212 protein-coding genes, 1 tRNA gene and 8 pseudogenes (2 of these 221 running past the window's edge) are annotated in these 221671 nt (G+C 71.6%); 99 read left to right on the top strand and 122 right to left on the bottom strand.

Annotated features, from left to right (window positions below):
• The 9 genes in view from ACQPZZ_RS31710 to ACQPZZ_RS31670 are tightly spaced (at most 44 nt apart) and all read left to right on the top strand, a layout consistent with a single transcriptional unit that may run on beyond the window.
• Positions 1–305, top strand: the 3' portion of a protein-coding gene (locus ACQPZZ_RS31710) for a carbamoyltransferase family protein (RefSeq protein ID WP_432925136.1). Its footprint begins 1336 nt before the window's first position; the window shows 305 of its 1641 coding nt (coding positions 1337–1641); its start codon lies off the left edge, out of view; its stop codon occupies positions 303–305.
• Positions 302–1429 (top strand): glycosyltransferase family 2 protein, encoded by a 1128-nt coding sequence (locus tag ACQPZZ_RS31705; RefSeq protein WP_432925134.1) that lies wholly within the window; start codon positions 302–304, stop codon positions 1427–1429. Before ACQPZZ_RS31710 ends, ACQPZZ_RS31705 begins: the two co-directional genes overlap by 4 nt.
• The gene (locus tag ACQPZZ_RS31700; RefSeq protein WP_432925132.1) at positions 1426–2508 is read left to right on the top strand and encodes a glycosyltransferase family 9 protein; all 1083 of its coding nucleotides are present in this window, start codon (positions 1426–1428) and stop codon (positions 2506–2508) included. The genes ACQPZZ_RS31705 and ACQPZZ_RS31700 overlap by 4 nt, the downstream gene beginning before the upstream one ends.
• On the top strand, positions 2505–3698 hold the full coding sequence (locus tag ACQPZZ_RS31695; RefSeq protein ID WP_432925130.1) for a glycosyltransferase: 1194 nt from the start codon (positions 2505–2507) through the stop codon (positions 3696–3698). Before ACQPZZ_RS31700 ends, ACQPZZ_RS31695 begins: the two co-directional genes overlap by 4 nt.
• A gap of 3 nt (positions 3699–3701) precedes the next feature.
• Entirely contained in the window at positions 3702–4253 is a 552-nt protein-coding gene (locus ACQPZZ_RS31690; protein WP_363647345.1) for a D-sedoheptulose-7-phosphate isomerase, read from the top strand.
• Positions 4250–5647 carry a PfkB family carbohydrate kinase gene (locus ACQPZZ_RS31685; RefSeq protein WP_432925127.1) on the top strand — a complete coding sequence of 466 codons (1398 nt, stop codon included), beginning with the start codon at positions 4250–4252 and terminating at the stop codon, positions 5645–5647. Before ACQPZZ_RS31690 ends, ACQPZZ_RS31685 begins: the two co-directional genes overlap by 4 nt.
• 44 nt (positions 5648–5691) lie before the next feature.
• The gene (locus tag ACQPZZ_RS31680; protein WP_363647347.1) at positions 5692–6372 is read left to right on the top strand and encodes an SDR family oxidoreductase; all 681 of its coding nucleotides are present in this window, start codon (positions 5692–5694) and stop codon (positions 6370–6372) included.
• Positions 6363–7310, top strand: a complete 948-nt coding sequence (locus ACQPZZ_RS31675) for a glycosyltransferase family 9 protein (protein ID WP_432925125.1) — start codon at positions 6363–6365, stop codon at positions 7308–7310. The genes ACQPZZ_RS31680 and ACQPZZ_RS31675 overlap by 10 nt, the downstream gene beginning before the upstream one ends.
• Positions 7307–8269 carry a UDP-glucuronic acid decarboxylase family protein gene (locus tag ACQPZZ_RS31670; protein ID WP_432925123.1) on the top strand — a complete coding sequence of 321 codons (963 nt, stop codon included), beginning with the start codon at positions 7307–7309 and terminating at the stop codon, positions 8267–8269. Before ACQPZZ_RS31675 ends, ACQPZZ_RS31670 begins: the two co-directional genes overlap by 4 nt.
• 237 nt (positions 8270–8506) lie before the next feature.
• On the opposite strand, the gene ACQPZZ_RS31665 is transcribed toward ACQPZZ_RS31670, so the two are convergent.
• On the bottom strand, positions 8507–8956 hold the full coding sequence (locus tag ACQPZZ_RS31665) for a transposase (RefSeq protein WP_432925121.1): 450 nt from the start codon (positions 8954–8956) through the stop codon (positions 8507–8509).
• 317 nt (positions 8957–9273) lie between these two features.
• Between ACQPZZ_RS31665 and ACQPZZ_RS31660 the strand changes: the two genes are divergently transcribed.
• The 3 genes and pseudogenes from ACQPZZ_RS31660 to ACQPZZ_RS31650 all read left to right on the top strand — a co-directional run.
• A complete protein-coding gene (locus tag ACQPZZ_RS31660; RefSeq protein WP_432925119.1) occupies positions 9274–9747 on the top strand; it encodes a NucA/NucB deoxyribonuclease domain-containing protein in 474 nt (157 codons plus the stop codon).
• A 17-nt stretch (positions 9748–9764) separates the two neighbouring features.
• The gene (locus ACQPZZ_RS31655; protein ID WP_432925117.1) at positions 9765–10451 is read left to right on the top strand and encodes a hypothetical protein; all 687 of its coding nucleotides are present in this window, start codon (positions 9765–9767) and stop codon (positions 10449–10451) included.
• A 139-nt stretch (positions 10452–10590) separates the two neighbouring features.
• Positions 10591–11058 (top strand): annotated as a pseudogene (locus tag ACQPZZ_RS31650) (NAD-dependent epimerase/dehydratase family protein); the annotation flags it as partial.
• Here ACQPZZ_RS31650 and ACQPZZ_RS31645 read toward each other — a convergent pair.
• Positions 11040–11504 (bottom strand): hypothetical protein, encoded by a 465-nt coding sequence (locus ACQPZZ_RS31645; RefSeq protein ID WP_432925115.1) that lies wholly within the window; start codon positions 11502–11504, stop codon positions 11040–11042. The pseudogene ACQPZZ_RS31650 and the gene ACQPZZ_RS31645 overlap by 19 nt on opposite strands.
• Positions 11428–13590 (bottom strand): ATP-binding protein, encoded by a 2163-nt coding sequence (locus tag ACQPZZ_RS31640; protein WP_432925113.1) that lies wholly within the window; start codon positions 13588–13590, stop codon positions 11428–11430. The genes ACQPZZ_RS31645 and ACQPZZ_RS31640 overlap by 77 nt, the downstream gene beginning before the upstream one ends.
• A 120-nt stretch (positions 13591–13710) precedes the next feature.
• On the opposite strand from ACQPZZ_RS31640, the gene ACQPZZ_RS31635 reads away from it, so the two are divergent.
• The gene (locus ACQPZZ_RS31635) at positions 13711–14349 is read left to right on the top strand and encodes a carboxymuconolactone decarboxylase family protein (RefSeq protein WP_432925110.1); all 639 of its coding nucleotides are present in this window, start codon (positions 13711–13713) and stop codon (positions 14347–14349) included.
• Between the two features lie 15 nt (positions 14350–14364).
• On the opposite strand, the gene ACQPZZ_RS31630 is transcribed toward ACQPZZ_RS31635, so the two are convergent.
• From ACQPZZ_RS31630 to ACQPZZ_RS31615, 4 genes are all read right to left on the bottom strand, one after another.
• Positions 14365–15486 (bottom strand): DUF6461 domain-containing protein, encoded by a 1122-nt coding sequence (locus ACQPZZ_RS31630; RefSeq protein ID WP_432925108.1) that lies wholly within the window; start codon positions 15484–15486, stop codon positions 14365–14367.
• A gap of 66 nt (positions 15487–15552) precedes the next feature.
• Positions 15553–16473, bottom strand: a complete 921-nt coding sequence (locus ACQPZZ_RS31625; RefSeq protein WP_432925106.1) for a MerR family transcriptional regulator — start codon at positions 16471–16473, stop codon at positions 15553–15555.
• 33 nt (positions 16474–16506) lie between these two features.
• Positions 16507–17220 (bottom strand): Mut7-C RNAse domain-containing protein, encoded by a 714-nt coding sequence (locus ACQPZZ_RS31620; protein WP_432925104.1) that lies wholly within the window; start codon positions 17218–17220, stop codon positions 16507–16509.
• Positions 17221–17246: 26 nt separating this feature from the next.
• Positions 17247–17708, bottom strand: coding sequence for a MarR family winged helix-turn-helix transcriptional regulator (locus ACQPZZ_RS31615; protein WP_432925102.1), 462 nt, complete (start codon positions 17706–17708; stop codon positions 17247–17249).
• A gap of 62 nt (positions 17709–17770) precedes the next feature.
• Here ACQPZZ_RS31615 and ACQPZZ_RS31610 point away from each other — a divergent pair, with 62 nt between their 5' ends.
• Positions 17771–18634: an alpha/beta fold hydrolase gene (locus ACQPZZ_RS31610; RefSeq protein ID WP_432925100.1), complete on the top strand. Its 864-nt coding sequence runs from the start codon at positions 17771–17773 to the stop codon at positions 18632–18634.
• A 1-nt stretch (position 18635) separates the two neighbouring features.
• Here the strand turns inward: ACQPZZ_RS31610 and ACQPZZ_RS31605 are convergent, their stop codons facing one another.
• Together ACQPZZ_RS31605 and betA are read right to left on the bottom strand one after the other, a co-directional pair.
• A complete protein-coding gene (locus ACQPZZ_RS31605) occupies positions 18636–20093 on the bottom strand; it encodes an aldehyde dehydrogenase family protein (RefSeq protein ID WP_432925098.1) in 1458 nt (485 codons plus the stop codon).
• Positions 20094–20100: 7 nt separating this feature from the next.
• Positions 20101–21735: a choline dehydrogenase gene (gene betA, locus ACQPZZ_RS31600; protein ID WP_432925096.1), complete on the bottom strand. Its 1635-nt coding sequence runs from the start codon at positions 21733–21735 to the stop codon at positions 20101–20103.
• 29 nt (positions 21736–21764) lie between these two features.
• Between betA and ACQPZZ_RS31595 the strand changes: the two are divergent.
• Positions 21765–22606, top strand: a pseudogene (locus ACQPZZ_RS31595) (IclR family transcriptional regulator).
• Between the two features lie 25 nt (positions 22607–22631).
• On the opposite strand, the gene ACQPZZ_RS31590 reads toward ACQPZZ_RS31595, so the two are convergent.
• The 6 genes from ACQPZZ_RS31590 to ACQPZZ_RS31565 all read right to left on the bottom strand — a co-directional run bounded on the left by ACQPZZ_RS31590 (position 22632) and on the right by ACQPZZ_RS31565 (position 29437).
• Positions 22632–23810, bottom strand: a complete 1179-nt coding sequence (locus ACQPZZ_RS31590; RefSeq protein ID WP_432925094.1) for an NAD(P)/FAD-dependent oxidoreductase — start codon at positions 23808–23810, stop codon at positions 22632–22634.
• A gap of 16 nt (positions 23811–23826) precedes the next feature.
• Positions 23827–24174, bottom strand: a complete 348-nt coding sequence (locus ACQPZZ_RS31585) for a bifunctional 3-phenylpropionate/cinnamic acid dioxygenase ferredoxin subunit (RefSeq protein ID WP_432925092.1) — start codon at positions 24172–24174, stop codon at positions 23827–23829.
• A 277-nt stretch (positions 24175–24451) separates the two neighbouring features.
• Positions 24452–24796: an SPW repeat domain-containing protein gene (locus ACQPZZ_RS31580; protein ID WP_363647376.1), complete on the bottom strand. Its 345-nt coding sequence runs from the start codon at positions 24794–24796 to the stop codon at positions 24452–24454.
• Between the two features lie 291 nt (positions 24797–25087).
• Positions 25088–25723, bottom strand: a complete 636-nt coding sequence (locus tag ACQPZZ_RS31575) for a hypothetical protein (protein WP_432925090.1) — start codon at positions 25721–25723, stop codon at positions 25088–25090.
• A gap of 92 nt (positions 25724–25815) precedes the next feature.
• On the bottom strand, positions 25816–28551 hold the full coding sequence (locus ACQPZZ_RS31570) for a M14 family metallopeptidase (protein WP_432925088.1): 2736 nt from the start codon (positions 28549–28551) through the stop codon (positions 25816–25818).
• A 223-nt stretch (positions 28552–28774) separates the two neighbouring features.
• Entirely contained in the window at positions 28775–29437 is a 663-nt protein-coding gene (locus ACQPZZ_RS31565; protein ID WP_432925086.1) for an SDR family oxidoreductase, read from the bottom strand.
• A 148-nt stretch (positions 29438–29585) separates the two neighbouring features.
• Here ACQPZZ_RS31565 and ACQPZZ_RS31560 point away from each other — a divergent pair, with 148 nt between their 5' ends.
• Together ACQPZZ_RS31560 and ACQPZZ_RS31555 are read left to right on the top strand one after the other, a co-directional pair.
• Positions 29586–30353: a hypothetical protein gene (locus tag ACQPZZ_RS31560; RefSeq protein WP_432925084.1), complete on the top strand. Its 768-nt coding sequence runs from the start codon at positions 29586–29588 to the stop codon at positions 30351–30353.
• A gap of 1 nt (position 30354) precedes the next feature.
• Positions 30355–31056 (top strand): hypothetical protein, encoded by a 702-nt coding sequence (locus tag ACQPZZ_RS31555; RefSeq protein WP_432925082.1) that lies wholly within the window; start codon positions 30355–30357, stop codon positions 31054–31056.
• Between the two features lie 154 nt (positions 31057–31210).
• Here the strand turns inward: ACQPZZ_RS31555 and ACQPZZ_RS31550 are convergent, their stop codons facing one another.
• From ACQPZZ_RS31550 to ACQPZZ_RS31535, 4 genes are all read right to left on the bottom strand, one after another.
• Positions 31211–35212, bottom strand: a complete 4002-nt coding sequence (locus ACQPZZ_RS31550; protein ID WP_432925079.1) for a helicase HerA domain-containing protein — start codon at positions 35210–35212, stop codon at positions 31211–31213.
• Positions 35209–36054 carry a hypothetical protein gene (locus ACQPZZ_RS31545; RefSeq protein ID WP_432925077.1) on the bottom strand — a complete coding sequence of 282 codons (846 nt, stop codon included), beginning with the start codon at positions 36052–36054 and terminating at the stop codon, positions 35209–35211. Before ACQPZZ_RS31545 ends, ACQPZZ_RS31550 begins: the two co-directional genes overlap by 4 nt.
• Positions 36047–37189: an endonuclease domain-containing protein gene (locus ACQPZZ_RS31540; protein WP_432925075.1), complete on the bottom strand. Its 1143-nt coding sequence runs from the start codon at positions 37187–37189 to the stop codon at positions 36047–36049. Before ACQPZZ_RS31540 ends, ACQPZZ_RS31545 begins: the two co-directional genes overlap by 8 nt.
• A 174-nt stretch (positions 37190–37363) precedes the next feature.
• Positions 37364–39130, bottom strand: coding sequence for a bifunctional metallophosphatase/5'-nucleotidase (locus tag ACQPZZ_RS31535; RefSeq protein ID WP_432925073.1), 1767 nt, complete (start codon positions 39128–39130; stop codon positions 37364–37366).
• A gap of 121 nt (positions 39131–39251) precedes the next feature.
• Here ACQPZZ_RS31535 and ACQPZZ_RS31530 point away from each other — a divergent pair, with 121 nt between their 5' ends.
• The gene (locus ACQPZZ_RS31530; RefSeq protein WP_432925071.1) at positions 39252–40247 is read left to right on the top strand and encodes a DNA polymerase ligase N-terminal domain-containing protein; all 996 of its coding nucleotides are present in this window, start codon (positions 39252–39254) and stop codon (positions 40245–40247) included.
• Positions 40248–40303: 56 nt separating this feature from the next.
• Positions 40304–40672 (top strand): hypothetical protein, encoded by a 369-nt coding sequence (locus ACQPZZ_RS31525; RefSeq protein ID WP_363640538.1) that lies wholly within the window; start codon positions 40304–40306, stop codon positions 40670–40672.
• 131 nt (positions 40673–40803) lie between these two features.
• Here the strand turns inward: ACQPZZ_RS31525 and ACQPZZ_RS31520 are convergent, their stop codons facing one another.
• Complete coding sequence (locus ACQPZZ_RS31520) at positions 40804–41415, bottom strand: sigma-70 family RNA polymerase sigma factor (protein WP_363640540.1); 612 nt, start codon at positions 41413–41415, stop codon at positions 40804–40806.
• 203 nt (positions 41416–41618) lie between these two features.
• Here ACQPZZ_RS31520 and ACQPZZ_RS31515 point away from each other — a divergent pair, with 203 nt between their 5' ends.
• Positions 41619–41786 carry a hypothetical protein gene (locus ACQPZZ_RS31515; RefSeq protein ID WP_432925069.1) on the top strand — a complete coding sequence of 56 codons (168 nt, stop codon included), beginning with the start codon at positions 41619–41621 and terminating at the stop codon, positions 41784–41786.
• A gap of 69 nt (positions 41787–41855) precedes the next feature.
• Here ACQPZZ_RS31515 and ACQPZZ_RS31510 read toward each other — a convergent pair whose 3' ends face one another.
• The 4 genes from ACQPZZ_RS31510 to ACQPZZ_RS31495 all read right to left on the bottom strand — a co-directional run bounded on the left by ACQPZZ_RS31510 (position 41856) and on the right by ACQPZZ_RS31495 (position 49205).
• Positions 41856–43106: a site-2 protease family protein gene (locus tag ACQPZZ_RS31510; RefSeq protein WP_432925067.1), complete on the bottom strand. Its 1251-nt coding sequence runs from the start codon at positions 43104–43106 to the stop codon at positions 41856–41858.
• A gap of 187 nt (positions 43107–43293) precedes the next feature.
• Positions 43294–45534, bottom strand: a complete 2241-nt coding sequence (locus ACQPZZ_RS31505; protein ID WP_432925065.1) for a cellulose binding domain-containing protein — start codon at positions 45532–45534, stop codon at positions 43294–43296.
• A 233-nt stretch (positions 45535–45767) separates the two neighbouring features.
• Positions 45768–46766 (bottom strand): LacI family DNA-binding transcriptional regulator, encoded by a 999-nt coding sequence (locus ACQPZZ_RS31500; protein ID WP_432925063.1) that lies wholly within the window; start codon positions 46764–46766, stop codon positions 45768–45770.
• 168 nt (positions 46767–46934) lie between these two features.
• Positions 46935–49205, bottom strand: a complete 2271-nt coding sequence (locus tag ACQPZZ_RS31495) for a cellulose binding domain-containing protein (protein WP_432925061.1) — start codon at positions 49203–49205, stop codon at positions 46935–46937.
• A gap of 558 nt (positions 49206–49763) precedes the next feature.
• Here ACQPZZ_RS31495 and ACQPZZ_RS31490 point away from each other — a divergent pair.
• Complete coding sequence (locus ACQPZZ_RS31490) at positions 49764–51089, top strand: NAD(P)/FAD-dependent oxidoreductase (protein WP_432925059.1); 1326 nt, start codon at positions 49764–49766, stop codon at positions 51087–51089.
• A gap of 9 nt (positions 51090–51098) precedes the next feature.
• On the opposite strand, the gene ACQPZZ_RS31485 is transcribed toward ACQPZZ_RS31490, so the two are convergent.
• From ACQPZZ_RS31485 to ACQPZZ_RS31470, 4 genes are all read right to left on the bottom strand, one after another.
• Entirely contained in the window at positions 51099–55622 is a 4524-nt protein-coding gene (locus ACQPZZ_RS31485) for a HAMP domain-containing protein (RefSeq protein ID WP_432925057.1), read from the bottom strand.
• A 171-nt stretch (positions 55623–55793) separates the two neighbouring features.
• Complete coding sequence (locus ACQPZZ_RS31480) at positions 55794–56216, bottom strand: DUF6098 family protein (RefSeq protein ID WP_363640551.1); 423 nt, start codon at positions 56214–56216, stop codon at positions 55794–55796.
• Between the two features lie 105 nt (positions 56217–56321).
• Entirely contained in the window at positions 56322–56516 is a 195-nt protein-coding gene (locus tag ACQPZZ_RS31475) for a hypothetical protein (RefSeq protein WP_432925055.1), read from the bottom strand.
• 176 nt (positions 56517–56692) lie between these two features.
• Positions 56693–57334, bottom strand: a complete 642-nt coding sequence (locus ACQPZZ_RS31470; protein ID WP_432925053.1) for a helix-turn-helix domain-containing protein — start codon at positions 57332–57334, stop codon at positions 56693–56695.
• Positions 57335–57432: 98 nt separating this feature from the next.
• Between ACQPZZ_RS31470 and ACQPZZ_RS31465 the strand changes: the two genes are divergently transcribed.
• The 3 genes from ACQPZZ_RS31465 (at position 57433) to ACQPZZ_RS31455 (ending at position 60693) form a co-directional block, all read left to right on the top strand.
• Positions 57433–58671: an acyl-CoA dehydrogenase family protein gene (locus ACQPZZ_RS31465; RefSeq protein ID WP_432925051.1), complete on the top strand. Its 1239-nt coding sequence runs from the start codon at positions 57433–57435 to the stop codon at positions 58669–58671.
• Positions 58668–59411 carry an SDR family NAD(P)-dependent oxidoreductase gene (locus ACQPZZ_RS31460; RefSeq protein ID WP_432925049.1) on the top strand — a complete coding sequence of 248 codons (744 nt, stop codon included), beginning with the start codon at positions 58668–58670 and terminating at the stop codon, positions 59409–59411. Before ACQPZZ_RS31465 ends, ACQPZZ_RS31460 begins: the two co-directional genes overlap by 4 nt.
• A gap of 124 nt (positions 59412–59535) precedes the next feature.
• Positions 59536–60693: a lactate 2-monooxygenase gene (locus ACQPZZ_RS31455; RefSeq protein WP_432925047.1), complete on the top strand. Its 1158-nt coding sequence runs from the start codon at positions 59536–59538 to the stop codon at positions 60691–60693.
• Positions 60694–60764: 71 nt separating this feature from the next.
• On the opposite strand, the pseudogene ACQPZZ_RS31450 reads toward ACQPZZ_RS31455, so the two are convergent.
• The 4 genes and pseudogenes from ACQPZZ_RS31450 to ACQPZZ_RS31435 all read right to left on the bottom strand — a co-directional run.
• Positions 60765–61106 (bottom strand): annotated as a pseudogene (locus tag ACQPZZ_RS31450) (STAS domain-containing protein); the annotation flags it as partial.
• A 197-nt stretch (positions 61107–61303) separates the two neighbouring features.
• A complete protein-coding gene (locus tag ACQPZZ_RS31445; protein ID WP_432925045.1) occupies positions 61304–62581 on the bottom strand; it encodes an MFS transporter in 1278 nt (425 codons plus the stop codon).
• Positions 62582–62620: 39 nt separating this feature from the next.
• Complete coding sequence (locus ACQPZZ_RS31440) at positions 62621–63082, bottom strand: MarR family winged helix-turn-helix transcriptional regulator (RefSeq protein ID WP_363640565.1); 462 nt, start codon at positions 63080–63082, stop codon at positions 62621–62623.
• Positions 63083–63247: 165 nt separating this feature from the next.
• Positions 63248–63673 carry a nuclear transport factor 2 family protein gene (locus ACQPZZ_RS31435; protein WP_432925043.1) on the bottom strand — a complete coding sequence of 142 codons (426 nt, stop codon included), beginning with the start codon at positions 63671–63673 and terminating at the stop codon, positions 63248–63250.
• A gap of 145 nt (positions 63674–63818) precedes the next feature.
• Here ACQPZZ_RS31435 and ACQPZZ_RS31430 point away from each other — a divergent pair, with 145 nt between their 5' ends.
• Positions 63819–64907, top strand: coding sequence for a mechanosensitive ion channel family protein (locus tag ACQPZZ_RS31430; protein ID WP_432925041.1), 1089 nt, complete (start codon positions 63819–63821; stop codon positions 64905–64907).
• 91 nt (positions 64908–64998) lie between these two features.
• On the opposite strand, the gene ACQPZZ_RS31425 is transcribed toward ACQPZZ_RS31430, so the two are convergent.
• Positions 64999–65301, bottom strand: coding sequence for a DUF6401 family natural product biosynthesis protein (locus ACQPZZ_RS31425; RefSeq protein WP_432925039.1), 303 nt, complete (start codon positions 65299–65301; stop codon positions 64999–65001).
• A 291-nt stretch (positions 65302–65592) separates the two neighbouring features.
• Positions 65593–66612: a LacI family DNA-binding transcriptional regulator gene (locus ACQPZZ_RS31420; protein ID WP_363640573.1), complete on the bottom strand. Its 1020-nt coding sequence runs from the start codon at positions 66610–66612 to the stop codon at positions 65593–65595.
• Between the two features lie 398 nt (positions 66613–67010).
• On the opposite strand from ACQPZZ_RS31420, the gene ACQPZZ_RS31415 reads away from it, so the two are divergent.
• Positions 67011–68483: a GH1 family beta-glucosidase gene (locus ACQPZZ_RS31415; RefSeq protein ID WP_432925036.1), complete on the top strand. Its 1473-nt coding sequence runs from the start codon at positions 67011–67013 to the stop codon at positions 68481–68483.
• 133 nt (positions 68484–68616) lie between these two features.
• Positions 68617–69426 carry an SAM-dependent methyltransferase gene (locus ACQPZZ_RS31410; protein ID WP_432925034.1) on the top strand — a complete coding sequence of 270 codons (810 nt, stop codon included), beginning with the start codon at positions 68617–68619 and terminating at the stop codon, positions 69424–69426.
• 61 nt (positions 69427–69487) lie between these two features.
• Here ACQPZZ_RS31410 and ACQPZZ_RS31405 read toward each other — a convergent pair whose 3' ends face one another.
• On the bottom strand, positions 69488–70684 hold the full coding sequence (locus ACQPZZ_RS31405) for a globin domain-containing protein (RefSeq protein WP_432925032.1): 1197 nt from the start codon (positions 70682–70684) through the stop codon (positions 69488–69490).
• Between the two features lie 73 nt (positions 70685–70757).
• Entirely contained in the window at positions 70758–71186 is a 429-nt protein-coding gene (locus tag ACQPZZ_RS31400) for an RrF2 family transcriptional regulator (RefSeq protein ID WP_432925030.1), read from the bottom strand.
• Between the two features lie 124 nt (positions 71187–71310).
• On the opposite strand from ACQPZZ_RS31400, the gene ACQPZZ_RS31395 reads away from it, so the two are divergent.
• Positions 71311–71877, top strand: coding sequence for an isochorismatase family protein (locus tag ACQPZZ_RS31395; RefSeq protein ID WP_432925028.1), 567 nt, complete (start codon positions 71311–71313; stop codon positions 71875–71877).
• A 93-nt stretch (positions 71878–71970) separates the two neighbouring features.
• Entirely contained in the window at positions 71971–72618 is a 648-nt protein-coding gene (locus ACQPZZ_RS31390) for a protein-L-isoaspartate O-methyltransferase family protein (RefSeq protein ID WP_432925026.1), read from the top strand.
• An 83-nt stretch (positions 72619–72701) separates the two neighbouring features.
• Here ACQPZZ_RS31390 and ACQPZZ_RS31385 read toward each other — a convergent pair whose 3' ends face one another.
• Complete coding sequence (locus ACQPZZ_RS31385) at positions 72702–74330, bottom strand: fatty acyl-CoA synthetase (protein ID WP_432934613.1); 1629 nt, start codon at positions 74328–74330, stop codon at positions 72702–72704.
• A 71-nt stretch (positions 74331–74401) separates the two neighbouring features.
• Between ACQPZZ_RS31385 and ACQPZZ_RS31380 the strand changes: the two genes are divergently transcribed.
• Positions 74402–75196: an inositol monophosphatase family protein gene (locus tag ACQPZZ_RS31380; protein WP_432925024.1), complete on the top strand. Its 795-nt coding sequence runs from the start codon at positions 74402–74404 to the stop codon at positions 75194–75196.
• A gap of 220 nt (positions 75197–75416) precedes the next feature.
• On the opposite strand, the gene ACQPZZ_RS31375 is transcribed toward ACQPZZ_RS31380, so the two are convergent.
• Positions 75417–75560 carry a hypothetical protein gene (locus ACQPZZ_RS31375; RefSeq protein ID WP_363640588.1) on the bottom strand — a complete coding sequence of 48 codons (144 nt, stop codon included), beginning with the start codon at positions 75558–75560 and terminating at the stop codon, positions 75417–75419.
• Positions 75561–75802: 242 nt separating this feature from the next.
• On the opposite strand from ACQPZZ_RS31375, the gene ACQPZZ_RS31370 reads away from it, so the two are divergent.
• Complete coding sequence (locus tag ACQPZZ_RS31370; RefSeq protein ID WP_432925022.1) at positions 75803–76666, top strand: aldo/keto reductase; 864 nt, start codon at positions 75803–75805, stop codon at positions 76664–76666.
• A 7-nt stretch (positions 76667–76673) separates the two neighbouring features.
• Here ACQPZZ_RS31370 and ACQPZZ_RS31365 read toward each other — a convergent pair whose 3' ends face one another.
• From ACQPZZ_RS31365 to ACQPZZ_RS31355, 3 genes are all read right to left on the bottom strand, one after another.
• Entirely contained in the window at positions 76674–77573 is a 900-nt protein-coding gene (locus ACQPZZ_RS31365) for a hypothetical protein (RefSeq protein WP_432925020.1), read from the bottom strand.
• Positions 77574–77685: 112 nt separating this feature from the next.
• Positions 77686–77847, bottom strand: coding sequence for a VOC family protein (locus ACQPZZ_RS31360; protein WP_432925018.1), 162 nt, complete (start codon positions 77845–77847; stop codon positions 77686–77688).
• Positions 77844–78050, bottom strand: a complete 207-nt coding sequence (locus ACQPZZ_RS31355; RefSeq protein WP_432925016.1) for a VOC family protein — start codon at positions 78048–78050, stop codon at positions 77844–77846. The genes ACQPZZ_RS31360 and ACQPZZ_RS31355 overlap by 4 nt, the downstream gene beginning before the upstream one ends.
• A gap of 7 nt (positions 78051–78057) precedes the next feature.
• Between ACQPZZ_RS31355 and ACQPZZ_RS31350 the strand changes: the two are divergent.
• A pseudogene (locus tag ACQPZZ_RS31350) lies at positions 78058–78243 on the top strand (SAM-dependent methyltransferase); the annotation flags it as partial.
• Positions 78244–78351: 108 nt separating this feature from the next.
• Here ACQPZZ_RS31350 and ACQPZZ_RS31345 read toward each other — a convergent pair.
• From ACQPZZ_RS31345 to ACQPZZ_RS31315, 7 genes are all read right to left on the bottom strand, one after another.
• Positions 78352–79155, bottom strand: a complete 804-nt coding sequence (locus tag ACQPZZ_RS31345; RefSeq protein WP_432925014.1) for an ABC transporter permease — start codon at positions 79153–79155, stop codon at positions 78352–78354.
• Positions 79152–80126 (bottom strand): ATP-binding cassette domain-containing protein, encoded by a 975-nt coding sequence (locus ACQPZZ_RS31340; RefSeq protein ID WP_432925012.1) that lies wholly within the window; start codon positions 80124–80126, stop codon positions 79152–79154. Before ACQPZZ_RS31340 ends, ACQPZZ_RS31345 begins: the two co-directional genes overlap by 4 nt.
• Before the next feature lie 28 nt (positions 80127–80154).
• Positions 80155–81000: a DUF4097 family beta strand repeat-containing protein gene (locus ACQPZZ_RS31335; protein ID WP_432925010.1), complete on the bottom strand. Its 846-nt coding sequence runs from the start codon at positions 80998–81000 to the stop codon at positions 80155–80157.
• Between the two features lie 92 nt (positions 81001–81092).
• Positions 81093–81650, bottom strand: coding sequence for a toxin-antitoxin system HicB family antitoxin (locus ACQPZZ_RS31330; protein WP_432925008.1), 558 nt, complete (start codon positions 81648–81650; stop codon positions 81093–81095).
• A gap of 198 nt (positions 81651–81848) precedes the next feature.
• Entirely contained in the window at positions 81849–82472 is a 624-nt protein-coding gene (locus ACQPZZ_RS31325; protein ID WP_432925006.1) for a TetR/AcrR family transcriptional regulator, read from the bottom strand.
• A 17-nt stretch (positions 82473–82489) separates the two neighbouring features.
• Positions 82490–84106 (bottom strand): MFS transporter, encoded by a 1617-nt coding sequence (locus ACQPZZ_RS31320; protein WP_432925004.1) that lies wholly within the window; start codon positions 84104–84106, stop codon positions 82490–82492.
• Between the two features lie 72 nt (positions 84107–84178).
• Positions 84179–85132 (bottom strand): DNA polymerase domain-containing protein, encoded by a 954-nt coding sequence (locus ACQPZZ_RS31315; protein WP_432925002.1) that lies wholly within the window; start codon positions 85130–85132, stop codon positions 84179–84181.
• 120 nt (positions 85133–85252) lie between these two features.
• Between ACQPZZ_RS31315 and ACQPZZ_RS31310 the strand changes: the two genes are divergently transcribed.
• Positions 85253–86065, top strand: coding sequence for a methyltransferase domain-containing protein (locus ACQPZZ_RS31310; RefSeq protein WP_432925000.1), 813 nt, complete (start codon positions 85253–85255; stop codon positions 86063–86065).
• A 166-nt stretch (positions 86066–86231) separates the two neighbouring features.
• Here ACQPZZ_RS31310 and ACQPZZ_RS31305 read toward each other — a convergent pair whose 3' ends face one another.
• Both ACQPZZ_RS31305 and ACQPZZ_RS31300 read right to left on the bottom strand, forming a co-directional pair.
• Positions 86232–89231 (bottom strand): M48 family metalloprotease, encoded by a 3000-nt coding sequence (locus tag ACQPZZ_RS31305; protein ID WP_432924998.1) that lies wholly within the window; start codon positions 89229–89231, stop codon positions 86232–86234.
• Positions 89228–89746: a hypothetical protein gene (locus ACQPZZ_RS31300; protein ID WP_432924996.1), complete on the bottom strand. Its 519-nt coding sequence runs from the start codon at positions 89744–89746 to the stop codon at positions 89228–89230. Before ACQPZZ_RS31300 ends, ACQPZZ_RS31305 begins: the two co-directional genes overlap by 4 nt.
• Positions 89747–89949: 203 nt before the next feature.
• Between ACQPZZ_RS31300 and ACQPZZ_RS31295 the strand changes: the two genes are divergently transcribed.
• The 4 genes and pseudogenes from ACQPZZ_RS31295 to ACQPZZ_RS31280 all read left to right on the top strand — a co-directional run bounded on the left by ACQPZZ_RS31295 (position 89950) and on the right by ACQPZZ_RS31280 (position 92949).
• Complete coding sequence (locus tag ACQPZZ_RS31295) at positions 89950–90132, top strand: hypothetical protein (protein WP_432924994.1); 183 nt, start codon at positions 89950–89952, stop codon at positions 90130–90132.
• A gap of 1 nt (position 90133) precedes the next feature.
• Complete coding sequence (locus ACQPZZ_RS31290) at positions 90134–91270, top strand: CapA family protein (RefSeq protein WP_432924992.1); 1137 nt, start codon at positions 90134–90136, stop codon at positions 91268–91270.
• An 11-nt stretch (positions 91271–91281) separates the two neighbouring features.
• Entirely contained in the window at positions 91282–91887 is a 606-nt protein-coding gene (locus ACQPZZ_RS31285) for a CBS domain-containing protein (RefSeq protein ID WP_432924990.1), read from the top strand.
• Between the two features lie 73 nt (positions 91888–91960).
• Positions 91961–92949 (top strand): annotated as a pseudogene (locus tag ACQPZZ_RS31280) (IS5 family transposase).
• A gap of 152 nt (positions 92950–93101) precedes the next feature.
• Here ACQPZZ_RS31280 and ACQPZZ_RS31275 read toward each other — a convergent pair.
• Positions 93102–93593: a cupin domain-containing protein gene (locus ACQPZZ_RS31275; RefSeq protein WP_432924988.1), complete on the bottom strand. Its 492-nt coding sequence runs from the start codon at positions 93591–93593 to the stop codon at positions 93102–93104.
• Positions 93594–93727: 134 nt separating this feature from the next.
• Positions 93728–94180, bottom strand: coding sequence for a MarR family winged helix-turn-helix transcriptional regulator (locus tag ACQPZZ_RS31270; protein ID WP_363640621.1), 453 nt, complete (start codon positions 94178–94180; stop codon positions 93728–93730).
• A 95-nt stretch (positions 94181–94275) separates the two neighbouring features.
• On the opposite strand from ACQPZZ_RS31270, the gene ACQPZZ_RS31265 reads away from it, so the two are divergent.
• From ACQPZZ_RS31265 to ACQPZZ_RS31255, 3 genes are read left to right on the top strand one after another with little or no spacing between them, the layout of a single operon-like run.
• A complete protein-coding gene (locus ACQPZZ_RS31265; RefSeq protein ID WP_363640623.1) occupies positions 94276–95046 on the top strand; it encodes a pirin family protein in 771 nt (256 codons plus the stop codon).
• A gap of 20 nt (positions 95047–95066) precedes the next feature.
• A complete protein-coding gene (locus ACQPZZ_RS31260; protein WP_432924986.1) occupies positions 95067–95402 on the top strand; it encodes a GNAT family N-acetyltransferase in 336 nt (111 codons plus the stop codon).
• Entirely contained in the window at positions 95399–96394 is a 996-nt protein-coding gene (locus tag ACQPZZ_RS31255; RefSeq protein ID WP_432924984.1) for a pirin family protein, read from the top strand. Before ACQPZZ_RS31260 ends, ACQPZZ_RS31255 begins: the two co-directional genes overlap by 4 nt.
• A gap of 90 nt (positions 96395–96484) precedes the next feature.
• Here ACQPZZ_RS31255 and ACQPZZ_RS31250 read toward each other — a convergent pair whose 3' ends face one another.
• The 3 genes from ACQPZZ_RS31250 to ACQPZZ_RS31240 form a co-directional block, all read right to left on the bottom strand.
• Entirely contained in the window at positions 96485–96676 is a 192-nt protein-coding gene (locus ACQPZZ_RS31250; RefSeq protein WP_432924982.1) for a hypothetical protein, read from the bottom strand.
• A 50-nt stretch (positions 96677–96726) separates the two neighbouring features.
• Complete coding sequence (locus tag ACQPZZ_RS31245; protein ID WP_432924980.1) at positions 96727–96888, bottom strand: hypothetical protein; 162 nt, start codon at positions 96886–96888, stop codon at positions 96727–96729.
• Positions 96889–96998: 110 nt separating this feature from the next.
• On the bottom strand, positions 96999–97634 hold the full coding sequence (locus tag ACQPZZ_RS31240; protein ID WP_432924978.1) for a TetR/AcrR family transcriptional regulator: 636 nt from the start codon (positions 97632–97634) through the stop codon (positions 96999–97001).
• A 74-nt stretch (positions 97635–97708) separates the two neighbouring features.
• Here ACQPZZ_RS31240 and ACQPZZ_RS31235 point away from each other — a divergent pair, with 74 nt between their 5' ends.
• The 9 genes from ACQPZZ_RS31235 (at position 97709) to ACQPZZ_RS31195 (ending at position 109207) form a co-directional block, all read left to right on the top strand.
• The gene (locus tag ACQPZZ_RS31235; RefSeq protein WP_432924976.1) at positions 97709–98692 is read left to right on the top strand and encodes an ATP-binding cassette domain-containing protein; all 984 of its coding nucleotides are present in this window, start codon (positions 97709–97711) and stop codon (positions 98690–98692) included.
• On the top strand, positions 98689–99552 hold the full coding sequence (locus tag ACQPZZ_RS31230) for an ABC transporter permease (protein ID WP_432924974.1): 864 nt from the start codon (positions 98689–98691) through the stop codon (positions 99550–99552). The genes ACQPZZ_RS31235 and ACQPZZ_RS31230 overlap by 4 nt, the downstream gene beginning before the upstream one ends.
• A 277-nt stretch (positions 99553–99829) precedes the next feature.
• Complete coding sequence (locus ACQPZZ_RS31225; protein WP_432924972.1) at positions 99830–101035, top strand: Cmx/CmrA family chloramphenicol efflux MFS transporter; 1206 nt, start codon at positions 99830–99832, stop codon at positions 101033–101035.
• 112 nt (positions 101036–101147) lie between these two features.
• Positions 101148–102224, top strand: a complete 1077-nt coding sequence (locus ACQPZZ_RS31220) for a polyprenyl synthetase family protein (protein ID WP_432924970.1) — start codon at positions 101148–101150, stop codon at positions 102222–102224.
• Between the two features lie 257 nt (positions 102225–102481).
• Positions 102482–103858, top strand: a complete 1377-nt coding sequence (locus ACQPZZ_RS31215) for a family 2B encapsulin nanocompartment shell protein (RefSeq protein ID WP_432934611.1) — start codon at positions 102482–102484, stop codon at positions 103856–103858.
• Complete coding sequence (locus ACQPZZ_RS31210; protein ID WP_432924968.1) at positions 103858–106149, top strand: terpene synthase family protein; 2292 nt, start codon at positions 103858–103860, stop codon at positions 106147–106149. The genes ACQPZZ_RS31215 and ACQPZZ_RS31210 overlap by 1 nt, the downstream gene beginning before the upstream one ends.
• Positions 106146–107498: a family 2B encapsulin nanocompartment shell protein gene (locus ACQPZZ_RS31205; RefSeq protein ID WP_432924966.1), complete on the top strand. Its 1353-nt coding sequence runs from the start codon at positions 106146–106148 to the stop codon at positions 107496–107498. Before ACQPZZ_RS31210 ends, ACQPZZ_RS31205 begins: the two co-directional genes overlap by 4 nt.
• A 253-nt stretch (positions 107499–107751) precedes the next feature.
• A complete protein-coding gene (locus tag ACQPZZ_RS31200) occupies positions 107752–108543 on the top strand; it encodes an IclR family transcriptional regulator (protein WP_432924964.1) in 792 nt (263 codons plus the stop codon).
• Positions 108544–108670: 127 nt separating this feature from the next.
• A complete protein-coding gene (locus ACQPZZ_RS31195; RefSeq protein WP_432924962.1) occupies positions 108671–109207 on the top strand; it encodes a hypothetical protein in 537 nt (178 codons plus the stop codon).
• 102 nt (positions 109208–109309) lie between these two features.
• Here ACQPZZ_RS31195 and ACQPZZ_RS31190 read toward each other — a convergent pair whose 3' ends face one another.
• Complete coding sequence (locus ACQPZZ_RS31190; RefSeq protein WP_432924960.1) at positions 109310–109507, bottom strand: hypothetical protein; 198 nt, start codon at positions 109505–109507, stop codon at positions 109310–109312.
• An 82-nt stretch (positions 109508–109589) separates the two neighbouring features.
• On the opposite strand from ACQPZZ_RS31190, the gene ACQPZZ_RS31185 reads away from it, so the two are divergent.
• Positions 109590–110234: a LysE family translocator gene (locus ACQPZZ_RS31185; RefSeq protein ID WP_432924958.1), complete on the top strand. Its 645-nt coding sequence runs from the start codon at positions 109590–109592 to the stop codon at positions 110232–110234.
• On the opposite strand, the gene ACQPZZ_RS31180 is transcribed toward ACQPZZ_RS31185, so the two are convergent.
• The 4 genes from ACQPZZ_RS31180 to ACQPZZ_RS31165 all read right to left on the bottom strand — a co-directional run bounded on the left by ACQPZZ_RS31180 (position 110229) and on the right by ACQPZZ_RS31165 (position 115339).
• The gene (locus ACQPZZ_RS31180) at positions 110229–111602 is read right to left on the bottom strand and encodes a condensation domain-containing protein (protein ID WP_432924956.1); all 1374 of its coding nucleotides are present in this window, start codon (positions 111600–111602) and stop codon (positions 110229–110231) included. The genes ACQPZZ_RS31185 and ACQPZZ_RS31180 overlap by 6 nt on opposite strands.
• Positions 111596–111931 carry an acyl carrier protein gene (locus tag ACQPZZ_RS31175; RefSeq protein WP_432924954.1) on the bottom strand — a complete coding sequence of 112 codons (336 nt, stop codon included), beginning with the start codon at positions 111929–111931 and terminating at the stop codon, positions 111596–111598. The genes ACQPZZ_RS31180 and ACQPZZ_RS31175 overlap by 7 nt, the downstream gene beginning before the upstream one ends.
• Positions 111928–114747: an amino acid adenylation domain-containing protein gene (locus ACQPZZ_RS31170; protein ID WP_432924951.1), complete on the bottom strand. Its 2820-nt coding sequence runs from the start codon at positions 114745–114747 to the stop codon at positions 111928–111930. The genes ACQPZZ_RS31175 and ACQPZZ_RS31170 overlap by 4 nt, the downstream gene beginning before the upstream one ends.
• 322 nt (positions 114748–115069) lie before the next feature.
• The gene (locus tag ACQPZZ_RS31165; RefSeq protein WP_363640667.1) at positions 115070–115339 is read right to left on the bottom strand and encodes a DUF6191 domain-containing protein; all 270 of its coding nucleotides are present in this window, start codon (positions 115337–115339) and stop codon (positions 115070–115072) included.
• A gap of 124 nt (positions 115340–115463) precedes the next feature.
• Here ACQPZZ_RS31165 and ACQPZZ_RS31160 point away from each other — a divergent pair, with 124 nt between their 5' ends.
• Complete coding sequence (locus tag ACQPZZ_RS31160) at positions 115464–116378, top strand: DNA-3-methyladenine glycosylase family protein (RefSeq protein WP_432924949.1); 915 nt, start codon at positions 115464–115466, stop codon at positions 116376–116378.
• A 286-nt stretch (positions 116379–116664) separates the two neighbouring features.
• Here ACQPZZ_RS31160 and ACQPZZ_RS31155 read toward each other — a convergent pair.
• Positions 116665–116814, bottom strand: a pseudogene (locus ACQPZZ_RS31155) (transposase); the annotation flags it as partial.
• A 56-nt stretch (positions 116815–116870) separates the two neighbouring features.
• On the opposite strand from ACQPZZ_RS31155, the pseudogene ACQPZZ_RS31150 reads away from it, so the two are divergent.
• A pseudogene (locus tag ACQPZZ_RS31150) lies at positions 116871–118069 on the top strand (RNA-guided endonuclease InsQ/TnpB family protein).
• A gap of 43 nt (positions 118070–118112) precedes the next feature.
• Here ACQPZZ_RS31150 and ACQPZZ_RS31145 read toward each other — a convergent pair.
• Positions 118113–118241, bottom strand: coding sequence for a hypothetical protein (locus ACQPZZ_RS31145; protein WP_432924947.1), 129 nt, complete (start codon positions 118239–118241; stop codon positions 118113–118115).
• Between the two features lie 191 nt (positions 118242–118432).
• Here ACQPZZ_RS31145 and ACQPZZ_RS31140 point away from each other — a divergent pair, with 191 nt between their 5' ends.
• Together ACQPZZ_RS31140 and ACQPZZ_RS31135 are read left to right on the top strand one after the other, a co-directional pair.
• The gene (locus ACQPZZ_RS31140; protein ID WP_432924945.1) at positions 118433–118924 is read left to right on the top strand and encodes a VOC family protein; all 492 of its coding nucleotides are present in this window, start codon (positions 118433–118435) and stop codon (positions 118922–118924) included.
• A gap of 50 nt (positions 118925–118974) precedes the next feature.
• Positions 118975–119811, top strand: coding sequence for a MerR family transcriptional regulator (locus ACQPZZ_RS31135; protein ID WP_432924943.1), 837 nt, complete (start codon positions 118975–118977; stop codon positions 119809–119811).
• A gap of 286 nt (positions 119812–120097) precedes the next feature.
• Here the strand turns inward: ACQPZZ_RS31135 and ACQPZZ_RS31130 are convergent, their stop codons facing one another.
• Positions 120098–120379 carry an NAD(P)-binding protein gene (locus ACQPZZ_RS31130; RefSeq protein WP_432924941.1) on the bottom strand — a complete coding sequence of 94 codons (282 nt, stop codon included), beginning with the start codon at positions 120377–120379 and terminating at the stop codon, positions 120098–120100.
• 469 nt (positions 120380–120848) lie between these two features.
• On the opposite strand from ACQPZZ_RS31130, the gene ACQPZZ_RS31125 reads away from it, so the two are divergent.
• Entirely contained in the window at positions 120849–121865 is a 1017-nt protein-coding gene (locus ACQPZZ_RS31125; protein ID WP_432924939.1) for a hypothetical protein, read from the top strand.
• A gap of 67 nt (positions 121866–121932) precedes the next feature.
• Here the strand turns inward: ACQPZZ_RS31125 and ACQPZZ_RS31120 are convergent, their stop codons facing one another.
• The 16 genes from ACQPZZ_RS31120 to ACQPZZ_RS31045 all read right to left on the bottom strand — a co-directional run bounded on the left by ACQPZZ_RS31120 (position 121933) and on the right by ACQPZZ_RS31045 (position 134744).
• Positions 121933–123687: an ABC transporter ATP-binding protein gene (locus ACQPZZ_RS31120; RefSeq protein ID WP_432924937.1), complete on the bottom strand. Its 1755-nt coding sequence runs from the start codon at positions 123685–123687 to the stop codon at positions 121933–121935.
• 2 nt (positions 123688–123689) lie between these two features.
• Positions 123690–124949, bottom strand: coding sequence for a M16 family metallopeptidase (locus ACQPZZ_RS31115; protein ID WP_432924935.1), 1260 nt, complete (start codon positions 124947–124949; stop codon positions 123690–123692).
• On the bottom strand, positions 124946–126247 hold the full coding sequence (locus ACQPZZ_RS31110; protein ID WP_432924933.1) for a M16 family metallopeptidase: 1302 nt from the start codon (positions 126245–126247) through the stop codon (positions 124946–124948). The genes ACQPZZ_RS31115 and ACQPZZ_RS31110 overlap by 4 nt, the downstream gene beginning before the upstream one ends.
• On the bottom strand, positions 126244–127230 hold the full coding sequence (locus tag ACQPZZ_RS31105; RefSeq protein WP_432924931.1) for a hypothetical protein: 987 nt from the start codon (positions 127228–127230) through the stop codon (positions 126244–126246). The genes ACQPZZ_RS31110 and ACQPZZ_RS31105 overlap by 4 nt, the downstream gene beginning before the upstream one ends.
• Entirely contained in the window at positions 127227–127853 is a 627-nt protein-coding gene (locus ACQPZZ_RS31100; protein WP_432924929.1) for a flavoprotein, read from the bottom strand. The genes ACQPZZ_RS31105 and ACQPZZ_RS31100 overlap by 4 nt, the downstream gene beginning before the upstream one ends.
• Entirely contained in the window at positions 127846–128865 is a 1020-nt protein-coding gene (locus tag ACQPZZ_RS31095; RefSeq protein ID WP_432924927.1) for an LLM class flavin-dependent oxidoreductase, read from the bottom strand. The genes ACQPZZ_RS31100 and ACQPZZ_RS31095 overlap by 8 nt, the downstream gene beginning before the upstream one ends.
• A 141-nt stretch (positions 128866–129006) precedes the next feature.
• Positions 129007–129873: an ABC transporter permease gene (locus tag ACQPZZ_RS31090; protein WP_432924925.1), complete on the bottom strand. Its 867-nt coding sequence runs from the start codon at positions 129871–129873 to the stop codon at positions 129007–129009.
• Complete coding sequence (locus ACQPZZ_RS31085) at positions 129870–130814, bottom strand: ABC transporter ATP-binding protein (RefSeq protein WP_432924923.1); 945 nt, start codon at positions 130812–130814, stop codon at positions 129870–129872. Before ACQPZZ_RS31085 ends, ACQPZZ_RS31090 begins: the two co-directional genes overlap by 4 nt.
• Positions 130815–130826: 12 nt before the next feature.
• On the bottom strand, positions 130827–130988 hold the full coding sequence (locus tag ACQPZZ_RS31080; protein WP_432924921.1) for a hypothetical protein: 162 nt from the start codon (positions 130986–130988) through the stop codon (positions 130827–130829).
• A 33-nt stretch (positions 130989–131021) separates the two neighbouring features.
• Positions 131022–131186, bottom strand: coding sequence for an LxmA leader domain family RiPP (locus ACQPZZ_RS31075; RefSeq protein ID WP_432924919.1), 165 nt, complete (start codon positions 131184–131186; stop codon positions 131022–131024).
• A gap of 2 nt (positions 131187–131188) precedes the next feature.
• A complete protein-coding gene (locus ACQPZZ_RS31070; protein WP_432924917.1) occupies positions 131189–131350 on the bottom strand; it encodes an LxmA leader domain family RiPP in 162 nt (53 codons plus the stop codon).
• A 41-nt stretch (positions 131351–131391) separates the two neighbouring features.
• Positions 131392–131550 (bottom strand): LxmA leader domain family RiPP, encoded by a 159-nt coding sequence (locus ACQPZZ_RS31065; RefSeq protein WP_432924915.1) that lies wholly within the window; start codon positions 131548–131550, stop codon positions 131392–131394.
• A gap of 42 nt (positions 131551–131592) precedes the next feature.
• Complete coding sequence (locus ACQPZZ_RS31060) at positions 131593–131751, bottom strand: LxmA leader domain family RiPP (protein ID WP_432924915.1); 159 nt, start codon at positions 131749–131751, stop codon at positions 131593–131595.
• A 194-nt stretch (positions 131752–131945) separates the two neighbouring features.
• Positions 131946–132923, bottom strand: a complete 978-nt coding sequence (locus ACQPZZ_RS31055; RefSeq protein ID WP_432924913.1) for a T3SS effector HopA1 family protein — start codon at positions 132921–132923, stop codon at positions 131946–131948.
• Positions 132920–134017, bottom strand: a complete 1098-nt coding sequence (gene lxmK / locus ACQPZZ_RS31050) for a class V lanthionine synthetase subunit LxmK (protein WP_432924910.1) — start codon at positions 134015–134017, stop codon at positions 132920–132922. The genes ACQPZZ_RS31055 and lxmK overlap by 4 nt, the downstream gene beginning before the upstream one ends.
• A complete protein-coding gene (locus ACQPZZ_RS31045; RefSeq protein WP_432924908.1) occupies positions 134004–134744 on the bottom strand; it encodes a class I SAM-dependent methyltransferase in 741 nt (246 codons plus the stop codon). The genes lxmK and ACQPZZ_RS31045 overlap by 14 nt, the downstream gene beginning before the upstream one ends.
• A 205-nt stretch (positions 134745–134949) precedes the next feature.
• On the opposite strand from ACQPZZ_RS31045, the gene ACQPZZ_RS31040 reads away from it, so the two are divergent.
• Positions 134950–135300: a hypothetical protein gene (locus tag ACQPZZ_RS31040; protein WP_432924906.1), complete on the top strand. Its 351-nt coding sequence runs from the start codon at positions 134950–134952 to the stop codon at positions 135298–135300.
• Positions 135301–135367: 67 nt separating this feature from the next.
• Here ACQPZZ_RS31040 and ACQPZZ_RS31035 read toward each other — a convergent pair whose 3' ends face one another.
• The 5 genes from ACQPZZ_RS31035 to ACQPZZ_RS31015 form a co-directional block, all read right to left on the bottom strand.
• Positions 135368–135961, bottom strand: coding sequence for a response regulator transcription factor (locus ACQPZZ_RS31035; protein ID WP_432924904.1), 594 nt, complete (start codon positions 135959–135961; stop codon positions 135368–135370).
• A complete protein-coding gene (locus ACQPZZ_RS31030; protein ID WP_432924902.1) occupies positions 135961–137160 on the bottom strand; it encodes a sensor histidine kinase in 1200 nt (399 codons plus the stop codon). The genes ACQPZZ_RS31035 and ACQPZZ_RS31030 overlap by 1 nt, the downstream gene beginning before the upstream one ends.
• Before the next feature lie 16 nt (positions 137161–137176).
• Positions 137177–137974 carry an ABC transporter permease gene (locus tag ACQPZZ_RS31025; RefSeq protein ID WP_432924900.1) on the bottom strand — a complete coding sequence of 266 codons (798 nt, stop codon included), beginning with the start codon at positions 137972–137974 and terminating at the stop codon, positions 137177–137179.
• The gene (locus ACQPZZ_RS31020; RefSeq protein WP_432924898.1) at positions 137971–138936 is read right to left on the bottom strand and encodes an ABC transporter ATP-binding protein; all 966 of its coding nucleotides are present in this window, start codon (positions 138934–138936) and stop codon (positions 137971–137973) included. The genes ACQPZZ_RS31025 and ACQPZZ_RS31020 overlap by 4 nt, the downstream gene beginning before the upstream one ends.
• Before the next feature lie 134 nt (positions 138937–139070).
• A complete protein-coding gene (locus tag ACQPZZ_RS31015) occupies positions 139071–139421 on the bottom strand; it encodes a GntR family transcriptional regulator (RefSeq protein ID WP_432924896.1) in 351 nt (116 codons plus the stop codon).
• A 185-nt stretch (positions 139422–139606) separates the two neighbouring features.
• Here ACQPZZ_RS31015 and ACQPZZ_RS31010 point away from each other — a divergent pair, with 185 nt between their 5' ends.
• The 4 genes from ACQPZZ_RS31010 to ACQPZZ_RS30995 are packed head-to-tail and all read left to right on the top strand — an operon-like array spanning position 139607 to position 142283.
• A complete protein-coding gene (locus ACQPZZ_RS31010; protein ID WP_432924894.1) occupies positions 139607–140068 on the top strand; it encodes a hypothetical protein in 462 nt (153 codons plus the stop codon).
• The gene (locus ACQPZZ_RS31005; RefSeq protein ID WP_432924893.1) at positions 140065–140616 is read left to right on the top strand and encodes an SdpA family antimicrobial peptide system protein; all 552 of its coding nucleotides are present in this window, start codon (positions 140065–140067) and stop codon (positions 140614–140616) included. Before ACQPZZ_RS31010 ends, ACQPZZ_RS31005 begins: the two co-directional genes overlap by 4 nt.
• Positions 140610–141578, top strand: a complete 969-nt coding sequence (locus ACQPZZ_RS31000) for a sporulation-delaying protein SdpB family protein (RefSeq protein ID WP_432924891.1) — start codon at positions 140610–140612, stop codon at positions 141576–141578. The genes ACQPZZ_RS31005 and ACQPZZ_RS31000 overlap by 7 nt, the downstream gene beginning before the upstream one ends.
• Before the next feature lie 12 nt (positions 141579–141590).
• Positions 141591–142283, top strand: coding sequence for a LuxR C-terminal-related transcriptional regulator (locus ACQPZZ_RS30995; protein ID WP_432924889.1), 693 nt, complete (start codon positions 141591–141593; stop codon positions 142281–142283).
• 94 nt (positions 142284–142377) lie between these two features.
• Here the strand turns inward: ACQPZZ_RS30995 and ACQPZZ_RS30990 are convergent, their stop codons facing one another.
• A complete protein-coding gene (locus ACQPZZ_RS30990) occupies positions 142378–143370 on the bottom strand; it encodes a ferritin-like domain-containing protein (protein WP_432924887.1) in 993 nt (330 codons plus the stop codon).
• Between the two features lie 403 nt (positions 143371–143773).
• Here ACQPZZ_RS30990 and ACQPZZ_RS30985 point away from each other — a divergent pair, with 403 nt between their 5' ends.
• The gene (locus ACQPZZ_RS30985) at positions 143774–144955 is read left to right on the top strand and encodes a cytochrome P450 (RefSeq protein ID WP_432924885.1); all 1182 of its coding nucleotides are present in this window, start codon (positions 143774–143776) and stop codon (positions 144953–144955) included.
• 15 nt (positions 144956–144970) lie between these two features.
• On the opposite strand, the gene ACQPZZ_RS30980 is transcribed toward ACQPZZ_RS30985, so the two are convergent.
• The 3 genes from ACQPZZ_RS30980 to ACQPZZ_RS30970 form a co-directional block, all read right to left on the bottom strand.
• Positions 144971–146116 carry an RNA polymerase sigma factor gene (locus ACQPZZ_RS30980; RefSeq protein ID WP_432924884.1) on the bottom strand — a complete coding sequence of 382 codons (1146 nt, stop codon included), beginning with the start codon at positions 146114–146116 and terminating at the stop codon, positions 144971–144973.
• Positions 146113–146520: a YciI family protein gene (locus ACQPZZ_RS30975; RefSeq protein ID WP_363640687.1), complete on the bottom strand. Its 408-nt coding sequence runs from the start codon at positions 146518–146520 to the stop codon at positions 146113–146115. Before ACQPZZ_RS30975 ends, ACQPZZ_RS30980 begins: the two co-directional genes overlap by 4 nt.
• 139 nt (positions 146521–146659) lie before the next feature.
• Positions 146660–149425, bottom strand: a complete 2766-nt coding sequence (locus ACQPZZ_RS30970) for an AAA family ATPase (RefSeq protein ID WP_432924881.1) — start codon at positions 149423–149425, stop codon at positions 146660–146662.
• 343 nt (positions 149426–149768) lie between these two features.
• On the opposite strand from ACQPZZ_RS30970, the gene ACQPZZ_RS30965 reads away from it, so the two are divergent.
• Positions 149769–150455 (top strand): sigma-70 family RNA polymerase sigma factor, encoded by a 687-nt coding sequence (locus ACQPZZ_RS30965; protein WP_432934609.1) that lies wholly within the window; start codon positions 149769–149771, stop codon positions 150453–150455.
• Positions 150456–150498: 43 nt separating this feature from the next.
• Here the strand turns inward: ACQPZZ_RS30965 and ACQPZZ_RS30960 are convergent, their stop codons facing one another.
• The gene (locus tag ACQPZZ_RS30960; RefSeq protein WP_363640691.1) at positions 150499–150729 is read right to left on the bottom strand and encodes a hypothetical protein; all 231 of its coding nucleotides are present in this window, start codon (positions 150727–150729) and stop codon (positions 150499–150501) included.
• An 86-nt stretch (positions 150730–150815) separates the two neighbouring features.
• Here ACQPZZ_RS30960 and ACQPZZ_RS30955 point away from each other — a divergent pair, with 86 nt between their 5' ends.
• Positions 150816–150953 carry a hypothetical protein gene (locus ACQPZZ_RS30955; protein ID WP_432924879.1) on the top strand — a complete coding sequence of 46 codons (138 nt, stop codon included), beginning with the start codon at positions 150816–150818 and terminating at the stop codon, positions 150951–150953.
• Positions 150954–150964: 11 nt separating this feature from the next.
• Here the strand turns inward: ACQPZZ_RS30955 and ACQPZZ_RS30950 are convergent, their stop codons facing one another.
• From ACQPZZ_RS30950 to ACQPZZ_RS30940, 3 genes are all read right to left on the bottom strand, one after another.
• Positions 150965–151723 carry an SDR family oxidoreductase gene (locus ACQPZZ_RS30950; RefSeq protein WP_432924877.1) on the bottom strand — a complete coding sequence of 253 codons (759 nt, stop codon included), beginning with the start codon at positions 151721–151723 and terminating at the stop codon, positions 150965–150967.
• Positions 151724–151822: 99 nt separating this feature from the next.
• Positions 151823–153016, bottom strand: coding sequence for a low temperature requirement protein A (locus ACQPZZ_RS30945; protein WP_432924875.1), 1194 nt, complete (start codon positions 153014–153016; stop codon positions 151823–151825).
• Between the two features lie 181 nt (positions 153017–153197).
• A complete protein-coding gene (locus tag ACQPZZ_RS30940; RefSeq protein WP_432924873.1) occupies positions 153198–153800 on the bottom strand; it encodes an SDR family oxidoreductase in 603 nt (200 codons plus the stop codon).
• A 712-nt stretch (positions 153801–154512) separates the two neighbouring features.
• Between ACQPZZ_RS30940 and ACQPZZ_RS30935 the strand changes: the two genes are divergently transcribed.
• Entirely contained in the window at positions 154513–155043 is a 531-nt protein-coding gene (locus tag ACQPZZ_RS30935; protein WP_432924871.1) for an RICIN domain-containing protein, read from the top strand.
• A 112-nt stretch (positions 155044–155155) separates the two neighbouring features.
• Here ACQPZZ_RS30935 and ACQPZZ_RS30930 read toward each other — a convergent pair whose 3' ends face one another.
• A complete protein-coding gene (locus ACQPZZ_RS30930; protein ID WP_432924869.1) occupies positions 155156–156886 on the bottom strand; it encodes an RICIN domain-containing protein in 1731 nt (576 codons plus the stop codon).
• Positions 156887–157300: 414 nt separating this feature from the next.
• Between ACQPZZ_RS30930 and ACQPZZ_RS30925 the strand changes: the two genes are divergently transcribed.
• Positions 157301–158323 carry a LacI family DNA-binding transcriptional regulator gene (locus tag ACQPZZ_RS30925; protein ID WP_432924867.1) on the top strand — a complete coding sequence of 341 codons (1023 nt, stop codon included), beginning with the start codon at positions 157301–157303 and terminating at the stop codon, positions 158321–158323.
• A 378-nt stretch (positions 158324–158701) separates the two neighbouring features.
• Here the strand turns inward: ACQPZZ_RS30925 and ACQPZZ_RS30920 are convergent, their stop codons facing one another.
• Positions 158702–159649, bottom strand: a complete 948-nt coding sequence (locus ACQPZZ_RS30920; protein WP_432924865.1) for an Lrp/AsnC family transcriptional regulator — start codon at positions 159647–159649, stop codon at positions 158702–158704.
• A gap of 84 nt (positions 159650–159733) precedes the next feature.
• Between ACQPZZ_RS30920 and ACQPZZ_RS30915 the strand changes: the two genes are divergently transcribed.
• The 5 genes from ACQPZZ_RS30915 (at position 159734) to ACQPZZ_RS30895 (ending at position 165315) form a co-directional block, all read left to right on the top strand.
• Entirely contained in the window at positions 159734–160606 is an 873-nt protein-coding gene (locus ACQPZZ_RS30915) for a VOC family protein (protein WP_432924864.1), read from the top strand.
• 143 nt (positions 160607–160749) lie between these two features.
• Positions 160750–161265 (top strand): DoxX family protein, encoded by a 516-nt coding sequence (locus ACQPZZ_RS30910; RefSeq protein ID WP_432924862.1) that lies wholly within the window; start codon positions 160750–160752, stop codon positions 161263–161265.
• 36 nt (positions 161266–161301) lie between these two features.
• Positions 161302–162279, top strand: coding sequence for a PaaX family transcriptional regulator (locus tag ACQPZZ_RS30905; RefSeq protein ID WP_432924860.1), 978 nt, complete (start codon positions 161302–161304; stop codon positions 162277–162279).
• A gap of 525 nt (positions 162280–162804) precedes the next feature.
• A complete protein-coding gene (locus ACQPZZ_RS30900; protein ID WP_432924858.1) occupies positions 162805–164112 on the top strand; it encodes a ricin-type beta-trefoil lectin domain protein in 1308 nt (435 codons plus the stop codon).
• Between the two features lie 474 nt (positions 164113–164586).
• Complete coding sequence (locus tag ACQPZZ_RS30895) at positions 164587–165315, top strand: Type 1 glutamine amidotransferase-like domain-containing protein (RefSeq protein ID WP_432924856.1); 729 nt, start codon at positions 164587–164589, stop codon at positions 165313–165315.
• Positions 165316–165681: 366 nt separating this feature from the next.
• Here ACQPZZ_RS30895 and ACQPZZ_RS30890 read toward each other — a convergent pair whose 3' ends face one another.
• Positions 165682–165918: a hypothetical protein gene (locus ACQPZZ_RS30890; RefSeq protein WP_432934701.1), complete on the bottom strand. Its 237-nt coding sequence runs from the start codon at positions 165916–165918 to the stop codon at positions 165682–165684.
• Positions 165919–166117: 199 nt separating this feature from the next.
• Here ACQPZZ_RS30890 and ACQPZZ_RS30885 point away from each other — a divergent pair, with 199 nt between their 5' ends.
• A complete protein-coding gene (locus tag ACQPZZ_RS30885; RefSeq protein WP_432924854.1) occupies positions 166118–166630 on the top strand; it encodes a DUF6461 domain-containing protein in 513 nt (170 codons plus the stop codon).
• A 439-nt stretch (positions 166631–167069) separates the two neighbouring features.
• Complete coding sequence (locus ACQPZZ_RS30880) at positions 167070–167384, top strand: immunity 53 family protein (RefSeq protein ID WP_432924852.1); 315 nt, start codon at positions 167070–167072, stop codon at positions 167382–167384.
• A 403-nt stretch (positions 167385–167787) separates the two neighbouring features.
• Here the strand turns inward: ACQPZZ_RS30880 and ACQPZZ_RS30875 are convergent, their stop codons facing one another.
• Entirely contained in the window at positions 167788–168384 is a 597-nt protein-coding gene (locus tag ACQPZZ_RS30875) for a hypothetical protein (RefSeq protein WP_432924850.1), read from the bottom strand.
• 52 nt (positions 168385–168436) lie between these two features.
• Between ACQPZZ_RS30875 and ACQPZZ_RS30870 the strand changes: the two are divergent.
• Positions 168437–169141, top strand: a pseudogene (locus ACQPZZ_RS30870) (replication initiator); the annotation flags it as partial.
• A gap of 226 nt (positions 169142–169367) precedes the next feature.
• On the opposite strand, the gene ACQPZZ_RS30865 reads toward ACQPZZ_RS30870, so the two are convergent.
• Together ACQPZZ_RS30865 and ACQPZZ_RS30860 are read right to left on the bottom strand one after the other, a co-directional pair.
• A tRNA-Arg gene (locus ACQPZZ_RS30865) sits at positions 169368–169441 on the bottom strand.
• Entirely contained in the window at positions 169432–169866 is a 435-nt protein-coding gene (locus ACQPZZ_RS30860) for a hypothetical protein (RefSeq protein WP_432924848.1), read from the bottom strand. Before ACQPZZ_RS30860 ends, ACQPZZ_RS30865 begins: the two co-directional genes overlap by 10 nt.
• Positions 169867–170016: 150 nt before the next feature.
• On the opposite strand from ACQPZZ_RS30860, the gene ACQPZZ_RS30855 reads away from it, so the two are divergent.
• The 8 genes from ACQPZZ_RS30855 (at position 170017) to ACQPZZ_RS30820 (ending at position 176755) form a co-directional block, all read left to right on the top strand.
• The gene (locus tag ACQPZZ_RS30855) at positions 170017–170832 is read left to right on the top strand and encodes a phosphotransferase (protein ID WP_432924846.1); all 816 of its coding nucleotides are present in this window, start codon (positions 170017–170019) and stop codon (positions 170830–170832) included.
• 192 nt (positions 170833–171024) lie between these two features.
• Positions 171025–171978, top strand: coding sequence for a cobalamin biosynthesis protein (locus ACQPZZ_RS30850; protein ID WP_432934607.1), 954 nt, complete (start codon positions 171025–171027; stop codon positions 171976–171978).
• Positions 171978–172124 (top strand): hypothetical protein, encoded by a 147-nt coding sequence (locus tag ACQPZZ_RS30845; protein WP_432924844.1) that lies wholly within the window; start codon positions 171978–171980, stop codon positions 172122–172124. The genes ACQPZZ_RS30850 and ACQPZZ_RS30845 overlap by 1 nt, the downstream gene beginning before the upstream one ends.
• Positions 172125–172134: 10 nt before the next feature.
• Complete coding sequence (locus ACQPZZ_RS30840; RefSeq protein ID WP_432924842.1) at positions 172135–172518, top strand: thiol-disulfide oxidoreductase DCC family protein; 384 nt, start codon at positions 172135–172137, stop codon at positions 172516–172518.
• Between the two features lie 92 nt (positions 172519–172610).
• Positions 172611–173519, top strand: a complete 909-nt coding sequence (locus tag ACQPZZ_RS30835; protein WP_432924840.1) for an ABC transporter ATP-binding protein — start codon at positions 172611–172613, stop codon at positions 173517–173519.
• Positions 173500–174300 (top strand): ABC transporter permease subunit, encoded by an 801-nt coding sequence (locus ACQPZZ_RS30830; protein ID WP_432924838.1) that lies wholly within the window; start codon positions 173500–173502, stop codon positions 174298–174300. Before ACQPZZ_RS30835 ends, ACQPZZ_RS30830 begins: the two co-directional genes overlap by 20 nt.
• On the top strand, positions 174300–175352 hold the full coding sequence (locus ACQPZZ_RS30825) for a PucR family transcriptional regulator (protein WP_432924836.1): 1053 nt from the start codon (positions 174300–174302) through the stop codon (positions 175350–175352). Before ACQPZZ_RS30830 ends, ACQPZZ_RS30825 begins: the two co-directional genes overlap by 1 nt.
• A 179-nt stretch (positions 175353–175531) precedes the next feature.
• The gene (locus tag ACQPZZ_RS30820; RefSeq protein WP_432924834.1) at positions 175532–176755 is read left to right on the top strand and encodes a glycosyltransferase; all 1224 of its coding nucleotides are present in this window, start codon (positions 175532–175534) and stop codon (positions 176753–176755) included.
• Positions 176756–176809: 54 nt separating this feature from the next.
• Here ACQPZZ_RS30820 and ACQPZZ_RS30815 read toward each other — a convergent pair whose 3' ends face one another.
• The 8 genes from ACQPZZ_RS30815 to ACQPZZ_RS30780 all read right to left on the bottom strand — a co-directional run bounded on the left by ACQPZZ_RS30815 (position 176810) and on the right by ACQPZZ_RS30780 (position 184043).
• Positions 176810–177772, bottom strand: a complete 963-nt coding sequence (locus ACQPZZ_RS30815; RefSeq protein WP_432924832.1) for a quinone oxidoreductase family protein — start codon at positions 177770–177772, stop codon at positions 176810–176812.
• An 88-nt stretch (positions 177773–177860) separates the two neighbouring features.
• Positions 177861–178907 carry a zinc-binding alcohol dehydrogenase family protein gene (locus tag ACQPZZ_RS30810; protein WP_432924830.1) on the bottom strand — a complete coding sequence of 349 codons (1047 nt, stop codon included), beginning with the start codon at positions 178905–178907 and terminating at the stop codon, positions 177861–177863.
• 132 nt (positions 178908–179039) lie between these two features.
• Entirely contained in the window at positions 179040–179402 is a 363-nt protein-coding gene (locus ACQPZZ_RS30805; RefSeq protein WP_432924828.1) for a winged helix-turn-helix transcriptional regulator, read from the bottom strand.
• A 24-nt stretch (positions 179403–179426) separates the two neighbouring features.
• Positions 179427–180110 (bottom strand): HAD family hydrolase, encoded by a 684-nt coding sequence (locus tag ACQPZZ_RS30800; protein WP_432924826.1) that lies wholly within the window; start codon positions 180108–180110, stop codon positions 179427–179429.
• Between the two features lie 4 nt (positions 180111–180114).
• The gene (locus ACQPZZ_RS30795; RefSeq protein WP_432924824.1) at positions 180115–181191 is read right to left on the bottom strand and encodes an ABC transporter ATP-binding protein; all 1077 of its coding nucleotides are present in this window, start codon (positions 181189–181191) and stop codon (positions 180115–180117) included.
• Entirely contained in the window at positions 181188–182063 is an 876-nt protein-coding gene (locus ACQPZZ_RS30790; protein WP_432924822.1) for an ABC transporter permease, read from the bottom strand. Before ACQPZZ_RS30790 ends, ACQPZZ_RS30795 begins: the two co-directional genes overlap by 4 nt.
• Positions 182051–182887, bottom strand: a complete 837-nt coding sequence (locus ACQPZZ_RS30785) for an ABC transporter permease (RefSeq protein ID WP_432924820.1) — start codon at positions 182885–182887, stop codon at positions 182051–182053. Before ACQPZZ_RS30785 ends, ACQPZZ_RS30790 begins: the two co-directional genes overlap by 13 nt.
• Before the next feature lie 4 nt (positions 182888–182891).
• Positions 182892–184043: an ABC transporter substrate-binding protein gene (locus ACQPZZ_RS30780; protein ID WP_432924818.1), complete on the bottom strand. Its 1152-nt coding sequence runs from the start codon at positions 184041–184043 to the stop codon at positions 182892–182894.
• Between the two features lie 112 nt (positions 184044–184155).
• Here ACQPZZ_RS30780 and ACQPZZ_RS30775 point away from each other — a divergent pair, with 112 nt between their 5' ends.
• A complete protein-coding gene (locus tag ACQPZZ_RS30775) occupies positions 184156–184893 on the top strand; it encodes a GntR family transcriptional regulator (protein WP_363640796.1) in 738 nt (245 codons plus the stop codon).
• A gap of 75 nt (positions 184894–184968) precedes the next feature.
• Here the strand turns inward: ACQPZZ_RS30775 and ACQPZZ_RS30770 are convergent, their stop codons facing one another.
• The 5 genes from ACQPZZ_RS30770 to ACQPZZ_RS30750 all read right to left on the bottom strand — a co-directional run bounded on the left by ACQPZZ_RS30770 (position 184969) and on the right by ACQPZZ_RS30750 (position 188591).
• Positions 184969–185901: a biotin-dependent carboxyltransferase family protein gene (locus tag ACQPZZ_RS30770; protein WP_432924816.1), complete on the bottom strand. Its 933-nt coding sequence runs from the start codon at positions 185899–185901 to the stop codon at positions 184969–184971.
• The gene (locus ACQPZZ_RS30765; protein WP_432924814.1) at positions 185898–186512 is read right to left on the bottom strand and encodes a 5-oxoprolinase subunit B family protein; all 615 of its coding nucleotides are present in this window, start codon (positions 186510–186512) and stop codon (positions 185898–185900) included. Before ACQPZZ_RS30765 ends, ACQPZZ_RS30770 begins: the two co-directional genes overlap by 4 nt.
• Positions 186509–187276 (bottom strand): LamB/YcsF family protein, encoded by a 768-nt coding sequence (locus ACQPZZ_RS30760; protein ID WP_432924812.1) that lies wholly within the window; start codon positions 187274–187276, stop codon positions 186509–186511. The genes ACQPZZ_RS30765 and ACQPZZ_RS30760 overlap by 4 nt, the downstream gene beginning before the upstream one ends.
• A gap of 441 nt (positions 187277–187717) precedes the next feature.
• Positions 187718–188185 (bottom strand): hypothetical protein, encoded by a 468-nt coding sequence (locus ACQPZZ_RS30755; protein ID WP_432934605.1) that lies wholly within the window; start codon positions 188183–188185, stop codon positions 187718–187720.
• A gap of 259 nt (positions 188186–188444) precedes the next feature.
• Positions 188445–188591 carry a DUF397 domain-containing protein gene (locus ACQPZZ_RS30750; RefSeq protein WP_432924810.1) on the bottom strand — a complete coding sequence of 49 codons (147 nt, stop codon included), beginning with the start codon at positions 188589–188591 and terminating at the stop codon, positions 188445–188447.
• 326 nt (positions 188592–188917) lie between these two features.
• On the opposite strand from ACQPZZ_RS30750, the gene ACQPZZ_RS30745 reads away from it, so the two are divergent.
• Together ACQPZZ_RS30745 and ACQPZZ_RS30740 are read left to right on the top strand one after the other, a co-directional pair.
• The gene (locus ACQPZZ_RS30745; protein ID WP_432924808.1) at positions 188918–189184 is read left to right on the top strand and encodes a DUF6504 family protein; all 267 of its coding nucleotides are present in this window, start codon (positions 188918–188920) and stop codon (positions 189182–189184) included.
• Positions 189185–189275: 91 nt separating this feature from the next.
• Positions 189276–192839, top strand: coding sequence for a DNA polymerase III subunit alpha (locus ACQPZZ_RS30740; RefSeq protein WP_432924806.1), 3564 nt, complete (start codon positions 189276–189278; stop codon positions 192837–192839).
• 80 nt (positions 192840–192919) lie between these two features.
• On the opposite strand, the gene ACQPZZ_RS30735 is transcribed toward ACQPZZ_RS30740, so the two are convergent.
• Entirely contained in the window at positions 192920–195226 is a 2307-nt protein-coding gene (locus ACQPZZ_RS30735) for a GDSL-type esterase/lipase family protein (protein WP_432924804.1), read from the bottom strand.
• A 592-nt stretch (positions 195227–195818) separates the two neighbouring features.
• Positions 195819–196796: a hypothetical protein gene (locus tag ACQPZZ_RS30730; RefSeq protein WP_432924802.1), complete on the bottom strand. Its 978-nt coding sequence runs from the start codon at positions 196794–196796 to the stop codon at positions 195819–195821.
• Positions 196797–196994: 198 nt separating this feature from the next.
• Here ACQPZZ_RS30730 and ACQPZZ_RS30725 point away from each other — a divergent pair, with 198 nt between their 5' ends.
• The gene (locus ACQPZZ_RS30725; RefSeq protein WP_432924800.1) at positions 196995–197471 is read left to right on the top strand and encodes a hypothetical protein; all 477 of its coding nucleotides are present in this window, start codon (positions 196995–196997) and stop codon (positions 197469–197471) included.
• On the opposite strand, the gene ACQPZZ_RS30720 is transcribed toward ACQPZZ_RS30725, so the two are convergent.
• Positions 197461–197694 (bottom strand): hypothetical protein, encoded by a 234-nt coding sequence (locus ACQPZZ_RS30720; protein ID WP_432924798.1) that lies wholly within the window; start codon positions 197692–197694, stop codon positions 197461–197463. The genes ACQPZZ_RS30725 and ACQPZZ_RS30720 overlap by 11 nt on opposite strands.
• Between ACQPZZ_RS30720 and ACQPZZ_RS30715 the strand changes: the two genes are divergently transcribed.
• Positions 197688–197915, top strand: a complete 228-nt coding sequence (locus tag ACQPZZ_RS30715) for a hypothetical protein (RefSeq protein WP_432924796.1) — start codon at positions 197688–197690, stop codon at positions 197913–197915. The two genes, ACQPZZ_RS30720 and ACQPZZ_RS30715, sit on opposite strands and share 7 nt — an antisense overlap.
• On the opposite strand, the gene ACQPZZ_RS30710 is transcribed toward ACQPZZ_RS30715, so the two are convergent.
• The 4 genes from ACQPZZ_RS30710 to ACQPZZ_RS30695 all read right to left on the bottom strand — a co-directional run bounded on the left by ACQPZZ_RS30710 (position 197884) and on the right by ACQPZZ_RS30695 (position 201599).
• Positions 197884–198897: an LLM class F420-dependent oxidoreductase gene (locus ACQPZZ_RS30710; protein WP_432924793.1), complete on the bottom strand. Its 1014-nt coding sequence runs from the start codon at positions 198895–198897 to the stop codon at positions 197884–197886. The two genes, ACQPZZ_RS30715 and ACQPZZ_RS30710, sit on opposite strands and share 32 nt — an antisense overlap.
• A 118-nt stretch (positions 198898–199015) precedes the next feature.
• Positions 199016–199357, bottom strand: a complete 342-nt coding sequence (locus ACQPZZ_RS30705) for a DUF1648 domain-containing protein (protein ID WP_432924791.1) — start codon at positions 199355–199357, stop codon at positions 199016–199018.
• Positions 199358–199448: 91 nt separating this feature from the next.
• Positions 199449–200204 (bottom strand): AfsR/SARP family transcriptional regulator, encoded by a 756-nt coding sequence (locus ACQPZZ_RS30700; protein ID WP_432924790.1) that lies wholly within the window; start codon positions 200202–200204, stop codon positions 199449–199451.
• 612 nt (positions 200205–200816) lie between these two features.
• Positions 200817–201599 carry a FadR/GntR family transcriptional regulator gene (locus ACQPZZ_RS30695; RefSeq protein ID WP_432924788.1) on the bottom strand — a complete coding sequence of 261 codons (783 nt, stop codon included), beginning with the start codon at positions 201597–201599 and terminating at the stop codon, positions 200817–200819.
• A 91-nt stretch (positions 201600–201690) separates the two neighbouring features.
• On the opposite strand from ACQPZZ_RS30695, the gene ACQPZZ_RS30690 reads away from it, so the two are divergent.
• Genes ACQPZZ_RS30690 through ACQPZZ_RS30680 form a run of 3 tightly spaced genes read left to right on the top strand, consistent with a single transcriptional unit; the run spans position 201691 to position 204448 of the window.
• Positions 201691–202428 carry a (Fe-S)-binding protein gene (locus tag ACQPZZ_RS30690; RefSeq protein WP_432924786.1) on the top strand — a complete coding sequence of 246 codons (738 nt, stop codon included), beginning with the start codon at positions 201691–201693 and terminating at the stop codon, positions 202426–202428.
• Positions 202425–203840, top strand: a complete 1416-nt coding sequence (locus tag ACQPZZ_RS30685) for a lactate utilization protein B (RefSeq protein WP_432924784.1) — start codon at positions 202425–202427, stop codon at positions 203838–203840. The genes ACQPZZ_RS30690 and ACQPZZ_RS30685 overlap by 4 nt, the downstream gene beginning before the upstream one ends.
• Positions 203837–204448, top strand: coding sequence for a LutC/YkgG family protein (locus ACQPZZ_RS30680; protein ID WP_432924782.1), 612 nt, complete (start codon positions 203837–203839; stop codon positions 204446–204448). Before ACQPZZ_RS30685 ends, ACQPZZ_RS30680 begins: the two co-directional genes overlap by 4 nt.
• Positions 204449–204546: 98 nt before the next feature.
• Here the strand turns inward: ACQPZZ_RS30680 and ACQPZZ_RS30675 are convergent, their stop codons facing one another.
• Together ACQPZZ_RS30675 and ACQPZZ_RS30670 are read right to left on the bottom strand one after the other, a co-directional pair.
• Positions 204547–205614 carry a Vms1/Ankzf1 family peptidyl-tRNA hydrolase gene (locus ACQPZZ_RS30675; protein ID WP_432924780.1) on the bottom strand — a complete coding sequence of 356 codons (1068 nt, stop codon included), beginning with the start codon at positions 205612–205614 and terminating at the stop codon, positions 204547–204549.
• Between the two features lie 9 nt (positions 205615–205623).
• On the bottom strand, positions 205624–206043 hold the full coding sequence (locus tag ACQPZZ_RS30670) for a DUF2795 domain-containing protein (protein WP_363640833.1): 420 nt from the start codon (positions 206041–206043) through the stop codon (positions 205624–205626).
• 135 nt (positions 206044–206178) lie between these two features.
• On the opposite strand from ACQPZZ_RS30670, the gene ACQPZZ_RS30665 reads away from it, so the two are divergent.
• The 10 genes from ACQPZZ_RS30665 (at position 206179) to ACQPZZ_RS30620 (ending at position 220015) form a co-directional block, all read left to right on the top strand.
• Positions 206179–207267 (top strand): GNAT family N-acetyltransferase, encoded by a 1089-nt coding sequence (locus tag ACQPZZ_RS30665; protein ID WP_432924778.1) that lies wholly within the window; start codon positions 206179–206181, stop codon positions 207265–207267.
• 217 nt (positions 207268–207484) lie between these two features.
• A complete protein-coding gene (locus tag ACQPZZ_RS30660) occupies positions 207485–208678 on the top strand; it encodes a sirohydrochlorin chelatase (protein WP_432924776.1) in 1194 nt (397 codons plus the stop codon).
• A 23-nt stretch (positions 208679–208701) separates the two neighbouring features.
• Positions 208702–209787, top strand: a complete 1086-nt coding sequence (gene cobT, locus ACQPZZ_RS30655) for a nicotinate-nucleotide--dimethylbenzimidazole phosphoribosyltransferase (protein WP_432924774.1) — start codon at positions 208702–208704, stop codon at positions 209785–209787.
• A 115-nt stretch (positions 209788–209902) separates the two neighbouring features.
• A complete protein-coding gene (gene cobA / locus ACQPZZ_RS30650) occupies positions 209903–211135 on the top strand; it encodes a uroporphyrinogen-III C-methyltransferase (RefSeq protein WP_432924772.1) in 1233 nt (410 codons plus the stop codon).
• The gene (locus tag ACQPZZ_RS30645; RefSeq protein ID WP_432924770.1) at positions 211132–213498 is read left to right on the top strand and encodes a dynamin family protein; all 2367 of its coding nucleotides are present in this window, start codon (positions 211132–211134) and stop codon (positions 213496–213498) included. Before cobA ends, ACQPZZ_RS30645 begins: the two co-directional genes overlap by 4 nt.
• 57 nt (positions 213499–213555) lie before the next feature.
• Entirely contained in the window at positions 213556–215187 is a 1632-nt protein-coding gene (locus tag ACQPZZ_RS30640; RefSeq protein ID WP_432924768.1) for a GTPase, read from the top strand.
• A gap of 189 nt (positions 215188–215376) precedes the next feature.
• On the top strand, positions 215377–216192 hold the full coding sequence (locus ACQPZZ_RS30635) for a single-stranded DNA-binding protein (RefSeq protein ID WP_432924766.1): 816 nt from the start codon (positions 215377–215379) through the stop codon (positions 216190–216192).
• A 322-nt stretch (positions 216193–216514) separates the two neighbouring features.
• Positions 216515–217816 carry a GGDEF domain-containing protein gene (locus tag ACQPZZ_RS30630; RefSeq protein ID WP_432924764.1) on the top strand — a complete coding sequence of 434 codons (1302 nt, stop codon included), beginning with the start codon at positions 216515–216517 and terminating at the stop codon, positions 217814–217816.
• A gap of 10 nt (positions 217817–217826) precedes the next feature.
• The gene (gene ettA / locus ACQPZZ_RS30625) at positions 217827–219491 is read left to right on the top strand and encodes an energy-dependent translational throttle protein EttA (RefSeq protein WP_363640851.1); all 1665 of its coding nucleotides are present in this window, start codon (positions 217827–217829) and stop codon (positions 219489–219491) included.
• 86 nt (positions 219492–219577) lie between these two features.
• A complete protein-coding gene (locus ACQPZZ_RS30620) occupies positions 219578–220015 on the top strand; it encodes an acyl-CoA thioesterase (protein ID WP_432924761.1) in 438 nt (145 codons plus the stop codon).
• A gap of 45 nt (positions 220016–220060) precedes the next feature.
• Here ACQPZZ_RS30620 and ACQPZZ_RS30615 read toward each other — a convergent pair whose 3' ends face one another.
• Together ACQPZZ_RS30615 and ACQPZZ_RS30610 are read right to left on the bottom strand one after the other, a co-directional pair.
• Complete coding sequence (locus tag ACQPZZ_RS30615) at positions 220061–221611, bottom strand: glycoside hydrolase family 13 protein (protein WP_432924759.1); 1551 nt, start codon at positions 221609–221611, stop codon at positions 220061–220063.
• Positions 221612–221641: 30 nt separating this feature from the next.
• Positions 221642–221671, bottom strand: partial view of a globin gene (locus tag ACQPZZ_RS30610; protein WP_432924757.1) — the 3' portion only. It continues 354 nt past the right edge of the window; 30 of the gene's 384 nt are visible here — the last part of the coding sequence; its start codon lies beyond the right edge, outside the window; it ends in the stop codon at positions 221642–221644.

Below are 221671 nucleotides of genomic sequence, written 5' to 3'. Positions count from 1 at the left end.
ACATGCTGTTCGTCCACGACGTGCGGCCGGAGTGGCGCGACCGGATCCCCGCGGTCGTGCACGTCGACGGCACGGCCAGGATCCAGACCGTCGAGCGCGGCCGAGATCCGCTGCTGGCCCGGCTGCTGGAGGAGTTCGAGGCGCGCACCGGGCTGCCCGTGGTGGTCAACACGAGCCTCAACACGGCCGGCCGCCCGATGGTGGACGATCCCCGCGACGCCCTGGAGTGCTTCGGCTCCGCCCCGGTGGACGTGCTCGTCCTCGGTCCGTACGTCGTGCGCAGGGGGGCGGTGTTCGCCGGATGACGACTGAGATGACCCGGGAGACGAACACGGCGTCCACGGGCGAGCCGTACAGACAGACGGGGCCGGCCGTCACGGTCGTCGTCCCGACGATCGGGCGGCCGAGCCTCGCCGCCACGCTCGCCGCCGTCGGGGCCGGTCATGGTCACGGTCCCGAGGTGATCGTGGTGGACGACCGGCCGGGGGAGGACCGGGAAGCGCTCACAGTGCCGCCGCGCGTACGCGTGCTCAGGTCGGGCGGGCGCGGCCCGGCCGCCGCCCGCAACGCCGGATGGCGGGCCGCGACGACGCCGTGGGTGGTGTTCCTCGACGACGACGTGGTGCCGGGCCCGGGCTGGGTCCGCGCGCTGACGGAGGACCTCGCCCGCCTGCCCGAGAACGTCGGCGGAAGCCAGGGACGCCTGGAGGTGCCGCTGCCCGGTTCCGCCGAGGGCCGCCGCCCGACCGACGCCGAGCGCAACACCGCCGGGCTGGCCGGCGCCGACTGGATCACCGCCGACATGGCCTACCGCAGGACGGCCCTGGAGGCGACCGGCGGGTTCGACGAGCGATTCCCCGGGGCGTACCGGGAGGACGCCGACCTCGCGCTGCGGGTCGAGCAGGCCGGGTTCTCGCTCGTGAAGGGGGAGCGCCTGACCCGCCATCCGGTGCGCGACGACGGCTTCTGGTCCAGCGTGCGCTTCCAGCGCGGCAACGCGTCCGACGCGCTCATGCGCCACGTGCACGGCCGCGACTGGCGGGCGGCCATCGGCGGTCACCCGGGCAGGCTCAAGCGGCACGCCGTCACCACCGGCGCGGGCCTGCTCGCGCTCGCACTGGCCGGGGCCGCCGCCTTCCGGCGCGGAAACGCCCGCGGCGGGACCGGGTGGGCCACGGCGGCCCGGATCCTGCGCGGATCGCGGCTGCCGGCGAAGCGGCGCGACGCGCGCCTGGCCGCCGCCGCGGGCGTCGCCGGGCTCGCCTGGCTCGGGCTCACCGCCGAGTTCGCCTGGGCGCGCGTCGCCCCCGGGCCGCGCACGCCGGAGGAGATCGCCCGCATGGCCGTGACCAGCGTGGTCATCCCTCCGGCCGCCTGCGCGCATCGGCTGAGGGGTGAGGTGCGGGTGCGGACGGGGAGGCGCTCGTGATCGGGACCGCTCTGGTGGTGCGGCCCGACAACGCGGGCGACGTGCTGCTCGCGGGGCCGGCCGTGCGCGCCGTCGCCGCCGGGGCGCGGGAGGTCGTCATGCTCGCCGGCCCGTACGGCAGGGCGGCGGCCGAACTGCTGCCCGGCGTCGACCGCGTCCTGGAGTGGCGCGCGCCGTGGATCGACCCCGACCCGGTGCCGATGACCTCCGAGCACGCGGCCCGCCTGGTGGAGCGGGTCCGCGCCATCGGACCCGACGTGGCTGTGATCTTCACGTCCTTCCACCAGTCGGCGTTGCCGACGGCCTTGCTGCTGCGTCTGGCCGGAGTGCCGCGGATCGCCGCGATCAGCGAGGACTTCCCCGGCTCCCTGCTCGACGTGCGTCACGTCGTGGACGAGAGCGTGGACGTCCCCGAGCCGGAGCGGATGCTCGGCCTGGCCCGCGCGGCCGGCTTCGACCTGCCGCCGGGCGACGACGGGCGGCTCGCCGTACGCGGGCCGCTGCCGGACGTGGAGCACCTCACCGGCCCGCCCGGTTATTTGGTGGTGCATCCCGGCACGACCGCGCCGGCCAGGGCCTGGCCCGCCGAGCGCTGGGCGGAGGCGGTCGAGGCGCTGCTGGCCGCCGGTGAGCGGGTCGTCGTCACCGGCAGCCCGGGGGAGCGGGCGCTGACCGCGATCGTCTCCGGCCCCGCCCTCGGCTCCGGTTTCGGGCTCGATCTGGGCGGGGCGACCACGTTCGCCGAGCTCGCCGCGGTGCTGGCCGGGGCGTCGGCCGTGGTCGCCGCCAACACCGGCCCCGCCCACCTCGCGGCGGCCGTCGGCACGCCCGTGGTCAGCCTGTTCGCACCGGTCGTGCCCGCCGCCCGCTGGGCCCCGTACGGCGTGCCGGCGGTGGTCCTCGGCGACCAGGGCTCCCCCTGCCGGGGAAGCAGGGCGCGGATCTGCCCGATACCCGGTCATCCGTGCCTGTCCTCGATCAGCGGCGAGCAGGTCGTGGACGCCGTACGGCGCCTGGCCGCGCTGACACGGACGGCGGAGGCGACGTGGGGCGATGCGGTGAAGGAGGGGGTGTCATGAGGATCGCCCTGGTGTCGGAGCACGCGAGCCCGCTGGCGACCCTCGGCGGCGTGGACGCCGGCGGGCAGAACGTGCACGTCGCGGCGCTGGCACTGGCCCTGGCCGAGCGGGGCAACGAGGTCGTCGTACACACGCGCCGCACCTCCCCGGGCCAGCCGGACGCCGTGCCCATGGCGCCCGGCGTCACCGTCGAGCACGTGCCCGCGGGGCCGCCGGAGCCGCTGCCCAAGGACGAGCTGCTGCCGTACATGCCGGAGTTCGGGGCGCACCTGGCCCGCCGGTGGAAGGCCGAGCCGCCGGACGTGGCGCACGCGCACTTCTGGATGAGCGGGCTGGCCACGCTGACGGCGGCCGAGGACCTGGACGTGCCGGTCGTGCAGACCTACCACGCGCTCGGGACGGTGAAGCGGCGCTGGCAGGGCGAGGCCGACACCAGCCCGCCGAACCGGATCGCGATCGAGCGCGACATCGGCAGCCGGGCGGTCGCGGTCATCGCCACCTGCTCGGACGAGGTCCGGGAGCTCGTCGCGATGGGCGTGCCGCGCGACCGGATCACGGTCGTGCCGTGCGGCGTCGACCTGGACCTGTTCCGCCCCGCGGGCCCGGCCGCCCCGCGCGGCGACGGGCCCCGCGTGCTGAGCATCGGCCGCATGGTGCCGCGCAAGGGAGTGGACACCGTCGTCCGCGCCATGCGTCAGGTGCCCGGCGCCGAACTGGTCATCGCGGGCGGCGAACCGGGCGACGAGGAGAGCACACGGCTGCGCGCGCTGGCCGACGGCCTCGGTCTCGGCGACCGGGTCCGGCTGATCGGCAGCGTGAGCCGGGCCGAGGTGCCCGCCCTCATGCGCTCCGCCGACGTCCTGGTGACCGTCCCGTGGTACGAGCCGTTCGGCATGGTGCCCCTGGAGGCCCTGGCCTGCGGGGTGCCGGTGATCGCCTCGGCGGTCGGCGGTCACCTCGACACCGTCGCGGGATGCGGCGTGCTCGTGCCGCCCCGGCGGCCGCGTGCGCTGTCCCGCGCGCTCGGCGACCTGCTGGCCCGGCCCGGCCTGCGGGCGGCGCTGTCGGCCGCCGGAGGCCGGCGGGCCCGTGCCCGCTACGGCTGGCCCAGGATCGCCGAGCAGACCGAGTCCGTCTACCGAAACCTGGCCGGCGGGTGCCTTCGCACCCTCGCCGCCGCGGGAGGCTGAGCGATGCATCCTCATCTGGCCCGGCTGAGCACCGCGCTGACGGCGGTGGACCCGGAAACACCCAAGATCTACGCCTGGGGTTACAAGCTCGCGGCCGTGCTACACGGCGGCGGGCGGCTGCTCGCGTGCGGCAACGGCGGCTCCGCCGCCGAGGCGCAGCATCTGACCGCCGAACTGGTCGGCCGCTACCGCGCCGACCGGCGGCCGTACGCCGCGATCCCGCTGCACGGCGACACCTCGTCCCTGACCGCGATCTGCAACGACTTCGGCCTGACCGAGCTGTACGCGCGGCAGGTGCGGGCGCACGGCCGCCCCGGCGACGTGCTGATCTGCCTGTCCACCAGCGGGAAGAGCCGCAACGTGACCGAGGCGGCCGAGGCGGGGCGCGAGTGCGGCCTGACGACCTGGGCGCTGACCGGCCCCGGGCCGAACCCGCTCGCCGAGCTGTGCGACGAGGCCCTGACCGTGCCCGCGGACGACACCGCGACCATCCAGGAGGTGCACCTCACGGTGATCCACATGCTCTGTGACGTGATCGAGAAGGCTGTCGCGTGAGCGGACCACTCGTCATCGTCGGAGACTCCCTGCTCGACGCCGACGTCGAGGGCACGGCCGACCGGCTCGCCCCCGACGCGCCCGTCCCGGTCGTGGACGGGCAGGCGGAGCACCACCGGCCGGGCGGCGCGGGCCTCGCGGCGCTGCTGGCCGCCCGCGACGGCACGCGGGTGGTGCTGATCACCGCCATGGGGGACGACCCCTCCGGCCGCTGCCTGGAGGGTCTGCTGTCGCCCACGGTGGAGATCGTGCGGCTGCCGCTACGCGGCACGACCGTGCGCAAGACGCGGGTGCGCGCCCGCGGGCAGACGCTGGTCAGGATCGACACCGGCGACGGCCGGGCGATGGGACGGCCAGGCCAGGTGGCCTCCGCCTCGGCCTTCGCCCGCGCGGCCGACGCCCTCGCCTCGGCGAGCGCGGTCCTGGTCGCCGACTACGGCCGGGGCGTGAGCGATCTGCTGCGCGAATCGCTGCGCGGCCTCGACGTGCCGCTGGTCTGGGACCCCCATCCCCGCGGTTCGCTGCCCGTGCCGGGATGCGCGCTGGTCACGCCGAGCGAGGCGGAGGCCCGAAGCATGTGCGAGGAGCCGTACGTCTCGCCCGAGCGCACCGCCCGCAGGCTGGTGCGCGACCTCGACGCCGAGGCCGTCGCGATCACGCTGGGCGAGCGCGGGGCGGTGCTGGCCCGCCGCGGCGGCAGGTTCGGGCCGGTCCCCGTCCCGCACGTCGCGGCCGGTACGGACGCGTGCGGCGCGGGCGACCGCTTCGCCGCGGCGGCGGCGCTCGCCCTGGCGGACGGCGCGTCCACCGAGGACGCCGTCGCCCGCGCGGTCGGCGAGGCCACCCGGTTCGTTGAGGAGGGCGGGGCCGCCGCGCTGCGCCTGCATCATTCCGGCCGGCACTGTCCCGCCGCCGAGTCGCCGGTGCCGTTCGCGCCCGGCGCCTCCGCCTTCGAGGTGGCCGCCGCCGTACGGGCCGCAGGGGGCCGCCTGATCGCGACCGGCGGGTGCTTCGACCTGCTGCACGCCGGGCACGTGAGTTTGCTGCGGCGGGCCCGGGCCTTAGGCGACGCTCTGGTGGTCTGCGTGAACTCCGACGACTCGATCCGGCGGCTCAAGGGACCGAGCAGGCCGCTGGTGAGCGAGCGCGACCGGGTCGAGGTGCTGCGCGCGCTCGGCTGCGTGGACGCCGTGACGGTCTTCGACGAGCACACGCCGTCGCAGGTCATCGAACGGCTGTGCCCGGACGTGTGGGTGAAGGGCGGCGACTACGACGCGCGGTCGATGCCCGAGGCCGAGGCCGTGCGCCGGGCCGGCGGGGAGGTCGTCATCCTGCCGACCGTGCCCGGTTACTCCACCACCGGCCTGATCGCCGCCGCGCAGGCCGCTTCGTGACGTCCGCCGCGGGTAGCGGTCCCGCTGTCGAAAGGGAAACCACAATGGTGGGAAACGTACTGATCACCGGCGGCGCGTCCGGCCTCGGCCGGGCCACGGCCATGGCGGTCGCCAAGGCCGGCGGACGGCCGCTGGTCGTCGACGTCGACGAGCCGGACGGCGGGTTCGACTGGGTACGGGCCGACCTGGCCGATCGTGAGCAGGCCGAGCGGGCCGTGCGCGAGCTGGCCGAGCGCGCGGGCGGGCTCGACGGCGTCGTGACGGCGGCGGGCATCGACGCCTGCGGACGGCTGGAGGACGTGGCCGCCGAGCAGTGGGAACGGGTGATCGCGGTCAACCTGCTCGGGACCGCCGCGGTGGTCCGGGCGGCTCTGCCGCACCTGCGTTCGTCCGGCGGCAAGGTCGTCACCGTCGCCTCCACGCTCGGGGTGCGGGCGCTCAGCGACGCGACGGCGTACTGCGCCTCGAAGTTCGGCGTCGTGGGCTTCACCCGGGCGCTGGCGGCCGAGCTGGCCGGGCAGGTGGGGGTGACGCTGCTGATTCCCGGCGGCATGCGGACGAACTTCTTCAACGACCGTCCCGACCAGTACAAGCCCGGTCCCGACGCCCGGCTGAACCAGCCGGAGGACGTCGCCTCGGCGATCCTGTTCGCGCTCGGCCAGCCGCAGGGCTGCGAGGTCAGGGAGCTGGTCGTCGCCGCCTCCACGGAGACGTCATGGCCGTAGAAGATTCGCAAAGACCGGTCCTGCTCGCCCTGCGCGGGCTCGGGCTCGGCGACCTGCTCGCCTCGGTGCCCGCGCTGCGGGCGCTGCGGCGGGCGTATCCCGGGCACCGTTTCGTGCTGGCCACTCCGGCCTATCTCGGCGGGCTGCTGCCGTTGATCGGCGGCGTCGACGAGGTGCTCGACGTGTCCGGCCCCGGGCCGGTGCCGTACGAGTCGCCGGACGTCGCGGTCAACCTGCACGGCAGCGGCCCGGAGAGCATCCAGGCGCTGCGCCGCACCCGGCCGGGCCGCCTGCTCACCCACGCGCACCCCAACGTGCCGGGCTCCGACGGCCCGGCCTGGGAGCCGGAGACGCACGAGCGGCGGCGGTGGTGCTCACTGCTGGAGTGGTACGGCATCCCGGCCGACCCCGACGATCTCGCGCTGGGCGACCCGGGGCCGAGCCCGCTGTCCGGCGGAGAGGTGATCATCCATCCGGGGGCGGCCTTCCAGGCGCGGCAGTGGCCGCCGGACCGCTTCGCCCAGGTGGCGGCCGAACTGGCCCGCCAGGGCCGCCGGGTCGTCGTCACCGGCGGCGTGACCGAGATCGCGCTCGCCCGGCACGTCGCCGCGCTCGCCGGCCTGCCGGAGGAGTCGGTTCTGGCCGGCCGTACGAACCTGCCCGAGCTGGCCGCGCTGACCGCGCACGCGGCGCTGGTCGTCTGCGGAGACACGGGCATGTCGCACCTGGCCGTCGCCGTCGGCGCGCCCTCGGTCATCTTGTACGGCCCGGTGCCGCCCGCGCTGTGGGGGCCGCCGCCGGGCCGCCCGCACATCGCGTTGTGGGCGGGGCGCAGGGGCGATCCGCACGGCGACCGGCCCTCGGAGGGCCTGCTCGAAATCGGCGTGCCGGAGGTTCTCGACGCGGTCAGAAGGTTGCGAGGAGTGGGAGTGCGGTGAAGGGATCCCGTGTCGTGGTCACCGGAGGAGCCGGGTTCCTCGGCTCCTACCTGTGCGAGCGGTTGGTGGAGCGCGGTGCGGCGGTCGTCTGCCTGGACAACTTCCTCACCGGGTCGCCGCGCAACGTGGAGCACCTGATCGGGAGGCCGGCGTTCCGGCTCGTGGACTGCGACCTCACCGGGTTCGTCCACGTGCCGGGCCAGGTCGACCTGGTGCTGCACTTCGCCTCGGCCGCGTCTCCCGCCGACTATCTGCGCCATCCGATCGAGACGCTGAAGGTCGGCAGCATGGGCACGCTGCACGCGCTCGGGCTCGCCGCGGAGAAGGGTGCGCGGCTCGTCCTCGCCTCCACCAGTGAGGTGTACGGCGACCCGCTGGAGCACCCGCAGAAGGAGACGTACTGGGGCAACGTCAACCCGGTCGGCCCGCGCAGCGTGTACGACGAGGCCAAGCGCTTCGCCGAGTCACTGACCACGGCCTACCGCAACTCGCGCGGGACCGACACCGCGATCGTGCGGATCTTCAACACGTACGGCCCGCGGATGCGGCCCCACGACGGCCGGGCGATCCCCACCTTCATCCGTCAGGCGCTGCTCGGCGAGCCGATCACCGTGACCGGCGACGGCAGCCAGACGCGGTCGATCTGCTACGTGGACGACACGATCGACGGCGTGCTCGCGCTCGCCGAGAGCGACTTCGCCGGGCCGGTGAACATCGGCAATCCCGCCGAGATGTCGATGGCCGAGCTGGCGGAGACGATCCGCGACCTGGCGGGCTCGTCCTCCCCGATCCGGTTCGTCGAGCGGCCGGTCGACGACCCCGCCGTCCGCCGTCCCGACACCTCGCTCGCCGGGGAGCGGCTCGGCTGGCGTCCCCGCGTCGACCCGGTCACCGGCCTGCGCCGCACGATCGACTGGTTCGACAAGGAGCTGAACAGCTCTTATTCGGCCGCCTCCTGACCCCGCCGCCCCGGACTCCCGGGGCGGCGATGGGCGCCGTGGGTGCGCAGTTCATCCCCGTCTCCCTCGGGACGTCGCCACCGGCGTGCCGAGACGGAATGTGGTGCGAATCACTTCTGATTACGCTCCCACGGATAGGGGACAGTGTTTGAGATCGGCGATGCGTGTTCTGGCGGCTTCACTGCGTGGCCGTAAATCCGCGGACGGGACCGGATAGAATACGCCAGACCGGCTCTGTCAGAACACCGAAAGCATGACCTGCTCGACGCAGTCGCGCTCCCGGAAACCCGCGGCCATCATTGAGAGGGCAACCAGTGACCGGGTTAAGTCGGGGATGAGACGCTTCCGCCCGTTTTTCTTGGCGACGTCATCGCGTGCGGTGCTTGCATCGTCGGCACCGAGGAAGGTCTGCGGGCGGGCCCTGATGCCCAGTTCGGACAGCAGTGTGGCGAGGACTCCTGCCTGCTCCCACCGCTGGAAGTGCCAATAAACCGTCTGCCAGGGCGGCAGGTCCGTGGGCAGGTATCGCCAGGGGCAGCCGGATCGCACCAGGTAGAGGATCGCGTTCACGATCTCACGGCGGGGATGCTTCTCTGGGCGCCCGTCCGTGCTGGGTGCCGGCAGCAAGGGCTGGATCTGTTCCCACTGCGCATCTGTGAGGTCGGAGGGGTAACGACGAGGGGACACACGCGCATTATGACGACAAATCGGACCAGTGAGAAGATTGCGTCGCTGCACTCAGGTAGTTGACGACCTTCTCAAACATGTCCCGTGAGAGTGACGCGCCGTAGTGACTGCCCGTGTTGTGCAGATGATCACAGGGCGATGGGTCACCCACTTTCAACGGGCCTTTTCCTTATTCTTGTCGTCCTGTCGCCCCGGCTGTTGATCACGCTCCGTCGATCTTGACGTGCGTTTCTGACGTCTGGCTAAATCCACCTAATCCGGCGACGAACGCCGGCACCTACCCACCGTATCGTCCAGGAGATACAACCGATGGGCGGGTGAAGAGCCGTCCGCCCGTCAAGGGACCGCTGGGCAACGAACTGTCGAAAGTCATCCCAGGCAACTATGCCGCCTCCCCGAACACCCCGGAGGGGGCGCCTCTCTGGAGAGCGGCCAAGGGCGTCTACAAAAAGAATCGGGCGGTATTCTCTGGAACTCCGTTCTCGGTCCCGGAGGACAACTACGAGTTGCCTTACGGGGGAACCTATTGTAGGTACTACAGCAGAGAGGTGTACCAGCAATACGGTTACAGAAACGTGCAGTGCGACGAGTATCCCTTCGCGTCCACGGAACAGGGAGCCCTGAAGGATAAAATCAACTACTCGATTCTTGGGGTTCGGGAGGCTCATAATCAGGCACACGGAGATGCGCTCAAAGCCTTCTACGGTCACTATCGCCTCCTTGACTACGACCCCGTCAACACCATCACAAAGGTTAGCGACAGCCCATTCTGGGTGAAAATCGAGAACTAAGAGTTCGTAGAAAGATCATGGGGTTGCCGAAGATGCCGATTCTCGGCAACCCCATGATCCAACAAGTGCAACTCGGCACCGCGAGGACGCGTAGCATGATGAACCATGAACAGGCACTCCCGGCGGAGAATCAATGGGACTTGCTGGTCGAGTACGGGCACGGGCTCCAGCTCGGCTTCCATGCCCTGTGGGTGGAGAGCGACGATCCCGACGAACTGTCCCGACGATTCCGGGTAGACTCGGACTCGCGTCTGGAGTGCGATCTGCAGACGCTAGCGGGAACATATAAAGGCCCACCGGAGAAGGCTATTTGGATTGGGCCGCACGCGCCCGGCTGGACACACGTCTTCATCTTCGGCATGCGTTCGAGCCACCCTGCGATTCCCAATCTGGGAAAGCGGCGCGTCTTCCAAATCAAGTTCGTAGGTGAAGTGGGCGAGGGAATTTCTCCGCTGTACATGTACTACGACGGGGAGCCAGCCGGTGATGTCACACCACCGCATGAGCAAGGCGGATACATGAGCCTCCCCGATTACCGGCCTTACACGCAGGGGCTGGAGCTCGGTTACGACAGTGACCTTGAGTGGGAGGTGCACCTCATGCTCTGCATGATGGGTCGCATCACGGGGCGCTTCGCCGACCGGGATTGGTGGATGGCGACTCGCACCTTCTACCGCGTACCCGACAGGTCATGGGAGACATGATGTCGGTCCCGAGTGTCACGAGGGCAGGTGACCTTCCTGACATGCCGTCATCGCGAGACAGGGTCAGCAGCACCGTGTACCAGGCAATGGTCAGCCCGTAGCAGCGCAGTACTCCCTCGTGGTGGCGGTCTACGGCGACTCGCGGGGGACCGACACGGCGATCGTGCGGATCTTCAACACGTACGGCCCGCGGATGCGGCCCCACGACGGCCGGGCGATCCCCACGTTCATCCGTCAGGCGCTGCTCGGTGAGCCGATCACCGTGACCGGCGACGGCAGCCAGACGCGGTCGATCTGCTACGTGGACGACACGATCGACGGCGTGCTCGCGCTCGCCGAGAGCGACTTCGCCGGGCCGGTGAACATCGGCAACCCGGCCGAGATGTCGATGGCCGAGCTGGCGGAGACGATCCGCGACCTGGCGGGCTCGTCCTCCCAGATCCGGTTCGTCGAACGGCCCGTCGACGACCCCGCCGTCCGCCGTCCCGACACCTCGCTCGCCGAGGAGCGGCTCGGCTGGCGTCCCCGCGTTGATCCCGTCACCGGCCTGCGCCGCACCATCGACTGGTTCGAAAAGGAGCTGACCTCCTACTCCGTCGCCTCCTGACGTCCGCCGTCCATCGGGCCGGGTTCGCCGGGCGGGAGGAGCCGCAGCGCCTCGGCGGGCGTCAGGCGCCGGCCCTGGTCGTGAGCGCGGGCGAAGGACTCGGCGCCCAGGGCCCGTACGAGGGCGTCGCGCAGCTCCCGGCGGGGCGGCCGGACGGGCCGCATGTGCGCTCCGGCCGCCTCGCGCACGCCGTGCGCGGTGCCGAGAAGCACGGCCGCGCTCCGGGGACGGTCCTGCGCGGCGTACACCGCCGCCAGGGCTTCCAGTGCCGACACGAGAACCGACGACTGACCCGCGAGCGCGACGGCCTCGACGCCGGCGCGTAGCAGCTCCTCGGCGCGGGCCCGCTCCCGCTTCTCGTACGCCCGCTCACCGAGGAAGTACAGCGCCCGGCCGGTGCAGCGGCGGTCGCCCAGGCGGCGCAGGGTGGGCAGGCACTCGCCCATGAGTCCGGCGGCGCGCTCGTGGTCGCCGCGCAGCCACGCCAGTTGCCCGAAGCCGACGGTCGCGTGCGCCAGGTCCGCCTCGCTGCCGGCGGTCTCGGCGAGGGCGTGGCTCTCGGTGAGCCACCCGTGCACCTCGTCGTCGGCGACACCGGTGGACATCGACCGTTGCGCCATGATGAACAGGGTGTTGGCGGCGTACATGTGATCGCCGGCCGCGCGGAACGACGCGACGCTCTGCCGCCCCCACCGGAGCGCCCGGGACAGGTCGCCGGTGCCGGTCGTGAGCCCCTGCATCGTCAGCGCGCTGTCCCACGGGTGCTCGTCGCCGAACCCCGGCCAGCGCCTCCTCCAGCGCCGGCACGGCCAGCTCCGGCCGCACCCACATCGCGGTCGTCCCCACCGCGCGCGCCGCCCTGGCGCGGGTGAGACCGTCGAGGCCGGCCGCCAGTCTCGCCGCCTCGCGGGCGAGGCCGAACGCGGCCCGGGAGTCCCGGGAATCCAGGATCGCGACGGCCTCGGTGAGCCCGGCGACGACGGCGGGTGTGGCGGGCGGGTCGGCGACGACCAGCGCCTGCCGGATCCACCGGTGCGCCTCGCGGCGCCGGCCGGTGACATCCCAGAACCGCCGCAGCGCGGCGATCATCCGCCAGGCGGACTCGACGTCGCCGGTGCCGGTGCTGTGGGCCAGCGCGGCCCGCAGGTTCGGCTGCTCCGCGGTCATGCGGTCGAGCCAGACGCGCTGGTGGGAGGTGCGCAGCCGCTCGGCCGCCTCTTCCGCGAGGGCGAGATAGTGGGCGGCGTGGCGGCGCCTGGCGGCGGCCTCGCCGCCGGAGTCCGCCAGCCGCAGAGCGGCGTAGGCCCGGATCGTCTCGAGCAGCCGGTAACGCCGGGTGCCGTGCCCGATGGGGGAGACGAGCGACTTGTCCACCAGCCTGGGCAGCAGCGTCGTCACGGCGTCGGCACCGAGGTCCGCGCAAGCCGACGCCACGGCCGTCAGGTCGAAGTCGGCGGGGAACACGCCGAGCCGCTCGAACAGGGCCCGCTCGTCGTCGTCCAGCAGCCGGTAGCTCCAGTCGATGGTGCTGCGCAGGGTGCGATGCCGCGGCGGGGCGGTACGGGCTCCGGCGGACAGCAGCTCGAAGCGACGGTCGAGGTGCTCCACGAGCTCGACCGGCCCGAAGGTGCGCAGCCGGGACGCGGCCAGTTCGATGGCCAGGGGCAGCCCGTCGAGGCGCCGGCACAACGCCGCGACGGCCGGGGCGACCGCGTCGTCGAGGGTGAAGCCGGGCGACGCTGCCGTCGCCCGGTCGACGAACAGGCGTACGGCGTCGTAGGGCGCGATGCTCTCGGCGCGCTCGGGCGCGTGCGGGGCGGGGAGGTCCAGCGTCCGCACCTCGTAGGCGACCTCGCCGGGGACGCCGAGCGGTTCGCGGCTCGTGGCGAGCACCCGCAGCGGGCCGCCGGCGCCGAGCAGATCGGCCACGGTTTCGGCGGCCTCCGCGACGACGTGCTCACAGTTGTCCGCGAGCAGCAGGCAGCCCGTCTCCGCGGCGACCTCCCGCAGGATGTCGCGTAACGGCCAGCCCGGCTCCGGCACCATGCCCAAGGCCCGCGCGAAGGTGTCGCCGACCGACTCCGGCTCCACCGGAGCGAGATCGGCGAGCCGGACGCCGCCGGGGAACCGCTCGGCGTGGGCCGTGGCCACATGCAGCGCGAGCCGGGTCTTGCCCACGCCGCCCGGGCCGATGAGCGTGACCAGGCGATGGGAGCCGAGCAGCGCGACGAGCTCGCTCGTCTCGCCGGTCCGGCCGACGAGGCTGGTCAGGGGCGCGGGAAGAGCGGTGCCCGCGCGGTCGGCACGTCGCAGTCGCATACCGGTCTCCGCCAGCGCCGCCCGGTCCGGGGCGCCGAGCTTGCGCAGCAGGGCGGCGATGTGACTCTCCACGGTGCGCACCGAGATGTGCAGCCGCTCGGCGATCTCGCGGTTGCGCAACCGCTCGGCGACCGCCCAGAGAATCTCGGCCTCGCGCTCGGTGACACCGGCGCGGGCCAGCCGATCGGGCAGGCCGCCCCCATGGTGCCTCATGCAGGCATTGTCCTTCGGCAGGGGCGCTCGGCGATACGACGCGGCACGGAGACCGCGTCCGTGGAAGGATCCGTGCATCGCACGGATGACCCGGCGCCGGCGGACGGCGACGCTGGTGGCGTGAACGAGCCGGCGATCGATGAAGTGAAGACCACGGACAGGATCGGTTTCCTTGGTGTCCCCGACGTCACCGCCGAGGCCCGGCGGCTCTTCGACGAGGACATCGCCGATGTGGGGTACGTGATGGGCGTCTCACGCCTGTGGGCCTATCAGCCGGCGACGGTGACCGGGCTGTTCGCCCTGCTGCGGCAGGTGAACGATGGGGACCGCCTCAGCCTGCGTCAGCGGTCCGTCCTCGTGACCGCGTGCGCGTCGGCGTTCGGCGACTCCTACTGCTCACTCGTGTGGGGAGGCAGGCTGGCCGAGGCGAGCGACGCGCGGACCGCCGCCGGGGTGCTCGCAGGCGTCGACGACCGCCTGAGCGACAGCGAGCGGGCCATGGCCGCGTGGGCCCGTAAGGTGGCGCGCGACCCCAACGGCACCACCGCGGCGGATGTGCAGGAGCTGCGCGACGCCGGTTTCGACGATGCCCAGATCTTCGCGATCACCGTGTTCGTGGCGCTCCGCGTGGCGTTCTCGACGGTCAACGACGCGCTCGGCCTGCGCCCCGATGCGCCTCTTCGCTCCACCGTGCCGGCGGCCGTACGCGACGCGGTCACGTTCGGCCGCCCGATCGACGACGCCGACGACGACGCGTAGCCACGGACGGCACCGTTAGGCGACCGCGCCGGACAGGATCGCACGGACGGTCTCGCGGACCGCCGGCCAGTCGTCGCCCAGGGCCAGACCGGCGTGGTGGTAGGCGTCGAACACCATGAGCGGGTCGAACGCCGGGGTGGTGCCCTCCGGACCGCGTGCGGCGATCTGCAGGGCGATCCCCGCCTGCATCCGCTGCCACGCCGGGTCCTGCTCGAACGACATGTCGTCCGCGTCGTCATCGCTGTCATCGCCGTCGTGGAACTCCCGGGCCAGCGGCGCCACGAGCCGCTCACGCAGTTCCACGACCCGCTGCTCCCCCGCGCACCGCCCGGATGCGAGGTCGGCTAGGACGTCCCGTACGACGGGGAACTCGCCCAGGCGGAACCGGTCGGCGAGCAGCTCTGCCACGTGCGCGAGAGCGGCGAACTGCCGCGACTGCGGCGCGGCCCGCACCGCGTCCCTCAGCTTCACCTCCGGGTCGTTCCGGTATTCGGCGAGTTCCTCGGGCGAGGGCGGCTCCGTCGCCACGGGCCACTGGAAGGTGAGGTAGGGATGCGCCCCGGCGAGCCATTCGGCGGTGAGCCGCACACCCGTCACCAACTCGACCACGGTCATCGCGCCGGCCTGCCAGTCCTCCTCGTCCCCGGCCAGCAGTTCGGTCATGACGCGCAGCTCCGGCTCCAGTCCTGCGAAGTCGTCGTCGTCCCACTCCTCGCTGAACATCGCGTCGAGGGAGACCAGCACCCGTCCGTCGGCCGCGTAACTGAGCTTGTTGTTCCCCTCCACGTTCCAGTAGACGCCGCACACCCGGCCGTCACGACTGAGCCGGCGCAGGACCTCGGGCAGGCTGCCCAGGAAGCCGTTGTTCTCGAACAGCATCACAGCCGAGCCCGCGGGCGCCGCCGACATCGGACTGCCCCCGTCGTAGTAGGGGAGCGCCTCCAGCGGTGCGGCCCCGTGCGCGCCGTGCGGGCTTCCGCCGCTCACCCGGGCTCCGATGTCGGCGACGGAGAACGGCCGGTGGTCGTGCGGGACGACGACCGTCCAGCACACGGCCGTCTCCAGCCACGGCTCTTCGCTCAGCAGCTCCCGATAGTGGGAGAACACCTCAGCGGGGGCTGAGCGGCCAGCGGTCATGGCGGACACTCCGGAGCACGCGGGGGCAAGTCGAAGTGATCTTTGCAGAAGGGGCCGGGGCGCGTCTCACGAAGCGTGAGCGCGCACGGCGTCGGCGAACCAGGCGAGGGCGGGGGTGGGGTCGTCCGGGGGCGGCCAGCCGTTGACCACCGCGAGAAGCCGGACGTACGTCTGGCGGCGCGGGTCGCGGGCGGTCTCCAGCAGGGTCAGCAGCCGGCGTCGGAGGGCGGCGTCGTCCGGCCGGCCGCAGAGGTCGGCGTATCGCGCGGTGACGGCGGCGACGATCGTGCCGGCCCGCGGGGAGGCGCTGCCGACGCCCGCGGCGAGGGCGGGGGTGACCTGGTCGCGGACGATCGCGACCGCGTGGGGGCGCGGGACGCTGCGAGGAGCGCGGTCGGCCAGATGCTGCTCCGCGACGCGCCGCATGAACGCGCCGAACTCCGGATCGGCGGCCAGCTCGGCCAGTTCGATCCACGCGTCGATCTGCTCGTCCGCGGGGTCGTCCGGCAGTTCGGGGGTCATCGTGCGCCTGATTCCCGCGAGGTCGGCGTCCAGTCCGCCGAAGGCCGTGTCGAGAAAGCCGTCGATCAGGCGTCGTCGCTCGTCCTCGGACAGCCGGGCAAGTCTGTGCATGAGATCCATCTCCTTCGTGGTGGAGCCGCGCCGCGCCACCGCCGTCGCCACCGCGCGCCGCAGGCGCAGCACCCGGATCTGCACCGCGAGCGCCTCGGCGTGCGCCGCCGCGACCTGGGTCAGCGAGAGCTCCTCGTTCACGACCTTCCGGATGGCGGGAAGGCCGACGCCCAGGTCGCGCAGCGTCCGTACGAGGTCCAGCCGGGCGACGGCGCCGGTGTCGTAGAGGCGGTAGCCGGCCGGGCTGCGGCCGGTCGGCGGCACGATCCCGCGGTCGGAGTAGAACCGGATCGCCTTGACCGTCAATCCGGTACGCCGGGCCAGTTCGCCGATCGAGTAGAGCGTGCCGTCCATGCCCCCACCCTCTCGTCTCCCCTTGGAGGAGACTCAACCGGCGAGCGAGATGAACGAGAGGGCGCGGTCGACGACGGCGGACAGGTTGCCGCCGTGGGCGCCGTGCCAGTAGATCCGGCCGCAGGCGAGGCAGCGGGCGAACTCGTCGTAGCTGCGCCGGGTGCCGGGCTCCAGCGAATCCTCCACCTCGGCCTTGCCGACCGGCGCGAGCCGCCCGTTGCAGGCCGTGCAGCGGGTCCAGGGGGCGAGCGGCGGCCGGAAGCGGTCGAGCACGTCGAGGAACTGGTCGTCGGGCCGGGCGCCGCGCACGTACGCGCCGAGCCGCAGCGATCGGCGCCGCAGGATGCCGCGGTCCTGGGTGAGCAGCACCCGGTCCTCGGCGTTGGCCTGCTCGATCAGGGCGTCGTCGTCCATGTCGTTGTGATAAGCCGTGTCCAGCCCGACCAGGCGCAGCCGCCGTGCCAGCGTGCCCAGGTGGACGTCGAGGACGAACCGGCAGTCCGCCACCGTCTGCGGCCTGCGCACCGGCCGCACCTCCACCACCTCGTCCGGGCCCGGCCGGTACGCCGGCACGACCGGACGGCCCCCGGCGGTCAGGTCGCCGGCCTCGGTCAGCGGAACGCCGGCCGACTCGATCACGTGGCCGAGCGAGGACGTCCCGTCGTACGGCAGGCGCACCTCGGGCCGCCGGTTGCGCGGCGCAAGGAAGATCCACAGCTCGGGCGCGAAGCGCACGGACACCTCCATGCCCCCAGCATGCTCCCCGCACCGGGTCATCGGCCCCGCGCCGTCAACGCGTCCAGCGCCGTGGTGAGGAAGAGCCGCACGGCGGCCGTCTGCCGTTCGTCGAAACCGGACAGAACCCCGACCGTCCTGTCGATGAGCGGGCCGAAATGGCTCCACCCCAGCTCTTTGGCGCGATCCTCGACTTTGAGCAGGACCCGGCGCCGGTCCTTTGCGTCGCGGACCCGGCTGACCAGGCCGAGCCGTTCGAGGCGGTCGATCACCGCCGTGGTGCCGGCCGAGTTCAGGCCGAGGCCCGCGCCGAGGAACCCCGCGGTGGCGCCGGTGCCGGCCCGCTCCGCGTCCAGCAGGCAGATGAGCGCCCGCACGTCGGTGACGTGCATGCCGTGCCCGGCCGCGAAGTCGGCCTGGCGCAGGCCGTACTCCACCGCGACCGCCCGCAGCAGATGGAAGATCTCCATCTCCGGGCCTTCGTGTCCGCGGATCGACATGGAACCTCCTATTATCTCGTTCAACGAGATTATCGCTCAGCGAGTTTATTTTGGAGGCGGTCGTGGAGAGCACCGACGACGCGTTTCTCTCGGCCTACGACGCGGTTCTGGCGGCGCGCTGGCCCGCCGCAACAGAGCAGGCCGAGATCCGCACGCCCTACGGCACGACCCACGTCAACTCCGTCGGGCCCGCGGACGCGCCGCCGGTCGTCCTCCTGCACGGCGGCGGGACCACCTCGACCGTCTGGTCCGCCACGGCGACGGCGCTCGGCGCGGCATACCGGGTGCACGCGGTCGACACCGTCGGCGAGGCGGGTCGCAGCGTCGCGGGCGAGCGCGCGATCCGCGCGCTCGACGACATGACGGCCTGGCTCGACGCCGTGCTCGACGGGCTCGGCGCCTCGTCGGTTTCCCTGTGCGGCCACTCCTACGGGGCGTGGAGCGCGCTGCACTACGCGGCGCACGCGCCCGGCAGGGTGAGGGCGCTGGTGCTGGCCGACCCGACCAACTGCTTCACCGGCTTCTCCCGCCGCTACCTGCTGCGCGCCCTGCCGATGCTGCTACGCCCGACCGTACGGCGACGCCGCGCGTTCCTCGACTGGGAGACCCGGGGCGCGGCGCTGGACGAGACGTGGCTCCGCCTCTACGACCGTGCCGCGGACTTCCCGGCCGCCCGGCCACTGACCGGGCCGCGCCCCGGCCCGGAGACGCTGCGCGCGCTGCGGCTCCCGGTGCTGCTCCTCCTGGCCGAGCACAGCAGAGCGCACGACATCGGCCGGGTGGCCGCCTCCGCCGCGGCGCTCCTGCCCCGCGTGGAGACGGCCGTGCTGCCCGGGGCCACCCATCACACCCTTCCCCTCGCGGCACCCCCCGAGATGGACGTGCGCATCGGGAAGTTCCTCGCCGCGTACGGGCGGGACGCCTGATTCAGGGGCGGAACCAGTGCTGCGGGCGGGGATCGGTGTTCTGCCAGACGTGCTTGATCTCGCGGTACTCGTTGAGACCGGTCGGGCCGAGCTCCCGCCCGACGCCGGACTGCTTGAACCCGCCCCACTCCGCCTGCGGCACATACGGGTGGTAGTCGTTGATCCACACCGTGCCGTGCCGTAGCCGCGCGGCCACCCGCTGCGCCTTGCCCGCGTCCGTCGTCCACACCGCGCCGGCCAGGCCGAAGTCGGTGTCGTTGCCCAGCGCGACGGCCTCGTCCTCGCCCGAGAACCGCTCGACCGTCAGCACCGGCCCGAACGACTCCTCGCGGACCACCCGCATCTCCCGGTGGCAGTCGTCCAGCACGGTCGGCCGGTAGAAGTGGCCCTTGCCGTCCACCCGCTGGCCGCCGCAGCGCAGTTTCGCGCCCTCGGCGACGCCCGCCTCGACGTACGCCTCGACCTTGGCCAGGTGGCCGGCGGAGATCAGCGGGCCGGTCTCGGCCTCGGGGTCGAACGGCCCGCCCAGCCTGATGCGCTCGGCCCGCCGTACGACCTCGTCCACGAACGCGTCGTGGACGGAGTCCTCCACCAGCAGCCGGGCGCCGGCCGAGCAGACCTGGCCCGAATGCAGGAAGACGGCCGTCAGCGCGAAGTCGACCGCGGTGTCGACGTCGGCGTCGGCGAACACGATGTTCGGGTTCTTGCCGCCCAGCTCCAGGGCGACGCGCTTGACCGTCCGCGCGGCGGCGGCCATGATCCACCGTCCGGTCGCCAGGCCGCCGGTGAACGACACCAGGTCCACCCCGGGGTGCTCGGCCAGCGGCGCCCCCGCCTCCGCGCCGGCCCCGAGCACCAGATTGCCCACGCCCTGCGGCAGCCCCGCCTCCTCCAGCAGCCGCATCAGCATGATCGCCGTGGACGGCGTCAGCTCGCTCGGCTTGAGCACGAAGGTGTTCCCGGCCACCAGCGCGGGCGCCACCTTCCACGCGGCCTGCAGCAGCGGGTAGTTCCACGGCGTGATCAGACCGCAGACCCCGACCGGCTCGTAGACCACGCGGCTGATCGCGTCGGCGCGGCCGGTGTCGACCACCCGTCCGGCGTCGGTCCCGGCGATGCCGCCGAAATAGCGGAAACAGGCGACCACGTCGTCGACGTCGTACTCGCTCTCCACCAGGCGTTTGCCGGTGTCCAGAGACTCCGCCCGCGCGATCTCGGCCTTGTCCCGCTGCAGCAGAGCGGCCACGCGCAGCAGCAGCGCGCCGCGCTCGCGCTCGGGCGTGCGCGGCCAGGGGCCCTCGTCGAAGGCGCGGCGGGCCGCCGCGATCGCCGCCTCCGTGTCGGCGCGGCCGGCCTCCGCCACGGTGGCCACGTGCTCCTCGTCGGCCGGGCAGCGGATCTCCCGCCGGCCGCCCTCGGCCGCGTCGCGCCACTGCCCGCCGATGTACAGGTCCTTCATGTCACCCCTACTTGCTCGCCGTGTGGCGGTAGAACTCCACGTGCTCGGCAGGCAGGGGAGTGTTGCCGAGGATCAGGTCGGCCGCCTTCTCCGCGACCATCATCACCGGGGCGTAGATGTTGCCGTTGGTGACGTACGGCATGACCGAGGCGTCGACGACCCGCAGGCCCTCCAGGCCGTGCACCCCCATGGTCAGCGGGTCGACCACGGACATCTCGTCCACGCCCATCTTCGCCGTGCAGGAGGGGTGCAGGGCGGTCTCGCCGTCCCTGGCCACCCAGTCGAGGATCTGCTCGTCGGTCTCGACCTCCCGGCCCGGGGACAGCTCGCCGCCGTTGAACGCGTCCAGCGCGGGCTGGTTGAGGATCTCGCGGGCCACCCGTACGGCCTCGACCCACTCGCGGCGGTCCTGCTCGGTGGACAGGTAGTTGAACCGCAGCGCGGGCTTCACCCGGGGGTCGGCACTCTTGATCTTCACCGTGCCGCGGGCGTCGGAGTACATCGGCCCGATGTGCACCTGGTAGCCGTGCCCGCCGGCCGGGGCCGAGCCGTCGTACCGCACGGCGACGGGCAGGAAGTGGAACATCAGGTTGGGGTAATCGACGTCGTCGTTGCCGCGCACGAAGCCGCCGGCCTCGAAGTGGTTGGTCGCACCGGGGCCCTTGCGCAGGAACAGCCACTGGGCGCCGACGATCGGCCGGTTGCGCCACTTCATCGCGGGCTGCATCGAGACCGGCTGCTTGCAGGCGTACTGGACGTAGACCTCCAGATGGTCCTGGAGGTTCGCGCCGACGCCGGGCAGGTCGTGGACCACGTCGACGCCGTGCGCCTTCAGGTGGTCGGCGTCGCCCACGCCGGACAGTTGCAGGAGCTGCGGGGAGTTGATGGCGCCGCCGCAGAGGATGACCTCGCCGGCCCGCACCCGCTTGCCGTCGAACTCGACGCCGACCGCGCGCTTGCCCTCGAACAGGATCTTCGTGACGAACACGCGGGTCTTGACGGTCAGGTTCGGGCGGTCCATGACCGGGTGGAGGTACGCCCGGGCGGCCGACAGGCGCCGCCCGCGCCGCACGTTGCGATCGAACGGCGCGAAGCCCTCCTGGCGGTAGCCGTTCACGTCGTCGGTCAGCGGGTAGCCCGCCTGCTGCACGGCCTTGAAGAAGGCCCCGAACAGCGGATTCCTGGCCGGGCCGCGCTCCAGCACCAGCGGCCCGTCGTGCCCGCGCATGCGGTCGGCGTCGTCGGCCGCCAGGCAGTTCTCCATCCGCTTGAAGTACGGCAGGCAGTGCGCGAAGTCCCAGGTCTCCATGCCCGGATCGGCGCCCCAGCGCTCGTAGTCCATGGGGTTGCCGCGCTGGAAGATCATGCCGTTGATGCTGCTCGACCCGCCGAGCACCTTCCCCCGGGCGTGGTAGATCCGCCGCCCGTGCATGTGCGGCTCGGGCTCGGACTCGTACTTCCAGTCGTAGAACCGGCTCCCGATCGGGAACATCAGCGCGGCCGGCATGTGGATGAACACGTCCCACAGGTAGTCGGGACGGCCCGCCTCCAGCACGAGCACGCGGTTCGCGGGGTCGGCCGACAGCCGGTTCGCGAGAGCGCTCCCCGCGGATCCACCACCGACGATGACAAAGTCATACATGTCCGCCTCCCGGGCAGGATGATATTGATATGCGCAATCGAGTGCGGCATCCGCAACGTCATGGATCGGACCCCGAGCCCGCGGGGGCCGACGAGACCGCCGCACGGCCCGAAGGCAGCGGCGGCGTCCAGTCGGTGGACCGGGCCGTGACGATCCTGGAGATCCTCTCCCAGCGGGGCGAGGCCGGTGTGAGCGAGGTCGCCGCGGAGATCGGCGTCCACAAGTCCACCGCGTTCCGGCTGCTCGGCGCCCTGGAGGCGCGCGGCCTCGCGGAGCAGGCGGAGGACCGCGGCAAGTATCGCCTCGGCTTCGGCGTCGTCCGGCTGGCCGCCGGAGTGGCCGCGCGGCTCGACCTCGTCCAGCAGAGCCGCCCGGTGTGCCGGCGTCTCGCCGAGGAGATCGGCGAGACCGTCAACATCGCCGTTGCACGGTCCCACTACGCGATCAACCTCGACCAGGTGCGCGGCCGGGCGGCCGTGACCGCGCACAACTGGGTCGGCCAGCCCACCCCCTGCACGCCACGTCCAGCGGCAAGGTGCTCCTCGCCCATCTCGACGAGCGGCACAGGGAACGGCTCATCGCCGCCGCCGGGCTGGAGCGGTTCACGCCCGCCACCGTGACCGACGCCGATGAACTGCGCAGGCAGCTCGACGAGGCGGCGCGACGGGGCTTCGCGGTCACGGTGGAGGAGTACGAGATCGGGCTGAACGCCATCGCCGCGCCCATCCGCTCGTACGAGGGCGAGGTGGTGGCCGCCGTCAGCGCCTCCGGACCGGCCTACCGATTCAGTGAGGAGCGCATGCGCGAGCTCGCGCCCGTGCTCGTCGCGGGCGCCGACGACATCAGTCACCGTCTCGGCCACGCGGGATGACCGGGGCCACGGGACGCGACGGCGCTCATCGCGCGCCGGCGGGCTCGTTCACGCGGCGGCGCCACCGGGTGAACGAGCGCGGCTGATCGATACCGAGCACCGCGACCGTCCGGCCCTCCCGGCGATAGACGGCCAGGAAGCGGCGGGACGCGAGGTCGCCCTCCTCGACGCTCACCTCGTCTCCCGGCAGCGTGTGCCCGGCGAACTGCACGCGCATGCCGTACTGGTCGGACCACAGGTAGGGCGGTGCGAGGCCGTCCGGCACGGCGGCGCCGCCGGACAGCAGCGTCCGCGCGGCCGTCGCCGGACGCCGGGCCGCGCCCGTCCAGTGCTCCACGCGCAGGTGGACGCCGAGGGCGGGGTCGAACCAGGCGGCGCAGTCGCCGACCGCGACGACTCCCGGCACGCTCGTCGCACCGCCGCTGTCGCAGACGACGCTGTCGCCGATCTTCACCCCGCTGCCGTCGAGCCAGTCCACCGCCGGCCGCGCGCCGATGCCGACGAGCACCACGTCGGCGTCCAGGCGGCGCTCGTCCTCCAGCAGCACCCCGTCGATGCGGCCGTCTCCGGTCAGGGCGTGTACGGCGGCGCCGCAGATCAGGCGCACCCCGTGGTCCTCGTGGAGCCCGGCGAGCGCGGCGCCCATCTCGGGCCCGAGCGCGCGGGCGAACGGCGCGGGCGCCGCCTCGACGATCGTCACGTCGAGGCCGAGCGTGCGGGCGACGCAGGCGACCTCGGCGCCGATGAAGCCCGCCCCGATCACCACGAGCCGCCGCGCGGCGTCGAGATCGGCCCGTAGGGCCGACGCGTCCTCGATCGTGCGCACCGTGTGGACCCCGGCGAGGCTGTCCCCGATACCGGTCCCGAGGGTGCGGGCGATCGCACCGGTGGCGATCACCACGCCGTCGGCCTCGACCACGGAGCCGTCGGCGAGCGTGATCCGCAGCGGTTCGCCCTGTTCCAGTGCGGTGGCGGCGACGCCCAGGCGCCACTCGGCGTCGAGGTCCTCGCCGTCGGCCTCCAGCGCGAGGTCGGCCGTCGTCATCTGGCCCGCGAGGAACTCCTTCGACAGCGGGGGCCGGTCGTAGGGGCGGTGCGCTTCCGTCCCGACGATCATCAGGCGCCCGCCGAACCCCTGGGCGCGCAGCGCGCGGGCCGCCGACAGCCCGGCGAGCGACGCGCCGACGATGGCGACGGATTTCACGGCACCCTCACGACGTCTAGGCCGACCCGGTGCGGACGCCGGGCGGGAGGTTCGGCGGCAGCTCCGACGGCACGACGTAGACGGTCTCGTCCTGGACCACCACCTGGTGGGTCCGCACCGGCAGCTTCGCGGGGGGAGCGTCCACCCGGCCCGTGCGCAGGTCGAAGCGCGACGCGTGCAGGGGGCACTCCACCTCGCATCCTTCCAGCCACCCGTCCGCCAGCGACGCGTCCTGGTGCGTACAGGTGTCGTCCACCGCGTACAGTTCGCCGTCCTCGGTGTGGAAGACGGCGATCGGGGGATCTGTCTCGATTCGGAGGGCCTCGCCCCTGGGCAGGGCGGCGAGGGGACACGCAGGAATCATCCGAAGGTTCCAGTTTCGTAAAGTGGAACAGGAAGCGCTATGCGCAACAGATTGAGCGGAGATCGCGCCAAAGTCAAGGGGCGACATATCGCCTAAGGGGTGATAGGCGCGACTCTGGTCCGGGCGCAGGCGAGGCCCCCTGTCCACGCCCTGTTGACCAGGAAGGGCCGGAAACGCGTGCGGCCCCGCCGCCGGTCGCCGGGAGAGGCGACGGGCGGCGGGGCCGCACGGGGTAGGTGGGGCGCGGGTCGGAGCGGGTGGCCGAGGGCCGGTGGGGTCAGGTGGCGACAGTCGTCCGGCCGCGCACCTGCAGGACGGTCAGCAGGCCGACGACGACGGTGACGGCGCCGGTGATCCAGGCGGTCCACGCCGAGGCGGCGTCGCCGTCGAAGCCGAACGCCCAGGGAGAGACGAACAGCAGGGCGCCGAACGCCGCGGTCACCCACGAGCTGGCGCCGCCCGCACCCAGGATGGACCACAGGGCGGATACGACGAGCAGGGCGCCGAGGACGAGCAGTGGCTGCGTGGCCCCCTGGGCGTCGGCCCAGAAGAACGGCGCGAGCACCGCGACCAGACCGGCGACGAGGGCGACGATGTCGGACAACGATCTCGTGAGATCCATCCGTGCCTCCGTACGGGAGAGGTGACCTATGACCCGACGGTCTGCCTGATTGACCGCCCGGTCAACGATCCGCTAAGTCAGGATTTCCTAACCCTGAGTCACCTTGTCCGGTACGCGGCACGAATACGTTCTGGACCCGCATCCGGCCGGAGACCATGCCCGCGGCGCGGTGACCGCCGCGGGATCGAGACCTCACGGGAACGACGGAGGTGGCTCCGGCGGCGACGCCGGACCGTGGGCCGGATACGCACACGGTCCGGACGTTCACAGCGGTGGTGTCCCGCCTTCGGGTCAGGTCTGGTTGAACAGCGAGAGGGTCAGGGTGGAGTGGTACTCGCCGGCGGCGACGTCGACCGGGGTGCGCAGGGCGAGGTCGGCGTTGACCTTCGAGGTGCCGATCTCGTCGGAGGAGTTGGCGGTCGACACCAGCAGCTCCTGACCCTGCAGACCCACCTCGGGGGCTCCGGTGCCGTCGGAGATGACACTGGAGACCGGCTCACCGGCCGACACCGCCCCGGTGGAGGAGTCGCTCAGCAGACGCGGCTTCCATCCCAGGTACTGCGGGCCGATGGTCTTGGCCGGGTCGTCGGTCGCGACGAACTGGCTCGACTGGCCCACGACCGCCCAGAACTCACCGGCGGGGATGTCCTCGGGGTTGCGGGTGTCGGACACCGTGACCGTCGGCAGCGTGCCGGTGAACTGACGGGCGGCGGCGTCGGAACCGTTCTCGGTGAGGGACACCCCGTTGTTGTCGGCCACCGTCATCGACAGCTGACCGGGCGTGGTGATGGGCTCGATCTTCACCGACACGTCGATGCCGCTGCCGGGGTTGTCGTCGGCCAGCGCGGGACCGGCCAGCGCGGCCCCGGAGAGCGCGAGGCCGAGCACGGCCGCGGCGAGCAGCTGGGTGGTCCTGTTGATTTTCATGTTCGCTCCATTTATGGGGGGCGGGGCCGCCCGCCGTTCGGCGGGCCGGCCCCGGTTGTGCCAAATCGGCGGCTGACCGCGGTGTAAGCCGCTCAGCGGCAGCCGGCCGCGGTGTAGGCGGCGTCGTAGGACGTGGTGACCTGCTTGCCGCCGATCGTCCCGGTGCCGGTCACGGTGACCTTGCCGGCGTCGACCTGGGCGGCCCGGGTGTTGAAGGACTGGTAGGCCTGCTTGCCCGGAGCCACGTCGGCCACCGTCTTGGTGCCGTACGGGGTGTTCAGCGTCACGGTCGCCGGCGCGTCCGAGTCGTTGACGGCCGTCACCGCGACGTACGCCGAGGTGCCGATGCAACGGGACGAGGCGGTCACGGTCAGCGGGAGCACCGGAGCCTCGCGGACCGTGACGGTCTGCGTGTTGTACTTCTTGCCGTTGCCGTCCGGCTTGTAGCCGTTCTCGGTGTTGCCCGCGAGGTCCATGGCGAACCAGTGCACCTCGGTGGTCTTGTCGACCGAGATCTTCGCGGCGCCCTCACGCATGCCCGAAGAGGTCAGCTTGGGCGAGCTCAGCGTCGGCCGGCTGCCGTCGAGGGTGTAGTACACGTTCGCCGGCTCGTCCACGGTGAAGGTGAACGTCGTCGAGCCGTCGGTCTCGCCCGCCACCACGAGTTTCGACTCGGGCTTCTGCTTGTCCTTCTGGTACATCTGGGCGACCTCGAGGATGCCGATCTGGCCGTTGGAGAACTCCATCGCCTCCTCGTGGCCCTCCTCGAACGGAGGCTGGAAGCCGACCGCGCGGTACTGCTTGGCCGCCGGGTCGTAGACGTCCGCGCCGACCTCGAAGTCCCAGCCGATGATGCCCTTGTTGTACCAGAACTCGTCGGCGCTGTTGCCGGCCGCGGAGTAGAGCACGTCGATCACCGGGCCGGTGCGTCCCGGCCAGATCGCCGTGCCACGCCGGCCCTGGACGGCGGACAGGATGTGGTTGGAGGCGTTCCAGAAGTATTGCTCGGTGCCGAGGTCCGGCCGCGGCAGCGCCTCCCGCCCGGCGGTCTTGTACGCCCCGGGAGGCCACATGAAGTAGCCGCCGTAGGAGTGGGTGTTCATCGCGAACTTGATGTTCGGGAACTTCTCCGTGAGCCACACCTCGTTGCGCGTCTCCGGCTCCGACAGCTCGGCAGGCCCGGCGTAGGTGTCGCTGGTGCAGGTGGTCGAGCCGCCGTTGTATCCGTCGTAGACGCTGCCCACCGAGAAGTTGCGGTTGAGGTCGACGCCCCAGGAGTTGCGCCGCCCCGGGTCCGACCCGTCGGCAGCGCAGTAGTTGACCATGTTCCTGCGCTGCATGTTGTAGTCGTACATCGAGTAGTGGGCGCCGTCGGGGTTCATCGTCGGCACGATGAAGATGTCGAGGTTGTTCACCAGTTTCTTGGTGTCCGCGTCGAGCGCGTAGTTGCGCAGCAGCCGCTCGGCGGTCTCCACACAGGTGAGCGGGGTCACCCACTCGCGGGCGTGCTCCTGGCAGTAGAGGAACACTCCCGTCTTCGAGCCGTCCCGGCTCTTGCCGATGCGCAGCGCCTTCATCTGGAACGGCTGACGCGAGACGCTCGCCGGCGCCTTCAGGTTGTCGGTCAGCTTCGTCGCCGGAGCCGCGGCCACCACTCCGGTGCCCGTGCCGGTCCGGTAGAGGGCGGCGGTCAGCAGCGCCGAGGCGGCGGAGTCGCCGTTCAGCGCGGCGACCACCTGGGCGGCCGTGCTGCCGACCGCGCCGGAGGCGTCCGTGGCCAGGTTGACCACGACGTCCTTGCCGTTGACGGCGACCGAGAGCGGGGCCGAAGCGGTCCCGGGGTTCACCAGCGCGACGCTGACGTCGTTGCCGCCCTCGCTTCCGTACGCCTTGGACGTCACGTAGAACGTGCTCGCCAGCGCGCTCCCCGAGCCCGTGCCGAACTGCGCCTGCGCCTGGCGGCGGTAGCCGTTCGTCTTGTACGGGAGGTCGATGACCTCCGAGATCTTAGGGAACTGCTTGGACAGCCACACGATCCGGCTGGTGACCTCGGTGGGGTCCATGTAGTGGTCGACGAAGTCCTGCACGTAGTGCTTGGTCGGCGTCTTACGCGGCTCGCCCAGCCACTTGGTCACCGGCACGGTGATCGAGCCGCCCCGGTTGCTGGTGATCGTGACCTGGGTGGGGGCCTCCGTGATCGGCAGCGGCGAGCTGAACCGGTGGTACATGTACTGCCCGGCGTCGGTGAAGCGGGACATCGTCGCCGTGCCGCCGGAGTCGGGGGCGGTGCCGGAGCCGCTGTCCCAGGTGGCGGTGAGGACGGTCTGAGCGTCCGTCGCGCTCGTCTTCACCTCGACCGACAGGAACCGCTGGTTGTCGAGGCTGGTGAACCACTCGGCGCGCAGCGGCGTGAGCGTGTCGGTCTCCGCCGCGTCGGCGGCCGCGGCGGCGAGCGCCTGCCGCCGTTCGGCCACGTTCGCCGCGTAGTCGCTCTGGTCCGATATGGAGTCGCGGACGTCGAAGCCCTGGTCGCGCAGGCCTCGGGCCTCCTCGGGGCTGAGCACGGCGTGCACCTCGATGCCGCCGTCCACCGGCTTGCTGTATTCGGCCAGGTCGACGCCCATGGAGGACAGCCTGTCCACCGCCGACTGGTCAGGGACGACGATGCGCATCAGCGCGACGCCGTTCTGTGCGGTGCTGGACGCCCGGTCGGGCGGGGCCGGATCAGGAGAGGGATCGGCGAGCGCCGGGAGGGCGTTCAGGGTGAGCGCCAAGGGGAGTGCGAGCGCGGCGGCGTAGCGTCGCGCCCTGCGGGGAGAGCTCCTCATCGGGTTTCCTCCATCTGGCGTGCCTTCCGGGCGAGGGGGGCCGGCCCGGAGTGGATCACGCGAGGTCGAAGGAAGTCTTCGTCACCCCCAAATGGGCGTCAAGGTCTGCAACCCCCGTTTTCGGGATTTTTCCGTAACGAGATGACTTAGTGCCCGATTGGGTATTTAGACCCTCTTGCCGTAGCGGACGGCGAGGATAATGGTCTCACGCGGATCCCGCTCGTCACCGCATCAGCACGAGGCGTACGGCCTCGGCGACGGGCACGGCCCCGCCGATGAGTTCGAGGACGCGATGCCGCGTCTCCGGCGCGTCGATCAGCGCGGCGATCACGGCGGCGACGTCGTCGCGCGGCACCGCCCCGGAGGGAAGCGGTGGGTCGGCCAGCGTCACCAGGCCGGTCCCCGGCTCGTCCGTGAGCCGCCCCGGCCGCAGGATCGTCCAGTCGAGCGGGCGGGCGCGCAGGTCCTCCTCGGCCGCCGTCTTGGCGGTGATGTAGGCCGCCCAGACCTCGTCGCGCCCCGGCGCGGGCGGCGATCCCGCGCCCATTGAGGAGATCTGGATGAAGCGGGACACCCCGGCTCGTTCCGCCGCTTCGGCGAGCAGCACCGAGGCGCCCTGATCCACCGTGAACTTGCGCGCGGCGCCGCTGCCGGGTCCCGCTCCGGCGGCGAAGACGACGGCTCCGGCTCCCAGCAGGATCTCGGCCACATCCTCCGGTGTGGTCCGCTCCAGATCGCACGGCACCGCCTCGGCGCCGGTCGCCTCCACGTCCGCGACCTGGTCCGGGTTGCGGATCAGCCCCACCGGGGCGTCGCCCCGATCGCTCAGCAGGCGTGCCAGCCGAAGGGCGATCTTCCCGTGTCCACCCGCGATCACGACGCGCATGCGCTCACCTCCGCGCCGATCCTGCCACGGCCCGTTGCCGCTCGTGGGGCAGGCCGCGCCGTCATTTGCCCGTCTTCGCTGGTCAATGATTACTTGTTGTGATAGTCATGTCACCACAAGTAATCAGCAAAGTGTCTGTGGAGATGCCATGCTCTTAGGCGTACTCGCGGTCGCAGCGGCCGTCGGGCTGGTGGCCGTGGCGGCCCTTCTGTTCCGTGCGCTGGGCCGGGGCACCGACGATCGCGATCCCGGCGGCGCGTCCGCCGGGCACGCCGGGTCGATGCTCTCCTCGCTGTTCCTGCTCGTGTTCGCCATCGCGATCGTCGTGCCGTGGACCTCGGCCGACTCCGCCCGGCAGAACACCTACGCGGAGACCCAGGCCCTCGTGGAGGCCTACTGGGCCGCCGCGCCGCTCCCCGCCCCCGACGCCGCCCAGGTGCGCGAGGGACTGCGGGAGTACGCGAGATACGTGATCGACGACGAGTGGCCGCAGATGGCGGCCGGACATCTCGGCGCCGAGGGCACGGCGCGACTGGAGTCGCTGCGTGCCCGCGTGAGCGAACTGCCGGTCACGACCGACGAGGCCCGCGACGCCAGGGACGCCGTGCAGGAGCGGATGGCGGACCTGTTCGCCGCCCACCGGCAGCGCGCGGCCGACGCGGAGACCACGCTGCCTCCCGGCGTCTTCCTGCTGACGATCCTCACGGGCGTCATCGTCGTCGTCTTCCCGTTCCTGGCCGGGGCCCGGCCCCGGGGGCTCACGCTCGTGCCGATGATGGCGATGGCGGTCCTGCTCGGCGTCGGCGTCTACCTCGTCTGGAACATCTCCCACCCCTTCAGCGGTGGCCTGGCGGTGAAGCCCGACGCGTTCGTGGGCGCCCTGCACGAGTTCCAGCGGATCCCCGAGGGCCGCTGACATGGGCAGGACGGCGAGCCCGCGCGTGGCCGTCGCGGTCGTCTCCACCTGCGCCGCGCTGACCTGCGTCATGCCGGCCGCCGCGTTCTCCGCGCCGGTGCGGCCCGAGCGCCCCGCGATCGCCGGTGCCCGTACGGCCGCCCTCGTCCGGCAGGGCGCGGCCACGGCGGGCGACACGGCGGGCGACACGGCGGCGTCGAAGCGGCCGGAAGCCGGAGGGATGGTGCGGACGACCGCCAAGGCGGCCGTCAAGGTAGGCGATCCTGACGGGCCGGGCCTGCGGGTGGGTGTCTGCGTCGACGTGAACGTGATCGTCGGCCTGCACGCCGAGGTCGGCGTCGGAGGGCCCGCCTGCACGCCGCCGACGCCCGTGCCGCCGCCCGTGCCGCAGCCCGCTCCCTCCCCGAAGCCGCCGCCGTCCCCCGAGCCGCCACCACCGCCACGGGTGCCCGAAAGGCCGGCACCTCGGCACTCTCCTCATCGGGTGGCGGCCGCGCCCAGGCCGCCCGCCGCGATGCCGTCCCCCCGGCCTCGCGCGACGCCACGGCCCACCCCGTCGCCGTCGAAGCCGGCGGTCCACCGCGTGCCGGCCATGCGCGCGATCGCGCCCGTACGGCACCGCAACCCTCTGGGGGCGCTGACGGTCGTCGTGGTGCTGTCCGTGGCGATCGCCGCGGCCGGCGCCGCCGCCTTCCGCCGGTAGGAGAATCCGTGCGCGCTCCCGGAGATCGGGAGGAGCGACAGGCTGACCCGGACGCCGGCGCCTGACCGTGCCGAAGGCGGGACCGGCGAGTGCGGCGCGGCGCCGGCCCCCAGGTGCCTCGGGAAGCGGAGCCGGCGCCGCACGATCGACGGTCTCAGGACCGGTTCGCCCGGGCCACGACCTCCTCGCTCGTCAGGGGGCTGGCCGGGTGGTGGCTCAGGCACAGGGGCGTACGGACCTTCGTGAAGGACCCGCCCTCGAACGCCGCGTAGAACTGGCCGGAGCGCAGCCGCGACACGTCGGGGACGTCGCCGCCCTTGGCCCTCGCCAGCTCCCGCGCCGCCGTGATCTGGGCCGGCGCGTTGAGCAGCCCGAAGAACTGGGTGGCGGCGTTGCCGGTGATCCGGTTGTGCAGGCCCTTGGGCGCCTGGGTGGCGAACACCAGCCCGAGGCCGTACTTGCGGGCCTGGGCGGCGAGGGCGAGCGTGCTCTGGGTGCACACGGTCGCCGCCCCGGAAGGCGCGAACGTCTGGGCCTCGTCCATCACGAACAGCCCGCCGAGCGGCCGGTCTCCGGCCGGATGCCGCTTGATCCAGGAGAACAGCGCCATCTGCAGCTGGTTGACGAAGCCCTGCCGCTGAGCGTCGGAGGCCATGCCGGTGAGGCTGATCACCGAAACGCGGGCCCGCTTTCTATCCGGCGGCGTCAGCAGGACGCCGGGATCGACGGGCGTCCCGGTCCCCGCGAACAGCGGATCGCTGATCGTCTCCGCCCTCAGATGCTGCGCCATCTCGGTCGCGAGCCTCGCCGCGCCTTCGAGACTGCTCACGCCGTCCGGCAGGTCGTCGAGCAGGGCGATCAGGCCGCCCAGCCCCGTGCCGCCGCGCCGTCCGTAGTGGGCGACGGCCTCGCGGAGCACCGCCTGGCCCAGATGGGCCTTGGCCGTCTTGGCCTCCAGCTTAGCCCGGGGCACGAGCGCGGCGAGCGCGGCGTCCACCGCCTCGTTGAACTCGTCCGCGTCGTCGGCGACGCCGGCGAAGTCGGGCAGCGGCTGGAAGCTCAGCGGGCGTCCCGACTCCTTGCGCGGCGTCCAGATCATCACGTCGGTGTTCGCGAGATAGTCGTCGGCCTTCGCCGCGTCGTCCTCGCCCCACTCGGCGGGGGGTTCCGGCCACCGGTCGCCGAGCAACGCGAGGTCGTTGTTCGCGTCGAGGACGATGGCCGAGACTCCTTGAAGGGCGCACTCCTCCACGAGACGGCGGATCAGCACCGTCTTGCCGGAGCCCGAACCGGCGAAGATCGCCGCGTGCTTGCGCAGGGCCTCCAACGGAATCCGTACCGGCCGGCCGTCCGAGGCCGCCGCCCCGATCGTCAGGTACGGATGCGCGGCAGCCTCGTCCGCCGGCAGCAGCCCGCGCGGGCTATTGCCGGCCGGCTCCCCGATGTACGGCACCTCAAGAGTCGGAACCTCGAGGTACGGCATCTCCGCGACCGGTTCCTCGAGGTACGGCATCTCCGCGACCGGTTCCTCGAAGGTCGGTGCCTCCGCTGCAGGTTCCTCCACAGGCCGGATCTCCGGGAACGGCATCTCCCAGACCGCCGTCTCCGTGGACGGTGTCTCCAGGGACAGCATCTCCGGGAACGGCATCTCCGGGGACGGCGTCTCGATCGGCGGTGCCTGCGTGGAGAGCACCGCAGGGGTCAGGGTCTCGGCTGACGGTGCGTCCGAGGGCAGCATCTCCGGGAACGGTGTCTCGATCGGCGGTGTCTGCGTGGAGAGCACCTCGGAGGGCAGCACCTCCGAGAACGGCGTCTCGACCGGTGGTGCCTGCACGGATGGTGCCTCCGAGGGCAGCATCTCCGGGAACGGCATCTCCGGGGACGGCGTCTCGATCGGCGGTGCCTGCGTGGAGAGCACCGCAGGGGTCAGGGTCTCGGCTGACGGCTCCTCCACGGGCGATGCCTCGGGGAGGGGGAGCGGTGGCCAGACCTGCACATCGGCATTGGCCGGGCCGAGGTCAACGCCGTAGGCAAGCGTCACACTCGCACCGGCCGGCTCCGGGATGCTGTCAAGCGACGGGGACGGAGCACTGCCGAAGGCCGGGGCGGGCACGTCGCCGGCAGCGGGGGCCGGCGCATCGCCGGGCACCGGAGACGGCGCTTCTACGGGCGGCAGCGGCTCGAGTCGTGGCACGGTCTGCCGCTGGAGCAGGTGCCGGCCGGGATTGGCGGTGTGCCGGGGACGATCCGGAGACCGGGTCGTCCGCGAGGACCTTCCACTCCCGACGGCGGGCACATGCGGAACGATCGCGTCGCTCAGTGCCTCGGCGAACAGCTTCACCTCGCTCGTCGGCTTGCGAGCGACGAGCCATGCCTGGAGGTCCGGCGGGTTGTCGGCGATCAGGGCACGGAGTGCGGCGAAGATCTGGAGGTCGTCCTCCTCGATCCGCAGCACACGGCCTCCCGCCTGCTCGAAGGCGGCCAGGGTCTCCTGGGTGACAGGTCCCTTGGCCCAGCTCTGGTTCCTGAGCACGAACAGTTTTCGCGCGGGTATCCGCTCGTCGAGCCCGGCCGCCGTGGACGCGGCCTTCAGCCGGTTGAGCGCGGCGATGTGATGGGACGCCGAGATGGCCCGGAAGCACCAGTGGGCCTCGTTTTCCGTCGCCTCGTCCAGTGTCCGCCGCAGGCGGGCGTGCAGGGGCGGCTTCGTGCTCGGAGGCGGGTCCTGGGTGAACAGGCGCCCGTCCTCGCCCTGCTCGGAGATCCAGGCGGACAGCCCGGCCGACAGCAGCCCCGGCATCACGACGTCCTCCGTGATCGGGTCCAGCGCCTCCATCACGTCCGCCAGCCTTCGCAACTCCGCGAACCGCTTGTCGAGCGCGCTGAAGTCCGGTCCCGGTCGAGGTCCCGGGTTCGTTTTCGTTTCCGGGTCCGGGAGTCGTTTGACGGGGACGATCTCGCCGGGCCGGGAGTCGGTCAGCTGTTCCAGTTCCGTGACCTGCCCGGTGGCCAGGCACGACCGGACGTGCTTGTCGATCCGGATCAGCAACTGGCGAGGGGTGTACTGGTACGCCTCCTCGAACGCCTCCGGCTTCACCGGCCACGTCGGGTACGGGGGCGTGAACCCGATCGCGCCGTACTGCGCGCTGAACCGCTTCTCCACCAGCGCGATGCCGGTCGCCGCATCCGGGATCGTCCTCAGCGGCAGGGTCGTCCGGAAGCGGTCCTGGACGGTGTCGGTGGCATGCTCTCCGATCAACGTCCATGTCTGCGGGAGGCAGGACAGGACCGTCAGGGTGCGGCGGGTCACCTCACGAAGGGTCATCAGGCCCCCCGCGACGCGTTCGATCGTTCTCCGGTGCTCAGCGTCCTCCGTCGACCCTCCCTCGGTGCGGGTCGACGACTGGGCGATCAGCGTGTCGACCTGGTCCACGGCGATGACGGAGGGACCGGTCAGCGCGAGAAGGCCGGACAGGTCGTGGACGATCTCCTGCGGTGTCTTCTCGACGGTCCGGAAGCCCCATCCCGCGCGTTCGCCGGGCTCCCCCTGCGGCGCAGAGATGAGGTAGGCGTCACCGATGTCCTGCGCCGCCAGGTCATGCGAGGCCCGCAGCGTGAGGGCCCGTGCGGTGTCCTGCACGTCCCGGCCGACATGCTGGTCGTAGCGGCGCAGGGCATGGATGAAGGCGTCCAGGTCCGCCCGGGACAGGGGGGCGTCGCCGATGATCGGGCCGCGAGCCGTCTGCGGCACCTCGGCGAGCACGCAGAGGCGCCACAGGAGTTCTCTCAGCTGGCTCCCGTCTCCCGCCATCGGCCGGGAGAGGCTGTCGAGCATGGAGAGGAGCACACTCTCCCAGAAGTCCTTCGCGTCGAGCAGGCTCACCAGGAAGAAGTAGGCGTCCTCCTCGTGCACCTTCTGACGGACCCAGCCGAGCAGGTGGGTCTTGCCCGTTCCCCGCTGGCCCTGTATCACGACGCCGATGGGACTCGCGGCGTCGCTTTCCTCCGCCTCCATCAGGCCGTTGAGGATGACCTGCGAGGTGTCCCGGTGCAGTCCCTCGACATGGAACGGCAACGGGCGCCACACGTCGTCGGCGACCCGCGTGTAGTTGAACCGCAGGGCCCGAAGGGCGTTGAGTTCGTCGCTCGTCATCATGCCCCGATCAAAATGAGGTGCTTGGCCTGGTCCCCGATCACGACAGCCGCGCTCCTGTCCTCGTCGGTGAGCATCTTCTGGTTGGACTCGGGCACCAGACGCACGTCCGGCAGACCGATCATCCGGCGCAGGGTGGCGTCGACCTCGTCCCGGGGGGCGTCGGCCAGCAGCGGACGCAGGTGGGTCAGGCTGACCCATGCGTTCGGCTTGCCGGCGAGCTGCGCGTACGCCTTCCTGATCCTCGTCTCGACGTCGGCACCGGAGGCGACGGCGGTGCCTGCGGCGGCTGAGGTGACGGTGGTGCCTGAGGTGAGGGTGGTGCCTGAGGTGACGGTGGTGGGCGTCCCGGCAAGGCTCACGACAGGCGGCACCGCGCCACGCATGGGCGTCGGTTCCTGTACGGCCGCGGCCTCACGCTTGGGCGCCGGCTCGTCCACGGGCTCGTCCACGGATGTCGTCAGGCCTGCCGGGGTGAGGTCCTCCTCCCGTCCGAAGATCTCGGCGAGAGGGCTCCCGGTCCGCTCCATGTGCCGCAGAAGTCCGGAGACCATGGCCCGGACGACCGCTTCGAGTGCCCGTGCGGCGAGACGGCTGGACCTGGGGACGCCGTTGCGGAAGATCTCGGCTGCGGTGGCCCAGCCGTCCTCGCTCAGTGTGTACGTGAACGCCTGCCCCCTCTTGCCGACATCGATCAGCTTGAGTCGGTGCAGGTGCTCGCGTTCGCCTTTCTCGATCTTCAGGCCGAACTGCTCGTCGAGCTCGGGGTTCGTGAACTCGCGGGCCTCGGCCATGAGGAGCAACAAAATGGCGGTCTCACGCTGAGATAGCGGCTTTTCAGGCATGGAGTGACCCTTCGAGCGTTCCATTGCGGCACTGGTGGAGGAAGCGCTCCAACTCGGCGAGCACGGTGCCGAGGCGTTCCAGCACCTGCTCGTTGGTGAAGCGGCGTACGGCGTAGCCGTCCCGGAGGAGGCGCAGGTCGCGCTGCCTGTCCGCGGCGAGGCGGAGCGGCCGGAGATGCTCCGGGCCGTCGATCTCGATCACGCACCGCTCGGCACGCCACAGCAGGTCGACGCGGATCGGGGGGCTGAGCGGCCCGGAGGCGTGGAGCTGGTTCCACTCGCGGCCCGCCGCCCAGGCGCACGGCGTCAGAGCCGCCTCCAGCCGCCGCTCGGCGGTGCTGGCCGGATGCGGCAACCCTGCGAGGGGCGGATAGGTGAGCGGCGGCGGCGTCGGCCGCCGGTCCCGGCCGCCGGAGCCGTCACCGCCGGATTCGGGACCGCCGGAAGCGGTGGACGTCGAGTGGACGAGCGCCGCGACCTCCTCGGGAATCGGAGCGGCCACGGTCTCGATCCGGTCGACGGAGCGCGGGGGAGGCCCGGTGAGCCAGACGCCGAACCCGCCGTGGTGGGCCAGCCATTCGCCCGCCGCCACCAGCACCTGCTCCGCGGACATGGGGAGCTCGGGCGGCATCCGCACGAGGATCGCGGCCTCCGGCCGCCGGTAGCCCGCGCGGAGCACCCGGGCCAGCCCGGCGGCGCGGATCTCGGGCGGGAATCTCCGGGCCCGGCCGGCCCTACCGGCACCGGCCCTGGCCCCGCTCGCCGCGACTCCGCTCGCGGCGTCCCGATCGCGCAGGGCGCGCTCCGCGAGGTGGGCGAGGAAGGGAGTGAAGTGGCCGCTCGCGGAGCCCGCACGCAGGGCGAGGACACGGACGGCGGGGACGGCCGCGCCGCCGGGCCCGGTGATGCCGTCCGCCTCGGGCAGCCAGGCGGGAAACATCGCCAGCGCGGCGGACTCCAGCTCCCCCAGCACATCGGCGACCACGTCCGCGGGCGTCCTGGCCGGGCGGGGGACGTACGTCACGAGCGCGGGCGCGTCATCGGGCAGCGGTTCGGCCGCCAGTGCGACGGCGTCCGGGTCGCCGTTCAGGTGCACGACCCGGCCGGTGGGAAGCTCCCTCCACGAGCGCGCCACGCCGTCCCCACCCTGTCATTGAAGATCCAACAATCTCGACCCGGCAGGAGGGTATCGGGCAGTGGCAGGACCGTCCACAAAATCGGGATTATCCGGTTCGGGATGCGGAGGCTCAGGCGGTCTCGAAGCAGACGGGGGGTGGCCGGCGACGCCGGCCACCCCCCGTCGCGGTGCTCAGGAGAAGACGGGAACCCCGTCGCGGACGAGCCTCCAGTTCGCCTCGGCGAACGTGGCCGGGTCGATGGTGCCGGTCGCGGCGGCATACTCGATCAGCGCCTGGCGGATCTCCACCTGCGCGTTGTAGACCACCGGGGCGGTCGAGACGTGCGGGAAGCCGCCGCCGCCCGACTGGCGGTAGTTGTTGATGGCCACCACGAACTGCTGGTCGTCTGTGACCGGCTTGCCCTGGTACGACAGGCCGACGATGCGCTGGCCTACCGGCTTGGAGATGTCGATGTCGTACGACACGCCGGAGAGCTGGTCGTAGTTGTAGTCGGGCGTGCCGCCGGCGTTGGTGAGCGTGGCGAGGTCGATCGGGGCGCCCGGGGCGACCTGGGCGAAGTACTTCGCCGAGTACTCCAGGAAGTCCTTGACCTGGGCGCCGGTCAGCTTGATGCCGAGCAGCGTGTTGTCGTAGACGTACAGCCCGGCCATGTCGCGGACGCTGACCGGCCCGGCGGGGAAGACGGCGGTGCGGCTGAACGGCGCGGCGATCGACAGCACCGGCAGCGAGGCGTCGGCGCCGCCGGCGATGGCCTTGCTCACCAGGTCGGTCTGGACCTTCTGGATGTAGTCGAGGATCGGCGTGTCCTTGTACGGCGACTCGGCCGCCGACAACTGCTGGGTGGACTGCGCGATGACCTTGTTGACGTAGCCGACGGTCTTGTCGTGCTGCTCCTTCATCAGCGCGACGATCTTCGGGTCCTCGGCCACCGTGTTGGTGTTGAGCGTGGTGGACGACTTGCCGGTCACCGTCCACTTCCCGCGCTGCTTGGCGAGGGTGAAGTCGACGACGCTGAGGCGCTGGCCCCACTTGGCGGGCTCGGTCAGCAGCACCTGCTGTCCGGTCACCTTGTTGGTGACGAAGCGCTGCGGCACGTCGTTGTGCGCGTGGCCGAACAGGACGGCGTCGACGCCGGGCACCTGCTCGGCGACCATGGCCGCGGCGTTCTCCACCGGCAGGTCGGAGCCGTAGGACGACATGCCGTCGTCCCCCGCGTGGGCGGTGACCAGGACCACGTCGGCGCCGAGGCCGCGGATGACCGGCACCCACTTCTTGGCGGTCGCGACGAGGTCGAGGAACTTGAGCTTCCCGTCGACGTTCGCCTTGTCCCAGATCGCGACGCCGGGATTGGTGAGGCCGAGCACGCCCACCTTGATCGGCTTTTCGCCCTTCACCTTCATGGTCTTGATGACGTACGGCTGGTAGGCCGGCAGGCCGGTCTTGGCGGAGACGGCGTTCGCGCCGAGGACCGGCGCCTTCATCTGCTTGACCCACGCGCCGAGCAGCGGCAGGCCGTAGTTGAACTCGTGGTTGCCCAAGGTCACGGCGTCGTACCCGATGGCGTTCATGGCCTTGGCCATGGGGTGGACCTCGCCGGTCGAGGTGATCGGCTCGACCTTGGCGTAGTAGTAGTCCAGCGGCGTGCCCTGGAGGGTGTCACCGGAGTCGAACAGCAGGGTGTGGTCGGCGCCGCGGTCGGCCCTGATCTTCGACACCATCGTCGAGATCTTCGCCAGGCCCACGTCGTTGTGCGCGCTGTCGTCGTACTCCGCGTTCTTGTAGTAGTCCCAGTTGAGCGCGTTTCCGTGGGTGTCGGAGCTGGCCATCACGGTGATCGTGACCGGGTGGCTCGGGGCCGCTGAGGCGGGGGCGCCGGGCAGGAGGAGACCGAGGGCCACGGTGGTGGCGCCGGCGGTCAACCTGATCGCTGAACTCATGGTGGGTGACGATAGTAAGGCGCCATTACCAAAGGGTCACGAAGTCCTTAACCGGACATGGCGCTACAAGGTGACACGCTTGTCACCCACGGCGAGCCGCACCCTGGGTAGGACGAGTGGGGTGGCGGACAGACTCGAGACCTACCGGGCCAAGCGCGACGCGACGCGCACCAGCGAGCCGATCCCCGCCGAAGGGCCGCTGCCGCGGGGCGAGGACGACACGTTCGTCATCCAGGAGCACCACGCCCGGTCCCTGCACTGGGACCTGCGCCTGGAGCGGGGCGGGGTGCTGGTCTCCTGGGCGATCCCCAAGGGGCTGCCGCCCGGCCCCGGGACCAACCACCTCGCCGTCCACACCGAGGACCACCCTGTGGAGTACGCCCGGTTCGAGGGCGAGATCCCCAAGGGCGAGTACGGCGGCGGCACGATGACGATCTGGGACCGCGGCCACTACGCGACCGAGAAGTGGAACGACCGCGAGGTCAAGATCGTGCTGAGTGGCTCACGGGTCGCCGGCCGGTACGTGCTGTTCCAGACCCGCGGCCGCAACTGGATGATCCACCGGATGGACCCGCCCAGCGGGCAGTGGGAACCGCCGCCCGCGCTCGCGCCGATGACGCCGGTGCCCCGCGCCCGCGTGCCGCGCGATCCCGAGGCGTACGCCTGGGAGTTCTGGTGGGGCGGTGCGCGGGCGCTCGCGTACGTGGAGGGCGGCAGGCTCACCCTGCGTGACCCGGGTGGCACGGACGTCACCGCGGAGCACCGCTGGTTGCGCCCGCTGGCCGAGTCGTTCGGCAGCAGGGCCGCCGTGCTCGACGGCGAGGTCGTCACGGTCGGCGGCACCTCCGTCTACGTCGCCTACGACCTGCTGTACGACGACGGCCGCTCGTTGCTGGACGAGCCGTTCGAGTGTCGCCGTACGGGCCTGGAGAGCCTCGCGGTGAACGGGCCGCGCTGGCAGACGGCGCCGTCCTGGCCGGGGGAGGTCCACGCGGTGAGGCGGGCGGCGGCCGAGCAGGACCTGCCCGGCGTGGTGGGCAAGCGCCTCGACTCGGCGTACGCCCCGGGGGAGGAGTCCGCCGCCTGGATCCGGCTGAAGGGGAAGGCCGCAGGGTGAGGCGGCAGGGTAAGGCGGGTGGCGCCGGGTAGGGAGGACGAGGGGGAGGTGTCGACATGTCCGAGCAGCACCACCCGGTCACCGGCGAGCACAAGTACGAGCAGGAGATTTCCTCCGCGGACGAGCATGAGGAGCGTCCTGGGCGCAGCCTGATCACGACCGACCACGAGGTGATCAGGCGATGGGCCGAGGAACGGGACGCCACACCCGCGACCGTCCCCGGCACCGAGCACGAGGGCCGTCCCGGGGTCCTCCGGTTCGACTTCCCGGGCTACGGCGGCGGCGACCTGAAGAAGATCTCCTGGGACGAGTGGTTCACGACGTTCGAGGAGCGCAATCTCAACTTCATCTATCAGGAGCACCGCAAGGACGGCAGCCCGAGCAACTTCTTCCGGTTGGAGAACCCCGAGCGCGAGGACGCCTGAGCTCTTTTCGCCCAGGTTGTCCATCAACGTTCACCGGGGTCGAGGGAGCGGAGCGGAAGGGAGACGAGGACCGGAGGTTCTCTCCGGCGCAGTGACCGACCCGGCCAAGGCTCGTGGACAGCGCACCAGGTTTACTCGCCGGCCCGCGCGGCGGCGCTCGCCGACCGGAGCAGCCCGAGCTCGGCGGCGTAGTCCTCCAGCTTGGCCCGCAGCTGCCGGCGTCCCCGGTGCAGCCGCGACATGACCGTGCCGATGGGGACGTCCATGATCTGCGCGATCTCCTTGTAGGCGAAGCCCTCCACGTCGGCGAGGTAGACCGCCAGGCGGAAGTCCTCGGGCAGTTCCTGCAGTGCCTGCTTCACCCGGGAGTCGGGCAGCCCCTCCAGCGCCTCCACCTCGGCGGACTTGAGCCCGGACGAGGTGTGCGACGCCGCCTCGGCGAGCTGCCAGTCCTCCACGTCCTCGGTCGCGGCCCGCTGCGGCTGCCGCTGCTGCCTGCGATAGGTGTTGATGTAGGTGTTGGTCAGGATGCGGTACAGCCAGGCCCGCAGGTTCGTGCCCTCGCGGAACTGGTGGAAGTTGCTGAAGGCCCGCATGTACACGTCCTGCACCAGGTCTTCGGCGTCGGTGGGGTTCCGGGCGAGCCGTAGGGCGCCGGCATAGATCTGGTCGATGTACGGCAGCGCGTCCCGCTCGAACCGCAGCCGCCGTCGTTCGACCGCCGTGTCGTCGACGATCGTCATATCCCCACCTCCTTGAGAGCCTGCCACTAGCAGTTACGGCCGCTTTGTCCGATCCGGCCGCACCGTTCGCCTACCCCTGGTCTCCCTTTCAACACGGCTCGCGGGTCTGTTTTCGGCTCCCACGACCGTCTTGCGGTGTGACCGAATGCCCGCGCCGCAGGGGGGTACGCGGAGACGGAGAGGCGCGGCCCGAGGAGGACGCCATGCCGAAGGAGAACGCGGGGCCGGAAGACCTGATCCCGGACCGGCTGCCGCCGCTGGCGCAGTCACCCGACGCGGAGCCCGGGGCGGAGCCCGGGGGAGGGTCCGGCGACTGGCACGCCCCCGGCGCCGACTCGCCCGACGACGTCGAGGAGCCGGCCGACGAGTGACCCGGCCCGCACGAGCCGCCGACGAGCCCGGATGAGCCGCGATGAGCCCGGATGAGCAGGGCCGGGCGCTCAGGCGGCGTCGCGGCGGCCGGACGGCGGGGCCGTACCACCGGGGCCCCCGGTGGTAGGGCCCTGGGTGGGGCCTCCGGGCGTCGGCGGTGCGAGATCCGCGCCGCGCGGCGTGCGGTACGGCTCGTGCGCCCGCAGGTCCACGGTCTGGATGGTCCGGCTGATGTCGGTCGGGGTGACCAGGCCGACGAGGTGGCCGTCGTCGAGCACCACGGCCCGGCCGTCCGTGCTGCCGCTCATCCGCTGGAGCAACTCGGTGAGCTGGTCGTCGGGCCGCGCGGCGGGCACGTCCGGCGGCGGGCAGGCGATGTCGCGCAACCTGGTGATCGCCCGGTCCTCGGGTGGGACGCGCCGGATGCGGCCCAGTGTCACCAGTCCCGCGAACCGGCCGTCGTCGTCCTGCAGCGGATAGGTGGACAGATGATGGCGCAGCACGAGCCGGTCGACCAGACCGGCCACCGTCTCGCCGGGATGGGCGACAACGGGGTCGCGCGACATCACCTCGCCCACCGTGATCCCGTGGAGGGCGGCGGCGATCTGCGTCTGTTGCTCCTCGGCGCTGGCCGCGTTCACCAGGAACAGGCCGATCAGGGCCAGCCAGAATCCCTGGAGGCCGAGGCCGGAGACGAGGTTGAGGAAGCCGACGGCGATCAGGACGTAGCCGAAGACCCGGCCGGCCCTGGCGGCGGCCACGGCGGCCCGCATGCGGTCGTGCCAGCGGGCCCACAGGAAGGCCCGCAGCACCCGGCCGCCGTCCAGCGGGGCGGCGGGCACCAGGTTGAACACGGCCAGCAGCACGTTCACCGCGGCCAGGTAGCCGAACATCCCGCTGGCCAGCGGTGGTGCGCCGATGACGGAAACCCCCCACGACACGAGGGCGAAGACGCCGCCGAGCACGACGCTGGTCAGCGGCCCCACTCCCGCGATCTTGAGGTCGGCGCCGGGGGAGCGGGGCTCCCCGCGCAGCTCGGCCACCCCGCCGAGCAGCCAGAGCGTGATGCCCGTCACCTCGATGCCGTGCCGCTTGGCGACGATCGCGTGGGCGAGCTCGTGCGCGAGCAGCGAGGCGAGGAAGAGCGCGGCCGACACCAGGGCGGCCAGCACGTAGGCCGCCGTCGGCAGGCCGGGAAAGGCGATGGGGAAGCGCCCGTAGGCCAGTCCGATCACCAGGATCACGACGATCACCAGGACGCTGATGTTGAGCCCGACCGGGACCCCGCCCACGCGGCCGAGACTGATCGACGATCGCATCCTGCCACCCCCTCGGCCCTCCGCTGAGACTGGCCTACCCGAAAAGGCGCAGGTCACGCGGCATCCGCCGACTGGGTGAAGACGTCCGTGGGGCGCCGCCGGGGATCACCCCGGACGGCTGCCGGGCCCCGGCATCGAGGGATGCCGGGGCCCGGGATCGGCGCGACCGCCGGTGACGGCCGGTGGATCAGCGCAGGTAGACCTTGGGCTGGGGCGGGGTGGCCATGCCGTCGCCGATGAAGAAGCTCGGGTGGGGCGGCTGGTTGTAGGCGGTGTTCTGCCAGGCCAGGGCGACGCGGTACTGCGGGTCGTGCAGCAGGGTGTGGATCTTGGCCGTGGTGACGGCGGAGGTGGAGTAGATCCGCAGGGCCCGGTTGTCGGTGGTGGGCCAGACGACCTCCTCCCGCCAGTCGCCGAGGATGTCGCCCGACAGCGAAGGGGTGGACTTGGTGCCGTTGTTGGAGTGCACGCCACTGGCGGTCAGCAGGCGGGTGTCGCCGCCCGTGCCGTACTTGTCGATGTGGGTGCCGTCGAGCAGTTCCCTGACGGGGTCGGCGTCCCACCAGGCGAGGAAGTTCATCGAGCCCGGCTTGCGGCCCAGGGCGGCGCCGCGGGGGCTGCGCAGGGAGCCGTCCCGGGCCGACCAGGACTCGGCGCCGGGGCTGCCGGCCCAGATGTCGGCCGACACGCCGCGGCCGTTGTCACCGCCGGAGGCGGTGGACCACAGCACCTGGCCGGTGCGGGCGTCGGCGAACCAGGAGCCGGGCTTGCTGCTGTCCTCGTCGACCTTGAACTCCTCCAGGCCGGGGCGGGAGGGGTCGAGGTCGCCGACGTGCATGGCGTCACCGTGGCCGTTGCGGGTGTTCCACAGCGGGCGGCCGTTGTCGTCGATCGCCATGGAACCGAAGACGATCTCGTCCTTGCCGTCGGCGTCGACATCCGCGATCGACAGGTTGTGGTTGCCCTGTCCGGCATAGGCGGTGTTGGAGTTGGAGTCGAACGTCCATCGCTTGGTCAGTGAGCCGTCGCGGAAGTCCCACGCGGCGATGACCGTACGGGTGTAGTAGCCCCGCGACATGATCAGGCTGGGCCGCTGCCCGTCGAGGTAGGCGGTGGCGGCGAGGAACCGGTCGACCCGGTTGCCGTAGCTGTCGCCCCAGGAGGAGACCGTGCCGCGCGGCGGGTCGTAGTTGACGGTGGACATCGCGGCGCCGGTGCGGCCGTTGAACATGGTCAGGTATTCGGGACCGGACAGGACGTAGCCGTCAGAGTTGCGGTAGTCGGCGGAGGCGTTGCCGATGGTCTTGCCGGTGCCGTCGACGGTGCCGTCGGCGGTCTTCATCGCCACCTCGGCCCTGCCGTCGCCGTCGTAGTCGTAGACCTGGAACTGGGTGTAGTGGGCGCCGGCGCGGATGTTGCGGCCCAGGTTGATGCGCCACAACCGGGTGCCGTCCAGTTTGACGCCGTCGACGTACACCGGGTCGGTGACCCCGGCCTGGGAGTTGTCCTTGGCGTTGGACGGGTCCCACTTGAGCACCAGGTCCAGCCTGCCGTCGCCGTCCAGATCGCCGACACTGGCGTCGTTGGCGCTGTAGGAGCCGCCCGGCGGGCTGATCGGCACGTCCAGGTAGCCGTTGGCGAAGCGCAGCGAGGTCTCCGAGGCCGCTCCCTCGGTGCCGCCGTCGACCGGGCGCACCGTGTACGCGGCGTCGGCCGGGGCGGCGGAGTCGAGGTAGTTGGTGGAGTTGGTGACGGTGGCGACGCGGGTGCCGCCCCGGTAGACGTTGAAGGAGGTGTCACGCGACTCGGTGCCCCACAGCCGCCAGGACACCAGATTGCCGCTGCCGGAGCGCACGCTGATCAGACCGCGGTCCAGCTTCTCGGCCTGCTTGGCGCCGCCGGGGACGGGGGAGGGGCTGGCGCTCGGGCTCGCCGAGGGTGAGGCGCCGGTCGACGGACTCGGGCTCGCCGGCCGGCTGGGGCTCGCGCTGGGCGAGGGCGAGGAGTGGGTGCCGTCGCACACCGTCCCATTGAGGGAGAAGGACGCGGGGACCGGGTTGGAGCCGTTCCAGGAGCCGTTGAACCCGAAGGCGGCGCTGCCTCCCGAGCCGATGGCGGCGTTGTAGCCGGCGTCGGTGACGGTGACGTTCGCGCCGCTTTGGCTGACGGTGCCGTTCCAGAGCTGGGTGATCTGCTGGCCGGCGCCGAAGCTCCAGGTCAGCCGCCAGCCGTTGACGGCGTCACCCAGGTTCTCGATCGTCACGCCGGCGCCGAAGCCGCCCTGCCACTGGTTGGTGATCTCGTAGCTGACTCTGCAGGCCACTGCGGCGGAGGCGGGAGTCTGCGCGGCGACGACGCCTGTGATCGCCACGCAGACGGTGCCGGCGGCCACCGCGAGGCGGGCCGACGGCCAGATTAAACGTTTCATGAATCGTCCAATCTGATGAAGAGTCGCGGTCGGTGGTGGATGTCACGAGACGCTAGGAATGCGGACGTGAAGGCGTCAAACATGCCCTGACGCAGTGTCGGAGCGGGGTCGGAGAAGGGGTTGTTTCGTTTCAGGTCAGCCCGGGGAAGGCGCTCAGCGGAGCGTGATTCCCCCTCTGAAACTTTCGGAATCCGAGGGGGGCCGGGCCGCTCGCCATCGTGGCCTCGGCCCGGTCACGGACAGGGGGGTGCCGTCGAGGCGCGTACGACCAGCCGCGGCCGGTAGACCAGGCTCTGGTGCCGGTGGCCGGGTCGTGACTCGTCCAGCAGCATCGCGGCGGCGGTCCGCCCCAGCTCCCGCTTGGGCTGCCACACGGTGGTGAGCGGCGGAGCGAGCTGCGGGGCGAACACCACGTCGTCGTACCCCACCACCGACATCTGCTCGGGGACCGCGATCCCCCGGTCGCGCAGGCCGCTGATCACGCCCAGCGCCGCGAGGTCGTTGAGACAGATGATCGCGGTCGGCCGGTCGGGCAGCCGCAGGATGTGCTCCAGGGCGGCCTCGGCGGTCGCGGCCACGTCCGGCGGAGGTATCCGCACCTCCACCACCGCCCGGTCGGGATCCAGCCCCGCATCCCGGAACGCCTTGCGCACCCCCGCGTGCCGGTCGGCGGTCTGCTGCACCTCCACCGAGCCGGTGAGCATGACGACCCGCCGGTGCCCCAGGGAGATCAGGTGGGCGGCGGCCTGCTCGCCGCCCGCGACGTTGTCGACCGATACCGAGCACAACCGTCCGTCGCCTCGATGATCGAGCAGCACCACCGGGACGCCGCGCCCGGACAGGGCGACCAGCGGTTCCACACCGGTCGCGACCGGCGTGATCAGCACGCCGCGCACTCCCTGCTTCTCCAGCTCCCTCAGGTAGTGCTGCTCACGGCCCGGCTGCACGTCGGTGCTGCAGGTCATCAGCATGCACCCGTCCTGCAGCAGCCGGTCCTCCACACCCCGGCACACTTCGGTGAAGAACGCGTTGGCCAGGTCGAGCACCACCGCGCCGACCAGCGGGCTCGGGACGCCGCGCAGCCGCCTGGCCACGTTGTTGGGCACGTACCCGACCTGCTCCATCGCCGCCAGGACGCGCCGGCGGGTCTCCTCGGCGACCAGCTCGGGATTGTTCAGGACGTTGCTCACCGTCGACGGCGAGACGCCGGCCAGCTCCGCGACGGAACGCATGCCGCGGCGGCGAGGCGCGGAGATTTCCGAGGTACCCCCATCCACAAAAGCACCATATCCAGCCGGGCTCACTGAAAGATCGCGACACCGAGCCCGTGAACCCGACGGGGACGGTGTGCCGCGGCGGCCGCGGACGCTCGCCAGGTACGTCCGCGGCCGCCGGGGAGATCACCTCACATAGATGTTCGGCCTGGAGGGCGTCGCCATGCCGTCCCCGAGGAAGAATCCCGTGTGAGGCGGCTGGTTGTAGGCGGTGTTCTGCCAGGCGACCGCCATCCGGTAGGTCGGATCGTGCATCAGCGTGTGGATCTGACGGCTCGCCGCCGTGGTCGTGCTGTAGATCCGCAGGGCGGTGTTGTCGCTCGTCGGCCAGACGACCTCCTCACGCCAGTCGCCGAACAGGTCGGCGGACAAAGACGGAGTCGACTTGGTGCCGTTGTTGGAGTGGACGCCGTTCGCCGTCAGCAGGCGGGTGTCGCCGCCCGTGCCGTACTTGTCGATGTGGGTGCCGTCGAGCAGTTCCCGGACCGGGTCGGCGTCCCACCAGGCGAGGAAGTTCGCCGAGCCCGGCTTGCGCCCGACGTTCTGCCCCTTGGTGTTGAAGATCCCGCTGACGGCGGACGACCACGACTCGGCGCCCGGGCTGCCGGCCCAGACGTCGCCGGAGACGCCGCGCCCGTTGTCACAGCCGCAGGAGGCGTTGCTCCAGATGATCGAGCCGGTGCGGGCGTCGGCCATCCACGCCGCGGGCTTGCTGGTGTCCTCGTCCACCTTGAACACCTCCAGTCCGGCGCGCGACGGGTCGAGGTCGCCCACGTGCAGCGCGTCGCCATGGCCGTTGCGGGTGTTCCACAGCGCGGAGCCGTTGTCGTTGATCGCCATCGCGCCGAAGACGATCTCGTCCTTGCCGTCGGCGTCCACGTCGGCGACGGCGAGGTTGTGGTTGCCCTGGCCGGTGTACTGGCTGCCGGCCGAGTTGGAGTCGAACGTCCATCGCTTGGTGAGCGAGCCGTTGCGGAAGTCCCACGCGGCGATGACCGTACGGGTGTAGTAGCCGCGCGACATGATCAGGCTGGGCCGCTGCCCGTCGAGGTAGGCGGTGGCGGCGAGGAACCGGTCGACCCGGTTGCCGTAGTTGTCGCCCCAGGAGGAGACCGTGCCGCGCGGCGGGTCGTAGTTGACCGTGGACATCGCCTTGCCGGTCTGGCCGTTGAACATGGTCAGGTATTCGGAACCGGACAGGACGTAGCCGGAGGAGTTGCGGTAGTCGGCCGAGGAGTTGCCGATGACGACGCCGGTGCCGTCCTTGGTGCCGTCGGCGGTCTTCATCGCCACCTCGGCCCTGCCGTCGCCGTCGTAGTCGTAGACCTGGAACTGGGTGTAGTGGGCGCCGGCGCGGATGTTGCGGCCGAGGTCGATCCGCCACATGCGGGTGCCGTTGAGCTTGTACGCGTCGACGAACACGTTGCCGGTGTAGCCGGACTGGGAGTTGTCCTTGGCGTTGGACGGGTCCCACTTCAGCACGAACTCGTACTGTCCGTCGCCGTCCAGGTCGCCCACGCTCGCGTCGTTGGCGCTGTAGGTGTAGGCGACCCCGTCGGGCGTGGTGCCGCCGGACGGCGGCTGGATGGGCACGTCGAGGTGGTCGCCGCCGGTGAAGCGCAGCGACGTCTCCGACGCCGCCTGCTCGGCGCCGTTCACCACGGCCCGCACGGTGTAGGTGGCGTCGGCGGCGGCCCCGGAGTCGAGGTAGTTCGTGGAGGTGGTGATCGGCGAGGAGTTCAGCTTGGTCGAACCCCGGTAGACGTTGAACCCGGTGCCGATGCTCTCGGTGCCGAGCAGCCGCCAGGAGACCAGGTTGCCGCTGCCGGCCCGTACGCTGATCAGCCCGCGGTTCAGGTCCTCCATCTGCCGCGCGCCCGCCGGGATGCTCGTCGGGCTCGCGGAGGGGCTCGGCGTGGGGCTCGGCGTGGGGCTTGCCGAGGGCGACTGGGTCGGACTCGCACTGGGACTGCTCGTGACCCCGCCGGTGCAGGTGGTGCCGTTGAGCGCGAAACTCGCGGGCACGGGGTTGGAGGAGTTGTTCCACGAGCCGTTGAAGCCGAACGACGCCGTGCCGCCGGTGGGGATCGACGCGTTGTAGCCGGCGTCCTTGGCGCTGACCTGCGTGCCGCTCTGGCTGACCGTGGCGTTCCACGCCTGCGTGACGGTCTGGCCCGCGGCGTACGACCAGGTGAGCGTCCAGCCGTTGACCGCGTCGCCGAGATTGGTGATCGTGACGGCGGCTCCGAAGCCGTCCTGCCACTGGTTGGTCACCTGGTAGTCCACCCGGCAGCCCGCCGCCGCCGCGGCCGGCAGGGCGGGCAGAACTCCGGCCCCCGCGAGTGCGGCGGCCGTGGCCACGGCGGCGAACAGCGCGGATCTTCGTCGTGTGGTCATCCAAACTCCAAGGGGGTGCCGATGGGGGCGGCGGCAGAGCCCTGACGGCGCCCGGAACGCGCCGGGCGCGTGATCGGGTTTCCGGTGCGGGACCTCCGGAGGTCGGGCCGAGCCCCGGGTGCGGGGTGCCGGGTGCGCCATCACAACGCGAAACCGGCGGTGCGGTCAATCGCCTACGGTTCGCTGATGTGAACGCAATCATCGGACGCGTAGGGACATACGGATCTCCGGCTGGTAGGAGCCATGACAGGCCGGGAACCCGCGTTCCGCCTGCGCGGGGGCACCACCCGCCGATCACTGAAACTTTCACCTCCGGCCCGCCCCGCCGATCTGTGAACGAGCACAGATCTGATCTCTCCCCGATCTCTGCCCGATCTCTGCCCGGGGCGCGGCCGGGCGGCCCTCGACGCGCGAGGCGGGGAGGCCCTCGATACGCGGCGCCGGAGCGGGTACGCCTGAAGGGCGGGCCGCGGCGCCGCTGCATCCGCCGGTCCCGGCCGGTGCGAATTCCCTGAAGGAGCCGTCGCCGTACGGTGGCGACAGGGGAAGGGGGACCCGATGCCACAGCCTGCCACGGTGATCGTCGTCGGAGCGGGACTCGCGGGCCTGGCCTGCGCCTGGCACCTGCACAGGGCGGGTGTGGCGGTCCGGGTGCTGGAGGCGTCCGACGGTGTGGGCGGCCGGGTCCGCACCGATCTGGTGGACGGCTTCCGCGTCGATCGGGGCTTCCAGATCTTCAACACGAGCTATCCGGAGGCCGCCCGGGTCCTCGACATCGGCGCGCTGGACCTGCGGCGGTTCACCAACGGAGCGATGATCTTCCGGGACGGCCGGCGCGAGCGGGTGGCGCTGCCGTGGCGGCATCCACGACACGCGCTCAGCGGCCTGCTCGCTCCCGTGGGCACGCCGTTCGACAAGGCCGTGCTGGTCGCGGTGACCGGCCGCGACCTGCTGCTGCCCGGTTCCCTCGTACGGCGGCGCGGCGGCACCGAGCGCACCACCCTGGCCGAGCTGCGGCGCTGGGGCGCGTCCCCGGAGATCGTCGAGAGGCTCTTCCGTCCCCTTCTCGCGGGAGTCGTGCTGGAACGGGAGCTGGAGACCTCCGGCCGGATCTTCCACCTGCTGTGGAGGTCGTTCTCGCGGGGGAGGATCGGCGTGCCGGCTCTCGGCATGGAGCGGATCCCCGCGCAGCTCGCCGACCGCCTGCCGCGGGACGCGATCTCGCTGGAGACGCCGGTGAGCGCGCTGACCCCCGAGGGCGTGGCGCTCGCCGGTGGAGGCGAGGCGGAGGCGCGTGCCGTGGTGGTCGCCGTCGATCCGCCCACGGCCGGACGGCTGGTGCCCGGCCTGCCGGTGCCGGCGATGCGGCCGGTCACGACGTTCTACCACGCCGCTCCGTCCTCGCCCCTGGGTGAGCCCACGCTGATCGTGGACGCGCACGGGGTGATCACCGACACGATCGTGCTCACCGACGCCGCGCCCGAGTACTCCGCCGACGGCCGCGCCCTGATCTCCACGTCGGTCCTCGGCGTCCACACCGCCGTGGACGAGCCCCGGGTGCGGGCCAGGCTGACCGAGATCTACGGCGACACCTCCGCGTGGGAGCACGTCGCCACCTACGCGATCGAGGCGGCCCTGCCCGCGATGCCGCCTCCGATGCCGCTGCGCCGCCCGGTCCGGCTGGAAGAGGTGGGCCTGGGCGCCCGGCGCTACGTGTGCGGCGACCACCGGGACACCGGTTCCCACCAGGGCGCGCTCGTCTCCGGACGGCGGGCCGCCCGGGCGGTCCTTGCGGACCTGCACCGGGACCTGAACCGGGACCTGAACCGGGGGGCGCCGGCCCGGGGCCGCCGCGCCGCCCCGGCGTCGGCTCGTCAGCGCTGAGGGCCCGGACTACCTGTCGCCGGGCAGGTCCAGCCAGCGCTGCATGCACAGCATGAGCTCCTCGGCGTCGACCGGCTTGGTCACGTAGTCGCTCGCGCCCGACGACAGCGTCTTCTCCCGGTCGCCGTGCATGGCCTTGGCGGTGACCGCGATGATCGGCAGCTGGGCGAAGCGCGGCATCGACCGGATGGCGGTGGTGGCGGCGTAGCCGTCCATCTCCGGCATCATGATGTCCATCAGCACCAGGTCGACGTCGTCGTTGCGCATCAGCACCTCGAGGCCCTTGCGGCCGTTCTCCGCGTACAGCACCTGCATGCCGTGCAGTTCCAGGATCGTGGTGAGCGCGAAGACGTTGCGCACGTCGTCGTCGACGACCAGCACCTTGCGGCCGACCAGCGCGCTGTCGACCTTCCCGACATCCTGCGCCCCCTCGTCCGAGGCGGCCTGCACGAGCGGCAGGACGTCGCCGGGCTCCTCCGCGGACAGGTGCAGGGTGATCCGCTCACGCAGCTCGTCGAGGCTGGGCAGGCGCTCCAGCGGCTGGTTGCGGGAGCGCACCTGCAGCAGATCCTCCTGCGGGCGTGACAACTTGCGCGAGTGGTGCGCGAGCACCGGCAGCGCGCGCAGCACGGGATCGGAGTCGAGCCCTTTCAGGAAGTCGACCGCGGCGTCGTGGGGCATGCCGAGGTCGAGCACGACGCAGTGGACGCTCTCCTGCCGCAGCATCGACAGCGCCGAGTGGGCGTCGTTCGCGGTCGACACCTGCACCGGCCCGTGGGTGTCGCGCAGGTCGGCCGCGACGCTCTGCGCCAGCATGGACAGCAGGCCGCCGGCCCTGGCCTCGACGACCAGGAGACGGCGCCGCGCCCCGCTGTCGTCCCTGCCATCCCTGCCGTACGGGGCCCGCGCCGCGGCGGGCGCCGGCTGCGGGGCGAGCACCGGCGGCTCTGCTTCGGCCCTTCCGGCGTCGTCGAAGTGGGCCTGCGGGAGGTAGAGCGTGAACGTGCTGCCCTCGCCCAGTGTGCTGGTGGCGCGGATCTCGCCGCCGAGCAGGGTCGCGATCTCGCGGCTGATCGACAGGCCGAGACCGGTCCCGCCGTACTTGCGGCTGGTCGTGCCGTCGGCCTGCTGGAAGGCGTCGAAGATTTGCGAGAGGTTCTCGGCGGCGATGCCGATGCCGGTGTCCACCACGTGGAAGGCCAGGATGTCCTGGCCGCCGGCGTCCGGCAGGTCCACGCCGGCCGCCCGTTCGATCCGCAGCTCGACCGAGCCCTCCTCGGTGAACTTGACCGCGTTCGACAGCAGGTTGCGCAGCACCTGCCGCAGTCGCTGCTCGTCGGTGAGCAGCCGGGCCGGCACGTCGGAGGCCACGGTGACCCCGAACCGCAGGCCCTTCTGGGTGGTCAGCGGGCGGAAGTTGGCGTCCACGTAGTCGAGGAGCTGACGCAGGCTGACCGGCTCCGGCGTGATGTCCATCTTGCCGGCCTCGATCTTGGACAGGTCGAGGATGTCGTTGATGAGCTGGAGCAGGTCGGTGCCGGCCGAGTGGATGACGTTGGCGTACTCCACCTGCTTGGGCGTCAGGTTGCGGGTGGGGTTCTGAGCGAGCAGCTGCGCCAGGATGAGCAGCGAGTTGAGCGGGGTGCGCAGCTCGTGGCTCATGTTGGCGAGGAACTCGCTCTTGTACTTCGAGGCCAGCGCGAGCTGCTGGGCCCGGTCCTCCAGCTCCTGGCGGGCCTGCTCGATCTCGCTGTTCTTGGTCTCGATGTCGCGGTTCTGCTGGGCCAGCAGCTCCGCCTTCTCCTCCAGCTCGGCGTTCGAGCGCTGCAACTCCTCCTGCCGCACCTGGAGCTCGGTGGCGAGCCGCTGCGACTCGGCCAGCAGCGCGTCGGTGCGGGCGTTGGCCACGATCGTGTTGACGTTGACGCCGATCGTCTCGACGAGCTGCTCCAGGAAGTGCCGGTGGATCGTGGTGAAGCGCCCGAGGCTGGCCAGCTCGATCACGCCGAGCACCTGGTCCTCGACCACGATGGGCAGCACGATGAGGCCGACGGGCCCCGCCTGGCCGAGGCTGGACGACACCGTCAGGTACCCCGGCGGGATGTCCTCCACCAGGATCGTCCGCCTGGCCTGTGCGGCCTGGCCGACCAGCGAGTCGCCGAAGGCGTACCGGCGCGAGGTCTCGCGGTGGCCGTAGCAGCCGACCACCCGCAGCTCCGCGCCCGCCGGGGTCTCCTCGGCCAGCAGGAACGTGCCGTACTGCGCGTCGACCAGCGGGGCCAGCTCGTTCATGACCAGCTCGGCGACCGTGGACAGGTCGCGGTGGCCCTGCATGAGCCCCGAGATGCGGGCGAGGTTGGTCTTGAGCCAGTCCTGCTCCTGGTTGGCCCTGGTCGACTCGCGCAGCGACTCCACCATGGAGTTGACGTTGTCCTTGAGGTCGGCCAGCTCGCCCTCGGCGTCCACGGTGATGGAGCGGGTCAGGTCGCCCGAGGTGACCGCGCTGGTCACCTCGGCGATCGCACGGACCTGGCGGGTGAGGTTGCCGGCCAGCTCGTTGACGTTCTCGGTCAGCCGCTTCCAGGTGCCCGACACGCCCTCGACCTCGGCCTGCCCGCCCAGCCGCCCCTCACTGCCGACTTCGCGGGCGACGCGGGTCACCTCGGCGGCGAACGAGGACAGCTGGTCGACCATCGTGTTGATGGTCGTCTTCAGCGCGAGGATCTCGCCCCGGGCGACGACGTCGATCTTCTTGGTCAGGTCGCCCTGGGCGACGGCCGTCGTGACCTCGGCGATCGAGCGCACCTGGTTGGTGAGGTTGTCGGCCATCGAGTTGACGTTGTCGGTGAGGTCCTTCCAGGTGCCCGCGACGTTGGGCACCCGGGCCTGGCCGCCGAGCTGGCCCTCGGTGCCGACCTCGCGGGCGACGCGGGTGACCTCGTCGGCGAACGCGCTCAGCGTGTCGACCATGGTGTTGATGGTCTGGGCGAGCGCGGCGACCTCGCCCTTGGCCTCGACCGTGATCTTCTGCGACAGGTCGCCCTTGGCGACGGCCGTGGCGACCTGGGCGATGGAGCGGACCTGGCTGGTGAGGTTGGACGCCATCACGTTGACGGAGTCGGTGAGGTCCTTCCAGGTGCCCGACACCCCGCGTACGGTTGCCTGGCCGCCAAGCCGCCCCTCGGTGCCGACCTCGCGGGCGACGCGGGTGACCTCGTCGGCGAAGGACGAGAGCTGGTCGACCATCGTGTTGATGGTCTCCTTCAGCTCCAGGATCTCGCCCCGGGCGTCGACGCGGATCTTCTGCGACAGGTCGCCCTTGGCGACCGCGGTGGTCACCTCGGCGATGCTGCGCACCTGGTCGGTGAGGTTGTCGGCCATGACGTTCACCGACTCGGTCAGCGCCTTCCAGGTGCCGGAGACGCCCTTGACGTCGGCCTGGCCGCCCAGCCGTCCTTCGGTGCCGACTTCGCGGGCGACGCGGGTGACCTCGTCGGCGAACGCGCTCAGCGTGTCGACCATGGTGTTGATGGTCTGGGCGAGCGCGGCGACCTCGCCCTTGGCCTCGACCGTGATCTTCTGCGACAGGTCGCCGCGGGCCACCGCCGTGGCGACCTGGGAGATGTTGCGGACCTGGCTGGTGAGGTTGCCGGCCATGAAGTTCACCGAGTCGGTGAGGTCGCGCCAGGTGCCGGAGACGCCCTTGACGTCGGCCTGGCCGCCGAGCTGGCCCTCGGTGCCGACTTCGCGGGCGACGCGGGTGACCTCGTCGGCGAAGGACGAGAGCTGGTCGACCATGGTGTTGACGGTGTTCTTGAGTTCGAGGATCTCGCCGCGGGCGTCGACGGTGATCTTCTGGGAGAGGTCGCCCTTGGCGACGGCGGTGGTGACCTCGGCGATGGAGCGGACCTGGCTGGTGAGGTTGCCGGCCATCGAGTTGACGGAGTCGGTGAGGTCGCGCCAGGTTCCGGCGACGCCGGGCACCTGCGCCTGGCCGCCGAGCTGGCCCTCGGTGCCGACTTCGCGGGCGACGCGGGTGACCTCGTCGGCGAAGGACGAGAGCTGGTCGACCATGGTGTTGACGGTGTTCTTGAGTTCGAGGATCTCGCCGCGGGCGTCGACGGTGATCTTCTGGGAGAGGTCGCCCTTGGCGACGGCGGTGGTGACCTCGGCGATGGAGCGGACCTGGCTGGTGAGGTTGCCGGCCATCGCGTTCACCGAGTCGGTGAGGTCCTTCCAGGTGCCCGAGACTCCCGGCACCTCGGCCTGGCCGCCGAGCTGGCCCTCGGTGCCCACCTCCCGTGCCACGCGCGTCACCTCGGAGGTGAACAGGGACAGCTGGTCGACCATCCCGTTGAAGACGGTGGCGATCTCCTTCAGCAGGCCGTCTCCCTCGTCCGGCAGCCGGGTGCCGAAGTCGCCGTCCCGTACGGCGGTGAGGCCGGCCAGGAGCTGCCGCAGATCCAACTCGGGATCATCGCCCGCGGCACGCGTGGATCTCGCGCGCTTCACCGTGCCTGCTCTTTCGACCATGTCCACCCTCGCGATCGCCCTCTGACAAGGCAGAAAGAAGCATATAAAGCACCGCTGAACGCGTCGCGCCCTGCGAGCGACCGGAGCGGGCACACCGGCCTGAAGATTACCCGTCGAACGATCTCCGCGCTGATCGGAGGACTTGGGGCGGATGGCCGCGCCCCCCGGATCTCAGCCGGTGGAGTCGCGGCCTGCGTCGAACACCTTCTCGTAGTGCTCGCGCGCCTGCTCGACCACGGAGTCGTCGAGCCACGCGACCGGCTCGACCCGGTCGATGAGCGGCTCGTGGTCGGGGCCGCGAGCCACGACACGTCCGGTCAGCACCCACGCGTGCCGCTCCTCGTCCTTCTCGGCCAGGTGGGTGTACTTGCAGATCTGTCGCGCCAGCCAGTCACGCAGCGGGAGGGTCCACCACTGCTCGGCGTCGAGCACGGTCACCGACAGGCCGGGTAGTTCCAGACGGCTCTCGTAGTCGACGCTCGGCTTGCCGGCGTCGGCGTCGGGACCCTTGGAATACCGCAGGTACAGGCTTGGCCGGTTTTCGACGAGCTCGGTCAGCTCGTCCAGGCTCTTGATGGTCGGTATCTCGCTCACCCGCGCTCCCGATTGCCTCCATCCGTCCGGGCGGAGACCGGGCGCGGTGTCCCCTCCGCGTCCCGGCCCGTCCCGATCGCACGTCGTGTCACTCGTGCCGCGAGCTCATGCGGGGTACGGAGGCCGCTGGTCCGGCGGAACGCCGCCGCCCTCGCCGCCGCCCTTGTTCCCCTTGTCGGTGCCGTGCGGGTGCCCGTCCGACTTCGTGGTGCTCGCCGATTCGGGAATGACGTCGACGTTCTCGTCGTTGGCGCCGCCCCCGCCGGAACGCCGGAGCTCGGGCTGCTGAGGCTCGGTCATCGTTCCTCCTTTCCGGACCACCGTGAAGGCCGAAACAGGCTGTCCGCAACCATCCCCCGGCGGTGCTGTCCTCCCCTCCCCACCTGCCTGAAGGGCAAACCCGGGAAGGACGCGAGCCGCCGTCGGCCGGCGTCGTCCGGGGCGGAAGCCGAACCGGGCCGGCTCCGCGCCGATCGTCAGGGGCGCTGGTCGCGCTCGGCGAGGAGGCGGGCGGTCTCGTCGGAGACCTCGCTCGCGAGGACCGCCGCGACCACGTCGATCAGATGGCTGGTGAACAGCCGGTCGTCGCGGCCCGGAGGGCCGCCCGCCCGGCGGGCGAGCTCCACGTACGTCATGCGGATCGCCATGAAGCGCTGGTGCAGGCGCACGGCGGCCCCGGGCAGCAGGGGGGCGACCAGTTCACGCCAGCGGCCGATGCTGCCGCCGCCGTCCTCGGGGAGGCTGGGCGGCACGCGGTGGACCAGTTGCTCCATGACGCGCAGATAGTCACGCCCGCCGTCCGGGTCGGCCAGCTTCGCGGCGGCCGGGCGGACGAGCGCGGCGGCGAGCGAACGCAGGGCGTCGGCCTGAGGCAGCGGGCCGCGTGCCTCGTACTCGTCCAGGAGCTGGTGGCGTCGTGCCTCGATCTCCGGCCGGTGCTTGGCGAGCACCGCCTTCAGCAACCCGGCGCGGTCGCCGAAGTGGTACTGCAGCGCGGTGGAGTTGCGCTGCCCGGCGGCGGCGTTGATCTCGCGCAGCGAGACCGCGTCGATGCCGCGCTCGGCGAACAGGTGCTCGGCCGCGTCCACGAGCCTCCGGACCGTGGTCTCCGACGGCATCGCGCCTCCCTTGTCGCTCGTACGGCCGAAGGATACGGTATTTCAGGCGATTGCATTATTTGACACGTCAGTCGCATTAGCGGGCCCGCAGGAGGATCATGGCCATCGATTTCACGCTCGCCCCCGAGCACGAGGAGATACGCGCGCGGGTGCGGACGTTCGTCCAGGAGGTCGTGATCCCGGCGGTCAGGCCGTTCGAGGACTCGGAGGACAAGGTCCTCAGCCGTGAGGAGTACCTGCGCACGATCGTCGGCCTGCGCCGCAGGGCGAAGGCGGAAGGGCTCTGGCTGCCGCACATGCCCGAGGAGTGGGGCGGCATGGGCCTCGGCCACGTCGAACTGGCGATGGTGCAGGCCGAGGCGGCCAAGACCAGGCTCGGCCCCTGGGTGCTCAACTGCGCGGCCCCCGACGAGGGGAACATGCACACGTTGCTGCACTGGGGCACCGGCGAGCAGAAGGAGCGTTACCTGCGGCCGCTGCTCGACGGGGTGAAGATGTCGTGCTTCGCGATGACCGAGCCCGAGGTGGCCGGCTCCGACCCGACCCTTATCCGTACGCACGCCGTCAAGGACGGCGACGAATGGGTGATCAACGGGCACAAGTGGTTCATCTCGAACGCCCGCCGGGCGAGTTTCGCCATCCTGATCGCGAAGACCGAGTTCGACCTGCCCGAGGGCGCCCGGGGCGCCAACACGGCCTTCCTCGTGGACCTGCCCGCCGACGGCTGGAACGACGTACGCGAGATCGAGACCATGCACGGCTCGACCGGCCACAGCGAGATCGTCATCACCGACCTGCGCGTGCCGGATGCCGCCGTGCTCGGCGGGCGGGGCAACGGTCATCGGCTGGGCCAGCACCGTCTCGGCCCGGCCCGGCTGGCGCACTGCATGCGGTGGATATCGCAGGCGGAGACGGCGCTCGACATGATGGTGGGCAGGGCGCTGGACAGGTTCAGCCACGGGTCCCTGCTCGCCGACAAGCAGGGCGTGCAGTGGATGATCGCCGACTCGGCCATGGAGCTCTACCAGTGCAAGCTCATGGTGCTGCACGCCGCATCGAAGATCGACAAGGGTGAGGACTTCCGCACCGAGGTCTCGATGGCCAAGCACTTCGTCGCGAACAGTCTGAACCGGATCGTCGACCGGGCCATCCAGGTCCACGGAGCGCTCGGCTACTCCACCGACACCCCGCTGGCGCACATGTTCCAGCACGCGCGATGGGCCCGTTTCGCCGACGGCGCCGACGAGATTCACCAGATGCGTATCGCGGAACGAACAATCGAGGCATATCGGGCCACCGGCTCCACCAGGGCCGCGACGGGAGGGCTGCCCCTGTGAACACCGACGACATCGCCGGCAAGGTCGTGCTCGTCACCGGAGGCGCGGGCGGCATCGGCGCGGGCGTGGCCCGCCGCCTGGCCGCCCGCGGCGCGCACGTCGTGCTGGCCGACGTCGACGCCGAGGCCGGTGCGCGCACCGCCGAGGAGATCGGCGCCGCCTTCGTCCGCACGGACGTGTCGCGACTGGAGGACAACCAGGCCGCCGTCGCGCTCGCCGTCGAGCGGCACGGGCGGCTCGACCTCGCCTTCCTCAACGCCGGCGTCGCCTCGGGATTCGGGCTCGGCGAGGATTTCGATCTCGCCCGCTACCGGCGCGTGATGGGGGTCAACCTCGACGGCGTCGTCTTCGGCGTGCACGCCGCGCTGCCGGCGATGCGGACCGGAGGCGTGATCGTGGTCACCGCCAGCATGGCGGGGATCGTGGGCATTGCGCAGGATCCCGTCTACGCGGCCAACAAGCACGCGGTCGTCGGCCTCGTCCGCTCGCTCGGCCCGCAGCTGGAGCCCCTCGGCATCCGGGTGCAGGCGCTGTGCCCGTCGTTCGCGGACACCGCGATCCTGGACACCGACATCAAGGCGCTGCTGGACGAGATGAAGTTCCCCATCCTCGACGTCGGGACGGTCGTCGACGCGTTCTTCTCGCTGCTGGCGAGCGAGGGCACCGGCGAGTGCTGGTTCGTCGTGCCGGGCCGGGAGAGCCGGCCGTTCCTCTTCCGTCACGCCCCCGGCCCCCGCTGATCGGTCGGCGGCCGAAGTCGTGGTGGGGAACGGCGCGCGAGGCCCGGTGATCGGTTCCCGATAATGTGTTCGCCAGGAGCCGCCGGGGCTGTGGCCGGGTGGAAGCGGAGCGAGGGCGAGCGCGATGAGCTGGGCGGACTTCCAGTACGAGATCTATCTCAACGGCATGACGGGGACCGTGCCCCGGCTGCCGACCGACCTGACCCGGCTTGAGGAGATGGCCGAGCGGAGGCTCGGCCCGGGCGCGGTGGGCTACGTCGCCGGGAGCGCGGGCAGCGGGCGCACCGAGCGCGCCAACCGTGAGGCGCTCGACCGCTGGCGGATCGTGCCGCGCATGCTCCGCGACGTGCGCGAACGTGACATGTCGGTGACCGTGCTCGGCAGAAGGCTGCCCGCGCCGCTGGCGCTGGCGCCGATCGGCGTGTTGTCGATCATGCATCCCGAGGCCGAGCGGGCCGCCGCCCGCGCGGCCGCCGGGATCGGCGTGCCCTTCATCCTGTCGTCGGCCTCCAGCACGCCGATGGAGGACGTGGCGGCGGCGATGGGGGACGGCGAGCGGTGGTTCCAGCTCTACTGGGGCAAGGACCGCGAGGTCACCCTCAGCTTCCTCGCCCGGGCCAAGGCGGCGGGGTTCACCGTGCTGGTCGTCACCCTCGACACGCCGCTGCTGGCCTGGCGGCCCCGCGACCTCGACCAGGCCTACCTGCCGTTCCTGCGCGGTGTCGGCACCGCCAACTACTTCACCGACCCGGCGTTCCAGGCAGGGCTCGCCCGGCCCGTGCACGAGGACCCGAACGCCGCCGTCCTGCACTTCGTGGGGATGTTCGGCGACCCGGGCAAGACGTGGCCCGACCTCGCGCTGCTGCGCGAGCACTGGGACGGCCCGATCGTGCTGAAGGGCGTCCTGCACCCCGACGACGCCCGCCTGGCCGCCGACGCGGGAATGGACGGCGTCGTCGTCTCCAACCACGGCGGACGCCAGGTCAACGGCTCGATCGGGGCGGCCGACGCCCTGCCGGCCGTCGCCGACGCCGTGGCCGACCGGCTGACCGTGCTGTTCGACGGCGGCGTCCGCACCGGGGACGACGTCGTCAAGGCGCTCGCGCTCGGCGCGAGGACCGTGCTGCTCGGGCGTCCGTACGCGTACGGACTGGGCCTGGACGGCCAGGCGGGGGTGGAGCACGTGATCCGCTGCCTCCTGGCGGAAACCGATCTCACCCTGGCGCTGTCCGGGTGCGCCGGCGTCGCCGCGCTCACCCCCGACCTGCTCACCAGGCTCTGACGAGGCCTCGCGCAACCGAGCCCCAAGGTGCCCGGAAATTCCGCTGCCCCGGCGCTGGTCTCGAGCAGGCCGACGATCTCCAGGATTCTGCGGGCCATGCGGCCCGGCTCGACCACCGTGAGCCGGCATCCCACCTTGGCCGCGGCAGCCCGGCTTTTGAGCAGCTCGCGTACGCCGGACGCGTCGAGGAAGGTGACTCCCGCGAGGTCGATCTCGATGCGGCCCGGCCGCTGCCGCCGCAGGACGTCGAGAACGCCTCCGTGGAGGCGGCCGGCCGTGCACATGTCGATCTCACCGCACGCGGTGATCCGCGTCAGTCCGGTCCACGGGCTCGCGGCGGCTCCGCCGTGGGGTGCTTCCTGCCGGGGTGGCTCGTGCCCGGACGCGAAAGCGGGGGGAACTTCGGGACCCATTCGGTACTCCCGTCGTTGCGGCCGACCGCATCCCCTCACTTCTGAAGGCCACGACCAGCCGAGACATGAGTAACCACAACCGGGCGGGCCAAGCCATTCCCGCGCCGGCGGCAAACATCGGGAGATCCGCACGGGTGGTGCCCGCGTGCCGGGAGCGGCGACGGGGGCCGCCGCCGCTTCCGCGTCCGGCGCGTCGATCAGGTGGCCGAGCCGACGTCCTCGGCCATGGCCTCCTCCTCCAGTTCCTCCCGCCGCGCCGTGGCCGGGTCGGCGGCGGCCATCTCGGCCGCCTGCGCGCGCTCGGCCTCGCCGAGCTGCCGGTGCGCGGCGGTGAGGATCACCGCGCCGAGGAGCACGGCGGCGGCGCCCATGTAGAAAGGCGCGTGCTGACTGTCGAAGTGCTCGGCAAGCTTGCCCGCGACGAAGGGCGCGAGGCCGCCGCCGATGAAGCGGATGAAGCCGTACGCCGCGGAGGCGACCGGCCGCTCCACGGGGGAGACGGTCATGACCGCCTGAGTGGTGACGGTGTTGTTGACGCCGATGAAGACCCCGGCCACGATCACGCCGCAGATCACGACGACCCGGTTGCCGGTGAACAACGCGATCATCAGGATGTCGAGGCTGAACAGCACCAGGTTGGCGTACAGCGTGCGGGCGATGCCGAAGCGGGCCTGCAACTGCGGGGCACCGAAGACCGAGAAGATCGCGACGAGGATTCCCCAGGCGGTGAAGACGAGGCCGAGCTGGTGCTCGTCGAGCTCCATCGGGTACGGCGCGTAGCCCAGCACCGTGAAGAAGCCCCAGTTGTAGCAGAGCGCGGTCAGGCCCAGGATGAGCAGACCGCGGTGGCGCAGGGCCTTGATCGGGTCGGCGACGCCGGTCCTCCTCGCCGGCGTGGGCAGGGGACGGACCAGGACCACGGTGGCGATCAGGGCGATCGCCATCAGGACGGCCACGCCGTAGAACGGGCCGCGCCAGCTGATGCCGCCGAGGGTGCCGCCGAGCAGCGGGCCGACCGCGATGCCGACGCCGAGCGCGGTCTCGTACAGGATGATCGCCCCGGCGAAGCCGCCGCTGCTGGACGCGACGATGACGGCGAGTGAGGTGGCGATGAACAGGGCGTTGCCGAGGCCCCAGCCGGCGCGGAAGCCGACGATGCCGCCGATCCCGCCGGACGCGCCGGCCAGCGCGGCGAACACCACGATCAGGGCGAGACCCGCGATGAGCGTGCGCTTGGCGCCGATCCGGCTGGAGACCCACCCGGTGATCAGCATGGCCACCGCGGTGACGACCAGGTAGCTCGTGAACAGCAGCGACACCTGGCTGGGCGTGGCGTGCAGCTTCTCGCTGAGGGCCGGCAGGATCGGGTCCACCAGCCCGATCCCCATGAAGGAGATCACGCAGGCGAAGGCGACGGCCCAGACCGCCTTCGGCTGCTTGAAGGGATTGGAGACGGGGGCATGAGCAGAGCTCACCGGACCTCCTGGTAGTAGCGAGGGGGAGCCGACCGGCCCCTACTCCTGGGGCGCGCTCTGGAGGAGACGCCGGAGCAGGGGGAGGAACTCGCCGGCGACCCGCGTCAGCTCGCGCAGTTCGCCGGGGGGCAGCGTGCCGAGCATCTCGTCGAGCCGCTCTCTGCGCCGGCGGCGCCGTTCGGCCAGCAGCGCGCGGCCCGCGTCGGTGACGCCGACCAGCACCGCCCGGCCGTCCTGAGCGTCGACGCCGCGGCTCACCAGTCCTTCGCGTTCCAGGCGCTGCACGAGCTGGGTCATCGACGGCTGGGTGACGCCCTGCTCCGCGGCGAGCGCGCTGAGCCGTGCCGGGCCGTTCCGGTCCAGGTACGACAGGGTCGTCGCGGCCGTGAGGCTGATCTCACGCGTGGACAGCCGTCTTACGGCGAGCACCGCGAGGTCGTCCAGGACGGCCGAGACCGCGTGCGAATCCTCGGAGTGATCGGCGCTCGGGGTGACGGACACAGGTGTTCCTCCGGACGGGACCGAATTTACATAGGAAGCCTATACAACTTCCCGGAACGCGGTACATCGCCCCCCTCGAACGTGACGAGTGCCCCCGGGGACGCCGCCCGCCCGCCCGGCGCGGGCGGGGGTCCTCACCACCGAACCGGTGAACGGCCCTCGGCGTCAGCCGCGCGTGGCCTGCGGCCAGCCGTGGCCCCAGCCGCCCTGTGCCATCGTCTGGAACGCCCACCCCTCCGGGGTGCGTACCAGTAGATCGCCGTAGTGCATGCTCTCCCTCCGGCCCTCGACCGTCATCGTCGCCACGGTCTCCACGAACACGAGGTTGGGGCTGAGAAAGTGCGGCGTCCGCACCGATTCCATGCCGAGCCCCGCCGTGCCGCCGCCCATGGCCTCCCGCATCGCCTCGACGTACTCCTCGCGCGTCCACTGCCGAACGGCGGCGAAGCCGCCCGGCACGTCGGTGGCGAGGTTCATCGGGAAGACCGCGAGGCCGGCCAGCTTCTCGATCTCGCCCCGCTCGGCGAGCGCGTCGTACTGGGCGAACCAGTCCTCGACGCTCTTCAGTTCCTCGTCGCTCGGCTTGTACACGAATACGCCCCTCTCGTTGTCGTATTGCGTACCGTACACCATACGGAAGTCGCGTGATCCGGATTCGTTCTCGGGGGCATGGGGCGTGGATCACCGGGTAGCCGTGGGTCCTGTACGTCGTGGAAGGCTCTGAACAGGAGGACCCATGGCCGCTCCGGTCGACTGGGGAAGAGGAGTGGCTGACGCCTGGTCGTCGGTCGCCACGTTCGTCCCCAAATTCCTCGCATTCGTCGTCGTCCTCGCGGTGGGCTGGCTGGTCGCCAAGGCGCTGCGCAAGGCGGTCGACGCCGTGCTCGACCGCGTCGGGTTCGACCGATGGGCCGAGCGCGGCTGGGCGGGGCGGGCGCTGGCACGCGGCAAGTACGACGCGTCCGGCCTGCTCGCGACACTGGTCTACTACGGGATCCTGCTGATCACGCTGCAGATCGCCTTCTCCGTCTTCGGGCCCAACCCCGTCAGCGACCTGCTCGCCGGAGTGGTGGCGTGGCTGCCCAAGGCCGCCGTGGCGATCGTCATCATCGTGGTCGCCACCGCCATCGCCAGGGCCGTCAAGGACATCGTCACCGCGGCCCTGGGCTCCCTGTCGTACGGCCGGGCGCTGGCCACGATCGCGTCGGTGTTCATCGTCGGCCTCGGCGTCATCGCCGCGCTCAACCAGATCGAGGTCGCGACCACCGTCACCACTCCGGTGCTGATCGCGATCCTGGCCACCCTGGCCGGCATCCTCATCGTGGGCGTCGGCGGCGGCCTGGTCCGGCCGATGCAGCAGCGCTGGGAGCACTGGCTGAATCGGGCGGAGGCCGAGACCGACACCATCCGCACCCAGGCCGCGGCCTACAGCAGGGGCCGCGCCGACGCGATGGAGACGGTCGACGTACGGCGTGCCGAGCAGCCCCGGCAGCAGCGGGTGGGAGCCTTCGCCCAGCCGCCCTCCACGGCGTACCCGCAGGGCGCCGCCCAGCCGCACAACGCCGGGGGCGCACAGAACATCGCAGGCGAGCAGAACATCGGGAGCGAGCCGGTGGCCCGGCCCGCGTATCCCGAGAGCACCCCGCCGGCCGCTCCGGGCGCCCCGACGACCCCCGTACCTCCGGCAAGCGCGGTCCCTCCGGCAAGCGCGGTCCCTCCGGCGGGAGCGGGTGACCGGATGCCGCAGGACGCGCCGGATGAGGTGGCGCGGCCCACCTCCTCCCGGCCGAATCCCCCGGAGGAGCCTCCGTCGCCGCGCCGGTGAGTCCGCCGCTGTTCGTCACAGTTCGCCGCGGGGCGTCCCTCTCTCGGGAGGGGCGCCCCGCCGCTGTGCCGGAAGGCAAACGGCGCGGAGGTCAGGCGGCTTCGGCGACGTCGAGCATCAGGCAGACGGCGCTCATGCGCAGGGCGGCGAAGTCGAGCGGCTGGTCCGGCCCGGGCGCCCGCCAGCCCTTCTCGCGGGCGCCGTCCCAGTAGCCGATCAGGTAGGCGAGCAGGGAGGCGGGCCCGACACGCTCGCCCAGCTCCGCGATGGCGTGCTTGACGGCGGTCATGTGCTGGTCCAGCGAGGCGAGAACCCCGGGATGCTGGTGCCGCAGGTCCAGCACGCGCTGCGCGAAGTCGGCGCGAATGCGGACAGGCCAGGACTGCTCGGACACAGAAGTCCCCCGGGGGATCAAGGGTGATGGGTGCCCCATCACGATAAGCGCCTCCGGGAGCACGGCGCTCCACATTCTTCGGCTGCCGGTTCCTGGCCGCACGCCAGCCCGTCCCTGTGAGAGCGGGAAATTGCAGAGCTCTCTCCACCGCGCTCGCGGGACGGCTTCGCCTCATGTTCCGCTGATTTCCGCTTCTGGTGAAGGCCTGTCGCATCGCTGTCGCGGTATCGCACCGCCCCGATTCGGGGAGCGCGAGCCTGCGGCGGCTACCCGAACGGCGCTCGCATCCGATCAGAGTTCGGGTGACGTGGTGCTGGAGCCGCGGACGACGAGCGTGGTCGGCAGGATCCGGGGCGGCGGGGCGTCCGCGCCGTCGATCATGGAGACCACCGCCTCCGCGGCGGCGGTGCCGAACCCGGCCATGTCCTGGGCGACGGTGGTCAGCCCCGGCGGCACGAGCGCGGCCACCTCGATGTCGTCGAACCCGACCAGGGCGATGTCCTCGGGCACCTTGAGGCCGGCCTCGCCGATCGCGCGCAGCGCGCCGACGGCCATCTCGTCGCCCGCGACGAACACGGCGTCGGGCCGCTCGTCCGCCTCCAGCAGGCGGCGCATGGCGGCGTGGCCGCCCGACAGGTAGAAGTCGCCCTCGACCACGAACTCGGGCCGGTACGGCAGCCCCAGCCGGGTCAGTTCGTCCTGGTAGCCCTGCAGGCGCTCGGCGCCCGGCCGCGTGTGCGCCGGGCCGGTGATCGTGGCGATCGCCCGCCGTCCCCGCTCGTGCAGGTGCCGTACGGCCAGGCGGGCGCCGCCGACGTTGTCCGAGGTCACGTAGGTGGTGCGGGGGCCCTGTACGGGACGGTCGAGGCTGACGCAGGGGACGCCCGATTCGGCCAGCCGGCGCAGGGAGGGATCCCAGGTGCCACTGTCGATCATGACGACGCCGTCGAGGTTGTGCCTGCGCACGGCGCGCACGTGGGCGTCGTCGGTCCCCTCTCCGCTCGTGGCCAGCATGAGCAGGTGATATCCGCGCCCGCTGAGCGCCGTCTTCAGGCCGATGAGGATCTCCTGGAAGAACGGGTGCCGCCAGCCGGGACGGCGGTGGTCGGTGTCCCACACCAGGCCGACCATGAAGGACTTCTTGGTGGCCAGTGTGCGGGCGGACTCGTTGGGCAGGTAGCCGATCTGGCGCGCCGTCCGCAGGACCTGCTCCCTGGTCTTCGCGTTCACAACCTCCGGGTTGTTGAACGCGCGGGAGACGGTCGCGGGAGACACGCCGCACAGGCGCGCCAGCTCTCTGATCGTTGCCACGGATCAAACGCTATCGCATCTCGCTGTAACCGGTTTCATGTAACCGGTTTCTCCAAAATAGGCAACCCCTATCGGTGTCGTCAACCAATAATCGGAATTTCCTCCGGTGACGTTTCCGTGACTTGACAACAACCCGTCTCCTTCTGTGTGATTACGGGCACCGGCCGGCGCTTTCTCGTTGCCACGGGCTCGGCCGCCGTCGTGTCTCGCAGCCGCTTCCCTTTTCTCCTGCGAGGGAGTTCAGGTGTCCGCTGCGGAACTCCGTCTGCCCGCGTGTGTGCCCGCCGTACGGCTCGGCGGGTCCCGCGGCTGCCGGGGGACGGCCCATCGCCCGTACGGCCTGCCGCCGTGTCCGGGCTGTTCATCCGAGCGGGCACGGAACCTGGAGTGAACAGGGAATGACGGCGACCGACGAACGCCTCGCGATGCCGCGGACCTTCCCCGCCGGCTTCGTGTGGGGCACGGCCACCGCGGCGTACCAGATCGAGGGGGCCGTCGACATCGACGGCCGGGGGCCCTCGATTTGGGACACCTTCTGCCGGGTGCCCGGCGCGGTGGCACGGGGCGAGTCGGGCGAGTTCGCCTGCGACCACTATCACCGCTGGCAAGGGGATGTCGATCTCATGAAGGACCTGGGGGCGGGGGCCTACCGATTCTCTGTGGCATGGCCCAGGGTGCTGCCCGACGGCCGCGGACCGGTGAACCGGCGCGGGCTGGACTTCTACCGGCGGCTCGTGGACGCCCTGCGCGAGGGCGGCATAGAGCCCTATGTGACCCTCTATCACTGGGACCTGCCCCAGGCGCTGGAGGACCGCGGGGGCTGGCGGGTCCGCGACACCGCCGAGCGCTTCGCCGACTACGCCGAGGTGATGTACGACGCCCTCGGCGAGTCGGTCTCGAACTGGATCACGCTGAACGAGCCGTACTGCTCGGCCATCGTCGGCTACGGCGAGGGCCGGCACGCGCCGGGCGCCACGGAGGGGCACGGCGCGCTGGCCGCGGCGCACCACCTGCTGCTCGGTCACGGCCTGGCCGTCGCGCGTCTGCGCGAGATGGCCAGGCCGGGTCAGCAGGTCGGGGTGACGCTCAACATGTCGCCGACGGTGCCGGTGACCGCCGTGCCTCAGGACGTCCAGGCCGCGCGCCGGATGGACCTGCTGGTCAACCGGCAGTTCACCGAGCCGCTCTTCGGCGGGGGCTACGCCGCCGACATGGCCGAGACGTTCGGCCGGATCACCGACTTCTCCTTCCGCCGGGACGGAGACCTGGAGATCATCGGCACGCCGGTGGACTTCCTCGGGGTGAACTACTACTACCGCCTGCACGTGGAGGCTGCGCCGTACGACGAGCCCGACCCGGCCCGGCGCTCGGCGTTCGACCTGGGCGCGCGGACCGTGACGCCGGAGCACGCGCGCACCAGCGGGCTGGGCTGGGTGGTGGAGCCCGAGGGGCTGTACGAGACCCTGGTCGGGCTGACCTCCCGCTATCCGGACCTGCCGCCCGTCTACATCACGGAGAACGGGTACGGCGACGACGGCGCGCTCGAGGACGCCGGGCGCGTCGACTACCTGCGCGACCACCTGGCCGCGACCCACGACGCGATGACGGCGGGCGCGGACGTGCGGGGCTACTTCTGCTGGTCGCTGATGGACAACTTCGAGTGGGCGCGGGGCTACTCCGCCAGGTTCGGCCTGGTGCACGTGGACTACGCCACCCAGGAGCGCACGCCGAAGGCCAGCTTCCACTGGATGCGCGACTTCATCGCCGATCCGGTCGTCACGGCCCCTGTCACCGCCAGTCCCGTCACCACCGAGCCGGTCGACATCCTGGTCGCCGGCACTCCCAGGGGTGATCGTCCGGCGGGAGACTGAGGGCCGGAACCGACGCGGTGACCGAGTTGACCGGTGTGCGTGGAGTATGCCGGTCAATTCCCCCTTTGGTGCGCCGAATCCCGATTAATCAGCTACGTTGTGATCAACGTACGAGCGCACCAGGGCAGGACAGATGAACATGGAGCAGGGTCCGCCGGGAATCGATGTGACGGTTCCGAGCGTCGCCCGGATCTACGACTACCTCCTCGGCGGCAAGGACAACTTCGCCGTCGACCGGGCGGCGGCCGAGAAGCTCATCGAGCTGACTCCGAACGCGCGAGAGGGTGTGCAGACCAACAGGCGCTTCATCCGCCGGGCGGTCACCCTCATGGCCCGGGAGGGCATCCGCCAGTTCCTCGACATCGGCGCCGGGCTGCCGACGCAGGAGAACGTCCACCAGGTCGCGCTCCGCGAAGCTCCGGACTCGCGGGTCGTCTACGTCGACAACGACCCGATCGTGCTCGCCCACGGCAGGGCCCTGCTGGCCGACAACGGGCAGACGATCGTCGTGGACGGCGACCTGCGCGAGCCCGAGGCGATCCTCGACGACCCCCGGATCAACGAGCACATCGACTTCGGCAAGCCGGTGGGCCTGCTCATGGTGGCCGTGCTGCACTTCGTCCCCGGCACCGAGGACGCCGAGCGCGTCGTCGCCGCGCTGCGCGACCGGCTGGCCCCCGGCAGCGCGATGGCCATCAGCCACCTGTCGTACGGCGACCTCGACGAGGAGAAGATCCGCGAGGGACGCGAGCTGTACAAGAACACCTCCGCCGGGGCGGTCACCCCGCGGACCCACGCCGAACTGCTGCGGTTCTTCGACGGGTTCGAGCTGGTGAAGCCGGGCCTTGTCGTGACCGAGGAGTGGCGTCCCGAGCCCGACGAGCCGAAGCTGCCGAGGATTCCCGGCGTGGACGGCTACGCCGGCGTCGGCCTGCTGCGCTGACCGGGCCGCGCCGGGCGGCGGAGACGGCCCGCCGCGGGCGAGCGGCGGGCCGGTCGCCCGATCAGGCGGCCGCGATCCACAGGTCCGGGCCGAACACCTCGTAGTGGACGCCGGAGGCGGGCACACCGCGCTCGACCAGCTGCGCGCGTACGGCCCGCATGAACGGCAGCGGCCCGCAGAGGCAGGCCACGACGTCGCCGGGCAGGTCACCGGGCAGGTCGATCGCCGACAGGTCGGCCCGGCCCGCGGCGACGGCCGGGTCGTCAGCGAGCCGCGCGGGCAGCTCCTCGTACCACTGGTGCAGGGTGGCGCCGGGCAGCGCCGCGACCAGGTCCGCGAGTTCCTCGCGGTGCACGTGGGCCTCGGGGGAGCGATCGGCGTGCACGACCACCACTCGCCGGTCCGACCCGGTGGCGGCGAGATGATCGAGCATCGACAGCACCGGGGTGACCCCGATCCCCGCCGAGGCGAGCAGCAGCGGGCCGTCGCCTCCGGGCAGGGTCAGGTCGCCGAAGGGCGCGGAGACCGCGAGCACGTCACCGGCCCGGACATGGTCGTGCAGCCAGGCGGAGACCTCGCCCTCGGGGGCGCCCTCGCCGCGCACCCGCTTCACCGTGATCCGCCAGTCGCCGCGCTCGGGGGCATTCGACAGGCTGTACTGCCGGATCTGCCGCGCCCCGTCGGGCAGCGTCACCTGGACGCTGACGTACTGCCCCGGCAGGAAGGACATCGGGGTGTACGGGCGCAGGAGTAGGGAGACCACGTCCGCCGTCTCGTCGCGCCGCTCGATCACCGTGGCGTGGATCCAGCCCTGGCCCGCCTCGCGGTAGAGGTCGCGCTCCAGGCCGATCAGCGTCTCGGCCATGAGCCAGTAGACCTCGTCCCACGCCTGGCCGACCTCGGGCGTGACGGCGTCGCCCAGCACCTCGCCGATCGCGCCGAACAGATACTTGTGCACCACGGCGTACTGCTCCTCGGTGACGCCGAGGGAGGCGTGCTTGTTGGCGATCCTGGACAGCATCGTGCCGGGCAGCTCGCCGGGGCGCTCCACCAGCGCGGTCGCGAACGCGGCGATCGAGCCCGCCAGCGCCACGCGCTGCTCGCCGTTGGCCTGGTTGCCCCGGTTGAACAGGTCGCGCAGCAGCTCGGGGTTGTCGGCGAACAACGTGTCGTAGAAGCGGGCGGTGATTTCCGTGATCGCGCCCGCGATCACGGGCAGGGTGGCGCGGACGGTCGTGGCCGACTGCGGGGAGAGCACAGGATCCTCCAAATCGGTATCTATAATGCAAATTTAACGCCGTGGACGTGGGGTCTCTTCCTGTTTGCGAAGTTCAGGTGAGAGTGAGCAGCACCGGCCTCGACGGCGAGGAGACCAGCTGGTCCACGGTGATCGGGTCGAGGGAGGCGTAGAAGGCCTGCTGCGCCGCACGCAGCGCGCCGCGAAGGCTGCAGGCGGCCCGCAACGGGCAGGGGGTCTCCCCCTCGCAGGTCACGACCTCCTCCTCTCCTTCCAGCTCGCGGACCAGCCAGCCGATCGAGGCCGTACGGCCGAACCCGGTCAGCTCCAGGCCGCCCCCGCGCCCCCGGCGGGCCTCCACGACGCCGAGATGCTGCAGGCGGGCGATGGCCTTGGCGGTGTGGTTGTAGGGGATCGCCATCGCCTCGGCCACCTGGCGGGTGGTGAGCGACGCCCCCGGTTCCAGGACCGCCAGGCGCATGGTGACACGGAGGGCCAGGTCCGTGAACTTCGTCAACCGCACACATCGACGCTAGCAAATCGGTATTTATCACTCCAATTTGGGGTGCTCGTACGCGGGCCGAAGTTTGTCGGTGGGCGGTTCTAGGGTGGGGCGGCACAGGATCCGCGACGAGAACGGGAACCCGATGACGACCCTTACCGATCGCCCGAACACCGCCCTGCTGGTCATCGATGTCCAGAACGGAGTGGTGGCAGGCGCCCCCGCTCGCGACACGGTGATCGCGAACATCGGCACCCTGGTCGGCAAGGCGCGCGCGGAGGACGTGCCGGTGATCTGGGTGCAGCACTCCAACGACCACGAGCTCCAGTGGGGCAGTGAGAACTGGCGCTACGTGGCGGAGCTGGTCCGCCGTGACGAGGAGCCGCTCGTCCACAAGAGGTACGGCGACTCGTTCGAGGACACCGGCCTGGAGGCGCTGCTCGCCGAGCGCGGGGTGGGCAGGCTCGTCGTCACCGGCGCCCAGACGGACGCGTGCGTTCGCTCGACCCTCCACGGAGCCTTCGTCCGGGGGTACGACGTGACGCTGGTCGGCGACGCGCACACCACCGAGGACCTCACCGCATACGGAGCGCCGGCCCCGGAACAGGTGATCGCGCACACGAACCTCTACTGGCAGTGGCAGAGCGCCCCCGGCCGCCGTGCGGGGACCGTCCCCACGGCCGAGGTGACCTTCGCGGCCGACGCGGACTGAGCCGTCGCCGAGGTTCCGGCGCGGCTGAGGGGGCATCACCCGGGGTGAGCGGGCCGCCTGCGGGGGACGGCGCCGCCGTCGAACGTGAGTGTGGTGAACGTGACCGCAGCCGCCTGTCCCGAGGACCTCGTCCGGGCCGTCCGGGCGGCGGGCGTCCGCGACGAGCGCCTGGTCCAGGCCGTGCGCTCGACTCCGCGGGCCGGTTTCGTCCCCGTCGAGCACGTCGCCCACGCGTACGAGGACGTGCCGATCCCCATCGCGCACGGGCAGGTGACCACCCAGCCGTCGCTGTCGGCGACGATGATCGAGGGACTGGGACTCACCGGCCGGGAACACGTGCTGGAGGTCGGCAGCGGCCTCGGGTACCAGACCGCGCTGCTCGCCCGCATGGCCGCCGACGTGGTCAGCGTCGAGCTGTGGCCCGACCTCGTGCGGGGGGCCCGGCGCAACCTCGCCAGGCAGGGCATCCGCAACGCCGAGGTGCTCGTCGGCGACGGCGGCCAGGGGGTGGCCGAGCACGCGCCCTACGACGCCGTCATCGTCTCGGCCGCCTTTCCCACGGTTCCCGCGCCCCTGGTCGAGCAGTTGCGGCTCGGCGGCCGTCTCGTGCAGCCGATCGGCAGCGGCGGGCGGGAGGAGGTCGTGCTGTTCGAGCGCACCGTCATCGGACTCGAACCGCGCCAGGTCCTCACGCTGGCCCGCTTCGTCCGCCTCCACGGCCGCTACGGCTACCCCTCCTGACCGTACGGCCGATCTCCCGCGACGGTTTCACAGGGCCCGTTCACAGAGCCCGTTCACAGGGCCTGTTCACAGGGCGCGACGGCTCAGCGGGTGCCGGGGATGCGGTCGGCGAGGGCGGCGTGGCGGTCCCGGAGCTCACGCTTGAGGATCTTGCCGCTCGGGTTCTTCGGCAGCGCGTCCACGAACGCGACGGCCTTGGGCACCTTGAACGCGGCGAGCCGCGCCCGGACGTGGGCCCGCAGCTCCTCCTCGGTGACGCTCACGCCCGGCTTGGTCACCACGATCGCGACGACGGCCTCGATCCAGCTCGGGTGGCGGACCCCGACGACGGCCACCTCCGCGACCGCGGGGTGCTCGTAGACGACCTCCTCCACCTCGCGGCTGGCGACGTTCTCCCCGCCGGTTTTGATCATGTCCTTGATCCGGTCGACGACCGTCAGGTAGCCCTCCTCGTCCATCACCCCGAGGTCGCCGGAGTGGAACCAGCCGCCGCGGAACGCCTCGGCGGTCTTCCCGGGGTCGTCCAGATAGCCGAGGATCGCGTGCGGGCTGCGATGCACGATCTCGCCGATCTCCCCGGCAGGGACGTCGTCGCCGTCGGCGTCCACGACCCGGGTCTCGACGTTCAGGGCGGCCCGGCCTGCCGAGCCCGCCTTGCGGATCTGGTCCTCCGGCTGGAGCATCACCGCGACCGGCGCCATCTCGGTCTGGCCGTAGAAGTTCCACAGGCGCACGTCCGGCAGCCGCTCGCCGATCTCCCTCAGCACCTCGACCGGCATGATCGCCGCGCCGTAGTAGCCCTTGCGCAGCGAGGACAGGTCGCGCCGGTCGAAGTCCGGGTGGCGCAGCAGCGAGATCCAGACCGTGGGCGGCGCGAAGAACTTGGTCACCCCGTGGCGCTCGATCGCCTCCAGCACGGCGGCGGGGTCGGCCCCGGGGAGGATGTGGCTGGAGGCGCCGAGCTGGATGTCCGGCACCAGGAAGCAGTGCTGCTGGGCGCAGTGGAACAACGGCATCGCGTGCAGCTCGACGTCGTCGCGGGTCATGCCGCCGTCGATGACGCAGCTCGCGTACTGCGCGATCAGTGCGGCGTGGGACAGCACCGCGCCCTTCGGGCGGAACTCCGTTCCCGAGGTGTAGAGGATCTGCGCGGGATCGTCGGGCCCGATCGGCACGACCGGCTCGGCCACGTCCTCCTGAAGCAGGGCGTCGAACGGCTCCCAGCCCTCGCCCGGCGCCGTGCCGTACACCATGCGCAGCCGCAGCCCGCCGGTCTGCTCGGCCGCGTCCCGCGCCACGGGCAGCAGCGCGTCCTGAGCGATCAGCGCGACCGCGCCGGAGTGGGACAGCACGTAGGCGATCTCGTCGGCCCCGAGCATGAAGTTGACCGGCACGAGGACGGCCCCGGCGCGGGCCACGCCGAAGATGGTCCGCACGTAGTCCACGCTGTTGCGCGACAGCACCGCCACGCGGTCTCCGGGACGCACTCCGCGGGCGGCCAGCGCGCCCGCCACCCGTGTCACGTCCTCGTCGAGCTCGCCGTACGTACGGGACCGGGCCGTTCGGGAGTGGGCGGTTCGGGATTGGGCGGTTCGGGATTGGGCCGCGTCCGCCACGGCCAGGCGGCCGGGGTGGCGCCGGGCCGAGCGCCGGAGCAGGTCCGCGAGTGAGTGACGGCGGGCGAGGGCGACATCCGGCGAGGCGGGGGACATGAGCGGCTCCAGCACCAGAACAGAGGAAACTTCTGGATCAGCCTAGTCGGGGGCGTGATAGTCCTGTTCGCATGTCGATCACGGACGAGGAACTGGCCCTGACGGCGGCGCAGGCCGGAGCCGCCGTCGTGCGCGCCATGTACGGAGCGTCGCTGACCCGCGTCGCGAAGTCCGCGGGCGACTTCGCCACGGCCGCGGACATCGAAGCGGAGAAGGCCATCCTCGACGTCATCCGCGCGGCGCGTCCGGACGACGCCGTGACGGGGGAGGAGAGCGGACGCACCGGGCGGGACGGCGCGGAGCGGATGTGGCTGGTCGATCCCCTGTGCGGCACGCTGAACTACGCCGCCCGCAGCATGCTCGTCGCGGTGAACGTCGCCCTGCGCATCGGCCCGGCGGTCACGGCGGCGGCCTGCGCCGATCCGTTCGCCGGTGAGGTGTTCTGGACGGACGGCGTTCACACGTACGTCCGCCGCGAAGGCGTGGACGAACGGCTCACGCCGTCGGCGGACTCGCGACTGGTGGACGTCAACCTCGATCCGCCGTTCCCGAACGCGCCGGCTTTCCGGGCCGCCCGCCTCCTCGCCGACCCGGGTTTCGCCGAGCGCTTCCGCCCGCGAGTCGTCTCCACCACTCTCGCGGTGACGTGGGTCGCCGCCGGACGCCGCGCCGCCTACGTCACCGACGGTCATCTGCGCGACAGCGTGCACTTCGCGAGCGGGATCGCGCTGTGCGAGGCCGCCGGGTGTGTGGTGACCGGCATCCGGGGCGAGCCGCTGCACACCGGCGCGGGCGGACTGGTCGTGGCGGCCGACCGGCGGACGCACACCGCTTTGCTGGAAAGCATCGCCCGCGGCGGTCGGTGAGCACGCCTTTCAAGCGGTCATCGTCCGCGGTGGTCGGTGAGCACGCCTTCAGGCGGTCATCGCCGGCGCTGGTCGGTGTGAAGCGGAACATCGGCACGGCCACCCGGGTCAGTGCCATGACCGCGCCCGCCGGCAGCGCCGCCCAGACGGGGAAGCTTCGGGGTCCGAGCCGCCCGTGTCCCCGAGCAGCCCGGATGCGGGCGGCCGGTGTTCCGGTGGGTCAGATGCTCTCGGGCTCGCCCTCGTCCACCCGGTAGGTCGTCTCCCAGGAGGCGCCGCAGTGGCAGCTGCTCAGCTCCAGCAGCTGCCCGTCCTCGCTGACGGCGTAACCGTCGTTGAGGCGGACGTGGACGTGAACGCTCATGGGGCCGCCTTTGCCGTCGATGGTTTCCGAGTAGCCCGGGCACCAGAGGGCCGATAGGGCGTACAGAGAACTATGTAATGATTTGACTGATTTGGGCAAGACGAAGACGCCCTGGGTTCGTAGCGGCCGGGCTGGAGGGGCCGCGGCATCCCGCACGGCGCGATCCTCTGTTGGACGGCATGATGTCGGGCCCGCAGGATAGGACAAAGACTCTGATCTGTGTACTCGAAGGAGGACTTTCCATGCGGACTCGCCGCATCGGCGACGTGCAGGTCGGCGCGATCGGTCTCGGGGGCATGCCGATGTCCATCGAGGGGCGGCCCGACGAGCAGCGCTCCATCGCGACCATCCACGCGGCGCTGGACGCCGGGGTGACGCTGATCGACACGGCCGACGCCTATCACCTGCACGCTGACGAGGTGGGCCACAACGAGTCGCTGATCGCCAAGGCCCTGGCGAGCTACGGCGGGGACGCCTCGGACGTGCTGGTCGCCACCAAGGGCGGGCACCTGCGCCCGGGTGACGGCTCGTGGACGCTCGACGGCTCGCCCCACCACCTCAAGCAGGCCTGCGAGGCCTCGCTCAAGCGGCTCGGCGTCGACGCGATCGGCCTCTACCAGTTCCACCGGCCCGACCCGCGGGTGCCGTACGAGGACTCGGTCGGGGCGATCCGCGACCTGCTGGACGCGGGCAAGATCCGCTACGCCGGCATCTCGAACGCGAACCCCGAGCAGATCCGCCAGGCGGGCGACATCCTCGGCGGCCGTCTGGTCAGCGTGCAGAACCAGTTCTCCCCGGCCTTCCGCTCCAGCGAGCCGGAGCTCGAGCTGTGCGCGGAGCTGGGCATCGCGTTCCTGCCCTGGAGCCCGCTCGGCGGCATCTCCAGAGCAGGTGAACTGGGCTCGCGCTTCGCGCCCTTCGCGGAGGTGGCGCGGGCCCACAACGTGAGCCCGCAGCAGGTGTGCCTGGCCTGGATGCTGGCCAAGGCGCCGGTGGTCATCCCCATCCCCGGCTCGTCGCGGCCGGAGACGATCCTCGACTCGGTCAAGGCGGTCGACCTGGAGCTGTCGCCCGAGGAGCTCACCCGGCTGGAGACCGCGGGCTGAGGATCGATCAGTCGTCCGCCCACTGCCGATGCCGGGCCGCCGCCGCCAGGGCGGCGGCCCGGGCCGTCTCGGTCGGCGTGAACGGCAGGCCGGGCCGCCGCGCCACCAGGACACCCCCGGTGTCCACGGCAACGGTCATCACGGTCGGTCCTCCCTCGGGGTCCGGCTCGCCGGGGCCGCGCCACCGGACCTCGGCCGTGCGCAGCAGCTCGGTCATGGCGGCGACCAGCTCGCCCGGGTCGTCGCGTACGCGCTGAGCCAGCAGCAGCGCCTGGATGCCGGGATCGATGAGGTCCCTGACCTGGGCGGGGACGATCACGGCGTCCGCTCCGCCCGCCCGGTCGACCGCGCGCCACAAATCGAGGGGCGTGAGCGTGGCCGGGGCCTCGACGATGAACTCGTCCAGGGCGTCGGAGCCTCCCGGTGTCATCGCCGCACTGCCCGCGGGCGCGATCTGCAGGGCGAGGATGTTGCAGCGCAGCCGGGCGAAGGCCCCCGCGAGCGCGGCGAGGCGGCCGGGGCGCTCGGCGACCCTGGCCCGCACCCGCCACAGGCTCGTGGGCTGCCCGGCCCCGGCGTGGACGCGCGGCCTCAGGCCTCCCGACGACGACAGCCGCCTGTGCGCGGCCGAGCCGAGGATCAGCGCCAGGCCGAGGCCGACGAGGACCACCGGGCCGGGGTCCCGGTGGCCGAGCAGGGTGGTGAGCACGTGGGCGAGGCCGACGGCGAGGAAGAGCGCGGCCAGCTCCGCGATCTCCCGCCGCCACGATCGAACGCCGTGGTGGTGCGGATGTGGGTGGCCGGGATGCGGGTGACGGGGATCCGGGTGCCGGGAATCCGGCCGGCGGGGACGCGGGCCGGGAGACGCGTGTCCGCCCCCGTCGGCGGCATTTCTCGGTTCGCTCATACCCGGAAGTCTGACCAGACGTTGTTACGTGGTCACCGTCCGTGGAATGTCGCCCGCATTAATCCGCTTTCACATGGCCGCCGTTTTCACCGCCAGATCATCAGCGTGCCGGTCAGCCCGTTCTGACCCATAGGCAGAACGGGTGCCCCGCCGGGTCGAGGTAGACCCGCACGTCGTCCTGCGGCTGGTAGCCGGCGAGGGTCGCGCCCGCCTCGACGGCGTGGGCTCCGGCCGTGTTGAGGTCGTCCACCTCGATGTCCAGGTGGAGCATCATCTGCTGCTCCCCGGGCTTCGCGGGCCATGCGGGCCGCTCATACAGCTTCTGGTCTGGAACGACAGGCCCGTGCCGCCACCGGGTTCACGCAACGTCACCCAGCCGGGCTCGTCGTCGTCGATCGGCCAGCCCATCAGCCGCTGGTAGAAGAGCGCCAGCTCGCGTGCGTCGGGTGCGTTGAGCACCGCCGCTGTCAGGGTCATGCTTGGCTTCCTCCGCCGTGCCGTACGGCACCTGGCCCGGTCGGGCGTCACCCAGTTCATCGACATCGGCGCCGGGCTGCCCACGCAGGAGAACGTCCATCAGGTCGCGCAGCGGCACGCCCCGGGATCGCGGGTGGTGTACGTCGACAACGATCCCGCCGTCCTCGTCCACGCGCGGGCGTGGCGGCCCGACGTCCCCTGGGACGTGCCGACGGACCCGGGCGACTCCGGCATCCTGGGAGCCGTCGGCCGCAGGCCCTGACCGGGCGCCGGATCCGCCGCCTATCGACGCCGCGGACGATCAGGCGCTGATCGCCTTCTTGTAGAGGCGGGTCGCCAGCGGGATGAACACGACCAGGATGACGGTGATCCAGAGCAGCGATGCCGGGATGGCGTGCTGGAGAGGCCAGGCGTCCGAGGTCTTCATGGCGGTGCTGGTGTTGCCGAAGAGCTCGCGTGCGGCCTGGGTGATGGTGGAGACCGGGTTCCACTCGGCGACGACGCGGAGCGGCGTGGGCAGCGCGGAGCTGTCGAGGAAGGCGTTGGAGACGAACATCAGCGGAAAGGAGACCGTGGACGCGATGTTGTTGAAGCTCTCCGGGGTGCGCAGGGTCAGCGCGACGGCCGCGGTGAACCAGGAGAACGCGTAGGCGAACAGCAGCAGCAGCCCGAAACCGAGGACGGCCTCGTAGGGCGGGGTGTGCACCCGCCAGCCGACGATCAGTCCCATCACCGCCATGACGACCAGGCTGGCGAGGTTCGTCAGCAGGTCGCTGACGGTCTGGCCGATCAGCACCGCGGACGGGGCCATGGGCAGCGAGCGGAACCGGTCGAAGATGCCCTTCTGCAGGTCCAGGGTCAGCGTGTAGCCGGTGATCTGCGCGCTCACGATCACGGCCTGGACGAAGATGCCGGGGAGCAGGAACTCCCGATACGACATTCCCGGAACGTCGATGACGCTGCCGAAGACGTAGGCGAACAGCAGCACGAGCACGATCGGAAGCGTGATGACGCTACCGAGCAGGTCCGGCGAGCGCCTGATCTTCAGGGTGTTGCGCCTGGCGATGGTCCAGCCGTCGGCGAAGGACATGGTGAGCGCGTTCATCGGATGGCCTCCCGGGCCTGGGGGTCGGTGCCGGACGCCTGGTGCCCGGTCAGGGTGAGGTAGACGTCGTCGAGGGTGGGCCGTCGCAGGCCGGCGTCGCGGACTCGGACCCCGGCGTCGGCGAGCCGGCCGAGGACCTGGCGGAGCGACTCGGGGCCGTCGGCGACCGGGGCGGTGATCTGGAGCGATTCCGGCACGGTCCGCACGGCGCCCACGGCGAACGGGGCGAGGGTCCGCCGGGCGGTCTCCAGCTCGGCGGCGTCGGTCACGGTCAGTTCGATGCGGTTGCCGCCGACCTGGTCTTTGAGTTCGTCGGCGGTGCCGCGGGCGATGGCGCGGCCGTGGTCCACCACCATGATCTGGTCGGCGAGGTGGTCGGCCTCCTCCATGTACTGGGTGGTGAGCAGCAGCGTGCTGCCGCCCGCGACGAGTTCGGAGATGGTGTCCCACAGCGCGGCGCGGGCGCGGGGGTCGAGGCCCGTGGTGGGCTCGTCCAGGAACAGCACCGGCGGGTCGGCGACCAGGGCGCCGGCGAGGTCGATGCGGCGGCGCATGCCGCCCGAGTAGCCCTTCACCGGACGGTCCGCGGCGTCGGTGAGATCGAAGCGTTCGAGCAGCTCACGGGCGCGGGCCTTGCTGCGCCTCGCGCCCAGGTGGTAGAGCCGTCCGATCATCTCGAGGTTCTCGGCGCCGGTGAGGTGCTCGTCGACGGCGGCGTACTGGCCGGACAGCCCGATCGACGAGCGCAGGCGCCGGGCGTCGCCGACGACGTCGCATCCGGCGACGGTGGCGCGGCCGCCGTCGGGGCGCAGCAGCGTGGTCAGGACCCGCACCGTCGTGGTCTTGCCGGCGCCGTTCGGGCCGAGCAGGGCGAGCACCGTCCCTCGCGGGACGGAGAAGCTCAGCCCGTCGAGAGCGGTCAGCTCGCCGTATCTCTTGACCAGTCCTTCGGCGGTGATCGCGTCGCTCATGGGGGGCTCCTTGTCGGTTGTTCGGTGGTCAGGACCGGTGGATCTCGATGTCGCCCCAGTTGGTGTTCACGTGCACCTCGACGACCGTGTCGGTGGTCTCGGGGCCCTCGGCGGCGTCCAGGCTGTTGCGCACCACGCCGTTCTTGGAATGCACGTCCAGCCAGGCGGCCGTGCCCTCGGCGATGCCGACGCCGATCTTGCCGTAGCCGGTCTCCAGGTGGATGGTCCCGTTCACCGCTGCCTCGATCCGGATCGCGCCGTGCGCGGTCTTGGCGGTGAGGCCGGCCAGCACGCGGGCGACGGTGATGTCGCCGTGGGCGGTCTTCAGTTGCACGTCGCCGGTCGCCTCGCCGAGGGTGATGGCGCCGTTGGAGGTCTTGAGCGTGGCGGGACCGTCGATGGTTCCGATCCGGATCGCCCCGTTGGAGGTGGTCGCCTCGGCGGGTCCGGTCACCCGGTCGACGGAGAGGTCGCCGTTGGACGTCCTGGCGTCCAGGAGGCTGGTCTCCTCCAGGCGCACGTCGCCGTACGAACTCTGCAGGACGGTCTGGCCGAGCGGTCCGGTGGCGATGAGCTCCGCGGCGCCCTGGGTCTCGACGCGGGACCCGGCCGGCAACTCGATGGTCACGTCGACGGAGCCGCGCCAGGGCAGCAGATACCTCAGGGCCTTGGGCTTGGGGTCCTTGACCAGCAGCCGTCCGCCGGAGAACTCGACGATCGTCCGCGCGGCGGCCTGCACGCTCGCCTCGCTGGAGGGGTCGCTGGGGCGCACCTCCACCACGGTGTCGGCGCGGTCGCTCGCATGGATGCGGACCTGGCCGAGGTAGATCTGGATGTCGGCGACGATCGGCTCGGGGGTCTCGAAAGCAGGCATGGCGGAGCCCTCCTCATGGGTCCGGTGCACTGTCCCGGCCTCGGGGCCGGGCGATGGGGTGGTGACGAGTGGATGGGGCCGGCCGGGGGCCGCTAACGCACCCAGCCGGTGTAGCTGCGCCCGCTGCGGGGCTGCTGCGGCCGGTCGGCGGGACCGCTCCCGGCCCCCGGTTCGCATGCGGCGGAGACGGCGCGGACCAGCCAGGCGTTGACCGAGATCCCCTGCCGGGCGGCCGCCTCCTCCACACGCGCCTTGAGGGGCTCGGGCAGCCGCAGGGTCACCCGCGCGGTGCCGCCCTCCTCGCCGTACGGCGGCCCGGCGGGCGGGAGGGCCTCCGGCGCTGTCGGTGGCGCTGTCGGCGGTGCGGTCTCCGGTCCGCCGGCAGCGCCCCCCGGAGACGGCGCCGGCTGCGGTGGCGTCACCACGAACGCCGGGTCGCCGCCGCGGAGCCGCACGTCGACAGAACCCGGTGCGAGATCACGGGTGATCTCGTCCGCCGCCGCCGACAGCGCCTCCAGCAGGGTGAGCCTGGTGGCCGATTCGAGGGCTCCGGTGAGCCGCTCGGCCAGCGCGCGAGCATCCGGGCCGCCCGCCTCGGCGGCGACGGCGAGCTGACGGCGAAGGTTCTCGACGTACGGCATCAGATCCATGACTCAACTATGACGTCACTTTGGCGTCACGTCAATCGATGGTGACGTCATCCTGCGTCGGGCTGATGTCATGTGTGAGGGGCGGTGCGCGAAGAACGACGAGCCGGGCGGCGACGACGCCGGCGATCGGCTCGACTCCGGCCTTGTGCGCCGGGCCGGCGCTCACGTCCGCCGGCGATGCGCGGCGAGAAGGGCGCCTCAGCGCAGGGCGCGGGTGAGCACGTCGAGGGTGACCTCGATGATCTCGTCCGGGTCCGCCGTCACCGCCGCCACATCCTGCGCCGCCGCGTCCTGTGCCGCCCCGTCCGGCATGAGACGGCGGGCCCCCGCCCGCAGCACTCCCCACGCCAGCTCGGCCCGCAGCGCGGGATGGTCGGCGCCGGCCTCGCGCAGCGCGTCGGCGAGCGGTGCGATCAGCTCGCCGTGCAGCTCGTCCACCCGGACCCGGCACTCGCCCGGCAGCCCGATCGCCTGCAGCGCCGGGATCAGCGCGTAGTCGGGGCTGCCGACGAAGTCGAGCGCGGCCCTGCCGTACGCCCGGATCCTGCCGGGGAGCGAGCCGTCGGCGTCGGGTGCGATGGCGGCGCGCAGACGGGCCGACCAGCGGGGAAATGCGTCCTCCACGAGCTGGGCCAGGATGTCCGCCGTGGAGGCGAAATAGCGGTACACGCTGGAGCGGGCCAGGCCGATCCGGGCGCCGACGGCCGCCGGGGTGAGCGCGTGCACGCCCTCGGCGGCCAGGATCTCCCGCGCCGCCTCCAGCAGGGCGGCGTGCTGGTTGGCCCGGTGATCCGCGACGGTCGCCGCGCTGATCCTCGGCATTACCCCCTCCAGGGTCGCTACATGTCCAGGTCGCGACCTCCAGTATCCGGCCCGCCCGCCGCGACCCGCTCCGGTGACTCCTCCCGCACGACCGGCGTACGGGGGAGCAGGAGGGTGGCGCCGACTCCGGCCAGCAGCGCCAGCGCCGTGATGAAGGTGACTCTGCGGGTCGCCTCGGCCGCGGACTCCACCGCGACCGCGTGGATCGCCGGGTCGCGGAGCCCGGGGATGGCGGCGCCGGCGCTCTCCTCGACGGCGCGCGCCACGCTCGTGCGGACCTGTGCGGGCCGGTCGGCGAGCCCACGCTCGACGGCCGAGCCGAGCCCGGCCACCAGCACCCCGCCCAGGACCGCGACTCCCAGCGCCGCCCCGAGCTGGCGGATCGTGCTCTGGAGCGCGGACGCGCCGCCCGACAGACGCTCCGGCACGTCGGCCATGAGGACGCCGGTGAGCTGCGCGGTGGCGAAGCCGATGCCCGCGCCGTAGAGGAGCAGCCACGGCACGGGCCGCCAGGCGCCCATGTCCGGCGCGAGGGACAGGCCGATGCCGGTCGCGCCGACGGCCTCCATGCCGAGGCCGATCCGCACGATGGTCCGCGGGGACAACGTCTTCGACAGCGGGGGGACCAGCCCGCCCGCGACGAAGGTGCCGAGGGCCAGCGCGGCGATGACGAGGCCGGCCCGGAAGGCGGTGTAGCCGAGCGCGGACTGCAGGAAGAGCGGCAGCACGAGGATCATGCCGAACTCGCCGAGCGCCACGATCACCGCCGCGATCGCGCCGTAGCGGAAGCTCGGCAGCTCGAACAGCGTCAGGTCGACGAGCACGGGCCGTCCGGCGCGCCCGCGCCGCCGTTCGCGCACGACGAGGGCGACCAGCGCGAGGATGCCGATGCCGAAGGCGAACGGCACGGGGGAGACGCTCTCGAACCGCAGGCCGAACAGGTCCGCGGTGCGCCGCGGCTCCAGCCAGCCGTACTTCTGGCCCTCGATGAGCGCGAAGACGACGCCGGTCGTGCCGAGTACGGCGAGGACGAGTCCGGACAGGTCGCCGCCCGTCGCGTGGCCGTCCCGCGACTCGGGCACCCGCAGCGAGCCGAGCAGGAGCAACGCCCCGATGGGCAGGTTGACCCAGAACGCGGCCCGCCAGCCGTACTCGGTGACGAGCCAGCCCCCGGCCAGCGGGCCGACGGCGGCCATGCCGCCGATGATGGAGCCCCACACCGCGAAGGCGATCACCCGCTGACGGCCCACGTAGACGCGGTTGATGATCGCGAGGGTCATCGGCACGGCCATCGCCGCCCCCACGCCCTGCACGGCCCGGACGCCGATGAGCATGGGCCCGTTCACCGACGTCGCCGCCAGCACGCTCGCCAGCAGGAAGACCGCGACGCCCAGGGCGAACAGGCGGCGCCTGCCGTAGAGGTCGCCGACCCGGCCGAACGGGACGAGCAGCGCCGCGAACATCAGCGAGTAGATCGAGTTGATCCACTCCACGTCGGTGGCGCCGAGACGCAGGTCGGCGAGGATCGCCGGCACCGCCACGTTCACGATCGTGGCGTCGATGACGACCATCGACACGCCGGTGGCGAGCACGACGAGGGGGAGCCAGCTTTGACGCGATGATGGCGACGGCATGTCGCGAACTATAGCAACAGGCTGTCGCCAACATGCCCGGCCGTCAGGGGGTGCGGCGCGGTGTGCGTGCCGTCACGAGGTGGATCGGCGGGCGCGGGCGCGGCGCTTGCCCTCGTGCATGGCCTGGACGCGGGCGACCGGGATCGTGTGACCCTCCTCGATCAGGTCGCGGGGGAGCCGCTGGGGCTTCGGCATGAGCGCGGCCCACGGGTCGTCGTTCCGCAGCAGGTCCGCCGCCGTGCGCACGGTGAAGTCGCCGGGGGTGATCCGGTCCAGGTCGTCCCACGCCACCGGGAACGACACGGGGACGCCGGGCCGTACGCGCGGGCTGTAGGCCGCGACGACGGTCGCCCCGCCCGACCGGGTCGAGTCGATGAACACCCTGTCTCCGCGGTCCTCCCGGATGAACGCCGTCGTGGCGAGGGCGGGGTCGAGGCGTTCGGCGTGTACGCCGAGCGCGCGGGTCGCCGCGGCGACGTCCTCCGTCGTGTGCGCCTCCAGCGGCACGAACACGTGCAGGCCCTTGGCGCCGCTGGTCTTCACCGCCCCCGACAGGCCGGTGTCGGCAAGCGCCCGGCCGACCAGCCGGGCGGCGGCCACGGCCTGCGGGAACGCCTCGGCGGACGGCGGATCGATGTCGAGCACGAGATGGGTGGGGCGGTCCCACTCGCCGGCGTGAACGAGGGCGGGGTGATACTCCACCGCCCTCTGGTTGGCGAGCCACAACAGCGTGCGCCGGTCGTCGCACAGGGCGTACGACACCCGCCGCTGTGACGACTCGGCCCAGACGGTGACCGTCCGCACGAAGTCCGGGGCGTAGGAGGGCACGTTCTTCTGCATGAACGGCGCCTGGCCCTGCCGCACCCGCACGACGGACAGCGGGCGCTCACGCAGCACCGGGAGGACGCGGTCGCGGACCGCGTCGAGATAGTCGACCAGGTCGCGCTTGGTCGCGCCCGAGCCGTCGAACAACGGCTGGCCGAGGTTGGTCAGCGTGACTCCGTCGCGAACCTCATCGCTGGTCATGTGATCACCATGCCCGCGACCGGCCCCCGGAATCAACGTCCCCGGTCGGCGGCCCGCTGTGTATATCAATATTCGAGACAAATTTGCTCAAATCGCGAGACTCATGGGATCGTAACCGGCATGGCGAACGAAACGGCCGTCTACACACACGGCTTTCACGAGTCCGTTCTGCGCTCCCACCGCTGGCGTACGGCGGCCAACTCGGCGGCGTACCTGCTGGGCGCGCTGAAGCCGCACATGCGGATCCTGGACGTCGGCTGCGGCCCGGGCACGATCACCGCGGACCTGGCCGAACGGGTGCCGCAGGGCGAGGTCATCGGTCTCGACACCGAGACCGGCGTCCTGGAGCAGGCGCGCCGCGAGGCGGAGGGACGCGGCCTGGGCAACGTGAGCTTCACGACGGGCGACGTGCACGCGCTCGATCACCCCGACGCCTCCTTCTGCGTGGTGCACGCCCACCAGGTGCTGCAGCACGTCGGCGACCCGGTGGGCGCGCTGCGCGAGATGCGGCGAGTGACCAAGCCGGGCGGGATCGTCGCGGCGCGCGACTCCGACTACGCCGCCTTCGCGTGGTATCCGCAGATCCCGGCCCTGGACGACTGGCTGGATCTCTACCGCCGGGTGGCCCGCGCGAACGGCGGCGAGCCCGACGCCGGACGCCGCCTGCACGCCTGGGCCAGGGAGGCCGGCTTCACCGACATCACCTCGTCGTCGTCCACCTGGTGCTACTCGACCCGGGAGGAGCGGGAGTGGTGGGGCGGTCTGTGGGCCGACCGCACGGTCCAGTCCTCCTACGCCGGGCGCGCCGTGGAGGGTGGTCACGCCACCGAGGACGACCTGCGGCGCATCGCCGACGGCTGGCGGGAGTGGGCCGCGAGCGAGGACGCCTGGTTCAGTGTCCTGCACGGCGAGATCCTCTGCCGCGTGACCTGATCGATCCCACTGAGGGACGAGCCGGTCTCCGCCATGGCGAGGTCAGGTGTTCTCGCTTCGCCGCGGGCCGACCAACCCGGGCGCGTTCGACGCGGCGCCGGCCGGCGGCGCATCCCACCGGCACTCGTGGAACCCGTCGCGGTCCTGCGGCGTGCCGATGCGCGCCCTAAAGACGGGGCTGAGGCGGATCTGCCGGCGTGCCCGTGTAGACGGGGTCGGACGGGTCGTCGATGATCGCCTTGATTCGGTCTGAGGCGTCGATGGTTTTGACGGCCGCGATCATGATCTCGGTCACGGAGGTGCGGAACGAGTCGGCGTCCGTGCGATCGACGGCCTGGACGCACTTCGGGCCCGCGCTCAGGACGGCCACTGCGAACTGGTGCCAGGATGACTGCGCGACGGGGTCGGGGACCTGGAAGTAGACGGGTTCCCAGGTGGCGATGTTCATCATGTTCTGGCACATGGGTCGCACCCTGGTCATGAGATCGGGGGTGACCTCCAGCCGGCCGTCGCGCATCGCCGGACGGAGCAGTCTCGCCAGCGAACCGCCGGCGCCGGTGGCGTGGTCGAGCAGAGATCGGCCACCGAGCCGGTACCAGGCGTGGACCTGCTGCCGGCGCAGGTCCTGCGACACGGGCAGGACCGGCAGGCCCGCCGTCTGGCGAAAGGCGTTCTGCGCGCCGACTGTCACTGAGTGCGCCTTCGTCGCGAACTGCGCTTCGGCGTCGCCCGCGGTCAGCACGCCCGCGGTCGCGAGGGCCGCACCGGGTATGGCGGCTGCTGTCAGCATCGCGCCGGCATACCGTCTTCCGGCCCCGGAGTGCGCGGAGGTCGCGCCCGCCTGGGGCGCCGCAGTGCCGTCCTCGGTGCGGACGGCCCGCCGGACGAGGCGGAACACGGCCGCCGGCGCCGTGGCCGCCACGGCGGTGACCGGGGCCATGAGCAGCGTGACGTGCGCGACGAGGCTGAACGTGTTGCCGCCCTGCAACTGACGCCAGGCGGGACGCCAGGAGCAGGTGTCGTTGAGGACGTTCAGCGGTTCGACGCATCCGTCGACAGAGATCAGCGCGGTCGCGGCGCCCAGGCCGAGCAGCGCGCCCATCCCCGCGGCGATGAGCGCGGACGGCAGCCGGAACCGGGCCGAGGCCGCCGCGACCAGGGCGGCCGCGCAAGTGCCGGCGGCGATCGCCCCCAACGACCAGATCGCGTAGCTGAAGGCGTACATGCCGCCGCGTTGTCCCGGTGCGGCGTGCAGGGTGTGCAGCCATGCCTGAATCCCGGCGACGCCGACGGCCGCGATCGCCGCTCCGGTCAGCGCGGGTGCGGTGGCCTGCCGCAGTGCGGGGGCCGGCCATGCCACGGGAGCAGCGGTGTCCGCCGCCGCGCGGTCTCCACCGGCGGCGATTCGCGAGTGGAGCCAGCCGGGTCTGCCTCCGGCGGTGCCCGCGGCCCACAGGGCGAAGGGCGTGACCCACGCCGCGACGGCGGCGGCAGGGGTCAGTGGCTGGTACGCCACATATCGCAGCACGTTGAGCGTCGGGGCCATGACGGCTGTCGTGTCCGGGTGGGCGGTGCCCACACCGGGAAACCAGCTGACGATGGTCCACCGCAGGCCCGCCGGGTCGTACCAGAAACCGGCGGCGTACATCGCCCCGTGGTAGTTCCACCAGGCGAACCACGCCGAGAGGATCAGCCAGCCTGCGATCAGGCACAGCGCCAGCGGCCATCGCAGCGACCGGCCCGGCCAGGCTGCGGCGGCGAGACGAGCGCACTGAGAAGTCCAGCACGTGAAGGCGACCGCGACGGGCACGACCAGCACCAGCACCCACCATCTGCCGGGCAGCCACCCATCTCCGGTGGTCTGGCCGCTGACCAGTGACCCGGCGATCAGTCCCAGACCCAGCCACAGCCCGGCTCGGACACCGGGAGGGGCCGGTTCGCGCAGTACGGCGGCGCGGACCACCGACCGCCACAGCACCGTTGTGGTGGCCGCCCCGACCACGGCGGCCGGAACGGCGGCGAGGGCCTGCCCAAGCCAGTCGCTCAAAAGGCCGACATGAGGCGAGACGTGCCCCATCAGGTGGAAGTTCATCAGCGTGGCGCTGGCGCCGGTCAGAAACATCAACAGCGGACTCACCGCGAAGAGCGGTGCCGGATCGTCGAGGGTGTCACGGCGGATCTCCCACCTCGGGTGGGTGCGCACCTGGTCCAGCAGAATGCTCGCCGATCGATACGGGCTCCGGCGCCCGGCAGGCGTGTTCATCGCGGCCCACACGTGCTCCAGTGGCGCGCCCCACCGGCCGGCCGTCAGGTCGGCGTACAGCTCCCTGCTGCGCAGCACGTCCGCACGGGCGAAGTACATCACGAGAGCGGTGACCACGGGAAGGACGAGATAACGCATGCTCACGGCGGTGAGCGCCGGGCGGGCGCCGGCCGCGATGCCGAACACCCCGAGTCCCGACCACCACAGCAGGAACGGGGTGACGACCAGCACGATGAACGTCCGCCACAGGGCGACGGTGGCATGTGTGATCGTGAGGTCCCTGTTGGCGATATGGCCCAGCTCGTGCAGGACGACCGCGTCGAAGGTCTGCGGGTCCCTGGCACGGGAGGCGACCAGTCCGCCGTTGAGAAGCAGCCGGGGGCGGCCGTTGGTGCCGAATACCGAGGCGCTCATTGTGGTCACGGCCGGCGCCATGAACAGTTCCGGCATTCGCGCGACGCGGCCGGCGGCCAGTTCCTCGACTCGTGCGGCGATCTCGGAGCCACCGGAAACGAGGTTCAGGCGAACGCAGCGGCCACGGCGCTGCTTCCACAGCGGCAGCAGGATCGTGGCCGCGGCCGCGACGGCGACGACCACCGCCGGCCCGGCCAGGATCTGCCACAACGGTGGAGGCGGTGCGTACCGGGCCACGCATGGCAGAAAAGCCAGCGCCTGCCCGACCATGCGCGTTGCCCCCGCTACCGCGTGAGCGGCGTCGAAGTCGAGGCCGGCCGCAAGCTCACACCCTCTGTAGTCGCCGGGGTGAAGCGCGGACAACACCGGCACCAGCAGGTAACCGCCGGCGGCCACGAGCAGGAGCAGCAGCAGAGCGAAGCGGGAGTTCGTGCCGGCGCCGATCACCCGTTCGTCGAGCCTGGCGCGGCCAGGCTCGACGACGGTCACTGTGTCTGCCCCCCATCGGCTTCACCCGGCTCACCCAGCTCAATCGGCTCGCTCAGCACCAGAGCGGCGCTGACGTTGTCGGCGAGCTGCTTGGCCCGACGCGCCGGCAGCCCGGCCTCCGCGGCCGCGTCGAGGACCATCTGCCTGACCATCGCCAGCTGCTCGCGCGTGAGGGGAGGGATGATCTCGGGCTTCGCCTTCCGGCGCCGAATGCGCCGCCACAGTGACACCGAGCCGCGCGCCGCTTGCTTGACGGCCGCGTCGGCCAGCTTCTGGCGGGCGCTTTCCAGCGTCAGCCACAGCAGCGGGGCCACCAGCGGAACGATGTCGTTGAGTCCGAAGCCGAGCGGGTCACGTGTGTGCCTGCGCCGGCGCAGCCGGGACAGCACCTCGGCGTCGCTGTAGCGCAGCAGCCCCTCGACCACGACCGTTTCCTCCGGCGCGCAGTCGGCCACGACCCTCCGTACGACGTCACGGACCAGAACCGCGGCGGAGCATTCGGGCTGTGTGTCCAACGTCCCATCCCCTGGTGGAAGTTCGCTGACTCGGAATCGGCCCCCTGGGCGCGATGCTACAAGCGCTGATCGACGCGCACGCGGTGTTCGGGGCGTGAGACCGGAGGAACTGTGATCACCGCCCCAGGAGAACCCGGACGCCCTGCCGTCCCACACCTGACGCCGCCGGGTGGCGGCGGGCGGGCAGGGGGGAGGATGGGAGTGTGACGTCCGGAACGCGGAGCCGTACGGCGGCGGACAGGGACCCGACCCGCCTGCCGGACCGCGCGTGCCGTCTCGTCGAGACCCTGGGCGGCCGGTTGTCCCGCGACACGGGCATCGACGTCGACCGGGGGGATCGCGAGGCCGAGCCGCGCCGGCTGCACGGCGCTCGCCGGGGAGGCTGAGATGCGGTCGGCGGCGGGGGACCCGGTGACGCTGTTCCTGTGCGGCGACGTCATGCTGGGCCGGGGCGTCGACCAGATCCTCCCGCACCCCGGCGACGCGGCGCTGGAGGAGTCATGCGTCCGGGACGCCCGGGAGTACGTCGAACTGGCGGAGGCGGCCAACGGCCCGATTCCCCGCCCGGCCGGCTACTCGTGGCCCTGGGGCGACGCCCTGGAGGTGCTCGACGAGGCCGCCCCCGACGTACGCGTGCTGAACCTGGAGACGAGCGTCACCGGCAGCCGCGACTTCGCGCCGGGCAAGGCCGTGCACTACCGGATGAACCCGGCCAACCTCCCCGCTCTGGCCGTGGCCCGGCCCGATGTGTGCGTGCTGGCGAACAACCACGTGCTGGACTTCGGCGTACGCGGGCTGACGGAGACGCTGCACGCGCTGGCGGGAGCGGGGCTGGACGAGGCGGGAGCGGGGCTGGACGAGGAGGAGGCGCGGCGGGCCGCGGTCGTGGCCCTTCCGGGCGGCGGGCGGGTGCTGGTGTTCGCGGCCGGGATGCCGTCCGGCGGCGTCCCCGATGGCTGGGCGGCGGCCCGGGACCGGCCCGGCGTGGCCTTCCTGCCCGGGCCGTCCCGCGACGCCGCGGCGGAGACGGTCCGGCGCGTACGGCGGGTCAAGCGGCCGGGGGACATCGCGATCGTCTCCGTCCACTGGGGGTCGAACTGGGGCTACGAGGTCGGGGACGACCAGGTCGAGTTCGCGCACGCGCTGGTCGAGGGCGGCGTCGATCTCGTGCACGGCCATTCCTCCCACCATCCCCGTCCGATCGAGGTGTACCGGGACCGGCTCATCCTCTACGGCTGTGGTGACTTCATCGACGACTACGAGGGCATCACCGGTTACGAGGAGTACCGCGACGACCTGCGGCTGCTGTACTTCGTCACCGTCGAGGCGACGGCCGAGGCCGAGTCGGGGCGGCTGCTGGAGCTGCGGATGGCGCCGATGCGGGCCGTACGCATGCGGCTGCGGCACGCCCGCGGTGAGGACCTCGAGTGGCTGCGGGCGACGCTCGACCGCATCAGCCGGGAGTTCGGCGCGCGAATCGGACCGGCGCCCGGCGGCACGCTCGCCCTCGCGCCGGCCGCGTAGGAGGTGGTCACATGCTGGTCCACGAGATCATGACGACGCCGGTGGTGACGGTCCGGCGTACGGCGACGATCAAGCAGGCCGTCCGCCTGCTGTACGAGCAGGACATCACGGCCGCGCCGGTGGTCGACGCGGCGGGGCGGATGGTCGGCATCGTCAGCGAGATGGACCTGTTGCGCGGCGAGTTCGGAGCCAGTCCCCGGGCCTTCCTGCGCCCCGAGGCCCCGCGCGCCGGAAGGCCCACCGCGCTCGTCGAGGAGGTCATGACGCCGCGCGTGGCCACGGTCGGGGACGGCGCCGACACCATGGACCTGATCGAGCTGATGATCACGACGGGCGTGAAGAGCGTTCCCGTCGTGCGCGACGACGAACTCGTGGGCATCGTCAGCCGGCGCGATCTGATGGGACTGCTCGCCCAGGGGGACGAGCGCATCCGCGACGACGTGCTCGCGGCGCTGCGCGACTGCGCCGACACGGCGTCGTTCTGCGCGGCGGTGCGGGACGGCGTCGTCGAACTGTACGGCCCGGGCGACGAGCGGTCGGCCCGCATCGCCGAGCTGGTCGCCCGTACCGTTCCCGGGGTCGCCGACGTCGTCTTTCCCGAAGGGCTGCTCAGCTAGGGCGCGTATCGGGTTGTGATCAATGATCGGGATTCGCCCTCGCGGCAGGGTCTGATCCGGTAGGTCGTCATGGGTGACCCGGACCCAGTTGACAGACGAAGAGTGGGAGTTCATCAAGCCTTACCTGCCGATCGGCAGGTTCGGTCCATACCCCGAGCGGCTGCGGCAGCAGTTCGAGGGCGTGATCTGGCGGTTCAAGACGGGCGGGCAGTGGCGGGAGATGCCCGAGGAGTTCGGCGCCTGGCCGACCGTCCACAACCGCTTCCGGCAGTGGAGGGACGCCGGCGTCTTCGAAGCCCTGCTGGAAGGGGCGATCGCGGAAGCCGCCAAATGCGGCGAGGTGGACTTATCCCTGGTCAGCGTGGACTCCACCACTGCCCGGGCTCATCACGATGCCGCCGGGATGCACCTCGGCCGCGACCTTGTCGCCGTCCTGGAGAAGGCCACCGAAGAGCAAAAGGGGGCGAGTCGGAAGGACGACAGGAGCAGAACGCCGCAAACGACGCCGGGGCAGAACAACGGCAACGCGTCCGGCGCCAGCGTAAGCTCCGGCTGAAAGCTGCCCTGCTCGGACGCTCCAGGGGCGGGCAGACCAGCAAGATTCACCTTGCCGCCGACCGCAAGTGCCGCCCGCTGGCGTTCGTCTTGACCGCGGGACAGGCCGCCGACAGTCCGCAGTTCATCCCGGTGCTGAAGAAGGTACGCGTCCGGGTGCCCGTCGGCCGTCCCCGCACCCGGCCCGGCGCGGTCGCCGCCGACAAGGCCTATTCCTCCCGCGGCAACCGCGCCTACTTGCGAAGACGTCGGATCCAAATAGTCATCCCGGAAAAGAGGGACCAGGCCGCCAACCGGAAGAAGAAGGGCAGCAAGGGCGGCCGGCCCGTCAGCCACGACACCGAGCTCTACAAGGAGCGCAACACCGTCGAACGCCTGATCAACAAGCTGAAGGCCTGGCGAGGCATCGCCACCCGCTACGACAAGACCCCTGGCAGCTACCTCGCCGGCCTCCACCTCCGCGCTGCGATGATCTGGATCAAAGACCTCACTCGGACCACCCCTTGATCACAACCAAATACACGGCCTAGTGCCCCTCCCGCCGATCTTCGCCCCAACCTTGTCGGCCACGGCATCAGGTCGTGGACGCCGGCCCGCCCGCCGGACGCCACGGCCCGCCGGCGAGTTCCCGGCCCCGGCGCGCCGGCGTCCGGGCCCGGTCAGACCATGTACTGGTCGTGGCGACGGTAGAGGTCGGTCCATTCCTCCTCGGTGAGCTGCCGTCCGCTCGCCACGATCTCCGCCAGCTCCTCGAAGTAGGCCTCACGCGGGGCGCCGGGGGCGAACAGGACCAGCATCGAGGCGGGCCCCTCCGGGTTGTTGAACGCGTGGATCCCGCCCGGCGGGACGAAGAGGTAGTCGCCGGGAGTGGCGTTGACCAGCCGGTCGCCGTCGTAGAGCCCGACCGTGCCGGACAGGACGAAGAACGACTCCGACATCGTCTTGTGGAAGTGCGCGCCCAGGCCGCTGGACGGCCCTCGCATGTCCCACAGGTAGAGCCCGTACTGCCCGCCGGTGGACTCGCCCGTGGCGAGGTAGTGCACGTGCGTGGGGCGGCCGCCGATCACCAGGTCGGGCGTGGAGCCGCCCTTCCGGAATCTGCCGCTGATCTCTCCCTTGTCCCCGTGGAAGAGCTCCTTCGGGTACGACATGCCGACCTCCTCGTCACTCGCTCCTACCGGCTCGCGCCCCCGGCGACGCGCCGTCGGGTGGACCCCTGCCGATCATGGTCTCAGGTGGACGGCTCTCGCATCCACCGGCCAGGCCGGGGGGGCGTGGCACCCCATCAGCCGAGGCGGCCGAGCACGTCCGTGGCGAGCCGTTCGAGCGCGGCGACCTGGTCGGGGGTGAGCCCGTCGAAGAACAGGCGCCGCACGGTCTCCACATGTCCCGGGGCCGCGGCGGTGATGGCCCGGCGGCCCTCCTCCGTGATCACGACGAACGCGCCGCGGCCGTCGTCCGCGCACTCCTCCCGCCTGACGAGCCCCCGGCGCTGCATCCGGGTCAGATGGTGGGACAGGCGGCTCTGCTCCCACTGGAGATCGCGCTGCAGCTCGTACGGCCGCAGCCGCCCCTCCTGCCTGTCGGTGAGGTGCACCAGGACCTCGTAGTCCGCCAGCGAAAGGCCCGAGTCGGCCTGCAGCTGCCGGTTGAGCCGGGCCGTGAGGCGGCCCTGCATGCGCAGGTACGCCCGCCAGGCGCGCTGCTCGTCCGCGTCGAGCCAGCGTGGGCTGTTCATGCTCCAAGGCTAGCCGGAATGAATGACTCGTCATGTATGTTGAGGGGCACCAGTAGATGACGCATCATCTACATGGCGACGAGGAAAGGGCACTCATGAGCACGACCAGGCTGACCCCTCGCGTGGACGTCCGCCGGGCGGCCGAGCGTTTCGCCACCCGCATCTCCTGGCTGGATTCCAAGCACTCGTTCTCGTTCGGCGGTCACTACGACGCCGGCAACACCCATCACGGGCTGCTGCTGGTCAACAACGACGACGTCGTGCACCCGGGCACCGGGTTCGAGACCCACCCGCACCGCGACATGGAGATCGTCACCTGGGTGCTGCAGGGCTCCCTGGTCCATCAGGACTCCGAGGGCCATTCCGGCGTCATCTACCCGGGCCTGGCGCAGCGCATGAGCGCCGGCACCGGCATCCTGCACTCGGAGAAGAACGACTCCTGGCGGATGACCGGCGGCGACACCCATGACAAGCCCGTGCACTTCGTCCAGATGTGGGTGGTCCCCGACGAGCCCGGCATCACGCCCGGCTACGAGCAGCTCGAAATCGAGAACGAGCTGCTGGCCGGCGGTCTGGTGCCGGTCGCCAGCGGCATGGACAAGCACGCGGGCGAGGCCGCCATCCGCATCAAGAACCGGTACGCCGCGCTGTACGCCGCCCGACTTCAGCCGGGCCAGAGCGTCGAGCTGCCCGAGGCGCCGTTCCTGCACCTGTTCGTGCCCCGGGGGACCGTCACGCTGGAGGGGGCGGGCACCCTGGAGACCGGCGACGCGGTACGGTTCACCGCCACCGGCGGGCAGAAGGTCACCGCGACGGAGCCCGCCGAGATCCTCGTGTGGGAGATGCACGCGACGATCGCCGCCTGACGATCGGAAAGGACAGCCTCATGGAACAGACGGAAGTCCGGGTCGCCGACGACCCGGCCGCGAGCCGCTTCGAGATCACCGTCGACGGCGCCCTCGCCGGCTTCGCCGAATACCGGCTCAAGGGGCCGGAGATCTCCTTCACCCACACCGTGATCGACCCGGCCTTCGAAGGCCGGGGCCTCGGCTCGACGCTGGTCCGCGCGGCGCTCGACGCCGCCAGGGACGCCGGGCTGTCGGTCCTGCCGTTCTGCCCGTTCGTGCAGCGGTACATCCAACGGCACCAGGAATACCTCGACCTGGTGCCGGTTGATCGGCGGGCCCGGTTCTCCCTCGACGGCGGGGAGGCGGCCGAGTGACCGGCCGGCCGCTCAGCCACGGCGAGCCCGCGCTGCACGGCCGCACGGATCTGTACGGCCACGCGGTCGCCGGCGAAGCGGTGCCGGAGAGCGTGCTTCTGCCCGGCCACGACGTGCCGCTCGGCCGGTACACGACCGTGCGCCGGCTGCTCCCGCAGCGCCCGCGCCGGATGGTCGGCGCGTGGTGCTTCGTCGACCACTTCGGACCCGACGACGTGACCGGCAGGCCGGGCATGCGGGTGCCGCCCCACCCGCACACCGGCCTGCAGACGGTCACGTGGCTCGCCGAAGGGGAGATCGTGCACCGTGACAGCCTCGGCAACGTCCAGCCGATCGTGCCGGGGCAGCTCAACCTGATGACCGCCGCCCACGGCATCGCCCATTCCGAGCAGTCGCCGCCGGAGCACCCGCCGGGCATGCACGGGCTGCAGCTGTGGGTCGCGCTGCCTGAGGAGGCCCGGCACCGCGAGGCGCGGTTCGAGCACCACGCCGCGCTGCCCGTGCTGCGCGACGGGAACGTCACGGTGACGGTCGTGGTGGGCGAGTCGGGGCCGCTGCGCTCGCCCGCCCGCACGCACACCCCGCTGCTCGGCGCCGAGGTGCTCTTCTCCGGCCCCGGGCGGCACCGGCTGCCGCTCGACCCGTCGTACGAGACGGCCGTGCTGGTCATGTCGGGCACGGCTGACGTGGCCGGGGTCGCGCTGACGCCGGGCTCGCTGCTCTACCTCGGCCAGGGCCGTACGGAGGTGCCGATGACGGCGGCCGAGCCGGCCCGGCTGTTCGTGCTGGGCGGCACGCCGTTCGAGGAGCCCCTGGTGATGTGGTGGAACTTCGTCGGCCGTTCCCACGAGGAGATCGCGCGGGCCCGCGACGACTGGATGCGGGGCGACCGCTTCGGCGTCGTCCCCGGCGGGGAGCGCCCGCTGCCCGCGCCCGAGATGCCCACCGTGCGGCTGAAGGCCCGCGACCGCCACGGCCGCGTCCTCGCCTGACGACCGCTCGCCGGTGAGCGGATACGCGAAATGCGGGAACCGCCGGTCTTCCGTCGACTGGAGCGCTGTCGCCCGTGGACACGACGGTGTTCAATCGCGTTGCGGTGAGCGAGCCGGTTCAGAACTGCAGAGCAGCGCGTGCTCGGCACGGAGACGTTCGCCCCGCTCGCGGTCCAGGCACCGGTAGAGCGCGACGTCGGGCCTGCGGTTGAGCAGAGGCAGGTCTCCCAGGCGCAGATCCACGTCGTTGTCGACCGTGAGGCACCCATGCCCCTCGCTCATCGCGGCGCGGGCACACCGCTCCAGCAGGTTGGCCAGTCGCCTGCCGGCGGTTAGGTGATCAGGCGTGGGAGCCGCGCAGTAGACGACGTTGCCGTCGACGATCTGATGGCTCTGGCGATCTCCTCGGGCAGCGCGTCGTACTCCTCGGCGGTGACGAGGGCGGGCTGCGGACGGATGCTGAGCAGCCAGCTGTCATCCGGCAGAGCGGTCATCCGGCGTCCTCCTCACCGTCCACGGTCGAGCAAAGCCCACGGTCTGTCTCACGGAAGCGCCGGACTGACGGAGCCGGAGTTCCGCCTCCCGGTGGGCAGGTGAGGAGAAGTCAGGCGGGCGGGTAGCCGCTCAGGCCCGTGCCGAGCAGGCCGAAGACCCGTTCGACGTCCGCGTGATGGGCGCGCTCGATCTCCTCGTCGGGCCCGCCCTCCCGGACCCGCTGCCGCAGCCGCCGGTACAGCGCCCGCTGCGCGCCGACCAGCGTCGAGGCGACGATGCGGGGCAGCGGATCGCCGGGCTCCGCGCCCGCCTCGGCCGCCAGCGCGTCGGCGAGCACCCGGACGATCCGCTCGTTGACCTCGTGCATCTTCCGCTGCAGGGAGGGGTTGCCGCTGACGAGGTCGAAGAAGCTGCGCGGATGGACGAGGTCGCGCCGCATGTTCGGGACGAACCTGGTCTGCGCCAGGCACAGCGTGCGGAAGGAGTCGAGGATGGAGACCCCGGCAGGACGGTCGGTGACCGCCGCCAGCGACACGGCCTCCCGGTCCTCGGCCCGGTAGAAGACCAGGTCTTCCTTGGTCGGGAAGTGGTTGAACACCGTCTTCTTCGACACCTGGGCGGCCGTCGCGATCTCGTCCACCGTGACCTCGTCGAACCCCCGGGCCCGGAAGAGCGCGTTCGCGGTGTCGGCGATGAGCTGCCGGGTCCGGTTCTTCTTCAGCTCCCGCAGTCCGCCCGCACTCATGGGCACAGCGTATCGGCCTCCTTGCTTACACTTGGTGTACTGTTACACCAAGTGTAACCAGTTGAGGAGGCGGGATGGCGGATGCGGCGGTGGTCACCACCGGCCTGGCCAAGAGCTATGGCGACGTCGAGGCCGTACGCGGCATCGACCTGACCGTGCGCAGGGGGGAGATCTTCGGCTTCCTCGGCCCGAACGGCGCGGGCAAGTCCACGACGATCGGCATGCTCTGCACCCTGACGACGCCCACGGGCGGCGAGGCGCGCGTGGCCGGGTACGACGTGGTGCGCGAACGCGACGACGTAAGGCGCTCGATCGGGCTGGTGTTCCAGGACCCGACGCTGGACGGCTACCTGACGGCCGAGCGCAACCTGCGCTTCCACGCCGAGCTGTACGGCGTGCCCCGCGCGGACATCGGTCCGCGGCTGCGGGGAGTGCTCGAGATGGTGGGGCTGTGGGACAGACGGGCAGCCAAGGTCGGCACGTTCTCCGGAGGCATGAGACGACGACTGGAGATCGCCCGCGGCCTGCTGCACTCGCCGCGGGTGCTGTTCCTCGACGAGCCCACTGTGGGCCTGGACCCGCAGACCAGGAGCTCGATCTGGTCCTACATACGGGAACTGAAGGAGGCCGAGGACATCACGGTCTTCCTCACCACGCACTACATGGACGAGGCCGAGCACTGCGACCGCATCGCCATCATGGACGGCGGCCGGATCATCGCGCTCGACACCCCCGCCGCGCTGAAGGCCGGCGTCGGCAAGGACCGCGTCCAGATCCTGACCGGCGACGGCGAGGCGGCCGTCGCCGCCCTGGACGAGCGGTTCGGCATCCGGGCCGTCGCGTCCGGGGACGAGGTCGTCTTCCACGTGGACGAGGGGGAGCGGTTCGTGCCGGAGCTGTTCTCCCGGTCGGGGCTGTCGATCCGGGCCGTCAGCGTGGCCCGGCCCAGTCTCGACGACGTTTTCATGTCGTACACCGGCCGGTCCATCCGCGACGCGCGGACGGCCGGCGCGCGCGGCCCGGGCGCGCTCGCGGTGGCGCGGGGAGGCCGGCGATGACGACGAGGGCCCTGCCCGTAACCGCGGTCCGCGTGCCGGGACGCAGCGTGGCGAGCGAACTGCGGGCCGTCAAGGTGGTCTGGCAGCGTGAGCTCATCCGGTTCTTCAACGGCCCGCTGCGCATCCTCACCTCGCTCGTGCAACCGTTCCTCTTCCTGTTCGTGCTCGGCACCGGCCTGTCCCAGCTCACCTCGGGCGGCACCGGCGGGCTCGGCCTGCGCACCTTCCTCTATCCGGGCATCCTCGCCATGGCCGTCCTGTTCACCGCAATGTCCTCGGCCGCCTCCATCGTCTGGGACCGCGAGTTCGGCTTCCTGCGCGAGATGCTGGTCGCGCCGGTGTCGCGCGGGTCCATCGTCCTCGGCAAATGCCTGGGCGGGGCCACCGTGGCGGCCTTCCAGGGCCTCGTCGTCATCTGCATCGCCGGGCCCGCGGGCGTGCCGTACGCGCCGGACCTGATGCTCGGCGTGTTCGGCATCCAGGTGCTGCTGGCCTTCACCATCACGGCCTTCGGGGTCGCGATGTCCGTACGGGTCAGGCAGATGCAGTCGTTCATGGCGCTCAACCAGCTGCTGATCATGCCGCTGTACTTCATGTCGGGCGCGATGTTCCCCGCGTCGAACCTCCCCGCGTGGCTGACCGTGCTCAACCGGATCGATCCGTTGTCGTACGCCGTGGATCCCATCCGGCGACTGGTCTTCGCCCATCTGGACCTGGCTCCGGCCGTACGGGCCCGGCTCGCGCCGGGACTGACGTGGGGTGGCTGGCACGTGCCCATCTCCGTCGAGGTGGCCGTGCTCGCGGTCCTCGGGCTCGCCCTGCTCGCGACCGCGATCGCACAATTCGGCAGAGCCGATTGAGAGAGCAGTTCGGCAGAGCGGACTGAGCGCTCGACGGCACGGTCCGGCGTGAAACCGGTGGACGTCGACGGGCATCGGTCGGATATCGTGTGGGCCATGTCGAGCCCTGAGGCATCCACGAAGGGGGCTTTCGGTCACGCCGTCAGCCCCCTGAACCACTGAGTCCCTGACTTCGTCGTCCCGCCGCGCTCCGCGGCCGGACGAGCGCGCTCCCGGGTGCTGACCGCGGTGACGAGACGTCCCCTTCTCGTGCTTCTCATCGCCTCGGAGCCACTCGATGCCTCTTCCTCTGTACTCGCTTGCCGTGGCGGTCTTCGCCATGGGTACCTCGGAGTTCATGCTCGCCGGCCTTCTGCCGGACATCGCCTCGGACCTCGGCGTGACCGTCGGAACAGCGGGCACGCTCACCTCGGCCTTCGCGATCGGAATGATCGCCGGCGCTCCGCTCATGGCCGCGCTCGCCCGCACCCGGCCTCCCCGGTCCAGCCTCCTCGGCTTCGTCCTCGTCTTCGTGGCGGCCCACATCGCGGGTGCGGCCACATCGAGCTTCCCCGTCCTGTTCGCGACCCGGATCGTCGCCGCGTTCGCGAACGCGGGGTTCCTCGCGGTGGCCATGACGACGGCCGCCACGCTCGTCCCCGCGAGCCGTAAGGGGCGGGCTCTCGCCGTGCTGCTGTCCGGAACGACGGTGGCGACCGTCGCCGGGGTCCCGGGAGGAGCGGTCCTCGGCACACTGTCCGGGTGGCGGGTCACGTTCTGGGCCGTCGCCGTCCTCTGCGTGCCCGCGGCCGCCGGCATCCTCCGCGGAATCCCGGCGCGTTCCGCGGGCGAGACCGGCGTGCGGGTCCTGCGATCGGAACTCGCCCAGCTCAGGAACCGGCGCCTGATCCTGGTCATGCTGCTCGGCGCACTGGTGAACGCGGCGACCTTCGCGAGCCTCACCTTCCTCGCCCCCGTCGTGACCGGCGCCGCGGGGCTGGATCCGCTGTGGGTCCCGGTCGTCCTGGTGCTCTTCGGTGTGGGCTCGTTCGCGGGTGTCACCGTCGCAGGGCGGCTGTCCGACCAGCACCCCGGGCTGGTTCTCACCGTCGGCGGTCCGCTGCTGCTCGCCGGCTGGCCCGCGCTGGCCGTTCTGGCCGGAAATCCGGTCGTTCTGCTCCTCCTGGTGTTCGTCCAGGGCGCGCTGTCGTTCGCCCTGGGCGGCACCCTGATCACGCGGGTCCTCTACGAGGCGGCGGGGGCGCCGACCATGGCCGGCTCGTACGCGACCGCGGCGCTCAACGTCGGCGCCGCCGCCGGGCCGCTCGCCGCCGCGGCCACCCTCGGGACGGCCACCCCCGGCACGGGGGCCCGAGACCTCGGCCCGTTGTGGGTGAGCGGCCTTCTCGTCGCGATCGCCCTGCTCGTCGCCTTTTCCTCCGCCGTGTTCCGGCGTCCCGGCCCTCATGGACGCGGTCCGGTGCGGCGGGCCGAACCGAACTGAGCCGCGCGGATCGGCGAGAAGTTCCGATTATCGGAACGAGTGGTTCTACTTTGCGTGTTCATTAAGTAACTTTCCGCAAGGGATACCGGCGCGCCGAGCGAGGAGACCGACCATGACGGCGGGAATCGTGGACACGTCCATCACCGGCATGACCGGCCGGGTACGGAGACGGGTCGACGAGCTGCTTGGCGGTTTCCTCGACGCGCAGCGTCCACCGGTCGGCGATCCCGACGTCGCCGAGGGCTACCGGCTGCTGCGGGAGTTCGTCGTCGGGGGCGGCAAGCGCATCCGGCCGCTGCTGTGCTACTGGGGCTGGCGGGGCGCCGGCGGCCAGGCGCCGCACGAGGATCGGGCCGTCACCACCGGCGCGGCGCTGGAGCTCTACCACGCCGGCCTGCTGATCCACGACGACGTCATGGACGGCAGCGAGCTGCGGCGTGGGCGTCCGACCATCCACAGGGGACTCGCCCGGGCCCCGCGATGGGCGGGCGCGGAGACCTTCGGCCGGTCCGCCGCCATCCTGCTCGGAGTGCTCGCGCAGGCATGGGCGGACGAACTTCTCGCGGACGCCGTCGCCGGCGACGTGCGCGGGCGGGCCGCGCGTGAACTGTTCAACCGCATGCGCACGGAGGTCGTCACCGGTCAGTACCTCGACATCCTGGCGCACACGCGCGCGGACGCGGACGTCGACCAGGCATTGACGGTGATCCGCTACAAGACCGCCCGCTACACCGTCGAGCGGCCGCTCCAGATCGGCGGCGCGCTCGCCGGGGCCCCACCCGCCCTGCTGGAGGCGTACTCCCGGTTCGGTCTGCCGCTGGGGGAGGCGTTCCAGCTGCGCGACGACGTCCTCGGCGTCTTCGGCGATCCCGCCGTCACCGGCAAGCCGGTCCTCGACGACCTGCGTGAGGGAAAGCGGACCGTGCTCATGGCCTACGCGTACGCGCGGGCGCGGGGACCGGAACGGGACCTGCTGCGAACCTGGCACGGCGCCCCTGGCCTGGACGAGCGGCGGGCCGCCGAGCTCCGGCAGATCATCGTGGACACCGGCGCTCTCAGCGAGGTCGAGAACCTCATCGCGCTGCGGGCCGGGCAGGCGCTCGAGGCGCTGGGCGAGTGCGCGATCGCCCCGGAGGCGGCACGGGCGCTCGCGGTGCTCACCGAGCGGCTCACCCGCCGCGTCCGGTGAGGCGCGCGATCGGTCCGCCCACCTCTTCCACGAGCGCCCGGCCGGAACCACTCCGGCCGGGTCCACGCCCGCCCGTATACGCCCGCGGAGTACCCGTCGCGGCCCTGACCGCCCGGGCACGATCCTGACCGTCCGGGTGCGATTCCGACCCTTTTCTCCCCCCCCCTCCGCCGCTCGGCGACGAGCGTGACCAGTCACCGAAAAACCGGCCGCCGTGCCGATCACAGATGGGGTGATGTGCTGTGACCGAAAACACCATGCCGACCGACAACAACAGGCTCAGCCTCAGCACCAGGGCCGCGCGCAACCTGGCCACGACGACCAAGACGCCGCCGCAGATGCAGGAGATCACCTCCCGCCATCTGCTGCGCGTGCTGCCCTGGGTCGAGGCGGTGGGCGGCGCCTACCGGGTCAACCGGCGGCTGACCTACCAGATGGCCGACGGGCGGGTGACGTTCGTCTCGACCGGGGCCGACGTACGGGTCATCTCCGCCGAGTTGTGCGAGCTTCCCGCGCTGCGCGGCTTCGGCGACGCCGACGTGCTGGCCGCCATGGCGGACCTGTTCACGCAGCGGGAGTACGAGGCCGGCCAGGTCATCGCCCAGGCCGGCGCCCCGATGGACGAGGTCGTGCTGCTGGCCCACGGCAAGGTCGACAGGCTGGGCGAGGGCGCGTACGGCAACGAGACGCGGCTCGGAGTGCTGGCCGACGGCGAGTACGTCGGCGAGCAGATGCTGGTGAACGCGGACGCGCGATGGGAGTGGACGGTCAAGGCCGTGACGTCGTGCACCGTGCTCACCCTCGGCAGGGAGGAGTTCGAGCGGCTGCTCGCCCTGTCGGACAGCCTGCGTGAGCACGTGCAGGCCTACCGCGAGAACCCGGACCGGCCGGTGAACCGGTACGGCGAGGCGGAGATCGCGTTGGCGGCGGGGCATGAGGGTGAGGCGACGCTGCCGGGGACGTTCGTGGACTACGAGCTGGGGCCGCGTGAGTACGAGCTGAGTGTGGCGCAGACGATTTTGCGGGTGCATTCGCGGGTGGCCGATCTGTACAACGAGCCGATGAACCAGACCGAGCAGCAGTTGCGGCTGACGATCGAGGCGTTGCGGGAGCGTCAGGAGCACGAGCTGGTCAACAACCGCGACTTCGGGCTGTTGCACAACGCCGATCTCAAGCAGCGCCTCCACACCCGGTCGGGCCCGCCCACCCCCGACGACCTCGACGAGCTGCTCGCCACGGTCTGGAAGAACCCGAACGTCATGTTCGCCCACCCCAAGGCGATCGCGGCCTTCGCCCGTCAGTGCAACGCCCGGGGCATCTACCCCCAGACCGTGGAGTTCAACGGCCAGAAGGCCCCGGCCTGGCGCGGGGTGCCGATGCTGCCGTGCAACAAGATCCCGGTGAACGACAAGGGCATCAGCTCGATCATGGTGATGCGCCTGGGGGAGAAGGACCAGGGCGTCGTCGGCCTGCGCCGCACCGGCCTGGTGGACGAGTACGAGCCCGGTCTGTCGGTGCGCTTCATGAGCATCGACGACAAGGCGATCATCTCCTACCTGGTCACCACCTACTACTCGGCGGCCGTCCTGGTCCCCGACGCCCTCGGCATCCTGGAGAGCGTCGAGGTCCTGTGATGTCCTCCTACCGGCTGCCGGACTTCTACCTCCCCTATCCGCCCCGGCTGAACCCGCATGTGGAGACCGCCCGGGCGCACACGCGGGGGTGGGCGGCGGACATGGGCATGCTCGACGACCCGGACATCTGGACCGAGGAGTCGCTCGAGGCCATGGACTACGGCCTGATGTGCGCCTACACCCATCCCGACTGCTCCGCCCCCGAGCTGGACCTGGTCACGGACTGGTACGTGTGGGTCTTCTTCTTCGACGACCACTTCCTGGAGACCTTCAAACGCGGCAGGGACCTGGACGGAGCCCAGGACTACCTGGACCGGCTCGACGCGTTCATGACGGACGACCCGCCCGAGCCGACGAACCCGGTCGAGCGGGGCCTCGCCGACCTGTGGCCCAGGACCGTGCCCGCCATGTCGGAGGCGTGGCGGCGCCGGTTCGTCCGGGTCACCCGCGACCTCCTGCAGGAGTCGATGTGGGAGCTGTTCCACATCGAGCGGGAGGCCGTCTCCAACCCGATCGAGTACATCGAGGAACGCAGGAAGGTCGGCGGCGCCCCGTGGTCGGCCGCGCTGGTGGAGCACGCGGCCGGCGCGGAGCTGCCGGCCAGGCTCGCCGAATCCCGGCCGATCCGGGTGCTGACGGAGTCGTTCGCCGACGCCGTGCACCTGCGCAACGACCTGTTCTCCTACCAGCGGGAGGTGCTGCAGGAGGGTGAGCTGTCCAACTGCGTCCTGGTCTGCGAGCGTTTCTTCGACTGCGACACCAAGCGGGCCGTGGAGATCACGAATGACCTGCTCACCTCCCGGCTGCACCAGTTCGAGCACACCGCGCTGACCGAGCTGCCGGCGCTGTTCGCCGACGAAGGGGTCCTGCCGCCCGAACAGGCCCCGGTCCTGAGCTACGTCAAGGGACTGCAGGACTGGCAGGCGGGCGGGCACGCCTGGCACACCGCCTCCAGCCGCTACACCAAATCCGGCGATCTCCCCGGACCGCTGGGCATGAACGTCTCCCGCGCCCACCTCACGGGCGCGGGCGGCCTGCGCAACCACACCCATCGGCCCTTCTCGGAGGCGGCGGTGCGGCTGCCGCAGCCGTACATGCCGTTCGAGGTGCGCGACAACCCGCACCTGGACACGGCGCGAGCGGCGGACGTCGAGTGGTGTGCCGCCATGGGCTTCTTCGACGGGGTCCCCGGCCTCCCGGCGACCGCCGTGTGGAGCGAACCGCTACTCGTCGGCTTCGACCTCGCCCTGTGTGCGTCCGGCATCAACCCGGACGCCACGGCCGGTGAACTGATCCTGGCCACCAACTGGCTGGCCTGGGGGACGTACGGCGACGACTACTATCCCCGGGTCTACGGGGCGGCGCGCGACCTGGTCGGCGCGAAGCTCGGCAACCGGCGGCTCAAGGAGTTCATGCCGCTGGACCTCGTCCCGCGGCTGACCCCGATGACGGGGCTGGAACGCGGGCTGGCCGACCTGTGGCCGCGCACCGCGGGGCCGCTGCCGGAGGAATCCCGCCGGGCCTTCCGCGCCGCCGTCGAGGAGATGATCGACAGCTGGGTGTGGGAGCTGGCCAACCAGGCCCAGCACCGCGTGCCCGACCCGATCGACTACCTCGAGATGCGGCGCAGGACGTTCGGCTCGCAGATGACGATGAGCCTGGCCAGGCTGACGCCGGGCCGGGTCATCCCCGTGGAGATCCACCGCACCCGCGAGTTCCTCGGCATGACCGACGCCGCGCAGGACTACGCGTGTCTGCTGAACGACCTGTTCTCCTACCAGAAGGAGATCCAGTTCGAAGGGGAACTGCACAACGCCGTCGTGGTGCTGGGAACCTTCCTCGACTGCGCGCCCGACGAGGCGGTGACCGTGGTGGACGGGCTCATGACCAGCAGGATGAGGCAGTTCGAGCACATCACCACCGTCGACCTGCCCGCCCTGCTCGATCGCATCGAGGCGGGGGAGGACGTGCGGGAGTCGGTCGGGGGATACGTGTCCGACCTGCGCAACTGGATGGCGGCGATCCTGCGCTGGCACCAGCGGTCCCGGCGCTACTTCGAGGAGGAGCTGCGCAGGGGTCCGGCGGCCCGGTGGTCCCAGGGACCGACGGGCCTCGGCACGGCCACCGCACGCATCCTCTCCCTGGCGCCGCCGGCGGCCCACGGGTCGCCGGTGTCCACGGCGTCGTCCGTGACGGCGTCCGCTCTGCCGCCGTTCGATGTGGCACCGTCTAGTGTGGCGCCGTCCGCTCTCGCGGCACCGGCTCATCCGCTTCCGGTGGGGGCGCCATGACCGCGTCGCGCGAGCTTCCGGGCGCGTCGCGCCTGACCCTGAGCACGGCCGCCGCGCGGAATCTGGCGACCACCACCAAGACGCCGCCGCAGATGCGGGAGATCACCCCGCGGCACCTGCTGCGGGTGCTCCCGTGGACGGAGGTCCAGGGCGGCGTCTACCGGGTCAACCGCCGGCTCACCTGCACGGTGGGGGACGGGCGGGTGAGCTTCGTCTCCACCGGGGCGAGAGTCCGGGTCATCCCGGCCGAGCTGTGCGAGTTGCCGTCCCTGCACGGCTACGGCGACCCGGACAGCCTCGGGGCGCTGGCGGACCGGTTCGTCCAGCACGACCTGCGCCCGGGCGAGCCGGTGCCGCCGGGCCAGGTGGTGCTCGTCGCCCACGGCAAGATCGCACGCGTCGGCGCCGGCGCGTACGGCGGCGAGGCCCTGCTCCAGGTCCTGGCCGACGGAGACCACCTGGGGGACTTGACCGGTCCGGGGGCGGCGCCCGCCAAGGCCATCACCTCCTGCATCGTCCTCGTCCTCGACCGGCCGGCGCTGGACAACCTGACCGCGCTCGCCGGCGGCCTGCGCGAGCATCTCGACCGTCCCCCCACGGCGCGGCCGGTGAACCGGTACGGCGAGGCGGAGATCGCGTTGGCGGCGGGGCATGAGGGTGAGGCGACGCTGCCGGGGACGTTCGTGGACTACGAGCTGGGGCCGCGTGAGTACGAGCTGAGTGTGGCGCAGACGATTTTGCGGGTGCATTCGCGGGTGGCCGATCTGTACAACGAGCCGATGAACCAGACCGAGCAGCAGTTGCGGCTGACGATCGAGGCGTTGCGGGAGCGTCAGGAGCACGAGCTGGTCAACAACCGCGACTTCGGGCTGTTGCACAACGCCGACTTCAAGCAGCGCGTCCACACCCGGTCGGGCCCGCCCACCCCCGACGACCTCGACGAGCTGCTCGCCCGCCGGCGCAGCTCGCACTACTTCCTCGCGCATCCCCATGCCATCGCCGCCTTCGGGCGGCAGTGCACCAGACGCAAGCTGTATCCGGACGTCACCGAGGTGAACGGCGCGACGGTCATGGCGTGGCGGGGCGTGCCGATCCTGCCCTGCGACAAGATCCCGATCACGGGAGACGGTCTCAGCTCGATCCTGGTGATGCGTACCGGCGCCGAGAAACAGGGCGTCGTCGGCCTGCGCCGCACCGGGCTGGCGGACGAGTACGAGCCCGGCCTGTCGGTGCGCTTCATGAGCGTCGACGACAAGGCGATCATCTCCTACCTGGTCACCACCTACTACTCGGCGGCCGTCCTGGTCCCCGACGCCCTCGGCGTGCTGGAGAGCGTCGAGGTGAACTGAGTCCGCGTCCGATCGGCCGGGATGCTCGGGGAGCGCCCCGGCCGCCGGATCCCGTCCCCGGCGTTCGCCCGTCATACGCGGCGCGGCGCGGCTAGGGTGACCGCTGGCCGGTCAGCATCTGGTTCACGAGCGTCGCGGGGTGAGGGTGTTCGTACCGTTGGATCGCGCCCGCCGGGCGGAGGTGGATCGCGCCCGCCGGGCGGAGGTGGATCGCGCTCGTCGGGCGGAGGTGGATCGCGCTCGTCGGGCGGAGGTGGATCGCGCTCGTCGGGCGGAGGCGGCCTCCGCGGCGGCCTCCGCCCTGGGCAGCCTGGAGCGCGGGATAGAGATCCTCTTGTGCCTGGCCGCCGGCATGAGGCCGATGAACCTCACCCAGGTGCACCGGTCCACCGGGTTCTCCAAGACCACCACCCACCGCCTGCTGGGGACCCTGCAGCGGCGGGGCCTGGTCACCCGCACGGGCGGCGACTACACGGTCGGCGGGCGCCTCGCCGACCTCGTGGCGCCACGCGGCTGGGTGGTCCAGGGCCGCCGGCTCCCCGGCTCCCGCAGGGCGGTCCTGCCGCACCTGCTCCAGCTGTACGAGGCCACCCGGCAGACGGTCAACCTGGCCGTGGCGGACGGGTTCGAGGTCGCGTACATCGAGCGGTTGTACGGGCACAACCGGGTCAGGTCGCCGTCGGACGGCGTGGACCGGGCACCGCTGCACTGCACGGCCACCGGGAAGGTGCTGCTCGCCTACGACGCCGGTCTGCGCGCCGCGTTCCTCGCCTCCCCGGCCCTGCGGCGGATGACCGGCCGTACGGTGACCGCGCCGGCCGCGCTGGAACGCGAACTCGCCGCCATCCGCGTCGAGGGCGTCGCGTACGCGCGGGAGGAGTTCGCCGAGGGGGTGTGTTGCGCCGCCGCGCCGGTCTTCGGCCCGGACGGCGGGGCGTGCATGGCCGTCGCGGTCGCCGCGCCGGTGGGGGCCGCGGCGCTGCCGCGCCTGAGCGGGGCCGTGCGCAGGACCGCCCATCAGATCACCGGCGCCCTTCTCCTGTGACCCCCGTTCATCGGGTTGGGGCCGCCGGGGCCGGGGAAGGCTCGAACGAGTCGAGCGGCGGGGGCCTGGCCGCTCCGGCCGCCGGTGCCGTGAACCGGTGCAGCCGTCGTGGTCCCGGGGGAGAGTCATGCGTCGAGGACCGTACGCGTCCCGCTTGATCGGCCGGGCCGTTCTCGTCGCCGTACCGGTGACCGTGCTGCTCACGGCGTGCGGGACCCCGGAGCCGCAGATACGGCCGCGGACCGTGGCCACGGGCGGCCCGGTGTCCACCTCGATCCCCGCATCCACGGTCCCCGCGTCGCCCTCGCCCAGCCCGTCGGTCGTCTCGGCCGCGGACCATCCGGAGGCGTGCCTGGACGGCGGCTGCGAGGTGGCGGTCCGACCGGGGGACCGGTTGCGGCTCGGCCGGAAGACCGGCCTCGACGCGATCACGATCGTCTCGCTCGACCGGGGCGAGCTGCGGCTGCGCTTCGAAGCGGGCGGGGGCGCCTTCCACGTCGAGGGCATGAACACCGGCGTCAGCCAGGACTGCGTCAACGGCCGCTGCCGGACGGTGGGCGAGCTGACACTGGCCCCGGGACGGCCCGGCAGGATCGGCGACATCCGCCTGCGGCTCGTGAACATGGCGCCCGACCACGCGGTCCTGGTCCTGTCGCCGCGGTGAGCGTGCTCCCCGCGGGGCCCGATGTCCGCAGTCTTCCGCGGCCATCACCGTTGTCCATTGACCACGAGGCCGCGGCCGCCTGGCGCTACCGCTGATTCCTCGTCACCAGTGGAACCAGTGGATGCGACGGCAGCTGCTGCACACGAAGCAGGTGGCGTCGCGGTTGGCCCAGTCGAGGTTCATGAACGTCATGCCGGTGGTCTGGAGTTTCCACCGGCGCTGCTCGAACAGCTCGTTCTCGCACGTGTCGCATTTCAGGGTGCGGCCGTTGGGGAGAGCGACCGGCTGGGGCTCGTCCATCATCCGATGCTAATTCGCGGATCGTTTCCCGGTCTGGCGGACGGACGTCGGATGAGGGGGGAGGCCAGTTACGGTGACCGTCGTGGACATCTATGGCGCGATCGCCTCGTTCGCCGTCATCGTGGCGTTTCTCACGCTCACACCCGGCCTGGACACCGCGCTGACCCTGCGCACGTCGCTGCTCGCCGGTCGGCGATCGGCGTGGGCCGTGGTGCTCGGCATCCAGCTCGGCATCCAGCTCGGCACCCTGCTGTGGGGCCTGCTCACGGCCGCCGGTCTGTCCGCTCTCCTCACCGCCTCCCAGGTCGCGTACGAGGTGCTGCGGTGGGCCGGTGTCGCGTACCTGCTCTGGATGGGCGGCAGGATGCTCTGGCACAGCCGCACGAGCCAGGCGGACGACGCGGCGCCGCCAGGCCCGCCGGACGCGGGATGGGGCCGGGCGTTCCGGCGGGGCCTGCTGACCAACCTGCTCAACCCGAAGGTGGGCGCCTTCTACGTCGCCGTGCTTCCGCAGTTCATGCCCGAAGGCGTGCCGCACGCGGTCATGGGCGTCCTGCTGGCGGGCGTCCACGTGTGCGAGGGGCTGGTGTGGAGCGCCCTGCTCATCGGGTTCACCGGCATGATGCGCGGCTGGCTGCGCAGGCCGCCGGTCAAACGCGTCCTCGACCGGCTCACCGGTCTCGTCGTCATCGGCTTCGGCCTGCGCCTGGCCGTGCAGCGATCATGAGGCATGGAACGCGCCGAGGCCGCAGATCCGGGGGACGGCGGCCATCGGGACGTCCTCGGTGAGCGCGCGGACCAGCAGGGCCTCGACCCCGCGCAGCATGGCCTCCGCGGTGTCCCTGGGCAGGTAGGCGGTGTCGACGATGAGGCTGAGCTTCCCGGTGTCGGGGGCCGAGACGACCGTGAAGAACGCCTTGAACCGGACGCCGGGCCAGGCGTTCGTGACGTACGTCCGAGTCTTCTCGGTGAGGCGGGCCACCTCCTCGTCGGTGCCGACGGGAGGAAGGCCCGGCCAGGTGCCGACGGTCCGCCTGTCGTTGAAGAACGCGTCGAGGTCCGGCTCCCGGCCGCGGCGGCGGCCGATCTCCTCCCGCATGGCCTGCATCTCGAACGGGTCGTAGTGCGCGTTGCGGTACGCCCGCAGCGCCCCGCGGTGCGCCGCCCGGCAGGCGGCCGCGAAGTCCGTGGCGGGCAGGTCGAGCACGAACAGGCCGTCCTGTTCCACGGTGCCGACCATCGCGCGGGCGCGCGCGTCGCGGCGGTTGCTGTGCACGAGCTGCATGACCGCGCGCGGGCGGCCGCTCACCGTGGCCAGCACGGTGGCGCACGCGGCGAGCAGCACGCTGGTCGTGCTCATCGTCCAGCGCTCCGCCAGGCGTTGCGCCGCGGCGGCGAGCGCCGTCGACTCCATGCCGACCTCGATGAACCGCGGGTCGTCCGCCTCACGCGGCGGATGGTCGAACACGTCGAGCGGCCCGTCCGCCAGCACCGAGTGCCAGAACCGGACGGACTTGGCCGAGCGGGCGGGGTAGGGCTCCTCGCGCTCCGCGGCTGCCTGGTCCATCGGCTGCCAATCGGCGGGCGGCAGTTTCTCACCGCGCAGCAGGACCTTCCACTCCTCCGAGAGTGTGTTCAGTGCCTGGAAGTCCACCGCCAGGTGGGAGAAGGCGATCGCCAGTGCCATCGGGCGGCCGCCTTTGACGACGAGGGCGCAGCGCAGCGGCAGGTCCCGGTCGTGGGCGAAGGCCGTCCGGCCCAGCTCGCCCGCGACCCGCTCGGCGACCCGCAGCGCCCGGTCCTGCCCCGCCTCCACCACGTCCACGGTCAGCTCGCCACCCCGTGCGACCCGCTGCACCGGCCCCTCCGGGGTGAGGGCGAAGGTCGTACGCAGGCTCTCGTGGCGTTCGAGCAGCACGCGCAGCGCGTCCATGACGCTGCCGAGGTCACGTCTGCCGTACACCGGGAGCACCCACGGGCAGCTCAGGAACGTCTGGCTGTCGCCCATCAGGTGGACCGCCCGCCAGATCAGCCGCTGCCCCCAGGTCAGGGGCGCCTCGCCGTCCCGCGTGCCGCTGAACGCCACCGTCACCATGCGCGCGTCGTCCCTCGAACGGGCGTGGCCCGGGCCACCACGGCGGACACCCTGGGGGCACGGGCCACCAAGGCGGACACCCTGGGGGCACGGGCCACCAAGGTGGACAGCGTGCCGACGTCCTCGAAGGAGGCCGGCTCGTCGCTCAGGTCCATCTCGACGCCGAAGGCGTCCTCGATCGCGTCGATGAGCCGGATCCGCGCGAGCGAGGTGAGGCCGAGCGCCGACAGCGAGTGACCGGCGGCGAGCACCTCCTCGACGGTGATCTCGTCGTCCGACACCTCTGAGATCAACTGCGCCAGCCGGCGCGTGTACTCCTCGGCCGTCACGCCGCACCCTCCTCCCGTACGAGCCCGCCCTGGCGCAGCCGAACGCTGCGAGGCCGCATGTCCGTCCAGACCGCCTCGATGTGGTCGAGGCACTCCTGCCGCGTGCCGGCGGACCCGGCCGCCCGCCAGCCGTCCGGGGGACGCCGGTCGGCCGGCCACAGCGAGTACTGTTCCTCGCCGTTGACGACCACCTGCTGAGGTGTCTCGATCACGTCATCGCCTCCGTCGTCGTGCTGGGGGTGGTTCTGCGCAGGGCTTGGAGGCCGATCGGGTCGTCGGCCTCCGGCGTCTTCCGGTGGAAGCGGGCCGAGGAGCTCGATCTCGCCGTCGGGACGGTGGCGGGCCAGGTCGCCCGTGCGGTGGAGCCGGGACCCCGGCGGGCCGTACGGGTCGGGGACGAAGCGCTCGGCCGTGCGGCCCGGCCTGCCCCGGTAACCGCGCGCCACTCCGGCTCCGCCGACGCACAGCTCGCCCGCGGCGCCCACCGGCACCGGCCGCATCGCCGCGTCGAGCAGGTAGACCTTCGTGTTCGGGAGGGGACGGCCTATCGTGACCGTGTCGTCCGCCTCGCTCACGTCGCCCAAGGTGCTCAAGACGGTCGTCTCGGCCGGGCCGTACACGCTGACGACGCGGTCGAAGCGGGCGCGCAGCTCGGCCGCGAGCATGGGCGGGAGGGCCTCGCCTCCCGTCAAAGCGGTCGCCCCGGTGATGCCGCCCGGCAACAGCAGCCGCCATACCGACGGGGTGGCCCGCACGTGTGTGACCCCCTGCTCGGCGGCGAGCCGGGCCAGCGTCTCGGGCCGTCGTACGGCGCCGTGCGGGGCGACGACGACCCGGCCGCCCGTGACCAGGGGCAGGCAGAGCTCCAGAACATCGATGCCGAACGCCGGCGAGGTCAAGGCGAGCCAGGTGTCGCCGGGACCGGCGCCGAGCCGGTCGCGCATGCCGAGCAGCAGGGTGGCCACGGTGCGGTGCTCGACCTCGACCCCCTCGGGACGGCCGGTGGACCCCGAGCTGTAGACCACGTACGCGACCTCGCCCGGATCGGGCGGCTCCACCGGTTCGGACGGCACGGGCTCGGGATCGGGGGTGTCCACCAGCAGCACCGGTCCCGGCAGGCCCTCGGGCAGGGCGGTCTCCGTCAGCAGCAGACGGGGTGCGGCGTCGGCCACGATGACGGCGAGCCGCTCCTCCGGGTGGTCCGGGTCGAGCGGCAGGCAGGCGGCCCCGGCCCGGTGCACGGCGAGCAGGGCGGCGAGCAGCGTGTCCGATCCGCGCAGACGGACGGCGACCAGATCACCACGCCGGACGCCGGCCCCGCGCAGCCGGCCCGCGAGCCGCCCGGCCGCCGCGTCCAGCTCCGCGAAGGTGAGCGAGCGGCCCTCGAACGTCACGGCGACGGTGTCCGGGCGCTGCCGTACCTGCTCGGCGAACAGGCCGGGCAGCGTCGCCTCCGCGGGGTACGCGGCCGCGGTGTCGTTCCACTCGACGAGCACGCGCCGCCGCTCGGCCGGGGGCATGACGTCGAGGTCGGCGAGGCGTACGCCGGGCTCGGCGGCGGCGTGCCGCAGCAGGGTGCGCAGGCCGTCGGCGAACCGGGCGGCGCCGTCCCGGCCGATCGCCGCAGGGTCGAACCTGACGCACATCGCCGGCCCTGCCGGGCCCTCGACCAGTTGAAGGTGCAGCGCGTTGCGCACGCCGCCGCCGAACATCATCCGGTCGACGGTGAGCCGCAGGCCAGGGACGACCGGGTCGTCCTCCCGCCTGCGGTAGCTGATCGACACCGGAGTCGCGGGCGGCAGGCCCCGTGCCTGGGTGAAGGGCACCTCCCGGAACCGGTACAGCTCGCGCAGCTCGGCCCGGACGGCCTGTACGAACTCGCGGAACGGAAGTTCGGGCGCCGGTCGGGACGCCACGGGGAGTTCGTTGACGAACGGGCCGATGTGGTCGCGGGTTCCCGGTCCGCGCGTCGTCACGCCGATCGCCACCGCGGGGGTCCGCACGCCGTACCGGAACAGCAGCGCGTGCACGGCGGCGAGCAGCGCCTCGAACGTGGTCGTCCCGGCCGCCCGCGCCACCCTGGCGGCATCCCAGCCCAGCCCGTGGTCGACGCCGGCGTCGATCTGTTCACCCGGGCCGTACCGCCGGTTGGTGCGCCGCGCGCCGGGCAGGACCTGCTTGCCGAGATCCGTCCGCCGCTCCGCCCAGAACTCCCGGGCGGCGGGCAGAGCGGCGATGATCCGCTCGTGCTCGGCGCGTGCCGCCTCCGCGAACGACAGCGGCCGCACCGGTTCCCGGGGCCCGCCTCCGGTCCGCCCGGCGTAGAAGCGGGCGAGGTCGCGTACGAGGATGTCCTTGGAGACGCCGTCGAAGACCAGGTGGTGGGCGACGAACAGCAGCAGGTGCCGCCCCGGCCCCGCGGGGGCGACGGTGAACCTGGCCAGCGGCCCTCTGTCCAGGTCGAAGGCGCGGGCGGTCTCGTCCCGGATCAGCCGGTCGAGGCCGGCGGAGGAGTAACCGGAGGAGCGGCCGACGGGGTGGCCGGGGGAGTGGCCGGGCGGATCGGCGAGGGTCACGGACGGCTCCGCCGCCGGGACCAGCCGGAGACGGTCGCCGCTCTCCCGCACAGTGGTGGACAGCACCGGGTGCCGGACGATCACGTCGCCGCACGCGGCGAGCAGGGCGTTCACGTCGAGGTCGCCGTCGAGCCACAGCGCGAGCGGCAGGTGGTACGCCGGACCGGCGCCCATGCGCTCGCCGATCCACAGGCCCTGCTGGGCGAACGAGGCCGGGACGTCTTCCTGGCGGTGCGTCATGTCCGTTTTTCCTGGTTCCTCGGCGTTTCCGCGCCCGGGTGCCCGAGCAGGTCGGGCAGGGTGATCCGGCCTCCTGTCCCTCCGCGTCACCGAAAAGTTTCGATGCGATGCCCGCCCCGCGATCGGCATAAAAATGCCAGTTCGTCCGGTTTTGGGTCACTCCGGAAATCCCATGCAACGGAAGAATAGGGAACAGGGGCAGGAAGGCAACAGTGAAAAATGAAAGTCCCCTTCCGAAAACTATCGGAAGGGGGTCTCGTGAGGCCCCGGCCACCCGGGCCGGCTGGGGTTCTCCGGCTGAGGTCTCAGGCCGGAGAGCGCCTCACCTCTTGTCCGGGACGACGATCGTGATCGTGTTGCGGACCGGGTCGATGCGGTTGGCGGGCGGTGCGCCGTCCGTCTCGTCGTCGCGGAGCATCGACTCGCTCTGGCGCTGCTCCAGCTGCACCCGCTTGCTGGCCAGGAACGCCGCCGTGAACTCGTCGAATCCGACGGCCGAGATCGACCGGCCGGAGTCGCGGACCTTGGCCGCCCACCTCCACAGACGTTCGAGCAGGGCGAAGAGGATCAGTGCGCACGCGACCATCTCCATGATCAGAGCGTACCTCCCGGTTCTTGCCGGTGTCCTCGCTATCGCGGTGCCGGTCCGGCCGGAGGACGGCGGTCACGCCGGCAGGCAAGATCGTCTGTCTGTCCGGCCTCGTACGATGAGGGCCATGACCAGGCACGGTTTCACGCTCACGGCGCAGGGCCCGTTCGACTTCGCCGCCACGTTGCGCTTCGTGGAGGACTGGCCGGCGACCAGCGCGCTGCCCTCTGACGGGCGGGCGCTGCGCTTCGCCTACTGCGCGGAGTCCGACTGGCTGCCGATCGGCGTGACCGTGACGGCCGCCCCGGACGGGGTCGCCGCGGCCACGACACGGGCCGCCGGGCCGGGGATCCGCGACGAGGTGGCGCGGATCCTCTCGCTCGACGTGGACGGCTCCGGATTCGCGAAGGCCGGCGAGGCCGATCCGGTGCTCGGCGACCTGCAGCGCAAAAGCCCCGGCCTGCGGCCGCTGTGCTTCTGGAGCCCCTGGGAGGCGGCCTGCTGGGCGGTCATCGTGCAACGCTCGTCGATGCTCGCCGCCGCCCGGATCAAGCAGCGCATCGCCGAGAGGTACGGCGCGAAGGTCGTCGTGGACGGGGAGACGTACGCCGCCTTCCCTCCGCCGATGACGCTGCTGGATGCCGGCGGCCTCGGCGTGCCCGCGCAGAAGGAGGAGTGGCTGCGCGGGCTGGCCCGCTCGGCGCTCGACGGCGTGCTCACCACCGAGCACCTGCGCGCGCTCGACCCCCGGGAGGCGCTGGCCGAGTTACGTGCCCTGCCCGGCGTGGGGCCGTTCTCCGCGGGCCTGATCCTGATCCGTGGCGCGGGCGCGCCGGACGCGTTCCCCGGTGACGAGCCCCGCCTGTTCGCGATTCTGCGCGCGGCGTACGGCCTGCCGGAGGACGCCCCGCCCACCGCGTACCGGAAGGTCGCCGAGGCGTGGCGGCCCTACCGTTCCTGGGCTTCCTTCCTGTTCCGCGCGGCCGGCTACGGCGCCATCGACGAACAGCGGCCGCCGAGCCGGCCGGTGCGAGGCCGCTGAACACACGCCTACGCGGGCCGGCGGGGAGCCGCCGGTGGCGGTGTCGTCGGTCACCACTGTTTTCGGGGCCGGTCGTTTGGTGCGGTGTCTGAGAAGACGACCTGATCTCCGGCCGCTCGGGCCTGGCTGCCCAGACCGTCGCCGTCTACTTCCGCAAGGCCGGCTCCGCCCGCTACCGGATTCGTCCGCAGTGCTCCGGCCTTCAGGCCGGGGGTGAAGCGGACTGTCCCGCGTAGCGGGGCAGGGAAAGCCGGTTCGCCGTCAGGCGGATCGGCGTCTTAGCGGATCAGACGGGACGGTTGTGGTGCTCGGTGTACCGGCGCAGGACGCTGATCGGTGCGCCGCCCACGCTCCCGGCGAAGTGGGAGCCCGACCACAGCGTGTTCGCCCGGTAGTAGTGGCGGGCCAGTTCGGGGAACTCGGTCCGCAAACGCCGTCCCTGCGTGCCCTGACTCCCCGTACGCGCCCATCAACGGATGGTAAAACCTTGGTGTGCGGCTTCGGTACAACTTCCGCCTCTCCCCGGCCCCCGCCCAGCAGGTCGCGCTGGCCCGGGCGTTCGGGTGCGCGCGGGTGGTGTTCAACGACGGGCTGCGCCTGCGGCGGGAAGGCCACGCCGCCGGGTTGCCGTACATCTGCGACGGGGAGTTGTCCACGCGGGTCATCACGCAGGCGAAGAAGACCTCGGAACGCTCGTGGCTGGGCGAGGTGCCGGCTGTGGTGTTGCAGCAGGCGCTGGCGGACCTGAACACCGCCTACCGGAACTTCTTCGCCTCGATCGGGGGGAAGCGGAGGGGGCCGAAGGTCGCCCCGCCCCGGTTCCGGTCCCGCAAGGACACTCGGCAGGCGATCCGCTTTACCCGCAACGCCCGGTCTTGCATCACCACGGGCGGGAGGCTGCGCCTGCCGAAGATCGGCGAGGTGCCGGTTCGCTGGTCCAGGTGCCTGCCCGCCGAACCATCCGTCGGTGACGGTGATCAAGGACGCCGCCGGGCGGTACTTCGCCTCGTTCGTGGTCGAGGTCGCCGAGCGGCCCCTGCCGCCGGTCGAGTCCGAGACGGGGATCGACCTGGGGCTGTCGGCCTTCGCCGTCCTGTCGGACGGGCGGAAGATCGACTCGCCGCGTTTCCTGCGCCGGGCCGACAAGAAGCTCAAGCGGCTCCAGCGGGCGCTGTCGCGCACGGCCAAGGGGTCGAACAACCGGGCCAAGGCACGCCTGGCGGTGGCCCGCCAGCACGCGAAGGTCGCCGACGCGCGCCGACAGTTCCACCACCAGCTGTCCACACAGATCATCCGTGAGAACCAAACGGTGATCGTGGAAGACCTGGCCGTGGCGGGGCCGGCGCGCACCAGGTTGGCCAAGAGCGTGCATGACGCGGGCTGGTCGCAGTTCGTGACCATGCTGGAATACAAGGCCGTGCTGTACGGGCGGTTCTTCCACCGGATCGACCGGTGGTTTCCCTCCTCCAAGCGGTGCTCACAGTGCGGGACCGTCCAGCAGTCCATGCCACTGAACGTCCCGGTCGTGGACCTGCCCCTGCGGGGCGGTCCACGACCGGGACGTCAACGCGGCGAAGAACATCCTGGCCGCTGGACGGGCGGACAGGCTCAACGCCTGTGGAGCGCGGGTAAGACCAGGCCCCGGCCTGGCACAGCGCGAGGAAGCAGGAAGCATCAGAGGTGCCGCATGATGCGGCACGGGCTGAATCCCCGGCCTTCAGGCCGGGGAGCGCGTCAAACGTACGTCACCTCGACGAGCACGGGGTCGCGCGGGCAGTACAGCGTGAAGGTGAACAACGGCGGGACGGGCACCTGGAAGGCCGCCTTCACCGGCACGTCGGCCACGCAGCAGAGCTCGGCCACGGTGAACGTCGCCTGACATAGACGCCATGACCGGGGGCGCGTTTCCGAGGAGCGGGAACGCGCCCCCTCGTCCGCTCTTTTCCGCTCTTTCCGCCGGGCGTGGCGGCCGCCTCCCGGATCGCGGGCCCGGCCGTCTCCACCGGCATGGTTCGCCTTGACCCTGACGCAGCAGGAGGCTCGACGATCGGGGCATGAGCGAATACATCAGTCCCGTTCCCATGCCCGCGCTCGACGCGACCGCCCCCGAGATCTATCGGGATTACTACGGCATGCCGATGTTCGTCACCATTCCCACCCCTGACCTCGCGGCGTCGAAGGACTTCTGGATCCGCGGGCTCGGATTCGTCGACCTGTTCTCCATAGCGGACCGGCTGATCCACCTGCGACGCTGGGCCTTCCAGGATGTCCTGCTCGTGCCCGCGGAACGCGTGGGCGAGGTCCCGGCGATGAGCGTCAGCTTCGCCTGCGTCCTCGGTCAGCTCGACCAGATCACCGCACGCTGCGAGGAACTCGTGCCGGGATGCACCAGCGGCCCGAGGGAGATGCCGTGGAACTCCGTCGAGCTGGCGGTCGTCACGCCGGAGAACGCCCGGGTCGTGATGACGGCCGCTCAGCCGCTTGACCCGCACAGTGCGCGGGCGGACGACCTGCGGGCGATAGGCATCGAGATCCCAGGCGATTGATCACTCCGTACGGTCACCGGGCCTTGGGCGGGGTCGGCGATACTGGGCCGGTGACGAGCGACGCCCGCGAATGGGAACCGGTCATCACCGGCCCGGACGGTTCCGGCGGCCTCACCGTCGGCCGGGCGGCCGCGCTCGTCGGGGTCAGCGTGAAGACGCTGCACCACTGGGACGCGATCGGTCTCGTACGCCCGAACGGGCGCACCTGGGCCGGATACCGGGTGTACTCCGGCGACGACGTCGCACGGATCCACCGTGTCCTCGTCTACAGGGAGCTCGGGCTTCCGCTCGCCGAGATCGGCCGGATCATCGACGACCAGGGTGTCGACGCGCGCGACCACCTGCGCCGGCAGCGGGCACTGCTCGTGGAGCGCATCTCCCGCCTTCGGAAGATGGTCGGCGCGGTCGACCGCATGCTGGGGGCGTCGAGCACCGGCATGTCCCTGACCCCTGAGGAGCAGGTCGAGATCTTCGGCGACGACTGGCAGCCCGCCTGGGTCGGCGAGGCCGAGGACCGCTGGGGCGACAGCGCGCAGTGGACGCAGTACGTCGAGCGATCCGGCGAGATGAGCCCGGAGGACTGGAAGACGATCGCGGCCGAGACCGGCGCCCTGAACGCCGATTCCGCGGCGGCGCAACGCGCGGGCGTCATGCCCGGATCCGCCGAGGCGAACGTCCTCGCGGAGCGGCACCGCGCGTTGATGTCGAGATATTTCGACTGCACGCACTCGATGCACGCCTGCATCGGGCGGATGTTCGTCGCCGATCCCCGCTTCGCGGCCCACTACGACGCGGTCGAGCCGGGACTGGCCGTCTGGCTGCGCGACACGATCTACGCGAACGCCCAGGCCCACGGTGTCGACCCGGAAACCGCGAGCTGGCGGTAGCGGGACCTTCGTCCGGATGCCGCAGGCGCTGCACGCTCAGGCCAACGCCCGCGGCGACATCGACCGGCTCGTCGCGGCCGGCCCCGCCCACCAGCACCACCCGTGACGCTGCCGCCGTCGGCGAACCAGGCGCGCACCCGCTCGCCCTCGTGCTCGTAGTGCGTGAACTCGGCGCCATACCTGACCACGTCGTCCAGCCCGGCCAGGAGAACCTGGCGCAGCACCATCCGGTCGACCGGGGCGCTGAAGGTCGCGGGATCGCTCCTCGCCGGCACGCCGCCGAACGTCACGCCGTGCAGCTCCCGCAGGCGTTCATCGACGACGTCACCCGACTGCTGGGCGGCCCGGCCGTGGCGATGAGCAGCTCGTACAGGTGGGGCGGCAGGCACTGGCGCAGCGCGCCCGCGCCCCGCGAGTCGAGGTGGAGACGGTAACCCTGCGGCCGGTGGCCGGGTGAGGGGTCGCGCTCGTGTACCGTCACGCCGATCCCGGCCATGCGCAGGCCGTGGGCCGCGCGCAGCCCGCCAAGTCCTCCTCCGATGATGACGACCTGTGGTGCTTCCGGCATCGGCACACACTCCTGTCAGGCGGCGCGGACCGCCGAATCCGTGTCCCCTTCCATCCTGTGCGATCCGCCGTCGCGGCAGTCTCTCCTGCCGCGCCGGATCGGGAACCTCGCGCACCACCGCCCGGGGCGGCTGCCCGTGGAAAGGGCTCCCGGTTCACCGGCGCCGCGCCGGTCTGTAACACGAGTTACGGGGTTGACGAAATCCACGCTCTGAAGGAACACTCGATCTTGGACGAACCGCCTGTTTCTGCGGGGCCCCTGTCGTCACCCCGGAAGACGTGCCCTTCGTGCCCACCCTGTCGTCATTCAGGCTGTCGCAACACACGGTCGTGACACCGGCGCCGCGGACATCGGCCGGTGGTCGCACCGGGAGCCGGGGCGCAGGGCCATCTGACTCGAAATCCTTGCGCGTACGGCGGAGAAGCAGTCAACGGTTCGCCTCCTTGCCATCAGCTACGGGGGGAAAACGATGTTCCGTCCTTGGCAGCGGTTCCTGCTCGTCTACCTGCCTGGCGGGGTCTATCTGGCGGTGCTACTGGCCGTATGGCTCCTGCGCGACCGCCTCCCGGACCCGGCCGCCTCGCACTTCACCTCGGGGACGCCCGACGCGTCGCGCTCCCTGTGGGAACTGGTCCTCATCTCTCTGGGCCCGCCCGTCCTGACGTGGCTCTTCCTCGCGGTCATCGTGCGGATGCGGGTGCCGGGCAGCATCGGCCGCCGCGTGGGCGCGGGCGTCATCGTCGGGGAGGCGTTCCTGTACGGCACGGCCACCGTGCTCGGCATCGTCTACGCCAACCTGGACGCTCCCACCTGGCAGGAGGCTCACTCCGAGGCCCACCATCCGCTCATCGCCGCCCTCGCGGGACTGGCCGGTGTCGCGATAGGAGCCGCGATGGTGGATCCCTGGCGGGCCGCGGAGCCGCCCGCGCTGCCGATGCCCGAGCTCCGCGACGATCCGGACGGCGACGAGACGGACGGCACGGTACGCCGCCGGCTGTGGATCGGGCACGCGCGCAACCGGTTCCTCCTGTGGTATTCGGCGGCGGGCCTGGCGATGTTCGTCTTCGTCCTGCCCTGGACGTTGTGGTCCCTGGCCGGAGCCGCCTACACGTTGTTCACCCTGCACCTGGCCGGTGGGGCGACCGCGGCGTTCGACGGCCGTACGCTCCGCGTGTACGGATTCCCCGCGATGTTCCCGCTGCGGCGCATCCGCCTGGCGCGGGTGGAGACCGCGGAGGCGGTCGAGCTGGATCCGCTGGCCTGGGGCGGCTGGGGATGGCGCGCGTTGTCGCTGCGGCGGCACGCCTTCGTGATCCGTGGCGGGGAGGCGCTGCACGTCGCGCTGCTCGGAGGCGGCGAGTTCCTGGTGACGGTGTCGGACGCGGCGGCGGGGGCCGCGCTGATCCGCCGGTCCCTGCGACAGCGGGCCAAGTCGGGATCGGTGCCGAGGTCGGCGGACATCCCACTGAAGCAGGGCGGCGAATGACGGCGGGCGGCGGCCCGCGTACGGCCCGCCGCCCCTCCGTTCACCGCTCACCGTTCACCGGTCACCGTCAGGCGGCCACCTCGTCGGCGAGGAGCTGTGTCGCCGCCAGCGTCCGGTACAGCTCGTCGGAGCCGACCAGTTCGGCGTGCGTGCCGAGCGCGCGCACCCGGCCCGACTCCAGCAGGAGGATCCGGTCGGCGCCGGTGACCGTCGACAACCGGTGCGCGATGACGATGACGTTCGTCGTGCGCGCCACCTCGGCGATGACGTCGCGCAGCGCCAGTTCGTTCACCGCGTCGAGCTGCGAGGTCGCCTCGTCCAGCAGCAGGATCTTCGGGCGGCGCAGCAGCGCCCGGGCGATGGCGATGCGCTGCCGCTCGCCGCCCGACAGGGTCATGCCGCGGTGCCCGACCTGGCTGTCCAGCCCCTCCGGCAGCTTGTCGATCAGCGGCTTCAGCCGGGCCAGCGCGATCACCTCGCGCAGCTCCTCCTCCGTCGCGGCAGGCGCGGCGAGCAGCAGGTTGTCCCGCAGCGTCCCCGCGAGCACCGGTGCGTCCTGCTCGACGTACCCGATGACCGAGCGCAGCTCCGGCAGCGGCCAGTCACGCACGTCCCTGCCGCCGACCTCGACGCGCCCGGCCTGCGGCTCGTAGAAGAGTTCGAGCAGGGAGAACATCGTCGTCTTGCCCGTCCCCGACGGTCCCACCACCGCGCTCAGACCCGTGGCCGGCACGTCGAAGGTGAGATCCCGCAGCAGCGGCTCATCGGTGTAACCGAACGAGACGTTCCTGAACGAGACCGGCAGGCCTCCCGGAGCGGGGGCGGGGGAGGCGCCGCCGCCGGCCACCGGCTCGACGGGAAGCTCGTCCACCTCCTTGATGCGCCGGGCCGCGCCGATGCCCACCTGCAGACCGCTTGCCCCGCTCGTGAGCTGGGTGATCGGGCCGGTCAGGTAGAACAGGCAGAGCAGGAAGGCGATCAGCGAGGAGATCGGCAGCCCTCCGGCGGCGACTCGCGCGCCCCCGACGCCCAGCACGAGAAGGAACGACACCTGCACGACCAGGCCGGTCGAGATGCCCGCCACCGACATCCAGCGCGCGGCGCTCAGCCCGCGGCGCCAGGCCTCCGTGGCTGCGGCGTCGACAACCGAGGCCTCCCTGTCCTCGGCGCCGCTGGCCTTGACCGTACGGAAGGCGCCGAGCGCCCGCTCCAGGATCGAGCCCATCACGCCCAGCGCCTCCTGGGCCTGCAGGCTGGCGCGCCGGATGCGCGGCAGCAGCGTGGCCGCCGCGCCGCCGATGACGATCAGCACGCCGAGGACCACGCCCAGCAGCGCCAGGTCGAGATAGGCCATGATCACGACCATGCCGAGCAGCTGGAACGTCCCGATGAACAGGTCGACGAGGTTGCTCGTCGCCGCGGAACGCAGTTGCGCGCTGTCGGCCGTGACGCGGGAGAGCAGGTCGCCGGGGGGAACGCGGTCGACGACGTCGAGACGCAGTCGCAGCAGCCGGGACACCATGCGGCGCCGTGCGGTGAGGACGATGGTCTCGGCGCAGCGCTCGACGACGTACATGCCGGCCGCGCCCAGCGCGGCCCCGCCGACGAGGAGCCCGGCCAGCAGCACGAGCAGCCCGGCCACCGTACGGCCCGACGCCAGGGCGTCCAGGAACATCTTGGCGACGAGCGGCTGGGCGAGCGCGAGCAGCGCCCCGGCGAAGGTGATCAGCGCGCCGCCGGCCACGGCCCATCTGTGCGGCCGGAGATGGGCGTACAACAGTGCCCAGGTGGACGGTGCGGCGCCCTCGGTCTTGGCAGTCATGGTCAACTCCAGGGTGTCGGAACGGTGTCGAAGGTGAGCGGGTGCACGAGTGCGCCGGGGTCGGCGGCGACGAGCCCGGAGAAGCGGCGGGGGGCGAAGAACTCGTCTGCCGCCTCCACCACCTGCCGCGGCGAGACGGCCCGCAGGCGGTGGGGGAAGTCGAGCAGCCAGAGCGGATCGACGTCGCAGGCGGCGAGGTCGGCGAGCGCCGAGGCCAGCGCCGCTCTCGGCGCGAGCCGGGTGGCCATCGAGCCGAGGGCGTACGTCCTGGCGGCGGCGATCTCGGCGTCCGTCGGCGGCTCGGCCCGCATGCGCTCCAGTTCCGAGGTCAGCTCCGCGTGTGCGGCCCCGGTCGTGGCCGCGGCCGTGTCGGCGTCGATCCCGAGATAGGCGGTGCCCGGGTAGGCGTCGAAAAACGATGAGACGCCGTAGACGTAGCCCTTCTCCTCGCGCAGGTTGCGGGAGAGCCTGGAGGAGAGGTATCCGCCGAGCACGTTCGAGGCGAGAAACAGCGCGGGATAGCGCGGGTCGTCGGTGGCCACGGCCTGCGCCCGCAGCCGGATCAGCGACTGCGGCGCGTCCGGACGCGGCAGCACGGCCATCCGTCCTCCGGCGATCGCCGGCATGTCCGGCACTCCCACCGGCACTCCCGCCGGCTCCGCCGGCCGCCAGCCGCTGAGCGCCTTCTCGGCGAGGTCGGCGGCATGCTCGGGATCCGTCGCCGCGACGACCACGAGGGTGGCGCGCCGGGGATCGAACGCACCGGCGGGCAGGGCGTTGACCTCGGCCGCGCTCACCCGGTGCAGCTCCTCCTCCTCGGCCACCTGGTACGTCACCGGATGGCCGGGGAACAGGTGCCGGTGCAGCGCCGCCGCGACCTCCACCTCCGGGTAGGAGCGCAGGACGCGCAGCCGCGCGGCGAGCTGCCTCCTCTCCCACGACAGCTCGTCCTCCTGGACCGCCGGGTCCGTCACCACGGCGGCGAGCGTCCGCAGCAGCGCGTCGAGGTGCTCCACCGGGCACGAGCCGGAGACGGCGACCTGGCGGAAGTCGGCGGACACGGTCAGGTCGACGGCCTCGCCCTTGTCGCTGTGCCGCGCGGACACGCAGGCGGCGAGCAGCGCCGTGACGGCGAGCGCGTGCGGTGTGCGGGCGGAAGCGGGCACGTGCAGCCGCACCTCGGCCATCGGGGTCACGCCCCGGCGCAGGGCGAGCACGCGTGGCCCGGCGGGCAGCACGCGGTCGGCGAGGCCGGTGCTCATCGCGGTCCGCCTTCCTGCCGGGTCCCGGGGGTGAGGGTCAGCACGGCGCGGGAGCCGGCGCGCAGGCCGAGCGCCGCCCGTGCGACCTCCTCCGCGGTCGTCTCGTCGAACAGGGCGGGAAGTCGCGTGGCCAGGCCTGGATCGCCGTACAACAGCTCGAACCTGCCGAGCATGCGGACGCGGTTCGCGAGGTGGTCCAGGGACCGGTGGTGGGACGTCCGCTGCCGGAGCCGGGCGCGGAGCAGTTCCCCGGGCGCCGGTCCCGCGGCGGCGATCGACCGCATCTCGGCGTCCAGGGCGTCGAGGACATGGCCGCGATCCAGTTCGCCCGGATGCACCGCTGTGAGAATCCACATGTCGGGATCGCGGGCGTCGAGGAGGTCGAACAGCCCGGCCCGCGCCGTGACCGTGACGGCCTGCCCGTGATCGCGCCTGATCCGCTCCGGAAGCCGGGACGCGGCGTTCGCGGCGAGGATCGAGGCCAGCACGGACAGCGCGATGTGGGCACGCGGCGCCGTCGCCGGGTCGGGCACGCGGTGGCCGACCGCGACCGCGGGGAGCGGCGCCAGCGGGTCGGCGTACCCGCCCTCGGCCACGCCGCGCGGCTCCGGCTCCCAGAACGAGACGGCGGCGGGCGCGGGCCGGGCGGGGATCGAGCCGAAGAGGCGCTCGACGGCGTCGAGCGTCCGCTGCGCGTCCACGTCCCCCGCGACGGTCAGCACCGCGTTCGACGGGCTGTAGCGGCGGTCGAAGAACTCGGCGCACTCGGCGACCGTGACGCCCTCCAACGCGGCGTGGTCGCCGTACCCGTCGTGGGCGTTGGCGAAGGTCCGGAACAGCACCGGCGACAGCCTCGGCCAGGGGAAACCGCCGTAGGGCCTGCGGAGCTTGCCGAGGACCTCCTCCCTGACGACGGACGCCTGCGCGCGTACGGCCCGCTGGGTGATCTTCGGCTCCCGCATCCGGGCGGCCTCCAGCGCGAGGACGTGTTCCAGGGCCTCGGCGGGGACGACGTCGTAGAAGTCCGTGTAGTCCTGCCGGGTGGAGGCGTTGCAGAAGCCGCCCGCGCCCTCCACCTGGCGGAAGTGGTCGTCCCGGGTTCCGGCGCCGCCCTGGAACATCAGGTGCTCGAACAGGTGGGCGAACCCGGACCGGCCTTCGGCCTCCGAGCGGAACCCGACGCCGTAGTGGACGGCGACTCCGGCCACGGGCGCGGACCGCTCCTCGGCGATCACCACCCGAAGCCCGTTGCCCAGCGTGTGGCGCAGCACGGCCTCCTCGGCCACGGCGGCCCTCATGCCGCACCCGCCCGGGCCGTCCCGTACGGCACCATGGCCCGCGAGATCGGCTCGCCGGCCCGCACCGCGTCGATCACGTCGGCGAGGATCTCCAGGTAGCCGAGCAGGAAGTCGTGCCATCCCACATAGGCGGCGAAGTCGTGGGTGTGGGTGAAGAACCTCAGCACCGCCGATCTGCCCACGACCGCGAGGTCGAGCGGGGCGCCGTACCCCTCGACCATGTGGCCGATCAGGCCGTCGTAGTCGATCTCCCGCAGTGGTCCGTGGCCGAGCCGCCGCGCGGCCTCCCGGAACTCGACGAGCTCCCCGGCCAGCCAGCCCACGTCGAACTCCGGCAGGCCGGCGGCGAGATCCTCCCCGGTCAGCAGGGCGCCGCCGCGCCCGCCCACCGGCGGGACGAGGATGCCGTGCCCCGGCGCCCCGTGCAGCAGCACGCGCCGCTCCCGCCCCGCCGCCACGCACCACGCCTCGACCGCGGTCATCCGGTCCCGGCCGAGCATCCGGGCCGCCTGCGGGTGCAGGTGGGAGCCGGCGCGCGGGGCCCGCCCGGTGCGCAGCCAGCCGAGCAGCCGGCTCGGCCCTCCGGGCCCGGGCAGCTCCACGGCCGGCGGCGCCGCGGCGTGCAGGCGGGCGAGCGCCTTCGCCGCCTCGGTGAGGGTGGCGGCGGCGACGGCCTCCATGTCGCCCGGGGCCCGGTCACCGGTGCCTCCCGCGCCGAGGAACATGCCCGCGACCGCGTACGGCAGCGCCGTGCGGTACGTCACGGCGGAGGCGTCGTCGCCGTCGGCGGGCTCGGGGAGGGTGAGCTCCACCTCGCCGGGAGACACCGCCCGCACCGCCCGTTCGACGAGCGGGTGCGGCCGGCGGACGCCGCCGTCCCGGTCCGGGCCGGGGCGCCGCGTCCAGAGGTAGCGCCCTGCGCCGTCCTCGGCGATCGTCGTGTGGACGAACCCCGTCCCGAACTCCTCCACGACCCTCGTCATGGTGTGTCTCCTCCCGTTCTCCCGGCGATGGCGAGGGACCCGTGCAGCGCCTCCACCTCTCTCAGCAGCTCCGGCAGCGGCGCGGCGACCAGGGCGTCCTGTCTCCTGGTGTGCGCGCTGATGCCGGGGACCGGCTCGACGAGGACCACGTTGGGCCGCTCCCGCAGCGCGGCGAGGTTCCTGCGGTAGCCGTACGACCGGTCGGCGCCCGGCGGCAGCGCGGGGGCCACGCCGACGATCGCGGAGGTGCACTGGAGCGCCAGCAGCATCGGCGTGTCGCCGAACCCGCCCGCGAACCTGCTGAGGAAGTGGTAGGTCGCCGGATAGACGAGGACGACGTCGGGCCAGGAGGCGTAGCGGATGTGCGGCGATCCCGGTTCGGGGGCGTCCGGCCACACGTCGAGGGGAACGTCCCTGCCGAGGATGGAGGCGATCGACTGACGGCTCACGAACCGCGCGGCGCTGCGGGTGACGACGACCTCGGTCTCCAGGGCGGGGTAGCCGAGCCGCAGCCAGTTGAGCCAGTAGGGCAGGAACGTCACCCCGAGCGATCCGGTGGCGAACACCAGCAGCCGCTCGGCGCGGAACTCGGGCAGGACCCCGGCCGCCTCCCGGTCACTCATGGCCGCCCTCGCCCGCTTCCCGGTTCTCTTCCAGTTCGAGGTCCTCGCAGGCCGCGAGGATCTCGGTAAGGTCGGCGAGGGCCGCCTTCCAGCCTTCGGTGAACACCACGCCGGCGGGGTTGAGTACGACCTCGTCCACTCCCGCGTCCCGGTAGCCGCGCAGCCTCTCGGCGACCTCGGCCGCCGTCCCGTAGACGTACACGCCCTCCTCGACCAGCGCGGCGGCCCCCGCCACGGGGTCCCCGGGATCGGCCGCGACACCGGCCCGCCGCAGCATGTCGGTGTAGTGGGGGGTGCCGAGGTGGACCTTCGCGCCGGCGTGGGCCAGTTTGCGGGGGTCGCGTCCCGGGTTGGCGAGGGCGACGTGCACGACGGTGACGACCCGGGGCGGGGACGGCCGACCGGCCGCGCCCGCGGCCAGGGCCGGGATCAGCGTGTCCCTGACGTAGGCGGGCGGGGTCATCCAGGTGATGGCGACGTCCGCCACCGCGCCCGCGGCCCGCGCCATGCCCGGGCGGATGACCCCCAGCCCGACCTCGATCGGCGGGTGCTTCATGGGGTAGAGCCCGGCGGTGCCGACGCACGCCTCGCACTCGTGGCCCTCGATGCCGCCGCCCAGGATTCCCCGTACGGCCGCGGCGTATCCGGCGGCGGCGGTGGCGGGCCTGCCGTACGGCGCGCCCCGAAGGGCCGCCACCAGTTCGGGGGTGGCCGCGCCGTGGCCGGAGACCACCGGATGCCCGGTGAGGACGGCGAGGCTGCGCGCCTGGGCCGCCGCTTCCAGCGGATGCCGCATCGGCATCAGGGTCACGCTCGTGCCGACCGGCACCTTGATGCCCCGGCCCGCGAGGTAGGCGAACGTCTGGTGCGTCTCGGCCATGACCGACTGCCCCAGCCAGAGCCGCCGGGCGGGCCCGTTCATCACGAGCTCGCCGAACGGCACGACCAGGTCCGGGTGCATGGGCTGGAGCGGGAACAGCAGGGCGGGTGGCTGATAGCTCGACGAGGCCATGAGGGCTCCTCCGAAGGGTCAGGTCGTTGTACGCGCGGGCGCGAGGGCCCGCAGGCCGCGCGGCGCCCGCCTCCGGCGGCCGGGGCGGCTTGGGCGCCGGGCCCCGAGGACGGGCCAGGCCGGCGTGAAGCGATACAGAGGTCAGCGGTAGCGCGCGGCGGCCTTCTCGCGGCGGCGGGCCAGGTCCGATCCGGACGCCTGGAGGGTCATCCGCCGCAGCAGCGGCACCGCGACGAGGGCGCCCGCACCGGCCCAGGCAGCCAGCACCGCGAACGCCAGGGGACGCTGCCAGCCCCCCACGGTCTCCAGCGCGGCCATCGCGTCGGGCATCAGCGCCGACCGGAGCCCGCGGGCCGTCCAGTTGAAGGGCAGGACGTCCAGCAGCCGGTTCGCCCACTCGGGGAGTCGGTCGCCCACATTCATGCCCGAGACCAGGACCAGCACGAAGACGGGCAGGACGCTGTAGCCGAGGCTCTCTCTCGCGTCGGGGAGCACGGCGCCGAGCAACGCGCCGATGACGGCCGTCGTGGCCAGGCCGAGGGCGGCGACTCCCAGCAGCGTCACCCACCTGCCCGGGGAGGCGGGCAGCGCCAGGTCGGTGAACGCCACCCCGCAGACGGTCAGCACCCCCAGCACCGCGACGCCGACGGCGACCACGTAGGCCACCTTCTCCACGACGAAGACCCGCAGGCCTCCGGGGGTGCACCGGAGCCGCAGCAGCGTGCCGTCCTCTCTGCTCACGATCACGGCCTGGGCCACCGAGACCACGCCGAGCTGGGCGATCGAGATCAGCATGAACGTGACGGTCAGCGCCGCCACCTGGGACACGCCGCCGGGCGCCAGCGGCGCCCTGTCCCTGAGCAGTACGGCCAGCAGGACGAACAGCGCGATGTTGACGAGGTGGAACTCGATGAACAGCCGGTTGACGTCCCGGATCACGGCGCGCAGCTCCAGCCGCGTGCGTTCGATCCCGAGCCGCAGCGTCCGGGACTTGAAGATCTTGGTCATCTGCCCGCTCCCATCGATGCGGTGACGGCGAGGTAGATCTCCTCAAGCGTCTGCCTGCGGACCTCCAGCCCGGGGACGCGGCCGCCGAGCCGGGTGTGCAGTTCCACGACGAAACCGGCCGCGTCGTCCACCTCGCGCTCGCGGACGACGCCGTCCTCGATCCACCGCACGAGGGCGGTGCGGGCACGCGCGGCGAACTCGCTCATCGCGCCGATCGCCGCGATCCCGCCTCCGGCGAGGATGGCGACCCGGTCGGCGAGCCGCTCGGCCTCCGCCAGGTCGTGCGTGGTGATCAGGACGGTGACGCCCCGCCCGGACAGCCCGGCGACCAGGTCGTGGAACTGCCGGCGCGCCGCGGGGTCGAGGCCCGACGTCGGCTCGTCGAGGAAGACGAGCTCGGGGTCGCCCACCAGCGCCAGCGCCAGGTCGAGACGCCGCCGCTGACCGCCGGAGAGCGTGCGCACCTCGCGCCCGGCGAGGGAGGCGAGGCCGAGATCCGACATGACCTCCTCCGGATCCCTCGGCTGGTCGTGGTAGCCGGCCATGTGCCGGACCAGCTCCCCCGCCCGCCAGCGGGAGTGGTCGCGCCACGACTGCAGGACGATGCCGATCCGGCCGCGCCAGCGGTCGTCCGCGCGCTCGGGGTCGGTGCCGAGCACGGTGACGGAGCCGCCCGATCTCCTGCGCAGCCCCTCCATGATCTCCATGGTGGTCGTCTTGCCGGCTCCGTTCGGACCGAGCAGGGCCAGCACCTCGCCCCGCTCGGCCTGCAGGGTCACGCCGCGCAGGACCTCGACGTCGCCGTACGCCATCCGGAGGCCGTCCACCTCTATGACGGGATCCCGGCCGTCCCTGCCCGCCATCCGGTTCTCGCTTTCTGAGTCGTTCGTGCTCTTTTCGTGGCGGCGCCGGGGCACCCCGGCGCCGCCACGAACGGTCATTCCGTCATTCGATCAGCAGCCGCTCTTGACCGTCAGCCAGCTCAGGTTGAAGCTCGCGACGGCCGAGGCGACCACGGTCGGCGTGGCCTCGGGGGCGTCGATCTGCGGGGTGTTGGCGACCTGCGCCAGCGAGGAGTACGCGCCGGCGCCGCTCATCAGGTTCTCGGTGGTCATATCCGTGTCTCCTTGGTGTCTCGGGTGGGCTGGTCAGCAGCCGTTCTTGACCGTGTTCCAGCTGGTGATGAAGCTGGAGATGGCGCTGGCGGTGATGATGACCGGGCTCGCCTCGGGGGTCTGCGCGTCCGGGCCGGCGACGACCTCGGCCAGCGAGGAGTACGCGTCCGCGCCGCTCATCAGGTTCTCGGCGTCCATGACTAGCAGCCTCCCTTGACGGTGTTGAAGCTCAGGACGAAGCTGCCGATGGCCGAGCTGACGATGGTCGGCGTCGCCTCGGGGACGTCGTTGTCGGGCGCGGTCACGACCTCGGCCGGGGTGGTGTAGGCGTCGGCGCCGCTGAGCAGCGACTCGGTGGACATGGGGATTCCTTTCGTGGGTGTGTGGTGTGGTAGGTGAGGGGTCAGCAGCCGAGCCAGGCGCTGAGGGCGCCGCCGCCCGCGCTGATAACGGCCGCGGAGATGACCGGGGTCGCCTCGGGGGTGTCGATCTGGGGGACGGTCATGACCTCGGCCGGGGTGGTGTAGGCGTCGGCGCCGCTGAGCAGGGTCTCGATGGGCATGTCGGTTTCCTTTCTGTCGTTGGTGTGGTTGTGTGCAGGGGGTCAGCAGCCGAGCCAGGCGCTGAGGGCGCCGCCGCCCGCGCTGATGACGGCCGCGGAGATGACCGGGGTCGCCTCGGGGGTGTCGATCTGGGGGACGGTCATGACCTCGGCCGGGGTGGTGTAGGCGTCGGCGCCGCTGAGCAGGGTCTCGATGGGCATGTCGGTTTCCTTTCTGTCGTTGGTCTGAATCGGATGTGCCGATCGGTTGTCGTCGATCGGTCGTGTGGAAAAGGGCTTCGGGGAAGGCGGGGCCGCCGTCGCGGGCGGTGCCCGTGAACGGGGCGCGTGCCTCACCTCCTTCCGGTCTCGTGGTCGTCCGGGCGCGGGATCGCGCCCGGTGGCTTGGCGGCGGCTCAGGCGGGGCAGGCGGCCGTCTCGGCCGGATCCTCGAACGGGAGGCCCGGCGAGCCTGAGTTGCGGTGCGGCTGCCCGGGGACCACGCCCGCGGCGCGGAGCGCGTCCGCCACGGCGGCGTCCCGGTCGCCCGGGCTCTGTCCCTCGGCGTGCGCCAGCAGGCCGGTGGCGACCGCGTGCGACCGGTGCTCGCCGAAGCTCATGTCGCGCATCTCCGGCCGCGGGTCCTCCGGCTCCCAGGCCCAGCCGATCCCCTCGCCGAGCCGGGCCACGTACGCGGACACGTCCGGGCGGAGCCCGCCCGCCGCGACGGCCGCCCGCGCGATCTCCGGTACGACGTGCCACGCCTGCGGGCCGAGGTACACCACGATCGCGTCGCGGCGGGGGTACAGGTCGCGAGCCGACAGGACCTTGGCGCGGTACGGGACCGCGAGCTCCTCCAGCCGTCCGAGCGCCGCTCCCCACAGGCCCGCCACCGACGGCGGCTCGGTCACCCCGAGGTACAGCCGCAGGCAGTGATCCTGGCCGAGCCCGGTGCCCAGCGAGCCGTTGACGAGGAGAAAGCCGGGCGACAGCGCCGGCAGGACGGCGGGCAGGCGGACCCACCTCGCGCGGCCCCCGGCTGTCTCCACCTCCTCGGCGAGCCGTTCCTCGGGCACCCGGACGCGGACGCCGCTCAGCGTCACGACCGTGGGCGAGTCCGGGTGCACCGGAGCGAGGACGCGCGACATCCGGTGCGGCACCATCTCGCGCAGCGCGGTCTCGAACTCCGGATCGCGCACCGACTTGCGGCGGCGGCCGTCCCGGTGGGGCCGGCCGGCGTGGAGCAGGTCGTACAGGGCTCCGGCGAGAACACCGCGGAAGGTCCTGACGTTGTCGGCCGTGACCTCGCGGTCTGCCACCGTGGCCGATCTCAGGTCGGCCCCGACCTCCACGCGGTCGAGCGCCTCGGCGAGTTCCCGGGGGAGCTCGCTCATCCTTCACCTCCGAGTCCGAGGGTCGTCGTGAACGCGGCGGGGCTGAGCAGGGCCTTGCGGCCGACGCCCGCGGCCGCGCGCTCCAGTGGCGTCAGGCGGGCCCGCTGGAAACCGGCGGCGAAGAGCCGGTCGAACATGTGCCAGCCCGCGAAGGCCGCCGCCCTGGCTGGCAGCTCGAGGTCGGCCCGCGCCTGCGGCCGGGCGAGCGAGTAGCCCTGCCAGAACGCCTCGATGAACGGTCTGAGCTGCTCGAACCGGCGGGCTCCGCCGGCGATGACGTCACGGTCGTCGACGGGGCCCCGCACGATGTCCTCGCCGGAGGCCATCCCGAGCACGCCGCGGAAGAGCCACTCGCCCACGAACGCGCCCACGTCTCTCGCGGGGTCGGCGAGCCGCGCCTCCTCCCAGTCGACGAGGTGCAGCCTGCCCTCGTGGTAGAGGAACTGGTCGAGCCGGAGATCGCCGTGGACCAGCGCCCGGGGGCTCTCGCGCTCCCATTCGGACAGGTGCTTGATCGCCTCGACGAGCTCGGCGTCGTTGTGCACGATGCGCCAGGCCTCCAGCTCCGCGCCGCTGGCCAGTACGTAGGACTCCAGCGGGATGGCCGTCAGGTTCGGAACGGGCGGCAGCGGCGGCGTCGAGGTGTCGGCCGCCACCGCCGCGGGAGCGGGGAGGGTGTGCAGCGTCCCCACCTGGACGCCGGCCTCGTGGGCGAGCTCCCGGGTGAACTCCTCAGCGCCCAGGTCGGCGCCGTTGCGCGCCTGCTCGAGCAGGAGGAAGGCCACCAGTCCTGACCGCTCGTCGGCCCCGAGGAAGCGGGGACCGCGCACCACCGGGTGCGCGCCCAGCAGTTCCCCCATCGCCCTGATCCGGGCGATCCGCCGTACGACGTCCTCCGGTGCGCCGCCCACCCGCTTGACGAACACGGGGATGCCCAGGCTCGTCACCCCGGCCCAGCTGTCGTTGCGCCCGAAGAAGGTGGAGACGTCGTCCTCGCGGAACACGCCGAGGTCCAGCCGGGTGAGGAACTCCGTCACGTCCGGGACCTGGGCGAGCGGAATCGACGCGAACTGAGGCGGCTTATTCGCCGCCATTGTCCACCTCGAATACCGAAATGTGGCGCAGGGCGTCCTCGCGGACCGGCCCGCCGTCCCAGTCGGAGTATCGCGCGCGCAGCCGCAGGCCGGCGATTCTCGCCATCAAATCCAGTTCCGAGGGCCAGGCATAGCGGGAAATCTCGACGAGCTTTTCCGGAGTGCCGCCGGCGACCGTCGTGTGCACGATGTAAACCGTCTGCGTCGACCGGCTCACGTACGACGTGTCGATCATTATTTCTTTTTCGCCGATGTGGTGGACGTCGACCCGCGGATCGGTGAGCCGGTGGTAGTACCACGGGTCGTAGGTCTCGACGATCGCCACCCCGCCCTCGCCGAGCCGGGATCGCATGAGCCGCAGGGTCTCGATCTGCTGCTCCCTGTCGGGCACCATGAACAGCGTGTTGAGGCCGATCAGGGCGATGTCGAAGGGGCCTTCCGGCAGGTCGGCGGTGAAGTCGCCGAGGGTCGCGGTGATCTTTCCCTCGGGGTCGCGCTCCTTCAGCTTGTCCAGGATCTGGGCCGAGGCGTCCACACCGTGGACCCGCATGCCCAGCCCGGCCAGGGGGAGCGCGAGCCGGCCGGTGCCGACTCCGAGTTCGAGCAGCCGCCCGCCGGGTGCGTGACCGGCGATGAACTGCGCCGCCTTGTCCGCCTCGGGGGTGTGCGGATAAAGCCTGTCGTAAACGGATGCCAGGCCGTCTCCGTAAGCACTGGGATCGAACATTGTTCCTCCTGCCTCCCGCCGGGCTGTTCCCGGCGGCCGAGGAAAACGTTAGGCATCCCGGGAAAGCCGTGTGTGCTCCGGAAGTAGCGCTTTCCCGTACTCCACTCGGAGTACACGCCGGCACGATCGCGGCGGTTATCGTGCGGTCGATCACCGTGCGGTCAATTCCAGTGCGGCGTGAGCCGCCCGGCAGGAGGAAGAGGAAATGATTCCGCAGATTGTCACCGCGACCTACGCGCTCGGCGCGCTGGCGTTCCTGGGCCCGGCCGCGCACACCGGCCCGCACACCGGCTCATACACCGGGGCCGCGCCCGCGCGGGAGGCCGCGGCCACCCTTCCGGAAGGGGCGGGGCAGGAGACGAACGGGCGGCGGACGGTCCGGCGGGACGCCGTCATCCCGACGTTGCCGCTGACCAGGCCGCGCTGCCCCGAACGCGCGCCGGAGGGATGGGAGTTCGTCGGCGCGGGCGTGCCGAACTTCGGGCTGCCCTACGACGTCTACCGCCGCCTGCGCGCGGACGGCACGTACGAGTACCGCCAGGTCTACTGCCTGTAGCCGGGCCCCCGCAGGTCGCGGGCAAGGCGTCGGAGGCCGGTGGCGACGCGCCGCCGGCCTTCGGCGTTCACAGCCAGCCTTTCTCCTGGGCGGCGCGGATCGCGGTGATCCGGTTGGTCGCGCCGAGCTTGGCGATGGCACTGGACAGGTAGTTGCGCACGGTGCCCTCGGTCAGGTGGAGGGTCGTGGCGATCTGTTTGACCGAGGAGCCCTCGGCCGCAAGCGACAGCGCGTCGCGCTCGCGGTCGGTCAGCGGGCTGTCGCCCGCCATCATCGCCGAAGCGGCCATCTCCGGGTCGAGGTAACGCCCTCCGGCGTGCACCTTGCGGATCGCGGTGGCCAGCTCGTCGGCCGAGGCGTCCTTGGGGATGAACCCGCGCACCCCGGCGGCGAGCGCCCGCCGCAGGTATCCCGGCCGCCCGAAGCTGCTCAAAATGATCATCGCCTGCCCCGGGAGCCCCTCCGCGACGGTGAGGCCGTCCATCCCGGGCATCTCGATGTCCAGCACCACGACGTCGGGATGATGCTCCCGAACGGCGGGAGCCACCTCGTCGCCCCGGCTGACCTGGGCGACGACCTCCAGGTCGGACTCCAGCCCGAGCAGGGTGGCGATCGCGCCGCGGATGAGATGCTCGTCGTCGGCGAGCAGGATGCGGATCATCAGGCCACCGCCTCGGTGAGGACGTGCTCGTGGGTGGTCGTCGGCACGACCGCCCTCAGGATGAACTCCCCCGACCCGGTCGGCCGGGCGGTCAGGCTGCCGCCCGCGGCGGCGAGCCGCTCGCTCAGGCCGATGAGGCCGGTGCCGCCGTCGCCGCCGCTCTGGCCGCCGACCCCGTCGTTCACCATCTCCAGCACCGCCGTCGTGCCGGTCAGCCTCAGCGTGATGCGGGACCGGGTCGCGGCGCTGTGCCGCAGCGTGTTGGTGGTGCCCTCCCTGATCACCCAGGCGAGCAGCGTGGCGGGCTCGCCCGGCGGAGTCCGCTCGGGCAGGTCGAGGGTGCAGCGGATGCCCGCCGCCTCCAGCACGGCACGCACGCTGCCGAGCTCGGCGGACAGGTCGATGGCGCGGTAGCCCCGCACGGCCTCCCGGATCTCCCGCAGGGCGTCCTTGGCCAGCCCCCGCACCGCCGTCATCTCCCCGGCCGCCTGCTCGGGGGCGGCGCGGGCGAGCTTGACCGCGAGCTCGCACTTGACCGCGATGGCCGACAGGCTGTGGCCGACCAGATCGTGCAGGTCCCGGGCGAATCGGAGGCGTTCCTCCGTCACGGCGAGCTTGGCCTGCGCATCCCTGCCCTCGTGCACCTGGATGATGAGCCGGTAGATCCACAGCCAGACCCGGTTGCTGTAGGGCAGCAAGGCCACCATCGACAGGTAGTAGAAGAGCTCGGCGCGATGCTCGCCCAGGCCGGGAACCAGCAGGAAGGCGAGGGCGACGTACACGGCGGCGGCGCCGGCCGTCAGCGCCACGGCGGCCCGGGAGCCCACTGCGAGCACCGCGACCCCGGCCCACGTGGCGGCGAGCATGGCCCAGCCGAACGGCAGCACCCGCGACGCGGTCTCGGGCAGCTCCGGTGTGCCGATCCCGCCAAGGGCGATCATCGCCACGGCGAGCGCGCCCGCGGCGGCGACCTCGCGTACGGCGGCCCGGCCGTCGACCGCGGCGTGGACGACGCGGAGGAACAGCCAGGTGAAGATCGGAAGGCCGACGGCCGCGAGGGCGAGACGGCCCCAGCCGACCTCGCCCTCGGTCCTGATCTCCACCACGATCTGGATCGCCGGGCCGAGCCACGCGAACACCAACTCGACGACCAAGGTCCAGAAGGTGATGCGACGCGCCCGCTTGATTCCGGCGTTCATGACCTCAACCTTACTGTCAGCCCCGGCGGGGATCCCAGCGAAAGAACGCCCGGGCCAGCAGGGCGGCGACCGCGATCCACGCGGCGAGGATGCCCAGTGAGGGCAGGGCGGCGGCCCAGCGATCCAGGAGGCCGAGCGGCTCGTGGCCGGCGCCGATGTAGTCCAGCCCGAGATAGGCGGTGCGCATGATCTCCACGATGGGCGTCATCGGCAGGAACTCGATCACGGTGCGCAGCGCCTGCGGCAGGATCTCCTGCGGCACCATCACCGGCGAGCCGCCGACCAGGAGCAGCACGACCGGCAGCGTCGCGATCTGCGCCATCTCCCCGGTGGAGGACAGGCCGGAGACGGCCATGGCGAGCAGGGAGAAGAAGGCCGCCCCGAGAAGCGCGCCGAGCAGCAGCAGCGGGATGTCGGCCGGCGCCCCGGTGCCCATGACCGCGGCCATGAGCGCGCACAGGATCACCACCTGGCCGACGTACACGACGGTCGCGCCGAGGGCGCTGCCGCCGAGGATGGCCGCCTTGGACGTCGGTCCGCCGAGCAGGCGCTTGAGCACCAGCTCCTCGCGACGGCCGGCGTAGAAGCCCGCCAGGTTCATGAACGTCGCGAAGATCAGGATGAAGGCCATCATCCCGGTCATCAGGTACTGCGTCGCCGGGATCCCGGCGGTCCCGCCGCCGATGTCGGTGGAGGCCAGCGCCCCGGCGATCAGCAGCGGCAGCAGCACGGCGTTCACCAGGGCCGTGCGGTTGCGGAAGACGAGGGTGAGGTCGACGCGGGCCAGCCGCACCGCCTGCGCCATGTCGGTCATGCGCTCTCCTTCACCACGGAGTGGAAGACGTCCTCGAGCGAGGCGGTCCTGACGGCGAGCCGTTCGAGCGCGACGCCGCGCTCTTCGGCCCAGGCCAGCAGCGGAACGAGCGCGGTGTGTGCCCGGGTCGCCTGGTCGCCGCCGGTGACGGTGTACGTGACGACCGGCGCCCCGCCCGCCAGGGCGATGCCGGGAGCGTGGCCGCCGATCGGCGGAAGGGCGTCGAGGGGGATCTGCGGCGGCAGCCGGAAGGAGACGCGGTCGCCCTGCCTGCCGATGACCTCCTCCAGCGTCCCCTCCACCTGGATCTCGCCCTGGTGCATGATGGCGAGCCGGCTCGCGAGGTGCTCGGCCTCCTCCAGGTAGTGCGTGGTGAGCAGCACGGTCGTGCCCTCCTCCACCAGGTCGCGGATCAGGTCCCAGGTCGTCCGGCGCGCCTCGGGGTCCATGCCGGTCGTCGGCTCGTCCAGGAACAGCACCTCGGGACGGCCGATCACCGACAGCACGAGGTCGAGCCTGCGCTTCTGGCCGCCGGACAGCTGGCGGATCCGGACGTCCGCCTTATCGGTCAGCCCGGCCATCTCCAGCGACTCGTCCAGCGCGCGCGGGTTCGCGTGCAGGTCGCGCCACAGCCCGATGGTCTCGGCCACCGTCAGGTCGGGGAGGAAGCCGTTCTCCTGCAACATGATCCCGACCCGTGCGCGCAGCGCCCCGCGCCCGCGGTACGGATCCGTCCCCAGCACCTGCACGGTGCCGGAGGTGGCCGGGCGGTAGCCCTCCAGGACCTCCATCGTCGTGGTCTTCCCGGCGCCGTTGGTGCCGAGCAGGGCGAACAGCTCACCCCTTCGGACGGTCAACGAGACGCCCTTGACGGCTTCGAAGTCGCCGTACCTCTGCCTGAGCCCGGTCGCCGCGATCGCCAGGTCCAGGGCGACCGCCGTTTCCATCACGTCCGTTGTCATGGCACAAGAGTGCGTTTTCCGCCCGTCGCCGCTGTAGTCGTCGATGCCATGAGATCGGCATGCGGCTCGAGGATCATCGCGATGACAAATGTCAGGAACGGCGGGCGTGGAAACGCGGCGACGGGAGGGGAGGGTCAGAAGGCGCGACGGACCAGCTCGGCGGCGTCGTCCGGGCCGAGACCGAGCCGGCGCGCCTCGACCACGACCTGGCCGATCGCCTCGTCCAGTCGGCGGGAGGTGCCCCGGCCGGCGTCGACCACGACGCTCCCGCGCCCGCGTCGTACCTCGATGAGGCCTTCGTCCCGGAGGATCGCGTAGGCGCGCAGCACCGTGTGGAGGTTGACCCGCAGCGCCGAGGCGACGGCCTTCGCCGGCGGCAGATGGTCGCCGGGCTTCAGCTCGCCGCCGTTGAGTGCTTTGCGCAGCTCGGAGGCGATCTGGTCGAACAACGGGTCGGGTGAGGATGGGTCGATTTCGAGATGCATGTCGTCGCCGATTCACGTCGGCCCGCCTGCGTACACGGGCTTTCCGGCTCGGTCTCCCTTCTCTGTATCAGGAACAAGGGTACACCGGTTGACTAGAATTACTAGAAGTTCTATAACTTTGCCGAGGTGATGAAGACATGTACTCGCGTGTCCGATCCATAGCTTTGGCGACAAGTCTGATCTTGATGCTGGGGGCGGCCTCAAGTCACGCGGCGAGTGGGACAACCGCCGCTCCGCCCACCCGAGACGGTGAGAGCCTGTTCAGAGGCGTTTTCTTCGGCGAGGGCGAGATCGCCCGATCCCTGCACGGCACGAGCTGGGCGACCCCCCGGAGCCTGGCCGTCGGCGACCAGGTCCTCGCGTCCATCCGCACCGCGTCTCCCCAGTTCTTCCCCTCCTTCCTCGCGGAGATGACCAGCGGCGACCGGCTGCGCATCAGCGCCGCGCTCGCCGACGGCAAGCAGCAACTGTCCAGTGCGGCGGCGAGCCTCGGCGGCGCCGCCACCACCCGGGCGGCGGGCAGCATCGTCATCACCGGCTCGGGCATCTTCGTCGGCACCGGCACCTTCTGGGCACCGGCCGAGGACGACGGACGGCTCGGCGAGGAGCGGCTCGTCGACCACATCGCCGAGGAACTCCGTTCGTGACCGGGCGAGTGCCGGACACCAGGCTGGGACTGGCGGCCCTGTGCATCGGGGCCGTCTGGGTCCTCGTGATCGCGTACGTGGTCCATTCGCAGCTACCGGCGCACGCCCTCCGGCTGCCCGGCGAGCAGGAGCTGCGCGCCGACATCCGGCAGGTGGCGCCGCAGGGCTGGGCCTTCTTCACCCGCTCGGCGCGCGAGCCGCGGCTGGAGGTCTGGACGGCGACCGGCGCCGGAGCGCCCCGGACGTTCGCCGCCTCCCCGCCCGAGACGCGCGCCGCCGCGGGCTGGGACCGGGGGTCCCGGGCGAGGATGAGGGAGATGGACCTGCTGGCGGGGTCGGTTCCCGGGGACCGGTGGCGGGCCTGCGACGGCGCGGTGGCCATCTGCCTGAGCAGGGCGGACGCGGTGACGGTCGCCAGCCCGGTGGCGCGGCCCACGCTCTGCGGAACCGTCGGCCTGAGCCGGCGCGTGCCGCTGCCCTGGGCCTGGGCGGGCTCCGCGCAGAAGGTCATGCCCTCCACCGTGACGGTGGTGAACGTGACGTGCTGACCTTCGCGCGGATCGGCGCCCCGCCCCTCGCCCGGATCGGCGCCGCGGCCCGCCTGCGGGCCGAGCTGCCGCCCTGGACGAATGTGTACGGCCTGGCGCGCACGCTGCTGGCGCTCGCGACCGCCGGCACCCTGACGGCGAGTCCCGTGGACGCGCTGTTCGACCCGTACGGCCCCGCGTGCCAGGGCGTGAGCTCACTGGGACTGTTCTGCCTCGTGCCCGAGGAACAGCTGGGGCTCACGCGGGGGGCGGCCGTGGCAGTGCTCGTGGTCGTCGCCTCCGGGTGGCGGCCCCGCCTCACGGCGCTGCCCCACTGGTGGCTCACCTTCGGCTTCCAGGTCTCGACCGTCGTCCCCGACGGCGGGGACCAGATCGCCTCGGTGGTCACGCTGCTCCTGCTGCCGGTGGCGCTGAACGACCGGAGGCGCTGGCACTGGCACGCGTCCGCCCCCTCCGGCGAGGCTCCGGGGCCCGTCGCGTCGCTGGTCGCCTGGTCTGCCGTGCTCGTCATCCGGCTCCAGGTGGCGGGGCTGTACTTTCAGGCGTCGGTGTCGAAACTCGGCCGTGAGGAATGGGCCGACGGGACCGCGCTCTACTACTGGCTGTCGGACCCGATGTTCGGCGCTCCCTCCTGGATGTCGGGCATCCTGGGCCCGGTCCTGCGTGATCCGCTGGGCGTGACCGTGCTCACCTGGGGGCCGCTGGTCGTCGAGTTCGCCGTCGCCATGGGCCTCATCGTCCGGCGGCGGGCGTGGCCGTACCTCCTGGCCTCCGGTGTGGTCCTGCACTGCTGCATCGCGGCGCTCATGGGCTTGACCAGCTTCGCCGTGACCATGATCGCCTGCTTGATCCTTCATCTGCGGCCCGTCGAGCTCCCGTTCGCGGCGCCGTACCGGCCGGCCGCCTGGCGTCCGCGCGGATCCTGGGGCGCGATGGGCCCCAAGGCCGCGGGTGTTTCTTGAGGAGACCCGCACGTGATAAAGATCCTGCTCATCGGAGAACACGCTTCGATGCGCTCCGCCCTCCGGCTCGTGCTGGACGCGGAACCCGATATGGAAGTGGTCGGCGAGTCGCCGATCGGTGAGGCCGGCACGAGGATCGCCGTCACCACGCGGCCGGACGTCGTCCTCCTGGACACCGACGCGCGGATCGAGCACGGCATCGAGGCCGTCCGGCGGCTGACGGGGGACCACCGCCTCCGCGACGCCGTACTGGTCTTCACCTCGGCGACCGGCGACGAGCACCTCTGGCGGGCCCTGCACGCCGGGGCGAAGGGGTTTCTGCACAAGGACAGGCCCTGCCGGGAGCTGCTGGAGGCGATCAGGGACGTCGCCGCCGGGGGAGTGGTGCTCAGCCCGGGGCACACGCGCCACCTTGTGGAGGAGCTGACGAGCCGCAGCGAGTATCTGACCGACGCCCTCGACCGCAAGCTCGGCATCGCCGGGCTCAGCGACAGGGAGCGTGAGGTGCTCACGCTGGTTGGCCTCGGCCTCACCAACGCGGAGATCGGCGCGAGACTGCACATCAGCGAGCTGACCGCGAAGACCCACGTCAGCCGGATCCGTTCCAAGCTCGACGCCCGTGACAGGGTCGAACTCGTCATCGACGCCTTCTCCGCGGGCCTGGTCACCATGCCGGCGACCCGCCGCCACGCCGCGGGCGTATGAGAGAGCACGTGCCAGGGCGGTGCGCCGGTCACGCACCGCCCTGGCCAAGTCCGCCGGGCGACGCGATCGCGCTTCGCGGCCGGGCGGACGCTCGTCAGCGTGCGTCCGGTGGAACGTAGCCGAAGGTGGGACCGGCCACGGTGCCGTCCGCGTCGGGCATCAGCAACAGGGCGTCGGCCTGGGCCTTGAGGGCGTACATGGTGCCGACGGCGGCGCCGAGCAGCTTCGGGTCGCCGTTGAACGCCTGCTCCAGCTGGTTCAACAGGGTGCAATAGGTGCGGTTGAACTCTTCCTGCGCGGTACGGATCGCGCTGCCCGGGGCGTGATCGGACAGCCGCGGGTTGGGCCGCATCGGGTGGACGGCGGCCGGGTTCACCGAGATCGGCTCTCCGGTGGGCCCGGACCGCGGGGTGTCGCCGCGCCGGTAGCGCCGGCCGAGTTTGAGTTCCTGTAAGCGGTAGTAGTGGCCGACCTCGTCCCGATCGGGGTGGAAGACGTCCCTGTCCCCGTCCCAGACCTCGCCCCGGGCCGTGCCCTCGCCCTGTTCGACGATCTCCTCAAGCGCCCCCAGCGCCGACTCCAGATCCTCCACCGCGAACAGCATGCCGGTGGTGTGCCGGAAATGGCCGCCGTTCACCTGGCGGGCGGGGTCGCCGCAGAAGACCTCCCGCTCGCCGAGCCGCTCGCACAGGTGGCGCAGTCCCTGCTCGATCGCGTCGTAGAACTGCCCGATCGTCTCGTAGCCGTCGCCTTCCGCCGGGGCGCCGGGCGGGGCCGGCCGTTCCAGGCGCAGGAACATCTCCAGGGCCTCCGGGCCGAACGGGAGCAGCGACAGCTCCAGGTCGCTGTGGGGCAGCCGCCGCGGATACGGCGGCAGCATCTCCGGCACGTCGAGGCGCGGCCTGCCGCCAACGGCGTTGAGCAGATTGGCGGCCAGCGCCAGGTGCAGCATCTCCTCGGCGAAGACGCCGCCCACCACCTCCACGGCCTCCGGGTTGCTCTCGGCCTTCAGGGAGTACAGCGCGCACAGGTACGGCGGCAAGGTGGCGTGTTCCAGCTCCACCGCCCACTGCAGGTGCTCACGCAAACTGTCGAGAGAGTCGATCGGTGCAGGTCCGGGGACAGCGAGGGTTCCCCGTGGTTCCAGGTCGTTCGTCACAGTCCTACCTCACGTGTTCGTGCGTCCGTGTTAAGACCGGACAGCCGTCGGACCTGTGACAGCCGCTGACAGGGCACCGGTCCCGGAGCGGCCGACGGCGGAGCCGCCGGTCGTGCCGTCGCCGTGCTGCACGCGCGCACCCTGGGATCCGTCCCGGTGGACGCGGAGCACCTCCATCAGGGCTGCTCCTCCTGTTGACGGGCGGTGCGACATTTCGTACGTTCCGCTTGGGCCGTCCAGGGGAGGGGTTGCGGTGACCACCGAACCGGATGCGAACGGGACCGCTCCTACCAGTGGGCCTGCGAGTGGGCCTGATGCCTGGCCGGATATCGTGCCGGGTCCCCTCGCCACGCCGTCACCGGAGTTCGCCCGCAGACGTGAGTCGGGGCCGCTGGAGCCGGCGACCATGCCCAGTGGCGACCGTGTCCCGATGGCCGTCCGCTACGAGGACGTCCGCGCCCTGCTGGCCTCGCCCGCATCCAGCCGCAATCTCCGCCTTCCCGGGTTGCCGCGGTTCGTGAGCGGCGTCGGCATCGACGACGACCCGGACGCGCTGATCAATCAGGATCCGCCGGAGCACACGCGCTACCGCCGGATCATGCAGGGCACCTTCACCCCCCGCCGGATCGAACCATGGCGTCCCCGGATCGCGAGGATCGCCGAGGAGCTCCTCGACGGCCTGGGCGACCGCTTCGACCTCGTACGGGGGTACGCGCTGCCGCTACCGGGCCGCGTCATCTGCGAGATGCTCGGCGTGCCGACGGACCACTACGAGCAGTTCGTCCGGTGGACGGACATGTTCCTGACCACCTCCACGGCCAACGAGCAGGCGCGTTACGAGGGCTACACCGACTTCATGGCCTATGCCGCCGAACTCGTCGCCCGGCATCGCCGCTCGCCCGGCGGGGACCTCATCGACCTGCTCATCGAGGCCAGGGACGCCGGAGACCGGCTGTCGGAGGGCGAGCTCGTCAACACCGTCTTCTCTTTGATCACGGCCGGTTACGAGACGACGGCCTCGATGATCGCCCGTGGGGTGTTCCGGTTGCTCCTCCACCCGGGCCAGTGGGACGAGCTGGTCGCGGATCCGGCCCTGACGGCCACCGCCGCCGAGGAGGTCCTGCGCTTCGACGGGCCGCCCGCCAATGCCTTCATGCGCCGGATCACCGAGGACACCGACCTGCCCGGCGGCTCGCTGAGCGCGGGGACGGTCGTCATGCCGAACCTGAACGCGGCCAACCACGACCCGCGGGCCTTTCCCGAGCCCGGCCGGTTCGACATCCACCGTTTCACCGGCCATCCCCCCAACCCCCATGTGGCGTTCGGTTACGGCCCGCACCGCTGCCTGGCCGCCAGTCTCGGCAGGGTCGAGCTCACCGAGGCGATCAGAGCCCTGGTCACCCGCCGGCCCGCCCTCCGCCTGACCACCTCGCCCGAGTCGGTGACCTGGACCGACGGCCTGGTCCTGCGGCCGGTCGCCCTGCACGTCACCTCGGCGGCGGCGACCGCCTGACCAGGGACGCCGCAGTCACGGACGCGGCAGTCGCCGCACCCGTGCGGCCTCCCGGGTGAGGTGGTCGCGCTCCGGCACGCTGGTGGCGGCGCGGGCGGCCTCGGCGTAAAGCTCGGCGGCGTGCTCGAGGTCACCGGCGCGTTCACGCAGATATGCCGTGACCGCGGCGTAGCGGGGCAGGGCGGGGTCCACGCCGGCCAGCGCCGCCAGGCCGGCCCGCGGCCCGTCGGCCTCGCCGACCGCCACCGCGCGGTTGAGGCGCACCACCGGGTTGCCGGTGAGGAGCAGCAGTTCGTCGTACCACTCCACGATCTGCACCCAGTCGGTCTCGGCGGCGCAGCGGGCGTCCGCGTGCAGGGCGGCGATCGCGGCCTGCGCCTGGTATTCGCCCAGCCGGTCGCGGGCCAGCGCGGCCTGCAGGATCGCCACTCCCTCGGTGATCAGGCCGGTGTCCCAGCGTGATCGGTCCTGCTCGGCGAGCGGCACCAGGCGGCCTCCCGGGCCCGTGCGGGACGCGCGGCGCGCATGGTGCAGCAGCATGAGCGCGAGCAGCCCAGCGACCTCGGGCTCGTCGGTCAACGCGACGAGCTGGCGGGTGAGGCGGATCGCCTCGGCCGCCAGGTCGACGTTTCCGCCGTACCCCTCGTTGAAGACGAGGTAGAGCACGCGCAGCACCGTCCCGAGATCGCCGGGCTGGTCGAGCGGCAGCCCGGAGATCCGCCGCTTGGCCCGGCTGATCCGCTGCGCCATGGTGGCCTCGGGAACGAGGTACGCCGTCGCGATCTGCCGCGTGGTCAGGCCGCCGACCGCGCGCAGTGTCAGCGCGACGGCCGAGCTCTGCGGCAGGGCGGGGTGCGCGCACAGGAAGTAGAGCCGCAGGGTGTCGTCCGCGACGGGCGCCGGACCGGCGGGGGGCTCGGCCTCCACGGCGAGCTCCCGCCCCCGCCGCGACGCCTCGGCACGGGCGGCGTCGAGGAACCTGCGCCACGCCACCGCGACGAGCCACGCCTTCGGGTCGCGCGGCGGATCGTCCGGCCAGGTGTCCAGCGCCCGGATCAGGGCCTCCTGCACGGCGTCCTCGGCCGACGCGAAGTCGGCTCCGCGCCGGGCGAGGACAGCGATGACCGCGGGCACGAGCTCCCGCAGCAGCGACTCGTTCACTCGGTGACCGTGGGCGGCTCGGTGAGGAACGGCCGGACCTCGAGCCACTCGTGGATCGGCTCGCCGCCGGGCCCGGGAGCCGAGGACAGCTCCCCGGCCAGCTCGAGCGCGCGATCCCACGAGTCCACGTCGATGATCATCCACCCCGCGATGAGGTCCTTGGTCTCGGCGAACGGACCGTCGGTCACCGGAGGGCGGCCCTCGCCGTCATACCGTACGAACGTGCCCTCGGGCGCGAGCGCCTGTTCGCCGACGAACTCCCCCGTCTCCTCCAGACGGGCCGCGAAGTCGCGCATGAACTGGATGTGCGCGTCGACCTCCTCCGGCGTCCACTGGTCCAACGACCCGTAGTCGACGACGGGGGCCGGGCCGCCTCGGTAGTGCTTCAGCAGCAGGTACTTCATGCTGGTTCTCCCTTTCGTCGCGCGGCCCGTGGTGGCCGCTCATGTCCCTGGGACGGAGCCGGCTCCGCGTTCTCGACACCCGCGACGAACTTTCTCAGGCGATTTTCGGCGGGATCGCCGTAGGGGAGGCCGCCGAGTCTCAGGCCGTGACCCCCGTGCCCGCGAGCAGCGCGGTGCTGATCTGCCTGCGGGACCCGATGCCGAGCTTTGTGAAGACCTTGCGCAGGTGCCACTCGACGGTGTGCGGGCTGATGAAGAGCTGAGCGCCGATCTCGGGGTTCGTCAGCCCGTCACCGGCCAAACGCGCTATTTGTGCCTCCTGAGCGGTAAGAGTGGCACGTGCCTCGACGCTGCGCTTGCGTACCGTCTCGCCGGTGGCCTGAAGCTCTCGCCGGGCGCGTTCCGCGAACGCCTCGATCCCCATCTGGCTGAGCGCCTCGTACGCGACGCCCAGGTGCTCGCGCGCGTCGACGCGGCGGTTCTCCCGGCGCAGCCACTCGCCGTAGAGCAGCCGGGCGCGGGCGTACGTCACCCGGACCCTGGTGCGGCCGAGCCGCTCGATCGCCTCGCGGTACCCGGCTTCGGCGGCGGGTCCGTCGCTCACCTGGGCACGCACGGCCGCCGACATGCCGAGGGCGTAGTCGGTGCCACTGGCCTGTGCGAGCTCGTCGAGTCGCCGGGCCATTTCGGCGGCGCGTGCCCGCCTTCCGCTCCGGGCGGCGGCCTCGGCGAGCTCGACCATGGACCTGATGGACAGTCCGAGTTCCTGAGGGTTCTCATAGCCTTGCTCGGCCGCGACGTACGCCTCCTCGTAACGGCCGAGGCCGTTGTACAGCACCGCGCGCGCCCACTGGGTGGCGGTCAGCACCTTTCCCTCGCCCTGGAGGACCGTGTCGCGGATGACCGCGTCGATGGCCTGGCGTGCCGCGGCCTCCCGTCCCCTCCACGGCTCGATCACCATGGCCACGTACTGGGGGATGAAGCGGCTGCCCGTCGCCTCACCGATCGCCGCGGCCTCGGCGGCCAGCGAATCCGCGACGGCCAGCTCGCCGGCCAGCACCCGAGCCGACACGTGCAGCAAGATGGCCGACGGCAGCACCGACAGCGCCCCCGTCTCGCGGGCCAGGTCGACCAGCCTCGCCGAGAGCGCCAGGTAGCTGTCGAACTCCCAGATGTTGAAGGCCATGCGGCTGGCGAGCGGGAGCCAGCCCAGGCCCTCTTCCCGGGAGACGTCTTCGGCGCGGAACGCGTCCAGGGCCTGCCGCACCATCGGCACGCCTGCCGCGAAACCCTCAGCGGTCATCAGGGCCAAGCCGTTCACGAGCAGATCGTTGCGCGCCGGCGGGGGTCCCGGCGGTGCGGCGAGCGCCGCCTTGGCGACATCCGGTAACTGAGCGCCGCTCGGCAGGCGTCCGGCGGTCATGGCCGCGTACAGCGCGTCGCGATAGGTCTCGCGAGCCAGCCCGGCGTCCAGCGGCTCAAGCCGCTTGGCGGCTCTGAGCAGCAGGGGCAGGGCGGGGCCGGCGCTTCTGGCCGCGAACACGATCTGACCGCGCAGCAGGTCGGCCTGGGCGCGTTCGCGTGGGTTCAGGGGGCTGAGCTCCGCGGCGTCCAGCAGTTCGAGCGCGGCGTCGAACCCACCGGCCTGATGCTTGGCCCGTGCCGCCGCCAGCGCCCTGGCGCCGCGGCGGGCGGGATCGGGGGTCAGCTCGGCCGCCCGTTCCAGGAACGCGGCCGCCGCGGCGACTCCGCCGCGTGCCTGCGCCCGGTCGGCGCAGCGCTCCAGCTCGGCGGCCACCGTCTCGTCAGGGACGGTCGTGGCGTTGGCGAAATGCCACGCTCGACGATCGGGATCCGTGTGAGGATCTGTCGCGTCGGCCAGCGCGCGGTGCACGTTCTGCCGATCCTCCGGGGCCAGGCGGTAGGCCGCCGAGCGCATGAGCGGATGGCGAAAACGCACCCGGGTCCCGATGGTGATCAGTCCCGCCGCTTCGGCCGGCGATGCGGCGGACGCCTGGATTCCCAGCAGCTCCGCCGCTCGCGTCAGCAACGTCACATCGCCGACCGGCTCGGCCGCCGCGATGAGCAGCAGCTGCTGCGCCTCGACCGGCAACGACTGCATCCGCCGCAGGAAGCTCTGCTCGATCCGGCTCGCCAGCGGTCGCGCGTCGGGCCGCCCGAACCCACCCGCCAGCTCCGCCGCCGTCAACCCCCTCGGCAGCTCGAGCAGGGCCAGCGGGTTTCCCTGCGTTTCGGCGACGATCCGGTCGCGGACCCGCTCGTCGAGACGCCCGGGGATCACGGAGTCCAGCAGGGCGCGGGCGTCGCTGTCGCTCAACCGTCCCACTTCGAGGTGCGGCAGACCTCTCAGCTCTCGTTCGAGGTGGTGCTCGCGCACCGCGAGCACCAGCCCGATCGGCTCCGCGAGCAGGCGTCGTGCGACGAAGGCGAGGGTCTGCGCGGAGACTTCGTCCAGCCACTGCGCGTCATCGACGAGGCAGACCAGTGGCCCTTTCCCGGCCACGTCGGCGAGCAGGTTGAGCAGCGCGAGCCCGACCAGGAAGCGATCGGGCGGAGGCCCCGCGCTCAGGCCGAACACCGTACCGAGCGCGTCGCGTTGCGGGCCCGGAAGGTGACCGAGGTGATCGAGGAACGGGGCGCACAGCTGGTGCAGGCCGCCGAAGGCCAGCTCCATCTCGGACTCGACGCCCACCGCTCTGACCGTCCGGCAGCCGGACGCGCTGCCTCGCGCGTACTCGAGCAGGGCCGTCTTGCCGATGCCTGCCTCGCCGCGCAGGACCAGGACCGAGCTGTGGCCGGCCTGCACCGTCGCCACGAGCTGGTCCAGCGTCTCGCACTCGATCTGCCGCCCGCGAAGCGGCGACTCGGAACCTCTGCTAGCCATGGGCACCGCCCCGCCGACCCTTCACCCGTTGACCGTCGACTGCCGAACGTCGGAGGCCACCGGCGCTACACCTCGGATCGCCGCGCGGCCTACCTTTCCCCTGTCAACCCGGCAATCAACGCCGGTCTGGTCATTATCGGCGGTAAGGGTGATCTTGCCTATAACGATCAGCGCCACGATCCCGGTGCGAAGCCGCGCCCCCGGCACCCGGGGCACCCCCTGACATCCGGGGCCAGGGTATGGACCACGCTCTTTCCGGGGCGCGATGAGGGGGTCTCGGAGGCGACCGTGATCACAGCGGCATCACCGGATGCCGTGAGTGAACGGAGCCGAGATCGTGACCATGAACCTGTTGGAGTCGCAGGGAGACCACGCGAACCCGATCGATGACGGGCCGATCAAAAGAGGGGACGGAGCCGCGTCGGCGTTCGCCGGCGTCGCGCCCCGGCTGTTCGCGATCGGCCTGCGCGTCCTGCACGACGTGGGCGAGGCCGAGGACGTGGTGCAGGAGACGTGGCTGCGGTGGGCCCGCACCGACCGCTCGATCGTCGCCGACCCTCCCGCGTTCCTCGCGCTGACCACCACCAGGCTCGCCATCAACATCGCCCAGTCCGCCCGCAGGCGCCGCGAGACCTCCGCGGGTTCCTGGCTGCCCGAGACGAGGGACCCCTCCGCGGGCCCCGAGACGGCAGCCGAACGGCACGAGGCGGTCGACACCGCGATCCGGATGCTTCTGGAGAGGCTGACCCCCGCCGAACGAGCGGTCTACCTGCTGCGCATGGCCTTCGACTACCCCTACCGCAGGATCTCCGAGGTCCTGCACCTGAGCGAAGACCACGCGCGGCAACTCGTGCGACGCGCCCGCGACCACCTCGCCACCGAGCGGCGCAACCCGGTCAGCGCCGTCGGGCACCGGCGCCTCGTACGGACGTTCCTCGCCGCCGCGCAGACCGGCGACCTCGCCGAACTGGAAGAACTGCTCGCCGCCGCGACCGCGGCAACGGAGCGTCGAGGGCGCGGCCGACGATGACGCCCGCGGCCGGGCATGCGGCCCGGCGCGCGACGGGGGCCCTCTACTGGGCGGGATCGCCGGACCGGGGGCCGTCTTCCAGCACCTCGACCGCGTCGAGCAGGCCTCGCAGGCCGATCGCTTCGCGCTCGACGTCCGTCGGATCGAACAGCCAGTCGGTGACCGGCAGGCCGACGCCCTCCTCCGGGTGGCTGGACTCGACCCGGATCACCTCCGCCTCGATGTCGATCTCGAGCTCGTGCAGGAATTCGTTGTCGTTGCCCGGAGCGGTCATCGTTCCTCTCTCCGTGTCTCGTGGATCACTCGGCGTCGTGTGGAGCACTCGGCGTCGTGTGGCCGGCTCGGCCGGGGCGGGGCGCGATGACCGAGGCGGCCTGCTCGGTGTGCGACCAGGACGGCGGCGCGGCGGCGGCCCGGGCGGTCCGCTCGAGGGACCCGCCCGGGTGCCGCCTGCCGCGCCGCTACTTCGTGGTCACGGTCGTCGCGGCGCACCTATGAACGGCGTCGGTCTACTTGCCGCCGCCGGCGCGGCCGAGCCAGTCGTGGTAGCGGATCGTGCCGAGGGTGGCGTCGTCGTCGATCGGAACCAGCGACCGCTCGCTCAGCTCACTGCCGAAGTAACGCGCGTGCGGGTCGGTGACCACCTCGCGCGGGTCGCCCCAGGCGGCCAGCGCCTGCCGGAAGAACTCGTCCATCCGGAGCTGCTCGGGCCCGGCGATCTCGACCCTGCCGTTCAGCGGCGACCCCACCGCGGCCCGGCCGACCGCCTGGGCGACGTCGTCACCCGCGATGGGCTGGAAGAGCACCGGCGCCATGTGCACCTTGCCGTCCACCGTGGCATCGTCGGCGATGCCGCGGGCGAACTCGAAGAACTGGGTCGAGTGCACGAGCGAGAACGGGATCCCCGACTTCTCGATCAGCTGCTCCTGGGCGATCTTCGCGGCGAAGTAGCCGTTGTCCGGCATCCGCTCCGTTCCCACGATCGACACCGCGACGTGGTGACCCACGCCCGCCGCCGCCTCCGCCGCGAGCAGGTTGCCCGTGGAGGTCTCGAAGAACCTCAGCACCGCGGCCCTCTCGAACGACGGCGAGTTCGACACGTCGACCACCACCTGCGCACCGGCCAGCACCTCGGCCAGTCCCTCGCCGGTCAGCGTGTTGACGCCGGTGTTCGGCGACGCCGCCACCGCCTCGTGGCCATGCTCGCCCAGCTTCGTCACCAGCTTCGACCCGATCAGGCCGGTTCCGCCGATCACCACGATCTTCATCGCGTTCCCTTTCCGTCCGCCGGGCCACCTCGCTGCCACCCGGTCGTCAGCTAAGACCGGACAGCCTCCCGGCGTGTGACGGGTGCCGCGGCGTTCTTCTCAATTCGGGTCATGGCCACGCGTTCCAGAGCGGACCCCGGTGGCCGCCGTCCAGATGGTGACGGCGACCAGCAGGACGCAGACGGCCGCGATCGCGCCGACCACGGCGGCCACGCCGATCCAGGGCGCCGCGAGCGGCAGCATCAGGACGATGAGCACGCACGCCGGCACCGCGGCGGGCGACATGACCGACTCCGCGATGACGAGCACGTGCACCGCCCACAGCAGGGCCAGATACGCCGCCACCGGAACGGCGACCGCGTAGCCGAGCGCCGTCGGCGACGCCACGACGTCGTGCCCGCTCTTCTCCACCGCCACCTCGAGCCCGGCGCCGAGGGCAGCGAGAGCGGCGAAAATGCCGTAGTGGCCGTATCCCCACAGATAGGACCGATGGCGGCGGTCGGTGAGACCGTCCCCCGCAGGTCCGAGGAAGTACAGCCACCAAAGAGCGAACAGCAGGATGAGACCGGCGGCGGCGATCACGACGAAGCGGCCGCCGACGGCGTCCGCAACGAGTGCTCTTCCGACCCCCCTGCTCGCGGCCAGCACGCTCTCGCCGAGCAGGATGATCGTGAACAGGCCGTAGCGCTCGGCGATGTGATGCGGGTGCCAGTTGGTGGCCATGGCCCGCTCCGCCCACCACGGCACCGCGAGCTCCAGGGCGGCCAGGCAGACGAAGAACGGCAGGCCGAAGGAGGAGGGCAGGATTTTCGTCTCCACCAGGGCGAGCCGCGACAGCCAGCCCATCTGCAGAAGGGTGATGCCCCCGGCGTAGCGGAGCGCGGTGTGGCGCCTCACCGGGTCTTCGAGACCGGCCCGCAGCCATTGGGCGACGAGGCCGAGCCTCATGACGAGGTAGCCCAGGGTGATGATCCGATAGTAGGAGTGGCTCGCCGCGGCGGGGACGCCGGCGGCGAGGACCAGCACACCGGCCATCTGCACCATGGTCAGCAGCCGGTAGGCGACATCGTCGGTGTCGTAGGACGAGGCGAACCACGTGAAGTTCATCCACGCCCACCAGATCGCGAAGAACACCTGGAGGAACGGCACCAGCCCGGCCAGGCCGTGACCGTCGGCGATGTCGTGCGCTAACTGCGCGGTGACGGCCGCGACCGCGACCACGAAGGTGAGGTCGAACAGAAGTTCGAGCTGGCTCGACACGCGGTGCGGCTCGTCGATGGCGCGTGCGTTCATCCGGATTCGGATCCGGATCGTGGTGCCTGCTGGGGGCAAGGTCTGCTCCTGTCACCTCGCGACGTACGGTCGTCTCGAAGACAGGGCGACGTGCCGAACTGTGACACCTCCTGTGACACCTCGGCGCGGACCGCGCGCCGCTCGGGGGCGGCGCCGTTCGTGCGGCCGGGGCGCTGTTCCGTCAGCGCGCGAGCCACTCCCGATAGGTGGTTTCGGCGATGACCTCGGGGCCGGCGATGTCCAGGGTGCCGCGCAGCGGGACGCCCACGCTGACATCGGCCACGGCCCGGGCGACGTCGGCCGCGGCGATGGGCTGCATGAGGGTGGCGGGCAGGCGGACCGTGTCCTCGCCGGAGGTCCAGGACAACACCGTGTCGATGAACTCGAAGAACTGGGTGGAACGCACGATCGAGTACGGAACGGGGCCGGCCTTGAGGATGTCCTCCTGCAGCACCTTCGCCCGGTAGTGGACCGACCCGGGCACCAGGTCGGCGCCCACGATCGACAAGATGACCGCATGGCCGACGCCGGCCGCCTCGGCGCCGGTCAGCAGGTTGTCCATCGTCTCCCGGAAGAAGGCGGGCGAGGCCTCGTCGAAGGTCCGCGGTTTCGTCACGTTGACGACGACGTCGGCCCCCGTCAGCGCCTCGGGCAGGCCCCTGCCGCTGAGCAGGTCCAGGCCGGTGGACGTCGAGTGCGGCACCGCCTCGTGCCCGCGGGTGCTCAAGATCTTGACGACCCGGGATCCGATGAGGCCGGTCCCGCCGATGACAGCGATCTTCATCTTCTGACCTTCCTGGTCGCCACGGCGATACGCGCCGGCCCCTCCTCCGGACCCGGCGCTATCGGCACTTCATCCAGGCCACGATGGGCAGGCTCACTCCATCCGGTGTCCTGACCCATCGGTAGCCCGCCTCGACCCTGGCACCCGCGGGTCGTGGGCTGTTCGTCCGGTCGTCCCAGAGACACGAGGGGCGGCCGCCCACCGTGGGCTGACCGGCGTCCGTCCACACCACGTTGTCATAAAAGCTTGCGCTTATTCCGTTGTCTGCCTGGAAAGCTCCCTTCCTGCCCTCTGCCATGAGGAACGCGTGACCCTCGGCCACGCGGAGCGGCACGGCGCCGAAAGGCAGGCGGGTCGCGATGAAACCGCCGACGAAGAGGGCGGCGAGAACGACAACGGCAAGCCACGCTCGGCTCAGCGAGACGGATTTTGCCAGCGGGGGGAGGGACACGGCCGGACTGTATCGCGGCAATCACCCCGATATGTCTGCGCTTCTGTGCGCGGCGGCTATGAGTGAGGCGCCGGACTGCGCCGGCGCGGAGTCCCGCGGCCGGGAAGTCGACGGCCGCTTCCATCTCGGATCCCACGGATGCCGCCGTCGCCGCGCCCCAAGTCGCGGCGCGCAACAGGACGCGGACGCCTGGTAATTGATTGATGACAGTGAGTGATGCCATGGTGCTTCCGTCTCGATCAACTCTCTCGGAGGCAAACCATGCTTGCTCACCGTCTGCTCGCCGTCGCCGTCATCTCCGCCGCGGTGGGTGCGGTCACCACCGTGCCCGCCATGGCCTCCGCCGGCCGGCACACCGGCGACCCCGCCCGGGTCGGCCCCCCGGCGTGCGTCGACGTCAGCAACAATCGTGGCAACGGTACGCAGATGTACCTGTGGGAGTGCCAGAACAACAACGCCAACCAGAAGTTCGTCTTCCAGGACGGCCTCATCAAGGTGGAAGACACCATCGGTAAGGCCCAGGAGATGTGTCTGGACGCCTCCAACGGCCGCGCCAACGGCACCCGCGTGTACCAGTGGCAGTGCCTGGGGAACGCCAACCAGCTCTGGGTCCTCCAGAGGGGGCAGATCATCCTCAAGTCCACCCTCAACACGGGCAACCGCATCTGTCTGGACGTCACCAACAGCCGCGCCAACCTCGCGCCGGTGTACCTGTGGCAGTGCGTGCCCAACAACAACCAGAAATTCGTGATCGACGACGGCCAGATCGTGGTCAAGGACACCCTCTCCTGACCTGGCCGCACCCGGCGCCCTCCGGCATGCCGCAGGGCGCCGGCGGCGGGCGGGATGGCGTCCGCCCGGCCGGAGAACGTGCCGGCCTGCCGGGTGACGCCGTCCGGCCGCCTCAGCGGGCCGTGAGAGTCCAGAGGTGGTCGGCGGTGCCGTTGTCCTCCCACTGGAGGACCTGGGCACCGGAGGACTTGCTCATGCCGTTCACGCCGAGCAGCAGGCCACTGTTGTAGTTGCGGATCTTGTAGTGGCCGGCCCCGTCGGATGTGAACGACCACAGGTGATCGGCGGTGCCGCTGTCGCCCCAGATCAGGGCGGTCCCGCCGTTGCCGGTGCTCATGTTGGTGATGCCGAGGACCAGGCCGCTAGCCCTGTTGGCGATCTTGTAGAGGCCGGAGCCGGCGTCGACGAGGGTCCAGGTCTGGGTGTTGCCGGACGAGGGCGTGGCCTGGTCGACCAGGGTGCCCTGGGCGGTGCCGGAATTCTGCGTGTCCAGGGCGAGGCCGCTGTTCACGTTCTTGATCTGGTAGGACCCGGCCAGCGAGGTGCCGGGGTTGCCGCTGCCGCTGCCCGGCGTGACGACCAGGTGGTATCCGTAGGTGGCGTTCATCGCCGGGATGGGCACGGTGACGGAGCCGTTGTTCACGGTGTAGTTCGACTCGGCCAGTGTGCTGGGGCCTGAGACGGCCACCGTACGCCCGGGCGAGGGGGTGTACTCGACCTTCACGTGGACGGTTCCGCCGAAGGAGCCGAGCCCGTTGATCGCCACGGCGCTGTCGCCGGAGCCGCCTCCGACGATGACGCTGAGCTGGTTGCCCGCGCTGTTCATCGCCGCGGCGCCGTCGATGCCGGTCTGCGCGGGCGGGGTGGTCGTGACCATGTTGCCGCTCATGTCGCCGTACCACTTGTAGAGCCAGTAGGCGCCGTTGGGGGAGCCGCCCCGGCCGGTGAGCAGGTCGCCGAGCGTGCCGGACTGGTTCCAGAACGCCAGCTCCGCGTCGCGGACGCCCAGCCGCTCGAACTTGGCGATGTAACCGACGAGGGCGCCGGGGACGCCGACCTCGGACGGGGCGGCGTACTCCTCGATGGCGATCGGGCGCGGGCTGATGCCGTACTTCTTCTCGAGGTTGACGACCGTGGCGATGTCACCGGCGATCTTCGACGACCTGATCAGCTCGTGCCAGGCGATGATGTCGGGGACGGTGTTGGTCGCGACCGCGTTCCGCAGGAAGTTGTCCATGTCGCTGATGTTGTCCGAGAAGCTCGGCCCCTGGATCGGGGTCGTCGGGTCCTTGGCCCGCACCTCTCGGTAGGTCCTGGTCCAGAAGTCCTCGTACGTGCCGTTGGACGACTTCCAGGTGTTGTCCGACTCGTTCCACAGCTCGTAGGCGGCCAGGTTGGTGATGCCTGACGCCTTCGTCTGCGCGATCTGCTGGTCGACCAGGCTGAACCAGTTGCTCCAGCTGAACTGGTACGGCCAGCCCGCGTAGACGTCGGACAGCCGGTTCACGACCTTCGCGCCGGCCCTGGCCGCCTTCGGGGCGACGGTCAGGATGTCGCCCGTCGGCTGCTGCTTGCCGCCCTGCGGCTTCTGGACGAAGGTGTTCGGCTTAATGGCCTGGGCCAGGTTGTCCGCCGGATTCGTCGCGTCCGCAAGGCCGTACAGCGAGCCGCTGGCCACATGCGTCACCGGGCGGAAAGGCTGGTTCGCGCTGACCACCAGGGTGGTCGAGGCACTCGCGGCGGCGTGGGCGGGAGCGGCGGCGATGGTGGCGCCGGCTGCGGTCACCGCGAGCGAGGTGAGCAGGGCGGCGGCCTGCCCGGCTCTGGTTTTGGTCGTCTTCACTGCGCTCTCCTGAGGAGTGGTTGGGGGGTGGTCGTGTGGGGAGCGGACCACGGGGGTCGTCGGCCGGTGACGAGGGTGGCTCGACGCCGACCGCCGATCGCCGGCGGCCGCGTCCACGGGTACCGGCCGGGTAACCATGGCCTCAGTCCTCGACCGCGCCGGTCGCGGAGAGGACGGCAGATTCGCGGGACATGGAATTCCCCAGATCGGTGCCTGTGCGGCGGTCACGACGACGCAGCGCACAATCCGAGTTGAGCAACTATGCGCAAACGTTTTTCAAGCCGGAAACGTACGGTGAACCTGTCTGGGCGTCAAGACTGCCAGCCAGGTGAGTTCTCGTCCGCACATGATTGGCCAAGACGAGAAAGCGGTGGGATCATGGCCGCAGCGGGGATGAAGAGCAAAGGATTGCGTGTGTCGGAGTCGGGCCGTACGGTCACCAAGGCGAGGGCCACGCTCAGCGACGTCGCCGCACTGGCCGGCGTCAGCGTGGGCACGGCGTCGAAGGCCCTCAGCGGAACCGGGCGTATGCGTCCAGAAACGCGCCAGCGGGTCCTCGACGCCGTCCAGACCCTCGATTTCCGCCCCAACCAGCAGGCGCAGAGCCTGCAGACCGGCCGCAGCTGGACGGTGGGCCTGATGACCACCGACGGCATCGGCCGGTTCAGCATCCCGGTCCTGCTCGGCGCGGAGGACGCGCTGGGTGCCGGCAAGATCTCCGTGCTGCTGTGCGACACCCGTGGCGACCTGATCCGCGAGCAGCACCACCTGCGGAACCTGATGGACCGCCGCGTCGACGGGATCATCGTGACCGGCCGGCGGACGGACCCTCGCCCCCCGCTCGGCGGCGTCCACGACGGCGTGCCGGTGGTCTACGCCCTCTCTCCCTCGACCGACCCGGACGACATCTCGGTGGTGTCGGATGACGTGCAGGGGTGCCGGCTGGCCGTCGACCACCTGCTGGCCACCGGGCACACCCGCATCGCGCACGTCACGGGACCGGCCCACCACGCCGCCGCCACCGATCGGGCGCGCATCACCGAGCAGTTCCTCGCGGACGCCTCACTTCGGCTGGTCACCGGCAAGCCCCACTTCGGCGACTGGAGCGAGGCCTGGGGACGGCGTGTCGCGGAGATGGTGCTGCGTATGGCGCCGGACACCGATGCCTTCTTCTGCGGCAACGATCAGATCGCCCGCGGCGTCACCGACACGCTGCGCGAACGCGGCGTTCCGGTCCCCGAGCAGGTCGCCGTCATCGGCTACGACAACTGGGACACCATGACCCTCGCCGCCCGTCCCCCCCTCACCACGATCGACAGCAACCTGACCGAGATCGGCCGCGTCGCCGCCCTGCGCCTCCTGGAGGCCATCGACGACAACCCCGCACCCGGTGTCCACAGGGTCCCCTGCAGGCTGGTCATCCGTGACTCCGCCTGAGCCCGCAAAGGACCTGCGGCGGATTCCGCTGGCGGAAGCGGGGGTGAGAGCTCCACGAAACCCGCGTTCCGGCACAACTGCCACGGAGGAGTGTCTTACCGCAGACCCGACGCCGGCGAGTCGGCCTGGGGGTCGCATCGGACTCCGTACGGCCGCACCCGCGATCACGGCGTGATCGATCGAGGAGTCCAGCACCGGAGTCGTGCGTATGGACCGGCGACTGGGTGACCGTCTCCTTCTCGATCCCCCAATCCGGTCAAGCACAGTCGGGTCAGGCACAGTCCGGCCAGGCCCCACGGCACGCGGTCCGCTGATGGGCGTCACGAGTCGGCGAGGCGCGAGGCTCCGGCCGCCGCACCGGGGCGGGGCGAAGTTTTTTCAGAGAGCAGGGGCGACGCGTTTGAGGTAGGCGGTGACGGGGCTGGTTTCGGCGCGTTCGACGCCGTCCAAAGAGCCGATCCGGTCACTGAGGTAGGCGTAGAGGGCGTCCTCGTCCCGGCACACGGCGATGGCGATCAGGTTGTGCGGGCCGGTGATGGCGCCCACGAACGCCGCCTCGGCGTCCCGGGACAGGTCCCGGGCGACGGCGGCGAGCCGGGCGGGTGTGACGGTCAGCCAGAGCAGGCATTGCACGGTGTAGCCGAACAGCGCGGGGTCCGTCTCGACGGTGAACCGGACCGCTCCGGACCGGCACAGTTCGTCCAGGCGGCGCCGGACGGCGGACTCGGACCAGCCGACGTGGCGGGCGAGCCGTGGATAGGCGGCCCGGCCGTCGACGGCCAGAGCGGGCAGCAGGAGACGGTCGAGGTCGTGCGGGCCGACCGGAGCGGCGCCATCGGCAGGTGCGGGCGGCCGTAGCGCGACGATCTGTTCCGCGGTGAGAGCCGAGGTCCGGCCGCGCCAGCAGTCGTCCATCAGGTGGCGCAGCAGCCGATAAGCCGCCACATCACGGATGCGCGGGTGGCGGGTCAACTCCTGGAGCGGTGCCGGCCCGGGAGTGCGGAGGATGAACACGATCTCGGTCCCGCTCGACACAACGGTCACCCAGGCGGTCTCCGGACGACGTGCCAATGCCTGGGCGAGGTCCGCGGAGTCGGACGGCACGACACGAAGGCGCACCAGCCACTCGCCATGACCGGTCCTGCTGCCGGCGACGACCCCGGAGACCCGGGCGGCACCGGTAGCGCGCAGCCGCGCGAAGCGCCGGGCCACGGTGCGGTCGGAGACTTCGAGGACTTCGGCGATCTTGCTGAACGAAGCGCGTCCGTCGAGTTGGAGTGCATGGAGCAGTTTCAGGTCGAGCGAATCGAGCGTGACCGAATCCACCTGTTCAGGGTATCCCGGTGTCGGATCGCGGCGTCGGGTTCGTTCCTGAGGGACGGCAGACAGCGGCCGACGCAGGATGGCCGCATGAAAGGTGACATCCACGGTTTCCACCACGTCGGAATTCTGACCCGCGACCTGGAGCGGCTGGAGCAGGCCTACATTTCGTGTGGCTTCACCCTGAGCCCGCGTTCCCGGCACCTGCTGAGTGAGCGTCCCGGTGACGAGCCGGTGCCCGGGTGCACGGCCAACCGGTGCGTCCTGTTCGGCGGAGGTTACATCGAACTGCTGGGCATCGTGGACGAGACCGCGCCCGACCCCTGGCATACCAGGGAGATCGCCGACCAGTACGAGGGGTTCCGGCTCCTGAACTTCGATACGGACGACGCCGAGATTGCCGACCTGCGGCTGACTGGCACCGGATTGCGGACCTCAGGCGTCCTGGACCTGAAGCGCGAAGTCGACACCGAGGACGGCCCCCGCACCGTACGTGCCCGCGCCCTGCACCTCGATCCCCGTACGACCTCCGAGGGATATCTCGGCATCGCCCAGCACCTCACCCGTCAGTACGTGCACCAGCCGCGCTACCTCGTCCACCCCAACGGGGCCCGGAGCCTGGACGCGGTGCTGATCGTGGCCGGCGATTCTGAGTTCGATGTGATCAGGGACCGGTACGCATGCCTGCTCAGGGCCGAGCCCCGGCAGCAGGGCTTGATGACCGTGCTGGAACTGCCGGCCGGCCGGCTGGAGATCGTCCGGGCATCGGACGCGGGCGAGGTGCTACCCGGGGAGCCCGCACCGGCTCTGTCCTACCTGGCCGCCGTGACCGTCCGGGTCGAGGACGTCACCGCCGCCCGTAAGACCGTCGAAGACGGCGGTATCACGACCCGGACGACCGGCGGAGGGTTCCTCGTGTCCGTACATAACGCCTCCGGCGCCACCGTCTTTTTCACCGCCTAGCGATCGCCGCGACGGCCGCCGCCCCGTCGGCGGCCCATCACTCGCCCCCGTTCGGGTCCCGCCGAGCGGCCGGCTCTGCCAAGTCATCGGCTCGGTCACACGACGACTCACCGACAGAAAGCACGATCATGCTCGTAAGCCTCATGTTTCTCCTCGCCCCCTGGCTGGGGTTTCGTCTGTTGGGCCTGCTCGGCCTCACCCGTTTCGCCACTTGGCGGATCAGCGCGGCGCACGCGCTGGCTGTGATGCTCGTGCTCACCGGAAGCGCGCACTTCGTCCCCGACACCGTTACGGTGATGCCGAGTCATGCGGACCTGACAGCCATGGTTCCGCCCTTCGTGCCGTTCCCGGATTTGATGGTCTACGCGACCGGTGTGCTCGAATTGCTCGGCGCCCTGGGTCTGGTCGTCACCGCGACCCGCTCCGCCGCCGGCGTCTGCCTTGCGCTGCTGTTCGTCGTGCTTGTTCCGGCGAACGTCTACGCCGCGATCGAGGGCGTACCGCTGAACGGCGATCCGGCCACACCCTTGTGGCTCAGAATCCCGGAGCAGATTGTCTACATCACGATCGCTCTCTGGGCGACCAGGCCCGTCGGGACCACCGAGGATCACCGCGCGGTGACGCCGCCCCTGTGGCCCTCGCAGACGAGTGGCGAGTGAAAACGCCAGTGGCAAGTCGTGAGGCAAGCTGATGACGTGAGTGTCCATGTGCCCCCGGACGATGTCGGAGCCCCCCGGGCGCAGGCCGGTCCCAATCCGCAGCACCTGTTGACGACCTTGCTCGGCGAGTACCTCGACTCCTCGGATGCGGGTCTTCCCTCGATGGCGGTGGTCGCGATGCTCGGGGAGTTCGGCATCAGCGAGCCCAGCGCGCGGGCCGCGTTGTCCCGGCTGACCAAGCGTGGCCTGATCGCCGTGCGGGGATCCGGACGGCCGCCCGTGTATCACCTCACGCCTCAGGCGATCGCCAGGCATCGCTCCCGCATGGATCACTTCCTGAGCTTCGGCGCACGCCCACCGCAATGGACCGGCGACTGGGTGACCGTCTCCTTCTCGATCCCCCAATCCGGTCAAGCACAGTCGGGTCAGGCACAGTCCGGTCAGGCTCCACGGCACGCGGTCCGCAAGGCGCTGGGCTCGCTGGGTTTCGCGCGGCTGTACGACAGCGTGTGGATCCGGCCAGGAACCGACTCCGGCCCGGTGACCCAGGCGCTGCACGCCATCCTGGACGACGTCGACGGTGGTCGATGGTCGGTGATGCACACCCGGTTCGACGAGGAGGCCGGCCCGCACGGTCCGGCCGCCGCCTACGATCTGGCCGGTCTCGCCTCGGCCTACGAGGATTTCATCGCGCAGTACTCGGACCTGCGTACGGCCGTCCGCAACGGGCAGATCGACGCGACCGGGGCGCTGGTGGCCCGGACCTCCGTCATGGATTCCTGGCGGAAGTTTCCGGACGTCGACCCGAACCTTCCCGAGCATCTCCTGCCGGCACCGTGGCCCCGCCAGGCTGCCAGGGAGCTCATGCTGGAGATCCATTCCGCTCTCGGCTCGCTCGCCGAGGCGCGGCTCATCCAGGTTGTTACGCCGTACTGGCCGGACGCCGCCTCCTGGATCACCCACTTCCAGGCATCGGAGAATTCAATATCGGCCCCGGCCGGCGGGGACGGCTAAAAGAAACTTTCACGCCCCCGAACGGCTGCCCGGCCGACGGGGCGCGTTTCGTGACCGCCGTGACGTGCCGGCTTCCCGCCTGGCCGCCGTCCGCTGGGACTGCGCCGGAGCGTCGGCCGGCCAGGCGCTGTGACCTGCGCCGGAGCCGCCTGCACCGGTCCGTCCTCCCGGCGCCGGGCAGGGGAACGCCGACACCGGCCCGGAGGTTGACCGGCCACCCCCGGATTCGAGTGTGTCAGTGGCGTTTCCGGTCTGCGCGCGCACCACCTGACGTGCCGAGTGCGGTCGCTTGACACTTTGTATTACCGCAGTGATAGTAACTGCACGCTGTTCCCCATCGGCTCGTTCCGCCCGACACAGGCGCAAACTCGCGGTCGATGGTCCGCCATATCGATCTGCAAATCCGGTTGGCGCCGATGAGCCTGACCGCGGTGGACGTTGTCGCGCCATTGTCGGGATCCGTCGGCGTGCGCCGCGCATGCCACATCCGACATAGAGCGCCGTTGTGACACCTCGGAGGGCGAAATGAGAAAACGCTCGTTCATCAGCGCAGTGCTGGCGGCCGCGGTCGCCCCACTCTGCGCCGGAATAGTGGCGCTCACCATGACGCCGGCCGCCGCGGCGGTCGGTGGCTCGGGCCCCTATCCGGCCGATTACGAGACCTCCACCAGCCTGCCCAATCACACCATCTATCGGCCGGGGACCCTCCCGTCCGAGAAGCTCCCCATTTTCGTCTGGGGCAACGGAGGCTGCTCCGCCAACGGGACGGGGCAGTTGAACTTCCTCCGCGAGATCGCCTCGCACGGGTTCCTGGTCATCGCCAGCGGCAGCCCGAACGGCTCCGGTTCGACGACGTCCCAAATGCTCACGCAGTCCATGGACTGGGCGGTCGCGGAGAACAGCCGCCAGGGCAGCAAATACAACGGCAGGCTCGACACCAGCAAGATCGCCGTAGGGGGCTGGTCCTGCGGAGGGCTGGAGGCCTACGCCGTCTCCAACGACTCGCGTGTCACCACGACCACCATCTTCAGCAGCGGGTTGCTGAACGACTCCGACGACTACCAGCTCCGCCGGCTGACGAAGCCGATCGCCTACTTCATCGGTGGGCCCAGCGACATCGCCTACCCGAACGCCGTCGACGACTGGGGCAAGTTGCCGGCGGGGCTGCCCGCGTTCATGGGCAATCTGAACGTCGGACACGGCGGCACCTACGACCAGACCAACGGCGGCGAGTTCGGCCGCGTGGCGGTGCTGTACCTCAAGTGGCGGCTGAAGGGCGACACGACGGCCGGCGCCAACTTCGTCGGCCCCAACTGCGGCCTGTGCAACACCCAGTGGCAGGTGCAGCAGAAGAACCTCACGCTCGACGGCGGTACCTCGTCCCCGTCCCCCAGCCCGTCTCCCGGTGGCCCGTCACCCAGCCCGACCGTGACCCCGACCTCCGGTGGTGGCAGTGGGCCGATCAGGGGAACGGCCTCCGGCAGGTGCCTGGACGTGACCGGGGCGAGCACCGCGGACGGCACCCAGGTGCAGCTGTGGGACTGCAACGGCCAGACCAACCAGACCTGGACGTCCACCTCCGCCGGTGAGATCCGGGTGTACGGCAACAAGTGCCTGGACGCGGCCGGCACCGGCAACGGCGCCAAGGTCCAGGTTTACGGCTGCTGGGGCGGCGACAACCAGAAGTGGCGCGTCAACTCCGACGGCAGCATCCAGGGCGTCCAGTCGGGGCTGTGCCTCGACGCCGTCGGACAGGGCACCGGCAACGGCACCAAGATCCAGCTGTACTCCTGCCACGGCGGCACCAACCAGAAGTGGGCCTGGAACAGATAGCCCGCACCTATGGCCTGCGGTGCGGAACACCTCGCCGCACCGCAGGCCGACCCGGCCACGAGCGGCCCGTGTCAGCCGAACACCACCGGACCAAAAAGAGCCCCTGACTTGCGCTATCGCAGGTCAGAGGCTCTCTTGCGGTCGTCAGCCAGGGTGGGTCACAGGGCCTGAGCTGCTCGGCCGGATGACGGAGGACGGCCGATAGCAAAATCATCCCCTGAAAATCGCGTGAGCGACGATGCCGTGATAACTCTCGAGCCCTTCGGCTACCTGCGCGCCCCGTCTCAAAAGATCGCCCTCGGGCTGTTCCGGATGGTTCAATGCGGATCAGCGGATATGGGCGGTCCGTCCTGAACGGCTATGAACACTCCTGCATTGCAGGTCGTTTTCGCACGGCAGGCGTCCTGAGTTGCCGGCGGCCGGCCCCAGGCCGCTTGTCCGGCCGCCGAGCGTGATCAGTCGGAGGATGTGCTTGTGAAGAGACGACCGCAGATCCTGGCATGTTCGGGGGTGCTGTATCCCCCTGAAGGCTTCCGGCATCCAGGCGTTCAGATTTGGCAGGCGATGCAGTTGTCAGGCGTACGCAAGCCGCGAATGTGCCTCATCGCCACGGCTGTCGGGGACTCACGAGAGCACATTGATAGTTGGTACGTGCGGGGGAGTTCATTCGGAGACGCGGACCTGACTCATCTTCAGTTGTTCACTCAGCCGAACGTCCCCGACGTACGGTCCCATCTTCTGTCCCAAGATGTGATCTTCGTAGCCGGGGGCAGTGTGGTGAATCTGCTGGCGGTGTGGCGGGCTCACGGCCTCGATGCGATCCTGCGAGAGTGCTGGGAGGCGGGTGTGGTGCTGGCCGGTCAGAGCGCGGGCAGCCTGTGCTGGCACCTGGGCGGAGTGACCGACTCCTTCGGGGACGACCTGGATCCCATCGACGACGGTTTGGGCTTCCTGCCGTTCAGCAACGGCGTCCACGACGACTTAGGCGACCAGCCCAGGCGGTCTCGTTTCCGCCGGCTCATCGGCGAAGGCGTTCTCCCAGCCGGTTACGCAACTGAAGACGGCGTTGCTCTCCACTATGTGGGCACTCGACTTCATGAAGTCCTCAGCGTCCTTCCCGGTCGAAACGCATGGTTCGTCGAGGCCGATGGTGAAGGAAAGCACCGGGAGACAGCCATTCCCGCACGATGCTGGCTTCCCTGAACAGAGGGTGCGTCAAATCTGAGGCGTGCCTCACCGCGCGGACGGGTGGATAGGGCGAGGTCTGCGCACGGGACGGTCCGGGCCTCTGCCGGCCGGGGGCCGGCCCCCAGACATCCCATGCGCTTAGATGTCAAGCTGCAATCTCAGACGTCTTCTTCGGTTCGCCTCCCGCGCGATGCGACCACGCGGTTGCTTCGTCGTATTTGGCGCCTGTTTTCAGGCAACCGTGGAGGATTCCCACCAGCCGGTTGGCGAGTTGGCGGAGAGCCGCATGATGACCGACCTCGTGTGCGTGAGATGTATGCGTGGCCGGCCGTTCGCTCGGACACCTCAGCGCTCCTCTCCGGGTTCGCCGTCGCCCTGTTGCTAGCGGTCGCGAGATCGGTTCTTCTTGAGGTGGCGCCAGAAGATCTTGAAGTGATGCCACCAGATGTAGGCGGCGGCGGTGCCGCCGATTACTCCCCCTACGGAGTCGTCGCCGGCCAGGAGATCGTGAAGGCAAACGAACAAGACAACCGGGCCGCCGATGAGAATGAACCATCCCGTCCATGCGTCATCACAGCGGCCCTGCTTGTGCCCGGATTCGTCGGAGGGGTCGGCCACAACAGCAATCTAGCTGGCGCTGATTGACTGTGCACTGGCCGCCGAGCCGTCCAGGTCAGGCTGTCGGCATGTGGGCCGTGCTCAGGACGTCGGCACGCGAGGATGACCCGCGACGTCGCCTCTCAAGGTTGTACAGACTTTTCGTCGGACCCGCATGCCAGAATCCCCATGATCTGTCCCTAGAGAGAACGGGATTTTCATGAGCGGCTACGACTGGCTCGATGACGATGCGTTCTGCGCGACATTCGTCCGCGGCCTTACCCCGCACGAGGCGCTGGCCCGCCTTGGCATTGACGTATTCGACGGCGATGACGAGGAAGGCGACATCGAGGAGGGCCTCATCTCTGCCCGGTCAGCCGAGGGTGGCACCATTCTGAGCGAAGACAACGGCTACGCCGGCACGCTGGACGAGGTGCTGCGATCCTTGTCGGCCGGGACGGTTACGGCGAGCGTCTTCGTCAACGTGAACAGGCTCGCGTCCTTCGAGCATTACGCCGACGGCCGTAGGATCCTGTCCTTCGATCCGCTGTTTCCCGGCGACGAGGACGGCATCCCGGAGGACTACCTGGCCGACCGGGTCGAGTTCGGGCTGGTTGGTGACGAGTCGGAGGGCGGGCTTGCCGCTGCGCTGCTACTGGCCGAGCGCATCACCGATGTGCGGCCTAACGCGTCGAGTGACATCGTGGCCGCTCACGGCGTTCTCGAGTACTGAGCCGCTTCCGCCCTGTTTCCACGGCGAACACAAGGTGCACGATACGCCCGTGACCGGAGAATCTCGGTTGCCGCCGGGATCCTTCGCTGTGCTCGGGAGGGCTCGGAATCATTCCGGAAGCTGTCAGGATCCGCCTGGCGACCTGTGGGAAACGTGGCCATGATCATCCGGATATGTTCCGGGAGTGGTCGCCTGGGGCTGCATCCGGCGGCGTACGGCTGCACATGCGATCAGGGCGTGATCAGCAGAAGCCCAGCTCAGGGGGCATCTGGACTGGTGAGAGGAGCGCGCCCCGAGGGATTCGAACCCCGGACCGTCGGATTAGAAGTGGATGACTCGTCTCGCGGGTCACAGGGCCTTTGAGCTGCTATACCGGATGACGAAGGACTGCTGGTAGCGAAGATCATCCCGTAAATATCCCGTGAGCTAAGATGCCGCGATGACTGGTGATCCCTTCGGCTTCCTGCAACGGTGGTATGTCGCGCAGTGCGATGGCGAATGGGAGCACACCTATGGCGTAAAGATCGATACGCTCGACAACCCAGGGTGGAGCATTGCGGTGGACCTCGTCGGCACCGATCTTGAGGGCCACGCCTTCGACTGGCGATCCCTCGACCGGACTGAGGATGACTGGATCCACATCAGAAGCGACGGTCGGCTGTTCCAGGGCGCGTGTGGCCCCTTGAACCTGGCCGAGATGGTCGCTGAGTTTGAAGAGTTCGCGGCAACTCCGGCGAGCACGGGCTCCAGCTGATCGGACCGCAAGCGAGTCCGCGCTGTCAGCTTGGGAATTGAATGGATCACGGCCTGTACTGGCGCTGACCTGGGCATGGAGCCAGTCATGAGTGACCGTGGTTGCCCCCTCGTTCCCCTGGCTGAATGCACGCTAATTGCACGACGATCAGCCTGTGACCTGCCTCTTCCCGCGCGGCGCGCACGCCTCCGCCCCCTGATCACCCCGTCTGCCGTCGACCCGCCCGAAGGGGAAGCGGACCCGGCGGTCTTGGTCTGCTCGGCTTGTCCCGGGTCGATGGCGGGCGGGGCGATCAGGCACCTACCTCAGCCACCTACGGCCGCAGACGATGCGCGGGCCTTGGCGATCACCCCGGAGCCGGAGCGCCCCCGCCGGAGGCGTCGCGAGATTGAACCGTTGCGATTCACATCGCACCCCAGTTGTCGAGGACGACGACGGGCGCCTCTTCCACATCCAGCCATTCGCTCTCGACGCCCATGCCGGTGGATGCCTCGATGAAGGCGAATGCCGCACTTCGTTTGCCCCGGTAATCCTCCGGGTCGAGACTGTCGAGCATGGCGCGAAAACCGGCCAGAACGCTTGGGTCGCCCTCCTGTTTCGCGTGCTCTCTGAAGAGGAAGTCGCGCATCCGGGCCCTGATCTTGCCGTCGGCCGCATAGAGGATCGTGTATCCGCCCTTGAAGTGCCAGGTCGTCATCCACACGCGTGACTCCTTGCTGAGTTCGGTGAGGATGTGGTCTGGCGTAGCGAAGCCATAGGAAAACTCAAGGAAACCGTAGGCTCCTTCGCCCTCGTGGACGAAGAGCACGGGCAGATCCTCCGTGACGGCCTCTTCCGTGGGATACGCCATGGTGCGTTCCTCGGGATCACGGCCTCCGTTCAGCCGCCAGAGGAGATCGTCCACGGTGATCTGTTCGTCGAGGGGTTGTACTACGGTCCAGCAGAGTGCGTCCTCAAACCACTGCTGTCGGTGGAAGAGATTGCGGTAGTGATCAATCACAGGATTATTGTCGTGGAAGCCGTGGCGGCTAGGTCGCCGTGGTTGTAAGGGGATGCGTCTGTGCGCGGCGTGGCACCCTCGGCCGGAGCCATTAATCGATACGGCGGGGCAGGCGTGCGGTGGGCGGCCCGAGCTGCCGGCGGCCGGGAACGCGACCCACCACCAAGTGTGGTGGCCCTCGACCGACACCGTCCGGTTCGAGGGGGACCACCTGCCGGTCTGGGAGGACGGGGCCGGCTACCTCGACCCCGACACCGGCGAAGTGCTGCCGACCTGGGAACAGGCCCTCGACCGGCTCGACGCCGACGAGGACGCCGAACCCCTGCACGTGCTCCGCTTCGGCGACCAGCTCGACATACAGAGCGTGCTCGCCGGAACCCCGGACGCCGACCAGCTCATCCAGTACCTCTCGAAGTACCTGACCAAGTCCCTCGGCACCGACGACCCACGCCGCAAGGCTCACGCCGAACAGCTGCTGAAGGCGCTGCGATTCGAGCCCTGCTCGCCGACCTGCGTGAACTGGCTGCGGTACGGGCTGCAGCCCAAGGGCGCTAAATCGGGGATGGCCCCGGGGCGGTGCAAGGGCAAGGCGCACAAGCCCGACCACCTCGGCTACGCGGGGCGGCGGGTCCTGGTGTCCTGGAAGTGGTCCAACAAGACCCTTACCGAGCACAAGCAGGACCGCCGCACCTGGGTCCTGGAAGCCCTCGGCGTCGGAGACGAGCCGGTCGATCCCCACCGCTACATCTGGCGACCGGTCAAGCCCGGTGATCCCGACCTTGCCCCGATCGGCGTACGCCTGCTCCGCTCCGGAAACTGGCGGAACCCGGCTGCCGACCTGCGGAAATGCGGCCAAGATCATTCCGGACATGTTCCGGGACTGGCCGCCTGGGGCTGCATCCGGTGGCGTCCGGCTGCAGCCTCGGCGACAGCCCGATCATGTGAAGGGCCAGCTCAGAGGGCATCTGGGCTGGATGGAGGAGCGCGCCCTGAGGGATTCGAACCCCCGACCGTCGGATTAGAAGTCCGATGCTCTATCCAGCTGAGCTAAGGGCGCTCGTGCCTAATTCTGCATGATCCGGGGACCGGGTACACACCCGGTTTCCCCGACATGGGCCGGAGCGTGCCTCGTGTGGGCCTCCGAGCCTGGTGGCCGTGCCCGTCAGGGAGCCGCTCGGCCTGCGCCGATGCGCTCACACTCGTCGCGTGAGGAGCCGCTTCAGCGCCCGTCGCCGGCACTCGCCGGGCCTGAGCCCAGGTGGCGACGTCGCCCAGCCACATCACGCAGGTGGTGCTGGATCCGTGCACCAGGAGCGGCGGCGGGGCCGCCGGAGGGTCGGAGGCGATGATGAAGGTCTCGCCCTCCCGGGCCGGGATCCGCAGGCGCTCGCTCGGGACCGGCCAGCGGGTGAGGAGCTCCTGGCACCGCTCCCGCAGCTCGCGCTCGCCCTCGCTCGTGACGTAGATGCCGGTGGCAGTCACACCGCCGTTCCCTCCAGGACCAGGGGCGGTCGCAGAATCACGAAGAAGATTTCTCGCTATATGGACGATCGTCCGAGAGGCGAGATGTTTTGTCGTCGTTCACGCCTTCGGGCGGAAATCTGATCGCCCGCGGGACTAGACTCCAGCGCCATGTCCGTGCGCGAGATCCCCCTCATCGGAGACGTCTCCGAGGGGGTCGTGCGGGCGGGAGCGACCGTACGGCGGCCGATGCGTCCCACGTCGCCGTCGGTCCACGCGCTGCTGCGGCACCTGGAGGCCGCCGGGTTCGACCGGGCGCCGCGGTTCCTCGGGATCGACGAGCGGGGCAGGGCGATCCTCACGTACGTCGAGGGCGTGGTGCCCGCGCATCCCCTGCCGGCGTACGCGGTGAGCGACGAGGCGCTGACCGTGCTGGCCCGGCTGCTGCGGCGCTTCCATGACGCGGCGGCCTCCTTCACCCCGCCTCCGGGCGCCACCTGGGAGGACGGCTCGGCCCCCGAGGGCCCCGCCGAGCTCGTTGGCCACTGCGACGTCACCCCGGCCAACGTCGTCTTCCGGAGGACGACGCGGGAGCTCCTGCCGTACGCGCTGATCGACTTCGACCTGGCCAGGCCGACCACGCGGCTGTTCGACGTGGTCACCACGTTGCGGCACTGGGCCCCGTTCGCCGATCCGCTGGACCGCGACCCGCTGCAGCGGTCCCTGGACGCGGCGGCCCGCGTCCGGTTGTTCTGCGACGCGTACGGCCTGCCGGCGCGGGACCGGCTCATGCTGGTGGAGACGGCCAGGATGCGGTTCGGCCGCTCCTACGCGCTCATGCGAGACCGGGCCAGGACGCTCGGCGGCGGCTGGGCGCGCATGTGGGACGGCGGCGCGGGCGGGCGCATCAGGCGTGCCGCGGCCTGGCTCGACGCCAACGAGGACGCGATCCAGCGCCGTCTCCTCGGCGGCGATCCCGTCCCCTGACACAGGGCGACGATCCCGTCCCCTGACACAGGGCGGCGATCCCGTTCCCTGACACAGGGCGGCGATCCCGTTCCCTGACGAAGCGACAGAGCCCGTCCTTTGACGAAGCGGCGATCCCGGCTCATGCCGAGGCGACGAGCCCATCGCGTGACAAATGCGCATGTACGGCAGAATGCGTGCGTGACCCGGATCATGGACGGTGCCACGGCGGCGGGGCTGCTCGCCGGGGCCGCGATCGACGCCGCGGTGGGGGATCCCCGGCGGGGTCATCCCGTCGCGGTGTTCGGCGGCCGGGCCGCCGCCCTCGAGAAGCGCATATATCGAGACTCGCGGGTGGCGGGCGTCGCCTACACCACCGTCTGCGTCGGCGCGGCGACGGCCGTGGGAGTGCTCGCCGCGCGGATGACCCGGTCGAGCCCCGTCGCGCGGGCCGCGGTCACCGCCGCCGCCACCTGGGCGGTCCTCGGCGGCACGACGCTGGGCAGGGAGGGCACGCTGATGGCCCGGGCCCTGCGCGACGGCGACCTGGCCGCGGCCCGCGCACGCCTCCCGCACCTGTGCGGGCGCGACCCGTCCGGGCTGGACGCCGCGGAGCTCGCGCGGGGCACGGTCGAGTCGATCGCGGAGAACACCTCGGACGCCGTCGTCGCCCCGCTCGTGTGGGGCGCGCTCTTCGGCGTGCCCGGCCTGGTCGGCTACCGCGCGGTCAACACGCTCGACGCGATGGTGGGCCACCGGTCGCCGCGCTACGCGAGGTTCGGCTGGGCCTCGGCCCGGCTGGACGACGTGGCCAACTACGTGCCGGCCCGGCTGACGGCCCTGCTCACCGTGGGCCTCGCCGGTCTGGTGGGCGGTTCCCCGCGTCGCGCGGCGGCCGTCCTCGCACGTGACGGGCATCGCCACCCCAGCCCCAACTCCGGACGCTGTGAGGCGGCCTTCGCCGGTGCCCTCGGCGTACGCCTCGGCGGGGCCAACGACTACGGCGGCCGAGTGGAGCACCGCCCGGAGCTGGGCGAAGGGCCCCGTCCGGCAGTCTCCGACATCCCCAGGTCCGTACGGCTGGCGCGCGCGGTGTCGTACGCGTCGGTCGGCCTGGCCGTCGCCGCCCGGCTCGCCCTCACCCGGAACCGCCGAAGGGATCGATGATGACTGCACTCGTCCTGCTGCTGGCCGTCGCGGTCGTCTTCAGTCTCATGGTCGCGGTGATCCTGATCGTCGTGCTGGCGGTGCGCGCGTCACGGCGGGCCGCGCCGCCACCACGAGACCGGAATGATCCGTCCCAGGATTGGTAGGTTCGACGGCATGGGCGGAGAAAGCGGAAAGAACCGGGTCCTGCTGGTCTTCGACGGCGACTGCGCCTTCTGCCAGACGTGCGTGAACACCGGGCATCGACTCCTGCCGTACATGCCCGCCGTGCGGGCCTGGCAGGGCCTCGACCTCGGCGCGGTGGGCCTGACGCGCGAGGAGGTCGCGACGTCGGTGCAGCTGCTGGGCCCGGACGGGCTGCGCGCCCACGGCGCGCGCGCCGTCGCACTGCTCCTCGCCCTGCAGCCGCGCGCGGCCTGGCGCGCGGCCGGCCGGGTGATGCTGACCCCGCCGGTGAGCTGGCTCGCGCAGGCGGGCTACCGGCTGGTCTCCCGCTACCGCCACCTGCTGCCGGGCTCGACCACCTGCGGCACGTCTTGACCTCCGCTTTGCCGGGAGTGGGAACGAACACGACCGGCAAGTGTCCGGAAGCGGGCATACCCCGCGCCTGACGGGAGCGCCACCATTGCGGCATGACAGCAGTGGTGGAGACCGAAGGACTGACGAAGTTCTACGGTACGAGACGAGGCCTCGAGGACCTCACCCTCGAAATCCGGCCGGGCGAGGTCTTCGGCTATCTGGGCCCCAACGGCGCCGGCAAGACGACGACGATCCGGCTGCTCCTCGACGTGATCCGGCCGACGTCCGGCCGGGCGACCGTCCTCGGCGCCGGCACCCGCGACCCGCGCGTACGCGCCCGGATCGGCTACCTCCCGGGCGAGCTCGCGCTGGAGGGCAGGGAGCGGGCCCGCGACTACCTGCAGTTCCTCGCCGACGTACGCGGCGGGGTGAGCCGCGGCAGGATCGACGAACTGGCCGAGCGGCTCGACGCCGACCTGTCGGTCAGGATGGGCGAGTTGTCGAAGGGCAACAAGCAGAAGGTCGGGCTCATCCAGGCGTTCATGCACGAGCCCGAGCTGCTCATCCTGGACGAGCCGACGAGCGGGCTCGACCCGCTGGTGCAGCAGGAGTTCCTGGCCATGGTCCGGGAGGCGCGCACCGCCGGTCACACGATCCTGATGTCGTCGCACGTGCTCGCCGAGGTGGAGCACGTGGCCGACCGGGTGGGCATCGTGCGCGCGGGCCGCCTCGTCGCGGTCGAGGACATCGCCGCGCTGCGCGAGCGAGCCGTACGGCACGTGGAGCTCCACTTCGACGCGCCGATTCCGAAGGAGTCGTTCGAGGGGCTCCCGGGCGTACGCGACGTGGTCGTCCAGGGCGCGAGCCTGCGCTGCACGATCGACGGCAGGCCCGACGCGCTGATCAAGGCGGCGGCCCGCCACACCGTGGTCCACATGGTCAGCGCCGAGCCGGACCTCGAAGAGATCTTCCTGACCTACTACAGCGAGGAGGAGGGCCGTCATGCCCACGCTGGTGCGTAAGAGCCTCAGGGAATACCGCCGCGCCCTCGTCGGGTGGACGGTCGGGCTGTGCGCGTTCCTCGGGATGTACATCTCGATCTACGCGAGCATGATGAAGGACCCCGAGACGTTCAGTAAGCAGGCCATCGCCAAGTATCCCGGTGCGTTCAGGGACCTGATGGGCGGCATGTCCGACATCGCGACCGGGCGCGGCTATCTGCAGGCGGTCGCCTACCAGCTCCTCGGCCCGCTGCTGTTCACCATGTGCGCCGCGATCCTCGGCAACCGGGCCATCGCCGGCCCTGAGGAGGCCAAGACGCTGGAGCTCACGCTGACGCTGCCGATCGACCGCAGGCGGCTGCTGCTGGAGCGCTGGGCCGCGCTGGCGCTCGGCCTGCTCGCCGTGGCGCTGGTGACGCTGGCCGTCGCCACCGGGGCCTCGTCCGCCGCCCACATGGACGTGCCGTTCGGCGGCATCCTCGCCGCGCACACCGGGTTGTTCCTGCTCGTGCTGTTCTTCGGGACGCTGACGCTGTGCGTGGGCGCGGCGTTCGGGCGCAAGCAGATCGCGCTCGCCGTGGTCGGCGTCTGGGGCGTGGGCGGGTACATCGTGGAGACCATGGGCAGGAGCATCGACGCGATCTCCTGGCTGCGCTGGCTCTCGCCCGTCCACTACTACCTCGACGGCCGCCCGCTCTACCAGGGCTGGCCGTACGGCGACTACCTTGTGCTGCTGGGTGCGACGGCCGTCCTCCTCATGACGGCGCTGCTCGCCTTCGAACGGCGTGACGTAGGGGTCTGATGGACAGCGTTCTCGCTCGCGTGAGCGAGGCGACCGGGGTGCCCGCCGACTTACTCGGCGGGTTCCTGTCGGTCCTGGCCGCGTCGGCCGCCACCGGCAGGCTGCCCGGCCGCGCCGACATGGACGGCCTGCGCGAGTGCGGCGCCCTCGCCGCCGAGCGCGGCATCCCGCTGCGGGTGCTCGCCGACGCCTGCCTGCACGCCGCCGAGATCACCGCCGGTGGCGCCTTCGGCGCCGTACGCCGGGGCATGGCCGCCTACATCGAGGGATACGAGGAGGCCCAGCGCGCCGCTCTCCGGCAGGAGGAGGAGGCGCGCCGCCTGTTCGTCGACGACCTGTTGCAGGGCAGGGCGGACGCCGAGCGGGCCGAGCACTTCGGCCTGCGGCTCGCCGGGGCGTACGTCGTGACCGTGGTCAAACCCGGCAGCCCGCTCATGCCGGGCGACCCGCTGGCCGGAAGGATCGAACAGGCGCTGGTGGCGAGGTTCGGCTCGCACAACATCCTCGTCGCCGTCCGCGACGGCCTGCTCGTGTGCGCGTCCCCCGGAGAACTGACCGCCGCGAGCGGCGAGTTCACCCACCACGTACGCTCCGCGCTCACGGAGTGGCGGGCAGGGGTGGGCCGCCCCCACCAGGGCCCCGGCGGAATCGTCACCTCCTATCGGGAGGCGGCGGGCGCCATCGACCTCGGCGAGCGGCTGGGCCTGCGGGCCCAGGTGCTCAAAGCGGCCGACCTGCTGGTCTTCCCGGTGCTGCTGCGGGACAGGGAGGCGATCGTGGACCTGGTCTCCACCGTGCTCGGTCCGCTCACCTCCGCCCGCGGCGGGCCGGAGCCGCTGCTGGAGACGCTGGAGGCCGTCTTCGCCTCCCAGGGCAACCACACGGCGGCGGCGCGCAGGCTCGGCATCAGCACCCGGGCGATCACCTATCGGCTGGAGCGGATCCGCAGGCTCACCGGCTTCTCGCCGAGCGACCCGACCCAGCGGTTCACGCTGGAGACGGCCGTGCTCGGGGCCCGGCTCCTGGAGTGGCCGGCCCACCCTCTGGTCTGATCGAGAGCACCCCCGCCACCTTCAACGTACAGGGGACGGGGGGACTTGCGGCAAGACCCCGGTGACGGCGCACAATCGGGGGCCGTGAGCCGGGCCGGTCCACGGCGGACGCCGTACCGAGCCGCGAGCACGCTCACCTCATCCACGCCATTCCAGGGGCAAGACACAGGGGAGTGCACATGCGCGTGCTGTTGTCCACGATCGGGACGCGGGGGGAGGTCCAGCCGATGGTGGCGCTGGCCATGGAGCTGCGGGAACTCGGGCAGGAGGCCCGCCTGTGCGTGCCCCCCGACTTCCGCGACCGGATCGAGGGCCTCGGGTTCCCCGTCGTGCCCATCGGGCCCGAGCTGCGCCCGACCGCGTCGGCCGCCCCACGGGAGCAGGCCCCGCCCACGCCCGAGCAACGCCGGCGGATGATCGACGGCACGGTCGCCGTCCAGTTCGCCACCATCTCCGCGGCCGCGGAGGACTGCGACGTCATCGTGGGCGGCGGGGCCATGTCGATGGCGGCGCACTCGGTGGCGGAGCGGCTGGGGATCGGCTACGTGTACGTGAGCTACTGCCCCGTCACCCTGCCGTCGCCGCACCACGCACCCGTGCCCGTCTGGGGGCAGGGGCCGGTGGACGGCACGGCCGGCAACCGCGCGCTCTGGGCCGAGGACGCGCGGCGCTGGAACGGCACCGTCGGCGCCGCGCTCAACGCCCACCGGGCCGCGGCCGGCCTGGCTCCGGTGGCGGACACGCGAGGTCACATGGTCACCGACCGGCCCTGGCTGGCCGCCGACCCGACGCTGGCGCCCTGGCCCGAACCCGCCGAGCTCGGCGTGGTGCAGACGGGCGCCTGGATCCTGCCGGACCGGCGCCCGCTGCCGCCGGAACTGGAGAGGTTCCTCGACGACGGCGAGCCGCCCGTCTGCGTCGGCTTCGGCAGCGTCCGCGCTCCCCGGGACATCGCGCAGGTGACGGTCGAGGCGGCCCGCGCGCTCGGACGCCGCGTCATCGTGCTCCGCGGCTGGGCCGGCCTGTCCCCGGCGGACGACGGACCCGACTGCCTGGCGATCGACGAGGTCAACCAGCAGGCGCTCTTCCCCCGGGTCGCCGCCGTCGTCCACCACGGCGGCGCGGGCACCACGACCGCCGCCGGGCTGGCCGGGACGCCGCAGGTCGTCCTGCCGCAGCACTACGACCAGCACTACTGGGCGGGGCGGGTCGGCGACCTCGGGATCGGGGTCGCGCACCCGCCCGCCGCGCCGACGGCCGAGTCGCTGACCACGGCTCTCCGCCGGGTCCTCCACCCCGATGTGGCCGCCCGTGCCGGGGCCGTCGCGGGCGAGGTGCGCACCGACGGCGCCGCGGTCGCGGCGCGGCGTCTGATCGCCGCCGCGGACCGGCACCCGGCGTGAAGACGAGCCGTCCCGCGGCCGGCGCGGGCCGCAAGGCGCGTGGCGGGTGGACGCTCAGGGGATCAGCAGGAGCTTGCCGGTCGTCCGCCTGGCTTCCAGGTCGTCGTGGGCGCGGCGGGCCTCGGCGAGCGGGTAGCGCTGGGACACGTGCACCTTCACCGCGCCGGAGGCGACCCAGCCGAGCAGGTCGTTCGCCCGCGACAGCAACTCCTCACGGGTGGCCGTGTAGTGCCCGAGCGTGGGCCGGGTCAGGAACAGCGAGCCGCCCGAGTTGAGCCGCTGCGGGTCGAACGGCGGGACGGGCCCGCTGGCCGCGCCGTACAACGCCATCATGCCGCGCGGCCGCAGCGACGCGAGCGACCCGTCGAACGTGGCGGCGCCGACCCCGTCGTAGACGACGTGCACTCCGGCGCCGTCGGTGATCTCCTTGACGGCCTCGGCGAAGCCCTCGTAGGCGACGATCTCGTCGGCGCCCGCCTGCCGGGCGAGCTTCTCCTTCTCGGGGCTGGAAACCGTGCCGATCACGCGGGCGCCGCGGAGCTTGGCCATCTGGACGAGCAGCAGGCCCATGCCGCCTGCCGCCGCGTGCACGAGCACGTCGTCGCCCGACCGGACCGCGTACGTGGAGTGGGTCAGGTAGTGGGCGGTCAGCCCCTGCAGCAGCACCGCCGCCGCAAGGTCGGGTGACAGCCCGTCGGGCAGCCGGACCGTCTTCTCCGCCGGCACCACGACCTTGGTCGCGTACGAGCCCATGACGCTGGCCCAGGCCACCCGGTCGCCGGGCACGACGTCGGTCACGCCCGGTCCGACGGCCGTGACCGTGCCGGCCCCCTCGTTGCCGGGCACCAGCGGGAGCGGCATCGGGTAGCGGCCCTCGCGGTGGTAGACGTCGATGAAGTTGACGCCCGTCGCCGCCACCTCGACCAGCACCTCACCGGGACCGGGCTCGGGGTCGGGCCGCTCGGCGTACTCCAGCACCGAGGAATCACCGTAGGCGGGGATGACGATGGCATGCATGCGCGGCTCCTGTTGTCTTCGGGTCGGCTCCTGTCGTCCCCAACCGGCCGGGCCTTGTCCGTTGTTCCCGTCCATCCGCCCGGAAAGATCAGAAGCCCGTGAGAGTGATCTTGCCGATCGCGGTGCCCGATTCGAGGATCCGGTGCGCCTCGCGCAGGTTGGCGGCGTTGACCGGGCCGAGGTCCCGGGTGGCGGTGGTGGTCACGACCCCGGCGTCGACGAGCCGTGCGACCCGGTCGAGGATGCGGTGCTGGTTCACCTGGTCGCGGGTCCGGAACAGCGAGTGGGTGAACATGAGCTCCCAGTGGAAGGCGATGCTCTTCGACTTGAGCACGCCGATGTCGAGGGAGTCGTGGTCGTCGATGGCGACGATCCGGCCGAAGGGGGTGAGCGCCTCGGCGTAGGCCGCGAGGTTGCGGTCGGTGCCGGTCGTGCTGAAGACGTAGTCCACGCCGTCAGGCGCGACCTCGGCCAGCTGCTTGGCCAGCGGGGCGCGGTGGTCCACCACGTGGTGGGCGCCCATCCTGCGGGCGAACTCCACCGTCTCGGGGCGGGAGGCCGTGCCGATCACGGTGAGCCCGGTCAGGGCGCGTGCGAGCTGCACGACGATGGAGCCGACGCCGCCCGCGGCCGCGGTCACCAGCAGCGTCCCGGTCTGGCCGAGAGCGTCGCCGCGCAGGCCCAGGCGCTCGAACAGGCCCTCCCAGGCCGTGAGGGAGGTCAGCGGCAGCGCGGCGGCCTCGGTGAAGGACAGCGTGGCGGGCTTGTGGCCGACGATGCGCTCGTCGACGACGTGGAAGCGGGAGTTCGCGCCGGGCCGGTCGATCGCACCGGCGTAGTAGACCTCGTCGCCGACCTCGAACAGCTCCACCTCATCGCCCACGGCGACGACGGTGCCGGCCGCGTCCCAGCCGAGCACCTTGGGCTCGCCGCCCGGATCGCTGTTGCGCCGGACCTTGTAATCCACCGGGTTCACGGCGACGGCCTCGACGCGGACCAGCAGATCGCGCGGGCCGGGCTCGGGCACCGGCAGTTCCACGTCCAGGAGGCTCTCCGGGTCGTCGACGGCAAGGCTGCGCCGGTAGGCGACGGCGGGCATGACGGCGGGAATGTTCGTGCTCGGGTGCTCACTCATGACGGTCCTCTCGCGCAGTGGCGGCCGGTGTGGATCGCAGGCCGGCCGCGATGACGATCGGACGGTACCCGCTGGAGCCTGGTTACCCGCAAGGGATACGAGTACCCACCGGGAACCATCCAGGTCAATGCGTTAGTCGGCGTCGGGGAAGCGGTCGATGTTGCGCTCCACCCACGTCCGCAGGTGGGCGAGCGGGACGTTGGCGTCGCGGCCGAGCGGGGTGAGGCTGTATTCCACGCGCAGCGGGACCTCCGGATACACGTCGCGGTGGACGAGGCCGTGGTCCTCCAGGCGGCGCAGGGTCTGGGTCAGCACCTTGGGGCTGACGCCCTGGAGCCGGGCCCGCAGTGCGCCGAAACGCTGCGGCCCGTCCTCCAGGGCGCCCAGGGCCAGCGCGCTCCACTTGTTGGCCAGCAGATCGAGCATGTTGCGGCACGGGCAGGCGGCGGAGTAGACGTCCTTGGGGTCGTCGCAAACGGTGCTGATGGTGTTCATGCTGCGACGATACCCAGAAGAAACTTAGGTTCGCGGAGTGACCGCCGCGGGATCGGGGACGAGCCCGCGCAGCAGCGGCAGGTCGACGCTCTCCAGCGTCGGCACCGCCGTCACCCCGCTGACGGCGCCCGCGGGGCCGACCACGATGACGGCGCACCCGGCCGACCGGGCCGAGGCGACACCGGTCGGGCTGTCCTCGATCGCCACGCACGCGGCCGGGTCGACGCCGAGCCGCGCGGCGGCGGCCAGGTACGGATCGGGGGCGGGCTTGTTCCTGGCGCTGTCCCCGGCGGCCACCGACAGCCGGAAGCGGTGCCCGCCGACGGTCTCGAGCACCAGGTCCACGACCGGCCGGGGAGAGGCGCTGACCAGCCCGGCCGGGATCCCGGCCGCGCGCAGGGCCTCCAGCAGCGCGACCGCGCCGGGGAGCATGGTCACCCCGCTTTCGAGCCGGGTGGTGAACGCGTCCGTCAGCATGGCCTCGACGGGCCGCGCCCCTGAAGCCCCGGCGATGTGCAGGGCGTGGGTGATGTGCAGGGCGGCGTCCTCGACCGACAGGCCGAACAGCGCCTCCCGGTCGGCCTCCCCGAGAGAAAGGCCCAGGCCGTCCGCGACCTCCACGCAGGCGTCCCACCACAGGCCCTCGGTGTCCACCAGCGTGCCGTCCATGTCGAACAGGACCGCCGCCGGGCGGTCACCGGACGACATCGGGTCAGACGACATCGGGTTCGGGGACCGCCGCCGCGGCTCCGGCCTCCGAACGGGCCGACACGAGCACGGGCCGCTCGACCAGCCCGACCCGTACGGCGGTGCCCGGGGCGAAGCGCGCGGACTCGTGGCCCGGGACGTCCGCCAGCACCTCGGTGCCGTCGCCCAAACGGACCCGCAGCCGGGCGGTGGAGCCGCGGAACGACGACACCATGACGATCCCGTCGCCTTCGGGGGTGACCAGCACGGCCTCGGGCCGCACCAGCACGTCCACCTGCGCGGTGCCCGGCACCGGGCCGTCCACGGGCAGCGTCTGCCCGAGGACCGTCACGCGGTCGCCCGACACCAGGCCGGGCAGGTGGTTCATCGCCCCGACGAACTCGGCGACGAACGGGGTGGCCGGCCGGTCGTACAACGTGGCGGGGGCGGCGACCTGCTCCAGGCGGCCGTCGCGCAGCACGGCGACCCGGTCGGCCATCGACAGCGCCTCCTCCTGGTCGTGCGTCACGAAGATCGTCGTGATGCCGAGGGAGAGTTGCAGGCGGCGGATCTCCTCGCGCAGCGTGACCCGCACCTTGGCGTCGAGCGCCGACAGCGGCTCGTCGAGCAGCAGCACCCTGGGCTCCAGGGCGAGCGCGCGGGCCAGCGCCACGCGCTGCTGCTGACCGCCGGACAGCTGGTGGGGGTAGCGGTCGCCGACCGAGGGCAGGCCGACCAGCTCCAGCAGCTCCTGCGCGCGGGCGTGCCGCTTGGCGGCGGGCACCTTGCGCACCCGCATGCCGAAGCCCACGTTGTCGCGCGCGTCGAGGTTGGGGAAGAGGCTGTAGGACTGGAAGACCATGCCGGCGTCGCGCCGGTTGGCCGGCACGCGCGTGATGTCGGCGCCGTCCACCAGGACCTCGCCCTCGTCGGGCTGCTCGAAGCCGGCCAGGCAGCGCAGCGCGGTGGTCTTGCCGCACCCCGACGGGCCGAGCAGCGCGATCAGCTCGCCGGGCTCCACCGTGAGGTCGAGCCCGTCCAGCGCGACCGTGCTGCCGAACCGCCGCCGCAGGCCGCGGAACTCGACCCGGGCCCCGTTCATGATCCACTCCTTTGCCTCGCGCCGGCGGTCGACAGGGCGAGCAGCAGCAGCCAGGTGATCAGCAGGCTGAACACCGAGACGGCCACCGACACCTGCGCCTGTGAGCCGGAGATCCGGTAGATCCAGTTGGGGAAGGTCTCGAAGCTGAGCAGCCGCGCGATCGTGAATTCCCCGAGCACCAGCGCCAGCGTGAGGAACGACGCGCTCGCCATCGCCGACCGCATGTTCGGGATGATCACCCGCAGCAGCACGTGGGGCCACGACGCCCCGAGGTTCCTGGCCGCCTCCGACAGGGTGCGCACGTCGATCGCGCCCAGGCCCGCGTCGAGCGAGCGGTAGGCGAACGGCAGCGCCAGCACGACGTAGGCGAGCACGAGCACCACCGGGAATCCGGGGTTCTGCAGCGCGATGACCGTCTGGTAGAAGGGCGTGCTCGCCAGATAGTCGGGCCCCCACCGCAGCACCGTGCTGATCCCGGCCACGAACGTGATCGGCGGCACCACCAGCGGCAGCGTGCAGACCACCTCCAGCACCGGCCGCAGCCGCGGCGCGCCGAGCCGTACGGCCACGGCGGCGGGCAGCGTCAGCAGCAGCACGAGCACGATCGTGGCGACCCCGAGCCCGAGCGACAGCAGGAGGCTGGTGCCGAAGCCCTCCGCCGAGAAGATCTGGCCGTACGCGTCGAGCGAGAGGCCCTGATCGGGCACCTTCACCGTGAAGACGAACGACGCGATCAGCGGGACGAGGAAGTAGACGGCGGCGATCACGAGGACCACCCCGCGCCACACCCGGGGCCGCCTCGGCCGCCCGCCGCGCGCGGCGACCGGCCCGGGGACGAGCTGCGTGGACACCTGTGGGGTCAGCGGAGCCATCGGGCGCTCCTTCGCTGCAGCGGGAGGTAGACGGCCATGACCAGGCCCGCGACCACGATCATGTCGAGGCTGAGGGCCAGCGCGACGTTCTCGTGGCCGATCAGGACGTTGCCGGTGAGCGCGTCGGCGATCTTCAGCGTGACCAGCGGGACGGTGGACCCGACCATGGCCTGCGCCGTGGCGTAGGCCGAGAACGCGCCGCCGAACAGCAGCACGACCCCGCCGAGCAGCGCCGGGGTCAACACGGGGATCCCGACGTACCGCCAGAACTGCCAGGTGCTCGCGCCGTTGTTCTGCGCGGCCTCACGCCACTGCGGGCGCAGCCCGTCGAGCGCGGGCACGACCGTGAGCACCTGGAGGGGGATGGAGAAGTACAGGTAGACCAGGGTGAGACCCCAGAAGTTGTACAGGCTCCACCCGTGCTGGCCGAGGCCGAGCGTGGTGGTGACGACGCCCGAGTTGCCGAGCGTGGCGATCCAGGCGAAGGCCAGCGGCACGCCGCCGAAGTTGGCCAGCACACCGGAGGCGGTCAGCACCGCCTCGCGCAGCGCCAGGAACCTGGAGGTCACCACGGCCTGGGCGAGGAAGGTGCCGAGCACCCCGCCCAGCACCGCCACGAGCGCCGAGATCTTGACGCTCCCGAGCAGGGCGGTCAGGTACGCGCCCTGGAGCGACTCGGTGAGGTTCGCGGTGCTGAGCGTGCCCTCCTTGGTGAACGTGCCGCCGAGGAGGACCAGCATCGGCACGCCGAAGACGATGACGACGAAGACCAGCAGCGGCACGGCCGCCCACCGGCTCTTCGATCGCGTACGGCTGTCGCGCACGATCTCAGCCCGAGACCGCCGCGCCCCACCCGCTCGCCAGGACCTCCTTGGCCTTGTTGACCTGGTCGGGCGTGGGGAACGTGGGGGTGCCCTCGACCTTGGGGAGCTGGTCGACCATGGCGGCGTCCGCGCTGCCGTCCTGCTGCATGGAGGGCAGCAGGACCGGGCGGGCGTAGCCCTTCAGCCACAGGTTCTGGCCCTCGGCGCTGTAGAGGAACTCCTGCCAGAGGCGGGCGGCGGCGGGGTGCGGCGCCCACTTGTTGATCGCCTGGGCGTAGAAGTTGGCGTACTGCCCGTCCGCGGGGATGGCGATCTTCCAGTCCACGCCCTTCGACGCGAACTCCTTGGCGTAGCTGGCCTGCAGGTAGTCCCAGTCGAGGGTGATCGGGGTCTCGCCCTTCTCGACCGTGGCGGGGGTGGCCTCCACGGGGTTGAAGTTGCCGTTCTGCTTGAGCTTCTTGAAGAAGTCGATGCCGGGCTGGATGTCGTCGAATGAGCCCTTGTTGGCGAGCGAGGCGGCGTACACGCCCGCGAAGGCGGCGCCGGCCTTGGTCGGGTCGCCGTTCAGCGCGACCTGGCCCTTGTATTCGGGCTTGAGCAGGTCGGCGAACGTCTGCGGGCAGGTCTTGACCCGCTTGGCGTCGCAGCCGATGGAGATGTAGCCGCCGTAGTCGTAGTACCAGGCGCCGCCGGTCTCCTTCTGCCCGTCGGGGATCTTGTCCCAGCTCTGCACCTTGTAGGGCGCGAACAGGCCCTCCTGGGCGCCGCTGAGCGCGAAGGCGCTGCCGAGGTCGAGCACGTCGGGGGCGCGGCCCTGGCCCTTGAGGGTCTTGACCGCGTTGATCTCGTCCTGGCTGGAGCCGTCGGGGTTGTCATTGGTGATCTTGATGCCGTACTTGGCCTCGAACGCCTTGATGACCTCACCGTAGTTGGCCCAGTCCGGCGGCAGCGCGATGGTGTTGAGCTGCCCTTCCTTCTTGGCCGCCTCCACCAGCTTGTCCAGCCCGCCGAAGTCCTGGGCGGAGGTCGCGGAGGCCGCCGTGGAGTCGCCCGGCCCCGAGCCGCCGCCGGTGGTCGTGGGGGCGGCGCCGCACGCCGCGATCACTGAGGTGGTTATCGTGAGCGCGGCCACGAGGCCGGCGGTACGTGTGGACAACGGTCCCTCCCACTATGGTGCGTGGATCGAACGTAAGCGAACTTGTACAAACAAGCCATAGGTAGTAAGTCGCATATCGATGTCGGTCGCGTGAACGGAAGGGCTCAGCACGATGGCGCGCTACGAACAGATCGCGAGTGACCTGCGGGACGCCATCGTCAGGGGGGACTATCCGATAGGCGCTCAGCTCCCCTCCGAGGCTGAGCTGGCCATTCGGTACGCGGCCGCCCGCGGCACCGTCCGCCAGGCCGTCGCCCTGCTCGCCTCCGAAGGGCTGGTCGGGTCCCGGCAGGGCGCGCGGCGCATCGTGCTCGGCAGCGAGCGCAGCCAGAGCTTCGCGGAGTTGCACAGCTTCGCCCAGTGGGCGAGGTCGATGGGCTACCGCGCCAGCGGCTCCGTGCTGGCCTCCCGCCGCCGCCCGTGCTCGTCCTCCGAGGCCGTACGGCTGTCGTTGGAGCCGGGGGAGGAGGTGCTCGACGTGCTGCGGCTGCGGCGGCTCGACGGCGAGCCGGTGCTGGTCGAGCGCACCGTCTACGCCGGCTGGATCGCCCCCGCCGTCGAGAGGCTCGACCCCGACTGCGAGTCGGTGACCCAGGAGCTCTACGAGTCGGTCGGCCTCGTCTTCGCCTACGGCGAGCACCTGATCGACGCGGTGGCGGCCGGCAGCGAGGACGCCCGGCTGCTCGGCGTACGGCGGGGCAGCCCGCTGCTGCGCCAGCGCCGTGTCACCACCACCCAGGAGGGCCGTCCCGTCGAGTGTTCCGACGACCGTTACCGCGCCGGCAGCGTGACCTTCAGCATCCGCAACTCCACCGCCGCCAACCCCCTCGTCCGCCGCGCCGGAGACTGACCGGAGCGATCCGCGGGTGTTCGCCGGCCGGCCCGCGGGAGATGCCGCCGAGGGGGCCGTGACCGGCGGTCGCGGTCACTTCTGCGATCGCCGGCCGCCGGTCATTCGGAAACGGATCCGCTGCCCGGGGCGGGCCTGCGCCGCCCGGTCGACGTCGTCGTCGCGCAGCACCGCGATCACGGGGTACCCGCCGGTCACGGGGTGATCCGCGAGGAAGAGCGTCGGCTGGCCGGACGGCGGCACCTGCAGTGCGCCCGGAACCATGCCCTCGCTCGGCAGTTCGCCGTCGCGCGCGCGTTCCAGGCGCGGCCCGTGCAGCCGCATGCCCACCCGGTCGCTGCGCGCGGTGACCTCGTACGGCTCGGCGCACAGGGCGGCCAGCGCCCCGGGCGTGAACCAGTCGTGGCGCGGTCCCGCGATCACGCCCAGCAGGAGGACACCGGACTCGGGCACGGGCACCGGGGCGAGATCGGCGACGGGAAACTCCGCCGGCGCCGGCCCGACCGGCAGCACCGACCCGGGCGCCGGGCGCTCCGGGCCGAGCCCCGAGAGCAGGTCGGTGGCCCGTGACCCCAGCACCTTCGGGACGTCGATCCCGCCGCGGACCGCCAGGTAGGTCCGCAGCCCGCGGGACGGCTCGCCGAGCCGTAGCGTGGCTCCGTCCGGCAGGCGCTCGACCGACGCGTGCCCGATGCCGCGCGCGCGTCCCCCGGCGTCGGTGACGGTGGCGGGGCAGGGCGCGCCGGTGAGCGTCACGAGCAGGTCGCCGGTGGCGCGCACCCGCAGCCCGCCCAGGGTGACCTCCAGGCAGGCCGCGTCCTCGGGATTGGCCAGCAGGCGGTTGGCCAGCCGCAGCGCGCCGCGGTCCGCGGCGCCGGAACGGCCTACGCCGAGATGGCTGTGCCGGCGCCGCCCGAGATCCTGGACCGTGGTGAGCGGGCCGGGAGTCAGCACCAGCAGCGCCCGCCGGGACTCGCTCCCACCGGCGCTCACAGTCGCCTCACTCACCGGGCCTCCGTGAACCGCACCCGGACTCCCGGGCGCAGCAGGGCGGGCGGATCGGCCGCGATGTCCCACACCACGGTCTCGGTGCGCCCGATCAACTGCCACCCGCCCGGCGACTCGCGCGGGTAGACGCCGCTGAACTCCCCGGCGAGCGCCACGGCGCCGGCGGGCACGCGTACGCGCGCCTCCGGCCGCCGGGGCACGGCCAGCCGGGGGTCGCCGCCGATCAGATATCCGAAGCCGGGGGCGAACCCGCAGAAGGCGACCGTCCACGGCGTTCCGGTATGCGCCGCCACGACCTCGCGTACGGTCAGCCCGGTCAGCCCGGCCACATCGGCGAGGTCGTCGCCGTCGTACACGACGGGGATCATCACTTCCTCGCTCGTCGCGCCGTGTCCCCCGGCCGGTCGTACGGCCAGGACGGCGGACTCCACCGCGGCAAGGGACGCCGGCGGCTCGAACCGGACGAGCACGGTCCGTGCCGCGGGGACGACGTCGACCACCCCCGGCGGGGGCTCGGCCGCGAGGGCGTCGTAGAGGGCGACCACCTCCTCGAGGCGGTCGAGCTCGACCAGGACCGCGCGTTCGCCGCAGCGGCGCACCCGTGCGTTCATCCGTCGCCCTCGACGAACGACGCAACGCCGATGCCGTGCGCCTCGAGCGCGTCACGGACCTCGACGGCCATGGCGACGGCGCCGGGGCTGTCGCCGTGCACGCAGATCGAGTCCGCCGTGACGGTGATCTTCGTGCCGTCGAGGGCCTCGATCGGCTCGCCCCTGGCCATGCGCACGCTGCGCTCGGCGACCTGGGCCGGGTCGTGCAGGACGGCGCCGGACACGCCGCGCGGCACCAGCGTGCCCTCCCGGGTGTAGGCGCGGTCGGCGAAGCATTCCGCGATCGTGGTGAGACCGGCGCGGCCGGCCTGGCGCAGCCACGCCGAGCCGGGGAGGCCGAGCACGGGCAGCCCGGGATCATAGGCCCGCACGGCCGCGACCACCGCGCCGGCCTGCGCCTCGTGATGCACGATCGCGTTGTAGAGCGCGCCGTGCGGTTTGACGTACCTGACCCTGGCGCCCGCGACGCGCGCGAAGGCGTCCAGCGCTCCGATCTGGTAGATGACGTCGTCGGCGAGTTCGGCGGGCGGCACGTCGACGAAGCGCCGCCCGAAGCCCACCAGGTCGCGATAGCCGACCTGGGCGCCGATCACGACTCCGCGCGCGGCCGCGGTCTCGCAGGTGCGCCGCATGATCACCGGATCTCCCGCATGGAAACCGCAGGCGACGTTGGCGCTCGTAACGATCGACAGCAGCGCCTCGTCGTCGCCGAGCCTCCACTGACCGAACCCCTCGCCCAGGTCGGAGTTCAGGTCGATACGCATGGTTTGGTAGGGCAACGTCAGCTCCAGAGTGCGCTGATCCCGCTGGGGGAGTTCCAGCCCAGATAGATGGTAAGCGCCCATGCGAGCGCGGACGAAGGGTATGGACCGCAAAACGAAGCTCGTGGTGTTCCCGACATCATCAGCTGCGGCAATGTTTTCGGACAGGCGCGTCTCAACGGAGATGGTGGGCGAAGAACTGCACCGCGTCCGAGTTTGCTCATGCTGGAGCGGGATCTCGGACTGACCAAGCTCTACAACCTGGTGAACGACCCGGCCGAGACCGACCCCGAGATCCCGCTCTTCTGATCCGCTTCTCACCTTCCAGGGTGTCGACCCGGGGACGGGGAATCCGCGGGGTGACCGATGGCATCCTCTCGACAGGGATGTGCGCCGCGACCACCCGTAGCGACACCGTGAGATGAGGGAGCCGTTCCCAGAGACCTACGTGAGCAGGAGCTCCCGGAGCGTCTTGAGGCTCCTCCCGTCGGAGACCCGGTGCCAGGCGGCCCAGCCGTCGGTCTCCTGACCAGAGATCGCCTTGCACGCGGGCGAGGGCTTCTCGAAGATCTCGCCGCTGTCGAGACGGAGACATCCGCCGGGAAGCACCGTCGCGGAGTGGACCTGACCGAGACGGGGCCTGCGCCACTCAAGGCGCTCCCGGCCCGGAGCAGTCCCTTGGCGATCAGATGCTTGAGCACCCCTTCGCGCTCGTACTCCGCTCCTCCGCCGAACCCGGGCACGATGCCGGTCTCGGGCGTGCTCTCGGCCACCGGCGTCTCGCCCAGGTCGCCCTCGACGAGCAGTCGCCGGAGCACGGCGTTCGGTGTGGTCTCGACAAAGGGCCTGGCCAGCGTGTGAAGCGCCTTCAGGACATCCTCGTCCAGATACACATTGGGCTTCTCGGTCAATGCCGTCTCGTTCTATCAGCGGGTCATGCGTACCGTCGATGACTACCTGGTTGAACGGGGGTGACCTCCTCGATGGCTACCACACCAAAGCCTTGCGGGAGGGAGTGCGAGAACTTCGGGTCGTTCTAGGGGATATCTCCTGGAGGATCACCTACTGGTTGCCTTCACGGCGGGGAAGGACCGGGGAAGGACCATCGTGCTTCTCACGGTGTTGCGATCGGCAGCGGCATCGCGACAGAGGCGCCTTCGACAAGTGGAGGTCAGGCCAGGGAGTCGAACTCGCCGGCCTTGACGCCGCCGATGAAGGCCAGCCACTCGGTGGGGGTGAAGAGCAGCTTGGGTCTGTCCGGGTCCTTGCTGTCGCGTACGCCACCACCTCCGGCAGGTTGGCGGCCACCTCCACACACTGACGCCGTTACCGGAAGATCGCGACGGCTTCCGCCAGACGGCGGTGCTCAGGTCCATTCGCGTCTCGCTTCCTCGATCATGTTGAGGGATACGCGCTCAGGAGAGGCCCACAGTCGTATCGCCCTCGACTACCTGCTTCGCCTGCCCGGCGGGCCATGACCATCGGCCGTGAACTGCCCGGCGGCTCACCCAGAACAGCTTTGCCGGGCCGTGCTGACTTGCGTTCGATCTCCTGGGAACGTATGTTCGAAGCAGCGGCGATTTCTGCCCGAATCATCCGCCCGTCTTCCCCCGGGTGGCCAGGAAGCCACAGGGAGAAGGAGTCTTGAGCAGACTTTACGGCGATCCGATCGAGGTGTGGGTCCGGGACGGCCACCCTGCTCAGTTCGTCTGGCGTGACCGGCTCTACACCGTCCGCGAGGTCCAGGACCACTGGGTGGTCGCCAGAGAATGGTGGAAGACCTCGGACGCCGATCCCGGCGAGCGGCGGTTCTGGCGGCTGGGGGCCGCGGCCGGCAAGGAGGTCGGGACCTATGAACTGCGCTTCGACACCGCCAGCGGCGGCTGGCTCCTGCTGAGGGCCTGGGACTGATGGGAACGCTCCAGCCACCCACGACGACCGGGGGACGGGCCGCTGGAGGACGGGACGCCGTACGGGCCGGGGAACGGACGGGGGGACGCCGGTGACGGAACCCTTCGCTCACCTGCACGTGGCGTCCGCCTTCTCGCTGCGGTACGGCACCGCGTTCCCGGCCGCCCTCGTCCGGCGGGCCGCCGAGCACGGCATGGACACACTGGCGCTGACCGACCGCGACGGCCTCTACGGCGCGATCAAGCATGTCATCGCGTGCCACGGGAGGGGTGTCCGCCCGGTCGCCGGGGTCGATCTCGCCCTCGACGGCGCCTCTTCCGCACCGGGCTCTTCGACGCCGGACGACCTGTTCGGAGGCGGCCTGCCGTCCGGCCGCCGCACCGGGCACGGCCATGGGCGCGGGCACGGCCGGGGGACGGCGGCCGAGCCGGCGCGGATCGTCGTGCTCGCGCGCGCCGGCGGCTGGGCCGCGCTGTGCCGCCTGGTCACGGCCGCCCACCACGCGGGGGAGCGCGGCGAGCCGCACGTCACGCCGGGGATGGTGGCCGAGCACGCGTCCGGCCCGGACGGGGAGCCGCGGCTGACCGTGCTGCTCGGGCCCCGCTCCGGCGTCGGCCGCGCGGTGGCCGAGCGGCGCGACGACCAGGCCCGCGCCCTGCTTGCCGCCTGGCGCGCGGTGGTCCCCGACCTGGTCGTCGAGGTGTCCGACCTGTACGGCTACCGCGACGCGAACACCGCCGCCCGCATGATCGGGCTGGCCGACTCGATGGGCGTGCCGGTCGTGCTGACCAACGCGGTCCGCTACCTGGACGCCGCCGACCACCAGGTGGGCAACGTGCTCGACGCGGCGCGCAAGCTGGTGCCCCTCGACGGGCGGCATCTGGACGACCCCACGGCCCACGCGTACCTGAAGGACGGCGCCGAGATGGCACGGGTGGCCGCGCGGGTCTGCGGCGGCGACACCGGCCGGGCGGCGCGACTGCTGGCCGAGACCCGTCGCGTCGCCGAGCGTTGCGTGCTCGATCCCGTCGAGATCGTGCCCCTGCTCGACCCCGAGCGGCCCCGGCTCCACCTGCCGGAGGCCGGCGAGGACCCGGTGCCACTGCTGCGGCGCCGCTGCGAGGAGGGGCTGGCCCGGCGGGGGCTGGAACGCTCGGCCGAGGCTCGCGACCGGCTGGCCGCCGAGCTCCACGTCATCGAGAAGAAGCGGCTGTCGGGCTACTTCACGTCCGTCGTCGGCATCACGGACATGATCCGGGCGATGGGCGTGCGGTGCGCGATCCGCGGCTCGGGGGCGGGCAGCCTGGTCAACTACCTGATCGGCATCGGCGAGGTGAACCCGCTCGAACACGGCCTGCTGATGGAGCGCTTCCTGTCGGAGGGCCGCAAGGGCCTGCCCGACATCGACATCGACGTGGAGTCGGCCCGGCGCCTCGACTGCTACCGCGCGATCCTCGGCCGGTACGGCGAGGATCGGGTGGCCTGCGTGTCGATGATGGAGACCTACCGCGCCCGCAGCGCGATCAGGGACGTCGGCGCCGCCATGGGCCTGCCGCCGCACGAGGTCGACGTCATCGCCAAGGCGTTCCCGCAGGTGCGGGCCAGGCAGATCAGGGCCGCGCTGTCCGACCTGCCGGAGCTGCGCGACAGCGGGCTGAACGACCGGTCGCTGGAGACCGTGTTCCGCCTGGCCGAGCGGCTCGACGGGCTGCCCCGGCACATCGCGCTGCACCCCTGCGGCGTGCTGATCGGCAACTCCACGCTGCGCGACCGCACGCCGGTCGAGCGCAGCCTGCTGGAGTTCCCGATGTCGCAGTTCGACAAGGACGACGTCGAGGAGGCGGGCCTGCTCAAGCTCGACGTGCTCGGCGTGCGCATGCAGTCGGCGCTCGCCTACGCCCTCCAGGAGGTCGAACGGGTCGAGAACCGGAAGATCGACCTGGACGCCGTGCCACGCGACGACACCGAGACCTACGACATGATCCGCCTCAGCCGCACGATCGGCTGCTTCCAGATCGAGTCGCCGGGGCAGCGCGAGCTGGTCGCCAAGCTGGAGCCGCGCACGATGCACGACCTGATCGTGGACATCTCGCTGTTCCGCCCGGGACCGGTCAACTCCGACATGGTCACGCCTTACCTGGAGACCAGGCACGGCTTCCGCGAGACGCATTACCCGCACGAGTCGCTTCGCGAGGCGCTCAGGGAGACCAACGGGGTGGTCGTCTTCCACGAGCAGGTGATGAAGGTCATCGACATCATGACGGGGTCGGGGCTGTCGGAGGCCGACCGGGCCCGCCGCGCCCTCGGGACGCCGGAGGGCCGCGAGGCCGTGCGGGCCTGGTTCGTGCCGCTCGCCCGGGAGAACGGCTATGCCCCCGACGTCGTCGAGCGGGCGTGGAAGGTGCTCGACGCGTTCGGCGGGTTCGGGTTCTGCAAGGCGCACGCGGCGGCGTTCGCGCTGCCCACCTACCAGTCGGCCTGGCTCAAGCGGCACCACACGGCCGCGTTCCTCGCGGGCGTGCTCACCCACGACCCCGGCATGTACCCGAGCCGGGTCATCCTCGACGAGGCCCGGCAGTGCGGGGTGGACGTCCTGCCCCTCGACGTCAACCGTTCGGGGAAGACCTGGCTGGTCGAGCGTACGGGACCGGCGGAGGAAAACCGCCCCGGCGGATACGGCCGCGGATACGGCCTGCGGGTGCCGTTCTCGGCCGTCCGGGGGGTGAGCGAGGCCGAGGTGGACCGGATGGTCGCCAGCCGGCCGTACACCTCGCTGGCCGACTTCTGGGAGCGGGCCAGGCCCTCACGTCCGGTCGCCGAGCGGATCGTGGAGGTCGGCGGGTTCGACGCGCTGCACGGCCTGCGGCCGGGAGAGCCGCGCTGGCGGCCGGGACGACTGACCAGGCGCGACCTGATCGCCCAGGTCGGCGCGCTCGACCGAGGCTCTCCGGTGGGCGCGGCGGGGCAGCTCCCGATGGGGTTCACCGAGCGGGTCACGCCCGGCGAGCTGCCGGAGATGACCGAGGCCGAGGCCGTCGAGGCCGAGCTGGCGATCCTCGGCATGGACGTGAGCCGCCACGTCATGGACTTCTACAGCGGCCTGCTCGACGCGCTCGGCGTGACGCGGGCCAGGGACCTGCTCCGGCACCGCAACGGCGCGGAGATCCTGGTCGCGGGGGTCAAGGTCGCCACCCAGACGCCCGCCGTGCGGTCGGGGCAGCGGGTCGTCTTCACCACCATCGACGACTCCACCGGCCCGATCGACCTGACGTTCTTCGAGTCGGTGCAGGCGCACACGGCGGCGACCGTGTTCGGGTCGTGGCTGCTGGCCGCCAGGGGAGTGGTGCGGCGCACCGGGGTCAGGGCGGTCTCGCTGCGCGCCGTGCACTGCTGGAACCTCGCCGACCTCGACCGCGTGTGGCGCACGCAGGGGCTCGACGCCGTACGCGCCGTGATCAGCGAGGTGCCCGTGCCCGGCGCCGGAGTGGGCGGACGTCCCATCGAGTACGGCAACGGCTTCCGGGTGTCGCCCTACTCCGACAACGGCGCCCCGCCGGCCGTGCGCGAGGGGCGGTTCCTCGGCCATCCGGAGGAGCCCCAGCGGCGGCTCTGGCACGCCAGCTCCGGCAGCTCGGGCCCGCCGCCCGGCCGGTGATCCTCCCCGCCCTGCCGGTGTTGTCTTCCCGGCGCTTCCGGGTGCGGGACCGGACAGCGCTGTCCGGTCCCGCCGTGTGTTCAGCCGAAGTTGATCCAGGCCCGGGTGGAGCCGGTCTGGGGGTCGACGTCGAGGTAGTCGGCCCGGCCGTCGGCGTTGAGGTCGGCGAACTGGATCCGGGTGCCGTCGACGCCGACACCGCTGGCGATCTGCCCGCCGGGGAACCAGTACCAGTCGCCGCCGCTGGGCTTGGGGCCGCCGTTCTGCCAGACCTGAACGGAGCTGTCGTCGCCCATGAGGATGTAGTCGGCGGACCGGGTCCCGTAGAGCGGGGCGAAGCGGATACGGCTGCCGGGTGCGCCGACGCCACTGGCGATGGTGCCTTGCGGCCACCAGAGCCAGTCGCTGCCAGTGGGCTCCTTGGGGTTGGGGCCGCCGTTCAGCCAGGCCTGCACCGAGCTGTCGTCATTGACTTTCACGTAGTCGGCCTTGCCGTCGCCGTTGAGGTCGGCGAAGCGGATACGGCTGCCGGGTGCGCCGACGCCGCCGGCGATGGTGCCTTGCGGCCACCAGAGCCAGTCGCTGCCAGTGGGCTCCTTGGGGTTGGGGCCGCCGTTCAGCCAGGCCTGCACCGAGCTGTCGTCATTGACTTTCACGTAGTCGGCCTTGCCGTCGCCGTTGAGGTCGGCGAAGCGGATGTTGCCGCCGGGTGCGCCGACGCCGCCGGCGATGGTGCCCTGCGGCCACCAGTACCAGTCGCTGCCAGTGGGCTCCTTGGGGTTGGGGCCGCCGTTCAGCCAGGCCTGGACGGAGCCGTTGGAGTTGACCTGGAGGTAGTCGGCCTTATGGTCACCGTCGATGTCGGCGTAGACGACTCTGCCGGTGGCTCCGCCGAAGGTCCCGGACGCGATCGTGTTCTGGGGAAACCAGCCCCTGACGGGGCCGCCGGCCGGGGTCCCGCCGTCGGATGCCGCTATCCATCCGGCCCGCCCCACGTCCACCAGGCCGCGGTAGAACAATGCCGCCATCTTCAGGTAGCCGGAGTCGTTGGGGTGCAGGAGGTCGGCCAGATCGGTGAGCGTCACCGGGTTCATATTGACCATGTAGACGTGCTTGCCGGCGACCCACCGCGCCCCGATCTCCGACCGGAGCGCCTTGTTGAACCGCAGGATCCGCTCCTGGGTCGGCCCCCAGTTGGACGGGACGATGGTCGAGACCAGGAGGGTCACATTGGGGTCGGCCCGGAAGATCTGGTCGATGAGGCCGCCGAGCCTGGCCGGCGCGCCGTCCGGGTTGTCGTTGTTGTTCATGTCGTTGGTGCCGATGTGCAGCAGCACCACGTTGGGCCGATACGTGGCCATCGCCGAGTCCGTGATGCCGGCGATCTGGGAGATCGTCCAGCCGGAGTGCCCCTCGTGGGCGTCGGGCGCCGGGCCCGAGTGCTGTGAGCCGACGAACGTGACGGTGGCCCCGTCTTCTCTCAACATGGTGCTGAGAGCCGGCCGGTAACCGCCTCCGTTCGAACTGCCCGCGCCGTACGTGATCGAGTCGCCCAGCGCCATGATCCGCAGATTCCGCTGAAGGTTCGAGGAAACCCCGGCCCATGCCGCCGTCTCTTCGGCGATGAGGTCTTCCAGCTCCTGGAACCGCCAGCCGAGCTGCTCCACCCTCTGGGCGACCACGCCTCCGAACCAGGAGTCGACCCATGGCACCTGGGACCTGATCCAGGTGCCGGCCCTCTTGATGGCATCGGCGAGATTGGCCTTCGCCCACGGAGAGAGGTATCTCTCCCAGATGTAGCCCCCGGCCAGTCCGAGTATCCCGGCGATGATGATGTCCCTGGTCGCCTCAGGGGAGCCCAGGTCTCCCGCGAACGCGTGCGACACGAGCGCCGCCATGATGCCGGTGACGGTGGTTTGAAGGGGGGTGCAGATCAGCGGGATGGTCGCGGCGAGCACCCCGCTGGCTGTGAAGGACGCGATGCACAGCATCCTGAGCCCGTATCCGACGACCCAGGCGATCGCCGTGGTGGCGACCTGCTGCCAGAAGCTGGAGGTGGTTATCTCCGCGGCCGGGATGGTGAGGACCAGGCCGGCGCCGTCGGGAGTCACGTTCACCGTGCCGCCGAAATTCGGCCACACCGAGGTGTCGACGGTGGGACTCACGGGGGTCGGGCTGTCCGCGACCGCCTCCTTGAGCGTGTCGCCCAGTCCGCCGTGCTCTCTGATCTCCGCCTGCATCTCCGGGACCATGTCCCGAAGGACGGAAGGGGTCACCCCGAGGTCGGAGGCGTTGAGTGTGATGGTGAGGTCCCGGGCCGCCGCTCGCGCCGGAGTTACGGGAGCGAGGGACACCACCATCGCAGTGGCCACCACGATGGACAGCACGGAAATAAGGACACGACGGGACGATAATGCTAATCGGCGTGTGCGATACATATTCCACCTGAAAGATGAGCATTTTGCGGGTATGGATAACTGTGGTATATATCGGGACAATGGCTACCCGTGGAAAGGTATCGCTGTTCAACTGACGGCGATCATGCGTCGGATGACCACGATGTGAACCCTGTCTGACGTAAGAGATCTCGGCTCGTCAGCGGCACGACAAGCCGGCCCGGCCCGCGAGAGGCGCCATTCACCGAAAGGGCGATACCGAGGCTGGAAAGCCGAGGTCGGCCCACACCCCCCGGCCGGGTTGAGCTCGGGGCGTGGGCGGGCAGGCGGAAGACGGTCAGCCACGCGTGCGCCTCGACGAAAGGCACGCATGGTCGGCCCGACGTGCGCACCCTGGTTGTCCCACACCGCCGCGATCGGCCCGCCGGGCAGGTGTGCTCGCGCTTGGCGCGGCGGACGCGGGCAGCAGGGTCAGGCCGTCCCCGTCCGCGGCCAGGCGCGCGGCGACGGTCGCGTCGCGGCCCTGGTAGCGGATGCCGGGCCGCGGCCCATCGAGTACGGCAACCGCTGCCGAAATGTCGCCCTACTCCGACAACGGCGCCCCGCCGGCCTTGCGCGAGGGGCGGTTCCTGTGCCGTCCGTCCGAGCCCCAGCGGCGGCTCTGGCACGCCGGCTCCGGCAGCGCGGGACCGCCGCCCGGCCGGTGATTCCGCCCAGCGCCCGGGAGCCCCGCCGTCCGGCTTCCCGCCGCGGTGGGCACGCCGGAGGGCCGTTCGGCGTGACCGAGGCGAATCGGACGCGGAAGGGCGGATCCGTCCGTCCGCCCACGCCCGGCGCCGGTGTGCCGGGCCGTGATCTCGCGGACGGTCGAGGCGCACAGGAGCGCCGCGACGGCGACCGCGGCGGCCTGGGGCATCCCGAGGCCGGTCAGCCCGTCCCCGGCCGGGCCGGCGAACACCAGCCCGAGCGCCGCCAGCCAGCTCACCCACCAGCAGGCGAGGATCGCCAGCCACCGGGTGCGCTCGGCGGAGCCGTCGCCCGGCTCCCCCCGGTCGCGGCCCCGGGGCGCGGGCACGGTGATGCCGCCCGTGTCGTTGCCCGTGGTGTTGCCCGTGGTGCTCCTCGCGACGACCGAGCCGTTCTCCCGCCGCGTACCGTCCGCCGGGCGACCGTGCCGCGGCGCGGGAGCCGCACGCCAGGCCAGGTCGGCCAGGAACGGCGGGGCCACGAGATTCACCCCCGGCACGAGGCACGCCGCCGCGAGCACGGCGGGCGGCGTGGCCGGGCGCACCTGCCGCAGCCAGGACAGATAGGCGAGCGCGGCGGTCGCGGTGGCGATGAGAAGCGCCAGGACCAGCACGGCGAACGTCGTGGCCGCGCCGCTGACGGCCCGCGCGGCGGGAGAGGCGGGGTCGCCGCCGAAGGCGGCGATCTGCGAGGCCAACCGCCTGCCCCGGGCCTCTTCGAACACGGCGAGCGCGGCCACCGAGACGACCTGGGCGGCGAGGGCCGCGTACACGCCGGCGGCCGCCCGGCTCACCGCTGACGACGTGGACCGCATTCGTTCTCCCCCCGCGCCGGGTGCGTGACCTGTCTCACTCTTATCCCGTCCGCGATCTCGTTAATCCGGTCCGGCCCCGGGCAGCAGGACCGGTTCGCGCTCATCTCCGGAGAACGCCCGCCGGGACGTTTCGGCGGACATGAAAACACCGCGGCCCTAGCCTGCGCGAACAACCCCTCGCACTCCCGGAGGCCGCACATGACCGATGCCCCGCCGACCGACGACCGCGAGCCCACGCGGGTCGTGACCGAGATGATCGACCACGTGCTCCGCCTGGCGGCGACCTGGACCGCCTGGGACGGCCGTCCCGTGCCGTCGGGCGACCGGATCTACACCCCGCATAAGGCGATCAGGAGGGTGGCCGACCATCTCGTCGACCACCTGGCGGAGGTCGAGGACCGGCTGGCCGGTCGCGTGCCGCTGCCCGACCACTGGCACGGCTCAATGATCACCACTGCGGCCGACCTCGCCCCGTTCACCGGGCAGGACCTCGACGAGGCCCGCAGCAGGCTCACCCGGCTCGCCCGGATCTGGACGGCACGCCTGGAAACGCTGACCCCGGACCAGCTCGACCGCTCGCCCGGCGCGGGCTGGACGCTCCGCCAGATCGTCTTCCACCTCGGCGGGTCGGACTACTACGCCGACGCGGTGGGCGACCTGTCGCTCAGGACGTGAGCGCGCGGACGACCTCGGCGGCGGGGCCCGGCGGAAGGGCCGCGTGCACCAGCTCGACCCGGTGGACGATCCTCGGCGCTGCCAGCGGCACCGGCACCCCGCACGACGCGGCGGACGCGGGCAGCAGGGTCAGGCCGTGCCCGGCCGCGGCCAGGCGCGCCGCGACGGCCGGATCGTGGCCCTCGTAGCGGATGCCGGGCCGCAGCCCGTCGAGCCGTGCCACCGCGCGCAGGCGGTCGAGCGGCATCAGGCCTGCGCTTCACCGGGCACGACGACGAGGGCGAGGCGCGGGTGGCCGAGCTGCCCGGCCACCCCTTCTACCTCGTCACGCTGTTCCAGCCCGAGCTGGCCGAACGGCAGCCGCACCCGCTGGTGCTGGCCTTCGCCGCCGCTGCCGCCGAGCGGGCCGCGTTCAGCCGAGGACCAGATCCCGTACGGCTCTGAGCGTGGGCTCGTCGCGGGGGCCCATGACGAGCAGCGTGGTGACCGGGCTACGCCGCCACAGGTCAAGCCGCTCCCGGATGCGGCCGAGCGGCCCGAGCAGCGCGATGCCGTCCGCCAGCTCGTCGGGGATCGCGGCGAACGCCTCGTCGCGGCGGCCGCTCAGATACAGCTCCTGGATGCGGCGGGCCTGCTCGGCGTACCCCATGCGGCCGATGATGTCCGCGTGGAAGTTGCGGGTCTTCGCCCCCATGCCGCCGATGTAGAGCGTCAGCATCATCTTCACGCCGTCCAGCGCGGCCCGCAGGTCGTCGGTGACGACCACCATGACCATGGCGGCGACGTCGAAGCCGGGCTTCGCGCCGGCCAGCGCGTCGCCGTACATCGCCTCGATCTTCTCCGGGAAGGCGAACAGCGGCAGCCAGCCCTGCCCGATCTCGGCGGCGAGCGCGACGTTCTTCGGGCCCTCGGCGCCCAGGTAGACCGGGATGCCGGGCCGCAACGGATGAGTGATCAGCTTGAGCGGCTTGCCGAGGCCGCCGGGGAGTGGCAGCGGATAGTGCGGGCCCGGGTTCGTCACCGGCTCCTCCCGCCGCCACACCTTGCACATGATCTCGACGTACTCGCGGGTCCGGGCGAGCGGCGCGGTGAACGGCTGGCCGTACCAGCCCTCGACGACCTGCGGGCCCGAGGCGCCGACGCCGAGCAGCAGCCGCCCGCCGGTCAGGTGGTCGAGCGTCATCGCGGTCATCGCCGTGGTCACCGGGGGGCGGGCGGACAACTGGGCCACGCTGGTGCCGAGCCTGATGCGGCTGGTCCTCGCGCCGTACCAGGCCAGCGGGGTGAACGCGTCGCTGCCGTACGCCTCCGCGGTCCACACCGAGTCGTAGCCGAGCCGCTCGGCGGTCAGCACGAGATCGGTGGCGTCGGCGGGGTCTCGCTGCCAGTAACCAAGGTTGAGCCCGAGTCTCAGATCGTCGGCCACACGCGTGATTAGAACACGTTCTATGCGGACGGGCCAGAGCCGGGACAGCGCTCGGCCGTCCGAAGCGGACGAGGGGAACGAGGGCCGGCCGCCGGGAGGTCGCGGGCGGCGGGCCCCGCTATCGGGAGACGAGCGCCGTGCCGATCGCGATGACCAGGATGGCCTCGGCCAGCGTGAGCGCGGCGACCACACCGATCCAGATAGTCCCGAACAGGCGCCGTGACCGTCCGGGCCTGCGCCCGAAGCCGGTGTTCCTCGCCGACGAATACGCGGCGGCGACGACGATGACGCTCGCGAGCACGGGGCCGGGGAAGACCTGCCATTTCGAACCGGTCTCCGTGACCTGCCCTCCGCTGTCGAAGTGAGCCGGGACCGTGTCAGGGCTCGCCGTCAGGCCGTAGACCATGAGTGCCGCTTGCAGAGAGAGCAGGATGAGGCTGGTGACGAGGAGTCCGCGCAAGGGCCGCTCCGTCTCCTGCCGGGGCCGCCGTGCCGGACTCCCGCCGGACTCCCGCCGGACTCCCGTCGGCCGCCGCCGTCGTCCGCCGAAGTCACCGAGACGGCGAAGCGGTGAGCACGCCCGCCGGGACCGTGTCGGTGATGAGGATCCTCTGGTGCAGGGACGCCAGGTGGTGGCTCGGCTCGGCTCCGAGCGCCTCCGACAGGACGGCCCGGCACTGCGCGTACGCCATCAACGCGTCACCGCGGCGCCCCTCCTGGCAGAGCGCGACCATGAGGTCGCCCCACAGGCTCTCGTTGACCGGGTTGCCGGAGACCGCGACTCGAAGATGGTCGATCGCCTCGGGGCCGCGGCCGAGCCGCAGGAGCGTGGACGCCAGCGTTCTGACGACCGTGATCCGCCGCTCGTTCAGCAGCTCCGCCATGCTGCTCAGCACGTCCGAGCCCTCGACGATGTCCTGCAACGCGGATCCGCGCCACAGGCGTAAGGCGTCGCCCAGATGCCCGACCGCCGCCTCGTCGTCCCCGCCGGCGATGCTCATGGTCCCCAGTTCGCGAAGCGCGTCGAACGACGCGACGTCGAGATGCCCGGGGGAGAGGTCGAGCCGATAGCCGTTCGGCACGGTGACCAATGAGGCGCCGGTGCCGGCGAGTTTCTCCCGGAGCATCGAGACATATGTCTTCACGTTGCCCCTGGCGGAGACTGGCGGCAGGTCGCTCCACAGCATCGTCACAATGCGGTCGACTGTCAGGGCGACCCCCGAATTGAGCAGCATCAGGGCCAGAAGCTGACGTACTTTCAGCCGTGCGAGATGAACAGGAGTGCCGTCGTTCCGGTGAATCTCCATATGACCTAAGAGGAGAAATCTCACGATTCCCTTCCTGGCGTGCGTTCTGGTCTTCGCATTGCGAAGCTGGTTGTCGTGCCGGTCAAGGGGAGGTTTATATCCCCTTGACCGGGAGGGTAGCACCGGCGACTAGATAAAAACTATATGAATATATCGAGCGTAAATCGTGATTGCGGCGCCACGCTCGGTGGCTGTTTCCGTCGCCGGTCCCGGCCGCACTCGGCGGCTGCTTCCCGGTCCTCGTGTCGTCGCCTCGGCCCCCGCAATCGGAAGCAGGGGCGCAATCGGAAGCAGGGGCACGGCCGGTACGGCGCCGGCCTGGTCGCAGTCCGCGCGTTGCGGCGGAATCACGTGAGGAGACGTCGTCGCGCTCCGCCATTCATTCTCGCTTCTCGCATAAGCGATATATGCTGAATCTTCTGCGAAGAATGCCCATCCTCGTGGAAGGATCTCAGGAGCCGGCGCATTCTTGAAGGGAATGCCGGTGTGCGCCGCGACGGCGAACCGGCCACCGTTGCGGAGCCTGGCGGAGGGATTCGCGAAGAATCCGGGACCGCGATCCTTGACGGCTCCGCCCGTGCCTCATCGGCGACGAGCCGATGGGAACACGTTCTATGCGGGGAGGCCGGAATCCGGATAGGCGCGGGCCAGGTGCGCGGCGACCGCGGCCGCCGCGGCTCCGGCGTCGCCGTCCTCGATCGCCCGGTGGATGCGCCGATGGTCGTCCTGCAGACCGCCGGTGTCGCCGAGCCGTACGACGGCGTCCACGGCGTAGCGGCGCAGGACGTCGCGCAGCGCCCGCATGACCGCCACGGTCAGCCGGTTGCCCGACGCCTCGGCAAGGGCCAGGTGGAACGCGATGTCGTGCTCGACGAACTCGGCGGGCTCGCGGGCGGCGTCCATGGCCGCGATCGCCTCCGCCATCCGCGCCGTCGCCGTTCGCCTGTCCGGCCCGGAAGCCGCAGGCCCGGAAGCCGCAGGCCCGGAAGCCGCAGGCCCGGAAGTCACCGGCGCGGGAGCCGCCGCCGCCCGGGCCGCGGCCCACTGCTCGATCATCAGTCGGGTGTCGATCACCTCGCGCATCGAGAGCGTGGCGAGGCCGAGATGCAGCCGGAACAGGTCGGTGAGCGCGCTTCCCGGGCGGGAGGTGAGCACAGCCCCGGCGTCCGGGCCCCGGCCCGCCTGCGGCGTGACCACGCCGAGGGTCTCCAGCACGCGCAGCGCCTCCCGGACCGACGACCGGCCGACCCCGAGCTGCTCGGCGAGTTGCCGTTCGCCCGGCAGGCGGTCGCCCACGGTCAGGCCGTCGGCCGTGATCCGCTCCTCGATGCGGGCGAGCACCTCCTCGAAGGCGCGCGGGCGGGCGTCCGGACGCCGGCGTTCTTCGGTGGTCACCGCGGCTCCTCACGATGCCGATGTCGCCCGGGGCGAACCAGGATGTATGGTCTGACCATATTTGGTCTGACCATACACGCCGGGAGGGCACGTGCGGGTAGCCCTGTTCGTCACCTGCGTCAACGACACACTCTTCCCGGACACCGGGCGGGCGGTCGTGCGCCTGCTGCGCCGCCTCGGCGTCGAAGCCGACTTCCCCCGCGCCCAGACCTGCTGCGGGCAGATGCACGCCAACACCGGCTACCGGGACGAGGCCGTACGGCTGGCCCGGCGCAGCGTGGCGGCGTTGCGCGGCTACGACGCGGTCGTCGTCCCCTCGGGCTCGTGCGCGGCCATGATCCGCGAGCAGTACCCGAAGCTGGCCGGGTCGTCCGGTCCTTTCGCCGACGCGGTGGCGCGGGTCGTGCCCAGGACCTACGAGCTGACCGAGTTCCTGGCCGACGTGCTGGGGGTGACCGACGTGGGGGCCTACTTCCCGCACCGGGTCACCTACCACCCGACGTGCCACTCCCTGCGCGGCATCCATCTGGGCGACCGCCCGCTGACGCTGTTACGCCAGGTCAGGGGGATCGACCTGGTGCCGCTGCCGGGCGCGGAGGAGTGCTGCGGCTTCGGCGGCACCTTCGCGCTCAAGAACGCCGGCGTGTCGGCGGCGATGTGCGCCGACAAGGTGCGCGCCGTCCTCGACACCGGCGCCGAGGTGCTGTGCGCTGCCGACAACTCGTGCCTCATGCACATCGGCGGCATGCTCGGCCGGCAGAAGTCGGGCGTACGGGTGATGCACCTGGCCGAGATCCTCTGCTCGACCGAGACGGCGGGGGTCCGATGAGCGTCACCTTCCTCGGCATGCCGGCGACCCGGCCCTTCCCGCGCAACGCCGCGAGAGCCCTGCGGGACTCGCAGCTGCGGTTCAACCTGCGCAAGGCGACTCGGACCATCAGGGCCAGGCGGGCGAGCGTCGTCGCGGAGGCGCCCGACTGGGCCGGGCTGCGCGAGGCCGGCCGGGCGATCAAGGAGCACACGCTCCGCAACCTCGACAGATACCTGATCCAGCTGGAGGAGGCCGTCACGGCGGCCGGAGGCCACGTGCATTGGGCCGCAGACGCGGCGGAGGCCAACCGGATCGTCGCCGACCTGGTGAAGGCCACGGGCGAGACGGAGGTCGTCAAGGTCAAGTCGATGGCCACCCAGGAGATCGGCCTCAACGAGGCGCTGCTGGAGCAGGGCATCACCGCGTACGAGACCGACCTCGCCGAGCTCATCGTGCAGCTGGGCGACGACCGGCCCTCGCACATCCTCGTCCCGGCGATCCACCGCAACCGCGCGGAGATCCGGGAGGTCTTCGCCGAGCACATGGCCGACTGGGGCCGCCCCGCCCCCGACGATCTGACCGACGACCCCGCGGCGCTGGCCGAGGCGGCCCGGCTCCACCTGCGCGAGCGCTTCCTGAAGACGAAGGTGGCGATCTCCGGGGCCAACTTCGCGATCGCCGAGACCGGCACGCTGGTCGTGCTGGAGTCCGAGGGCAACGGCCGCATGTGCCTCACGCTGCCGCGCACGCTGATCAGCGTGGTCGGCATCGAGAAGGTGCTCCCGGCCTGGCGCGACCTGGAGGTCTTCCTCCAGCTCCTGCCGCGCAGCTCGACCGGGGAGCGGATGAACCCCTACACCTCGACGTGGACCGGCGCGACGGAGGGCCAGGAGTTCCACCTCGTGCTGCTCGACAACGGCCGCACCGGCGTCCTCGCCGACGAGGTCGGGCGGCAGGCGCTGCGCTGCATCCGCTGCTCGGCCTGCCTCAACGTCTGCCCCGTGTACGAACGGACGGGCGGCCACGCGTACGGGTCGGTCTATCCCGGGCCGATCGGGGCGATCCTGACGCCGCAGCTTCGCGGCATGGGCTCCGAGCTGGACCGCTCGCTGCCGTACGCCTCCTCGCTGTGCGGCGCCTGCTACGAGGTCTGCCCGGTGGCCATCGACATCCCGTCCGTGCTGGTTGAGCTGCGGGCCCGGGCCCACCACCCCTGGCCGGAGCGCGCCGGGATGGCGGCGGCCGGATGGGTGTTCGAACGGTCGGGACGGCTGGCGCGTCTGCAGCGGGCCGGGGGACGGCTGCGCCGGTTCGTGCCCCGGCGGCTGCCGGGGCCGCTCGCCGGGTGGACCGACACCAGGGACCTTCCCGAGGTGCCGGGAGAGTCGTTCCGCGAATGGTGGGACCGCACGGACGGAGGACGCCGATGAGCTCCCGCGACCTGATCCTCGCCCGGGTCCGCCGCGCCCTGGCGGGCGTGCCCGACGTCGAGATCACCCGCGCCTACCGCGGGCCTTCACCGGCGCCGGGCGACATCCGCCTGTTCGAGCAGCGGGTCCGCGACTACCGCGCCGTGGTCCACCTCGTGGACGAGGCGGGCGTGGCCGGGCGCGTCGCGCGGTCCCTCACGGAGCGCGGGGCGCGGCGGGTCGTCGTGCCCGCCGGGTTCCCCGCGTCGTGGCTCGCCGCCGCGGACGTGGAGACGGTCGCCGACGACCCGCCGCTGAGCGCCGCCGGCCTCGACGCCGTGGACGGCGTGCTCACCACCTGCGCGGTCGCCGTCGCGGAGACCGGCACGATCGTCCTCGACGCCGGGCCCGGCCAGGGCAGGCGGGCGCTCACACTCGTGCCCGACTATCACCTGTGCGTGGTGCGGGCCGCCCAGATCGTCGCCGGGGTGCCGGACGCCGTCGCCCGGCTCGACCCCGCGCGTCCCCTCACCTGGATCAGCGGCCCCTCGGCGACCAGCGACATCGAGCTCAACCGGGTCGAGGGCGTCCACGGGCCCCGCACGCTCCACGTGCTGATCGTGACCTGAGCCTCCGCCCGAGTCCGCCTGAATCCGCCCGAGTACCCGAGTACCCGAGTTCCCGGAGTCCGCCCGGAGCCGTCCGGATCCCGCCGGCGCCCCGCGAGTCAGAAGCGCAGCAGCGCGCCGATCCCGTCGGGTGATTCCAGGCGCGGGACGAACCACAGCTCGGCGTCGGTCGCGGCCACCGCCCGGGCGAGGGCGGAGTCCACGCGTTCCCGCACGGGCTCCTCGACGCCCCAGGCGGCCAGCTCCGCCGGGTCGGTGGACAACTGGGTGGGCTCGGGCCCGATCCACATCGTGGCCGTGGAGGACGGGTCGTCGTGCATCAGCACCGCCCCCACCCGCCGGTCGCGCAGCGCGCGGGCCGTCTCCGTCAGGCCGGTGACCGCGTTGCCCGCCGCGTAGGTGTTCAGCAGCTCCTCGCAGCGCCGGTCGGTCCAGGCCCGGCAGGCCCCTTCGACCTCCCGCCGGAAGTGTTCCAGGTCGGCGCCCGGGGCGCGGCTGCCGTGCTCGGCCACGGTCAGCCGTCGTACGACGTCCTTGCCGAGGTAGTCGGTCACGAGCGCGCGGGCCTTGGGATCACCGGCCAGCACCACGACCTGCGCGCCGATGCCGTGCGCCTCCTTCTCCACGACTTCGGCGACGGCCACGGCGTTGCGGCGCCAGGTCTCCTCGACCTCCCGCTCGAAGTTGCCCTGCGACCAGCCGCCCGCGCCGGTCTTCTGGATCGGCCCTTCCGCCGCCTCCACGGTCAGCTCGCGCCGCCGCCCGTCGGCCACGACGGCGACGTCGCCTCCGGCCCGGTCGGCCAGCACCTCGAGATGCGGGACGTGCTCGCCGCGTTGCGCGAGCAGCGGCACCACGTGGGGGAGCGGCGACCACCGCGCGGTCTGGCGGCGCGGCCGATGCGCGAGCGGCTCGGTGAGCACGATCTCGCCCTCCCGGGAGAACGCGGCCCGCCCGGGCGCGGCCCACACGGGATCGAGCATCAGCTCGCCGATGGGATCGAGGGCCGAGGGCGGCGCCCCCTCCTCGGCGAGCCGCTCCCTGAGATGGGCCCACCGGCGCTGGATCACGTTGGACGCGCCCTCCGACGACCGGTCGGTGTCCACGTATACCGAGGCGTACGGGCCGCTGCGCGCGTACAGCCCGCGGATGAAGTCCAGTCTCACGGGCCCTCCTCACCAGCGCTGGCGTTCCACTCCGAGTCCGAGTGCCTCGGCCACCTCCGCGATGTTGTGGAAGGTCATCTCGGGCAGCCGCCGTACGGCGTCGACCACGGCGTCGGGGGCGTTCTTGCGTTCGGCATGGGCGAGCAGCTTGGCCGGATCGGCGGGGAAGCCGGCGTCGCTGAGCCAGGTGGCGAGGTGGCTGCGGCGCTCCACATCGGCGGGGGTGATGCCGAGCGGCGTGCCGGGCTCGCGGCCGGGCGGGTGCCGGCGAGGCGGTGACATGTCCTCTTCGGGCTGTTGCGTCGGCTCGGGCTCGCGCCACTCCTCGACCCGGGTGCGTCCGGCGCCCTGCACGAGGCCTTGCGTCTCGTGCTTCTGCTCCTCGTCGAGCCGGCGGCCGTGCTTGTCGCTGCCGCGTTGGATACTCATGACCTCACCTCCCGATTAGGGTCACTGACGTGCCTCGTACCCGGACCGCCTGCCCCAAACATCGAGAGCGGTGAGGCCGATGTCCCACATAATCTGCGGCGGGCGACAAACTCGCTTGTGTGATGGAGTGACGCATTGTTCGACGAGCGGCTGACGATCAACACCGAACGGCTGATCCTGCGGCCGTTCGGCCCCGGGGACGCGGGCCAGGTACGCGCGATCATCGAGGACGGCGCGCACCTCACCGCGCTGCCGCCGGGCGCGCCCGGGCACGCGTCCGGCATCGCTCAGTGGCTGTCGTACGGCGTGCACGAGTTGTGGCGCTCGGGCCAGGGCATCCACCTCGCGATGCACGCGCGGCACGGCGTGGTCGGGTCGATCAGCGTCTTCAAGGCCCAGTGGGGCGCGGGCACCGCGGAGGTGGGGTACGGCGTGCATCCCGCCTACCGCCGCAGGGGATACGCGACCGAGGCGGTCCGCGGGCTCACCGGATGCCTGCTCGGGCAGGGCCCGCTGCGCCGGATCGAGCTGCGGGCCGACGCCGGCAACCTCGCGTCGATAAGGGTCGCGGAGAAGGCCGGCTTCACCCGCGAGGGACTGCTGCGCGGCGCCGGATTCGAGGACGACGGCCCGCGCGACCTGGTGGTCTTCGGCCGGCTGCGCGGTGACGAGAGGCTCGTGCCGCGCCGCAGGATCGAGAGCGAGCGGCTGGTCCTGCGGCCGTTCGCCCGCCAGGACGCGTTCGACGTCGTGGACGCGGTCAAGGGCGATCCCGAGATCGCCCGCTGGATGACGTGGGCCGAGGGCTACACGCTGGAGCGCGCCCTGGAGTGGTGCACCCGGCTCGCGCACGCCAACGGTCCCGGCTATGGTGGCAACTTCGCGATACAGCCGAAGGACGGGGAACGGCTCGCCGGAGCCATCGGCGTGCAGCGCGAGGACCACGAGCGCGGGGACGCCGAACTGGGCTACTGGATCGCGCCGTGGGCCCGCCGCAAGGGGTACGCGGTGGAGGCCGCGCGGCTGGCCACGGCCTACCTGTTCGACCTCGGTTTCCACCGGGTCCACCTGCTGGTCGCGACGGGCAACCGCGCAAGCCAGGCGGTCGCGAGGAAGGCCGGGTTCATCGAGGAGGGCATCATGCGGCAGGCGCTGCCGGTTCCGGGAGGCTGGGCCGATGCCGTCCTGTTCGGCATGCTCAACGGGGAAATTTCCTGGCAATAGGTAAAGAATCCCCCTAGTCGCTGGGCCCATCGGTCAAGTGGCCACCATGATTGAGGGCCGTAAGGCTATCCTCGCCAGCCGTGAGCCTCCCGCCGGCCGGTGAGCGCGCGTCCTCGATGCGGGAGACCCCTCCCCGGCATGCACGCGGGCGGCGCCGGCCCGACCGGGGCGAGGGATCGCGAACGACACGCAGGTCAACTGCAGGGAGATCAGCCAGATGAAACCGCCGCTGCTGCTCATCGGCCACGGCACCCACGATGAGACCGGCGTCGCCGAGTTCGGCAGGTTCGTTCACCGCCTCCGCTGCCGCCTCGACGGGCTTCCCGCCGAGGTGAGCGGTGGTTTCATCACGAACGCCCGCCCCCCGCTCGGCGACTCCATCGCCTCGCTCGTGGCCCGGGGGCACCATCACCTGATCGCGGTGCCGCTCAGCCTGACCGGCGACCGGCGCGCGCTCGGGGACATTCCCGGCACCATGGCTCTCGAGCAGGAGCGGCACCCGACGCTCGAATACGACCTCGGCCGCCCCCTCGGGCCCGACCCGCGCGTGCTCAAGCTCCTCGCGGAGCGGCTCGCCGACGCCCGCGCGGAGATGCCGCGGTTCGTGACCGACGAGCCGCCCGCAGAGATCTCGCCCGGCGAGACCGCGGTCGTCCTGGTCGGGCACGGCTCCACCGACCCCGCCGTCAACGCCGAGGTCCACCGGGTCTCGCGGCTGTTCTGGGAGACCCACGCCCCCGACCTGCTGACCGTGGAGACCGCCTACGTCTCGCACACCCGCCCCGGCGTGCCCGGCGGCCTGGAGCGCTGCCGCAGGCTCGGCGCCAAGCGCGTGATCGTCCTGCCGTACGTGCTGTTCGCGGGCGGGGTCCTCGAACGCATCTGGGCGCAGGCGCTGGCGTACGGCGCCAACCACGAGGGCCTCGACATCCGCTGCGCCGAGGTGATCGGCGACTGCGAGGGCCTCGCCGACGTGGTGATCGACAGATACGAGGAGGCGCTCGCCGGGGGCGGGCAGTCCTCGGCGCCGGCCGTGCACGAACCGTCCGCGGTGCTGACCGCGACCCGGCCGTTCCCCGCGGGGCGCGCGCCGGACGTGGCCGCGGCGGCGGGGACCGGCGCCGGGCTCGTGACCGCCGTCGCGCCCCGGCTGAACACGATCCGGGCCGTCCGCCCCGAGCCGCTGAGCTCCGATTCCCCGGAACTGGAGTCCCTCGACGTGGAGTCCCTGGATCTGGAGTCGCCGGAGCTGGAGGCGCTCGACGTGGAGGGCTTCGAACCGGAGACGGAAGGCGAGATCGAGGCCGATACCATGATCGGCATGACCGGCCGCGGCGAGGCGGGGGACAAACCCCGCGGCGATGCGCCGGACGGGCCGCTCGCTCAGCCCGGAGTCGCCAGCGTGGTGTAGGCCACCGCGCAGAAGGAGAGAACATGACGTCCCTCGGCGAGACGATCGGCGCCATCCGCCCGGTCGAGCCCGGCCCCATGGCGGAGGCAAGGGCCCACCAGGACAGGCTCACCAAGCCGAGCGGCTCGCTCGGGGTGCTCGAGGACGTCGCGGTTCGGCTCGCCGGCATCGCCGGGACGTGCCCGCCGCCGCTCCCGGCCCCGGCGGCCCTGGCGATCTTCGCCGCCGACCACGGCGTGCAGGCGCAGGGGGTGAGTCCCTGGCCGCAGGAGGTCACCGCGCAGATGGTGGCCAACTTCACGGCGGGAGGAGCCGTCGCCAACGCCTTCGCGGCGCAGGTGGGCGCGTCGGTCACCGTGGTGGACGTGGGCGTCGCGGCCGACCTGCCGCCCGCGCCCCTGCTGCTCGCCCGCAAGGTGGCGTACGGCACGGCCGACCTGTCGCAGGGCCCCGCGATGACGCGGGAGCAGGCCACCGCCGCCCTGACGGCGGGGATCGAGGTGGCCCGCGACCTGGTCGAGGCGGGCGGGCGCTGCCTGGTCACCGGCGACATGGGCATCGCGAACACCACCGCGTCGGCCGCCCTGATCTGCGCCTTCACCGGCAGGCCCGCCGCAGGGGTCACCGGGCGGGGGACCGGCGTCGACGACGCCACCTACGAGCGGAAGATCGAGATCGTACGGCGGGGGCTGCGGGCCAACGGGATCACCGAGGCGGAAGCCGTACCGGACGGGCCGGACGAGGCGCTGCGCGTGCTCGCGGCGGTCGGCGGGCTGGAGCACGCGGCGATCGCCGGTTTCGTGCTCGGCGCCGCCGCGGCCCGGGTGCCGGTCATCCTCGACGGGGTGATCGCCGGAGCGGCGGCCCTGGCGGCCGGCGCGCTCGCGCCCGACGCGATCGGCTACTGCCTGGCCGGGCACCGCTCGGCCGAGCCCGGCCACGCGGCCGCGCTGGCCCATCTGGGCCTCGAACCACTCGTCGACCTGCGGCTTCGCCTCGGAGAGGGAACCGGCGGGCTGCTCGCCCACCCTCTGGTCAGCGCGGCGGCACGGGTCATGCACGAGGTCGCCACCTTCGACTCCGCCGGTGTGGCGGACAAGAGGGAGTGACCTCCGGGGACCGGCCCGTGGACTCACAAGTCTCAACCGGTGAATGTCGCCCGAGCCCACCGGGTAGGTTTGCCTCCTAACAATGCACGTTTGACGCAATAGGGAGACTGGGGTCATGGCGCCCTACCTGCTCGGCCTTCGCCTCGATGGGCGGCGTGTGCTCGTGGTCGGCGGCGGACGCGTCGCTCAGCGACGGGTTCCCGCACTGCTCGACGCCGGAGCCTCTGTGACCCTGATCTCGCCCAGTGTCACCCCGGCGCTGGACGACCTCATCGCCGCCGGGCGGGTGATCTGGGAGCAGCGGCCGTACGAGGTCGGCGACTGCGACGGCGCCTGGCTGGTGCACGCCTGCACCGATCACCGCGACGTCAACACCGCGGTGGCCGCAGAGGCAGAGGCCAAGCGCATCTGGTGCGTGCGGGCGGACGACAAGGACGCCTCCGCGGCCTGGACCCCCGCCAGCGGACGGGTGGACGAGGTCGGCGTGGCGGTCACCGCGGGCGGCGACCCCCGCCGCGCGGCCGGCATCAGGGACGCCATCGTCGGCGCGCTGCGCGACGGCACCGTGGACGCCCGGCGGCACCGCACCAAGCCGGTCGGCGTCGCGCTCGTGGGCGGCGGCCCCGGCGATCCCGGCCTGATCACCGTCCGGGGACGTCAGCTCCTGGCCCAGGCCGACGTGGTCGTGGCCGACCGTCTCGCCCCGCGCGCGCTGCTGGACGAACTGTCCCCCGACGTCGAGCTGATCGACGCCGCGAAGGTGCCGTACGGCCGGTCGCTGTCCCAGGAGAAGATCAACGAACTGCTCATCGAGCACGCCCGCAAGGGCAGGTTCGTCGTACGGCTGAAGGGCGGCGACCCGTTCGTCTTCGGCCGCGGCGGCGAGGAGATGATCGCCTGTGCCCGGGCGGGGATCCCGGTGACCGTGGTGCCCGGCATCACCAGCGCGGTCGCGGTTCCGAGCGCCGCCGGAGTCCCGGTCACCCACCGCGGGGTGAGCCAGGAGTTCCACGTCATCTCCGTGCACGTCGCGCCCGGCGACCCCAGGTCCACCGTCGACTGGTCCGGATTGGCGCGATCGACGGGAACCCTGATACTCCTCATGGCCGTCGAACGGATCAAGGAGATCGCCGAAACGCTGGTTCGGGACGGACGTTCCCCGGAAACTCCCGTGATGGTGGTACAGGACGGTACTCTTCCGACCCAGCGAGCCGTTGCCGCCACGTTGTCGACCGTGGCGGAACGGATGACCGCGGCCGGAGTACGGCCTCCGGCGATCGTGATCGTCGGCGAGGTCGTCAAGGTCGGCCAGGAGATCGAGATGGTGCGAGCGGAGCGGGTCCCGTGAGATCGGCAGCCAGGAACACGCCCGACCACGGGACCGGTGCGGGTTCCGGCGACGCCGTGACCGAGGAGCCGGACGCCGAGGAGCCGGACGTCGGGGCTCCGCACATCGGGGGGCCGGGCCTCGGGGAGCACCCGGAGTCGCCCGGGGAGCAGACCATCGCGTTCCGCCCGATCCGCGACGACGAGCCCGCGCCGAGATCCGCACCGGAATCCGCCACGACACCGGCCCCGGAGTCCGCTTCGCGTCCATCGGGCCCGCGCGGGCCGCTGCCCGCCGCGACCGTTTCGGGAGGGACCGAGGACGACGTCGTACGGCCCGGTGGGGATCGCGAGGGCGAGGCGGCGGACGGCCACGGCGAACAGGACGCGGCAGGCGCCGAGGACGCGCAACGTGAGGACGCACGGGACCTTGAGGACATGCGGGACCTTGGGGACGACTCCGAGGGTCCGGAGGGCGCAGAAGACGCCGAAGGCGCCGCGGACGGCGACGACGCCGACGGCGCCGACGGCGCGGAGCACGCCGGGCTTGCCGAGGACGGCGGGAACCCCGATGACGCCGCGAACGGCGACGACGCCGACGTTGCTGAGGCTGCCGGGAACGCCGAGGACACCGAGGACGCCGCGAACGCCGACCGTGCCGAGCTTGATGACACGGACGACGCGGAGGACGGGGATCGGGTCCGCTCGTTCCCGATGCCGGAGCCGGTCTCGGCGGCGCTGACCGAAGCGCTCAACCAGCTCCGCACGGCCGTGAAGGGCCTGCACTTCGGTCTCGACGTGCCGGGCTCGGAGGAGGCGCGCAAGGCGCAGGCGGCGGTCCTGGCGCAGCTCGACGACTACGTCATCCCGCGCGTGCACATGAGCACCGCGCCCGCCCTGATCGTCGTGGCCGGTTCGACGGGGGCGGGCAAGTCCACCATCGTCAACTCGCTGGCCGGGCGGAAGGTCTCGGCCGCCGGCGTGCGCCGCCCGACCACGGCGACGCCGGTGCTCGCCTGCCATCCCGACGAGTACGAGTGGTACGCACGGGGCGATCTTCTCGGCGGCCTGAACAGGCTCGACGAAGCCACGCGGGACGCCCCGCCCGGCAGCGTGGTGCTGACGTCGAGCCCGTCCCTGCCCCGGGGGCTCGCGCTGCTCGACACGCCCGACATCGACTCCGTCGTGGAGGAGCACCACGAGATCGCGCACCGCATGCTGGACGCCGCCGACCTGTGGGTGTTCGTCACCACGGCGTCCCGGTACGCCGACGCACCGTCCTGGGGCCTGCTGCGCCGGGCCAAGGAACGCGGGGCCCGCCTGGTCATCGTGCTGTCCCGCGTGCCGCCGAAGTCCCGCGAGGTCGTCGTCAAGCACTTCGGCCGGATGTTGAAGGAGTACGGCCTAGGCGAGGTCGAGTGCTTCGTCATCAACGAGACGGTCGTACGGGACGGGCACCTGCCCGAGATCGAGATCGCCGATCTGCGCATGTGGCTGTCGACGCTGTCGGCCGACGACGAGCGGCGGGAGACGGCGGTCAAGGCGACGCTCAACGGCGTGCTGAACAGCTTCCGCACCCGGTTGCCCGCGCTCGCCCGGCATCTCGAGACCCAGGTCGCCCTGCGGGCCGACCTGCGCTCCGACGTCGACGCGGCCTACATGGGCGCTCTGACGCGGATCGACGAGGCGACCAGGGACGGCTCGCTGCTGCGGGGGGAGGTGCTCGCGCGGTGGCAGGACTTCGCCGGCTCGGGCGACCTCATGCGCACGCTCCGGTTGCGTCGCGGCGCCAAGGGGCACCAGCAGGGGCCCGAGCGGGTGGCGGGGCTGAAGGCCGCCCTGCGGGCGGGCCTCGAAGCGCTGGTCAATTCGGCCGTTCAGCAGGCCGCCGAGGAAGTCGTGGCGCGCTGGCGGCAGCGGGCCGGCGCGGGCGACCGGCTGGCCACGACACCGGGGCTCGGCCGCCCGTCGGAGGAGGTCGCCCGCAGGACCACCAGGACCGTCACCGCCTGGCAGGACCACGTCACCGAACTGATCCGCACCGAGGGCGTGACCAAGCGGTCGGTGGCCAAGCTGGTCTCCTTCGACGTGGAGTCGCTCTCGCTGATCTTCATGATCGCCCTGCTCGGGTACGGCGCCACGGACGCGCCGGCGGGCACGGGGGCCGGCGCACTGCCGCAGCGGCTGCTGCGCGGCCTGCTCGGCGCCGAGTCGCTGCGCAACATCAGCGCCAAGGCCCGCAGCGATCTGCGCGCCCGCGTCGGCCTGCTCTTCGACGAGGAGACCCTCCGGTACGTCGACGCGCTCGACAGCGCCGGAATCCCGGACGAGGCCGCGGCGACGCGGCTGTACCAGGCAACCTACAACCTGGAAATCGCACGATGACGGAGCCGATCCGGCAGACCCGCTCGGGTACGCCTCGGGCACCACGGTGAGGAATCCATGACGGCTGTCAGCACCGCCGAAACGCAGCACGGGCTCGGCTCCAGGCTCGCCGCCCTGGCCAAGATCGTCGAGTTGGGGCAGGGCCGCCTCGACCCGGCGCTGGTCACGGAGGCGGCCCAGCTCCTGCTGCGCGCGGGCGACCGGCTCAAGCTGTCGTCAGGCCACACGGTCGTCGCGCTCGCCGGTGGCACGGGCAGCGGGAAGTCGTCCCTGTTCAACGCCATCTCCGGGCTGGAGCTTTCGCCCATCGGGGTACGCAGGCCGACCACGGCGCGCACCCACGCCTGCGTCTGGGGGATCGACGGCGCGGGCCCGCTGCTCGACTGGCTGCAGATCCAGTGGCGGCACCGGTTCGCCCGCGCCAGCGCCCTCGACAAGGGCGAGAGCCAGTTGCACGGGCTGATCCTGCTCGACCTGCCCGACCACGACTCGATCCGCGCGCTCACCGACCACGAGGCCCACCGGCTGATCCAGGTGGCCGACCTCGTCGTGTGGGTGCTCGACCCGCAGAAGTACGCCGACGCCTCGGTGCATCGGCGCTACGTGGCCGAGCTGACCGGGCACGACGCGGTGACGGTCTTCGTGCTGAACCAGTCCGACCGGCTCTCCCCGGAGGAGCAGGCCGAATGCGTGACCGATCTGGAGGATCTCCTCCGGCGTGAGGGCATCGCCCATCCCCGGGTGGTCGCGACGTCCGCCACCACCGGCAAGGGCGTGGACGGCCTGAAGGCCGTCCTGGCCGAGTCCGTCGCCGCCAGGCGGGCGGCGTACCAGCGCCTCGAAGCCGACCTCGACCGGCTGGTGCTGCGCCTGGTGAAGGACATGCCGGAGTCGCTGCGGGTGGAGCCCGCGGTGGACGGCGCGCGGCGCTCCGGCCTGGTCGAGGCGCTGTGCGACGCGATCGGCGTGTCCGCTCTCGGAGAGGCCCTCGAGAACGTGTACGCCGTCCGCTCGGCCGACTGGGTCGGCTGGCCGTACGCGCGCTGGGCGGCCCGGCTGCGGCCAGATCCGCTCAAGAGCCTGCGCCTCGGGGCCGTGAAGGACGACATCCGCGGCCTCGTCGCGAGTTCGGTAACCGCTCAGCCCGCCGAGGTGGAAAACGCGGTACAGACGCTCGCCGACGGGCTCACGGCCGGCATGCCCGAGGTGTGGCGCAGCGGTGTGCGCGAGGCCGCCCGCTCCCGGGCGGACGAGCTTCCCGAGGCGCTGTCGGACGAGTTGTCGCAGGTCGCCCCGCCGCTCGACCGAGTGCCCGCCTGGTGGTGGCTGCTGAAGATCTGGCAGTACCTCCTGGTGGTCATGTTCGTGGCGAGCCTCGCCTGGGCGGGCGCCATCGTCGCGTACGGCGTGTTCAAGGCCGGCAGGCCGCCGGCCGCGGTCCTCGGCGACGTGGCCGTGCTGCCCTGGGTGGGACTGATGGTGATCAGCGTCCTCGGGCTCGGCCTGTTCTCGGCCATGGCGAGCAGGAATTTCGTGGTGCTCGCGGCGGGCAAGGAACGCGACCGGCTGGAGCATGACATGAGACGCCGGGTGGGCGTCCTGGCACAGGACATGGTCGTCCAGCCGGTCGAACGCGAGCTGAACCGCTACAACGAGTTCTTCGGCGCGATGGCGGCCACCCGGCGCTGAACGGCCTTCCTGCCCGTGCGCGGACGACCCGCGCCCGCGGCGGACCGCCGTTTCCGATGCGTCGGCCGGGAGCGTTGTCCACAGGCGCGGGTTCGTCCACAGAACGCGTTTCTGGGCCGTGCGAGGGTGCCGGCGGCGGCCAGGGTGTCACCCGGGCCCGGCGAGTGACCGGGCCGGGGAGGCACTTCCATGAACGACATCTACGTCACGCTGAGCGGGAACGTCACCGACGACCCCCGGCAGTACCAGTTCCGCGACGGGTCGCGTGTCACCTCGATGCGGATGGCCGTCAACAGGCGCGTCCTCGACCAGCAGACCAACACCTGGCAGACCAGGGACACCACTTACTACACCGTGCGCTGCTATCGGGGCCTGGCGGACAACGTGCAGCAGTCGATACGCAAGGGACACCCGATCGTGGTGTACGGCAAGCTGCGGATCAAGCAGTTCGAGCGCGACGGTGAGCAGCGGTTCTGGGCGGAGATCGAGGCCGGCTCCGTGGGCCATGACCTGAAGTGGGGCATCGCCACGTTCGAGAAGCCGATCCGGGCCTACTCGGCGGGCGCGCCGAGCGACGGCGAGCGCCGGGCGATGGAGGACGCGACGCGGGAGTGGGAGCTGACCGGCCCCTCCGACCTCGGCGCGGCGCCCATCGCCGACGGAGGCGCCGACGGTGGCGGTGATGGGGGCGGGGACGAGGCATTCGACACGCTCGTCGGCGTACGAGGCACGAACGACGCCGCCCTGCCGGCCGCCGGAGCGTGGGGATTCGCCGGCATCCGCCACGACGCCGACACCCGCCACGCCGGCAGTGCCCGGCAGGCCGGCGACGCGCGACGAGCCACGGGAACGAGCGAGACGGACACGGCGGACGCCCCGGAGGCGGCTGCTCTGGCCGACTCGGCCGGTCCGGCACACGCGACGGACGGGCCCGATCGGGGACACGCGGACGACGACGCCCAGGACGGCGGGGGCGCCTGGGTCCCGAGCACTGTGGCCGCCTGAACCATGCGGGCCCTTGAACCATGGCGACCGCCTGAAGCACCAGCGCTACCTGAACCACGCGCGCCGCTTGAACCACGGAGGCCGCCTGAACCATCAGGGCTGCATGAGCACTGCGGCTGCCTGAACCACTGTGGCCGCCTGATCACTTCCGCCGGCCGCTGCGCGCCGGGAGCGGTCCGCGGGCAAACCGCCGCAGACGCCCGCCAGCCCCTCAGATGCAGATGGCCAACGTGCCAAGGTAGTGGTTCCCGTCGCGCATGGCACACTCCGCAACTATTGTGTTACTCATCGTGAGAAGGAGCTGTGGCTACTGGGGGGCGCGATGACGGCAACCGGTCAGACCTCGGCCAGGCCGCGAAGCGCGATCTGCTCGCGAAGTCGCTGGCCACTGCTGGCCCAGCCGCCCGCTCTCGTGTCCTATGTGTGCGCGATCGTGGCGCTCGACGTGGTCCTGATCGCGGTGCTGGCGAGGTCGACCGCGTTTCACGCCCCCCACCTCGCCATGTTCGGCGCGCTCACGGTGTGCGGCGTGGTGTGCATCGAGGCGACCCGCCGCCTCGGCATGCCCGCCGGCGTGTCCCGCGACCTGCTGTCCGCCTGGTGGTTGCCGGTGGCGTTCCTGCTTCCGCCGGTCTTCGCCCTGCTGGCGCCCATCCCGATGCAGATCCTGCTGCAGCTCAGGGTCCGGGCGACCGTGCTGTACCGCCGCGTGTTCAGCGCGGCGGCGATCGGGCTCGCGGCGGCCTCCGCCTCGGCCGTCTTCCACCGCTGGGTCCCCGTCCCCACGCATCTGTCCTCGGGGGAGGGAGGGCCGATCGCCGTCGCGGCGGCCTGCGCGGTGCTGTTCACGGTGCTCAACACCGCGCTGATCGCGGTAGCGGCGCACGCGTCGGACCCGGAGGGCCGCTGGGGCGAGGTCCTGTGGGACCGCGAACGCGTCCTCCTCGACGCGGTCGAGCTCTGCCTCGGCGTGCTCGTCGCGGTCGTCTGCGGGCTCAACCTGGCGCTGCTGCTCCTCGTGTTGCCGCCCGTCGTCCTGCTCCAGCGGAGCCTGCTGCACGCCCAGCTCCAGGCCGCCGCCCGTACGGACCCGAAGACGGGCCTGCTGAACGCCGCCGCCTGGCAGCGGGAGGCGGACACGGAGATCGCCAGGGCGCAGCGGACCGGGGACGCCCTCGCGCTGGTCCTGGTGGACATCGACCACTTCAAGAAGGTCAACGACACCTACGGCCACCTGGTCGGCGACCAGGTCCTCGTCCAGGTGGCGGCCACCCTCCGCACCCAACTGCGCGAGTACGACGTGGTGGGGCGGTTCGGCGGCGAGGAGTTCGTCGTGCTGCTGCCGGGCGCCGACGTGCACGAGGCGCGGCGGGTGGCCGAGCGGCTGCGCGCCCGGGTGGGCCGCACGGTGGTCCCCGCCGAGCAGGCGACGGTCACGGTCACGGTCTCCGCCGGGGTGGCCATCATGAACGTGCACGGTGAGGATCTCATCGAGTTGCTGGCCGCCGCCGACCTCGCCCTCTATCGCGCCAAAGAGCTCGGGAGGGACAGGGTCTGCCTCCCCGCCGCCCCCGTGGCCCCGCCTCCCCGCAGCGCGGACGGCGCTGCCGGTGCTATCCCCTAGGCTTGAAGGTATGCCGGAGTACATCTACACGTTGCAGCGCGTGCGCAAAGCGCACGGTGACAAGGTGGTCCTCGACGACGTCACGCTGTCGTTCCTCCCGGGGGCCAAGATCGGTGTCCTGGGCCCGAACGGCACGGGCAAGTCGACGCTGCTCAAGATGATGGCGGGGCTGGAGCAGCCGTCCAACGGCGAGGCCCGGCTGATGCCCGGCTTCACGGTCGGCATCCTGCTGCAGGAGCCGTCGCTCAACGAGTCGAAGACCGTGCTCGGAAACGTCGAGGAGGGCGTCGCCGAGACCAAGGCGATGCTCGACCGGTTCAACGAGATCGCCGAGCAGATGGCCACCGACTACAGCGACGAGTTGCTGGAGGAGATGGGCCGCCTGCAGGACGCGCTCGACCACCGCAACGCGTGGGACCTCGACAGTCAGCTCGAGCAGGCCATGGACGCGCTGCGCTGCCCGCCGCCCGACGCCGAGGTGACCACGCTCAGCGGTGGCGAGCGGCGCCGGGTCGCGCTGTGCAAGCTGCTGCTGGAGCAGCCCGACCTGCTGCTGCTCGACGAGCCCACCAACCACCTCGACGCCGAGAGTGTCCAGTGGCTGGAGCAGCACCTGGAGAAGTACCCCGGCACCGTCCTGGCCGTCACCCACGACCGATACTTCCTCGACAACGTGGCCGGCTGGATCCTGGAGCTCGACCGCGGCCGGTGCTACGCCTACGAGGGCAACTACTCCACCTACCTTGAGGCCAAGGCCGCGCGTCTGAAGGTCGAGGGCCAGAAGGACGTCAAGCGCAAGAAGCGCCTGGAGGAGGAGCTGGAGTGGGTGCGCTCCAACGCGCGCGCCCGCCAGACCAAGAGCCGAGCCCGTCTCCAGCGCTACGAGGAGATGGCCGCCGAAGCCGACAAGTACCGCAAGCTCGACTTCGAGGAGATCCAGATCCCGCCGGGCCCGCGCCTGGGCACGACGGTCATCCGGGCCGAGAAGCTGAGCAAGGGCTTCAGCGACCGGCTGCTCATGGACGAGCTGTCCTTCGACCTGCCGCGCAACGGCATCGTCGGCATCATCGGCCCGAACGGCGTCGGCAAGACCACGCTGTTCCGGATGATCACGGGTTCCGAGACTCCGGACACCGGATCCATCACGGTCGGCGAGACCGTCAAGATCTCGTACGTGGACCAGGGCAGGGCCGGCATCGACCCGAGCAAGAACGTTTGGCAGGTCGTCTCCGACGGGCTCGACCACATCAAGGTCGGCAACGTTGAGATGCCCTCGCGGGCGTACGTCGCGGCGTTCGGCTTCAAGGGCCCCGACCAGCAGAAGCTCGCCGGTGTTCTGTCCGGTGGCGAGCGCAACCGGCTCAACCTGGCGCTCACCCTCAAGCAGGGCGGCAACGTGCTGCTCCTGGACGAGCCCACCAACGACCTCGACACCGAGACGCTGTCCAGCCTCGAGAACGCGCTGCTCGACTTCCCGGGCTGCGCCGTCATCACCTCGCACGACCGGTGGTTCCTCGACCGCATCGCCACCCACATCCTGGCGTGGGAGGAGGGCTCGAACTGGTTCTGGTTCGAGGGCAACTACGCCGACTACGAGAAGAACAAGGTCGAGCGCCTCGGCGCGGAGGCGGCCCGCCCGCACCGCGTCACCTACCGCAAGCTCACCCGCGACTGAGCAGCGTTCCCCTCCCTTCGTCCGCGGGCCTTCCGTCTGCGTCCCCCGCCGCCCGGCGGGGGACGGGCGCCCGTTAGGTTTGACCGGTGACCGAGCTACGCCGTTCCCCAGAGCAGCTGACCCGTTACGTCTTCGAACGCAAGGTGCGCTTCGCCGACATCGACAGCTTCGGCCACGTCAACAACGTCCGGTTTTTCGACTACCTCGAAGACGCGCGGGTGTCCATGCTGTGGGAGCGGCCGCGTGAGGTCGACGGCCGCCGTCAGGACCTGGTGGTCGCCCGGCATGAGATCGACTACCGGCGGCCGCTGACCTTCCGCGCCGACCCCGTACGCGTGGAGATGTGGGTGACCGAGATCTCCAGTGTTCGTTTCACTCTGGTGTACGAGATCCGCGACGATGAGACGCTCTACGTCGAGGCGCGCACCGTTCTGGTCGCCTACGACGCCGCGGCGGCCCGCCCCCGCAGGCTCGACGAGGAGGAGCTCGCCTTCCTCAGGCGCTTTTCCGCCGTCGCCGCGTGACCGGCCGCGACGGCCGGAGCCGGGGCCGGTCGGGGCACGGCGAGGTCAGGCGGTGAGCAGCCAGGCCGCGGTGTCGGCGGGAAGGGCGGTGCCGTCGAGCGGGCCACTGCTGATCAGCACCTTGTCGTGGGGCGGCAGCGCGACCGCGCCTTCACCGCAGTTGATCACGCAGATGAGCCGGCCTCGCTGGAAGAACAGCGTCTCCTCCGGCGACTCCAGCCAGGTGATCGCGTCCGGCAGCGTGCCGCGCAACTCCCGCCGCGTCTGCAGCGCCCGGCGATAGAACCACAGCGTCGAGGACGGGTCGGCCGCCTGCCGCTCGGCCGTGAGGTCCGCCCAGTCCCGCGGCTGCGGCAGCCAGGACCCGCCGGATCCGAAGCCGTACGGCGGCTCCGTGCCCGACCAGGGCAGCGGCACGCGGCAGCCGTCGCGGCCCGGCACCTCGCCGTTCGAGCGCGCGAAGATCGGGTCCTGCCGGGACTCGGGGGGGAGATCGGTGACCTCCGGCAGCCCGAGCTCCTCACCCTGGTACAGGTAGGCCGAGCCCGGCAGGGCGAGCATGGCGAGCAACGCCGCGCGGGCCCGGGCCAGACCGGCCCCCGGGTCGAGCGACCCCTGGCCGTAGCGGGTCACGTGCCGTACGACGTCGTGGTTGGACAGCACCCAGGTCGGCGAGGCGACGGCGACGAGGGTGTCGTCGATGACCTTCCGGAAGGCCGTGGCCGACCAGGGGGCCTCCAGCCAGGCGAAGTTGAAGCTCTGGTGCAGCTCGTCGGGCCGCACGTACAACGCGAGATCCTCGGCCGAGTCGGTCCAGACCTCGCCGACGGCGACGCGGACGCCGGGGTAGGAGTCGAGCACTCGCCGCCAGTCGCGGTAGATGTCGTGCACGCCCGGCTGGCTCCAGATCGGCGACTTCGCGGTGAAGCCCGGGTCGGTGTCGGGCAGCCCGTCCGCCTTGATCAGGCCCATCGCGACGTCGATGCGGAAACCGTCCACGCCCCGGTCGAGCCAGAACCGCAGGACGTCGAGGAACTCCTCGCGCACCTCCGGGTTGCGCCAGTTGAAGTCGGGCTGCTCGGGCGCGAACAGATGGAGGTACCACTGCCCGTCGGGCACCTGGGTCCACGCCGGGCCCCCGAACGTCGACAGCCAGTTGTTCGGCTCTCCGTGGCCGCTTCCGCCGTCCTCGGGGCCGCCGTCGCGGAACATGTACCGCTCACGCTCCTGCGAGCCCCTGGGGGACGCCAGGGCCTTCTGGAACCAGGGGTGGGCCGACGAGCTGTGGTTCGGCACGATGTCCACCATCAGCCGCAGGCCGTGCGCGTGCGCGTCGGCGACCAGGTCGTCGAAGTCGGCCAGCGACCCGAACAACGGATCGACGTCGCGGTAGTCGGCCACGTCGTAGCCGCCGTCGGCCATGGGGGAGGGGTAGAAGGGGGTCAGCCAGATCGCGTCGACGCCGAGCTCGGCGAGGTACGGCAGGCGGTCCCTGATTCCCGCCAGGTCGCCCGTACCGTCGCCGGAGGCGTCGGCGAAACTGCGAACGTAGATCTCATAGACAACGGCATCACGCCACCAGGGGGTTGTTTCCATGAGTCTTGGGCTGCCCGCTGTTTCCGTTACTTATGCGTTGACCATGCTGTGGGCGGCGTA

The sequence above is a fragment of the Microbispora sp. CA-135349 genome (assembly GCF_050947365.1).
GTDB lineage: Bacteria > Actinomycetota > Actinomycetes > Streptosporangiales > Streptosporangiaceae > Microbispora.
This window is presented reverse-complemented; position numbering and strand designations above follow the sequence as displayed.

What these genes read in the sequence shown, in the direction of transcription:
- ACQPZZ_RS31545 (WP_432925077.1), bottom strand. Translation starts at nt 36,054, where the DNA reads ATGCCTGAAAAGCCGCTATCTCAGCGTGAGACCGCCATTTTGTTGCTC.
- ACQPZZ_RS31620 (WP_432925104.1), bottom strand. Translation starts at nt 17,220, where the DNA reads ATGGAGGTGTCCGTGCGCTTCGCGCCCGAGCTGTGGATCTTCCTTGCG.
- ACQPZZ_RS31335 (WP_432925010.1), bottom strand. Translation starts at nt 81,000, where the DNA reads ATGCCTGCTTTCGAGACCCCCGAGCCGATCGTCGCCGACATCCAGATC.
- ACQPZZ_RS31265 (WP_363640623.1), top strand. Translation starts at nt 94,276, where the DNA reads ATGAGCACGACCAGGCTGACCCCTCGCGTGGACGTCCGCCGGGCGGCC.
- ACQPZZ_RS31375 (WP_363640588.1), bottom strand. Translation starts at nt 75,560, where the DNA reads ATGAGCGTTCACGTCCACGTCCGCCTCAACGACGGTTACGCCGTCAGC.
- ACQPZZ_RS31520 (WP_363640540.1), bottom strand. Translation starts at nt 41,415, where the DNA reads ATGACGATCGTCGACGACACGGCGGTCGAACGACGGCGGCTGCGGTTC.
- ACQPZZ_RS30940 (WP_432924873.1), bottom strand. Translation starts at nt 153,800, where the DNA reads ATGAAGATCGCTGTCATCGGCGGGACCGGCCTCATCGGATCCCGGGTC.
- ACQPZZ_RS30850 (WP_432934607.1), top strand. Translation starts at nt 171,025, where the DNA reads ATGGACGGTGCCACGGCGGCGGGGCTGCTCGCCGGGGCCGCGATCGAC.
- ACQPZZ_RS30965 (WP_432934609.1), top strand. Translation starts at nt 149,769, where the DNA reads ATGAACCTGTTGGAGTCGCAGGGAGACCACGCGAACCCGATCGATGAC.
- ACQPZZ_RS30845 (WP_432924844.1), top strand. Translation starts at nt 171,978, where the DNA reads ATGACTGCACTCGTCCTGCTGCTGGCCGTCGCGGTCGTCTTCAGTCTC.
- ACQPZZ_RS31230 (WP_432924974.1), top strand. Translation starts at nt 98,689, where the DNA reads ATGACGACGAGGGCCCTGCCCGTAACCGCGGTCCGCGTGCCGGGACGC.
- ACQPZZ_RS31475 (WP_432925055.1), bottom strand. Translation starts at nt 56,516, where the DNA reads ATGACCGAGCCTCAGCAGCCCGAGCTCCGGCGTTCCGGCGGGGGCGGC.
- ACQPZZ_RS30945 (WP_432924875.1), bottom strand. Translation starts at nt 153,016, where the DNA reads ATGAACGCACGCGCCATCGACGAGCCGCACCGCGTGTCGAGCCAGCTC.
- ACQPZZ_RS31190 (WP_432924960.1), bottom strand. Translation starts at nt 109,507, where the DNA reads ATGGACGAGCCCCAGCCGGTCGCTCTCCCCAACGGCCGCACCCTGAAA.
- ACQPZZ_RS31165 (WP_363640667.1), bottom strand. Translation starts at nt 115,339, where the DNA reads ATGGAGATGGTCGCGTGCGCACTGATCCTCTTCGCCCTGCTCGAACGT.
- ACQPZZ_RS30900 (WP_432924858.1), top strand. Translation starts at nt 162,805, where the DNA reads ATGAGAAAACGCTCGTTCATCAGCGCAGTGCTGGCGGCCGCGGTCGCC.
- lxmK (WP_432924910.1), bottom strand. Translation starts at nt 134,017, where the DNA reads ATGGCGGCGAATAAGCCGCCTCAGTTCGCGTCGATTCCGCTCGCCCAG.
- cobT (WP_432924774.1), top strand. Translation starts at nt 208,702, where the DNA reads ATGACGTCCCTCGGCGAGACGATCGGCGCCATCCGCCCGGTCGAGCCC.
- ACQPZZ_RS31570 (WP_432925088.1), bottom strand. Translation starts at nt 28,551, where the DNA reads ATGAGGAGCTCTCCCCGCAGGGCGCGACGCTACGCCGCCGCGCTCGCA.
- ACQPZZ_RS31615 (WP_432925102.1), bottom strand. Translation starts at nt 17,708, where the DNA reads ATGTCGATCCGCGGACACGAAGGCCCGGAGATGGAGATCTTCCATCTG.
- ACQPZZ_RS31020 (WP_432924898.1), bottom strand. Translation starts at nt 138,936, where the DNA reads ATGACAACGGACGTGATGGAAACGGCGGTCGCCCTGGACCTGGCGATC.
- ACQPZZ_RS30775 (WP_363640796.1), top strand. Translation starts at nt 184,156, where the DNA reads ATGGCGCGCTACGAACAGATCGCGAGTGACCTGCGGGACGCCATCGTC.
- ACQPZZ_RS31115 (WP_432924935.1), bottom strand. Translation starts at nt 124,949, where the DNA reads ATGAGCACCGGCCTCGCCGACCGCGTGCTGCCCGCCGGGCCACGCGTG.
- ACQPZZ_RS31315 (WP_432925002.1), bottom strand. Translation starts at nt 85,132, where the DNA reads ATGACCAGCGATGAGGTTCGCGACGGAGTCACGCTGACCAACCTCGGC.
- ACQPZZ_RS31195 (WP_432924962.1), top strand. Translation starts at nt 108,671, where the DNA reads ATGCGTCGAGGACCGTACGCGTCCCGCTTGATCGGCCGGGCCGTTCTC.
- ACQPZZ_RS31345 (WP_432925014.1), bottom strand. Translation starts at nt 79,155, where the DNA reads ATGAACGCGCTCACCATGTCCTTCGCCGACGGCTGGACCATCGCCAGG.
- ACQPZZ_RS31095 (WP_432924927.1), bottom strand. Translation starts at nt 128,865, where the DNA reads ATGGCCTCGTCGAGCTATCAGCCACCCGCCCTGCTGTTCCCGCTCCAG.
- ACQPZZ_RS30615 (WP_432924759.1), bottom strand. Translation starts at nt 221,611, where the DNA reads ATGGAAACAACCCCCTGGTGGCGTGATGCCGTTGTCTATGAGATCTAC.
- ACQPZZ_RS31250 (WP_432924982.1), bottom strand. Translation starts at nt 96,676, where the DNA reads ATGAGCGAGGGGCATGGGTGCCTCACGGTCGACAACGACGTGGATCTG.
- ACQPZZ_RS31030 (WP_432924902.1), bottom strand. Translation starts at nt 137,160, where the DNA reads ATGAACGCCGGAATCAAGCGGGCGCGTCGCATCACCTTCTGGACCTTG.
- ACQPZZ_RS31360 (WP_432925018.1), bottom strand. Translation starts at nt 77,847, where the DNA reads ATGATGCTCCACCTGGACATCGAGGTGGACGACCTCAACACGGCCGGA.
- ACQPZZ_RS30760 (WP_432924812.1), bottom strand. Translation starts at nt 187,276, where the DNA reads ATGCGTATCGACCTGAACTCCGACCTGGGCGAGGGGTTCGGTCAGTGG.
- ACQPZZ_RS31310 (WP_432925000.1), top strand. Translation starts at nt 85,253, where the DNA reads ATGGCGAACGAAACGGCCGTCTACACACACGGCTTTCACGAGTCCGTT.
- ACQPZZ_RS31550 (WP_432925079.1), bottom strand. Translation starts at nt 35,212, where the DNA reads ATGATGACGAGCGACGAACTCAACGCCCTTCGGGCCCTGCGGTTCAAC.
- ACQPZZ_RS30975 (WP_363640687.1), bottom strand. Translation starts at nt 146,520, where the DNA reads ATGAAGTACCTGCTGCTGAAGCACTACCGAGGCGGCCCGGCCCCCGTC.
- ACQPZZ_RS31040 (WP_432924906.1), top strand. Translation starts at nt 134,950, where the DNA reads ATGATTCCGCAGATTGTCACCGCGACCTACGCGCTCGGCGCGCTGGCG.
- ACQPZZ_RS31225 (WP_432924972.1), top strand. Translation starts at nt 99,830, where the DNA reads ATGCCTCTTCCTCTGTACTCGCTTGCCGTGGCGGTCTTCGCCATGGGT.
- ACQPZZ_RS30635 (WP_432924766.1), top strand. Translation starts at nt 215,377, where the DNA reads ATGAACGACATCTACGTCACGCTGAGCGGGAACGTCACCGACGACCCC.
- ACQPZZ_RS31330 (WP_432925008.1), bottom strand. Translation starts at nt 81,650, where the DNA reads ATGGATCTGATGCCGTACGTCGAGAACCTTCGCCGTCAGCTCGCCGTC.
- ACQPZZ_RS31500 (WP_432925063.1), bottom strand. Translation starts at nt 46,766, where the DNA reads ATGCGTTCCGTCGCGGAGCTGGCCGGCGTCTCGCCGTCGACGGTGAGC.
- ACQPZZ_RS31075 (WP_432924919.1), bottom strand. Translation starts at nt 131,186, where the DNA reads ATGGACGCCGAGAACCTGATGAGCGGCGCGGACGCGTACTCCTCGCTG.
- ACQPZZ_RS31655 (WP_432925117.1), top strand. Translation starts at nt 9,765, where the DNA reads ATGGGGTTGCCGAAGATGCCGATTCTCGGCAACCCCATGATCCAACAA.
- ACQPZZ_RS31130 (WP_432924941.1), bottom strand. Translation starts at nt 120,379, where the DNA reads ATGCCGGAAGCACCACAGGTCGTCATCATCGGAGGAGGACTTGGCGGG.
- ACQPZZ_RS31070 (WP_432924917.1), bottom strand. Translation starts at nt 131,350, where the DNA reads ATGTCCACCGAGTCGCTGCTCAGCGGCGCCGACGCCTACACCACCCCG.
- ACQPZZ_RS31630 (WP_432925108.1), bottom strand. Translation starts at nt 15,486, where the DNA reads ATGACCGCTGGCCGCTCAGCCCCCGCTGAGGTGTTCTCCCACTATCGG.
- ACQPZZ_RS30915 (WP_432924864.1), top strand. Translation starts at nt 159,734, where the DNA reads ATGAAAGGTGACATCCACGGTTTCCACCACGTCGGAATTCTGACCCGC.
- ACQPZZ_RS31515 (WP_432925069.1), top strand. Translation starts at nt 41,619, where the DNA reads ATGCCGAAGGAGAACGCGGGGCCGGAAGACCTGATCCCGGACCGGCTG.
- ACQPZZ_RS31085 (WP_432924923.1), bottom strand. Translation starts at nt 130,814, where the DNA reads ATGACCGTTCGTGGCGGCGCCGGGGTGCCCCGGCGCCGCCACGAAAAG.
- ACQPZZ_RS30680 (WP_432924782.1), top strand. Translation starts at nt 203,837, where the DNA reads ATGAGCTCCCGCGACCTGATCCTCGCCCGGGTCCGCCGCGCCCTGGCG.
- ACQPZZ_RS31210 (WP_432924968.1), top strand. Translation starts at nt 103,858, where the DNA reads ATGTCCTCCTACCGGCTGCCGGACTTCTACCTCCCCTATCCGCCCCGG.
- ACQPZZ_RS31455 (WP_432925047.1), top strand. Translation starts at nt 59,536, where the DNA reads ATGAGCTGGGCGGACTTCCAGTACGAGATCTATCTCAACGGCATGACG.
- ACQPZZ_RS31260 (WP_432924986.1), top strand. Translation starts at nt 95,067, where the DNA reads ATGGAACAGACGGAAGTCCGGGTCGCCGACGACCCGGCCGCGAGCCGC.
- ACQPZZ_RS31120 (WP_432924937.1), bottom strand. Translation starts at nt 123,687, where the DNA reads ATGACTGCCAAGACCGAGGGCGCCGCACCGTCCACCTGGGCACTGTTG.
- ACQPZZ_RS30820 (WP_432924834.1), top strand. Translation starts at nt 175,532, where the DNA reads ATGCGCGTGCTGTTGTCCACGATCGGGACGCGGGGGGAGGTCCAGCCG.
- ACQPZZ_RS30795 (WP_432924824.1), bottom strand. Translation starts at nt 181,191, where the DNA reads ATGAACGGGGCCCGGGTCGAGTTCCGCGGCCTGCGGCGGCGGTTCGGC.
- ACQPZZ_RS30640 (WP_432924768.1), top strand. Translation starts at nt 213,556, where the DNA reads ATGACGGCTGTCAGCACCGCCGAAACGCAGCACGGGCTCGGCTCCAGG.
- ACQPZZ_RS30790 (WP_432924822.1), bottom strand. Translation starts at nt 182,063, where the DNA reads ATGGCTCCGCTGACCCCACAGGTGTCCACGCAGCTCGTCCCCGGGCCG.
- ACQPZZ_RS31510 (WP_432925067.1), bottom strand. Translation starts at nt 43,106, where the DNA reads ATGCGATCGTCGATCAGTCTCGGCCGCGTGGGCGGGGTCCCGGTCGGG.
- ACQPZZ_RS31290 (WP_432924992.1), top strand. Translation starts at nt 90,134, where the DNA reads ATGCGGTCGGCGGCGGGGGACCCGGTGACGCTGTTCCTGTGCGGCGAC.
- ACQPZZ_RS31205 (WP_432924966.1), top strand. Translation starts at nt 106,146, where the DNA reads ATGACCGCGTCGCGCGAGCTTCCGGGCGCGTCGCGCCTGACCCTGAGC.
- ACQPZZ_RS31325 (WP_432925006.1), bottom strand. Translation starts at nt 82,472, where the DNA reads ATGCCGAGGATCAGCGCGGCGACCGTCGCGGATCACCGGGCCAACCAG.
- ACQPZZ_RS30885 (WP_432924854.1), top strand. Translation starts at nt 166,118, where the DNA reads ATGAGCGGCTACGACTGGCTCGATGACGATGCGTTCTGCGCGACATTC.
- ACQPZZ_RS30700 (WP_432924790.1), bottom strand. Translation starts at nt 200,204, where the DNA reads ATGGAGATTCACCGGAACGACGGCACTCCTGTTCATCTCGCACGGCTG.
- ACQPZZ_RS31365 (WP_432925020.1), bottom strand. Translation starts at nt 77,573, where the DNA reads ATGAGCGAACCGAGAAATGCCGCCGACGGGGGCGGACACGCGTCTCCC.
- ACQPZZ_RS30800 (WP_432924826.1), bottom strand. Translation starts at nt 180,110, where the DNA reads ATGTCGTCCGGTGACCGCCCGGCGGCGGTCCTGTTCGACATGGACGGC.
- ACQPZZ_RS30935 (WP_432924871.1), top strand. Translation starts at nt 154,513, where the DNA reads ATGCTTGCTCACCGTCTGCTCGCCGTCGCCGTCATCTCCGCCGCGGTG.
- ACQPZZ_RS31430 (WP_432925041.1), top strand. Translation starts at nt 63,819, where the DNA reads ATGGCCGCTCCGGTCGACTGGGGAAGAGGAGTGGCTGACGCCTGGTCG.
- ACQPZZ_RS31505 (WP_432925065.1), bottom strand. Translation starts at nt 45,534, where the DNA reads ATGAAACGTTTAATCTGGCCGTCGGCCCGCCTCGCGGTGGCCGCCGGC.
- ACQPZZ_RS30825 (WP_432924836.1), top strand. Translation starts at nt 174,300, where the DNA reads ATGGACAGCGTTCTCGCTCGCGTGAGCGAGGCGACCGGGGTGCCCGCC.
- ACQPZZ_RS31580 (WP_363647376.1), bottom strand. Translation starts at nt 24,796, where the DNA reads ATGGATCTCACGAGATCGTTGTCCGACATCGTCGCCCTCGTCGCCGGT.
- ACQPZZ_RS30805 (WP_432924828.1), bottom strand. Translation starts at nt 179,402, where the DNA reads ATGAACACCATCAGCACCGTTTGCGACGACCCCAAGGACGTCTACTCC.
- ACQPZZ_RS31415 (WP_432925036.1), top strand. Translation starts at nt 67,011, where the DNA reads ATGACGGCGACCGACGAACGCCTCGCGATGCCGCGGACCTTCCCCGCC.
- ACQPZZ_RS30810 (WP_432924830.1), bottom strand. Translation starts at nt 178,907, where the DNA reads ATGAGTGAGCACCCGAGCACGAACATTCCCGCCGTCATGCCCGCCGTC.
- cobA (WP_432924772.1), top strand. Translation starts at nt 209,903, where the DNA reads ATGGCGCCCTACCTGCTCGGCCTTCGCCTCGATGGGCGGCGTGTGCTC.
- ACQPZZ_RS31575 (WP_432925090.1), bottom strand. Translation starts at nt 25,723, where the DNA reads ATGAAAATCAACAGGACCACCCAGCTGCTCGCCGCGGCCGTGCTCGGC.
- ACQPZZ_RS31485 (WP_432925057.1), bottom strand. Translation starts at nt 55,622, where the DNA reads ATGGTCGAAAGAGCAGGCACGGTGAAGCGCGCGAGATCCACGCGTGCC.
- ACQPZZ_RS31410 (WP_432925034.1), top strand. Translation starts at nt 68,617, where the DNA reads ATGAACATGGAGCAGGGTCCGCCGGGAATCGATGTGACGGTTCCGAGC.
- ACQPZZ_RS31240 (WP_432924978.1), bottom strand. Translation starts at nt 97,634, where the DNA reads ATGAGTGCGGGCGGACTGCGGGAGCTGAAGAAGAACCGGACCCGGCAG.
- ACQPZZ_RS31560 (WP_432925084.1), top strand. Translation starts at nt 29,586, where the DNA reads ATGCTCTTAGGCGTACTCGCGGTCGCAGCGGCCGTCGGGCTGGTGGCC.
- ACQPZZ_RS31370 (WP_432925022.1), top strand. Translation starts at nt 75,803, where the DNA reads ATGCGGACTCGCCGCATCGGCGACGTGCAGGTCGGCGCGATCGGTCTC.
- ACQPZZ_RS30685 (WP_432924784.1), top strand. Translation starts at nt 202,425, where the DNA reads ATGAGCGTCACCTTCCTCGGCATGCCGGCGACCCGGCCCTTCCCGCGC.
- ACQPZZ_RS31235 (WP_432924976.1), top strand. Translation starts at nt 97,709, where the DNA reads ATGGCGGATGCGGCGGTGGTCACCACCGGCCTGGCCAAGAGCTATGGC.
- ACQPZZ_RS30880 (WP_432924852.1), top strand. Translation starts at nt 167,070, where the DNA reads ATGACTGGTGATCCCTTCGGCTTCCTGCAACGGTGGTATGTCGCGCAG.
- ACQPZZ_RS31245 (WP_432924980.1), bottom strand. Translation starts at nt 96,888, where the DNA reads ATGACCGCTCTGCCGGATGACAGCTGGCTGCTCAGCATCCGTCCGCAG.
- ACQPZZ_RS31695 (WP_432925130.1), top strand. Translation starts at nt 2,505, where the DNA reads ATGAGGATCGCCCTGGTGTCGGAGCACGCGAGCCCGCTGGCGACCCTC.
- ACQPZZ_RS31645 (WP_432925115.1), bottom strand. Translation starts at nt 11,504, where the DNA reads ATGGGCGAGTGCCTGCCCACCCTGCGCCGCCTGGGCGACCGCCGCTGC.
- ACQPZZ_RS31465 (WP_432925051.1), top strand. Translation starts at nt 57,433, where the DNA reads ATGGCCATCGATTTCACGCTCGCCCCCGAGCACGAGGAGATACGCGCG.
- ACQPZZ_RS31690 (WP_363647345.1), top strand. Translation starts at nt 3,702, where the DNA reads ATGCATCCTCATCTGGCCCGGCTGAGCACCGCGCTGACGGCGGTGGAC.
- ACQPZZ_RS31585 (WP_432925092.1), bottom strand. Translation starts at nt 24,174, where the DNA reads ATGATTCCTGCGTGTCCCCTCGCCGCCCTGCCCAGGGGCGAGGCCCTC.
- ACQPZZ_RS31490 (WP_432925059.1), top strand. Translation starts at nt 49,764, where the DNA reads ATGCCACAGCCTGCCACGGTGATCGTCGTCGGAGCGGGACTCGCGGGC.
- ACQPZZ_RS31285 (WP_432924990.1), top strand. Translation starts at nt 91,282, where the DNA reads ATGCTGGTCCACGAGATCATGACGACGCCGGTGGTGACGGTCCGGCGT.
- ACQPZZ_RS31065 (WP_432924915.1), bottom strand. Translation starts at nt 131,550, where the DNA reads ATGCCCATCGAGACCCTGCTCAGCGGCGCCGACGCCTACACCACCCCG.
- ACQPZZ_RS31045 (WP_432924908.1), bottom strand. Translation starts at nt 134,744, where the DNA reads ATGTTCGATCCCAGTGCTTACGGAGACGGCCTGGCATCCGTTTACGAC.
- ACQPZZ_RS30660 (WP_432924776.1), top strand. Translation starts at nt 207,485, where the DNA reads ATGAAACCGCCGCTGCTGCTCATCGGCCACGGCACCCACGATGAGACC.
- ACQPZZ_RS31355 (WP_432925016.1), bottom strand. Translation starts at nt 78,050, where the DNA reads ATGACCCTGACAGCGGCGGTGCTCAACGCACCCGACGCACGCGAGCTG.
- ACQPZZ_RS30730 (WP_432924802.1), bottom strand. Translation starts at nt 196,796, where the DNA reads ATGCGGTCCACGTCGTCAGCGGTGAGCCGGGCGGCCGCCGGCGTGTAC.
- ACQPZZ_RS31110 (WP_432924933.1), bottom strand. Translation starts at nt 126,247, where the DNA reads ATGAGGGCCGCCGTGGCCGAGGAGGCCGTGCTGCGCCACACGCTGGGC.
- ACQPZZ_RS31680 (WP_363647347.1), top strand. Translation starts at nt 5,692, where the DNA reads ATGGTGGGAAACGTACTGATCACCGGCGGCGCGTCCGGCCTCGGCCGG.
- ACQPZZ_RS31320 (WP_432925004.1), bottom strand. Translation starts at nt 84,106, where the DNA reads ATGCCGTCGCCATCATCGCGTCAAAGCTGGCTCCCCCTCGTCGTGCTC.
- ACQPZZ_RS30835 (WP_432924840.1), top strand. Translation starts at nt 172,611, where the DNA reads ATGACAGCAGTGGTGGAGACCGAAGGACTGACGAAGTTCTACGGTACG.
- ACQPZZ_RS31080 (WP_432924921.1), bottom strand. Translation starts at nt 130,988, where the DNA reads ATGACCACCGAGAACCTGATGAGCGGCGCCGGCGCGTACTCCTCGCTG.
- ACQPZZ_RS31495 (WP_432925061.1), bottom strand. Translation starts at nt 49,205, where the DNA reads ATGACCACACGACGAAGATCCGCGCTGTTCGCCGCCGTGGCCACGGCC.
- ACQPZZ_RS31015 (WP_432924896.1), bottom strand. Translation starts at nt 139,421, where the DNA reads ATGCATCTCGAAATCGACCCATCCTCACCCGACCCGTTGTTCGACCAG.
- ACQPZZ_RS30960 (WP_363640691.1), bottom strand. Translation starts at nt 150,729, where the DNA reads ATGACCGCTCCGGGCAACGACAACGAATTCCTGCACGAGCTCGAGATC.
- ACQPZZ_RS31060 (WP_432924915.1), bottom strand. Translation starts at nt 131,751, where the DNA reads ATGCCCATCGAGACCCTGCTCAGCGGCGCCGACGCCTACACCACCCCG.
- ACQPZZ_RS31705 (WP_432925134.1), top strand. Translation starts at nt 302, where the DNA reads ATGACGACTGAGATGACCCGGGAGACGAACACGGCGTCCACGGGCGAG.
- ACQPZZ_RS31340 (WP_432925012.1), bottom strand. Translation starts at nt 80,126, where the DNA reads ATGAGCGACGCGATCACCGCCGAAGGACTGGTCAAGAGATACGGCGAG.
- ACQPZZ_RS30955 (WP_432924879.1), top strand. Translation starts at nt 150,816, where the DNA reads ATGACCGAGGCGGCCTGCTCGGTGTGCGACCAGGACGGCGGCGCGGCG.
- ACQPZZ_RS31215 (WP_432934611.1), top strand. Translation starts at nt 102,482, where the DNA reads ATGCCGACCGACAACAACAGGCTCAGCCTCAGCACCAGGGCCGCGCGC.
- ACQPZZ_RS31380 (WP_432925024.1), top strand. Translation starts at nt 74,402, where the DNA reads ATGTCGATCACGGACGAGGAACTGGCCCTGACGGCGGCGCAGGCCGGA.
- ACQPZZ_RS30765 (WP_432924814.1), bottom strand. Translation starts at nt 186,512, where the DNA reads ATGAACGCACGGGTGCGCCGCTGCGGCGAACGCGCGGTCCTGGTCGAG.
- ACQPZZ_RS30855 (WP_432924846.1), top strand. Translation starts at nt 170,017, where the DNA reads ATGTCCGTGCGCGAGATCCCCCTCATCGGAGACGTCTCCGAGGGGGTC.
- ACQPZZ_RS31470 (WP_432925053.1), bottom strand. Translation starts at nt 57,334, where the DNA reads ATGCCGTCGGAGACCACGGTCCGGAGGCTCGTGGACGCGGCCGAGCAC.
- ACQPZZ_RS31605 (WP_432925098.1), bottom strand. Translation starts at nt 20,093, where the DNA reads ATGAAGGACCTGTACATCGGCGGGCAGTGGCGCGACGCGGCCGAGGGC.
- ACQPZZ_RS31555 (WP_432925082.1), top strand. Translation starts at nt 30,355, where the DNA reads ATGGGCAGGACGGCGAGCCCGCGCGTGGCCGTCGCGGTCGTCTCCACC.
- ACQPZZ_RS31160 (WP_432924949.1), top strand. Translation starts at nt 115,464, where the DNA reads ATGACCAGGCACGGTTTCACGCTCACGGCGCAGGGCCCGTTCGACTTC.
- ACQPZZ_RS30970 (WP_432924881.1), bottom strand. Translation starts at nt 149,425, where the DNA reads ATGGCTAGCAGAGGTTCCGAGTCGCCGCTTCGCGGGCGGCAGATCGAG.
- ACQPZZ_RS31270 (WP_363640621.1), bottom strand. Translation starts at nt 94,180, where the DNA reads ATGAACAGCCCACGCTGGCTCGACGCGGACGAGCAGCGCGCCTGGCGG.
- ACQPZZ_RS31625 (WP_432925106.1), bottom strand. Translation starts at nt 16,473, where the DNA reads ATGGACGGCACGCTCTACTCGATCGGCGAACTGGCCCGGCGTACCGGA.
- ACQPZZ_RS30630 (WP_432924764.1), top strand. Translation starts at nt 216,515, where the DNA reads ATGACGGCAACCGGTCAGACCTCGGCCAGGCCGCGAAGCGCGATCTGC.
- ACQPZZ_RS30670 (WP_363640833.1), bottom strand. Translation starts at nt 206,043, where the DNA reads ATGAGTATCCAACGCGGCAGCGACAAGCACGGCCGCCGGCTCGACGAG.
- ACQPZZ_RS31675 (WP_432925125.1), top strand. Translation starts at nt 6,363, where the DNA reads ATGGCCGTAGAAGATTCGCAAAGACCGGTCCTGCTCGCCCTGCGCGGG.
- ACQPZZ_RS30830 (WP_432924838.1), top strand. Translation starts at nt 173,500, where the DNA reads ATGCCCACGCTGGTGCGTAAGAGCCTCAGGGAATACCGCCGCGCCCTC.
- ACQPZZ_RS31055 (WP_432924913.1), bottom strand. Translation starts at nt 132,923, where the DNA reads ATGAGCGAGCTCCCCCGGGAACTCGCCGAGGCGCTCGACCGCGTGGAG.
- ACQPZZ_RS31535 (WP_432925073.1), bottom strand. Translation starts at nt 39,130, where the DNA reads ATGAGTTCAGCGATCAGGTTGACCGCCGGCGCCACCACCGTGGCCCTC.
- ACQPZZ_RS30910 (WP_432924862.1), top strand. Translation starts at nt 160,750, where the DNA reads ATGTTTCTCCTCGCCCCCTGGCTGGGGTTTCGTCTGTTGGGCCTGCTC.
- ACQPZZ_RS31275 (WP_432924988.1), bottom strand. Translation starts at nt 93,593, where the DNA reads ATGTCGTACCCGAAGGAGCTCTTCCACGGGGACAAGGGAGAGATCAGC.
- ACQPZZ_RS31525 (WP_363640538.1), top strand. Translation starts at nt 40,304, where the DNA reads ATGTCCGAGCAGCACCACCCGGTCACCGGCGAGCACAAGTACGAGCAG.
- ACQPZZ_RS31565 (WP_432925086.1), bottom strand. Translation starts at nt 29,437, where the DNA reads ATGCGCGTCGTGATCGCGGGTGGACACGGGAAGATCGCCCTTCGGCTG.
- ACQPZZ_RS31640 (WP_432925113.1), bottom strand. Translation starts at nt 13,590, where the DNA reads ATGAGGCACCATGGGGGCGGCCTGCCCGATCGGCTGGCCCGCGCCGGT.
- ACQPZZ_RS31220 (WP_432924970.1), top strand. Translation starts at nt 101,148, where the DNA reads ATGACGGCGGGAATCGTGGACACGTCCATCACCGGCATGACCGGCCGG.
- ACQPZZ_RS31035 (WP_432924904.1), bottom strand. Translation starts at nt 135,961, where the DNA reads ATGATCCGCATCCTGCTCGCCGACGACGAGCATCTCATCCGCGGCGCG.
- ettA (WP_363640851.1), top strand. Translation starts at nt 217,827, where the DNA reads ATGCCGGAGTACATCTACACGTTGCAGCGCGTGCGCAAAGCGCACGGT.
- ACQPZZ_RS30815 (WP_432924832.1), bottom strand. Translation starts at nt 177,772, where the DNA reads ATGCATGCCATCGTCATCCCCGCCTACGGTGATTCCTCGGTGCTGGAG.
- ACQPZZ_RS30950 (WP_432924877.1), bottom strand. Translation starts at nt 151,723, where the DNA reads ATGAAGATCGTGGTGATCGGCGGAACCGGCCTGATCGGGTCGAAGCTG.
- ACQPZZ_RS31170 (WP_432924951.1), bottom strand. Translation starts at nt 114,747, where the DNA reads ATGACGCACCGCCAGGAAGACGTCCCGGCCTCGTTCGCCCAGCAGGGC.
- ACQPZZ_RS31025 (WP_432924900.1), bottom strand. Translation starts at nt 137,974, where the DNA reads ATGACCGACATGGCGCAGGCGGTGCGGCTGGCCCGCGTCGACCTCACC.
- ACQPZZ_RS30840 (WP_432924842.1), top strand. Translation starts at nt 172,135, where the DNA reads ATGGGCGGAGAAAGCGGAAAGAACCGGGTCCTGCTGGTCTTCGACGGC.
- ACQPZZ_RS31395 (WP_432925028.1), top strand. Translation starts at nt 71,311, where the DNA reads ATGACGACCCTTACCGATCGCCCGAACACCGCCCTGCTGGTCATCGAT.
- ACQPZZ_RS31010 (WP_432924894.1), top strand. Translation starts at nt 139,607, where the DNA reads ATGCTGGGGGCGGCCTCAAGTCACGCGGCGAGTGGGACAACCGCCGCT.
- ACQPZZ_RS31140 (WP_432924945.1), top strand. Translation starts at nt 118,433, where the DNA reads ATGAGCGAATACATCAGTCCCGTTCCCATGCCCGCGCTCGACGCGACC.
- ACQPZZ_RS31100 (WP_432924929.1), bottom strand. Translation starts at nt 127,853, where the DNA reads ATGAGTGACCGGGAGGCGGCCGGGGTCCTGCCCGAGTTCCGCGCCGAG.
- ACQPZZ_RS31180 (WP_432924956.1), bottom strand. Translation starts at nt 111,602, where the DNA reads ATGGTGACGGTGGCGTTCAGCGGCACGCGGGACGGCGAGGCGCCCCTG.
- ACQPZZ_RS31385 (WP_432934613.1), bottom strand. Translation starts at nt 74,330, where the DNA reads ATGTCCCCCGCCTCGCCGGATGTCGCCCTCGCCCGCCGTCACTCACTC.
- ACQPZZ_RS30725 (WP_432924800.1), top strand. Translation starts at nt 196,995, where the DNA reads ATGACCGATGCCCCGCCGACCGACGACCGCGAGCCCACGCGGGTCGTG.
- betA (WP_432925096.1), bottom strand. Translation starts at nt 21,735, where the DNA reads ATGTATGACTTTGTCATCGTCGGTGGTGGATCCGCGGGGAGCGCTCTC.
- ACQPZZ_RS31125 (WP_432924939.1), top strand. Translation starts at nt 120,849, where the DNA reads ATGTTCCGTCCTTGGCAGCGGTTCCTGCTCGTCTACCTGCCTGGCGGG.
- ACQPZZ_RS31105 (WP_432924931.1), bottom strand. Translation starts at nt 127,230, where the DNA reads ATGACGAGGGTCGTGGAGGAGTTCGGGACGGGGTTCGTCCACACGACG.
- ACQPZZ_RS31090 (WP_432924925.1), bottom strand. Translation starts at nt 129,873, where the DNA reads ATGACCAAGATCTTCAAGTCCCGGACGCTGCGGCTCGGGATCGAACGC.